Source organism: Bartonella ancashensis (assembly GCF_001281405.1).
Lineage (GTDB): Bacteria > Pseudomonadota > Alphaproteobacteria > Rhizobiales > Rhizobiaceae > Bartonella > Bartonella ancashensis.
In genome coordinates, this window is sequence record NZ_CP010401.1 from 383,014 (window position 1) to 613,699 (window position 230,686).

175 protein-coding genes, 2 tRNA genes and 4 pseudogenes (1 of these 181 cut by a window edge) are annotated in these 230,686 nt (G+C 38.2%); 75 read left to right on the forward strand and 106 right to left on the reverse strand.

Going from position 1 to position 230,686, the window contains the following annotated elements; genetic code table 11:
• The 4 genes from acs to PU02_RS01710 form a co-directional block, all read left to right on the forward strand.
• Window positions 1–1,771: the 3' portion of an acetate--CoA ligase gene (acs, locus tag PU02_RS01695; protein WP_053943801.1), read on the forward strand. Its footprint begins 188 nt before the window's first position; the window shows 1,771 of its 1,959 coding nt (coding positions 189–1,959); its start codon lies off the left edge, out of view; it ends in the stop codon at window positions 1,769–1,771.
• A gap of 151 nt (window positions 1,772–1,922) precedes the next feature.
• Window positions 1,923–2,582, forward strand: coding sequence for a cell division ATP-binding protein FtsE (gene ftsE / locus PU02_RS01700; RefSeq protein ID WP_053943802.1), 660 nt, complete (start codon window positions 1,923–1,925; stop codon window positions 2,580–2,582).
• The gene (locus PU02_RS01705) at window positions 2,575–3,549 is read left to right on the forward strand and encodes a cell division protein FtsX (protein WP_053944618.1); all 975 of its coding nucleotides are present in this window, start codon (window positions 2,575–2,577) and stop codon (window positions 3,547–3,549) included. The genes ftsE and PU02_RS01705 overlap by 8 nt, the downstream gene beginning before the upstream one ends.
• Before the next feature lie 84 nt (window positions 3,550–3,633).
• Complete coding sequence (locus PU02_RS01710) at window positions 3,634–4,323, forward strand: YdcF family protein (protein ID WP_071628355.1); 690 nt, start codon at window positions 3,634–3,636, stop codon at window positions 4,321–4,323.
• A gap of 360 nt (window positions 4,324–4,683) precedes the next feature.
• Here the strand turns inward: PU02_RS01710 and PU02_RS01715 are convergent, their stop codons facing one another.
• From PU02_RS01715 to PU02_RS01735, 5 genes are all read right to left on the reverse strand, one after another.
• Window positions 4,684–6,702, reverse strand: coding sequence for a MacB family efflux pump subunit (locus PU02_RS01715; RefSeq protein WP_053943803.1), 2,019 nt, complete (start codon window positions 6,700–6,702; stop codon window positions 4,684–4,686).
• Window positions 6,703–6,705: 3 nt separating this feature from the next.
• A complete protein-coding gene (locus PU02_RS01720; protein WP_053943804.1) occupies window positions 6,706–7,944 on the reverse strand; it encodes an efflux RND transporter periplasmic adaptor subunit in 1,239 nt (412 codons plus the stop codon).
• Window positions 7,945–8,338: 394 nt separating this feature from the next.
• Entirely contained in the window at window positions 8,339–9,154 is an 816-nt protein-coding gene (locus tag PU02_RS01725; RefSeq protein WP_053943805.1) for an exodeoxyribonuclease III, read from the reverse strand.
• A gap of 5 nt (window positions 9,155–9,159) precedes the next feature.
• Window positions 9,160–9,792 carry a LolA family protein gene (locus PU02_RS01730; protein WP_053943806.1) on the reverse strand — a complete coding sequence of 211 codons (633 nt, stop codon included), beginning with the start codon at window positions 9,790–9,792 and terminating at the stop codon, window positions 9,160–9,162.
• A gap of 131 nt (window positions 9,793–9,923) precedes the next feature.
• Window positions 9,924–12,356, reverse strand: coding sequence for a DNA translocase FtsK (locus PU02_RS01735; RefSeq protein WP_053943807.1), 2,433 nt, complete (start codon window positions 12,354–12,356; stop codon window positions 9,924–9,926).
• Window positions 12,357–12,533: 177 nt separating this feature from the next.
• Between PU02_RS01735 and PU02_RS01740 the strand changes: the two genes are divergently transcribed.
• Entirely contained in the window at window positions 12,534–13,778 is a 1,245-nt protein-coding gene (locus tag PU02_RS01740; RefSeq protein ID WP_053943808.1) for a ubiquinone biosynthesis hydroxylase, read from the forward strand.
• Between the two features lie 443 nt (window positions 13,779–14,221).
• Here PU02_RS01740 and PU02_RS01745 read toward each other — a convergent pair whose 3' ends face one another.
• From PU02_RS01745 to rimM, 7 genes are all read right to left on the reverse strand, one after another.
• Window positions 14,222–15,001: a succinate dehydrogenase iron-sulfur subunit gene (locus tag PU02_RS01745; protein WP_053943809.1), complete on the reverse strand. Its 780-nt coding sequence runs from the start codon at window positions 14,999–15,001 to the stop codon at window positions 14,222–14,224.
• Window positions 15,002–15,015: 14 nt separating this feature from the next.
• Entirely contained in the window at window positions 15,016–16,860 is a 1,845-nt protein-coding gene (sdhA, locus tag PU02_RS01750) for a succinate dehydrogenase flavoprotein subunit (protein ID WP_053943810.1), read from the reverse strand.
• A 7-nt stretch (window positions 16,861–16,867) separates the two neighbouring features.
• Complete coding sequence (gene sdhD, locus PU02_RS01755) at window positions 16,868–17,254, reverse strand: succinate dehydrogenase, hydrophobic membrane anchor protein (RefSeq protein WP_053943811.1); 387 nt, start codon at window positions 17,252–17,254, stop codon at window positions 16,868–16,870.
• Between the two features lie 13 nt (window positions 17,255–17,267).
• Window positions 17,268–17,669, reverse strand: a complete 402-nt coding sequence (sdhC, locus tag PU02_RS01760; RefSeq protein WP_053944619.1) for a succinate dehydrogenase, cytochrome b556 subunit — start codon at window positions 17,667–17,669, stop codon at window positions 17,268–17,270.
• 653 nt (window positions 17,670–18,322) lie between these two features.
• Window positions 18,323–18,763: a 50S ribosomal protein L19 gene (gene rplS, locus PU02_RS01765; protein WP_053944620.1), complete on the reverse strand. Its 441-nt coding sequence runs from the start codon at window positions 18,761–18,763 to the stop codon at window positions 18,323–18,325.
• Between the two features lie 213 nt (window positions 18,764–18,976).
• The gene (gene trmD / locus PU02_RS01770; protein WP_053943812.1) at window positions 18,977–19,681 is read right to left on the reverse strand and encodes a tRNA (guanosine(37)-N1)-methyltransferase TrmD; all 705 of its coding nucleotides are present in this window, start codon (window positions 19,679–19,681) and stop codon (window positions 18,977–18,979) included.
• 60 nt (window positions 19,682–19,741) lie between these two features.
• A complete protein-coding gene (gene rimM / locus PU02_RS01775) occupies window positions 19,742–20,272 on the reverse strand; it encodes a ribosome maturation factor RimM (protein ID WP_053943813.1) in 531 nt (176 codons plus the stop codon).
• Between the two features lie 159 nt (window positions 20,273–20,431).
• On the opposite strand from rimM, the gene PU02_RS01780 reads away from it, so the two are divergent.
• Together PU02_RS01780 and PU02_RS01785 are read left to right on the forward strand one after the other, a co-directional pair.
• Window positions 20,432–21,244: a SapC family protein gene (locus PU02_RS01780; RefSeq protein WP_053943814.1), complete on the forward strand. Its 813-nt coding sequence runs from the start codon at window positions 20,432–20,434 to the stop codon at window positions 21,242–21,244.
• Window positions 21,245–21,246: 2 nt separating this feature from the next.
• Window positions 21,247–22,239 carry a tyrosine recombinase XerC gene (locus PU02_RS01785; protein ID WP_053943815.1) on the forward strand — a complete coding sequence of 331 codons (993 nt, stop codon included), beginning with the start codon at window positions 21,247–21,249 and terminating at the stop codon, window positions 22,237–22,239.
• Here the strand turns inward: PU02_RS01785 and PU02_RS01790 are convergent.
• Window positions 22,236–22,514 carry a BolA family protein gene (locus PU02_RS01790; RefSeq protein WP_053943816.1) on the reverse strand — a complete coding sequence of 93 codons (279 nt, stop codon included), beginning with the start codon at window positions 22,512–22,514 and terminating at the stop codon, window positions 22,236–22,238. The two genes, PU02_RS01785 and PU02_RS01790, sit on opposite strands and share 4 nt — an antisense overlap.
• A gap of 120 nt (window positions 22,515–22,634) precedes the next feature.
• Between PU02_RS01790 and PU02_RS01795 the strand changes: the two genes are divergently transcribed.
• The 3 genes from PU02_RS01795 to cobT all read left to right on the forward strand — a co-directional run bounded on the left by PU02_RS01795 (window position 22,635) and on the right by cobT (window position 26,377).
• Window positions 22,635–23,258, forward strand: a complete 624-nt coding sequence (locus PU02_RS01795; protein ID WP_053943817.1) for a J domain-containing protein — start codon at window positions 22,635–22,637, stop codon at window positions 23,256–23,258.
• 225 nt (window positions 23,259–23,483) lie between these two features.
• Complete coding sequence (cobS, locus tag PU02_RS01800; RefSeq protein WP_053943818.1) at window positions 23,484–24,470, forward strand: cobaltochelatase subunit CobS; 987 nt, start codon at window positions 23,484–23,486, stop codon at window positions 24,468–24,470.
• A 14-nt stretch (window positions 24,471–24,484) separates the two neighbouring features.
• Window positions 24,485–26,377: a cobaltochelatase subunit CobT gene (cobT, locus tag PU02_RS01805; RefSeq protein ID WP_053943819.1), complete on the forward strand. Its 1,893-nt coding sequence runs from the start codon at window positions 24,485–24,487 to the stop codon at window positions 26,375–26,377.
• A 157-nt stretch (window positions 26,378–26,534) separates the two neighbouring features.
• Here cobT and PU02_RS01810 read toward each other — a convergent pair whose 3' ends face one another.
• Window positions 26,535–27,191, reverse strand: a complete 657-nt coding sequence (locus tag PU02_RS01810; RefSeq protein WP_053943820.1) for a VUT family protein — start codon at window positions 27,189–27,191, stop codon at window positions 26,535–26,537.
• Between the two features lie 123 nt (window positions 27,192–27,314).
• A complete protein-coding gene (gene rpmB, locus PU02_RS01815; RefSeq protein WP_053943821.1) occupies window positions 27,315–27,608 on the reverse strand; it encodes a 50S ribosomal protein L28 in 294 nt (97 codons plus the stop codon).
• A gap of 256 nt (window positions 27,609–27,864) precedes the next feature.
• Between rpmB and PU02_RS01820 the strand changes: the two genes are divergently transcribed.
• The gene (locus PU02_RS01820; RefSeq protein ID WP_053943822.1) at window positions 27,865–28,638 is read left to right on the forward strand and encodes an SURF1 family protein; all 774 of its coding nucleotides are present in this window, start codon (window positions 27,865–27,867) and stop codon (window positions 28,636–28,638) included.
• 241 nt (window positions 28,639–28,879) lie between these two features.
• Here the strand turns inward: PU02_RS01820 and PU02_RS06520 are convergent, their stop codons facing one another.
• From PU02_RS06520 to htpX, 5 genes and pseudogenes are all read right to left on the reverse strand, one after another.
• Window positions 28,880–29,032 (reverse strand): DUF1127 domain-containing protein, encoded by a 153-nt coding sequence (locus PU02_RS06520; RefSeq protein ID WP_071628356.1) that lies wholly within the window; start codon window positions 29,030–29,032, stop codon window positions 28,880–28,882.
• A 367-nt stretch (window positions 29,033–29,399) separates the two neighbouring features.
• Window positions 29,400–31,016, reverse strand: coding sequence for a bifunctional phosphoribosylaminoimidazolecarboxamide formyltransferase/IMP cyclohydrolase (gene purH / locus PU02_RS01825; RefSeq protein ID WP_053943823.1), 1,617 nt, complete (start codon window positions 31,014–31,016; stop codon window positions 29,400–29,402).
• A gap of 182 nt (window positions 31,017–31,198) precedes the next feature.
• Window positions 31,199–32,908, reverse strand: a pseudogene (locus PU02_RS01830) (heparinase II/III family protein).
• Between the two features lie 69 nt (window positions 32,909–32,977).
• Window positions 32,978–34,342, reverse strand: a complete 1,365-nt coding sequence (locus PU02_RS01835; protein ID WP_414947348.1) for an RsmB/NOP family class I SAM-dependent RNA methyltransferase — start codon at window positions 34,340–34,342, stop codon at window positions 32,978–32,980.
• 73 nt (window positions 34,343–34,415) lie between these two features.
• Window positions 34,416–35,462, reverse strand: coding sequence for a zinc metalloprotease HtpX (gene htpX / locus PU02_RS01840; protein WP_053943825.1), 1,047 nt, complete (start codon window positions 35,460–35,462; stop codon window positions 34,416–34,418).
• 84 nt (window positions 35,463–35,546) lie between these two features.
• Between htpX and PU02_RS01845 the strand changes: the two genes are divergently transcribed.
• Window positions 35,547–35,747 carry a DUF1674 domain-containing protein gene (locus tag PU02_RS01845; RefSeq protein WP_053943826.1) on the forward strand — a complete coding sequence of 67 codons (201 nt, stop codon included), beginning with the start codon at window positions 35,547–35,549 and terminating at the stop codon, window positions 35,745–35,747.
• 427 nt (window positions 35,748–36,174) lie between these two features.
• Here PU02_RS01845 and rpsP read toward each other — a convergent pair whose 3' ends face one another.
• The 3 genes from rpsP to PU02_RS01870 all read right to left on the reverse strand — a co-directional run bounded on the left by rpsP (window position 36,175) and on the right by PU02_RS01870 (window position 39,227).
• Window positions 36,175–36,531 carry a 30S ribosomal protein S16 gene (gene rpsP, locus PU02_RS01850; RefSeq protein WP_053943827.1) on the reverse strand — a complete coding sequence of 119 codons (357 nt, stop codon included), beginning with the start codon at window positions 36,529–36,531 and terminating at the stop codon, window positions 36,175–36,177.
• A gap of 316 nt (window positions 36,532–36,847) precedes the next feature.
• Complete coding sequence (gene ffh / locus PU02_RS01860) at window positions 36,848–38,392, reverse strand: signal recognition particle protein (RefSeq protein ID WP_053943829.1); 1,545 nt, start codon at window positions 38,390–38,392, stop codon at window positions 36,848–36,850.
• 244 nt (window positions 38,393–38,636) lie between these two features.
• A complete protein-coding gene (locus PU02_RS01870; protein WP_200903953.1) occupies window positions 38,637–39,227 on the reverse strand; it encodes a carbonic anhydrase in 591 nt (196 codons plus the stop codon).
• 251 nt (window positions 39,228–39,478) lie between these two features.
• On the opposite strand from PU02_RS01870, the gene PU02_RS01875 reads away from it, so the two are divergent.
• Window positions 39,479–44,188 (forward strand): NAD-glutamate dehydrogenase, encoded by a 4,710-nt coding sequence (locus PU02_RS01875; RefSeq protein ID WP_053943832.1) that lies wholly within the window; start codon window positions 39,479–39,481, stop codon window positions 44,186–44,188.
• Window positions 44,189–44,694: 506 nt separating this feature from the next.
• Here PU02_RS01875 and PU02_RS01880 read toward each other — a convergent pair.
• Entirely contained in the window at window positions 44,695–46,215 is a 1,521-nt protein-coding gene (locus tag PU02_RS01880) for a heme biosynthesis protein HemY (protein ID WP_053944621.1), read from the reverse strand.
• Between the two features lie 16 nt (window positions 46,216–46,231).
• Window positions 46,232–47,572 (reverse strand): hypothetical protein, encoded by a 1,341-nt coding sequence (locus PU02_RS01885; protein ID WP_053943833.1) that lies wholly within the window; start codon window positions 47,570–47,572, stop codon window positions 46,232–46,234.
• A 339-nt stretch (window positions 47,573–47,911) separates the two neighbouring features.
• On the opposite strand from PU02_RS01885, the gene tsaD reads away from it, so the two are divergent.
• Window positions 47,912–49,006 carry a tRNA (adenosine(37)-N6)-threonylcarbamoyltransferase complex transferase subunit TsaD gene (tsaD, locus tag PU02_RS01890; RefSeq protein WP_053943834.1) on the forward strand — a complete coding sequence of 365 codons (1,095 nt, stop codon included), beginning with the start codon at window positions 47,912–47,914 and terminating at the stop codon, window positions 49,004–49,006.
• Window positions 49,007–49,084: 78 nt separating this feature from the next.
• Window positions 49,085–49,519 (forward strand): EVE domain-containing protein, encoded by a 435-nt coding sequence (locus PU02_RS01895; RefSeq protein ID WP_053943835.1) that lies wholly within the window; start codon window positions 49,085–49,087, stop codon window positions 49,517–49,519.
• On the opposite strand, the gene PU02_RS01900 is transcribed toward PU02_RS01895, so the two are convergent.
• Window positions 49,511–50,074: a L,D-transpeptidase family protein gene (locus PU02_RS01900; RefSeq protein ID WP_053943836.1), complete on the reverse strand. Its 564-nt coding sequence runs from the start codon at window positions 50,072–50,074 to the stop codon at window positions 49,511–49,513. The genes PU02_RS01895 and PU02_RS01900 overlap by 9 nt on opposite strands.
• A 69-nt stretch (window positions 50,075–50,143) precedes the next feature.
• Between PU02_RS01900 and PU02_RS01905 the strand changes: the two genes are divergently transcribed.
• A complete protein-coding gene (locus PU02_RS01905; RefSeq protein ID WP_053943837.1) occupies window positions 50,144–50,827 on the forward strand; it encodes a response regulator transcription factor in 684 nt (227 codons plus the stop codon).
• 59 nt (window positions 50,828–50,886) lie between these two features.
• Here PU02_RS01905 and PU02_RS01910 read toward each other — a convergent pair whose 3' ends face one another.
• The 5 genes from PU02_RS01910 to argH all read right to left on the reverse strand — a co-directional run bounded on the left by PU02_RS01910 (window position 50,887) and on the right by argH (window position 57,367).
• Window positions 50,887–51,654, reverse strand: a complete 768-nt coding sequence (locus PU02_RS01910) for a class I SAM-dependent methyltransferase (protein WP_053943838.1) — start codon at window positions 51,652–51,654, stop codon at window positions 50,887–50,889.
• 262 nt (window positions 51,655–51,916) lie between these two features.
• Entirely contained in the window at window positions 51,917–54,331 is a 2,415-nt protein-coding gene (locus PU02_RS01915) for a TIGR02302 family protein (RefSeq protein WP_053943839.1), read from the reverse strand.
• Window positions 54,332–54,448: 117 nt separating this feature from the next.
• Window positions 54,449–55,720 carry a diaminopimelate decarboxylase gene (gene lysA, locus PU02_RS01920; RefSeq protein ID WP_053943840.1) on the reverse strand — a complete coding sequence of 424 codons (1,272 nt, stop codon included), beginning with the start codon at window positions 55,718–55,720 and terminating at the stop codon, window positions 54,449–54,451.
• Between the two features lie 10 nt (window positions 55,721–55,730).
• Entirely contained in the window at window positions 55,731–55,910 is a 180-nt protein-coding gene (locus PU02_RS01925) for a hypothetical protein (RefSeq protein WP_053943841.1), read from the reverse strand.
• A gap of 56 nt (window positions 55,911–55,966) precedes the next feature.
• Complete coding sequence (gene argH, locus PU02_RS01930) at window positions 55,967–57,367, reverse strand: argininosuccinate lyase (RefSeq protein ID WP_053943842.1); 1,401 nt, start codon at window positions 57,365–57,367, stop codon at window positions 55,967–55,969.
• Window positions 57,368–57,398: 31 nt separating this feature from the next.
• On the opposite strand from argH, the gene PU02_RS01935 reads away from it, so the two are divergent.
• Window positions 57,399–58,091 carry a TlpA disulfide reductase family protein gene (locus PU02_RS01935; RefSeq protein ID WP_053943843.1) on the forward strand — a complete coding sequence of 231 codons (693 nt, stop codon included), beginning with the start codon at window positions 57,399–57,401 and terminating at the stop codon, window positions 58,089–58,091.
• 2 nt (window positions 58,092–58,093) lie between these two features.
• On the opposite strand, the gene PU02_RS01940 is transcribed toward PU02_RS01935, so the two are convergent.
• From PU02_RS01940 to PU02_RS01960, 5 genes are all read right to left on the reverse strand, one after another.
• Window positions 58,094–58,564, reverse strand: a complete 471-nt coding sequence (locus tag PU02_RS01940) for a YaiI/YqxD family protein (RefSeq protein WP_053944622.1) — start codon at window positions 58,562–58,564, stop codon at window positions 58,094–58,096.
• A gap of 373 nt (window positions 58,565–58,937) precedes the next feature.
• A complete protein-coding gene (holA, locus tag PU02_RS01945; protein ID WP_236824020.1) occupies window positions 58,938–59,978 on the reverse strand; it encodes a DNA polymerase III subunit delta in 1,041 nt (346 codons plus the stop codon).
• A 4-nt stretch (window positions 59,979–59,982) separates the two neighbouring features.
• Window positions 59,983–60,777 carry an ABC transporter ATP-binding protein gene (locus tag PU02_RS01950; protein WP_053943844.1) on the reverse strand — a complete coding sequence of 265 codons (795 nt, stop codon included), beginning with the start codon at window positions 60,775–60,777 and terminating at the stop codon, window positions 59,983–59,985.
• Window positions 60,774–61,667, reverse strand: coding sequence for an ABC transporter permease (locus PU02_RS01955; protein WP_053943845.1), 894 nt, complete (start codon window positions 61,665–61,667; stop codon window positions 60,774–60,776). The genes PU02_RS01950 and PU02_RS01955 overlap by 4 nt, the downstream gene beginning before the upstream one ends.
• 44 nt (window positions 61,668–61,711) lie before the next feature.
• The gene (locus PU02_RS01960) at window positions 61,712–62,674 is read right to left on the reverse strand and encodes an ABC transporter substrate-binding protein (protein ID WP_053943846.1); all 963 of its coding nucleotides are present in this window, start codon (window positions 62,672–62,674) and stop codon (window positions 61,712–61,714) included.
• A gap of 175 nt (window positions 62,675–62,849) precedes the next feature.
• On the opposite strand from PU02_RS01960, the gene PU02_RS01965 reads away from it, so the two are divergent.
• From PU02_RS01965 to PU02_RS01975, 3 genes are all read left to right on the forward strand, one after another.
• Window positions 62,850–62,924: transfer RNA gene (locus PU02_RS01965), tRNA-Gly, on the forward strand.
• Between the two features lie 568 nt (window positions 62,925–63,492).
• Window positions 63,493–64,296 carry a lysophospholipid acyltransferase family protein gene (locus PU02_RS01970; RefSeq protein ID WP_053943847.1) on the forward strand — a complete coding sequence of 268 codons (804 nt, stop codon included), beginning with the start codon at window positions 63,493–63,495 and terminating at the stop codon, window positions 64,294–64,296.
• Between the two features lie 92 nt (window positions 64,297–64,388).
• Entirely contained in the window at window positions 64,389–65,462 is a 1,074-nt protein-coding gene (locus PU02_RS01975) for a D-alanyl-D-alanine carboxypeptidase family protein (RefSeq protein WP_053944623.1), read from the forward strand.
• Window positions 65,463–66,021: 559 nt separating this feature from the next.
• Here PU02_RS01975 and PU02_RS01980 read toward each other — a convergent pair.
• The 3 genes from PU02_RS01980 to PU02_RS01990 form a co-directional block, all read right to left on the reverse strand.
• Entirely contained in the window at window positions 66,022–66,735 is a 714-nt protein-coding gene (locus PU02_RS01980; RefSeq protein WP_053943848.1) for a L,D-transpeptidase family protein, read from the reverse strand.
• 28 nt (window positions 66,736–66,763) lie between these two features.
• The gene (locus PU02_RS01985; protein ID WP_053944624.1) at window positions 66,764–67,720 is read right to left on the reverse strand and encodes an acetyl-CoA carboxylase carboxyltransferase subunit alpha; all 957 of its coding nucleotides are present in this window, start codon (window positions 67,718–67,720) and stop codon (window positions 66,764–66,766) included.
• Window positions 67,721–67,805: 85 nt separating this feature from the next.
• Complete coding sequence (locus PU02_RS01990) at window positions 67,806–68,744, reverse strand: site-specific tyrosine recombinase XerD (protein WP_053943849.1); 939 nt, start codon at window positions 68,742–68,744, stop codon at window positions 67,806–67,808.
• Between the two features lie 1,077 nt (window positions 68,745–69,821).
• Here PU02_RS01990 and PU02_RS01995 point away from each other — a divergent pair.
• Complete coding sequence (locus tag PU02_RS01995; protein ID WP_053943850.1) at window positions 69,822–70,208, forward strand: MliC family protein; 387 nt, start codon at window positions 69,822–69,824, stop codon at window positions 70,206–70,208.
• Between the two features lie 41 nt (window positions 70,209–70,249).
• Here the strand turns inward: PU02_RS01995 and mnhG are convergent, their stop codons facing one another.
• Genes mnhG through PU02_RS02025 form a run of 6 tightly spaced genes read right to left on the reverse strand, consistent with a single transcriptional unit; the run spans window position 70,250 to window position 76,277 of the window.
• A complete protein-coding gene (gene mnhG, locus PU02_RS02000) occupies window positions 70,250–70,642 on the reverse strand; it encodes a monovalent cation/H(+) antiporter subunit G (RefSeq protein ID WP_053943851.1) in 393 nt (130 codons plus the stop codon).
• Window positions 70,639–70,920 carry a K+/H+ antiporter subunit F gene (locus tag PU02_RS02005; RefSeq protein WP_053943852.1) on the reverse strand — a complete coding sequence of 94 codons (282 nt, stop codon included), beginning with the start codon at window positions 70,918–70,920 and terminating at the stop codon, window positions 70,639–70,641. The genes mnhG and PU02_RS02005 overlap by 4 nt, the downstream gene beginning before the upstream one ends.
• The gene (locus PU02_RS02010; protein ID WP_053943853.1) at window positions 70,917–71,402 is read right to left on the reverse strand and encodes a Na+/H+ antiporter subunit E; all 486 of its coding nucleotides are present in this window, start codon (window positions 71,400–71,402) and stop codon (window positions 70,917–70,919) included. Before PU02_RS02010 ends, PU02_RS02005 begins: the two co-directional genes overlap by 4 nt.
• The gene (locus tag PU02_RS02015; protein WP_053943854.1) at window positions 71,399–73,018 is read right to left on the reverse strand and encodes a monovalent cation/H+ antiporter subunit D; all 1,620 of its coding nucleotides are present in this window, start codon (window positions 73,016–73,018) and stop codon (window positions 71,399–71,401) included. Before PU02_RS02015 ends, PU02_RS02010 begins: the two co-directional genes overlap by 4 nt.
• The gene (locus PU02_RS02020; protein WP_053943855.1) at window positions 73,018–73,359 is read right to left on the reverse strand and encodes a Na+/H+ antiporter subunit C; all 342 of its coding nucleotides are present in this window, start codon (window positions 73,357–73,359) and stop codon (window positions 73,018–73,020) included. The genes PU02_RS02015 and PU02_RS02020 overlap by 1 nt, the downstream gene beginning before the upstream one ends.
• A complete protein-coding gene (locus tag PU02_RS02025) occupies window positions 73,359–76,277 on the reverse strand; it encodes a monovalent cation/H+ antiporter subunit A (RefSeq protein WP_236824021.1) in 2,919 nt (972 codons plus the stop codon). Before PU02_RS02025 ends, PU02_RS02020 begins: the two co-directional genes overlap by 1 nt.
• A 618-nt stretch (window positions 76,278–76,895) precedes the next feature.
• Between PU02_RS02025 and PU02_RS02030 the strand changes: the two genes are divergently transcribed.
• Together PU02_RS02030 and PU02_RS02035 are read left to right on the forward strand one after the other, a co-directional pair.
• Window positions 76,896–77,993, forward strand: coding sequence for a carboxynorspermidine decarboxylase (locus PU02_RS02030; RefSeq protein ID WP_053943856.1), 1,098 nt, complete (start codon window positions 76,896–76,898; stop codon window positions 77,991–77,993).
• Between the two features lie 53 nt (window positions 77,994–78,046).
• Window positions 78,047–79,285 (forward strand): saccharopine dehydrogenase family protein, encoded by a 1,239-nt coding sequence (locus PU02_RS02035; RefSeq protein WP_053943857.1) that lies wholly within the window; start codon window positions 78,047–78,049, stop codon window positions 79,283–79,285.
• Between the two features lie 138 nt (window positions 79,286–79,423).
• On the opposite strand, the gene lpdA is transcribed toward PU02_RS02035, so the two are convergent.
• The 8 genes from lpdA to PU02_RS02075 all read right to left on the reverse strand — a co-directional run bounded on the left by lpdA (window position 79,424) and on the right by PU02_RS02075 (window position 90,466).
• A complete protein-coding gene (gene lpdA / locus PU02_RS02040) occupies window positions 79,424–80,830 on the reverse strand; it encodes a dihydrolipoyl dehydrogenase (protein WP_053943858.1) in 1,407 nt (468 codons plus the stop codon).
• A gap of 30 nt (window positions 80,831–80,860) precedes the next feature.
• The gene (odhB, locus tag PU02_RS02045; RefSeq protein WP_053943859.1) at window positions 80,861–82,063 is read right to left on the reverse strand and encodes a 2-oxoglutarate dehydrogenase complex dihydrolipoyllysine-residue succinyltransferase; all 1,203 of its coding nucleotides are present in this window, start codon (window positions 82,061–82,063) and stop codon (window positions 80,861–80,863) included.
• 35 nt (window positions 82,064–82,098) lie between these two features.
• Window positions 82,099–85,104 (reverse strand): 2-oxoglutarate dehydrogenase E1 component, encoded by a 3,006-nt coding sequence (locus tag PU02_RS02050; protein ID WP_053943860.1) that lies wholly within the window; start codon window positions 85,102–85,104, stop codon window positions 82,099–82,101.
• A gap of 135 nt (window positions 85,105–85,239) precedes the next feature.
• A complete protein-coding gene (gene sucD, locus PU02_RS02055; RefSeq protein WP_053943861.1) occupies window positions 85,240–86,142 on the reverse strand; it encodes a succinate--CoA ligase subunit alpha in 903 nt (300 codons plus the stop codon).
• A gap of 3 nt (window positions 86,143–86,145) precedes the next feature.
• Window positions 86,146–87,342: an ADP-forming succinate--CoA ligase subunit beta gene (sucC, locus tag PU02_RS02060; RefSeq protein ID WP_053943862.1), complete on the reverse strand. Its 1,197-nt coding sequence runs from the start codon at window positions 87,340–87,342 to the stop codon at window positions 86,146–86,148.
• 83 nt (window positions 87,343–87,425) lie between these two features.
• A complete protein-coding gene (gene mdh, locus PU02_RS02065; RefSeq protein ID WP_053943863.1) occupies window positions 87,426–88,388 on the reverse strand; it encodes a malate dehydrogenase in 963 nt (320 codons plus the stop codon).
• A 295-nt stretch (window positions 88,389–88,683) separates the two neighbouring features.
• The gene (gene zapE, locus PU02_RS02070; protein WP_053943864.1) at window positions 88,684–89,853 is read right to left on the reverse strand and encodes a cell division protein ZapE; all 1,170 of its coding nucleotides are present in this window, start codon (window positions 89,851–89,853) and stop codon (window positions 88,684–88,686) included.
• Between the two features lie 82 nt (window positions 89,854–89,935).
• Window positions 89,936–90,466: an AprI/Inh family metalloprotease inhibitor gene (locus PU02_RS02075; RefSeq protein ID WP_236824022.1), complete on the reverse strand. Its 531-nt coding sequence runs from the start codon at window positions 90,464–90,466 to the stop codon at window positions 89,936–89,938.
• 212 nt (window positions 90,467–90,678) lie between these two features.
• On the opposite strand from PU02_RS02075, the gene dapF reads away from it, so the two are divergent.
• The 4 genes from dapF to PU02_RS02095 are packed head-to-tail and all read left to right on the forward strand — an operon-like array spanning window position 90,679 to window position 94,647.
• Window positions 90,679–91,539: a diaminopimelate epimerase gene (gene dapF / locus PU02_RS02080; RefSeq protein WP_053943866.1), complete on the forward strand. Its 861-nt coding sequence runs from the start codon at window positions 90,679–90,681 to the stop codon at window positions 91,537–91,539.
• Complete coding sequence (mtaB, locus tag PU02_RS02085; RefSeq protein ID WP_053943867.1) at window positions 91,530–92,813, forward strand: tRNA (N(6)-L-threonylcarbamoyladenosine(37)-C(2))-methylthiotransferase MtaB; 1,284 nt, start codon at window positions 91,530–91,532, stop codon at window positions 92,811–92,813. The genes dapF and mtaB overlap by 10 nt, the downstream gene beginning before the upstream one ends.
• Window positions 92,814–92,827: 14 nt before the next feature.
• Window positions 92,828–93,985 carry a signal recognition particle-docking protein FtsY gene (gene ftsY / locus PU02_RS02090; RefSeq protein ID WP_082311396.1) on the forward strand — a complete coding sequence of 386 codons (1,158 nt, stop codon included), beginning with the start codon at window positions 92,828–92,830 and terminating at the stop codon, window positions 93,983–93,985.
• Complete coding sequence (locus PU02_RS02095; protein ID WP_053943868.1) at window positions 93,982–94,647, forward strand: septation protein A; 666 nt, start codon at window positions 93,982–93,984, stop codon at window positions 94,645–94,647. Before ftsY ends, PU02_RS02095 begins: the two co-directional genes overlap by 4 nt.
• A gap of 750 nt (window positions 94,648–95,397) precedes the next feature.
• On the opposite strand, the gene PU02_RS02105 is transcribed toward PU02_RS02095, so the two are convergent.
• The 6 genes from PU02_RS02105 to rho all read right to left on the reverse strand — a co-directional run bounded on the left by PU02_RS02105 (window position 95,398) and on the right by rho (window position 102,372).
• Complete coding sequence (locus PU02_RS02105; protein WP_053943870.1) at window positions 95,398–96,294, reverse strand: ParB/RepB/Spo0J family partition protein; 897 nt, start codon at window positions 96,292–96,294, stop codon at window positions 95,398–95,400.
• A 45-nt stretch (window positions 96,295–96,339) separates the two neighbouring features.
• Window positions 96,340–97,137, reverse strand: coding sequence for a ParA family protein (locus PU02_RS02110; protein ID WP_053943871.1), 798 nt, complete (start codon window positions 97,135–97,137; stop codon window positions 96,340–96,342).
• 6 nt (window positions 97,138–97,143) lie between these two features.
• Complete coding sequence (rsmG, locus tag PU02_RS02115; RefSeq protein WP_053943872.1) at window positions 97,144–97,791, reverse strand: 16S rRNA (guanine(527)-N(7))-methyltransferase RsmG; 648 nt, start codon at window positions 97,789–97,791, stop codon at window positions 97,144–97,146.
• Complete coding sequence (gene mnmG, locus PU02_RS02120) at window positions 97,791–99,659, reverse strand: tRNA uridine-5-carboxymethylaminomethyl(34) synthesis enzyme MnmG (RefSeq protein WP_053943873.1); 1,869 nt, start codon at window positions 99,657–99,659, stop codon at window positions 97,791–97,793. The genes rsmG and mnmG overlap by 1 nt, the downstream gene beginning before the upstream one ends.
• A gap of 108 nt (window positions 99,660–99,767) precedes the next feature.
• Window positions 99,768–101,075: a tRNA uridine-5-carboxymethylaminomethyl(34) synthesis GTPase MnmE gene (gene mnmE, locus PU02_RS02125; RefSeq protein WP_053944625.1), complete on the reverse strand. Its 1,308-nt coding sequence runs from the start codon at window positions 101,073–101,075 to the stop codon at window positions 99,768–99,770.
• A 31-nt stretch (window positions 101,076–101,106) separates the two neighbouring features.
• Entirely contained in the window at window positions 101,107–102,372 is a 1,266-nt protein-coding gene (gene rho / locus PU02_RS02130) for a transcription termination factor Rho (RefSeq protein ID WP_053943874.1), read from the reverse strand.
• 574 nt (window positions 102,373–102,946) lie between these two features.
• On the opposite strand from rho, the gene PU02_RS02135 reads away from it, so the two are divergent.
• The 5 genes from PU02_RS02135 to polA all read left to right on the forward strand — a co-directional run bounded on the left by PU02_RS02135 (window position 102,947) and on the right by polA (window position 109,040).
• The gene (locus PU02_RS02135; RefSeq protein WP_053943875.1) at window positions 102,947–103,789 is read left to right on the forward strand and encodes a pyruvate, water dikinase regulatory protein; all 843 of its coding nucleotides are present in this window, start codon (window positions 102,947–102,949) and stop codon (window positions 103,787–103,789) included.
• Complete coding sequence (locus PU02_RS02140; RefSeq protein ID WP_414947354.1) at window positions 103,779–104,372, forward strand: Maf family nucleotide pyrophosphatase; 594 nt, start codon at window positions 103,779–103,781, stop codon at window positions 104,370–104,372. Before PU02_RS02135 ends, PU02_RS02140 begins: the two co-directional genes overlap by 11 nt.
• 182 nt (window positions 104,373–104,554) lie before the next feature.
• Window positions 104,555–105,139, forward strand: coding sequence for a dephospho-CoA kinase (gene coaE / locus PU02_RS02145; RefSeq protein ID WP_053943876.1), 585 nt, complete (start codon window positions 104,555–104,557; stop codon window positions 105,137–105,139).
• A complete protein-coding gene (gene dnaQ, locus PU02_RS02150; protein ID WP_053943877.1) occupies window positions 105,132–105,863 on the forward strand; it encodes a DNA polymerase III subunit epsilon in 732 nt (243 codons plus the stop codon). The genes coaE and dnaQ overlap by 8 nt, the downstream gene beginning before the upstream one ends.
• A 294-nt stretch (window positions 105,864–106,157) precedes the next feature.
• Complete coding sequence (gene polA, locus PU02_RS02155) at window positions 106,158–109,040, forward strand: DNA polymerase I (RefSeq protein ID WP_053943878.1); 2,883 nt, start codon at window positions 106,158–106,160, stop codon at window positions 109,038–109,040.
• 233 nt (window positions 109,041–109,273) lie between these two features.
• On the opposite strand, the gene PU02_RS02160 is transcribed toward polA, so the two are convergent.
• From PU02_RS02160 to PU02_RS02185, 6 genes are all read right to left on the reverse strand, one after another.
• The gene (locus PU02_RS02160) at window positions 109,274–110,047 is read right to left on the reverse strand and encodes a Bax inhibitor-1/YccA family protein (protein ID WP_053943879.1); all 774 of its coding nucleotides are present in this window, start codon (window positions 110,045–110,047) and stop codon (window positions 109,274–109,276) included.
• A 362-nt stretch (window positions 110,048–110,409) separates the two neighbouring features.
• Window positions 110,410–110,910, reverse strand: a complete 501-nt coding sequence (lspA, locus tag PU02_RS02165; protein WP_053943880.1) for a signal peptidase II — start codon at window positions 110,908–110,910, stop codon at window positions 110,410–110,412.
• Window position 110,911: 1 nt separating this feature from the next.
• Window positions 110,912–111,751: a TrmH family RNA methyltransferase gene (locus tag PU02_RS02170; protein ID WP_053943881.1), complete on the reverse strand. Its 840-nt coding sequence runs from the start codon at window positions 111,749–111,751 to the stop codon at window positions 110,912–110,914.
• A 1-nt stretch (window position 111,752) separates the two neighbouring features.
• The gene (locus PU02_RS02175; RefSeq protein ID WP_053943882.1) at window positions 111,753–112,685 is read right to left on the reverse strand and encodes a class I SAM-dependent methyltransferase; all 933 of its coding nucleotides are present in this window, start codon (window positions 112,683–112,685) and stop codon (window positions 111,753–111,755) included.
• Window positions 112,686–112,842: 157 nt separating this feature from the next.
• Window positions 112,843–113,133 carry a LapA family protein gene (locus PU02_RS02180; protein WP_053943883.1) on the reverse strand — a complete coding sequence of 97 codons (291 nt, stop codon included), beginning with the start codon at window positions 113,131–113,133 and terminating at the stop codon, window positions 112,843–112,845.
• 4 nt (window positions 113,134–113,137) lie between these two features.
• Window positions 113,138–113,419 (reverse strand): integration host factor subunit beta, encoded by a 282-nt coding sequence (locus PU02_RS02185; RefSeq protein WP_053943884.1) that lies wholly within the window; start codon window positions 113,417–113,419, stop codon window positions 113,138–113,140.
• Between the two features lie 189 nt (window positions 113,420–113,608).
• On the opposite strand from PU02_RS02185, the gene lptC reads away from it, so the two are divergent.
• The 6 genes from lptC to rlmN all read left to right on the forward strand — a co-directional run bounded on the left by lptC (window position 113,609) and on the right by rlmN (window position 119,513).
• On the forward strand, window positions 113,609–114,250 hold the full coding sequence (gene lptC, locus PU02_RS02190; protein WP_053943885.1) for an LPS export ABC transporter periplasmic protein LptC: 642 nt from the start codon (window positions 113,609–113,611) through the stop codon (window positions 114,248–114,250).
• 65 nt (window positions 114,251–114,315) lie between these two features.
• Complete coding sequence (locus tag PU02_RS02195; RefSeq protein WP_053943886.1) at window positions 114,316–114,897, forward strand: LptA/OstA family protein; 582 nt, start codon at window positions 114,316–114,318, stop codon at window positions 114,895–114,897.
• 47 nt (window positions 114,898–114,944) lie between these two features.
• Entirely contained in the window at window positions 114,945–115,712 is a 768-nt protein-coding gene (lptB, locus tag PU02_RS02200; protein WP_053943887.1) for an LPS export ABC transporter ATP-binding protein, read from the forward strand.
• 979 nt (window positions 115,713–116,691) lie between these two features.
• Entirely contained in the window at window positions 116,692–117,156 is a 465-nt protein-coding gene (ptsN, locus tag PU02_RS02205) for a PTS IIA-like nitrogen regulatory protein PtsN (protein ID WP_053943888.1), read from the forward strand.
• Window positions 117,157–117,740: 584 nt separating this feature from the next.
• On the forward strand, window positions 117,741–118,244 hold the full coding sequence (locus PU02_RS02210) for an invasion associated locus B family protein (RefSeq protein WP_053943889.1): 504 nt from the start codon (window positions 117,741–117,743) through the stop codon (window positions 118,242–118,244).
• A 42-nt stretch (window positions 118,245–118,286) separates the two neighbouring features.
• A complete protein-coding gene (gene rlmN, locus PU02_RS02215; protein WP_414947369.1) occupies window positions 118,287–119,513 on the forward strand; it encodes a dual-specificity RNA methyltransferase RlmN in 1,227 nt (408 codons plus the stop codon).
• Between the two features lie 8 nt (window positions 119,514–119,521).
• Here the strand turns inward: rlmN and PU02_RS02220 are convergent, their stop codons facing one another.
• Window positions 119,522–120,163, reverse strand: a complete 642-nt coding sequence (locus tag PU02_RS02220) for a LysE family translocator (protein WP_053943890.1) — start codon at window positions 120,161–120,163, stop codon at window positions 119,522–119,524.
• Window positions 120,164–120,329: 166 nt separating this feature from the next.
• Here PU02_RS02220 and PU02_RS02225 point away from each other — a divergent pair, with 166 nt between their 5' ends.
• The 3 genes from PU02_RS02225 (at window position 120,330) to PU02_RS02235 (ending at window position 125,172) form a co-directional block, all read left to right on the forward strand.
• Window positions 120,330–121,550, forward strand: coding sequence for an argininosuccinate synthase (locus PU02_RS02225; protein WP_053943891.1), 1,221 nt, complete (start codon window positions 120,330–120,332; stop codon window positions 121,548–121,550).
• Window positions 121,551–121,936: 386 nt separating this feature from the next.
• Entirely contained in the window at window positions 121,937–123,595 is a 1,659-nt protein-coding gene (locus tag PU02_RS02230; RefSeq protein ID WP_053943892.1) for a lysine--tRNA ligase, read from the forward strand.
• A complete protein-coding gene (locus tag PU02_RS02235; RefSeq protein WP_053943893.1) occupies window positions 123,595–125,172 on the forward strand; it encodes a peptide chain release factor 3 in 1,578 nt (525 codons plus the stop codon). Before PU02_RS02230 ends, PU02_RS02235 begins: the two co-directional genes overlap by 1 nt.
• A gap of 95 nt (window positions 125,173–125,267) precedes the next feature.
• On the opposite strand, the gene trxA is transcribed toward PU02_RS02235, so the two are convergent.
• From trxA to PU02_RS02305, 14 genes and pseudogenes are all read right to left on the reverse strand, one after another.
• Entirely contained in the window at window positions 125,268–125,591 is a 324-nt protein-coding gene (gene trxA / locus PU02_RS02240) for a thioredoxin (protein WP_053943894.1), read from the reverse strand.
• Between the two features lie 114 nt (window positions 125,592–125,705).
• Window positions 125,706–129,155, reverse strand: coding sequence for a double-strand break repair helicase AddA (gene addA, locus PU02_RS02245; protein ID WP_053943895.1), 3,450 nt, complete (start codon window positions 129,153–129,155; stop codon window positions 125,706–125,708).
• Window positions 129,152–132,313 (reverse strand): double-strand break repair protein AddB, encoded by a 3,162-nt coding sequence (gene addB / locus PU02_RS02250; protein ID WP_236824023.1) that lies wholly within the window; start codon window positions 132,311–132,313, stop codon window positions 129,152–129,154. Before addB ends, addA begins: the two co-directional genes overlap by 4 nt.
• A gap of 138 nt (window positions 132,314–132,451) precedes the next feature.
• Entirely contained in the window at window positions 132,452–133,945 is a 1,494-nt protein-coding gene (tsaE, locus tag PU02_RS02255; protein WP_053943896.1) for a tRNA (adenosine(37)-N6)-threonylcarbamoyltransferase complex ATPase subunit type 1 TsaE, read from the reverse strand.
• Between the two features lie 47 nt (window positions 133,946–133,992).
• Complete coding sequence (locus tag PU02_RS02260; RefSeq protein WP_414947356.1) at window positions 133,993–136,446, reverse strand: PAS domain-containing sensor histidine kinase; 2,454 nt, start codon at window positions 136,444–136,446, stop codon at window positions 133,993–133,995.
• Between the two features lie 366 nt (window positions 136,447–136,812).
• The gene (locus PU02_RS02265; RefSeq protein ID WP_053943897.1) at window positions 136,813–137,811 is read right to left on the reverse strand and encodes a complex I NDUFA9 subunit family protein; all 999 of its coding nucleotides are present in this window, start codon (window positions 137,809–137,811) and stop codon (window positions 136,813–136,815) included.
• 43 nt (window positions 137,812–137,854) lie between these two features.
• Entirely contained in the window at window positions 137,855–139,162 is a 1,308-nt protein-coding gene (locus tag PU02_RS02270; RefSeq protein WP_053943898.1) for a bifunctional folylpolyglutamate synthase/dihydrofolate synthase, read from the reverse strand.
• Window positions 139,131–140,088, reverse strand: a pseudogene (gene accD / locus PU02_RS02275) (acetyl-CoA carboxylase, carboxyltransferase subunit beta). The gene PU02_RS02270 and the pseudogene accD overlap by 32 nt, the downstream one beginning before the upstream one ends.
• 592 nt (window positions 140,089–140,680) lie before the next feature.
• Complete coding sequence (locus tag PU02_RS02280) at window positions 140,681–141,400, reverse strand: sulfate transporter family protein (RefSeq protein WP_053943900.1); 720 nt, start codon at window positions 141,398–141,400, stop codon at window positions 140,681–140,683.
• Window positions 141,401–141,845: 445 nt separating this feature from the next.
• Window positions 141,846–143,249, reverse strand: a complete 1,404-nt coding sequence (gene coaBC / locus PU02_RS02285; RefSeq protein WP_236824024.1) for a bifunctional phosphopantothenoylcysteine decarboxylase/phosphopantothenate--cysteine ligase CoaBC — start codon at window positions 143,247–143,249, stop codon at window positions 141,846–141,848.
• Between the two features lie 62 nt (window positions 143,250–143,311).
• Window positions 143,312–144,898 (reverse strand): 2-polyprenylphenol 6-hydroxylase, encoded by a 1,587-nt coding sequence (gene ubiB / locus PU02_RS02290; RefSeq protein ID WP_053943901.1) that lies wholly within the window; start codon window positions 144,896–144,898, stop codon window positions 143,312–143,314.
• A gap of 3 nt (window positions 144,899–144,901) precedes the next feature.
• Window positions 144,902–145,684 (reverse strand): bifunctional demethylmenaquinone methyltransferase/2-methoxy-6-polyprenyl-1,4-benzoquinol methylase UbiE, encoded by a 783-nt coding sequence (gene ubiE, locus PU02_RS02295; protein WP_053943902.1) that lies wholly within the window; start codon window positions 145,682–145,684, stop codon window positions 144,902–144,904.
• 110 nt (window positions 145,685–145,794) lie between these two features.
• Window positions 145,795–148,224 (reverse strand): DNA topoisomerase (ATP-hydrolyzing) subunit B, encoded by a 2,430-nt coding sequence (gene gyrB / locus PU02_RS02300; protein ID WP_053943903.1) that lies wholly within the window; start codon window positions 148,222–148,224, stop codon window positions 145,795–145,797.
• A gap of 268 nt (window positions 148,225–148,492) precedes the next feature.
• A complete protein-coding gene (locus PU02_RS02305) occupies window positions 148,493–150,025 on the reverse strand; it encodes a YifB family Mg chelatase-like AAA ATPase (RefSeq protein WP_053943904.1) in 1,533 nt (510 codons plus the stop codon).
• A gap of 403 nt (window positions 150,026–150,428) precedes the next feature.
• Here PU02_RS02305 and PU02_RS02310 point away from each other — a divergent pair, with 403 nt between their 5' ends.
• Both PU02_RS02310 and PU02_RS02315 read left to right on the forward strand, forming a co-directional pair.
• Window positions 150,429–152,396 carry an autotransporter assembly complex protein TamA gene (locus PU02_RS02310; RefSeq protein WP_053943905.1) on the forward strand — a complete coding sequence of 656 codons (1,968 nt, stop codon included), beginning with the start codon at window positions 150,429–150,431 and terminating at the stop codon, window positions 152,394–152,396.
• Window positions 152,396–157,033, forward strand: a complete 4,638-nt coding sequence (locus PU02_RS02315) for a translocation/assembly module TamB domain-containing protein (protein ID WP_053943906.1) — start codon at window positions 152,396–152,398, stop codon at window positions 157,031–157,033. Before PU02_RS02310 ends, PU02_RS02315 begins: the two co-directional genes overlap by 1 nt.
• A gap of 29 nt (window positions 157,034–157,062) precedes the next feature.
• On the opposite strand, the gene PU02_RS02320 is transcribed toward PU02_RS02315, so the two are convergent.
• Together PU02_RS02320 and infC are read right to left on the reverse strand one after the other, a co-directional pair.
• A complete protein-coding gene (locus tag PU02_RS02320) occupies window positions 157,063–158,829 on the reverse strand; it encodes an ABC transporter ATP-binding protein (RefSeq protein WP_053943907.1) in 1,767 nt (588 codons plus the stop codon).
• Between the two features lie 227 nt (window positions 158,830–159,056).
• Window positions 159,057–159,575: a translation initiation factor IF-3 gene (gene infC / locus PU02_RS02325; protein WP_053943908.1), complete on the reverse strand. Its 519-nt coding sequence runs from the start codon at window positions 159,573–159,575 to the stop codon at window positions 159,057–159,059.
• A gap of 170 nt (window positions 159,576–159,745) precedes the next feature.
• On the opposite strand from infC, the pseudogene PU02_RS02330 reads away from it, so the two are divergent.
• From PU02_RS02330 to dapE, 3 genes and pseudogenes are all read left to right on the forward strand, one after another.
• Window positions 159,746–160,510: pseudogene (locus PU02_RS02330) on the forward strand (alpha/beta hydrolase).
• Window positions 160,511–160,558: 48 nt separating this feature from the next.
• Window positions 160,559–161,287: a M48 family metallopeptidase gene (locus PU02_RS02335; RefSeq protein ID WP_053943909.1), complete on the forward strand. Its 729-nt coding sequence runs from the start codon at window positions 160,559–160,561 to the stop codon at window positions 161,285–161,287.
• A 139-nt stretch (window positions 161,288–161,426) separates the two neighbouring features.
• Window positions 161,427–162,599: a succinyl-diaminopimelate desuccinylase gene (dapE, locus tag PU02_RS02340; RefSeq protein WP_053943910.1), complete on the forward strand. Its 1,173-nt coding sequence runs from the start codon at window positions 161,427–161,429 to the stop codon at window positions 162,597–162,599.
• A 44-nt stretch (window positions 162,600–162,643) separates the two neighbouring features.
• Here dapE and hemW read toward each other — a convergent pair whose 3' ends face one another.
• Together hemW and rdgB are read right to left on the reverse strand one after the other, a co-directional pair.
• Window positions 162,644–163,831 carry a radical SAM family heme chaperone HemW gene (gene hemW / locus PU02_RS02345; protein WP_053943911.1) on the reverse strand — a complete coding sequence of 396 codons (1,188 nt, stop codon included), beginning with the start codon at window positions 163,829–163,831 and terminating at the stop codon, window positions 162,644–162,646.
• On the reverse strand, window positions 163,828–164,481 hold the full coding sequence (gene rdgB / locus PU02_RS02350; protein WP_053943912.1) for an RdgB/HAM1 family non-canonical purine NTP pyrophosphatase: 654 nt from the start codon (window positions 164,479–164,481) through the stop codon (window positions 163,828–163,830). The genes hemW and rdgB overlap by 4 nt, the downstream gene beginning before the upstream one ends.
• A 540-nt stretch (window positions 164,482–165,021) precedes the next feature.
• Here rdgB and hrcA point away from each other — a divergent pair.
• The gene (gene hrcA / locus PU02_RS02355) at window positions 165,022–166,101 is read left to right on the forward strand and encodes a heat-inducible transcriptional repressor HrcA (protein ID WP_053943913.1); all 1,080 of its coding nucleotides are present in this window, start codon (window positions 165,022–165,024) and stop codon (window positions 166,099–166,101) included.
• 115 nt (window positions 166,102–166,216) lie between these two features.
• On the forward strand, window positions 166,217–166,858 hold the full coding sequence (grpE, locus tag PU02_RS02360; RefSeq protein ID WP_053943914.1) for a nucleotide exchange factor GrpE: 642 nt from the start codon (window positions 166,217–166,219) through the stop codon (window positions 166,856–166,858).
• A gap of 158 nt (window positions 166,859–167,016) precedes the next feature.
• On the opposite strand, the gene PU02_RS02365 is transcribed toward grpE, so the two are convergent.
• The 3 genes from PU02_RS02365 to PU02_RS02380 form a co-directional block, all read right to left on the reverse strand.
• Entirely contained in the window at window positions 167,017–168,792 is a 1,776-nt protein-coding gene (locus tag PU02_RS02365) for a sensor histidine kinase (protein WP_053943915.1), read from the reverse strand.
• A gap of 39 nt (window positions 168,793–168,831) precedes the next feature.
• Window positions 168,832–169,554, reverse strand: coding sequence for a response regulator transcription factor (locus tag PU02_RS02370; protein ID WP_053943916.1), 723 nt, complete (start codon window positions 169,552–169,554; stop codon window positions 168,832–168,834).
• Window positions 169,555–170,190: 636 nt separating this feature from the next.
• Window positions 170,191–170,712 (reverse strand): copper chaperone PCu(A)C, encoded by a 522-nt coding sequence (locus PU02_RS02380; protein WP_053943918.1) that lies wholly within the window; start codon window positions 170,710–170,712, stop codon window positions 170,191–170,193.
• Between the two features lie 684 nt (window positions 170,713–171,396).
• On the opposite strand from PU02_RS02380, the gene dnaK reads away from it, so the two are divergent.
• The 5 genes from dnaK (at window position 171,397) to lepA (ending at window position 179,132) form a co-directional block, all read left to right on the forward strand.
• A complete protein-coding gene (gene dnaK, locus PU02_RS02385; RefSeq protein WP_053943919.1) occupies window positions 171,397–173,283 on the forward strand; it encodes a molecular chaperone DnaK in 1,887 nt (628 codons plus the stop codon).
• 158 nt (window positions 173,284–173,441) lie between these two features.
• Window positions 173,442–174,587: a molecular chaperone DnaJ gene (gene dnaJ, locus PU02_RS02390; protein WP_053943920.1), complete on the forward strand. Its 1,146-nt coding sequence runs from the start codon at window positions 173,442–173,444 to the stop codon at window positions 174,585–174,587.
• A gap of 479 nt (window positions 174,588–175,066) precedes the next feature.
• Window positions 175,067–175,972, forward strand: coding sequence for an acetylglutamate kinase (argB, locus tag PU02_RS02395; RefSeq protein WP_053943921.1), 906 nt, complete (start codon window positions 175,067–175,069; stop codon window positions 175,970–175,972).
• A 34-nt stretch (window positions 175,973–176,006) separates the two neighbouring features.
• A complete protein-coding gene (locus tag PU02_RS02400; RefSeq protein ID WP_053944630.1) occupies window positions 176,007–176,918 on the forward strand; it encodes a DMT family transporter in 912 nt (303 codons plus the stop codon).
• A 408-nt stretch (window positions 176,919–177,326) separates the two neighbouring features.
• Window positions 177,327–179,132, forward strand: a complete 1,806-nt coding sequence (gene lepA, locus PU02_RS02405) for a translation elongation factor 4 (RefSeq protein WP_053944631.1) — start codon at window positions 177,327–177,329, stop codon at window positions 179,130–179,132.
• Window positions 179,133–179,162: 30 nt separating this feature from the next.
• On the opposite strand, the gene dapD is transcribed toward lepA, so the two are convergent.
• Entirely contained in the window at window positions 179,163–180,011 is an 849-nt protein-coding gene (gene dapD / locus PU02_RS02410; RefSeq protein ID WP_053943922.1) for a 2,3,4,5-tetrahydropyridine-2,6-dicarboxylate N-succinyltransferase, read from the reverse strand.
• A gap of 117 nt (window positions 180,012–180,128) precedes the next feature.
• Between dapD and PU02_RS02415 the strand changes: the two genes are divergently transcribed.
• Window positions 180,129–180,953, forward strand: a complete 825-nt coding sequence (locus PU02_RS02415; RefSeq protein WP_053943923.1) for an LOG family protein — start codon at window positions 180,129–180,131, stop codon at window positions 180,951–180,953.
• A 17-nt stretch (window positions 180,954–180,970) separates the two neighbouring features.
• Here the strand turns inward: PU02_RS02415 and truA are convergent, their stop codons facing one another.
• Genes truA through def form a run of 3 tightly spaced genes read right to left on the reverse strand, consistent with a single transcriptional unit; the run spans window position 180,971 to window position 183,168 of the window.
• Window positions 180,971–181,714: a tRNA pseudouridine(38-40) synthase TruA gene (gene truA, locus PU02_RS02420; RefSeq protein WP_053943924.1), complete on the reverse strand. Its 744-nt coding sequence runs from the start codon at window positions 181,712–181,714 to the stop codon at window positions 180,971–180,973.
• 1 nt (window position 181,715) lies between these two features.
• Window positions 181,716–182,645, reverse strand: coding sequence for a methionyl-tRNA formyltransferase (fmt, locus tag PU02_RS02425; protein WP_053943925.1), 930 nt, complete (start codon window positions 182,643–182,645; stop codon window positions 181,716–181,718).
• The gene (gene def, locus PU02_RS02430; protein WP_053943926.1) at window positions 182,611–183,168 is read right to left on the reverse strand and encodes a peptide deformylase; all 558 of its coding nucleotides are present in this window, start codon (window positions 183,166–183,168) and stop codon (window positions 182,611–182,613) included. Before def ends, fmt begins: the two co-directional genes overlap by 35 nt.
• A 186-nt stretch (window positions 183,169–183,354) precedes the next feature.
• Here def and PU02_RS02435 point away from each other — a divergent pair, with 186 nt between their 5' ends.
• Both PU02_RS02435 and PU02_RS02440 read left to right on the forward strand, forming a co-directional pair.
• Window positions 183,355–184,437 (forward strand): DNA recombination protein RmuC, encoded by a 1,083-nt coding sequence (locus PU02_RS02435; protein WP_417852020.1) that lies wholly within the window; start codon window positions 183,355–183,357, stop codon window positions 184,435–184,437.
• A gap of 105 nt (window positions 184,438–184,542) precedes the next feature.
• A complete protein-coding gene (locus tag PU02_RS02440; RefSeq protein WP_144417868.1) occupies window positions 184,543–185,130 on the forward strand; it encodes a transglycosylase SLT domain-containing protein in 588 nt (195 codons plus the stop codon).
• 240 nt (window positions 185,131–185,370) lie between these two features.
• Here PU02_RS02440 and PU02_RS02445 read toward each other — a convergent pair whose 3' ends face one another.
• Window positions 185,371–185,622: a BQ00720 family protein gene (locus PU02_RS02445; protein ID WP_053943929.1), complete on the reverse strand. Its 252-nt coding sequence runs from the start codon at window positions 185,620–185,622 to the stop codon at window positions 185,371–185,373.
• A 523-nt stretch (window positions 185,623–186,145) separates the two neighbouring features.
• On the opposite strand from PU02_RS02445, the gene nth reads away from it, so the two are divergent.
• The 10 genes from nth (at window position 186,146) to PU02_RS02495 (ending at window position 195,802) form a co-directional block, all read left to right on the forward strand.
• Entirely contained in the window at window positions 186,146–186,886 is a 741-nt protein-coding gene (nth, locus tag PU02_RS02450) for an endonuclease III (RefSeq protein ID WP_053943930.1), read from the forward strand.
• Window positions 186,887–187,029: 143 nt separating this feature from the next.
• Window positions 187,030–187,233 carry a 50S ribosomal protein L35 gene (gene rpmI, locus PU02_RS02455; RefSeq protein WP_053943931.1) on the forward strand — a complete coding sequence of 68 codons (204 nt, stop codon included), beginning with the start codon at window positions 187,030–187,032 and terminating at the stop codon, window positions 187,231–187,233.
• A gap of 33 nt (window positions 187,234–187,266) precedes the next feature.
• Window positions 187,267–187,668 carry a 50S ribosomal protein L20 gene (gene rplT / locus PU02_RS02460; RefSeq protein ID WP_053943932.1) on the forward strand — a complete coding sequence of 134 codons (402 nt, stop codon included), beginning with the start codon at window positions 187,267–187,269 and terminating at the stop codon, window positions 187,666–187,668.
• Between the two features lie 96 nt (window positions 187,669–187,764).
• A complete protein-coding gene (gene pheS, locus PU02_RS02465) occupies window positions 187,765–188,838 on the forward strand; it encodes a phenylalanine--tRNA ligase subunit alpha (RefSeq protein ID WP_053943933.1) in 1,074 nt (357 codons plus the stop codon).
• 42 nt (window positions 188,839–188,880) lie between these two features.
• Window positions 188,881–191,295 (forward strand): phenylalanine--tRNA ligase subunit beta, encoded by a 2,415-nt coding sequence (gene pheT, locus PU02_RS02470; protein WP_053943934.1) that lies wholly within the window; start codon window positions 188,881–188,883, stop codon window positions 191,293–191,295.
• A 269-nt stretch (window positions 191,296–191,564) separates the two neighbouring features.
• The gene (locus PU02_RS02475; protein ID WP_144417869.1) at window positions 191,565–192,479 is read left to right on the forward strand and encodes a metal ABC transporter substrate-binding protein; all 915 of its coding nucleotides are present in this window, start codon (window positions 191,565–191,567) and stop codon (window positions 192,477–192,479) included.
• Entirely contained in the window at window positions 192,476–193,306 is an 831-nt protein-coding gene (locus PU02_RS02480) for a manganese/iron ABC transporter ATP-binding protein (RefSeq protein ID WP_053943935.1), read from the forward strand. Before PU02_RS02475 ends, PU02_RS02480 begins: the two co-directional genes overlap by 4 nt.
• Window positions 193,303–194,169, forward strand: a complete 867-nt coding sequence (locus tag PU02_RS02485; RefSeq protein WP_071628358.1) for a metal ABC transporter permease — start codon at window positions 193,303–193,305, stop codon at window positions 194,167–194,169. Before PU02_RS02480 ends, PU02_RS02485 begins: the two co-directional genes overlap by 4 nt.
• Window positions 194,166–195,071 carry a metal ABC transporter permease gene (locus tag PU02_RS02490; RefSeq protein ID WP_053943936.1) on the forward strand — a complete coding sequence of 302 codons (906 nt, stop codon included), beginning with the start codon at window positions 194,166–194,168 and terminating at the stop codon, window positions 195,069–195,071. Before PU02_RS02485 ends, PU02_RS02490 begins: the two co-directional genes overlap by 4 nt.
• Before the next feature lie 344 nt (window positions 195,072–195,415).
• The gene (locus PU02_RS02495; RefSeq protein WP_053943937.1) at window positions 195,416–195,802 is read left to right on the forward strand and encodes a YbaN family protein; all 387 of its coding nucleotides are present in this window, start codon (window positions 195,416–195,418) and stop codon (window positions 195,800–195,802) included.
• Between the two features lie 367 nt (window positions 195,803–196,169).
• Here the strand turns inward: PU02_RS02495 and pncB are convergent, their stop codons facing one another.
• The 4 genes from pncB to cmk all read right to left on the reverse strand — a co-directional run bounded on the left by pncB (window position 196,170) and on the right by cmk (window position 208,869).
• Window positions 196,170–197,444 carry a nicotinate phosphoribosyltransferase gene (gene pncB / locus PU02_RS02500; protein ID WP_053943938.1) on the reverse strand — a complete coding sequence of 425 codons (1,275 nt, stop codon included), beginning with the start codon at window positions 197,442–197,444 and terminating at the stop codon, window positions 196,170–196,172.
• Between the two features lie 181 nt (window positions 197,445–197,625).
• Window positions 197,626–205,776 carry a glycoside hydrolase family 94 protein gene (locus PU02_RS02505; protein WP_417852018.1) on the reverse strand — a complete coding sequence of 2,717 codons (8,151 nt, stop codon included), beginning with the start codon at window positions 205,774–205,776 and terminating at the stop codon, window positions 197,626–197,628.
• A gap of 609 nt (window positions 205,777–206,385) precedes the next feature.
• Window positions 206,386–208,086: a 30S ribosomal protein S1 gene (gene rpsA / locus PU02_RS02510; protein WP_053943939.1), complete on the reverse strand. Its 1,701-nt coding sequence runs from the start codon at window positions 208,084–208,086 to the stop codon at window positions 206,386–206,388.
• Between the two features lie 147 nt (window positions 208,087–208,233).
• Window positions 208,234–208,869 carry a (d)CMP kinase gene (cmk, locus tag PU02_RS02515; protein WP_053944633.1) on the reverse strand — a complete coding sequence of 212 codons (636 nt, stop codon included), beginning with the start codon at window positions 208,867–208,869 and terminating at the stop codon, window positions 208,234–208,236.
• Between the two features lie 1,476 nt (window positions 208,870–210,345).
• Between cmk and PU02_RS02525 the strand changes: the two genes are divergently transcribed.
• Window positions 210,346–210,723: a TIGR02300 family protein gene (locus PU02_RS02525; protein ID WP_053943941.1), complete on the forward strand. Its 378-nt coding sequence runs from the start codon at window positions 210,346–210,348 to the stop codon at window positions 210,721–210,723.
• 124 nt (window positions 210,724–210,847) lie between these two features.
• Window positions 210,848–210,923, forward strand: a tRNA-Ala gene (locus tag PU02_RS02530).
• A 421-nt stretch (window positions 210,924–211,344) separates the two neighbouring features.
• Here PU02_RS02530 and mutS read toward each other — a convergent pair.
• Window positions 211,345–214,080, reverse strand: a complete 2,736-nt coding sequence (gene mutS / locus PU02_RS02535; RefSeq protein WP_053943942.1) for a DNA mismatch repair protein MutS — start codon at window positions 214,078–214,080, stop codon at window positions 211,345–211,347.
• A 189-nt stretch (window positions 214,081–214,269) separates the two neighbouring features.
• On the opposite strand from mutS, the pseudogene PU02_RS02540 reads away from it, so the two are divergent.
• A pseudogene (locus PU02_RS02540) lies at window positions 214,270–215,586 on the forward strand (malic enzyme-like NAD(P)-binding protein); the annotation flags it as partial.
• Between the two features lie 662 nt (window positions 215,587–216,248).
• Here the strand turns inward: PU02_RS02540 and secB are convergent.
• A complete protein-coding gene (gene secB / locus PU02_RS02545) occupies window positions 216,249–216,746 on the reverse strand; it encodes a protein-export chaperone SecB (RefSeq protein WP_053943943.1) in 498 nt (165 codons plus the stop codon).
• 146 nt (window positions 216,747–216,892) lie between these two features.
• Entirely contained in the window at window positions 216,893–217,369 is a 477-nt protein-coding gene (locus PU02_RS02550) for an FxsA family protein (protein WP_053943944.1), read from the reverse strand.
• A gap of 198 nt (window positions 217,370–217,567) precedes the next feature.
• On the opposite strand from PU02_RS02550, the gene PU02_RS02555 reads away from it, so the two are divergent.
• On the forward strand, window positions 217,568–218,257 hold the full coding sequence (locus PU02_RS02555; protein WP_053943945.1) for a Tim44/TimA family putative adaptor protein: 690 nt from the start codon (window positions 217,568–217,570) through the stop codon (window positions 218,255–218,257).
• Between the two features lie 47 nt (window positions 218,258–218,304).
• Window positions 218,305–218,880 carry a Smr/MutS family protein gene (locus PU02_RS02560; RefSeq protein ID WP_053944634.1) on the forward strand — a complete coding sequence of 192 codons (576 nt, stop codon included), beginning with the start codon at window positions 218,305–218,307 and terminating at the stop codon, window positions 218,878–218,880.
• A 329-nt stretch (window positions 218,881–219,209) separates the two neighbouring features.
• Here PU02_RS02560 and PU02_RS02565 read toward each other — a convergent pair whose 3' ends face one another.
• Genes PU02_RS02565 through PU02_RS02575 form a run of 3 tightly spaced genes read right to left on the reverse strand, consistent with a single transcriptional unit; the run spans window position 219,210 to window position 222,388 of the window.
• Window positions 219,210–220,211, reverse strand: coding sequence for an Hsp33 family molecular chaperone (locus tag PU02_RS02565; protein WP_053943946.1), 1,002 nt, complete (start codon window positions 220,209–220,211; stop codon window positions 219,210–219,212).
• Window positions 220,212–220,245: 34 nt separating this feature from the next.
• Complete coding sequence (argF, locus tag PU02_RS02570) at window positions 220,246–221,178, reverse strand: ornithine carbamoyltransferase (RefSeq protein WP_053944635.1); 933 nt, start codon at window positions 221,176–221,178, stop codon at window positions 220,246–220,248.
• Between the two features lie 4 nt (window positions 221,179–221,182).
• Window positions 221,183–222,388: an aspartate aminotransferase family protein gene (locus PU02_RS02575; protein ID WP_053943947.1), complete on the reverse strand. Its 1,206-nt coding sequence runs from the start codon at window positions 222,386–222,388 to the stop codon at window positions 221,183–221,185.
• 430 nt (window positions 222,389–222,818) lie between these two features.
• On the opposite strand from PU02_RS02575, the gene PU02_RS02580 reads away from it, so the two are divergent.
• Entirely contained in the window at window positions 222,819–223,352 is a 534-nt protein-coding gene (locus tag PU02_RS02580) for a GcrA family cell cycle regulator (RefSeq protein WP_053943948.1), read from the forward strand.
• Window positions 223,353–223,548: 196 nt separating this feature from the next.
• Here PU02_RS02580 and PU02_RS02585 read toward each other — a convergent pair whose 3' ends face one another.
• From PU02_RS02585 to ccmA, 4 genes are all read right to left on the reverse strand, one after another.
• Entirely contained in the window at window positions 223,549–224,151 is a 603-nt protein-coding gene (locus PU02_RS02585; protein WP_053943949.1) for a DsbE family thiol:disulfide interchange protein, read from the reverse strand.
• Window positions 224,152–224,339: 188 nt separating this feature from the next.
• Complete coding sequence (locus tag PU02_RS02590) at window positions 224,340–225,143, reverse strand: heme ABC transporter permease (RefSeq protein ID WP_053943950.1); 804 nt, start codon at window positions 225,141–225,143, stop codon at window positions 224,340–224,342.
• Window positions 225,144–225,189: 46 nt separating this feature from the next.
• Complete coding sequence (ccmB, locus tag PU02_RS02595; RefSeq protein WP_053943951.1) at window positions 225,190–225,855, reverse strand: heme exporter protein CcmB; 666 nt, start codon at window positions 225,853–225,855, stop codon at window positions 225,190–225,192.
• 4 nt (window positions 225,856–225,859) lie between these two features.
• A complete protein-coding gene (ccmA, locus tag PU02_RS02600; protein ID WP_053943952.1) occupies window positions 225,860–226,477 on the reverse strand; it encodes a heme ABC exporter ATP-binding protein CcmA in 618 nt (205 codons plus the stop codon).
• Between the two features lie 110 nt (window positions 226,478–226,587).
• Between ccmA and PU02_RS06825 the strand changes: the two genes are divergently transcribed.
• The 3 genes from PU02_RS06825 to rpsT all read left to right on the forward strand — a co-directional run bounded on the left by PU02_RS06825 (window position 226,588) and on the right by rpsT (window position 229,945).
• Complete coding sequence (locus tag PU02_RS06825) at window positions 226,588–226,728, forward strand: hypothetical protein (protein ID WP_158404018.1); 141 nt, start codon at window positions 226,588–226,590, stop codon at window positions 226,726–226,728.
• Window positions 226,729–226,790: 62 nt separating this feature from the next.
• A complete protein-coding gene (acnA, locus tag PU02_RS02605; protein ID WP_053943953.1) occupies window positions 226,791–229,478 on the forward strand; it encodes an aconitate hydratase AcnA in 2,688 nt (895 codons plus the stop codon).
• A 200-nt stretch (window positions 229,479–229,678) separates the two neighbouring features.
• On the forward strand, window positions 229,679–229,945 hold the full coding sequence (gene rpsT, locus PU02_RS02610; RefSeq protein WP_053943954.1) for a 30S ribosomal protein S20: 267 nt from the start codon (window positions 229,679–229,681) through the stop codon (window positions 229,943–229,945).
• Window positions 229,946–230,686: the final 741 nt, after the last annotated feature.

Genomic DNA, 230,686 nt, shown 5'->3' on the forward strand with positions numbered 1-230,686 from the left:
TTCAATTAAATGGTACGAGGATGGAACCACAAATGTCGCCTATAATTGCATTGACCGCCATCTAAAAGACCGTGGAAACCAAATCGCACTGATTTGGGAAAGTGATAACCCCTATCACGATAAGAAGATAACCTATCGTGAACTTTATGAAAATGTATGTCGTTTTGCCAATATTTTAAAAAATCGAGGAATTAAAAAAGGAGATAGAGTTACCATCTACCTTCCTATGATTCCTGAAGCAGCTTACGCTATGTTGGCTTGTGCTCGCATTGGTGCTGTCCATTCGGTTATTTTTGCTGGCTTTTCTCCTGAAGCCATAGCAGGCCGTATCGTTGATGGAGAATCAACCTTTATCATCACCGCTGATCAAGCTGTGCGTGGTAATAAGGTCGTTAATTTAAAAGAAAATGTAGATCGGGCTATCGACATCGCAGCAGGACAAAATATGCATGTCACTCAAGTCATGGTCGTTCAGCGCACAAGCCAACCAATAAATTGGGTTGAAGAACGTGACTTCTGGTACCACAAAGAAATACCTCATGTGACAGCTGATTGCCCACCGGAAGAAATGAACGCTGAAGACCCTCTTTTTATTCTTTACACTTCAGGATCAACAGGAAAACCGAAGGGTGTTTTGCACACAACAGCTGGTTATCTTGTCTATAGTTCAATGACCCACCAATATGTTTTTGATTATCGTCCCGGTGAAATTTACTGGTGTACAGCTGATGTCGGCTGGATTACTGGCCATTCTTACCTTATTTATGGTCCCTTATGTAACGGTGCAACAACTTTAATGTTTGAAGGTACACCCTCCTTCCCTGATCAGGGACGATTCTGGGATATTGTGGATAAACATAAGGTTAATACGCTATATACAGCACCAACAGCAATCCGCTCTCTTATGGGTGCAGGAGATGAATTCGTCACAAGATCCGCAAGAACGTCTTTGCGCCTCTTGGGAACGGTGGGAGAGCCTATCAATCCAGAAGCGTGGAAATGGCTCTATAATACGGTTGGTGAAAGCCGTTGCCCTATTCTTGATACATGGTGGCAAACAGAAACAGGGGGCCATATGATTACTCCCTTACCTGGTGCTACAAAACTTAAAGCAGGCTCTGCTACGCATCCCTTTTTTGGCGTTCAACTACAACTTGTTGATTCTAAAGGAAATATTTTAGAAGGAGAAGCTGAAGGTAATCTCTGTATTGTCGATTCATGGCCTGGCCAAATGCGAACTCTTTACAATAATCATAAACGCTTTGTGGAATCTTATTTTTCAACCTATAAAGGAAAATATTTCACAGGCGATGGATGTCGGCGTGATAGTGATGGATATTATTGGATTACAGGACGTGTCGATGATATTCTTAATGTCTCTGGACATAGACTAGGAACTGCTGAAATTGAATCGGCACTTGTTGCACATCCTTCTGTTTCAGAAGCAGCCGTTGTGGGGTATCCCCACCCCATTAAAGGGCAAGGCATTTACAGCTTTGTAAGCTTAATGACAAAAGTAAAACCTAGTGAAGCGCTCCATCAAGAACTCATTGATTATGTGAGGCAAGAAATCGGCCCCATAGCCACACCAGATCAAATTCAATTTTCTTCTCACTTACCCAAAACACGATCAGGAAAAATTATGCGGCGAATCTTACGCAAAATAGCTGCAAATGATTTTAAAGATTTAGGAGATACATCAACTCTTGCTGATCCACAAATTGTCGATGATCTTATTGCTAATCGACAAAATAAGGAGAAAATCACTTAATGCATAAATTTTTTACGCCATTTAAGCCAAAATTTATAAAAAATTCTGTGCTTTTTTAAAAAAAGAAGAAAATATTAAACAAATATACTTAGAGCGTCGAAGAAACAAAGAGGCTGATAAGTTAGATAATTAAAGACAATGAGAATTAAAAGTGATTCGTTTTGAGAATGTTGGTCTGCGTTATGGAATGGGGCCCGAAATATTGCGTGACATGAATTTTCATATTCCTCGCGGCTCTTTCCAATTTCTAACAGGAGCTTCAGGAGCTGGAAAAACATCCCTGATGCGTCTCATGTTTTTGACCATCAAACAAACGCGTGGTCATATTGATTTATTTGGAAAAGATACAGCACTGCTCAAACGACAGGAGCTTCCTTCTTTACGACAACGTATCGGTGTTGTTTCTCAAGATTTTCGTCTACTCGACCACATGACAGCCTATGAAAATGTCTCTTTGCCTTTACATATTAAAGGACAAGAGGAAGCAGCTTACCGCCATGAAGTGGAAGATCTTCTCCGATGGGTTGGTCTTGGTAATCACATCCATGTTTTACCCCCCATTCTTTCAGGAGGAGAAAAACAGCGACTCGCTATTGCACGTGCACTTATTAGTCGGCCTGATATTCTCCTTGCTGACGAACCAACCGGCAATGTTGATCCACCTTTGGCAAAACGCCTTTTACGCTTATTCATTGAATTAAACCGTCTTGGTACAGCAATAGTCATAGCGACGCATGATATCTCCTTGATGGAACAAGTCAAAGCACGCCGCATGATTCTGCAAGATGGACGGATGGTTATTTATGAATAAATTTTTACCCATTTCTGACTTTAAAAAACTTATTTATAAGCGCAAAAGCACAACAAGATCAGCTATTATTCCGAGTAGTAATATATCTGGGCAAGCCTTGGTTGCTGTCATTGCTATTATGACATTTCTTTCAAGTTTGGCTCTCAGTAGTGTCGACTTGGTGCAGCGTGCAACCCATAACTGGAGCAACCAGATCAATCGTGAAGCGACAATTCAAATACGCCCCGTTGATAAAATTGATATTGAACAAAATTTAAAAAATGCTGTTCAATTAGTACAAACATTTCGTGGTGTACAAAAAGCTACAATCGTTGATCAAAATTCTACAAAAAAATTGCTCGAACCATGGCTTGGAACAGATCTATCCTTTGACAAATTACTGCTTCCTCGTCTGATAATTGTTACGCTAGAAGAAGGCAAAAACATCGATTTCCAGGCTATTCACAAAGCTGTTAAAGAAAAAATACCAGGAGGCCGATTTAATGACCACCGCTTCTGGATCCACCATTTCACTACAATGGCACAGACAACTATCTTGATTAGCTTTACAATTTTAGCGTTAATTCTGGGATCATTGATGCTGACTATTATCTTCGCAACACGTAATGCTCTAGCAGAAAATGTGCATATTGTTAATGTCTTACACTTCATTGGTACCCAAAACATCTTCATTGCCCAACAATTTGACAAACATTTTTTCAAAACTGCGCTTCGTGGTGCTTTGTATGGTGGTGTTACAGGTGTTTTCTTTTTTCACATTTTTTCACTTTGGATACACCGTACTTTAGGAACTGTTGAAACAAATCAAATTCTTGCTTTATTTGGATATTTTTCAATCAATATGAGCACATATATTAAGATTATTATGCTTATTTTCTCTATTTCTCTCCTCACAATACTCACAAGCCGGATGACTATCTTAAGACAATTGAAAAAAATGGATCAATATGACGATGGACTATTTTAACATTGCAGCTAAAATTAAATAAATTTCAAACTTTCAACAAAAGATAATCTAAAGATTTTCTTTTCCAAGATAGCTTCCTACATCATGAAATATTACAAGCTCTTTTTCCGTTATTGCTCACCAACAATCCTTATTTTTTCGATTGTTTTGCTTTTTATTTGTGTAGATTTCATCATTTTTTCAGAAAAAGTAAGATATCTTGAACCTCAAAGCCCCTTACCGGAAGCCGATGCAATCATTGTCTTGACAGGTGGGCATAACAGAATAACAACAGGACTGCATCTCTTACAAAAAGGACTAGGTTCACGATTATTAATCAGTGGAGTTAATACAAAGATCGATCCCAAAAGACTAATCGACACTGCGCTTATTGATCCACTTCTCCTTGCTTGTTGTGTTGATTTTGGACATCAAGCAACAAATACCAGAGGCAATGCTGAAGAAAGTGCTTCTTGGATTAAACAATATAATTACAAAACAGTTTATATCGTTACCCACGATTATCATATGGCACGCTCCCTACTTGAATTTAAACAACTGATACCTCAAGTCAGTTTCATCCCTTATCCTATCAAAGATCGAGAAACTGTAGATTTTATTAAACAAATGAATCAAATTCGTATAATAACTTCTGAATATCTCAAAAATATCTATGTTCGCATCAGAACTTTATTAAATTTGGGCAAGCCCACTTCTACAAATATCTCAGATGCGGCAATAGACTTTCAGATTTTAAAAGACATGAATTTCACTGCCATCAAAGTCATTGGATAAATAACTCCTACATAAGCACGAGATCTATATTATCTTTATAAATGGAATGACTGGCAAAATTTCTTTTTTCATCGATGATTCTTCTGTGTCTCCACAATAGATAAAAATTTCTTACAATGCGAATATTGTCCCTTTATTCCTTAAATGCAAATATCATCCATAACAACGTGAATGACTCTGCAACATACCCCATAAAAGAATTTTCTTACAAAGGCAGATGAAACCACGCATATTTCCTGAACACCACACCTCTTCTTAAGGTCGTGAAAAGGTAAAATGACCGTACCTTTTTGTACATAACTCTTGTTATCTTTAAGATAAGGATTATCCATGCATCATGTTCTTCATAACAAATAAATATCAGTCCCGTGCAAGGGCAATAACAGGATCAAGTTGTGAAGCTTTTCTTGCTGGGAAAAACCCAAAACATATACCTATAAATCCTGCAAAAAGAACTGCAGAAACAATTAAATTAAATGTATAGACCAAGCGGATCGGTGCATCAAACAGTACAAATAAACCACCTACTGAAAAACCCAAAAGGACCCCCAAAATACCCCCAATCGCACAGACTAAAATCGCTTCAATTAAAAATTGCTGCAAAATATCACTTTGACGGGCACCAACAGCCATACGCACACCAATCTCGCTAATCCTCTCAGTAACGGTAACCAGCATAATATTCATGACCCCAATGCCCCCAACAATTAATGAAATTGTTGCAATTGACGCAACCAACATAGTTAAAACTCGCGTGCCTGCCATAAGATGCTCAAGGAATGTTTCTGAATTTTGAATGAAGAAATCTTTCTGACCATGTCGTTTAATTAAAAAACGTTGTACAGCTGCCTCAGCTAATCGCGAATCTACATTATCAGCAATTTTCAGCGTAATTGCGCGAACACTCGTTGTTCCTAAGAAACGTGTTTGCAAAGCCGTATAGGGCATATAAATCTGCAATGTATTAGATGGACCGGATTCTTGATGAGGAGCGACAACACCAATAATCCGTGCTGGTACCTGGCCTATACGTATAATTTTTCCAATAGCACTTCCACTTTCATTAGGAAAAAGAGTGGAAATAGCACTTCTTTCAATAACCAAATCAATGGCGCGCTCATGGATGCTGCGCTGGTCAAAGGTCTGTCCTTCAATAACTTTGAACCCCTGTGTCGCAAAAAATTGTTCGCCTACACCCATAATCACAGCACCAACTTCAATAGAACCATAATTAACTGTTGAGCTTGCTGAAATTTGGGGAGTTGCACCCGTTACATAAAATAATTGAGAAAGTGCTTCAGCATCTGCCTCAACCAAGCTGGTTATCTTTTCTGCTTGCCTATCAGAAAAATCTTTCCCTGGTAAAATTGTTAATGTATTGGTTCCAAAACCTTGAAAAATTTCAAGCAATTTTCGTTGCGTGCCTGCACCTAAAGAAACCATCACAACAACAGAAAAAATACCAATAATAACCCCAAGCATTGTTAAAAAAGTCCGCATACGATGTGCCTGCATTGCTAACAATGCCATCATGAAAGATTCACGAAACCGATCAATAAAAAGGTGAACAAAACCAAGCTTATGGTTGGTGATTAATGGATCTTTTATTTCAGATATCTGCCTATGTTCTTTTTGTGTATTTTCTTCCCGCTCATTATCTTGATCTTGATGCGTTTTTGACAAGCTATCCGCAATAATTTTTCCATCACTCAATTCGATTATGCGCTCCGCTCTTTTAGCCACATGCATATCGTGAGTAACAATGATAATAGTGCGTCCATCTTGATGAAGTTCATCCAGAATGCGCAAAACTTCTTCGCCGCTTTGTCTATCCAAAGCACCAGTTGGTTCATCTGCAAGAATTATATCAGCATCATTCATCAAAGCACGCGCAATTGATACACGCTGTTGCTGCCCCCCTGAAAGCTGATTTGGGTAATGCTGCATGCGATCACTCATACCCAGACGCGTCAACAAGCTCTGTGCTCGTTTTTTCCTCACTCCCGGCAAACATTGTGCATAAATGGCTGGCATTTCAACATTTCCAAGGGCTGTCAACATCCCTAACAGGTGATAGCGTTGAAAAATAAACCCAAAATGATTACGCCGTAAAGCAGATAAATCATCAGCAGAAAGTGAAGCTATCTCTTTTCCAGAAACGTAATAACGGCCAGAACTCGGTCTATCAAGGCACCCTAGAATATTCATTAATGTTGACTTGCCTGAACCAGAAGCACCAACAATTGCAACCATTTCACCCCGGCGAATGGTAAGATTAATATTCTTCAATACACGAACAGCCTCTTCACCTACACGAAATTCACGCTCCACACCTTCCAAAAAAAGGATAGCATCTGTTTCTGTTGGCTCTGCTTGCATATCTTATATCCCATCACTATCATTCAAATCAGACGGCATAACCGTTGTTGACGCATCACGTGAACCAATAATCACGACATCACCTTCATTGATTCCCGAAACAATTTCAGCCATTGTTCTATTATTGATACCGACAACAACTTGTTTTGTTACAACCTTATTTGCCCCAACCAAAATTTGCACCCATGCTTTATTGTCTTTTGTTTCATTGTGTAAAGCATCACTTGGAACCAATAAAACATCCTGAGCACTATTCAATATGATACGAGCCTGAGCAGTCATGTAGGTCCGCAAGAAACCGTCACTATTATCGACATGAACAAGTCCATTATAATAAACCGCAGATGATGATAAAGAACTTGTACTTCCTGATAAACCAGGATTAATGCCTATATCTGCACGTATTGATTCTGGTGCAGGATCTACTCTTTCTAAGGTGCCTTCATAGCGGCGCTGAATATTCCCTAATACTGTAAAATAAAGGGGTTGTCCGGCATGCACCCTAAGAATATCAGCCTCAGAAATCTGCATGGTTATTTTCATTTTTGACAAATCCCCTAAAATAGCAACCGTTGGAACCGATTGAACGGCATTAACATTTTGTCCTTCTTCAATAATCGTTGCAAGAACTGTTCCTGCTAAAGGCGCTTCTATACGCGTATAACTCAAATTAGCCTCTGCGCTGTTTACATCAATTTGCGCTTGTGTGATTTGCTCCTTAAGTTGAGCAAGCTGTGCTTTACGTATTCCCACCTGCACTTCGGCTTCATCAAATGTCACTTTTGAGGTTGCATGGCGTTCTATCATCTGTCTCTGACGATCTAAATTAGCTTGTGCTTGAAAAAGATAAGATTCTTGTTCCTGTAACCTGGCATTATAATGGGCTAAAACAGCTTTTTTCCTTTTAAGATCATTTTCTTCGTCGGTTGCATCAATCTCCGCCAGTAAATCGCCCTTTTTCACAACATCTCCAGGAACGACATGCATTGCAGCAACACGTCCCGTCGTGCGTGCTCCTACAGCAACCAATTTATGAGGACGAACAATCCCAGAAACTAAAACGCTTTCCTCAATGTCACCACGCTTAACAACTGCTGTCATATAAACAGACGTATCTGAAGCAAAAATAGAGCGAGTCACTGAGATAAGCAGGATACAAAAAAGCACACATAAAAAAATGGAAACTTTTTTACGTTCTTTGATAAATTTTTTTACCCATTGTATAATTGAACTCTTTTTCATACATTTACTTCCATAAATAAACTCTTCATCCCAAAACCCAACGCAACTCCCCTTTTATTTTCTCAAAGCTCGAATGCGCTTTCTCCCTCAATTTGCGATTTTGTCATTCTCTGCAATTTCATCTTCAGCAATTATACAATTTGTTAAAATTATTAGAAAAAATTGCTGTGTAGATATTTGCCTAAAAAACAGAAGAAATAGCTCTAGCTCAACTACATTGAAATTCGCCCTTTATAGCTAGGTTACTAATACTAAATAGTGCAGCCTAACAATGCACAGCCAAAGCGTAAAAAGGATGCAAAACCACCTTTCCACGTACTACTCCACTGCCGATTATTACATCATAATTTGTTACTTAAAATAACTAATTTCTCCCTTCCACCCCGTAACTATTTCAAATTTTGCGTGAAAAATCAAATACCACACACACAGGAACATGATCTGAAGGTTGTGCCCATCCTCTCGTATCACGACAAATCGAAAGACTATCAATAAAGGGAACTAAATCTGGAGAAGACCAAATATGATCAAGCCTCCGCCCACGATTAGAAGATACCCAATCACGCGCGCGGTAACTCCACCATGTATAAAGTTTTGTAGGTACCGGAAACTGCACACGCATCACATCAACCCATCCCCCTTCATGACATAAAGACTGTAACCGCTCTGTTTCAACTGGCGTATGGCTTACAACCCCTAATAATTGTTTATGAGACCACACATCATCTTCCAAAGGAGCAATATTTAAATCACCCAATAAAAGAGATGACAAACCATCTCTCTGATCAGCTTTTATGGTCGACATCTCCTCCAAAAAATCAAGTTTATGGCGAAATTTTTCATTAATATGAACATCAGGCTCATCACCACCAGCTGGAACGTACAAATTATGAATTCGAATAGCCCGATGACAAGATTCAATAATAACAGAAAGATAACGACAATCTTCTTTTTGACAAAAAAATCGTTTTTCGACCTTAACAAAAGGCAACCGTGAAACAATTGCTACACCATTATAAGACTTTTGACCATTTAATGCTATATGGGTATAACCTGCTGCCTCAAAGTCCTCACGTGGGAATAAATCGTCAGGACATTTCGTTTCCTGTAAGCACAAAATATCCGGAGAAAAAAGGAACAAATAACGTAAAATATGCGAAAGGCGCAAACGAACAGAATTAACGTTCCACGTTGCAACACTAACCAACATCTGCTTCAATCCCGACGCCGTTGCATTGCAATATCCTGATATGGAATTTTGAACATTCCTGCGGCGAATCGAACTCCTGTGCGTACATTCTTGATTTCAACTGTTGTTTCTAAGTTCTGCTGATCAACAATCGTCCATCGCTGTAATGCATAAGTTTTTGGTTCAAAAACCATCCTAATATACCCTTTTCCAAGAGTTTTATCACGCAAAACAACCGTTATAGCTTCTAAATTTTCAGAAAAAGCCAACAAATTTTCAGATGACAGATTAATGCTATCTCCCAATAATAACTTCATAGGTGTCTGAGATAATTGGTAAAGATCCCAATTATTCAAAGATCGGTTATTAATACCTATGGATCGACCATCCGATATAATGCGTAAAGAACCCTCTTTATAGCTGAAGCGAATTTTCCCTGGACGTTCTAGATAAAACGTTCCTTCCGTTACTTCACCCTTCGGGCCAAATTGTACAAAATCACCTGTCATTGTTTTAATCGCAGCAAAATGATTTGCAATATCCTGAGCACGTACCACTTGAGAAGATGATTGCGCAAACGCTGAAAAAGATAAAGTTGCGCAAATAAGAAAACTACAAATAAATACAGCCTTATTAAATAATATATAAGGTGTTTTCACAGTTGTTCCTTCCCTCTTAATAATTAATAATCTCATATTTATTTAAATAACAATATCTTTACCCACAGAATAAGAAAAAATAGTATACATTACTTAAAACTATATTGAAATGTGAAATAAAACATCTATTTCTACAGTACTTCTTCTTCAGTAGATACTAAAATGTCTCGTTTACCAGCATGATTTGCTGGACCAATGATACCTTCTTCTTCCATCCGCTCGATCAATGATGCGGCACGATTATAGCCAACCCCCAAGCGGCGTTGAATGTAAGAAATTGAAGCTTTACGATCACGTAAAACAATGGCAACAGCTTGACTGTAAAGATCACTACCCACAGAAGCGAGTGCAACATCTGCACTATGATCTTCTGTTTCTTGAGTAATAACTTCCAAATAGTCTGGCCGTGCCTGGGCTTTAAGGTGTGCTACCACCTGCTCTACCTCACCATCAGCTACAAAAGGACCATGAACACGTTGAATACGCCCACCTCCCATCATAAAAAGCATATCTCCTTGCCCAAGTAATTGTTCAGCTCCTTGTTCTCCAAGAATTGTTCGACTATCAATTTTTGAGCTTACAAAAAAAGAAATACGTGTTGGAAAATTCGCTTTTATGGTTCCTGTAATCACATCCACTGAGGGACGTTGTGTTGCCATAATCACGTGAATACCAGCAGCACGCGCCATTTGTGCTAAACGCTGTACTGCTCCCTCAATATCCTTACCAGCAACCATCATAAGATCAGCCATTTCATCGATAATAACAACGATATACGGCATGGGATCAAAATCAAACGTCTCTGTTTCATACAATGGCTGACCAGTCTCTTCATCAAATCCAACTTGAATGGTACGTGTCAGTGTCTCACCCTGATCACGTGCCTCCTTTAGACGTTCATTAAACCCATCGATATTGCGAACGCCAACTTTAGACATCTTACTGTAACGTTCTTCCATTTCACGTACAGCCCATTTAAGAGCAATGACTGCTTTTTTGGGATCTGTAACTACTGGCGTCAACAAATGTGGAATACCATCATATACCGAAAGCTCGAGCATTTTAGGATCAACCATAATCAAGCGACACTCCTGAGGAGTCATCCGATAAAGAAGAGACAAAATCATAGTATTAATGGCAACAGATTTACCTGATCCTGTTGTTCCTGCAACCAAAAGATGTGGCATTTTTGCTAGATCTGCAATCACCGTCTCTCCTCCTATAGTCTTACCTAAAGCAAGAGACAGCTTTGCTTGATTATTAAGAAACTCCTTCGTTTGCAAAATATCCCGCAAATAAACTTTCTCACGCATTGCATTAGGGAGCTCTATTCCAATGACATTGCGCCCTGGTATCACGGCAACGCGCGCTGAAATTGCGCGCATTGAACGAGCTATATCATCTGCCAAACCAATGATGCGTGAAGACTTAATGCCAGCAGCCGGTTCAAATTCGTATAGGGTAACAACCGGACCAGGGCGTGCATCAATCATCTTACCCTTAACCCCAAAATCAAGCAAAATCATCTCTAATTCATGAGAATTTTCTTTTAAAATTTTTGGAGAAAGCCCTGTATCTTTTTCAACAGGAGGAGAAACAGAAAGATAATCTAAAAAGGGAAGAGTAAAATCATCATTTGATGAAATCCTGAATGGATTAAACGCAGCTTTCTGAGCAGAAACAATAGGGGCTTCATATTTTTCATGAGTTATTTCTCTTATTTGCTTGCCATCATCAAAGATTGGCTCAATCCGATCAAAATTCACATCTTTTCGCTGAGATCGTCTGTTCAACAGTAATAAATAGCCCAATCGTGCTTGCACATAATAAATAATATGTAAAAATGCTCCAAAAACTGTAGTGAAAAAACCAAATTTTGTCTCATTAACAATATGGTCAGTATCTTCTTCTACATCGACAATTGGTTCCGTAATTTCAGCTTTTTGAATCTTTTTTTCTGTGCAAAATTCCTTTCTCCACACAACATCGCCAGCACAAATGGCGCTAAAAAAACCTAAAAATGCAAGCAAAATTCCTCCCAATATGCTATAGAATGGAGACGAAAAAAGGAAAAAAAGGAAAAAAGCTGCTAAAATTTTATCTCCTACAAATCCTCCGAAACCAACAGGTAAAGGCCAAGATGTTGATGAAAAAAGAGGTGTTCCCAGGGCAAAGAACGCTGTGAAGCACAATCCTGAAATTAACCATAAAAAAAGACGAAACCTAAAATTACGTATACCCTTATATGTCATCAATAAAAGCGACCAAAAAAAAGGCGATAACAGAATACAGCTGCTTGCCAAACCAAAAAGCTGCATGAAAAGATCTGAAAAGATCGCCCCAGGCCACCCCATGAGATTGGTAACCTTCTGCACATTAGCATGAGTTAAAGACGGGTCTTCTGCATTCCACGTCGCTAACGCAATAACACAGAAAATAATACACCCAAAAAGACCAAGACCAACAAAAACACCAATCTGTCGTAAAAAAAATCTTATAAGTGGTGAACTATGATTACTCGATTTTTCCGATACATCATCATAAAGGGAAGAATTATGGTGCATGAACCAGTTCCAAACGCAAAACAATTTATAGGGAATATACCTAAGACCTTATAACAAAAAAATATAAACACAACCATCTTCACGATAATTTCTTTTTACAAAAGCAAAAAAGTGATACCTAGAGTAAAACAACTCTTATCTCTAATGAATATGTCTCACGTAAAAAGAGAAAATATCATGCCTTCCGATATTCCTAAAAATATACAACATTGCGATCTCTTAATCACAGGTGGTGCAGCTGTTGGCCTAACACTTGCGATAGCGCTCAAACAAGCTGCCCCTGAATTACAGATCAATATCGTTGAGGCATCTCCTGAATATGCGCCATCTTCTAAAGACATACAAGCACTTTCTATTGCAGCTTCTTCTGTCCGCATGTTTCAACAATTACAATGTTGGGAACAGCTCATACCCTATATTCAACCTATCCATTCAATGGTCATCACAGACTCACGTGCTTGTGATCCTTTTAAGCAACCTTTTCTGACTTTTGAGGGAGATGTAACCCCTAACGAACCATTTGCAGTCATGGTGGAATATAATAGACTTTTGGATAGTTTGAAAAAACGCACAAACGATCTAAAAATTCCCCTCATAAATGGAGTAAATGTTGTTGATTTTCACTGCGAAGACCAACACACAATCGTTACTTTAAGCAATGGTGAAATTTGGCGAACACCACTACTTATCGCAGCTGATGGAGCACAATCTCGATTGCGCAAAAGGGCAAATATAAGACATTTTTTGCGCCCCTACAAACAAATAGCTATTCTATGCACTGTTCACCATGAAAAACCCCACTATGGTCAAGCAATACAACATTTTTTTCCTACAGGACCTTTCGCCATTTTACCTCTCAAAGGTAATCAATCCTCTATCGTGTGGAGTGAAGATCGTAAAATAGCCCAAAATTACCTTAGCATTGATGCGGAGCTTTTTTTAATGGAGCTTGAAAAACGCATTGGTCATCATCTTGGGCAACTTTCTTGGAACGGTGAACGACGAGGATTTCCTCTTACTCTTGCTTTAACACGTCAATGTATCAGCCCCCGTTTTGCTCTTATTGGTGATGCAGCTCACACAATCCACCCCCTAGCAGGACAAGGACTTAATCTAGGTCTCCATGATAGTGCTGCTTTAGCACAGATAATCATCGAAGCTACACGATTAGGCCTTGATATTGGCTCTACCACAGTGCTTGAACGTTATCAAAGCTGGCGTCGCTTCACAGTCGTGCGTATGGCTTTAAGCAATGATTGGTTAAATAAACTTTTCTCAAATGATATCTTCGTCGTGCGTACACTGCGCGATATAGGTCTTGGTCTTGTTAATCAAATGCCCAAGATAAAACGCTATCTCATCCAAGAAGCTTCTGGTCTTACACCTAATGCCCCACGTCTCTTACAGGGACATCCACTCTAAAATTGCAAAGGTGGCTATATCGTATTTCCTATTTTCTACCCAATCTTCTAAATGTCATGATCAGAAAAGCATTTACGCCTTGAGTAAGTAAGATAGCAAAGCTTTTAGATTTTCTGCCCAATATACTCATAGATGCACACAAACCAAGGCAGCATAAAACCTTCCCTTAATTGCAAAAACAAAGAAAAGATTACCAAAAGCCTCTCAAAAATATATTACAAAACTTCAAAAATAACCATCAGCTGAACATAAGCGCACAACCTATCTACTTGAGCATATCGTCTCCTATGTTGCCAAAGAAAATATCAACGCGCAGCCGCACTACTCCTTGCTGAAAACATATCGTCTTACCAACTTCCCTTGCGCAAAAAGACAAACACTAGACATTTTCTATATTTTTTGCACTCTCACAGACAAATGCCTACTTTTGTACTATTTACCACTCAAAGACGACGCTCAAGCATAAGTTTTTTAATTTCAGCGATTGCCTTAGCTGGATTTAGGCCTTTCGGGCAAGTCTGCATACAATTCATAATCGTATGGCACCGGTATAACCGAAAAGGATCCTCCAAATCATCAAGACGTTCACCACGCATCTCATCGCGTGAATCCACAATCCAGCGATAAGCTTGAAGTAAAATGGCAGGCCCCAAATAACGATCCCCATTCCACCAATAACTTGGACATGAAGTTTGACAACATGCACAAAGAATACATTCATAAAGACCGTCAATCTTTTGGCGATCAGCGTGGCTCTGCAACCATTCTTTAGCAGGTTCAGGTGAAACAGTCTGTAACCAAGGTTCAATGATTCGATGTTGCGCATAAAAATGCTCCAGATCAGGAACAAGATCCTTAACAACAGGCATAGATGGCAACGGATAAACTTTAATGGGATATGCAACATCATCCATCCCCTTAGTACAAGCAAGGGTGTTTTTTCCATCAATATTCATCGCACACGAGCCACAAATGCCCTCACGGCATGACCGACGCAGAGTCAATGTTGGATCAACATGATTTTTAATGAATAAAAGACCATCAAGAACCATCGGACCACAAGCTGAACGATCAACATAATAAGTATCAAGCCGAGGATTATCATCATCATCTGGTGACCAGCGATAAACATGAAATTCTGTCAATTGTGCAGAAGTTTCAGGTTTAGGCCAAATTTTTCCAGGTTTAACCCGAGAATTTTTGGGCAGCCTTATTTGTACCATGTCTCACTTTTCCTCTAATAAACACGCTTTTTAGGAGCAATCCGCTTTAAATCAATCCCACCCTCTTCTTGAGAAGTTAAGGGATCCACATGAACGGGTCGATATGATAATATAACTTTCCCATTCTTTGATAAATGCGCAAGGGTATGGCGACGCCACTTTTTATCATCACGCTCCGGATAATCTTCACGTGCATGCGCCCCTCGACTTTCCAAACGCGCCTCTGCAGAATGAACGGTCGTGATGGCATTGGCCATCAAATTTTCAAGTTCCAATGTCTCAACTAGATCAGAATTCCATATCAACGAACGATCCGTTACCTTGATATCGAAGAGTTCTTTCCAAATTTCACTAATTCGTTTGCACCCTTGTTTTAAAGAGACAGCTGTACGGAATACTGCAGCATCTTCTTGCATAGCTCGTTGCATTTTTTCACGCAACACAGCTGTCGGTATATGCCCTTGAGCAAAACGCAAATGATCGAAACGCGCCATAATCTTATCAACAGCCTCTTCATTAATTGCAGGAACTGCCGCATCTCTGTCGATAACTTGGCCAGCACGAATTGCTGCTGCACGCCCAAATACAACAAGATCAATCAATGAATTTGATCCTAAACGGTTAGCACCATGAACAGAGGCACACCCTGCTTCACCTACAGCCATCAAACCCGGCTGTACACGATCAGGAGAATCAGCCGTCGGATTTAAAACTTCCCCATAATAATTTGTTGGTATGCCCCCCATATTATAATGCACGGTAGGCAAGACAGGAATTGGATCTTTTGTTACGTCAACGCCTGCAAAAATACGCGCAGATTCAGAAATTCCTGGCAAACGCTCATGCAAAACAGCTGGATCAATATGATTAAGGACTAAGTGGATATGATCCTTCCTAGGTCCAACACCACGCCCTTCACGAATTTCAAGTGTAATGCACCGTGACACCAAATCACGGGAAGCTAGATCCTTAAAGGAAGGAGCATAACGTTCCATGAAACGCTCCCCTTCAGAATTAACCAAATAGCCCCCTTCACCACGAGCCCCTTCCGTAATCAAACAACCAGAGCCATAGATTCCCGTCGGATGGAATTGAACAAATTCCATATCTTGCAAGGGCAACCCTGCACGCGCGACCATTCCACCGCCATCTCCTGTGCATGTATGTGCTGAGGTTGCTGAAAAATAAGCACGACCATATCCCCCAGTAGCAAGAACAACCATTTTAGCAGCAAAACGGTGAATGGTACCGTCATCTAAATTCCATGCAACAACACCTGTGCAAACACCATCGGTCATGATCAAATCAAGAGCAAAATATTCAACAAAGAACTGTGCATTATGCTTCAAGCTTTGCCCATAAAGTGTGTGCAAAATAGCATGCCCAGTACGGTCAGCTGCAGCACAAGTACGCTGAACAGGCGGCCCTTCTCCAAACTCTGTTGTGTGCCCTCCAAAAGGACGCTGATAAATCTTGCCTTCCTCTGTTCGTGAAAAAGGAACTCCATAATGTTCCAACTCGTACACAGCCGCAGGCGCATTACGCACCAAATATTCCATTGCGTCAGTATCGCCAAGCCAATCAGACCCTTTCACCGTATCATACAAATGCCACTGCCAATTATCAGGTCCCATATTTGCCAATGACGCAGCAATACCACCTTGCGCTGCAACCGTATGTGAACGTGTTGGAAAAACTTTCGTAATGCACGCTGTTTTTAACCCCTGCTCAGCCATACCAAGAGTTGCACGTAAACCTGCCCCACCAGCGCCCACCACAACAACATCAAAACGATGGTCTACAAAATTGTAAGGGGTATTTTTTGTCTTTATACTCGAAGATGATGCCTTACCTGCCATATTCTCTTTAACCCCCTAATGCAATTTTAGAAAGAGCAAAAATCGTAAAACCGCCCATGATAAAACAGTATGCAACATTCAATATCAAGAAAAATGCTCTCGTGTTTTTATGTGGAATATAATCCTCAATCACAAGCTGCATTTCTAACTTCATATAATAAAGATTTGAAAAAACCATCAAACCCATAAAAACAGCGACAACAGGATGCGAAAGCCGCGCATGAATAAAATCATAATCCTTGCCAATAAGGGACATTACCAAAATGATGAAAAATACCAAAAGTGGTACATTAACCAAACTTGTTAAATGCTGTAACCAGAAGTGACTTGTTCCTTCATGAGCACTACCAAAACCACGTGCCCTTCCAACAGCTGTTCGATAATCTCTTTTCATCTTTTTTCCCTTGCTAAATGAGATTATAATCAATAATCCAAACTGTAATGGTAACTGCAAAAGAAATAAAAATATTTGCCCACGCAATTAAGTCTGCTTTTCCTTTATCCAAAAAATGAGGAAACATATTACCAATAAAGTGGCGCACATCGCCCACAATATGGTGAATCCCAGCAAATGTATAAAGAAACAAAATACAAAGCCCAAAAGAAGACCCATAAATCTTATTAACTGCCTTGAATGAATCATTTCCGCAGGCAATAGCCATAAGCCAAACTGCGAGTAAAACCATCCCAAAATAGAGAGCTATTCCCGTTATACGATGCGCAATGGACATCGCCATGGTGATCGACCAACGATAAATACTTACATGGGGAGAACGAGGACGATCTTTTGTCGTGATAACTTTTGTCATAAAATATCCTGATTTGGCTTCCACCCTGCTTTATTGTGACTTCATCATGAAGAAGAAACGCATGAGAGCATACATCCTCATTTCCACTTACATCTGATCCCTCAAATGTCTATATGACAGGTCGGTTATCTCAAAAAACGGATTAAAGGTCACGCAAAAAAACCGATTATCAGACAGCTATGGACTGCACGGACTTCTTCTAATACAATTTTACCCGCACGTCAAAGGCTTAACATCTTTTCTGAAGTGCCAATATGCATTTTTTTAGACACTCTTAGACTTATATTTATTGAAATCAGCATAATTTCCTACAAAAACCAAAACCATAGTTCTAATGGAAAAATTGGTTCACATCCCCTTCAGACATGCACATGAATAATCATTTGATTCGACTCAATAAACAAAACTATACGAAATAATTTTATGTCATAACTAATCATCAACTATCTTGTAATAATCAATTATCTCGAAAATGAAGCGGGAATCTTCTTCCCTTCATGCTCTAAAATGCGATCTCTTATTTTTTGTGATTTTTCATTTTCATCATTGTGTAGTTTTTTAAAATTTACGCAAGAATTTTCAATGAAGCAACCAAACAAAAAGCAGCGTGCACCGCTGCTTTTTCAAAAATCCTAGAGACAACTAATTTCAGCTTATTCTGCTGCTTTTTCTTCAATTTCTGTAGCAACAGTTTGTGCTTCTCCCTCCACAACCATCGCCAAATTTTTCTTACGATAATCTTTTTTCTCTGCGATACGAGCAGCTTTTCCTCTTAAAGCACGTAAGTAATAAAGCTTTGCACGGCGCACTTTCCCCCGGCGAACAAGCTCGACCTTTTCAATCATGGGAGAATAAACTGGAAATACACGTTCAACACCTTCACCGTAAGAAATCTTACGCACTGTAAAACTTTCATTCAAACCACGCCCTGACCGAGCAATACAAACACCCTCATAAGCCTGAATACGCGTACGCGTTCCTTCCGTCACGCGGACCATAACACGAACCGTATCCCCTGCTCTAAATTCTGGAAATTGCCGTTTTTCCTCAATCTTTGCACATTGTTCAGCTTCAAGCTGCGCTATAATATCCATTCTTTTCATCCTTCATGTTCTTCTTGAACAGTCAGAGCGCTCAACTCTTGCTGAAAAAATTATCTTCTCAAGGATCAAAGATATTCTCTAAGCTATGCCTTACACAGGAGCGATTACACCATTTCTCAATTTTTTGGATGCACAAAGGGCCCCATTCATCAAGAGAATGATCCCCAAAGACGCGTCGTATCCTACTGTATCTTTCAAAATGAATCAAGTTTTCTGATGATTTTTGTTATTGCTATAAAGAGCATAAAGATCAGGTCGCCGCTGAGAAGTTAATAATTCAGCTTGTTCTTGGCGCCAAGCAGCTATAGCTTTGTGATGGCCCGATGTTAAAACAGATGGAATATCAAAACCTTCAAAAAGAGGGGGGCGTGTATAATGAGGATGTTCGAGTAATCCATTCTCAAAACTTTCGCAATCCCCAGACAATTTATTGCCCATCACGCCAGGCAAAAGCCGTACAATAGCATCCAAAAGAACTAATGCAGCTGTCTCTCCCCCTGAAAGAATATAATCACCAATAGAAATTTCTTCCAATTCTCGTGCTTCTATGACCCGTTCATCCACCCCTTCAAAACGGCCACAAACTAGAATTACCCCAAAACCAGATGCCAAAGAACGGGCACGGGCTTGATTAAAAAGTTTCCCACGTGGACTGAGTAAAATTTTCGGCAAGTTATTTGGACAATGATCAATCGCAGCAGCCAACACATCTGCCCGCATCACCATGCCGGCTCCTCCTCCAGCTGGTGTATCATCAACACTATGGTGCTTGTCTAAAGCAAAATCCCTAATCTGCACTCTATTTAGAGACCATATTCCTTGTTGCAAAGCCCGCCCTGCTAAAGAGTGCCCAAGAAGCCCCGGAAACATCTCAGGATAAAGTGTGACAACATGAGCATGAAACGTCATTTATAACCTATTTTTCTTGAACCCTTCACTTAACAACTGATCCTTATTGCATTCAATTTTCTAATCACTTGATAACCCTGCTGCAATTCGATCAACAATGAGAAAACCTGAAGAAAGGGATATTTCTGGCACAGCTGCCTTACTAAAAGGGATAAGCTCCTTTTTGCAAGGCCCCAAATGCACCTCAAGCAAATCACCTGCTCCAAAATTAAAAAAACCGCTAACTTCACCCAAAATCTGGCCTGCTTCATCATATACTCGCAGCCCTATCAAATCCACCTGATAAAATTCATCTTTCTCTAGATCGTTTGCGAACTTATCTCGTTCAATATAGAGATGTGTCCCTTTTAATTTCTCTGCATCATCACGACTTTTTATTCCTTTAAAGCGTATAACCACACCTTTTTTTTGGATAGAAAATGCTTCAATCTCGTAAGGATACCCCGTTTCATCGTAAAAGGTACCATAATCTCCCAATTGTTGTGGTCTATTACCCAAAGCTTTAATGTAAACATCTCCCCTTACACCGTGCGCTGCACCAATAATAGCGAGACAAACCGCTTTATTCAGCTTGTTATTGTCCTGTTTCATATACAATGTTATCTCTTTATCAATATTATCCCTTTATTAAAGCGAAAAATTTTACATAATAATATTATATTGTATATTCAGATATTCTTGCCATTCAATAGTCTTATAAAAAGACCTCTCTCTATGGCAAAATTAAATGAGATAAGAAAGAGAAGTCTTATGGCGAATGTTATGCTTTTTTATAAAAATGTTGTTCCACTTAATAAAGTAGCTCATAAAAATCTTAAATTCCTCCCCTTGAGTGACATGTCTTTTGCGCAGGATACTCACTGGCTTCCTTTAGCAAGTAGTGAATATTTCCAAGCTGCTCTGGACTACCCCATTCTATTCATGAGTGCACAAGACGACCAACAAAAACGGCACTACACATCTATTGCCCTTGTTGGTCTTTCAAATAACCAGAATGATTACATCACGGCTGATAAAAATTGGCAACCAAATGTATATATTCCTGCTTTTGTCCGCCGCTATCCTTTCATCCTTGCGCAACTCCCTAATGAAAAAGAATTATCTGTTTGTTTTGATCAGCAACCAAGAACATTTAATGAAGTTGAAGGAACAAATATTTTCAATTCAGATGGTTCTATTTCCCCTTTCATGGAAGAACGTATTCATTTTCTTGAGAGTTTTAAAATAGCAATGGAAAAAACTGCTGAGTTTACTGAAACTCTCGACAAAATGGACCTTTTTAGCCAGAAAACAATCAGCGTAAAAAATGATAAAGGACGATCGGCGCAATTAGAAGATTTTTGGATTGTTGATGAAGAAAAATTTCATAAATTATCAGCAAATCAATTAGCAAAACTGCATAAAAGCGGTTTCTTAGGCTTGATCTTTGCTCACCTAATGTCCATGAATAATTTAGTCAAGCTACTTTCTCTAAGAAGTACTAATCAGACCTCTAATTCTCCCCAGAAGGGTACAAATACTCATCCTGTAGAATTAAATAATGATAATAACCGCCTTAACTGAAAATGTGCCCCTTGAATAACAGCAAAAAGAGCCTTTCCATTCCTGTAGACGAGGTTCTTTTAACTGCGAGAGAAAACTGGCTAAAGAATCTCACTCATATGCAGCGCATGGCTGCACAAACAGTGCAAGCTTATGAACGAGATACACGGCAATTCTTATTCTTTTTATGCCAATATTTAGGACATAAACCAGCATATAATGATCTCGCTAATTTGCGTGTAACCGATTTACGAGCCTTTTTGGCGCATCGTCGTGCACAGTCCATAAGTGCACGCTCTCTGAGTCGCAATATAGCAAGCATACGTTCTTTTTTTAACTATTTATCCCGTGAAGGGCTTGTTAATATTCCTGCTATAAAACTTGTACGAACTCCAAAACATCCAAAATCACTGCCAAAACCTTTAACAGTCAAATCAGCACTGCATGTTATTAAACAGGAAAACCAACAAGACGATGAACCATGGATCATTGCTCGAAACGCTGCTGTATTAACACTCCTTTATGGTTGTGGCATGCGTATATCGGAAGCTTTATCACTAACCCCAAAACAATTTTCTGATCGCCAAGTAACAAGCCTCTCCATCATCGGAAAAGGTGGCAAAACACGCATTGTTCCTCTGATTAAAGCGGTTTATGAAACGGTAGAGGCTTATCTCAAATGTTGCCCTTATCCCTTAAAAGAAAACCAGCCAATGTTTCGTGGTGCCCGAGGTGGTCCCTTGCAACCAGCTATCATTCAGCGAGCTGTTAAAAATTTACGGATAAATCTTGGCTTACCAGAAACTGCTACACCACACGCACTACGCCACTCTTTCGCAACCCACCTTTTATCACGTGGAGGAAATTTACGCATGATTCAAGAGTTACTTGGCCATGCCTGCCTATCCACAACACAAGTTTATACGCATGTTGATACAGATCGCTTATTGGATATTTATAAAAAAGCGCATCCACGTGCCTCAAAAAAAGCTATTCCGCAAGAAAAAACAGATTAAATATCCTCAATATCTACTGCCAAAGCATGGACGCTCTCTTCCAATTCCTTTTGTAAAACTTGATAAATTGCTCTGTGACTATCCAGACGTGTCTTATTTGCAAAAAAAGGAGCAACAATCCTTACACGAAAATGTGTTTCCCCCTGGCCATCAAAAACATCATTGTCATGCTGATGTCCAGCATGCAAATGGCTCTCATTGATTACCTCAAGCTTTTGTGGAGAGAATGCTTCATTAAGCTTCATCTCGATTCTTTTTTGAACTGTAGTAAACATCTTTTTCCTTTACAAAACGAGCAACATCATCAATCCTCTTTCGAACTTTAAGTGAGTCTGACGACGACTTTTTAAAAATCAATTCTTGTCAAATACATCGATTTTGCATAAACCAAAAATATGACAACAACATCTAAATTATTTGATTCAATTCGCATAAGCTCTAACAAAAAAAGACAGGCCGAAGTGCCAACACAACAATGTCAATGGGAAGACTGCGAAAAGACGGGTACCCATAAAGCGCCGATGGGCCGTAACCATGAAGGAAAATATTTATTTTTCTGCATTGATCATGTGCGTGCTTATAACAAAAACTTTAATTATTTTTCAGACCTTAGCGACACAGATTTTGCACAGTTTCAGGAAGAAGCTCTCACAGAGCACCGCCCCGTATGGCCAACTGGGCTGAAAAATAGTACTTCAAAAAAAGCAGCAACGCACTACGCGAAAATTCGCTCTGGAACAGCGGCCTATCAAAACCGCATGCGTGATCCCTTTACTATCTTCAATCAGCGCTATTCAGATTATAAGAAAAACACACGAAAATTAAAGCCTTTAGAAGCAAAAGCTTTTGAGACTTTAGAATTGAAAGCAGATGCATCCGCTGAAGATATCAAAATAAAATATAAAGAGCTTGTCAAAAAACATCATCCTGACGCGAATGGTGGAAAACGTTCTTCTGAAGAGCGTTTTCGCGATGTTCTCCATGCTTATAATTTATTGAAAAAAGCAGGTTTATGTTGAAGATTATCAAATCTCTCAAACATTTTTTCCTTCATATTCTAAAAGCGAAGTATATGTGTTCCTTCTGTCTAGTAATAAAAGATGTACATTTTATTTAATAACAAAATATGAGAGTCAGGGTACTTTGCGTGCTTTTTCTTAAAGGTAGAGCATTGCATAAGTACTTCATGTTTTGTATGATTTTCCTAATCGAAATAGCAAATAATAGATATTTTTCAAAAAACAATGACACAGAAAAAGCTTGAAGGCCTTAATATCCCTGATGAGATGCTTTGCGCTCGCGATGTGTTCAATATTGATACTAATATGCAAATACCGGCCTTTAGCACGAAAGGCCCACATGTTCCTGAATTAGATCCTGATTACCTTTTTGATCAGCAAGCAACATTAGCTATCCTATCAGGTTTTGCGTTTAACCGTCGTGTAATGATTTCTGGTTATCACGGTACGGGTAAGTCAACCCACATTGAACAGGTAGCCGCCCGCCTCAATTGGCCCTGTGTCAGAATTAATCTTGATAGTCATGTTAGCCGCATTGATTTAATCGGAAAAGATGCCATCGTTTTAAAAAATGGATTGCAAATTACAGAATTTAAGGAAGGCATTTTGCCCTGGGCTTACCAAAACAATGTTGCCCTCGTCTTAGATGAATATGATGCAGGTAGACCTGACGTTATGTTTGTTATTCAGCGGATTCTTGAATCTTCAGGACAGCTCAGCCTACTCGATCAAAACCGCATCATTACTCCTCATCCAGCATTTCGTCTTTTTGCGACAGCCAATACCATTGGTCTTGGAGATATAACAGGGCTATATCACGGTACACAGCAAATTAATCAAGCTCAAATGGATCGTTGGTCTATCGTGGCGCTCCTCAATTACCTGCCCCATGAAAAGGAGATTGATATTGTCTCCTCAAAAGTCAAACATTTTCAAACTGCTGAGGGGAAAAAAATTGTTTCTCAAATGGTGCATGTTGCTCATATGGTACGGCAAGCTTTTATGAATGGCGACCTTTCAACGGTTATGAGCCCGCGTACCGTCATTACTTGGGCAGAAAATAGTGAAATTTTTCAAGATATTGGTCTTGCTTTTCGTTTAACATTTCTCAATAAATGTGATGAACTGGAGCGAGCAGCGGTTGCAGAATTTTATCAACGAGCATTTGGAAAAGATCTTCCTGAATCAATTATTCATACTGCCTTGTCCTAAGGAATACATGAAGCATGGCCTCGCAAGCTGATAATAACAGCCAAAATCTGGCGCATTTCTCTCCTCATAATATTGAAACATTAAAAAGAGCAATCTCTACCTGTGCACGTTCCATCGCTAAGGTGCGTGGTTTTGAAATTACTTTTAGTCACCACAAACCTTATATGAACCATATGCGGGCCTATCTACCAGAAATATCATATCGCACGACCAATAAAGAGATTGCTGTCATCCGCGGATTAAGTGATTTCATGGCCTTACATAAAGCGTGGCATGATAAGCACATTCATGCACAATTTTCCCCAAAAGAACCACGAGCACGCGTCATATTTGATACTCTTGAACAAGCACGCATAGAAGCCATCGGCACTTTGATGATGGAAGGTATCGCTCAAAACCTTACAATGATGCTGATTGATAGATATATAAAAAAACATTATCACCACATTGGCAATCAAAGTGAAGCGCCTATAGGAGAAGCAATTGCACTCTTATTACGTGAAAAAACAACAAAGCGTCCTCCCCCTAGGGAAGCCAAAGCTATCTTGCAATTATGGCGCCATACTCTCGAACAAAAAATAAAAACTGAACTCGATGAGCTCGCACAACATATATATGACCAAAATGCTTTTGCACATATCGTTCATCAAATATTCTTTGCCTTAAAAATATCCACCACATTCTGTGACAAATCCGATGAGATAAACAGTAAAAAACAGGGAAATAATTGCGATTTACACACCCAAGAGAATGAACTACGCAAAAAAGAAAGATACCTTCAAAGTAAGGAACAAAAAATAGCTGAACAAGAAAATGATGCCGAAGATGAAGGTAAAGCGCAGGCTACTCATCTAAATAACAACATAAAAACTGAACAAGAAAACGGTAATTTGCGGCATATAAATAACATGTCTAAACGTGCACTTTACTCTTTTAAGCATGCGAAAAGTTTGACTGATTACAAAATTTTTACACAGCAATTTGATGAAGTATCAGAAGCAACACACTTTTGTTCTGAAAGTGAATTGAATCATTTGCGCCGTTGTCTTGATCAACAATTAAATCATCTCCAAAATATTGTTGGACGCTTAGCAAATCGGCTACAAAGACGCCTCCTGGCACAACAAAATCGTGCTTGGTATTTTGATTTAGAAGAAGGATATCTCGACACATCACGGCTGCCACGCCTTATTATCGATCCAATACAATCTCTTTCCTTCAAAATGGAACAGCAGATGCAATTCCGTGATACGGTTGTTTCATTGCTTATTGATAACTCAGGATCGATGCGTGGAAGACCAATCACCGTTGCAGCCAGCTGTGCTGACATCCTGACTCAAACTCTTGAACGCTGTGGTGTAAAAGTTGAGATTTTAGGTTTTACGACCAAAAATTGGAAAGGTGGACAATCCCGCAAAAAATGGGACAAAAATAAAACACCTGACCATCCAGGTCGCCTTAATGATTTACGCCATATCATCTATAAAAGCGCAGATACACCATGGCGTCGTGCTCGACGCAATCTAGGATTAATGATGCAAGAAGGGCTTCTAAAGGAAAACATTGACGGTGAAGCACTCATTTGGGCCCATCAACGCCTTTTAGAACGACATGAACATCGCCGCATTCTTATGGTCATTTCTGATGGTGCCCCAGTTGATGATTCAACCCTTTCCGTTAATGCCCACAATTACCTCGATAAACATTTACAGGCGGTTATTAAAGAAATTCAAGCACGCTCACCGGTTGAATTAGTTGCTATCGGCATTGGTCATGACGTCACTCGTTATTACAAACATGCCGTAACAATCGTAAATGCTGAAGAACTAGCTACCGCTATCACACAGCAATTAGCTGAACTCTTCGATAATAAAAAACGAGGAAATCTGCGGACAACTTTTGTGTGATAAGTGATAAATATATTAAAGGCCTATACTAGCTCTTTACCCCATAAAAAGCTCAGAAAATACAAATACCCAAACCCTTACAAAGATAACCAAAACAATTCACACCGCTCCCATACATCATTACACAAAATATATCGGAGTGATAAACTGTTTTTCTCTATATCTTTTTTGATAACGGAGAGGCTCTAAAATAAGTTAGAGCAGTGCCATAGGGAATGAGCATAAGAAAACTCATAACCATTTTTACCAAAAAATCACCAAAAGCAAGTGAAAGCCAAACTGGAATTTCGATCCCCCAAAAAAGTATACTCTCCGTAATAGAACCATCGGCATACCCTGTTATTTGATCAAGAAAACTCATATGACCTGCAAAAGCAAGGGCAAAAAACAAAACTGTATCTAAAGCTGAACCTGTTAACGCAGCAGCTAAAGGTGCCTTCCACCACGTTTTACGCCGCAAAGGAGTAAACACCATGATATCCAGTAATTGCCCGAATAAAAATGCCGTACTAGAAGCAATAGCAATACGCGGTGTTGCCACCATCCAAGAAACAAAAAAACCAGTGATAAAACCAGCATACACCACACTTCGTGCTGCCGCAGGACCATGGAAACGATTAACCAGATCATTAATTAAAAAAGCAATTGGATACGTAAAAGCTCCATAAGTTAAAAGTTCATGCAAACCAAAAAAATCAATAGGATACTGCACTAAAACATTTGAGGCTGTTACAGCACAGCACATCGCAAAGCTTGCCCAAATAAGGAGCTTAATTTTTTGTTGTTTCAGCAAAAATTTTTGCACCGAAAACACTCTTCTAACCTAAAAAACGGACCAGAACACCCCTCACACCACTGCAATCAAATACACATGGCCCCGCAAAGACACCCTTTCAAAGAAAGAACACCAAAAATCTCCCCGCAAAGTCAAGAGCCTCTAAGCCGCTTGCTCAGCCTTTTTCTTAGTGATTTGGCGTTTCAGCAAACGCGCACGCTGCGATAATTCCTTATCATCTGCCTTGATCAAAAAACAATCAAGCCCCCCTCGATGTTCCACTGAACGTAGAGCATTTGCAGAGATCCGTAGACGGTAACTTTGCTGAAGAACTTCCGAAATCAACGTCACATTGCAAAGATTTGGCAAAAAACGGCGACGCGTCTTATTGTTTGCATGGCTTACATTATTGCCATACTGAACTGCTTTTCCTGTCAACTCGCAGGCACGGGACATGAATCTCACCTTATAATTCTAAAAATCTCAAATTCCAGACTCAAAAAAAACAGACCCACACGAAAACACGCGCATACTGCCCTAAATAAGTACCAACGGAAGCTTTGCGTTTTTATAAGTTGTTGGTTAAAAGGTCAAGTCTTTTGTAAAATTAATGAACTTTTCACAGCTTATTTAACGGGTCTAACTATCTTTTTTTCCAAGAATCAACAAACTATTTCCGAACATTTCATACAATTATGAGGGCCCTTAAGCAATGGCTAAAATAGATCACCCTATTCCAAGTCACTCATGTAAGGCTAGCTGTTTTTCGTCTATACTCTTAGGCATTACCTGTATATTCTTTTTCTGCATTTTCAGTGCACTGGGTACTTGGCAAGTATATAGACTACAATGGAAACAAAATCTCATTACACATGTTAACCAGCGCACTCACCTACCTCCTGTTGAGGCCCCTCCGCAAGAAAAATGGCCCCATGTAACTTTTGAGAAAGATGAGTATCGACCAGTCACACTAAAAGGACAGCTTTTAAAAGATAAGAGTATCTTCGTCATTGCCGTTGCACAAGATACCACCGGTTATTGGATTTTAAGCCCCTTACAAACAGCAGATAAGACATTTACTTTTATTAATCGTGGTTTTATCCCCATGAACATGCGTTCTCAGTTTGAACAGCAAAATCTCCTACAAGAAAACGACTCTCCAACTACCCATACAAAACAAATCGAAGTTACAGGCCTTTTACGTATGAGTGAAGGAGCCGGGATATTTCCTCGTAAGAATAACCCCGATCGCAATCTGTGGTACACACGCCAGCTTCCTGCTATGGCCAAAAAATTAAACCTCTCCAACACTGCTCCTTATTTTATCGATGTAACTGATAAAATATCCCCCGAGGAAAATTTCCCTGTTGTTGGTCTTACCGTAATACGCTTTTATAACAACCACCTCACCTATGCTATCACATGGTTTATCCTAGCGGCCGGCACCCTCGGAGCTACTCTTTTACTGATTCGGCACAAAAAATAATAACCTACCCCCAACACCCCTCATGCCACATTAAGCCTTTTTTTCTGTTTTTTCACAGCCCAAACCACCTTCTCTTGCCTTGCTACGCAAAAGAATAAACAAAAGGCCTCACAAACAGGTAAAAGATATCTCACTCTTCACAAGCCCCTCCTTTTAATCAGTTAGTCAGCACAAAGGGCCAAAAAAGAAGACCCCCTTGCCTCTTTTTCACCGATAAATTCATAAATATCAAAGATAAATACTACAAAGACCCGCGTGAAAAACGCCACGCAACCGACCGAATATCATCACGATTAATACCAACATCCTTTAATTCACATGTCGAAAGGCTGCTAAGTACCCTTACTGTCCGACGATACCGACGCCAACTTTGAAAAGAATGTAAAATGTTCATGTTCTCGACTCAAATGATATACTCAAACTCTTGTAATCCTAAGATAGAACAGATTACAAAAATGTGATGTGCTATAATTGCATAACTGCTGTGCACTTATAGTATAAGAATATTCTCATTTAAGAGAGCTTTCACTAAAATAAAAAATTATGACAAGATACCAAATTCAAATTGACGACCTATCGCACATGAATGCAAATCCGTTTAAATAACCACCATCTTCTCAACTTAAAGTACTAAACTATCTGCGAAGGGCCAAGATAAACGCATTTAACAGATGCTCAATAAGCAATAGCATCAATATTTTCTCTAAGATGTTTTTCCCTTCACCTCAATCAGCAAATTATAAGAACAGCAAGATATAAAATTAATGGCGAAAATGCCGTACACTCGTGAAAACCATTGCCAAACCATGACGATCCGCAGCAGCAATGACTTCTTCATCACGTATAGACCCACCTGGCTGAATAACTGCTGTAGCCCCAGCTTCAGCTGCCGACACCAAAGCATCTGCAAATGGAAAAAATGCATCTGATGCCACGACTGATCCCTTAATGAGAGTTTCTGTTAACCCCTGTCTTTGTGCTCTATCTTCTGCTTTAAGTGCTGCAATTATCGCAGAATCAAGGCGACTCATTTGACCAGCACCAATACCAACTGTTGCACTATTTTTTGCATAAACAATAGCATTTGATTTAACATGCTTCACAACACGGAATGCAAATTGTAGATCACGCATTTCATCTTGGCTTGGAGCTCGTTTTGTCACTATCTGCAGCTTAAGATCGTCAACAACAACATTATCACGCGATTGAACCAACATTCCCCCTGAAAGCGTTTTAACTACCAAACCTTCACTGCGAGGATCAGGCACTCCACCCGTTATTAATAAACGAAGATTTTTTTTCTGTGCAATAATATCACGAGCAGCTTGTGTTGCCTCAGGAGCAATAATGACTTCTGTAAATAACTTTACAATTTCTGTTGCACATTCCTCATCAAGAGGCTGGTTCAAAGCAACAACACCTCCAAATGCTGACACATCATCACACATAAGAGCTTTTAGATATGCTTCCTTCAAACTTTTTCCTTCTGCAACACCACAAGGATTAGCGTGCTTAATCAGTGCAACAGCAGCCGTTCTTGAGGGATCAAATTCTGAAACAAGTTCAAATGCTGCATCTGCATCATTTATGTTATTATAAGAGAGCTCTTTTCCTTGCAAAAGAACTGCTGTTGCAATCCCAAAATTTGCATTATGTGTGCGATAAAAAGCAGCATGTTGATGTGGATTCTCACCATAGCGCATTACTTTTTCAAGACGACCAGAACAGGTTTTCCAAGATGGCATCTCGCTTCCCAAATCTTGTGCAAACCAGGTAGAGATAACAGCATCATAGGCAGCTGTGCGTCCATAAGCACGTGCTGCTAACTGTCGACGCAATAAAAGGCTCAAGCAACCATCTTTTTGCTTTAATTCATCTAAAACTAAATCATAATCACACACATCTGTTACAACACCAACATAGGCGTGATTTTTAGCAGCAGCACGAATCATAGCAGGACCGCCAATATCAATATTTTCTAAGATTATTTGCGATTCCACGCCAGACTGGCAAATCTTTTCAAATGGATAAAGATTAACAACAACAAGATCAATTCCACAAATACCGTGTTCTTCCATAACCGCTTTATGATCTTGGTCATCCCTAATCCCCAACAAAGCCCCATGAAGTAAAGGATGCAACGTTTTTACACGCCCACCCATTATTTCTGGAAAACCCGTTATTTCAGAAACATCTTTCACAGGCAAACCAGCATCTTTTAATGTTTTGGACGTTCCTCCTGTCGAAATTAATTCGATACCACGAATATGCAATCCTTGTGCAAATTCAACTAAACCTGTCTTATCAGAAACGGAAAGCAAAGCACGACGAACCGGATAAAGATCTGGAATAGGATATTTTTTTGCAATAGAAGCCACAATAAAAACCCTTTAAAATAAAAACTAGTAATTAAAGCAAAGCTGCGGAATACTTTTACACAAACACACGTCAACCCATCCTGGTGAAACAGGATAGTTTTTCTTCGAGAAAAATCCAACACAAACTGTTAGGTTTTCCCCCACATTGTACAAGGCCCCACATTGTACAAGGAATGAGTTGTTTACTTTGATTCAAGGCGGACAAAACGCCAACGAACTTTTTCCTGTAAAGCTGGTCGAAAGTACAAAACGATTTGCTGCGTACGCTGTGGTCCTGTTAACTCGGCAAAATCAATTGAATCTTCTAAATAAATATCAGTGTCAAGTGATACAAAATTCCATACGGCTCCACCCGCTACAGCTAACCTTGCAGAATTTCCATCATAATTAACCTCAACTTTTGGATGAAGATGAAAGCGAACCGCAACAATATTTGACTCATCGCGAGAATTCCCATTTTTACCTGTATTTCCATGACATGGCGTAAAAAAGCGATCAAAACCCTCGATCATCTCTCCATCTGTTGTTAAAATAAGACCACGCTCATGTAGCAAATCAAAGGACGATAGATAACCATTATGGCATGCAATAAAACCGATTTTTTGGGTATCCTCTATACGCTGCACTTTCACATCTGTGGGACCATTTAACAAGAAAGAAACATCTTTATTCTTTGCTTTACGAAAAACCCCAACTGAACAATCATTTAATGTTGCTGTCGAATGAGCGGCTGTAATGCGTCCAAAATGCCTATAATCTTCATGCCCATAAGGATCGACCCCTGCATTAATGATAAAACGACTCCCCCGTGAGGACATTTCAAAAGATAAGCATCCTGAGCAAGCATGTTCTGCAACAAAATGAGCAGGAAATCGCCCCGTATCTGCAAGCACCGTTGTTTGATGAGCGTGCAACCGCTGAAAACCTGAGTAACGTGCACAGCCAAAAGAATTGCCTGTTGTTTCATCAAATTTTAAAATGGATGATAAAAAACTCCGGCGAAATCGGCCCAACTCCATTAAAATGAGCCAATGTTTTATCTTCATGAACAAAAAACGCAAAGCTGGCAACATACGCTCAACAGTATCAATCAAAACGCGCGGAGCAATATCTTGAGAATTAATGTAAAGACGACGCAATGAAAGCAAATCTGGTAATATGTTAAGCATAACAGCGGGATTGCGTGAAATATGGCCTCCATCAGTTAAAATCTGACGCGATAATTCACGGACCAAGCAGGCTTGTGCCTTTTTCTTTATCGCTGCTGAAACAGGTAAAGTTAAAGATGCAAAAGCTATGGCTATAGCCACATGCAAGCGATGATCATTATTTTTCATCCCGAGAATTATGATGCGCAAATAACGAAAATGGAAACCAAGGGTGTGTAAAAAACGCTTTTCAAACCGGCTACTTGCACCATCTAACAACATTTGTGAATGACAAACCCATGCAATCAAACGCCGAGCTACTACAGCTCCTTCCCAAGGAAGTCCTCGTGCTTTTTTACCAGTATGATCAAGCCAATCTTCTATTAAAAAACGCGCATGCGCTGTTGCCAATTGGCTCTTTGCAGCTGTCATATGCCGCAACCAGTGGAAATCATGCAACGCTCTCTCCCACTCTGCTGTAGGAGAAACACAAGAAAAGGGTGAAGAAGAACCAGATTGAACGATGCGACCTGCAAAGGTAAAACGACCATGATAAAATTCATGCGCCATTCCAGAATCAGCAATACGCAAATCAATTGGATGCACCAAAATCTTCTGCGGACGAAAACCTGAAAAACGCCAATAAAATAACGGTCCTACCCACAAAAACTGCAAAAACTTTGAGACTATATTATACACAAAGGTCAATATTTTAATCTGAAAACCTTCAATAGCAACAGTCACGATTACATCTTCCCATTTCTACCTTCATGAGATGCGCAATATCAGCTATTTAGATGAATGAAGTGTTAACTAAGCTACTTTGCGTAAACGTGCAGTATAAAAACCATCCATTCCCCAAAACAGCGCATCTTCTGTGTGAGCATTCTCAAAATCAACAACCTCAGCAACCCCACAAAAATCAGCAGGCGTTGTGCGCACAGCTCCATTTTCGGTTAATAAATGCTTCATACCTCCTAATTCATAGGCCAAAATAGGTTCTAGAACAACATTATTGCATGTTGATAAAACTTTCTCAATGAGGTCTTCACCCTCTTCTTTTGCAAGTGAGCAGTTGGAAAAAACAATGCATCCACCCTTTTTAACCAAAGCAATTGCAGCTAACAGCAAATCATATTGCAAAACAGCCAATTTCAAAACATCATCCCGCGACTTTGTCCATAAAATATCAGGATGACGACGTATTGTTCCTGTAGAAGAACAAGGCGCATCAAGCAGAACTGCATCAAAAAGATTTTCAGGATGAAAATCTCTCACATCACCAACCCAATAATGCACTGCAAACTTCAATCGATCCATATTGGCTTTCAAACGTTCTAATCGACGAACAGAAAGGTCAACAGCCGTGACAGACGCTCCCTGTAAAACCAATTGTGCTGTTTTTCCACCAGGACTCGCACATAAATCAGCCACTTGCTTGCCACGAATATCACCTAGTAAACGAGCTGGTAGAGATGCTGCAATATCCTGAACCCACCATGCTCCTTCTGCATATCCTGGTAAATCCACGACAGAATGATCTGGATCAACAAGTCGAACAGAACCATTTGGAAGAACCTTTCCACCAAGTTTTTCTGCCCAATAAGCACTGTCTGATTTAACAGTTAAATCGAGTGGCGGTGTATTTTGTTGAACTGCTAAAATTTGACGCGTTTTATCAATCCCATAAGTTGACACTAGAAGCTGTCCAAACCACTCTGGGACATCATGAAGTGTGGGAACACACACATGTAATATTCCTACTTCACGCGCAAAATTGCGCAATACAGCATTTACCAACTTCGAAAAATGGCGCATCCGTGGATCAATTTTAGCAATACGCACAGCCAAATCAATCGCAGCGTGATTTGGAATGTCTAAATAAAGGATCTGTGCTGCACTTACATGCAAGAGATGTTGAAGCGCTGTTGCGCGTGACGGCAAAGATCTCTTTAAAAAGCGCGATAAAGCGCTCTCAATTTGCCCTCTATGACGTAGTGCTGTAGCTAAAATAGCCCGGCATAATAAGCGATCACGATGTGGAAGTTTTAAATAAAGAGGATGACCATTCACATGATCTGTCAAACCAGAAAAAGATGTGTGTTTATCAAGGATCGCCCCTAAAAGACGTACACATACTTGACGAACCAACAACCCCGGAACATCCTTTTCAGACATCTGCTCCACTTTCTTATATTCCAAAAAAAACGTTTAATATGCCGTCTCTTTCTGTGAGCTTAAAACTCTAAAATCAAGACTTTTTTGACCCTTTTGACCCTTGACGACGTAACCAAGCAGGGCGATCTGTAACACGATGAAAATTTTTTCCTTTGTAATTACGTGTAGTGCTCTCTTTAACTTCTGAATTTTTTCCATTCAAATTCTTACCATTTTTACCAAATCTATTGTCTTGACTAAACCCAATCCCGTTAATAGCTGATATATTCATCTGTTCCGCTTGGCTACGAAGAGCCACAATACGATTTGCAGTTGCTGGATGCGTGGAAAAAAGGCTATCTGGTCCTTCACCACTTAAAGGATTAATAATAAACATATGAGCTGTTGCTGGATTAGCTTCAGCCTCTTCATTGTATATTGTCTGCCCACCCCCTGCAATTTTACCTAAAGCCGAAGCTAACCACAAAGGATTGCCACAAATTTCGCCTCCTCGCCGATCAGCAGCATATTCACGCGTACGACTAATAGCCATCTGTACGAGCATAGCTGCAAAAGGAGCAACAAACATAGCAACAACACTCCCAAGTACCCCAATACCATGAGAATTCCTGGAAGCACCACGCCGCCCTCCCATAAATAAAGCAAAATGACCAAGCATCGAAATGGCCCCTGCAAATGTTGCTGTAAGAGTCATTATTAGAGTATCACGATGCTCAATATGGGCCAATTCATGTGCCATCACTCCTGCAATTTCTTCTGGGCTTAATCGTGACAACAACCCTGTACTTGCAGCAACAGCAGCATGGTGTGGATCACGTCCCGTAGCAAAAGCATTTGGCTGTGCACTATCGATAATATAAATTTTAGGCAGTGGAAGAGATGCTTTTTGAACTAAATCTTTCACAATCTTATAGTAAAGGGGTGATGAGTGTTGATCAATTTCACGTGCACCATACATTCGCAGAACTATTTTATCGGAGTTCCAATAGGAAAAAATATTGAGACCTCCTGCCATTAAAAGTGCAACAGCCATACCACTACCTCCTCCAATGAGGTAGCCGACGCCCATAAAAAGAGCCGTCATAAAAGCTAAAAGCATTGCTGTGCGCATTATATTCATTCTCTAAAACTCCGTGCTAAATCACAATTATTCCTGTATGATGGGTTATTTTCCTCGATTCTTCAACGAAAGATTGGATATAGGATGAACAAACAACATAAGGAAATGAATAACACGGTAGATAACCGCTTCCCTCTAGCAGCACAACGTGCTTTGCAAGAGGCTGCTGAAAGACGTCTCCGCGAAATGCATGAAGCAAAACCTCTGGAAAATGGTGGACGCGGTGGTAAAGACCCTGCTCGTTACGGAGATTGGGAAATTAATGGGCGTGCCATCGACTTTTAAGTAGCAAGCACCATAACGCATCCTTCAAACCACCAAGACACTATTAAAAAACCCAATAATAACCCACCAAAATTAAAGGTTGGGAGAGAGTTGTTGCATCGCTTTCTTATCATCACATAATTTAAGGAACTCTCTTTTAGAGAATTCACTGAAAAAACGCCTCTTAAACTGGATAAAAATTCCTGACCATACACCTTCATAAAGCAACAACACACACCCCAGGGACAACCCCCTAGGGCATAAAGAAAACAAAACGCCCCCCCAAAATACGGAAATCGCCAAAACTCTGTTACCAAAACACCTTGAGTAAAACCAAGGCAACATGTTTCAATTAAAAAAACTCCTACTCATAGAAGCATCTTAACCTGCGTAAGTACCCGCAATATTTTAATTATCACTCAAATTGATATTTTTCCTATTCTGCGACCTAAGCTTCTTTTGCCGCAGCTTCCTCTTCAGCTTGTTTTGCTGCTGCTATACGCTCTTGCGCTTTTTTACCTGGTTCACCTTTGTGCGGATTATTACGCGCTGGGCGTTTTTTAATGCCAGCAACATCTAAAAACCGCAAAACACGATCTGTTGGTTGTGCGCCTTGATTCAACCAATACTGAATACGTTCTTCATTGAGTTTAACGCGCTGACCATCCTTCGGCAACATTGGATCCCATGAGCCAACACGCTCAAGAAAGCGCCCATCACGCGGACTACGAACATCTGCAACAACAATATGATAATGAGGACGTTTTTTCGAACCTCCACGGGATAAACGAATTTTTAAGGCCATATTTTTCTCTCCTATTGTTCACTTAAGTTTTGTTAGAATTAATCGTTTCTTTTTCTCATTTAGCAGCTAATCAAATGGTGATGAATGACCTCTCTCCGTAGCATAACTCTACGAGCATCATTACAGTCCACAGCTAAATTTCCAAATTTTATTGAAGAATTTTTACGTATAAAGTTATCAATTTTTAAGGTTGCAAAAATCCACGCATAAAACCTTACAACTTTACAGATCGGCACAGCATTAACATAACTCATTAGCTGCTGCATAATCATGCAAGGACCTATTTTTCTTTTTTGCATCATATTTCTTTTATAATTTATTTTTTCTTAGAAAATGGAAAATCTTCTTTCTTCCCAGGAAGACCTGGAAGAATCGGATTATTTTCTGAAAGTCCTGGCAGCCCTTTTTCAAAAGAATTGCCCTTGATTTGCTTTTGTAGTGCCGAAAGTTGCGCTGGATCAAAATTTGACAAATCAGGCATAGAACCAGGCATTCCCATATTACCCAATCCCATTTTAGACCCAAGTCCTCCTAACATCTGCCCCATCAAACCACTTTTTTTCTTTCCTCCCATAGCTTTTATCATATCAGCCATTTGACGATGCATTTTCAAAAGCTTATTAATATCAGCAGCACTTGTACCAGATCCTTTAGCGATCCTTTGTTTACGACTATGCTTTAAAATTTCAGGATGAGATCTTTCTGCTTGCGTCATCGAAGAGATAATAGCCAATTGGCGATCCAAAAGACGATCGTTAAGACCTGAAGCATTTATTTGATCCTTCATCTTACTCAAACCCGGCATCATCCCCATGATATTTCCCATCCCACCGAGTTTCTTCATTTTTCGTAATTGTTCTGCAAGGTCATTAAGATCAAATTGTCCTGCTTGCATTTTCTTTGCAAGAGCCATCTCATTTTCATGGCTAAGTGCCTCAGCAGTTTTTTCAACCAAAGAGACAATATCTCCCATACCAAGGATACGATCAGCAATACGACGAGGATAAAACTCTTCCAAAGCATCCATCTTTTCACCAACACCGATTGCTTTGATAGGCTTACCTGTTACAGCACGCATTGAAAGAGCTGCACCACCACGTCCATCACTATCCATCCGTGTTAAAATAATACCCGTAAGCCCCACACGTTCATCAAAAGAGCGCGCAAGGTGAACTGCATCTTGACCAGTAAGACTGTCTGCAACTAACAAAATTTCATGAGGATTCGAAGATTTTTTGATCTCTACTAATTCAAGCATTAAAGCTTCATCAATGTGATTGCGCCCTGCGGTATCAAAAAGTACAACATCATATCCACCTAATTTAGCAGCCTGAACAGCACGAATAGCAATATCAACAGCAGATTGACCAGGAATAATAGGCAAACTAGCAAGCTGTCCTTGCTCTCCCAATTGGCGAAGTTGCTCCTGTGCAGCAGGACGGCGAGTGTCTAGCGATGCCATTAAAACTTTTTTATTGTGTTTATCAGTCAAACGTTTTGCAAATTTTGCTGTTGTTGTTGTTTTTCCTGATCCTTGCAAACCAATCAGCATAACTACAACCGGCGCTGGTGCATTAAAGTTACCTAAAACACATTCATCCCCAAGCATATTTACGAGTTCGTCATGAACGATCTTAACGACCATTTGGCCTGGTTTAATAGATTGAATAAGGGCAGATCCAACAGCTCTTTCACGAACTTTATCCGTAAAAGAGCGTACAACATCAAGTGCAACATCTGCTTCTAGAAGAGCACGCCGAATTTCACGCAGAGCCGTTTCAACATCCTGCTCCGACAAAACACCACGCCCCGTCAAATGAGATAAAATGGAACTAAGACGCCCTTGCAAAGATTCAAACATGCCAACCTCACTCCTGTACAACAAGCAAACCAAGATGACACCCGAGAACGCAACGCGTCGTCGGATGTTGACCTCTGGGATTCCCACACTCACAGCGAGATCTCAGTCGGTGGCTCCAAGATAATTCTTGTCACTGAATGCTTACCATTTCAAACAACAAAAATTGCTACTTGTCAAGATTTATCACAGAGCTTCCCTTTGTTCATCGGGAAAAATTTTGTAAAATAAATACAGATGGCTCTTGCTAGACACGAGAAAAGTTACCTGTTTTTTCTTCCATCGTCCATAGCTCACCACTTGAAATATCAAACCATGCTCCGTGAACTCTCAAAATATTCTGGTCTTTACGCACCTTTAACCAGGGAAATGTTTCTAAATTCTTCAAGGAACAACGAATGGAAGCCCTTTCCAATTCTATCTGCTTTTCTGTTTCGGTCATATGTTGATTCCCTGCAATGATTTCCCCTTCTGGAGCCAAAATACCCATCCACTGACCAATAAAATCATCCGATGATAAAGGTTTGCATGTTTTATCAATAATAGTTCGAATCCCACCACAACGCCCATGACCCAGAATAACGATGTGTTTCACCTCCAAAAACTGAACTGCAAATTCAATAGCCGCTGACGTTGCATGATGCTGATCATCTGGAGAAAAAGGAGGAACCAAGTTTGCAATATTGCGTAAAACAAAAATCTCACCTGGATCGGTATCAAAAATAACCTCTGGAGCTGCGCGTGAATCACAACATGCAATCACCATTATCTCTGGCTTTTGTCCTTCATCCGCAAGCCGCTGGTAACGTACTATTTTAGATGAAAAATGATGATCCATAAAGGACCTATAGCCTTTGAGAAGTCTTGTTGGTAGAGGCACCGTATCCTCACGTTATTTCAGTACATTCAAAGAAGTCATTTAGTCATAAAAAAACTCAATGTAAACATTTATACATTCATGCAATCCTTGACATCTACATTTTGCAAGCAAAATAATTGAGATTATTTAAAATAAATTACTATTCTCAAATAAAATGATCCGCTATAAGAGTCGGGGGATATCATATAACGAGAGGGAGGAGCCACTTTATGTCGGGACAGGACATGCTAAATTTCAAAAACAACAAAGGTCAGATGGAATCGGTTCTTTTCTCTCATGCAGATCAAGAAGATATAGTTTGTTATGCTAAAGATGAACTCAAAAAAGCAGCAGCTACTGCTGTTGAAGCGCTTTGTCAGCATCAAAGCGGGAAAAATACCATTTGTTTTGAACATAGCCTCACACGTAGCGCGAAGCCTATAACTGTCGTCACACTCGTTAATGATAACAAACCTTTCCTACTTGATTCCATTCTGAATGTCTTCAACCAGCAAATAAATACGATTCATCTCATTGCACATCCCGTTCTTGATTACGATTCGGGAAAACGTGTCAGTTTGATGCAAATCCACATTGAAACTTTAAATGAACAACAGACCAAAAATCTTAAGGATGAGCTTTTTTTGGTTCTTGAACAAGTTAATGTTGCTGTTCGAGACTGGCAGCCTATGCTTGAAGAAATCAGAAAACGTATCCATGCTTATCAAACAAACCTTCCACAAAATTACCAGAAAGAAAAACAAAAAACCATCGAGTTTCTTCAATGGCTTATGAACAACAATTTCACCTTTCTTGGACTGCGTGTTTATGATTTTGCTCATAATACGGGACCTTCAAAGGCATTTAAAGCCGGAGATACCGAATTGGGCATTCTTACAGATGCCTCCATTCGCGTCATCGGCAGTACAGATGTAGAAAAGCATTCCCAAGAAATTTTATCCTTTATGGAAAGTGATGCTTTATTTATCGTAACAAAGGCCGATAGCCGATCGAAAGTTCACCGCCCTGTTTGGCTTGACTACATTGGATTGAAAATTTTTGATGAAAAAGGATCTTTATGCGGAGAATTGCGTATTGTAGGGTTGTTCACATCATCAGCTTATACCCATTCTGTTTTGCAAATTCCTTTCTTAAAAGACAAGGTTGAAACTATCATTCAACGCCTTGGATATAATCGAACAGACTATTCCGGAAAAGCACTTCTTAGTGTCTTGGAAAGCTATCCAAGGGATGAAATATTCCGCTCTGATGTAAATATACTTACCGAAAATGCCCAACTTATTTTACAGTTAGATGAGCGTCCTCGCTTACGTATTCTTGCTCACACTGATTCTTTCGGACGCTTCGTTTCCATGCTAGTTTATATTCCACGTGAGCAGTATGCCAGCAGCATGCGCAAAAAGATTGGTGCATATTTTGTTGACATCTATGAAGGAGATTTCTTTGAATCTTATCCGCTTTTCCTAGAAAGCACACTCATCCGTATCCATTACATCATTCACCGCAAAAGAGGGAACAGCACTCCTTTTATTGAACGTACAACATTAGAGCATAATATTCGCTCTATCGTGTGCAACTGGGAAGATGCTGTCCAAGCTGCAGCCTCTACTTACCAAGCAACAGATCAGCAAATATTTCTTGCAAGCCAGTTGCCTAATAGTTATCGCGATTTATTTTCAGCAGAAGATGCTATAAGGGATGCAGGTCATATTTTAAGCCTTAGTGATCAAAACCCTCTTTTTGTAAATTTTTATGATACGGTTCATAAAGAAAAACATGCTGTTTCTCTTAAAATTTTTCATCTCAATGAAGTCCTTTCCCTTTCTAAGCGCGTACCACTTCTTGAGAATATGGGTTTTCGCGTCATTAGTGAACGAACACTAAAATTACCCTATGAAGGTGGGCGGTATGTCTATCTTCACGATATGCAATTGGAAAGTGCTTTTCAAATATCTGTTGATCTTAATGAAAATGGTCAAAAACATGCAGAGACATTTGAAGCTGTTTGGGCTCAAAATGCCGACGATGACGCTTTCAATGCTTTAACACAAACAGCTCAACTTGATTGGCGCGAAATTGTTATTTTACGCCATTATGGACGTTATCTACAACAAGTTGGCATCCCTTACTCGCAACAGTACGTTGCCCAAACTCTCAATACTTACCCAAATATTACTCAAGATCTCTACGCTCTATTTTATCTAAAGTTTCACCCAAGTCATACAGAGCAAGAACAACGAGAAAATGAACAGATCATCCAGCAACGTATCGAAGAAAAATTGCAAAAAGTTCCTAGCCTAGATGATGATCTCATTCTGCGCCGTTACCGTAGCCTCATTACGGCAAGCTTGCGAACAAACGCTTTCACCCCCTTAAAAGATGGAAGTCCACGACGTATTTTGGCAACAAAAATGGATCCACGCCAAATTGAAGGATTACCTGAACCACGCCCTTATCGAGAAATTTTTGTTTATGGTCCGGAGGTTGAAGGTGTTCATTTACGTTTTGGCCCTCTCGCACGTGGAGGTATCCGCTGGTCTGACCGAGCATTAGACTACCGTACTGAGATACTCGACTTAGTGAAAGCCCAACAAGTTAAAAATGCTGTCATTGTTCCTGTGGGAGCAAAGGGAGGATTTTATCCCCATTATCTTCCTCAAACAAATAACCGCGCAGAAATAGTAGAAGCAGCACGACAAGCTTATATTGCTTACATTACAGCACTATTATCTATCACAGACAATTTTGTAAATGGTACAATAAATGCAGCTCCAAATGTAATCCGCCATGACGGTGATGATCCTTATTTTGTCATTGCTGCAGATAAAGGCACCGCAACCTTTTCTGATACTGCAAACGCCATTAGTCAGGAAAATGATTTCTGGCTTGACGATGCTTTTGCTTCTGGAGGATCTGCTGGTTATGACCATAAAGCTATGGCAATCACAGCAAAAGGCGCATGGGAAGCAGTCAAAAGGCATTTTAGAGAATCATTCAATCATAATATTCAAACCACACCATTCACCTGTGTTGGTGTTGGTGATATGTCAGGTGATGTCTTTGGTAACGGATTATTACTCTCTCAACAAACAAAGTTAATTGCAGCTTTTGACCACCGCGACATCTTCATCGATCCAGAACCAAACATCTCTGAAAGTTACGCAGAACGGATGCGTTTATTCCAACTTCCACGCTCAAGCTGGCAAGATTATGATAAAACGAAATTATCAAAAGGGGGAGGCATTTTCTCGCGAAAATCCAAAATGATCACTCTTTCTCCTGAAGCAGCAAAAGCCATCGGTTTTGAAAAACAAACGGGGACTCCCTTTGAAATTATTACAGCTATTTTAAAGGCACCTGTCGACCTTTTATGGTTTGGAGGTATTGGAACTTATATCCGAGCCACAACAGAAACAGATATGCAGGTAGGTGACCGCACAAATGATTCTGTGCGTATCACTGGCGAACAGGTTCGTGCTAAAGTTATTGGTGAAGGAGCTAACCTTGGCCTTACCCAACGTGGTCGTATTGAATATACCTTAAATGGTGGACGGTGTAATACGGATGCAATCGACAATTCTGCAGGTGTCAATTGTTCTGACCTTGAAGTGAATATTAAAATTGTGCTTGCATCAGCTTTACAAAGTAAGACACTTACTCGAGATGAACGCAATATACTCTTGAAAGAAATGACACCTCAAGTTGAACAATTAGTCTTGCGTAATAACTATCTGCAACCACTCGCTCTTTCCTTAGCTGAAAGTCGGGGTACAGCTGACTTGCCTTATCAGGCACGTTTCATACATAACCTAGAACAGAAAAAACTGCTCGATCGGAGAGTTGAAATTCTACCAGATGAGCAAATTTTGCGCCAAAAAATAGCTAAAAATCAAGGTCTTACACGCCCAGAACTTGCAGTGATTTTGGCCTATGCCAAATTGACGCTAAAAGAAGAAATTACCAACAATCCCATTGTGGACCATAATTATTTTGATACGACTTTGTTGGAATATTTTCCGACCCAACTTCAAAATAAATTTAAGAAGGAAATTATTAATCATCAATTGCGCCGTGATATCATTGCAACCCTCATAGCCAATGATATTGTTAATCGTGGAGGTCCGACCTTCGTTAATCGATTGCAAGATAAAACAGGACAAAAAGTTGATAACATTATCCGTGTTTTTATTGCTATTCGCGACGGTTTTGAAATTCCTCTCTTATCCAACCAGATTGATGCTCTAGACGACAAAATACCTGGTGTTATTCAAAATAAATTCTATGCAGCAATTACTTCAATGCTCTTTGAAATAACCAGTTGGGGTTTGCGTAATATGGACTTATCCGCAACGCTAGAAGAACTGGTAACAATGATCAAACAAGCTCGTATGGTTATTGAAGAGCAGCTTATAAAGGATAATAGTGACAATATTAATCAAAAGATTGCAGAGAGAGTAACGTATTACTGTGCAGAGGGAACACCTAAAAATTTAGCACAACGCTTGGCGCTTCTCGAAGTTGCTCCGATGATTTGTGATATTTCTCTAATTGCAAAACGCAGTAACAGTGATCTCATTCAAACAGCAGAGGTTTATTTCACTCTTAATCAAATCATTCTCACCAATCGCATTAATGAAGCAAGCAAGACAATCCCTGTTGTTGATTACTATGATGGTATGGCCTTAAGCCAAGCAAAAGAAAGTATTGCCGAAAGCTTACGACAAATCGTTGTAAAGATCTTGGTCAATTATGGTGATAAAAGTGATCCCCTTGCAGCTTGGATCGAGACGGAAGAAGAACAAATTCAAAAAGTAATAAACCGAATTAGTGCACTTCTTGAGAGTGATCTTAATATTTCTCGCTTTACTTTTGCGGAAAATATGATCACTCAACTAAAAAATACGACGTTTCAAACTTGAGATGATGTCAAGTAATTTAAGTACAGTTGACAGACCACCTTCTCTATCCCCTCATGGTCTATGAAACATAGAATAGAGCAAAAAAGTCTACGATGAACACATGTTATTCTTAAACTAACATGCCAACATAAATTTACATATTGATAAAACTTCTTTTCGCTACATTTTTTGAAAATACAAAACTGTAATCCAGCAATTATCTTTTAAAGTAATCATAATATTCAAATTTTGTAAAAAACAAAGAAAGAAGATCTACCATCAATATTTTAAAAAAATCATAAATGATTTTTTTACACATTAAGCATTCTTGAATATTAGAAAAAAGTTTAGTTGTCTATCTCACCTTACACTGCTCTCATGTATTAGCGAAAGAAAAAGCTCAACTGTAAGCTTACTATTTTGCTTTATTTTTACGAAAATATTTTTTAAGCGATCCATCATGTCACTCAATAAAACTCTATCTTCAATTGCATCAATCAATATTTCCTACAACAACTCTTCTATGATTACTTAAAATTTTCTTTTGCACCAGGAGAGACTTCTTCCCCCTGAACTCCCGGATCATCAACATTCAAACGTATTTTATTATCTTGCTTTTGACCCGCTATATTTTCAGCTACAAAGCTATCATCTAAAGGAAAAGATTGGTTTGACGATTCACTATCAATAAAAGTAACTTTTGTTATCTCATCTTCTTTTTCAGGCTTTACAGGATCTATTTCTAATGTCACAGGCACTCGACATGGCGGAGCCTTCCATTCAAAACCTCCCAATTTTCCACTCACTGGAGATACAATAGACCAAGAAGGGAAGATAACCCCTTCACACATCCATACTGGATCCCGTTGTGCATACACTGCCAACGAAAGCCATTGACGAGCAGCAATCTGATTATTGCCTTGAGCTTCTTCAATATCAGCTAGCAATAAATAAACATTTTCACGTGGATAAATTTCAAGCGCCTTTTGCGCCTGTTCTCTTGCTAACGCAACTTCACCCGCATCCAAGGCAGCTTTAGCAACTAAAAAAGCAGATTCAAAGGTATCTGGGCAATAGGAAGCTAATTTTCTAGCATTTTTCAAGCGTCCCACAGCTCCCCTTTCCCTTTCAACGTAAAGAGTTCCAATATCGGGATGAGGGTCCTTTTTCCAAGCATTAAAGACTATTTTATCGGCTTTTTTTGTTTCACTTAGCTTGTAGAGAATATCTGCTGTTATAGTAATTATGGGTATAAAATCAGGCTGTAACTTATATGCTTTTAAAATTGTTTTTCGCGCTTCTATGGGATATTTCTCCAACAAACGCAACGCTCGTCCACTTAACAGCAAAGCGTGCATATGCCGACGATCCTCTGTAAAATGGGCGGCATATGGTAATACTTCCTGAGCCTTATAAAAAACATCAAGAGCTTCATCCCACTGCTCTTCAGAAGCCAAACGCTCTAATACAGCCTGCTGCGCCCAAGACAATGCTGGTGATAAAGCAAGTGCTTCTTCTGCATAATGCTGCGCTACTTCATGAGCATTCATGCTCACAGCTTCTCGAAAAAGGCCATAAAGCCCCGCAAGCCTTGTTGATTCTTCTTTTTTCATATTCTCGTAAAAGCTAATAGAGCGTGCAGAATCCTTTTGCAAAAATAACGTATGAGCCTGTAGAAGTTTCATCAACGGATCATGCTCTCCTGAAAAATACTTAAGTGACCGTTGTTCCATTTTTTGTGCGGTTACATAATCACCTGCAAAGACAGCAAGTAATCCTTCTGAAAGGGCCTCGCGACATTTTTTCTGACGACGAGCATAAAAATAATTATACAGGACTTTTGGCGCTGAAAAGAGGCTTTGTAGAAACCACCACAAAAAAATCAGTGTTATCAAAAATACAATCGATAAACTAAAAAACGTAAGCAGTGAAAAAGAAATGCGTGTCTGCAACGCAGTAATAACTACAATACCATTATAACTGGCCACCCATCCAAAAACTGCACTAACTAAACATACAACAACACTGTACAGAATAATCCGCATTATCATCCTTGTCCCCCTCTTACATCTTTACAGGTTCGAGCAATCCTTGTTGTGTAGAATTTAATAACTGCTGCAACACATGCTGTATGGTAAGATACTTTTTAAGTTTATGTACGAAATTGGCAGAGATTTCTTGAGCCTCTTTGGGTAGTATTTGCCATTCAATCAAGGCTTTTTCATAATCACCAGCTTGAATAGCAGCCTCCATCCGCGCCACAATTGCACCAAGTGTCATACCTTCAATATTACCAATAGGGCGTGAAACGACTAAACCTTTTATCCATGCCCACATACGTTTTAAAAAACCTGCATCTTGTGCAACGGAATTTCGTAAACTGATAATTGTATCAGCAATATTAGCAAACTCAGCAGAAAATTGAACAGAATTAGGCAGACCATCTTTTGCTGTTTTTTGTAAAAGCTCTACCCCAGAAAATGAAGGAAAAAATCGCAGCACCATTTCCAATTCATGCATATAAGATCCACCACGATCCACCGCATTTTTTAAAGTGCTAATTGCCATTAATACTTTTGCATCAACTGCTCTTTTTTCATTATTTTTTGTAGAGATTTCTTTTTGTATGGCTTCTAGCTGTTTTTTAAACTCAGAAAGATCATTTTTATGGCTTTCTTCTGCCACTAAAACCGCCTTCACAGCATCTGACACTCCAGTTAAATTTTGAACATTTTTTTCAAGATCGCTTATCCTTTTCTCCAATTTTGTTAGGTGTTCTTCATTCCCCTGTTGGAGAGCTTTTCCCTCTCTCATATTCTCAACATGTTGCGATGAAAAAGTTGATTTCATATCTTCCAACGCTCCCATCAAATTCTGGGTACGTTCTTCAAAGAGAACAACTTTTCTTTCCAAGGTATCTAAAATTTTTTTATTTTCCTCTTGAAGGGGTCCTTTTTCTTGAACACCCTCAATAGCTTGCAATGAAAAAGATAAATATTTTCCTTTCAATTCATCGAGTTCTTGAAGAGCATATTCTAGTTTTTCTCCTATTTCCTTCGTTCGTTCCCCTACAATTTCAGAAATTCGCAAAGCGTCTTTCCCCTCAGCATGACGCCCTCCTTCGAAAGAAGGTAAAAAACCAAACAACTGAAACCCTATAACAAGACCCGCTGTTATAACACTACCAATAATCCCTGCACTTAGCGAACCAATGCAACCTACATTAAAAGAATATTGTCTTTTTTTCTGCTGTTCGCTATTCATTTCTAATGTAACTGACTCTTCTGGAGTGTGCGCTTCCTTATCTCTTAAATCACGATCTGTATTTTCATGCTCAATTACAAATCTATTACGCTTAACACCTTTATAATGCGGAGTTTTTTTTGACTTTGAAGAATCAGCCATCTTCGTTTTCCTTCCTCTTGCACTCCTTGACACCAATACAATAACAAAGTGAAAGAAACTTTAAAGATGCAATGCCTTCTTTTCCCTATAGACCTAATTCCCATTCATGTTAGGCTTCTCAACAGAGCATTCTCATCGAATATATTACAAAAAATATAGTGTTGAATTTTAAAATTTCATAACACCCAGCAAAGCTCTAAAGATACAGTTGTAGACCATCCCTTATCCTTCATATTATTGCTGTTTGTAAACACCAATTTTAAGAGAAACTCTTTGCATCTTCCTTTGTCCATGATACCGATTGATTCAATAACTTTCGAACATAAGGTTTAACCTAAAATGCGCTTGTTAGGAATAGAAACAAGTTGTGATGAAACTGCTACTGCTATCATTGAACACAGCTTGAAAGAAAAAAGCCGTATTCTTTCTAATGTTGTTTGGAGTCAAGTTGAAGATCATGCACCTTACGGAGGTGTTGTTCCTGAAATCGCAGCACGTGCTCATGTTGAAATTTTGGATAGTTTGATTCTTAAAACACTAACAGAAGCTAAAGTAACACTGAAAGAAATCGATGCTATTGCAGTTACAGGTGGCCCCGGCTTGGTCGGAGGGCTGTTAGTCGGATTAATGAGTGCAAAAGCATTGTCCTTAGCTACCGGAAAACCCTTCATTGCCGTCAATCATCTAGAAGGTCATGCCCTAACTGCGGTTTTAACCCATCAAGTCAAATTCCCTTACTTATTGCTCTTAGTTTCAGGAGGTCATACACAGATAATTATTGTCCACGGAGTTGGAAAATACCAACGTTTGGGCACAACTATTGACGATGCCCTGGGAGAAGCGTTTGATAAAACCGCGAAACTTTTAGGACTTCCTTATCCTGGTGGTCCAGCGATTGAGAAAGCCGCTTTTCTGGGAGACAAAGATCTCATCCCTCTTCCTCGACCTTTAAAGGGAACAAAACATCTTAACTTCTCTTTTTCTGGCCTCAAAACTGCTGTTAGACAAGCGGCAACGGCCTTAGCTCCCCTCTCAAAAAAGGATATTTCAGATATTGCTGCAAGCTTTCAAGCTGCTGTAATCGATGTCTTACAGGACCGCATTCATCTAGCTTTACAACATTTTACTCATTGCTGTTTATCATCTCAAATTTCTGAAAAACACCGTCCCGCTTTTGTCGTAGCTGGCGGTGTTGCAGCCAACCAAGCTATTCGTTCTACCTTACAAAACCTCACGCATCAGCATGGCTTTGAATTCATTGCTCCCCCCCCTCTTTTATGTACAGACAATGCCGCAATGATTGCTTTTGCAGGTGCAGAGCGTATAGCACGAGGACAAACAAGTTCCTTTGATATTGTTCCTCGCTCACGCTGGCCACTAGATGAAAATGCCTCTCCTATAGTCGGAACAGGACGCCGCGGAACGAAAGTATGAAAATAAGACTCTTTGAGTATATGCTACCCATCCAACAAACATCCATGCTTAAAACGAATAATAAGGAGAATACCCATCATGGCTTATTGGCTCTTTAAATCTGAACCTGATAAATGGTCATGGAGCATGCAAAAACAAAAAGGTGCTCGTGGTGAACAATGGGATGGTGTGCGTAATTATCAAGCACGCAATTATATGCGCTCTATGAAATATGGTGATAAAGGTTTTTTTTATCATTCGAATAAAGGATTAAACATCGTAGGTGTTGTGGAGGTGTGCGCGGAAGCACATCCCGATTCAACAACATCTGATCCACGTTGGGAATGTGTTGATATTCGCGCTATTTGTGATATGCCAATCCCTGTTTCATTAAAACAAATCAAAGATAATCCACATTTAAAAACTATGGCGCTTGTTAGATTTATGCGTTTGTCAGTGCAACCCGTCACAGAAAGTGAATGGAAAGAGATTTGTTCTATGGGCGGGCTTAAACTACAAACTCTCTTAACCTAAAATCACGATATTTGTTCGCTTATTGATATAAGGTAAAACACGCTCAAAATCACGACGAGAAAGCGCAATACATCCTTCTGTTGGCTCATAGTTACTACGTGCTAAATGCATAAAAATAGCACTTCCTCTCGCCATTTTTCTTTCTGTACTATTCCAATCTAAAATAAGTCCAAGATCATAAAGACCATCTTTACGTTGCATTTTTTCGGCACTTTTAGGATAGGGCAGACGAACTAAACGATTATAATTGGCATCACCACTTGCATCACACCAACCATCATATGCTTTAATACGACGAAAAGACAAAACAGAACGCGGAAAAAATTGATAAAAATTACTACGAAATCCTCCCAAGCAACGCACCGTTGCTAGAGGTGTTGCTCCATCACCCTCACGCTTTAGTGCAGAAATGCCAGATCTTCCCAAAGAACATAAGAAACGGTGCTGACCAACGCAAAAAATGCCTCTTGAACATCCCCTTAACTGTCGACGAATAACTATAAAAGATATAAAAGTTCGTTTTTTACGTAGTTTTTTTCTTGATTTTACTTGCATGAGATTCCATTTTTCATGAAATTACTCTTTTGTAAATTATATTTTAAACACGCTCCATGAGGAAAAGAAATGAGTGATTATGCCCTTTTAATTATTGAGGATGATGATGACTTACGCCCCATTTTAGCAGAGCAACTACAAATGCACAAAGAATTTAAAATTTTTCAAGCAAAAAAAGGAAAAGAAAGTATCTCAATAGTCCAAAAAGAAAATATTCACCTCATTATCATTGATATCGCATCGCCAAACTATAATGAACATCAAACTGTAAAAATATTACGGCAACAAGGATTTCGTGCCCCCATTATCATAATTACAGACCATAGTACTAATGGTGATACTCTTTTAAGCCTCGAAGATGGTGCCAATGATTACGTAACAAAACCTTTCCGCTTTGCCATTTTATTGGCACGTATTCGTGCCCAATTACGCCAATACGAACTCAACGAAGATATTACCCTTCATATTGGACCATATAATTTTAAACCTGGGCAAAAACTTCTTACAGATCAACAAAACCGCAAAATTCGCCTTACGGAAAAAGAAACAGCTCTTCTCAAATATCTCTATTGTACCAAAAATAAGATCGTCAGCCGTGAAACATTATTGAAAAAAATTTGGGGTTATAACGAACATATTGTAACCCACACGCTTGAAACTCACATTTACCGTTTGCGCAAAAAAATTAGAAATGGCCCTTCCAACACGCCAATTCTTATTACAGATGGCAATGGCTACCGCCTTAATATTTAAAGAAATTATAATCTGCATTTTTTCCTTATTTAATATTTACCTTCGTTCCATAATTTTGGTTATTTCTTTTTCCCTTCGGGCAGCAAAGAAAATAGAGTCTCATCACATTTTTTACGAATTTGTGGAGAAAGCGTAGGGATGAAAACACGCCGAGATTGACGGCGCTGAACAAGCAAACCTTGATATACACGTTTTTGCGCATGACATACCAATAACCCACCCAAATAGGGAAAAAGATAACGTGCAAATGATTCATAGCACAATGAAATAAACCGCTGAACATAACCTGAGGAAGGCATATAATGTACAACATCATGTATAGGTCCAACGGCAAAATTTGTTTCTTGAAATAAATGGATAACTTGTTGTCGTGTGTAGGGTTGTCCGTAACCAAAAGGCGTTCTATCGTTACATGCCCAAAACCCAGAACGGTTAGGAACAATGAGAATTAAATGGCCATTAGGTACTAAAATACGCCATATTTCATTAAGTGTTTCACGTGCATTCTCTGTATACTCAAGTGCATGAATTAGTAAAACACAATCGATCGAAGCATCAGGAAGAGGTAAATCTTCTTCAAAAACCAGCGCTGTGGCAACTTTATCTGCACAAGGCCAAGGCACAGCACCCTGGCTGGCTGGCATAAAAGCTAAACACTGCTGTGCACGCATATGCAATGTAGAAAGATAGGGCAACGCATAGCCAAAACCGAGAACCCGTTTATCAACCAAATCGGGCCAACTGAGATCGAGTTGATGACCCAATGTTACCTTTACTCTAGCACCTAGTGTAGAAGCATAAAAATCTCTTAGTGCGATTATATCCAACGTAACATACCATTTAGAAATAAATTTCAGACATTATAAGCCTTTAACATCTAACTTTGTAAACTATCTCCTTCCTTTTTTTAAAAGCAAGTCATTTCCCCATCTATGTTTCACTTTTTTAACTAAAATAGCTACAGGTTATCTAAACAATACAACATCATTCCATCACTCTTAAATTTTCACCTGCTTTACACCCTTTATTCCTCTATCCTATACCCCCTGAGCATATTCTTTAAGAATAAATACACCAAGAATTTTTGGATTAGTGAAAACGAAGCAATCTCTCAAGGTAATTTTTTTCCTCCTCCGGAAGATTATCATGACTAAGACGTTTACGAATTTCTTCCAAAATCTGTCGTGCTCGTGCTCTATCACCTTCTTGTGGTACAATTACACTTTTATCTTGATCACCTTTTGACGACAATGGATGTCCCAAAGGATCCAGAGGTTCAAAAGAATCTTGCATATCTCCAGATTTTTTCAAAACTTCACGCATTACTTTTAAAACACTCTGCGCCCCTTGTCGCAATGTTTCTAAAGAATCTGACTGATTTTGCGCGGATATTTCATAATCTCCACGACTAAGAGCATTTTGGGAAGAATCCATTTTCTTCTCCGCATTTTTTAATGAATTGTCCTGTATCAATCCTTGCTCTGACAATTTTTGTTCTAGAACTGATAACTCAGATTGTAGCTCTCCCTGGCGTTTTTCTAAAGCTTCACTAAGTTCTTTTGGTACATGCTCCCCATTTCGTTGTTTTGTTTCTAAACTATGTGTTTCGTTTAAAATTTCCTGCTGACGACGCATCACATTGCCCAATATATCCACCAACTCTCTCATCTGTGTTGCTTGGCCATTACTTTGCCCTTTAGCCTTATTTCCCCTATAAACACGCAAATGATCAAGTGTCTTTTCAATTTCAGATAGGAGATTTTCAGCCGTAGAAGAAGAGCCCATTTGAGCCATTTCTTCAATCTCATTGAGTTGTTCGTATAGGCTATTCTCAGAAAGATTAATCTCGCTTGAATTATCACTTTCTGGTGCTTTTATAGATAAATCATAAATATAATCATTCATGGCTTGGCGTAAATCAACCATGAGGCGTTCGATTTCTGTCCCTGAAGCACCACGGCGCAATGCATCACGCAAAGCAGCCTGCGCTTGCTTTAATTTTTGCTGAATAGAATCCGACTGACCACCTTCAATACCTAAAGCGATGTGCCACAAATAATCGACAATATCACGCAATTCATCTTTTGTTTGTGCTAATGATAATCTGCTCCATGCACTTTGTAATACGAGAAAATGAGCCATGTTCCTAATTCCATCTTCCGGGCGCACAAGCAAAGCGGAAAGCATGTCAAGAACATGCTTGTACGTAGAAGCATCGAGAGCTAATAAACGACGCTGTTCACTCACAGCACGCGCAATAGGATGGGTAAAAATACGCTGAGGCAACGTTACTGTCACTGTTTCACTCTGTCCCCTCTGACCAGCCCCATCTTCTGCAACTAAAGTGATCTTAACTTCCGCACCAGCCCACGGATGACTTGATAAATCATGTACTATCCGCATTTTTCCTTTTCCACCACGCGCTAGGAGGAGTTTTACTTGAGGAGCTTCATAAAGGGGAAGAGCATCTTTATAGATGTCTGTTGGTGGCTCTATCACAGCAAAAGCACTTGTAACGCCATAATCATCATCCATTTCATATTGTAGCTCCAACGCTCCCGCTAAAACCTTTCCTGGTTTTTCTAACCATTGAATTATTGGCTTTTGATCCTTAATCACCTCCAAATACCATTCTGTTTGTCGATGACGTGATAACCAAGATAAACGCGTTGATTGTTCTAGCTGCGCTTCAAAATGCACAACAGAATCACCTGACGCAGTCTTTTCACTTTTTTTAGAAAGTAAAATCCGACGTCCTTTATCCTCTTCAGCCACCGCTTTAACTGTAATACCATCCCCATTTGTAATGCGTAAATTCACCGCACTTCCCTTAGGAACTTTGAAATCCTTTATATTATCTTGTGTTAGATAAATAGGAGAAACACCTGTATAAGTAGGTGGTGTAACCCAAGCATCGATACGGATTGACGCATCATCAACCACAGGGCGCAAATCAAACGCATCACTCAAGCGTCCTCCCTTTGAACCAAAAGAAAAACTAAACGCACACACAAGAAGTAAAATAAATAACGCCCTAAAAGCCATAGGATCATAGATGGCACTATTGGGATAAGCGTTCTCAATTTTCACATGCTTCAAATATTCTGCCATACGATATTGGTGTTCTCGCCAAATGATCGCACTCAGATTACTGTCATCTTCAACACATAAACGATCATTTTGAACACTTAACGGCTGGTTTTTTAGCCCATTTTTACACTCTATAAAATGGTCTACATCCTCCATTGTAGGAAAATGAAAACCAAAAAGAGGATATAGACACCCCACAGCACCAGCACATAAAATAAATAGAAAAGATAAATGCCACCAATAAGTTAAAAGATTAAAAAGGCCAAACCAACTTAATGAACAAAAAAGGCTCAAAACGAAAAAAAATGGCAAAAGATGTGGCCATATCCGTTCAAAAAATAAGGCACACCAAGATATAAAACGTACAAAAAAAAGTTTTATGGCAATAGATCTTTTGACATCTTTATCTCTCATAGATGAACATTTATCCTTTTTGATCACACCGCATTAAAACTGCAAAATCCATATACAACAGCTCATTCTAAATATGACGATAACACTCTAATTTGATAAAAATTAAGTGCAAGCACTTTAAGCACTTCTAACCCAATCTGGAACATGGTCTAGCCCTATTAATTGCGCATAATCGAGGCGCGGTCGAACAACAGCGTAGCGCGCATTTTGTACTAAAACCTCTGGGATCAAAAGTCGGCTATTATAAGTGCTGGCCATGACCGCACCATAAGCCCCTGCTCCTGTAATTGCTAAAAGGTCGCCTACTGCAAACTCTGGTAAAGAACGATTCAACCCTAAATAATCACCAGTTTCACAAACAGGACCAACAATATCTGCAACAATCCGTGATATATCCTCTGACGCTTGTTTTACAGGAACAACAGTTTGCCAAGCGTCATAAAGTGTTGGCCGAATAAAATCATTCATTGCAGCGTCAACAATGATAAAATTCCGTCCTTCCCCCTTCTTTACATATATAACGGATGTCACCAATATACCGGCCCCACCAACAATACTGCGTCCAGGCTCTAAAATAATATTAATCCCCAAAGGAGCAATATATTTTTTAACAAGTGCTGCATATTCAAAAGGAGATGGAATCTTTTTTTCTTCATTATGATAAGAAATACCAAGCCCACCACCAACATCTATATGGGTTATTGCATAACCTTCATTCCATAAATGACGAACAAAATCAGCAGCAATTAGAAATGCATCCTGGAACGGTTTTAAGTCACAAATTTGACTCCCGATATGCATATCCACCCCACATACTTGTAAACCAGGCAATTGCACCGCTTTTCTGTACGTATCATCTGCTAACGATAGTGGGATACCAAATTTATTTTCAGATAAACCTGTTGTAATTTTTCTATGGGTCTTAGCATCCACATCTGGATTGATACGCAAAGAAACCCGCGCCGTTTTTGACAAGGCAATAGCACGCGCTGATAACTGCTCAAGCTCTGGCTCAGATTCGACGTTAAAACAAAAAATGTCATGTGCAAGAGCAAAATCGATTTCCCTAACTGTTTTACCAATACCTGCATAAACAATGCGTTGAGGTGAAATACCGGCAGCAAGTGCACGCCGTAATTCGCCTTCCGATACAACATCAGCTCCTGCTCCATTTGCTGCTAAAATCTTTAAAACAGCTTGATTAGAATTCGCTTTAACAGCATAGGCAATTAAACTGGGTATATCCTGGAAAGCATCTTGATAATTTTTCAAATGAGCAACAAGTGCACTTGCTGAGTAACAATAAAAAGGTGTCTTTACATCCTTTGCAAGTACAGAAAGTGAAACAGCTTCAGCATGAAGCTCACCTTTATGATAAGAAAAAAACACATAAGACTTCCTATTGAATCAACCCATCGAGAATAAAGGGCTTATCTTCCTTATCTTTAGATATCAATGTCCCTTGTGAAGATTTAGCAGTATCTAGAGAAAATTCTTCCATAGTTCCTTTACGCCCACATCCAATAAGAATAACAGATCCCAAAAGTGAAATTACCAGAACTTTTGCAATTATTTTCATGCACCCTTTTCTTTCATTTCAATATCTTGCCCCACATTAATTTTGCATAAAACTATTTAAACAGTCGTCAAATAGTTTTTCCAATACGCAACTTGGCGTAGGACTTCCAAGGGAGCAGTTCCGCCAAAACTATTGCGACTTTCAACAGACTTTTCAACTGTCAAAACATCAAAAATAGCTGCATTTATATCTGGACATAAAGTTTGAAGTTCAACCAATGATAAATCATGGAGGCTGCATTGCTTTTGCTCTGCTAAAGCTACAGCTTTCCCTGTGATATGGTGTGCTTCACGAAAGGCAAGCCCCAATTCACGCACAAGCCAATCAGCTAAATCAGTAGCTATAGCATAGCCAGAATCTGCAGCTTTCTTCATCGCGTCTTGATTCACCTCAAGATCACCAATGATCCCTGTCATTGCAGCTAATGATAATTCTAAATTCGCAATTCCATCAAACACATACTCTTTGTCTTCCTGCATATCCTTTGAGTAAGCAAGAGGTAAACCCTTCATCACAGTCAAAAGCCCAATTAATGCGGCATTTAACCGCCCAGCCTTAGCGCGTATAAGCTCAGCCGCATCAGGATTTCTTTTTTGTGGCATAATAGAAGAACCTGTTGAAAAGGAATCTGATAAACGAATAAAGTGAAATTGCACACTTGACCAAAGAACAATTTCCTCTGCTAAGCGTGAAAGATGCATAGCGCAAATAGCTCCCGCACTTAAAACTTCCAAAGCAAAATCACGATCTGAAACACTATCTATTGAATTACGCATAGGTTCTCGAAAACCCAGAGTTTCTGCTGTCATAAAACGATCAATTGGAAAGCTTGTTCCTGCTAAAGCAGCAGCCCCGAGAGGTGATTCATTCATTCGTTCAAGCGCATCACGCATACGTGATAAATCCCGACCGAACATTTCAACATAAGCCATCATGTGATGGCCAAATGTAACTGGTTGCGCTGTTTGTAAGTGTGTAAAGCCTGGCATCAATGTATCGGCATGTTGTTCAGCACGAATAAGAAATTGGTCTATCAATCCTTTCAAAGCTTGCATTATTCTCTGTGTTGCTTCGCGCGCCCATAAACGAAAATCAACAGCAACCTGATCATTACGTGAACGTGCAGTGTGTAAACGCCCTGCTGCAGGGCCAATTAACTCACCAAGCCGCGCCTCAATATTCATATGAATATCTTCAAGTCTTCTTGAAAAAGCAAACGTGCCATCTTCTATTTCTTGACGAATAATTTGCAAGCCATGAACTATTTTTTCATAATCAGATTGCAAAATTATTCCCGTTTGCGCTAACATCGCCGCGTGTGATAGTGAGCCATCAATGTCTTGACTGTAAAGTTTTTTGTCAAAATCAATCGAAGCATTAATTTCTTCCATAATTTCAGCAGGCCCTGTAACAAAACGACCACCCCACATTTTATTGTTTAATTTGCTATCCGACATATCTCAACAAACCCCATTCAAAGGATAAATTATGATTCTTAAATTTTTTACTGATTACAAAAATAAAAAAATACGGCTTTTCATTGCTACCCTTATCATTGCTCCAGCTTTATATGCAATAATAAACAACGATAGCAAAAAAAGTACCTCTTTGCCCAATTTTATTTCAGAAGAAAAAGCACAAAAACCAAATCCTAATAAAATAAAAATAGATGAAATAACCGCAGCAAAAAAAGCAGCCAAAGGCTTTTTCAGTAACCTTAGATTCGCTGATAATTTTTATGATGCAACCCAACTCTCATTCAAAGATAGTCAAGAAAAGGACCACACACTTTCTGAATTTACTGGAAAACCAATGCTTGTCAATATATGGGCTATTTGGTGTATGCCATGCCGAGCGGAAATGCCAGAATTAGCGCAATTACAACGAGAAATGGGTGGAGATAATTTTGATGTTATAGCAATTAATATCGATCACTCAGCTCCTTTTGAGAAAATTCAAAATTTCTTACGTGACGTCAACGCAGATAATTTAATTTATTACCGTGATAAAACAACAAACATTTTAAAAATCCTTCGTAAACAAGGGCTTGCTTTTGGACTACCCGTTACCTTATTGCTAAATAAGGATGGTCATCTCATTGCCTCCTTCAATGGTGCGGCCCCATGGGCTAATGATGACGCCAAAGCACTAATAAGAGCTGTCATTGAAAAAACGCTATAACTTTAATAGCCACATCTTTTCAAACGCTGTATCGTAACATCCAATGCCGACAAAAAAGCAGAACGATCCTTGCTACAAAAGGGCCGTGGCCCTCCCATCATACTACCCTGTTCCCGTAAATCCTCCATTAAATTGCGTATCGCTAAAGCATGGCCAATTGAGTGAACATCAAAAATACGCCCTGCAGGAGAAAGGCATTTTCCTCCTGCTTGTACAGCTCGCGCGGCTAGCGGAATATCACTTGTAACAACAACACTAGCTTCATGAACATGATCAACAATCCAATCATCCGCACAATTAGGATCCTTAGAAACAACCACTCTTTCAAGAAGTGGATCATCTGGAAGAAATAAAAAACAATTCGACACCATAAATGTTTTGAGTTGATAACGATTCATAACACGATAAATTTCGGATTTTACAGGGCAAGAATCCGCATCTATTAACATAATAATTTCAGGTTTCTTCGACATCTCTATTGCTTCATTTTCGACTGACACAAAAACTCTTCCATTAACCAAAAGGATGCAAAAAATTTTAATACAACACGATAGAAGTGCTCATTTCATCTCTAAAAATAAAAGTTGCACCCAACATATAAAGAAAAATAACAACAACTAATTCTAAACAGATTAAAACATGATTAGACAACATCAGGTATGTGTGTAAATACATTAGCACGACACACAGAATAAACATTATTATTGCATCTTGTCCTGTGGCGAAATGCAAACTGGACCTTTTCTGATAACCATTTTTACCAAAAAAGATCTTTTCTCAAATAAAATCACTTACAGAAGCCTCATGTGAAGGTTAAAAAACCCTACACATGAACAAAAATAATATTCAAGATGGTAACCTATGCTGTACCATAGCAGTCAACTCTAATAAAATTTGACCAACAATTGCTTCACCTAAAAGTGAATTTTGACGACTCTCTAAAATAGCATCTTGAATTTTTACCATAGCATGGGAAATCTGCTCAAGTTCCCAATATTTTAAGGCTTTTTTCGATCGTTTTTTTGCGCTGAAAAAATATTGGTGGTCGTGCTTGAGAAATAACTTCAGAAATTGTTTTTTTTCAATTTCTACTTGATAACGCAAAAGTTGCAATTGCTGAAAATGCCTTTGTGCGGCAGTCAAAACAAAAAAAACTGCATCCTGCATAGCAGCACGCCGAAAATGAGCATCAAAACCAACTACATCACCCAGTAAAATAGCATCAATCACTTCATCGTAAGAAAAAGCGCTGACATTACTCACCACCTTTTTGACATCCTCGAGAACAATATGCCCTTTCTCCGAAGCATAAAGGCACAATTTTTCCAATTCACTCCGTGAAACAAGACGATCTCCTCCTAAATTTTCACGTAACATTTTGCGTGCTTCCAAAGAAAGAGTCATCTTAAAATCATCTAAAACATCATCAATAAGAGCATCTAAAGAACGAATATCATCGGAATAACAGGGCAAAGCCATTGCAACTGGTGCTGTTTCAATAATATTGCGCAGTCCCGTTCCCTTTTTTAAATCACCTGCTTCAATTAAAATAAAACTTCTTTCTGGTATATCCGTCATTAAAGACTTCAGCTCTGCAATGAGAGTCTTTTGATTAGCGGCATTTGAAATCCATACCAAACGATCATTACCAAAAAGTGATAATGTACGTACCTCATTGCTTAATCGCGCAGGATCTTTTTCAATCTCAGAAGCATCAAGACGAACCGTTGAGAAAGGATCATCCACAGCTATTTGCGTGAGCTTGATGAAACACTGCACGCGCTCGCATACAAGACCACGATCAGGACCGTAAACTAAAACAACCGGAAAGGAACGCGAAAAATGCGTTAGAAAACACTCAACTTCATGTGCCTTTTTCTGAGCCAAATAATTAATCCATTAAAAGTCTATCATCATCGAGGACGACCTCGCGAGCTTTTTGAAACATATTCATCACATCACTCATCTTCAAATCTTTTCGCTCCTCCTTACAAAGATCTAAGACAACTTCTCCTCCATGCAACATCAACATACGATCCCCATAATCAAGAGCTTGACGAATAGAATGTGTCACCATAATCGTAGTTAATTGTTTTTCTTCAACAACCTTTTTTGTTAAATTCATGACAAAATCGGCCATTCCTGGATCTAGCGCTGAAGTGTGCTCATCAAGCAATAAGATATCTGCACGTGCTAAAGTGGCCATGATAAGACATACTGCCTGGCGCTGCCCCCCAGATAAACTATCCATACGATTGTGTAAATGCTCTTCAAGATTAAGTCCCAACTGAGCAATTTTGTCACGGAAAAATTGCTTTTTTTCACGTCTCAAAGCTGAACGGAAACGACGACGGCTTCCCCGAAGAGCTGCAAGAGCCAGATTTTCTTTAATTGTTAATGCACCACAACTTCCCACTAGAGAATCTTGAAAAACGCAGGCAACTTTTCCAGCTCGCTCACGAATTGGTTGATGAGCAATGTTATGTCCATTAATAATTATTTGCCCCTCTGTAGGAAGAATTTCTCCTGATAACACACCCAGAAAAGTTGATTTACCGGCTCCATTTGAGCCGATAATTGTAACAAAACTGCCCTGATCAATTTTGAGATTAATATTGGTTAGGGCACGTCTTTCTTGAGATGTTTTGGGCTTGAATACAACCCCTATACGAGATAATTCAATCATATTGAGGTCCTTCTCAAATAACGTGGCAAAATAAGAGCAGACATAACTAAAAGCGCTGTAATGAGCTGAAGGTCTGTGGATGTATCAATCCCTATACCACTTGCCTCAAAAGCAAATTGCACCACAATACGGTAAAAAACAGATCCCGCAATGCAACTGAAAAGGATCCAAAAAATGCTACGCGTACGAAATAGAGTTTCACCGATAATAACCGCTGCCAAACCAAACACAATTGTACCGGCTCCTCCCGTAATATCCGTAGCAATTGCAGTTTGAATATAAAGAGCTCCCCCAAGTGCAACACATGCATTCGCAAGCCCCATACCAAAACAAATCAATACTGCAGCGTGAATTCCTTGTGCCCTTGCCATCCTTGGATTGCTCCCCGTTGCTCGCATGGCAAGACCTATTTCACTAACTAAAAATCGCCAAATTAAAAATGCTACAATCAGCAAAAAAAGTCCTACAAAAAGAGGGCGTATCAAAAAGTCAGGCAAACCAAATAAACCGTAAAAAGGAGTTAAGGCCGTATCAGAAAGCGCCAAATTAATGTTGGCTCCTCCCATGATCCCCATAATACGAAGATTAACGGTATAAAGTGCAGACATTGTTAAAATTGAAGCTAAAAGATTTAAAATGCCAAATCCTACATTTAACGAAGCAGTTAATAATCCAGCTATCATTCCTGCACAAAAAGCACATAACATAGCAATCCAAGCATTAGCGCCCAAAAGAATCAAAACACCGCAAATACATGAGCCAAGGAGAAAAGAACCATCAACTGTCAAATCAGGAAAATCTAAAATACGAAAAGATAGATAAACCCCAACAGCAACAAAAGCATAAATCAAACCTAATTCTACAGCCCCCCAAAAAGCAAACATACTCATTTAAACATCACCCCTACGATTTTCTGTTTTGTATGATTAATACTTTATTGAATGACCTTCGTTGCATTCTCAAGAATTTCACGTGGCACAATAATATCTAGTTTTTTAGCAATTTTCATATCAACTTGAATATTGTGATTACGAGCCTGCACAACGTCAATATCACCTGGATTTTCTCCCTTTAAAATACGCAAAACTAACTCGCCAGTGTCAACTCCAACATCATAATAATCAACCCCTTGCGTCATAAAAGCTCCACGTCCAATAGTATTACCATCCAAAACAAACAAAGCTGTTTTAGTTTCAAGTGCAATTTTTGCAGCTCCCTCTAAAACAGCAATAACTGTATTGTCAGTAGGAACAAAAATAACATCTACCTTACCTACCAAGGTCCGTACCGCAGCTTGAACGTCAGAAGATTTGGATGCAGATGAAGGAATAACTTCAATTCCCATTTTACTTGCTAAATTGGTCAATATTTTTAACGTTGAAAGAGAATTGGCTTCAGCCGCGTTATACAGGTAGCCTAATTTTTTTAAATTAGGTTTTATTTTTCGTAGCAATTCCAGATTCTCTGCAATATTTGCACTATCAGAAACCCCCGTAATATTGCCACCGGGCTGTATAAGTGAAGATACTAACTTTGCCTCAACGGGATCGGAAATTGCAGAAAAAACGATTGGTATTTCTTTTGTCGCAGCTAGCACCGTTTGTGCTGAAGGCGTACTGATTGCAACGATAACATCCGGTTTATCGCCAACAAATTTACGAGCAATTTGTGTTGCCGTAGAGAGATTTCCCTGTGCTGATAGAAATGTCAATTTTAAATTATCACCATTTTTATAACCATTTTCCGCTAATACATCCTCTATTCCCTCACGAACTTTATCTAAAGCAGGATGAGAAACTATCTGTGTAATAGCAACATTAACCTGATCAGCTGCTCTGGCAAACTGATTTATTGAAAAAACTGATATAGCAACGCATAGGCCTATTGCTCTTAACATTATGTAATCTCCCCAATGTAGTAATTATCAGGCAGTACTTTAATTGGATAATTTCTTTGAATGCAAGATTTATTTACAAATAAATCATTCTAAAATTTTATTTTTTTGTTGCAATTAAGATAAGTCTAAGCCATACAAGACCCAATTTGATGCGAAGCATGTTTCAAATTTGTGAGCGGGTGTAGCTCAGGGGTAGAGCACAACCTTGCCAAGGTTGGGGTCGTGGGTTCGAATCCCATCGCCCGCTCCATATGCTAGTGTTATTCCTGTTTATTACTTAAGTTTCTGAAGTTATAATCTTTTTTTTGTTTAAAAGCTTCGTCTATTATTTCAAGTATATATGGCAAATATTTCCCGTAGTGATATTTTTACAGGCATGCAGATCTCAGAACTCTTTCAAAAAAGCCTATACTTAAATTAGCTATAAAAATGCCCTGGTCTGCAATAGACATCTGAGCAGAATTAAAATGCCTATAACCGCAGCCCATCTGAGATGGACACAAATATCTTATTTGAAAAATAAGAATTTTTTTCTTCATAAAAAGAAGCAGATAAATCGGAGTTCTTCTCTTTTTGAAGGAAAGATTTAAAAACCATCATTGCAGAAAATTTTCAGGTTTAATCTACCAGATTTTATAAATGATAACCCAAGATCAGTTTTAATAACATTCATGATTTATATTTATCTTCGTTCGCTTGTAATTTCATAAATTCCTTTCTTTACATTTTAAAATATTTTAAAATGATAGAGAGGTCTTTATCATGAAAATTATCTCCCGATATGAAGTTTTTTTGCAGATATAAAATGGAAAAATGCAGTGCTTATTCTTCGTTCTCTTTTCTTTACATTTGCTTTTTACATAACAACTCTCGCGCAGATGTTTTTATATGCCCCTTTTTACTTTTTAATGCCACGTAAAAAGGCATGGATCATTCCAAAAACATGGGCGCGCATTACATTATTTCTACAAAAATATATCGTCGGTACAAACTACGAAATTGAAGGTATAGAAAACCTCCCAGACGGGGCTTATATTATTGCTCCTAAACATCAATCTTCGTGGGAAACCTTTGGTCTTGTTCCCTATTTAGATGACCCCGCTTTTATTATGAAGCGCGAGCTTATGTGGCTTCCTTTTTTTGGCTGGTATATGGCAAAAATACAAATCATTCCAATCAATCGTACCACACCTATCAAAGCTCTTAAAATGATCATCAATAGTGCAAAACAACAAATAAAGAAGGGACGCCAAATTCTTATTTTTCCAGAAGGGACACGCCGACAACCTGGTCAAGAACCAGTCTATAAATCAGGTATTCTTGCTCTTTACAATGAACTAAAACTTCCTGTTGTTCCCATTGCACACAATGCTGGATTATATTGGCCACACAATAATTTTCGCCGTTATCCAGGAACCATTCGTGTCCGCATCCTTCCCCCCATTAAAACGGGTCTAAATAAGCATGATTTTTTAAAAAAGCTCATCCAAACAACGGAAAATGCTTGCGATGAGTTGCTTATACAAGCAACAAAAGATCCAATATCTCCTCCTATGCCTCCTTCTGCTATTAAAAGGCTTAAAGCACTTGGATATAACTGGGAAGGTCCTGTACGTAGCTGAGCTGTGTCTTTTTTCTTTTATAGATGAAATTTTAGTACATTATGTCTTATAACGGGCGTTTGTTGCTTAGTCAAAAGATGAAAGTCTCTTTAATGCGTCAGCTCTTTTACAAATTCCCTTTGATTTATATTTTGAGTATGGCAAATACTCTAGCCTTGAGTCATCCTTTTATTTCTGTTGATGTTGCAACTGGACGCATATTAGAACATAACCAAGCCTTCGAACGTTTGCACCCTGCCTCTCTAACACAATTGATGACTGTTTATATCGCTTTTCGTGCTATGAGTATGGGAAAAATTTCACCAGAAAAATTTATTCTCATAAGCAAAAATGCGAAAAAATCCCCTTCCAACAATTCAGACTACAAAGCTGGTTCTACTTTAACTCTCGACGCAGCTTTAAGTATTACTTTGGTGAAATCCGCCAATGATTTAGCAATTGCCATCGGCGAAGCAATTTCTGGATCACAAGAAGCCTTTGTAAAACAAATGAATGCTGAAGCTCAACGTTTAGGCATGTTTGGGACTCACTTTGTTAATGCAAGCGGAATGCTGGATCCTGAAAATTATTCAACTGCACGTGATCTTGCTCTTTTAGCTGTTCAAATTCGTCGAGAATTTCCCCAATACGCTCATTATTTTTCTACCCCAGCAATTGATTTTGGAGCCAATCAAAAAATTCAATATAACTCAAATAATCTCATTGGTCGTTTTGACGGAATAGATGGTATGGCTGCAAGTTTTATTTGCTCATCTGGATTTAGCCTTGCTGCTTCCGCAACTCGTAATGGTCGTACAATTATCGCTATTATCTTAGGAGCAAAAAACATTAATGAAAGAGAGGAAAAAGCTGCACAATTACTTAACAAAGGCTTCTCATACAAAGGATCATTACAATCGACCTTAGCAACATTGGAGCCTTATGGTATAAAAATTAAGCAAATAACAGATATGGAACGACAAATGTGCTCCCATGAAACCGCCAAAAAACAATTAGACTCCAATGACGATGATCATAACATCGCTTTCACTTCACCTTTAATTGCTACCGCACCATCTTCTATTATTCCATTACTAATATACTCTACAACTGCGCCAAAAACACATAAAGTTACAGCTAAAATACTAAGAAACATTCCCGTTCCTCGTAAACGGCCTGGTACATAACCATAAAACTGTTCACGCTTTTCACTATATGCAGTATTTCAATAAATTGGATGTACAATTATAGGAACTTTGACAGAATTTTTGTTATTTTTCATGTGTTCTTAATAATTCATACCAAAATCGTTCACTGTATTGCACAGTGATCCGTTGCTGTCTTTTTATATGAACAAAATTGCCAGATTTTTCCCTTGCTTTAATAAAAACTCTAAAATCATCTAATTTTCGACATCTACCCTTTATCAACCAACAACACATACTTACATTGCGTGATAAGTACATTGATTTCAAAATATTACAAAAATAAAGGAAAAACGCTTTTAAACTCAAACTCGCTTACTTGAAAAATACTGCTTGGATATCTTTTAATTATTTAAGAGGTAGATTTTCTTCTCTTGAATTTTACCAACGTCATTAACAAATATGCTTACTCTCTAACATGATATACTCCCTCTAATTACAACGATTAGGTTTCTAGAAAATCCTAAAATCAATGAATGCGCCCGTTATACCGTAAATTTACGTTTTTTGCATGATAGAAATCAGGATATTACTGATAACACTAACTAAAAACGTAACGTTTTTCCCGTACGTCAACTTCTGGAGGTATATGATGCTTTTCAAAAAAATCATATCCCTCCTTCAACATCATCCAAAATGGATAATGCGGATAAGTGCGATAACGATCCATATTGGCATCAGTCATACGAAAGGGGAAGGAATGTACATAAAATTCCTTCTGTCCACCTCTTAAAGCATCTCGTGCAAAAGCATAGATCTGTGCCATATTTTTGTCACTCATCGCATAACATCCCACAGAAGAACATCCACCATGAACCATGATATAACTTCCTGTACGATTATGAGCCCTGTCATATGAATTGGGGAAACCAATATTAAAGGAAAGGTAATATTGTGAACGAGGATTCATTTGATTTGCACGAACCGTATAAAATCCTTCCGGTGTTTGATAATCACCCTCTTTGTACTTTGGTCCAAGTCCACCCGACCATTTACAGATACCGTAATATGCAACAAGTACAAAGCGCCCTTTACGATTTTGTTTCCAAATTTCGGCAATACTTTCTTCTTTAAAAAATCGCATCATAATTGGTGCATATTGATCAATACCATTTACAGCCATTTTCCATCGAATTCTCGTAGGCAGCGGCCGTTCGCTCTTGGTTGTAAAAAACGCAAAAGCTTCCCTCTGATAGGCACTGAATATTCCAATTATACAAAAAATAGGTATTAAGAATAATTTCCTAAACATCATATGACATCACCCCCCTATTACGAAAAAATCATCCTAATGAGCGACCAATTTGGAGATATTTTTGTCGACGTTCTTGTTTAATCGTTTCACCACTCTTTCCCATCATAGATTTCAGAGCTGTTGCAATAACATTACCTGTTGCTTCAACAGCCATTTCTTTTTGCCGATGCGCACCCCCCAAAGGCTCTGTAATGATACCATCAATAATTTTTAATTTATAAAGATCTTGAGCTGTAATATGCATATTAGTCGCTGCATCTTTTGCACGAGTTGAATCACGCCATAAAATCGAGGCAGCTCCCTCTGGAGAAATGACAGAATAAATAGAATGCTCCAGCATATAAACTTTATTTGCAGCGGCAATTGCTATCGCCCCTCCAGATCCACCTTCTCCGATGATAACCGAAACAACAGGAACCTTCAGACGCAAAGTAGCAGCTGTTGACTGAGCAATTGCTTCAGCCTGACCACGCTCCTCAGCACTCACACCAGGGTAAGCTCCTGCTGTATCAACAAACGTAAGAAGTGGCAGCCCAAAGCGATCAGCCATCTCCATAATCCGCACAGCCTTACGATATCCTTCAGGACGTGCAGAACCAAAATTATAACGCAACCTAGTCTGTGTATCATAGCCCTTTTCTTGACCAATATACGCAATTGCTTCACCCCTAAATCTTGCAAAACCAGCTTGGATAGCCTCATCTTCTGCAAATTTACGATCCCCTGCCAAAGGTGTCACATCACTTAATAATTGTGCTGAATAATCCATAAAATGGGGGCGATCAGGATGGCGAGCAACTTGTGTCTTTTGCCATGGTGATAATTTTTTATACAAATCCCGCAAAGCCGTTTGAGAGCGCATCTCAAGATGCGTAATCTCATCACTCATATCAAGAGCACCCTTTTCCTGAACAATTTTCTTTAGCTCAAGAATTTGTACATCGAGATCCGCAACTGGTTTTTCAAAATCAAGATAATTATACATTTGCATCCAACTTATTTTGCGTAATTTTCGCGCAACTCTACATTCGTTAATTTATTTTATACAATTCTATTTACAAACTTTTTTATTAACCACTCTTCTGCTGATCAACAAGGGGATGATGCTCATTTACTAAACGATAAAGGCCTGTTTCTAACACATGTGTGTAAATTTGAGTGGTTGAAATATCACTGTGGCCTAATAAATGTTGCACTACACGTAAATCAGCACCATTTTGCAAAAGATGGCTTGCAAAAGCATGGCGCAAAACATGAGGAGAAAAATCTTCACCATTTATTCCTGCTCTTTTAGCGAGATCTTTCAGTCCTCTAGCAATAAATTGGCGAGCAATATATCCTGTTGATGAACGTGCAGGAAAAAGATATGGACTTCCAGCATCTTGCCCCTTGTCACGCACAAGAAGCCACTGAGAAAGAGTTTGGCACGCCTTCGCAGAGAGGAGAACCATCCTTTCTTTTTTACCCTTACCACACACTAAAATAAACTGCTCCTCTCCTCGTACTGCTTGCACAGGAAGACTCACCAACTCACTAATACGAAGACCTGTAGCATAAAGCATTTCAGCTAAAACTTGAAGACGTAACGTGCGAAGATAATTCTTAGATCCATGATCTGCTTGATCAACTTCTAACTGTGCATGGTCGAGTAATTTCATAACCACATCCTCACTTACAATCTTGGGCAAAGAACGCCCTTGACGAGGTGTATCAATATCACTAGAGGGATTATCTTTCCTCAATCCTTCGGCATAAAGAAATTGGTAAAATTGACGCAAAGTTGATAAACGGCGTGCTTGTGAAGTTGCTGCAAAACCAGACATATGCATAAATGACAAAAGGCTAATTAAATCTTTCCTTTGTGCTGAAAAAAGAGAAACTTCGCGTGAAGACAATTCATCTTGTGCCCATTGTAAATCGCGATGATAAGCTGCGAGCGTGTGAACAGAAATCCCTCGCTCAGCACTCATCATTTCAAGAAATTGATCAACAATAACATTGTTTTCCATGAAATAATCCTCAACCACATACCTAATGAATTTACAACCATACATCTAAAAGAGACCAACAGGCGAACCCATCGCTTACTATTTTATTTGTTCAATATAAATCACCATCATACCGATGAAGAATAATCGTAATAAGAGAAATCACTAACCTAACCCTATATAAAACGTGGAATAACTGATTATCTCTTCTATTATATATTAATATTATACCTCGTAAAAATTAACAGGAACTGACTTTAGAAAAAATAAATACAACACCAAAATCATCAATAATGATACTGTAACCCAATTTTCATTGCTTATAATATGGTAAATTACACTACAATTTAATCAATAACCACTTGTATTTATTGACTTTATTAGACAATAATCAACAGTTAATCGAGATATTGCAGCCATTATCTGTTAACTATCCCACAATTAGTCGGCCAAGTGACTAAAAAATATACATGAGAATTTCTAAGTTTTTCAAAATTGGTATTGTGCTTTATCGCACTCCTTCAAAGAGAAAATTACACTCCTAATGTCCTCTAAAGAGATATCTCTACTCTTACAGTGAATAGAAACATGAAATTTTCCTCATGCAAAAAATAACAGCTGATAATTCATTGTCAAAACATCTCATATTCAATCTTTCTACAATAAAAATTCGTGGAAAATCATTTAATCACACTTACTGAATTGATTATAACTTACCTTTTCGCTAGATTAAGAAAAAAGTCGCTGTGTCTGCGTAGCTCAGTAGGATAGAGCACAGGATTCCTAAGAAATTGGGCGCTTTGAAAAGAAATTTTCATTGTGGATCTGCTCAAATTCGGGGAACGCTTCATGGGGAACCATATGCCAATCCCGAGCCAAGCCTGCTTTATAAAGAGTAGGAAGGTGTAGAGACTGAACGGGTAGTACCTAAAGAGCATCAGCTTTAAGGTAAAGAGACAGTCCAGACCACGAACAGCCTATTACTTATAGGTTGGCGGCGAAAGTCGAAGTGGTATGAATCCTGGGGTCGTAGGTTCAAATCCTACCGTAGACACCATTGTATCAATAAGATCTATTTTGAATAATGAAGGAAATATAATGAAAAAGATAACCTTGTTTATTTTAGGAACTTTACCTCTTGGAGGTATTTTACTTTTTAAACAATTCAACCCTTTTAGCGATTCTTTGACCATTGAAATACCGAAAGATTCAAAATTAACCAAAGAAACAGTCAAATATCTATGTGACACCGGAGTAGATAAAGAAAAAGTCGACGTAACTTATTTCAATGCTAGAAATATCTCCCTAGCTGACTTTACTTGGAAGGGCGACCGCGTTGTTGGTGCAAATGTTATTTCTGCATCTGGGGTTAAATTTATGGGAGGCCAGTATATTTGGTGGACAAGAAAAAATGAAGCTGTGCTCTACGACCTTATAAACGATCCAGCACAGGAAAATCCTACTCACTGTGAAGAAGAAAAATAGTAGAAGGTAAGATTCTACCGATAAAAAGAGCTCTTTGCGCTTCAATCGAGCTTTTTTGTTTTCAATTTAGTTCTTTCTTGCTCTTGTTGATGAATTAGAAAAGTGGGTGGTTTTTCTTGCCACCCCTTTGGAGGATCCCGGTAAGCTGCGGCTTGTGATAAAAGCATTGACGTTATTGGTATTGTCATAAGCAAAAATACTACTAATAATACTTCGTGAAAAATCAACTGATGATCTACAAATATTGAGTAGAAAAGTGATGCAGTAGCAATACTAATAGCTCCCCAACTTGCACCAAGCGAAGGTGTGTGAAGACGATCATAAAAAGTAGAAAAACGAATTAGACCTATCGTTCCAATAAGAGTAAGGCCAGATCCTATAATAAGGAAAATGGCAATGATAATAGCAAATAAGAGCGGTACATCGTCATTCATTCAATAATTTCCCCACGCATTAAAAATTTTGCTAAAGCGATACTTGAGATAGGACCTAATAACCCAATAATAAGGGCAACTTCAAAGTAAATATTTGTTCTTGAACGAATATCAAACACAAGAAATAAAAAAATAGCTGTCATATAAAAGGTGTCTAAACCCATGATACGATCCTGTGCTCTTGGTCCGCGAATCAAACGAAAGACCGCGAAAATCATCGCCAAACTTAAAAAAACTTGAGAGATAAACATACTCCAATAAAGAATCACCATACTCATGAAAAAATCTCCAAAAGCAATTGCTCATAACGTTGCTTGATGAATTGTGGATAGTTATTTCCATCATTTAAATTAAGAACGTGGATCAAAAGTTTATTATTTTTGCTATTATATGCAACCCAGATAGTTCCTGGAACCGCAGATAAAATGCATGCTAAAATAGCCAAAGATGTGCGATTTTTAAGAGAGAGGGGCACAACAACGAAACCAGACTGTTGTTCTGAATGCTTTTTTGTAAGAATAAACCAAGCAACAGCAATATTTGAGGTAATTGAATCAACAAAAATCCGATAAAGCAATCGAAAAAAAGGGTTCCAATTTTTAACCCTGATGGTTTCTGGCTCAAGGAACCGCATCATCCACCCTCCCAGTAAAGCAACTGCAGTTCCCACAAAAAATTGGCCCATACTAAAACCGCTTAAAAGCAGCCACATTAAAATAATTCCACTACTTAAAAAAGGGTAAGGCAAAAAGCACTTCATGGTTTTTTTCCTGGAATTTTTAAAGGTAAGTCAGTTAAGACACTTCCGATATAGTTCTGAGGGTTGTGCAAGATTTTAGCAGTTTCAGACATATAACTACCCACAGGACCCGCCATAATAGTCATCATTAAACATAAAGTAAGAAGAGCTGCTATAGGTGCAAACTCGATCACCTGTGCACATAGTTCTCTTCCCTCAAGAGAGGCCCAAAATATTCGAATCCCCGTTCGCACCATTGCAATCAAGGCAGCAAAACCAGAAATAATAACTAAAATAGCCACAATCCAATCACGCGTAGCTAACATATAAGACGATGAATTGCTTTCACTTAAATTAAAAATAGCTACAAGCATCATAAATTTTGCAACGAAACCAGAAAAAGGTGGTAGTCCAACAATGAGAATCGTACAGACAGCAAAACAAGATCCAAGAATTGCTAAAGTTGCTGGCAAATAAGTACCAACTTCATCTTCTTCTTCATCTTCTTCACCATATACTTCCATTGTAACAGCCAAAACATTAGGAGACATATCTTTGTTGCACTCCACAAGTTCTGCCAAAAGAAAAAAAGCACCAAGTGTCAAAGTTGAAGATACAATATAAAAAAGTGCCCCTGATATAAGAGCTTGATTACCCATTCCAATCGCTGTTAATAAAATACCAGAAGACACAAGAACACTATAAGCTGCTAAACGCCCCACAACCTGACTTGCTAGTACTCCGGTGATACCAAAAACCAAAGTAGCTAATCCCCCATAGAAAAGAACTATATGACCAAAATGAGTAAAATACCCATCCTCAGAACCAAACCATAAAAGTGTTAAACGCAAAATAACATAGATACCAACTTTACTTAGAATTGCGAAAGCAGCACTCACAGGGGCGGCAGCTGCACTATAAATTGGTGTTAACCAAAAATTGAGAGGCCACATACCAGCCTTAAGTAAAAAGACGATTCCTAAAAATGCTGCGCCAATCTCAAATAAAACAACATCTTCTTTGGCTATATGCTGCATTTTAATAGCCAAATCAGCCATGTTAAGTGTGCCAGTAACCCCATAAATCAAAGCTGAACCGATTAAGAAAAATAATGAAGCAACGAGATTAATCACAATATAATGCATGCCTGCGCGCACCCGTGACTGTCCTGAACCATGTAAACCAAGCCCATAGGAAGCTGTTAACATTACTTCAAAAAATACAAATAAATTAAAAAGATCACCTGTTAAGAAAACGCCATTAAGCCCCATAATAAAAAACTGCATCAGGGATTGAAAATGGGGACCAGCCTTGTACCAATAAGCACGCGCAAAAACCAACACAGCTGTGGTTAATAAACTTGATAGCAAAAGCATCATAACACTTAAACGATCAAGAACTAATACAATACCAAAGGGAGGAAGCCAGTTACCAAGATGATAAACATCTGTGGCTGGTGTAATTTCAAGAGTACGTGCAAATAGTAAAACAGAAACAACAATCAAAGAACTCGCAGAAATAAGACCGACGAGTGATTTAAATTTTGAACGACGTTCTTCGTAAAAAAGGAGCGTTGCTCCAGTAATTAACGGTAAAAGAATAGGCACAATAATCAAATGACGTAACCAAACATCCATTACTTCACCTCACGTCCATCAACATGATCTGAACCTGTTAAACCGCGTAAAACTAAAAGAATAACCAAAAATAAAGCTGTTGTTGCAAAACCAATCACAATAGCTGTTAAAACCAAGGCCTGTGGTAAAGGATCAGCATAGTTAGTTAAATTCACTATATCAGAAGGAGGCACAATAGGTGCTACATTACTACGCGGTCTGCCCATAGCAAAGATGAACAGATTAACACCATAAGAAGTTAATGATAAACCAAGGATAACCTGAAAAGTTCTTGGACGTAAAAGAAGCCAAATCCCTGATCCAATAAAAACACCAATGCCTAAAGAAAGAATAATTTCCATTAATTTTCCTTCTCTTTATCTACAAATTTCTTACCAACTCGGTGAATACGGATTGATTGGTGGGCAATTGCAATCAAAATAAGAACAGTTGCTCCCAAAACCAATGAAAACACACCCAAATCAAACAAAAATGCAGATGCTATAGGAACTTTTCCAATAAAAGGAAAACTTACATATTGAAATGATGATGTTAAAAAAGGGAACTTAAAAAACCAAGAACCAATCCCTGTCGCTACCGATAATAACAAACCAAAACCCATCCATCGCAGAGGTAAAACTCGTAAATGAGTTTCCACCCAGCGAATGTTTGCAACAAGATATTGCAAAATAAATCCTATCGCTAAAGTTACACCACCAGCAAATCCACCTCCTGGAAGATCATGTCCACGCATAAAGAGATAAATTGCAAAAGCAATGATAATAGGAAAGAACCAATGCATCATAACAGAAGGAATGGCCAGATAATCTGATAAAGTATCTCCTGCTCTACGGTTAGGTTGTGCTGTATCAAAAGCCATCTGCATACGTTGTTGAAATGGCGCATCAATACTTTCAGGAGCAGGACGAAAACGCCGTAAAAGAGCAAAAACAGTTAAAGAAACAATCCCTAAAACAACGATTTCTCCCATAGTATCAAAACCACGAAAATCCACTAGCAACACATTAACGACATTGCGACCGCCAGCAGCAGAATATGAATGAGTAAGGAAAAAATCAGAAATTGTTGTTCCTTGAGGGCGTGTCATCATGGCAAATGAGAACCATGCCATACCTGCCCCCCCAATTAATGCTATAATAAAATCGCATCCTCGACGCATATATACTGTTAAATTGTCCGGCGGTTGAGTAGTATTGTGATAACGTTTTGGTAACCATCGCAAACCAAGAAGCAAAAGAACTGTTGTTACAATTTCGACTACTAGTTGCGTTACAGCTAAATCAGGTGCAGAAAGCCACAAAAATGTCGCGCAGGTTGTCAAACCTGCTCCTCCTAAAAGCATCAATGATGCTAACCGATGAAATTTCGCTTGCCAAGCAACAAGGAGCGCACAACTCCCACCAATCAACCAAAGAACAATAAAAGGAAGATCAGGCGGAAAAAGTGGCAACGCACCAGGAACGATCAAACCATCATTCCAAAACAAAAATGCAATAAAGAGAAAACATAAATAAACAACCCAATGTAACTGAGGTTGTAAGCGACGTGTTGATAAAAAAGATTCCAACGCACGCGCCCATTTCCAAGAAATAATCACGTGAATTCGCTCAAAAATACGCTGTCCTTTAAAATGGCGAAAGAACGGAGGCCCTTCTTCACATGATAAAAAATAACGATGTCCTACAGTGTAGAGGAGTACACCCCCTAACAACGCCAAACAACTCATAATCAATGGTGTATTAAAACCGTGCCAAACAGCCAAACTATAAGAAGGCGCAGCAGACCCCAAAACAGCAACAACTGCATTGTCTAAAATAGATCCTATTGTCAAATTCGGAAGAATACCAACTGCCAAACAAATAAAAACCAAAAATTCTATTGGAAAGCGCATAAAACGAGGAGGCTCACGAGGTATTTTAGGTAAATCTATAGGTTTTTTACCCCAAAAAACACCGTGAATAAAACGTACGGAATATGTGACACTAAACAAACTTGCCAACGTTGCCACATAAGGTGCAACCTGATCTAGCCATGATTCCATGTGGGTCTCAACAGCTTCAGCAAAAAACATTTCTTTTGATAAAAAACCATTCAGCAAAGGAACACCTGCCATTGCTGCACTTGCAACTAGGGCAAGAGTCCCTGTAATAGGCATATAATGAAAAAGGCCTGTTAATTTACGCATATCACGTGTGCCTGTTTCATGATCGATGATACCTGCGGCCATAAATAAAGAAGCTTTAAAGGTCGCATGATTGGCCATATGAAAAATTGCTGCAACACATGCAAGTGGACTACCAAGACTCAAAAGTGTTGTAATCAAACCAAGATGACTAATAGTCGAATAGGCAAGCAAACCCTTTAAATCATGCTGAAACATTGAAAAATATGCTCCGATTAATAATGTCGTCAATCCAGCAAAACCAACGAGAAAAAACCAAGATTCTGTCCCTGATAAAACTGGCCATAAACGAACAAGTAAGAATAAACCTGCTTTAACCATTGTTGCTGAATGAAGATAAGACGATACAGGTGTTGGAGCAGCCATTGCATTAGGAAGCCAAAAATGAAAAGGAAACTGTGCACTTTTGGTTAATCCTCCTAACAAAACACAAATAAGCACTGCATTATAAAGGGGATGGGATCGTATCAAATCTCCAGATTGTAGAATTATATCTAAATCAAAACTTTCAACGATATGACCTATGAGCAAAACACCAATAAAGAGTGCGAAACCGCCAAAGCCTGTAATAGTTAAGGCCATACGTGCTCCCTCTCGAGCACTAGCATTATGATACCAATAACCGATCAATAAAAAGGAAAAAACACTTGTCAATTCCCAGAAAATTACTAAAAAACAAGATTTCCAGATAGGACTATTCCTGTCATCGACCCCATAAAGGCAAGAAAAAAGAAAAAATCGAGGAACTGGATCTGCTGGATCCATATAGTAGCGCGCGTAAACAACAACAAGTAACCCTATACCCGTAATCAAAAGACAAAAAAGCCATGACAAACCGTCCATGCGCAAAGTCATGTCAACGCCCCATTCTGGAAGCCAGGGAATATTCAAACGAGCCACATTATTTCCGCGAACAGCCGGATAAAGCATGATCGTAAAAAGGAGACTAAAAAGTGCAATAGCTCCTGCAAACCACGCTTCATTATTCTTAGCTGTTGAACGAAAAAAGCCAATGATAACACTTCCTCCAAAGGGAAGCAAAATCAGCAATATCAACATTGCTCCCTGTGTTGCCATTCCTCAAACTCCATATTTGACTTCAAAGGTACGGTCGTTGAAAAATAAAACGTAAAACACAGCACCGTATCCTATATCTTTGTATCCTTACAATAATAAGATTTAAATAAAACTTAAAAACACCGTAACCCTCAACAAAATAACCACTTTCATAAAAAAATGATCCTATGCACAATGATTAAGGTTTTCTATTCTCTACTTGCCTCTTAGTCTTTTAATGATAGTTAAAACCTTTCATAAGTAGTATTATTTTAATGAATATAAATTCTCTCCATAAAATGAGAGATTTCGTCTACTTTCAGCGGAAAAAATATCTACATTTATTGAGGTAGTTGTTGATACTGCTCTGAGCACTAGAAAGTTCTTTGTCGTAAGAACTATAACTATCATCTCCATAATTTTAAAATGATCAAATATTCCATATTTTACTACAATTTCTAAAGCCTTATTCTTGTTGAATTAAGATAAAACAATAAAAATAAAACATGACTACAAAATTTGTCTTTTACCAAATGGCAAATAGATTCTTTTTGAGAACTTTTCTTCTTGAGATATTATGTTTCTATCACTACTAAACAATAATGTTGATATGAAGCTTTTCCAAAGAATGGATTAACAATGATCAAAACTCCTTATTATCTCATAGATAAATCCAAATTGATCAAAAATATGGAAATTATCGTTCGTTTACGAGAAATGTCAGGAGCCAAAATTTTGCTTGCTCTAAAATGTTTTGCAACATGGAGTCTTTTTGATTTTATGTCAAAATATATGGATGGAACAACATCATCGTCTCTTTATGAATTACGTTTGGGCAAAGAAAAATTCAGCAAAGAAACTCATGCTTACTCCGTTGCTTGGGCAGATCATGAAATAGATGAAGCATGTCATTATGCAGATAAGATAATTTTTAACTCAATTCAGCAACTTTTGCATTTTTCTGATGCAACACAAAAGATTCCACGTGGTCTAAGACTAAACCCAGGGATAAGTGCATCAAACTTTGATCTTGCAAATCCCTCACGTCCTTTCAGTCGTTTAGGTGAAACAAATCAAGATGCCATAGAAGAAATCTTACCTTTCATTAATGGGTTAATGATCCACAATAATTGTGAAAACGCTGATTTTAACCTTTTCAATCAAATGTTAGATCATATTGAAGAAAAATTTAAAAAACTATTTTTTTCAGTTGATTGGGTCAGCCTTGGTGGTGGAATCCACTTTACAGCCCCTAATTATCCTCTACATGCATTTGCAGAACGCTTAAAGCGTTTTTCCGAAACTTATAACGTCACTATTTTTTTAGAACCAGGAGAGGCTGCAATTACAGAAAGCACAACATTAGAGGTGAGTGTTCTCGACACAATGTATAACGAAAAAAAGATAGCTATCGTCGATAGTTCAACAGAAGCCCATATGCTTGATCTGCTGATTTATCAGGAAAGTGCAAAATTACAACCAAATCAAGGATCACATGAAATTATGATTTGTGGAAAATCTTGTCTTGCTGGCGATATTTTTGGAACATTCCAATTTCCCCACTCTCTAAAAATAGGTGATAGACTATCTTTTCAAGATGCAGCAGGATACACAATGGTTAAGAAAAATTGGTTCAATGGTATCACAATGCCTAGTATTGTTATCAAAGAACTTGATGGAACTTTAACTCTGCAACGTCAATTCAGTTATAACGATTACCAAAGCAGTCTGTCGTGACAGACAATAAAAGTTATCATGCAGCAAGCAATACTAAAAGGAGAGAGACCTCAATGAAGAAAAATGTTCTCATTATTGGTGCCGGGGGTGTCGCACAAGTTATTGCACATAAATGTGCTAAAAACAATGATATTCTTGGTGAAATCCATATTGCTTCACGAACACTTTCAAAATGTGAGGCAATCATTACTTCCGTTAAAAATAAACAAGCAAGCAAAGTCGAAAAAACTATAAAAGGTCACGCACTTGATGCAATGAACATAACAGAAACTATACAACTTATTCGAAAGAATAGGTGTGAAATTGTTATCAATGTTGCTTCTCCTTTTACCAATATGTCTGTTCTCTCCGCCTGTATCGAAACTAAATGCGCCTATATTGATACCGCAATCCACGAAGATCCCCTGAAAATTTGTGAAACGCCACCATGGTATGGAAATTACGAATGGCCACGACGCGAAGAATGCAAAAAAGCTGAAGTAACTGCCATTTTAGGAGCAGGTTTTGATCCTGGCGTAGTTAATTCTTATGCTGCATTCGCTCAGGATAATTATTTTGATACAATCTCTGATATCGATATTATTGACATTAACGCAGGAAATCACGGACGTTGGTTTGCTACAAACTTCGATCCAGAAACAAATTTTAGAGAGTTTACAGGGCAGGTATGGTCATGGCAAAATAGAAAATGGGTTTCTAACAAAATGTTTGAAATTAGTCATGAATGGGATCTTCCTGTCGTTGGTAAACAGAAAGCTTATATGACAGGGCATGACGAGATACATTCGCTATCTAAAAATCTCAACGTTCCAAATATTCGATTCTGGATGGGATTTGGCGAACGATACATCACTGTTTTTACGGTCCTAAAAAATCTTGGTCTTCTCTCTGAGCAACCTATTAAAACCGCAGAAGGTCAAGAAGTTGTTCCTTTAAAAGTTACAAAAGCTGTTTTACCTGATCCAGCCTCTTTAGCACCAGACTACACTGGAAAAACTTGCATTGGCGATCTTATTAAAGGCAATAAAGACGGAAATATGAGGGAGATTTTTATCTATAATATTACCGATCACAAGCAGGCCTTTAATGAAACCGGTGCACAGGGAATATCTTACACGGCTGGTGTACCAGCTGTCGCCGCTGCCCTTCTCATTGCTACCGGAGAATGGGATATTAAAACGATGGCAAATGTGGAAGAATTACCACCTCGCCCTTTCCTTAAATATCTTGACAGCATGGGGCTATCAACTCATGTGAGAGAAGCAGGAAAAGACAAAAAATTAGAATTCTAACTTTACTACATGAAAAATAACAGGATTACCTTTTCAAGTAGGTAATCCTGTTGATCTATTGCTCTTAACAAGAAGGCTGAACTTTTTAGACGGTTCCCTTAAAATAATACTCCGCACAGCTTCGTGTAACCACCTAATTTAAATGTGAAGAGGCTTGGAAAAAGCTGCCAAAGCTGCTTCCCGTACAGCTTCCGACAAAGTAGGATGAGCATGGCAACAACGGCCCAAATCTTCTGATGAACCACCGAATTCCATTAAAACAGCAATTTCATGGATCATCTCTCCAGCACCAAACCCAAGAATATGTCCACCTAAAACACGATCTGTTTCCTTATCTGCAAGAATTTTAATAAATCCACTACTCTTTTGCATTGCACGTGCGCGCCCATTAGCCATGAATGGAAATTTGCCGACATTATAGAGAATACCAGCGGCCTTAAGTTCTTCTTCTGTTTTTCCTACACTAGCAACCTCTGGCTGCGTGTAAACAACACTAGGAATAACTTCAAAGTTAACATGTCCTTTCTGACCAGCTAAAATTTCAGCTACAGCTACACCCTCTTCTTCAGCTTTATGGGCTAACATTGGATCTTTAATAACGTCACCGATCGCATAAATATTTGGAATATTAGTCTGCCAGCTCGTATTAACTGCGATAAAACCACGTTCATCCAGTTGAATACCAATTTCTGCAAGACCAAGATCGTTTGTATAAGGACGACGCCCCGTGGCAATTAAAACAACATCAGCTTCTAAAGTTTCACTCAAACCACCTTTAACAGCTTCAAAAACGACTTGAGCACCAGAAGCAGAATGTGTGACTGCTGTCACTTTAGCACCAAGTTTATATTCAATACCTTGACTTTCCATCAATTTTTGAAATTGCCGTGAAACTTCACCATCTATTGATCCCAATACTTTATCAAGAAACTCAACAACCGTGACTTGTGTTCCCAGACGACTCCATACCGAACCAAGCTCCGAACCGATAACACCAGCACCAATCACAACCATACGTTTTGGAACTTTTTCAAGGGATAAAGCTCCCGTAGAAGATACAATTATCTTCTCATCTATTTCTACATCTATGCCTGGAATAGTTGCAATATCTGAACCTGTTGCAATGACAATGTTTCTTGCTTCAATAACTTGTTGATTACCATCCTTAGCTACAACTTCAACTCGATTTGTCCCCGAGATCTTAGCCATACCCAAAAAGACATCGATTTTATTTTTCTTCATTAGAAAAGAAATACCACTTGTATTGGCTGTCACAACGGACCTTTTATGCGCCATCATCTTTTCAAGGTTTAGCTCAGGCTTAGAAATAGAGATCCCAAGTGTCTCGAAGCCATGCTGTGCTTCAGCAAATACTTCTGAAGCATATAACAACGCCTTGGAAGGAATACAACCAACATTAAGACATGTTCCCCCCAATGCTGCACGTTTTTCCACGATAGCAGTTTTTAAACCTAATTGCGCTGCTTTAATCGCTGCAACATAACCTCCTGGACCTGCCCCTATCACAACAACATCATAAGACATTGGCTTTTCCTTTCATACCGAAACCGTATTTTACAGATCAAGAACAAGGCGTTCTGGATCCTCCAAACTCTCCTTAACACGTACAAGAAAAGTGACAGCTTCCTGCCCATCGACAATGCGGTGATCGTAAGAAAGTGCCAAATACATCATTGGACGAATGACAATCTGTCCCCCAACAACTACTGCGCGCTCTTTAATTGCATGCATTCCTAAAATACCAGACTGCGGTGCATTCAAAATTGGTGTCGACATCAAAGACCCGTAAACACCACCATTTGTAATAGTAAATGTTCCGCCTTGCATATCTGTTACAGCTAATTTTCCATCACGAGCCAAACGCCCTAAACGGCCAATTTCTTTTTCAATTTCTGCAATTGACATCTGATCTGCATCACGAACAACTGGAACTACAAGCCCCTTATCTGTCCCAACAGCTATTCCAGCATTGACATAATTTTTATAAATAATATCTGTTCCATCAATTTCTGCATTAACAGCAGGAAGTTCCTTTAATGCATGACAAACAGCTTTCGTGAAAAAACCCATGAAACCAAGCTTAACAGCATGCTTTTTTTCAAAGATATCCTTATAACGTTTGCGCAAATCCATAACAGCAGACATGTCAACTTCATTAAATGTAGTTAACATCGCAGCTGTATTTTGTGCATCCTTAAGACGACGTGCTATCGTCTGACGCAACTTCGTCATACGAACCCGTTCTTCACGTACTCCATCAACAGATACAGTTGTAGGAATAGACACAGAAGTATCCTTTGTTTTTCCCCGTACTAGCGCACCAAGAACATTTTCTTTAAGAATTTGTCCCCGTTTTCCAGAACCCACAATATCGCTTTTTTTCAAATCATTTTCAACCATTAGCTTTGCTGCTGCAGGAGAGGGAGGCATTGAATTTTCTGAAAGCACCGAAGTTGATGCAGAAAGCATCCCCAATTTAGCCCCAGAAGGAGCAGACGGTGCTAATGATGGAGATGCAGCCCCAGCTTCAACCAATCCCAGAAGAGCTTTGAGCTCAACTGTATCACCTTCTTTTGCAACAATTTCAGATAATTTTCCCGCAACAGGAGAGGGAACTTCAACTGTCACTTTATCAGTTTCTAGTTCAACTAAAGCCTCATCCACAGCTACGGTCTCGCCACACTGTTTAAACCATTTGCCAACGGTTGCCTCAGTAACCGATTCGCCCAAAAGAGGAACACGAATTTCAGTAGCCATAATATTTTTCCATATACGTCAGAGTAACAATTAACTTAAGAACCCAACGCGCTCTCAAGAAACGCGGCAAGTTGTTCGAGATGTTTAGACACAAGTCCAACTGCTGGTGATGCACTTGCAGGACGTCCTGCATAACGTGCACGGGAATATTTTGCATGAATATGAGTTAAAACCCATTCCAAATAAGGCTCAACAAAAGACCAAGCCCCCATATTCTTAGGCTCTTCTTGACACCAAACTATTTCTGCCTTTAAGAAGCGAGAAAGCACATTAACCAAAGCTTTCGCAGGGAAAGGATAAAGCTGCTCGATACGAAGCAGATAAATATCATTAATCCCTCTTTTTTCGCGCTCTTCACAAAGATCATAGTAAACCTTCCCCGTACAGATAACAACACGGCGAATTTTACTATCTTTTTGTAATGTAATCGCAGAATCTTTGGAAAATTCTGCATCATCAAGCAATAAACGATTAAAATCTGTTCCCAATCCCATATCATTTAAAGAAGAAACAGCTTTCTTATGACGTAAAAGTGATTTTGGTGTCATTAAAATCAACGGTTTTCTAAAAGGACGCCTAATTTGTCGACGTAAAATGTGAAAATAATTCGCGGGAGTCGTACAATAAGCAACCTGCATATTATCTTCTGCACAAAGTTGAAGATAACGCTCCAAACGCGCTGAGGAATGCTCTGGCCCTTGTCCTTCAAAACCATGCGGTAATAAACATACAAGACCAGACATGCGAAGCCATTTACGTTCTGCAGATGAAATAAATTGATCAAAAATAACCTGAGCACCATTAGCAAAATCACCAAATTGTGCTTCCCAAAGTGTTAAGCTATGGGGCTCAGCAAGTGAATAACCATATTCAAAACCAAGAACAGCTTCTTCGGAAAGCATAGAATTCACAGCCTCGTAAATGGCTTGTCCTTCTTGCAGGTTATTTAAGGGGACAAAACGAGCTTCACTTTCTTGATCATAAAGAACTGAATGACGCTGAGAAAAGGTTCCACGCTCAACATCTTCACCAGAAAGACGCACAGGGACACCCTCCAAACAAAGTGAACCAAAAGCCAATGCTTCAGCCGTTGCCCAGTCAAATCCTTCCCCAGTTTCAAACATTCGAGCACGATTACTTAAAAAACGTTGAACTGTTTTATGAACGTGAAAATCTGATGGAATTTTAACCAAACCCTGTCCGATTTTCTTTAAAACACTTAATTCTACACCTGTTATCTCGGTATGCTGTTCATCAACATTATTAGCAGCTTTAAGACCCGTCCACTTTCCACCAAGCCAATCAGCTTTATCTACTTTATAAGAATTTCCAGCTTCAAATTCAACTTCCAGCTTATCGCACCATACTTTCTTCTTTTTCTCAATTTCTTCCGGACCAATTACTCCTTCCTTGGTTAATTGATCACCATAAATCTGAACAACCGTTTTATGATTGCGGATTGCTTTATACATGAGAGGTTGCGTAAATGAAGGTTCATCGCCCTCATTATGCCCATAACGGCGATAACAAAACATATCAATTACGACTGGCTTATGAAAAGTCTGACGAAACTCTGTTGCCATTTTTACGACAAAAACAACAGCTTCAGGATCATCCCCATTCACATGAAAGACAGGAGCACTAATCATTTTTGCGACATCAGATGGATAAGACGAGGATCGTGATAAACAAGGATTCGTTGTGAACCCAATCTGATTATTAATGATTATATGAATAGAACCAGCAACACAATATCCTTCTAAACCCGAAAGACCAAAAGTTTCTTGAAGAACTCCCTGTCCTGCAAACGCCGCATCACCATGAATTAACAACGGAATTACTTTCGAACGTTCTGCCAATGGAATAGGCTTAGTACGTGTTGGTCCTGCAAGCTGATCCTGCTTAGCACGCGCTTTCCCAATAACAACCGGATTCACAATTTCCAAATGTGAAGGATTGGATAAAAGTGACAAATGGACCATTTTACCGTCAAATTCACGATCCACAGACGCCCCTAAATGATATTTTACATCACCGGAACCTTCAACGTCATCAGGTTTATAAGAGCCACCTTTAAATTCATGAAAAATAGCTCTATGTGATTTCGACAGAATCTGCGAAAGAACATTTAGACGACCACGATGAGCCATTCCAATAATAACTTCTTGCACACCAAGAGAGCTGCCACATCTGATAAGTTTTTCGAGAGCAGGAATGAGCGCCTCACCACCATCAAGGCCAAAACGCTTTGCCCCCTTATATTTCTTATCCAGAAACTGTTCAAAACCTTCTGCTTCAACAAGTTTATCAAAAATAGCCCTTCTATCTTCTTTGGAAAAGACGCTTTTTCTATCTGTTTTTTCAATACGCTCCTGGATCCAAGCTCTTTGCATAGGGTCAGAAATATGCATATATTCTACCCCGATCGTTGAGAAATAAACACGATTAAGAATTTCAAGAATTTGAGGAATAGTTGCGTATTCTAGTCCCAGAACGTTATCAATAAAAATAGGTCGATCATAATCACTAGGACCAAAGCCATAAGTCTTTGGGGATAGTTCTTCATAATCTTCTAATTTTTCTGCCCGTTGAAGTGGATCAAGATGTGCATGAAGATGTCCGTGAGTACGAAAAGCACGGATCATCATTAAAGCGTTAACTGAATCACGAGTTGCCTGGATAATATCTTGTTGGGAAGAAAGTGTCCCTTTCTCTTTCGATACAGCAGCAACCGTCGCTTTTTCTTTCAATTTATCATTGAAATGCTTTTCAAGAACAGGCCAATCACCATCTAAAGCAGAAACTAATTCTCCACTTTCCTTCAAAGGCCAATGATCACGCCGCCAAGATGCACCCGTAGCATTTTTGAAAACATCCTCTTTGTTATCCTCTACACTTTCAAAAAAAGAGCGCCATTCCAGATCAACACTAGAAGGATTTTTCTCATATTCGGCATAAAGCTGGCTTATGTAATTTGCATTTCCACCGTATAAAAACGATGTTTGAGCAAAAAGATCATTTATCTTATCTTGCTTCGCCATATATCCTTTCGGAACACATGCTCCGTCTCCCTGATGTACTCACACTATCTTTTAACAAAAACGTTAAAAAATCGAAGGGCTTCAACTCTATCATAAACTACTTAAAGGTGGGCTGGTAACCCTTAAATTATGTTTTTACCCCTTCAAAACCGAGACTAATGTTTTACCCAATTGTGATGGAGAGGGAGAAACATGAATACCAGCGGACTCCATTGCTGCTATCTTATCCTCTGCTCCGCCTTTACCGCCAGAAATTACAGCACCAGCATGCCCCATCGTGCGTCCCGGAGGAGCTGTACGACCAGCAACAAATCCAACTACCGGTTTTTTACGTCCCTTTTTGGCTTCATCCGCGAGGAACTGTACAGCATCTTCTTCTGCAGAACCACCAATTTCACCAATCATAACGATTGACTCAGTTTCATCGTCCGCCAAGAACATCTCCAGCACATCAATGAACTCTGTTCCTTTGACAGGATCACCACCAATACCAACAGCTGTCGTTTGCCCTAAACCTTCATAACTTGTTTGAAAAACTGCTTCGTAAATCAAGGTCCCTGAGCGAGAAACGACACCAACAGATCCTTTTTTGAAAATAGAACCTGGCATGATACCAATCTTACATTCATGAGGAGTCAGAACACCTGGACAATTAGGCCCGACCAAACGCGACCTCGACTTTTCTAATCTTGCCTTAACTTTAACCATATCCATAACCGGTATACCCTCAGTGATACAAACAATGAGGTCGATTTCAGCATCTATGGCTTCTATAATAGCCTCTGCAGCTCCTGCAGGGGGAACGTAAATAACTGAAGCGTTGGCGCCTGTTTTTTCCTTACCTTCCATAACGCTGGCAAAAATAGGAAGAGTTTCACCTTTTGCTCCTTCCCAAACTTCTCCTCCCTTTTTTGGGTTAATACCACCAACCATCTTGGTACCATGGTAGGCAAGAGCTTGTTCTGTATGAAAAGTTCCTGTCTTGCCTGTAAGGCCTTGAACCAGAACTTTTGTATTCTTATCGACAAGAATTGACATAGATTAAGCTCCTTTTACAGCAGCAACAATTTTCTGAGCCGCATCATCCAAATCATCGGCAGAAATGACATTTAAACCACTATCATTGATAATGGCCTTACCCTGCTCAACATTAGTTCCTTCAAGACGCACAACCAAGGGTACTTTCAAGCCAACTTCCTTAACGGCAGCAATTACCCCCTCTGCAATAACATCACAGCGCATAATTCCACCGAAAATGTTGACCAAGATTCCTTTGACATTCGGATCAGCCGTAATAATTTTGAAAGCTGAGGCAACCTTTTCTTTCGAAGCACCACCGCCAACATCAAGAAAATTAGCTGGCTCCGCCCCATAAAGCTTTATAATATCCATCGTTGCCATAGCAAGACCTGCGCCATTAACCATGCAACCAATTGTGCCATCAAGGGCGATATAAGCAAGCCCGTGTTTTGACGCCTCAATTTCCCTTGAATCTTCCTCTGAAATATCACGCAATTCTAAAATATCTGAATGTCTAAATAATGCATTATTATCAAAAGAAACTTTTGCATCAAGAACACGCAAATTCCCATTTTTCATAATGATAAGCGGATTGATTTCAAGAAGACTCATGTCTTTTTCACAAAAAGCTTTATAAAGGATCGGAAAAAGTTTTTCACCATCTGTGCGTGCAGTACCACTCAAATTTAAGGCATCACAAAGTTTTTCACAATCTTTATCGGTTACACCCTGCACTGGATCAATGGAAAGAGTAACTATTTTTTCCGGAGTTTCTTCAGCAATAGTTTCTATATCCATCCCCCCTTCTGTTGAAACAACAAAAGCAACGCGACCCGTTACACGATCAACCAAAAGAGAAAGATAAAGCTCCTTTTCTATATCAGCACCATCTTCAATATAAAGACGATTAACCTGCTTGCCCTCTGGACCTGTTTGTTTCGTGACCAAAGATTTACCAAGCATTTCTTTTACATTGGCGACAACTTCTTCAACTGAGTTTGCAAGACGAACGCCTCCCTTTGCATCAGGATCAAGTTCTTTAAACTTTCCCTTACCACGACCGCCTGCGTGAATCTGGCTTTTTACTACATAAAGCGGTCCAGGTAATTTCTTTGCCCACCTCTCAGCCTGCTCCACAGAATAAACGGCAACACCATTTGCAACTGGCGCACCATATTCATGAAGAAGACGTTTAGCCTGATATTCATGGATATTCATTCACTTTCCCTCTTCACTACACAAATAACGCAATTAAACCTCACAATCTAAACACTCCACTGCAATCAGCAGAATTTTATTCTTCACTTAAGGCTGGGTGCAATGGTAACACACACCTTACAAAGCTCTCGTACTGCATTTACAGATTTTTCAAAAGCATTTTTTTCATCATCATTGAGACTAATTTCTAATATTCGTTCAACACCGCCAGAACCAATAACGACAGGCACACCAACATACACATCCTTAACTCCATATTCACCAGAAAGGTGAGCAGCGACAGGAAGCACACGTTTAGTGTCTTTTAAATAAGCTTCCGCCATGGAAATAGCGGAAGATGCTGGCGCATAAAAAGCTGAACCTGTTTTTAATAAACCAACTATTTCCGCACCACCATCACGTGTACGCTGAACAAGCTGATCTATTTTTTCCTGAGTTATCCAACCCATCTTTACAAGATCAGGCAAAGGAATACCACTTACTGTCGAATAACGCACGAGTGGCACCATGGTGGCACCATGTCCTCCTAAAACAAATGCCGTCACATCTTTAACAGAAACATTCAATTCCTCAGATAAAAAGTAACGAAACCGTGCCGAATCAAGAACACCTGCCATCCCAACAACTTTATGTGCAGGCAAACCTGAAAACTTCTGCAAAGCCCATACCATCGCATCAAGAGGATTAGTAACACAAATGACAAATGCCGAAGATGCATATCTCTTAATACCGGCACCGACTTGCTCCATAACCTTTAAATTAACATTTAAAAGGTCATCACGACTCATGCCAGGTTTACGTGCAATACCTGCAGTTACAATAACAACATCAGCTCCCTCAATAGCTTCGTAAGTGTGAGTTCCCATTAAACCAACGTCAAAACCATCAACCGGCGAAGATTCAGCAATATCTAGAGCCTTACCCCGCGATACACCTTCTGTAATATCAAACAAAACAACATCACCAAGCTCTTTAAGTCCTATCATATGAGCTAATGTACCCCCAATCATACCTGAACCAATAAGAGCTATTTTTCTTCGTTTCATTTTTTTCTCCCTAAACTTTTACCGGATAATCACACATAAAAAGCCCCGCATCAACATCCTGCATATTTTCTAAAATCTAATACAAACGATTATTACTAATAGAAAAGAACAAAACTTATTCAAGCCTTTTACTAAAATGCAAAATTCCTTACAGCAATGAAACCTACCACACTTTAACTGATAAGACGAACTAAAAAACTAAAAAATACAACATAATTATTACATATGCTCTATAAACTTAAAATACTATAATGTTAGTAATCTACATGAGATCAATAGGGAAAACTTTTCCTTTTTACTTTAAAAATCGTTTCGCCCAGCTGCTTAAATAGTCTTGACTTTGCATTTCAAAAAGACGTGACTGTGTTCTTTGAAACTCAAACGTCTCTGTCGTTTTCGAACGTACTCTGTATAAGCCATTTAATTCTGTTTCCGTTGACATAAATAACCTTACACGACGATCATAAAGACTATCAATCAGCAAAATAAATCGTTTCGTCTCATTGCGGAGCGTATCATCCATCACAGGAACATTATCAATGAAAATTGTATGGTAACGTTCTCCTAAAGCCGAGTATTCAGCGGCTGCTAAGGGCTTTACGCAAAGATCTCGGTAATCAAAGCGAGCACAACCAGCACCAGAACGAAATACACGAATAATACGTCCTTTAACAGCTATATTATCAGGCATTTCTTTCTTTCCATCTAAAGCTAATGCCCATTCTTTATCCATAAAGTAATCGGAAGCATCTCCTAATGATGTCACATACATTTGTTGTGAATTTAGCTTTTCAAGACGATAATCTGTTTTTGCATCAAGATTAATAACAGACACACGTTCTTTTAAAATTCGAATAAACGGTAAAAAGAGAAATCGATTTAAGCCATTATGATAGAGATCATCAGGAGCAACATTTGACGTTGCAACAAAAATAACCCCTTGATCAAATAAAGCTGTTATGAAGCGACTAAGAATCATGGCGTCTGCAATATCTGTCACCGTAAACTCATCAAAGCAGAGCACACGTGCTTCTTTTGCAAAATCTTTTGCGACAGCCAAAATAGGATCACTTTTTTCAGCTTTTACAGATTCAAATCTTTTACGATAAATATCAATGCGTTTATGAACATCATTCATAAAATCACCAAAATGAGCCCGCTTTTTACGGATCTGCGGCAAACAGGAAAAAAACAGATCCATCAACATAGTTTTTCCCCGCCCTACTTCGCCATAAATATATATTCCCTGTGCAAAATCATTCGACATTTCTTGCTTCGAATTGCGGAAACAAGAACGTATTGTTTTCTTAAAACTGCTCATCAGGGTCGAAAACCATGAAACATCTTGCTCAAATATATTTTGCAGCAAATGATCAAGATGCTTCGCTAAAGCCAACTGAGCTTGATCAAAATCAATTTTTCCTTGAGAAAACAACTGCTCATAGCGTGTTGAAACCAAAGTCATATAAACCTTCTCCTCAAACCATTCCTCGTGGAATGAGTACTACAGTAAATCCACAACTTTTATAGACATCTTGTAAATGATCTCAACGCTTTAAAAGAACCGCCTGATTGTCAAATGTATACCCCGCAAAATGACTTCCATTTGCAGAATAAAAAGCGGCAACAACCTTCCCCGAATCATCATAAAAATACAACTTTTTTCCTGAAACAGCCCATGAATTAACCTTAGAGAAGATCTTCGGACATGACAAAGGAAAAGCACGATATCCTTGACCAGATTTTGTTTGCGGCGTTGCAACCCGACATACACTACCCCCTATAGAAAGAATCCACACACCGGCGATGTTTGCAGGTGATAAGTTGATTGCATAACTCGGTATTTCAAAATTTACCATTTGTTCTAAATCGTCAAGGTTTCCCTCTTCACTGTCTAAAGAAGTACTCGCATCTGACATTTGTGAATCAAACACCACCTCACGTTCCTGTATTCCTTTAGTTGAGTAAATAACATACGGTGACTCACTGTTCAAATTGTTATCCCCAAACCGTGGTATAGAACAACCACTTAAAACAACAATCATTGAGAATATGACTAAAAATAAGCTTCTTGACATTACCATACTCTTACCTTCTTCTTACCAACAACAGCAAGCACCTTTGATGTTTGCTAAAATAGATTAACAAATAGGAAATATAGGAACAGAATGCTAATAATTATTTTAAAATGACAAAAGCTCCTACAATAGCTCTTCTACAAAATACTGGAAGTTTGAAAATTTTTCAGTCATATATCCCATATAAGGCATCACTTAAATAGAGAAATTTTATGAAAATTCCTTTCAGCAAAATGAATGGTCTTGGAAATCGCATTATTGTTGCCGATTTGCGTAAGAGTACACACAATATTACACCACAAGCAATTTTAACATTATCTTCAAATCCTCAAACAGCTTTTGATCAAATTATGGCTATTCATCTGCCAATTCAAGAAAAAGGCGATTTTCATATTGAAATTTGGAATTCTGATGGTTCAAAAGCAAAAACTTGCGGTAATGGGATACGCTGCGTCATTGAATGGTTAGCAAATAACCATCTTGGTAATTGTTTTCGACTAGAAACACCCGCAGGACTTATTGAAGGAGAACGCCAAACTAATGGCCTTATCTCTGTTGATATGGGTCTTCCAAATCTCAAAGTAGAAGACATGCCCCTTTCACGTAAGATAATTGATATAGATAACGTAGATATCACAGCTGGCCCTTTAAAAGAGGCTAGTCTTGTATCTGTTGGAAATCTTCATGCCATTTTTTTTGTCGAAAATAATATTCAACAGATTCCGCTGGAAAAATATGGAAAACAGCTAGAATATGATTCTCTATTTTTGGATCGATGTAATATTTCTGTTGTCCATGTAATGTCTAAAAAAAGTTTAGCTATACGAACATGGGAACGAGGTGCTGGACTAACACAAGCGTGTGGAAGCGCTGCGTGTGCTAGCACAGTTGCTGCTTATCGACGAGGACTTATAGAACGCTCTGTAGACGCTAACTTGCCGGGAGGAGTGCTTTCTATTTTTTACAGAGATGATGGGCATATTATCATGACTGGTCCGACAGAACATGAATTCAGTGGTTTTCTAAATCCTTTGACTGGAACGTATAAAAAGGATCCTCTTCAATGGCAGTAAAAATTGTAACTTTTGGCTGTCGCCTCAATAGTTATGAAGCAGAAGTGATACGACAAAAAAGTACTTCTGCTGGTCTCAGTGAACTTAAAGATGGTGCTATCATTTTTAATACCTGTGCCGTCACTGCTGAAGCTGTGCGACAGGCTAAACAAGCTATTAGAAAAGCAAAGCGCGAAAATCCTCATGCTCGCGTCATTGTTACAGGATGTGCTGCACAAACAGAACCAGACAATTTTGCTTCTATGAAAGAAGTTGACCTAATACTCGGAAATGAAGACAAACTTCACACCAGCTCTTACTGTCAATTTCCTGACTTTGGCACAAATCAAGATGAAAAAATTCGTGTTAACGACATCATGGAGGTGCGTAACAATGCCCCTCACATGATTAATGGAATAGAAGGTCGCACCCGTGCCTTTGTGCAAATACAAAATGGATGCGATCATCGCTGTACATTTTGCATCATCCCTTACGGACGCGGACCATCACGTTCTGTTCCCATGGGAACCATCATCGAACAGATTAAACACCTCGTAGATAGTGGTGTTCAAGAAGTTGTTCTAACAGGTGTTGATCTCACAAGTTATGGCTCTAATTTGCCAGGAAAAACAACATTAGGAAAATTGACCGCGGCCATTTTACATCACGTTCCTGATCTACCACGATTGCATCTTTCATCGATAGATTCTATCGAAGCAGACCAAGAATTAACAGATCTTTTAGCCTACGAAAAAAGGGTAATGCCGCACTTGCATTTATCTTTACAGGCAGGAGACAACATGATTTTAAAACGAATGAAACGTAGACATCTGCGCGAAAATGCAATCCAATTTTGTCAAGATCTCCGTTCTAAACGTCCTACAATGACTTATGGTGCTGATTTAATAGCTGGTTTTCCAACAGAAACAGAAGAAATGTTTCAAAATAGTTTGAATCTGATCCATGATTGTGGTCTGACGCATCTTCATGTTTTTCCTTTTAGCCCGAGAAAAGGAACGCCTGCAGCACGCATGCCACAAGTTAGTCGTGAAATAATAAAAATTCGTGCAGAAAAATTACGCGAAGCAGGTAGACAGGCATACAAGAAACACCTTGATCATTTACAAAACAGCAAACAAATAATCTTGGTCGAAAAAGATGACATCGGGCGAACAGAAGATTATACTCTAGCGCACATTAAGGGTGTTAAAGCTGGAACAATTGTCCAAGCACTCATTATCGGCAACGATGGCAATAAATTGATTGCCAAACAATTTAAATCGAGTGCAGTCTGAATAGGAAAACTTTCATGACAAAATCTTTTATAAAAAAAATATTTTCTTCCAGAAAATCTCAACATGAAATAACAGAAAGCGATCCTTCTTTTACAGAAATACAAGAATCAAAAAAAATCAGTAATGATGAACCTCTAAACTCCGACGAAAAATCTCCAACTTCTAAGCCAATTTCCAAAAAATTAATAATAACTCACACAGTAACAGAAAAAGAAGAAAATCCCTTATCAATATCACCCACTGAACCCGAAAAAGAGGCGTGGTTTAAACGCTTAAAAAAGGGATTATACCTTTCTTCACAGCAATTGAGTGATTCAATTAATGTGCTATTCACTAAACAAAAGCTCACCAAAGACATACTACAACAATTAGAGGACGCCCTTATTCAGGCTGATCTTGGTGTAGAAACAGCGACACATATTATCAATATTTTGAATTCTGGTCGTTACAATAAAGATTTGTCACTCAGTGATATTCATACAGTCGTTGCAGATGAAATCAAAAAGGTTCTTGAACCCACAGCCGTTCCATTAGAACTCGATCTTAATCATAAACCTCACGTTATTTTATTGGTTGGTGTTAATGGCACTGGGAAAACGACAACTATTGGAAAGTTAGCCGCTAAATTAACCTCTAATAAACTTAAAGTAATGCTTGCAGCCGGTGATACATTTCGCGCCGCAGCTATCGAACAACTCCATATATGGGGTGAAAGAACGGGATCTCCTGTCATTTCAACCACACTGCCTGCAGATGCTGCCAGTGTGGTTTTTGATGCTTATGAAAAAGCAAAAAAAGAAAATAGCGACGTGTTAATTATTGATACAGCTGGACGTTTACAAAATAAAACAGAACTTATGGATGAATTAGCAAAAATTATTCGCATTTTAAAAAAGCACAACCCTCAAGCACCACATACAGTACTCCAAACACTTGACGCAACAACAGGGCAAAATTCTCTTAATCAAGTGGAGATTTTCCGTAGCGTTGCTGGTGTTAATGGTCTGGTAATGACGAAGCTTGATGGAACTGCGCGAGGAGGAATTCTTATCGCACTTGCAGCTAAGTATAAATTACCCATCCACTTTATTGGTATAGGTGAAGGCATTGAGGATCTTGAACCATTTTCTGCCTCTGATTTCGCCAACGCTATAGTAGGAAAAAATCCATGAAAAACATATCTCACAAAATTGATTCAATACAAAAAAACACTAGTAAAGATAAAGAAGAAAAAATTTCACCCTTTCTTAAATTTTGCTTAGAAATGGGACCTCTTCTTATTTTTTTCCTCGCTAATTACAAAGGTGAGTGGTTGATTAACAATATTGAACTCTTTAAAAATTTTAGTAAGCCCATTTTTCCTGCAACCATTATTTTCATGATATCAATTGTCATTGCTTTGATTACATCATGGGTAATTGTACGAACTATAATAATTATGCCTCTTATTTCAGGGGTACTGGTTCTAATTTTTGGATTTTTAACTATTTGGTTAAATGATGATACTTTTATTAAAGTTAAACCTACAATAATCAATGGTTTGTTTGCCACTATTCTGTTTGGTAGCTTATTTTTTGGTAAACCACTATTACATTATTTTTTTAATAATACTCTAAAACTTGATGAACAAGGATGGAAAAAAATGACATATTCTTGGGCATTTTTTTTCGTTTTTCTTGCATTTGTGAATGAAATTGTTTGGCGTAATTTTAGCGATAATTTTTGGGCAACTTTCAAAGTATTTGGTGTAATGCCAATGACAATTCTTTTCACACTAACGCAAATACCCATTATGATGAAACACTCTATAAAAGATGATAAATCCAATTCTTAAATAAAAATAGTTATATCTAAATAGATTAATTGGATCAATTCACTACAGACAATAGCTGTACATATTTTTTATGAAACAGCTACCATGTGGTTTTGTGTGCTTTAATTCAATGAAATTTTAGACTACTAAAAACATCTCTGTTTATTTTCTCAAGATCATTCTTAAAGCTATCATTATTTTTCTTCATCTTTGAAATTCCAAAAAGACGAAGGTCGTGATTATTAGCTACAAGACTTTTACCAAAATTCCGATAAACGAAGATATTTTTATTATGCCAAAACATATTATCTTCTTTTATTACTTTTCCTTTTACTTTTTTGATTCATGCACATAAAACAATGACGAATGAATATTTTCTGATGATTTTTTTAACATCAACTGATAATTCAGACATTGTTGCAAATTGGCCCTCTAACGGGGGATTTTTTTCGTGAACATGGAAAGGCACTAAAGAAGAGATCCAAATATTATTTTCAAAACCGGAAGAGTCTCAAATTAAAGATAATAATACTGCAAAAAACCATTGAAGAACTTATTATCTTTTATCATAACTTAATGAAAATTAAAAAGAACAATCCGACCCCTAAAGACTGTGTCCTTGGTTTTAGAGCTCTTCAAGAAGTATTAATTGCAGTCACAGCGTTTGGATATAAAGACAGAATTATTGCTGAAAAGAAAACTGTCTCCCAAGACAATTTCTTATTTGGTCAAAAATATATCGATCGAATTCGCACTTTTTTAGACAATTAATCAGCTTTGCAAACGTCGACAAATATCATCCAATTGTTCCAACGTAGAATAACGAATTTTTAAATTTCCCCCTTTTTTGCCATGATTAATAACAACCTGCGCCCCGATTATATCAGAAAGTATTTTTTCCAAAGACTCTGTTTCTACGTCTTTTTCTTTTATTTGCTTTTTGTTTCCAATATTTTCCTTTTCATGTACAAGCATCTCTGTTTGACGTACAGAAAGCCCTTCCTGAATTATTTTTTCAGCCAATTTTTGTGGATCATCAACAGTTATGAGACAACGTGCATGGCCAGCTGAAAGCTGACCATTAATTAAAAATTGCTGTACTTCCGATGGAAGTTTCAACAAACGAAGCGTATTAGCAATATGGCTTCTGCTTTTTCCAATAATTTGAGCAAGATCGTTTTGAGTATAAGAATGTTCATTAATTAGCAATTCATATCCCATGCCTTCTTCAACAGGATTGAGGTCTGTACGTTGAACATTTTCAATTATTGCTAATTCAATGGCTGTTTTATCATCTACATCACGAATTATAGCAGGCAATCTATTTAATTCTGCTCTTTGTGCAGCACGCAACCGACGCTCACCAGCAATTAGTTCAAACTGATTTGGATGATTACGCAAAGGCCTTACAACAATAGGCTGTATAATACCATGTTGACGGATAGACTGAGCTAAATTATCAAGTTCTGAATCAGTAAAATGTCTTCGCGGATTATTTGGATTGCATGAAATAAGATCTATAGAAATTAGTTTTTCAAAATTCTCTCCTGATTTTGCAATAAATTGGGGAATATTAGATTGATCGGTATGACTAACATCTAAATTGATATCTCCAATCAATGCGGCTAACCCACGCCCTAATCTTTTTTTAGATTGATCTTCATTCATAATCTTGCTCTTTGAATTCACTGTATACCAAATTATTTAACATTTTTAGGCAGCGTCTTTTGCTTGTTTTTCACGTTGAATAACTTCTGATGCTAACCGCAAATACGCCTGGCTACCCGCACATTTAAGATCGTAAAGCAATGCTGGCTTACCAAAGGAAGGGGCTTCAGATACCCTAACATTTCGTGGAATAACAGTACGATAAACTTTTTCCCCCATAAAAGAACGCACATCTTCAACAACTTGATTTGAAAGATTATTACGTCCATCATACATAGTTAAAACAATACCCTGAATATCAAGAGATGGATTAAGAACACATCTTACTTGTTTAACAGTTTCAAGTAATTGACTTAATCCCTCAAGAGCTAAAAATTCACATTGCATAGGAACTAAGACAGAATCAGCAGCTCCCATAGCGTTTAATGTTAAAAGATTTAATGAAGGAGGACAATCTATAAGAACATAATTAAATCTCTGAGCAATCTTTTTATCATGACAAAGGGCATTCCGTAACCGTTTAATACGGTCTGCGGATGAAGCAATTTCCATCTCAATACCAAGAAGATCTAAAGTTGAAGGAACAATATATAAATTAGGAACGAGCGTTCTTAAAGCAGCTTTAGCAACTGAAATTCCAGATACTAAAACATCATAAGAAGATAAAGGACGATTGTTACGATCAATTCCTAATCCTGTACTAGCATTACCTTGTGGATCAACATCCATAATAAGAACGTTTTCGCCAATTGCAGCTAAAGCTGTAGCAAGATTAATAGTTGTTGTTGTTTTACCTACCCCACCTTTTTGGTTTGCAACGGCGATAATCCGTGTTTCGCTCATTTGATCTTATCCTTCACAAGATTGAACATGAGAAATTTCTAAAATAACAGAGTTTTTATCAATTTTACTTTGATGTTTTAATAAATCAAAACGCCAATTTTTAGAAGCATTTTCTATTTCTTTACCATAATATTGACCCTTTTGTAAAAGAGCTATTGTATTTTGTGAAAATAACGGAAAAGAAATTTTTAAAAGATGATCTAACGGTGCTAAACCACGTGCAGTTATAATATCAGGACTATTTATTTTATTGTAAACATTTTCTATTCTACAATTATAAACAGTTGCTGGAAGATCAAGTTGAGCAATAGCAGTTCTTAAAAAAGACGCTTTTTTCATATTGCTCTCAACTAAATCAATGTGTCCTTTTTTCATATGCTTAAGAAATATAGCAATCACAATTGCAGGAAATCCTCCTCCTGATCCAAGATCACACCAGTGAATAGCTTGGCTATGTAGAGGATATATCTGAGCAGAATCTAAAATATGACGAGTCCATAGAACCGGTATCGTTTTTTTTGATATGAGATTAATATGTAAATTCCATTGAATAATAAGCTCTTCAAATCTTTTTAGATCATTTACAGTTTCACGTGAAACAGACGGTAATATTTCAGATAATTCTATGTATCTTTTTTCTAATTCCGCAATCATTAAGCAAGCTTTGCCTTTTCACGTCTTTGACGTTGAATAGCTAAAATAATTAAAGATAATGCTGTCGGTGTCATACCATCAATTTTTTGCGCATCCGCTATAGATCTTGGAGATTGTTTTTTAATTTTTTCTTTTAATTCATTTGAAAGACCAGAAATAGATTCAATATCAAGAGACAAAGGAATCTCAAGACGTTCATCTTTTTGAAGAGAGGCTATGTCTTGTGCTTGCCTTTCTAAATAAACTGAATACTGTGCTTCAATTTCTAGAATCTCTACTGTTTTAGAATCAATAGAAAGAAGTTGTGGCCAAAAAGACGCTAGGCGAGCGATATTTATTTGAGGGTGAGATAAAAGATCATAAGCTGAACGCCGAACACCATCATAATTTATATGCAATCCACGATTAGATGCTTCATTAGGTGTTAAAAAAAGTTCTCTACACATAGACCGTGCTTGAGAAAGACGTTCTTGTTTATCCTGATAAAAAGACCAGCGAATATTACTGAGAATACCCCATTGTTGTGCTAAAGGTGTCAGGCGAGTATCAGCATTATCAGCACGTAAAGATAAACGAAACTCAGCGCGAGACGTAAACATTCTATATGGTTCACAAACTCCACGCGAAATCAAATCATCTATCATTACACCTATATAAGCCATAGAACGACTTAAAATAATTTCATCTTTTCCACCAACTTTACGCGCAGCATTTAATCCAGCTATGAGTCCTTGTGCTGCTGCTTCTTCATATCCGGTTGTACCATTAATTTGGCCAGCTAAAAATAATCCAGGTAACGATTTTAATTCTAGAGATTTTGTTAGCTGCTGTGGATCAACAAAATCATATTCAATAGCATAACCTGGTTGTAAAACTGTAACGTCTTCTAACCCCTCAATTGTTCTCAACAAAGAAACTTGAACATCTTCTGGAAGAGATGTTGATACACCATTAGGATAAATTATATCACTTTCTAGTCCTTCTGGTTCCAGAAAAATATTATGTCCATCACGTTCGCCAAATTTAGCAATCTTATCCTCAATAGAAGGGCAGTATCGCGGTCCTAATCCCTTTATATTACCAGAATACAAAGCAGATAAATGAATATTATCACTAATAATACGATGCGTTTTTTCGTTTGTTCGTGTTATGGCACATTCAATTTGAGGTAAATTAATTTTTTTTGTCAAAAAAGAAAAAGGTACTGGATCTTCATCAGCCTGCTGTTTAGGAAGACTTTCCCAATGAATTGTCTTTTTACTAAGACGTGCTGGTGTTCCTGTTTTTAATCGTCCTAACTTAATAGCATGCCTTTTCAAGCATTTTGCAAGCTGTGTACTTGATTTTTCTTTCACGCGTCCAGCATACCATGTTTTATCACCAATATGAATGATACCATTTAAAAAAGTTCCTGTCGTTAAAACGACAGAACCAGAACAAAGGTTTCCCTTTTCTTTTAATAAAACCCCTGAAACGCGATTATTTTCTACGATAAGATCAATAACCTCATCTTCAAGAACTGTTAAATTATCTTGTTCTTCTAGAAGTTCCTGAATTGCATTTTTATATAATTGCCTATCAATTTGCGTGCGAGGACCTCTTACTGCAGGCCCTTTGCGCCGATTAAGAAGGCGAAATTGTATTCCTGCAGCATCTGCTGCTCTTCCCATTAGACCATCTAAAGCATCTATTTCACAAACTAGATGTCCTTTTCCAAGACCTCCAATAGCAGGATTACACGACATTGTTCCAATATCTGATTTACAGTATGTAATTAATGCTGTTCGTGCTCCAAAACGCGCGGCAACAGAAGCAGCTTCGCAACCAGCGTGCCCACCTCCAACAATAATAACATCATATACCCGCATCTGATTATTCCATATAGAATCTTCACGAAATTTTACATAAAATTAACCATTTAAAATACATTATATTACAGATCTGTCTATGAAATAATAAATGTTTCACGTGAATCATTATTTACCAATACAAAATTGTGAGAAAATAATATCGAGCAAATCTTCAACATTAACATCACCTGTAATGCGCCCTAATACATCACTTGCACGACGGAGATGTTCAGCACGTAAACTTAAATCAAGACACTCTGCATTTATTGAAAAATCAATTTCTTTAACAGCCTCTTTTAAAAGTTGAATTTGTCTCTTTCTTGCTGGAACAACATCTCCAATTTTTGCAGCATGATATGAACAGAAGGATTCTATTTTTTTTATGAAATAGTCAAAGTTCAAACCATTCAAAGCAGAAAATTGTATAGGCCAACGAATTTTGTCTCCTTCACAAATATCAAGCTTGTTACCAACATGCCATATTTCAGCTGATGTATGAGGTAAATTAATCTTTTTAGGATTGCTCATATCATCAACTAAAATGACGAGGTCGGCATCTTTAATATGTTGGTTTGCAATTTCTATTCCTAATTGTTCAATTTTACTTTTTGTTTTTCTAATTCCTGCTGTATCTATAAAAAACACAGGAATTCCATTAATAACTAACCTAATTTCCAAAGCATCACGTGTGGTTCCTTCTTCCTCTGTAACAATAGCAATAGGTTTTCCAGAGAGTCTATTAATGATACTTGATTTTCCAGAATTCGGAAAACCTACAATAACGACTTTAATACCATCACGTAAAATACTTGCACGCTCTCCTTCAGAAATATATTTACAGAGAGAATCTCTAAGTTCTTTTATATTTTCCCAAACTTTTTGAGAACTGGAATCTAGAGTGTCAACTTCATCAGAAAAATCAAGATCTACTTCAATTAAAGCTCGAGCTGTCATTAAGGTAGAACGCCATTCACGGTAAAGATCTTTTAAATAACCATTTGCCCCCGCAATAGCTAACCGTCTTTGACTTTCTGTTTCTGCCTCTATTAAATCAGCTAAACCTTCTGCTTGAGTAAGATCTATTTTTCCTTCATAAAAAGCTCTGCGCGAAAATTCACCCGCTTCTGCAAGACGACATCCAGGAAAAGAAGACAATTCATCAAGAAAACGATTAACAACAGCTTTTCCTCCATGAAGGTGAAATTCTGCACAGTCTTCTCCTGTAAAACTATTAGGATGAGGAAAAAAAACAGTTAGAGCGGAATCCAAGAAACTGCCATCGCGTCCAATCAAATCTCCATGATACATAAACCGAGCTTTAGGTAAACAGCCACAAAGTGTTTCAACTATATGAATAACATGAGGACCAGAAACCCTAATGATAGCAACGCTTGAAGGTAACAGTCCACTCGATACAGCAAAGATCGTATCCACAAGACTAATCCTTGTTTCAAATTCCAATATTCTATGTATTCATTGAATCAAAAAATTCGCTATTGTTCTTTGTTTGCTTTAATTTATCAATTAAAAATTCCATAGCATCTGTTACATTCATAGGTGATAAAATACGACGTAGAACAAAAATTTTATGTAAGTCTTGACGTGATACTAATAAATCTTCTTTCCGCGTTCCAGATTTCAAAACATCTATAGCTGGGAAGATACGTTTATCCGAAACTTTTCTATCAAGAACAATCTCTGAATTCCCTGTTCCCTTGAACTCTTCGAAAATAACTTCATCCATACGACTTCCCGTATCAATTAAAGCTGTTGCTATAATAGTAAGGGATCCGCCTTCTTCAATATTACGAGCTGCACCAAAAAAGCGTTTAGGACGCTGTAAAGCATTTGAATCAACTCCTCCTGTTAAAACTTTACCTGATGAAGGAACAACCGTATTATACGCTCGTCCAAGACGAGTAATCGAATCAAGAAGGATAACAACATCACGTCCATACTCAACCAAACGCTTGGCTTTTTCTATAACCATTTCAGCTACTCGTACATGACGAATTGCTGGTTCATCAAAAGTAGAAGAAATAACCTCTCCTTTTACAGAGCGTTGCATGTCTGTAACTTCTTCCGGACGTTCATCAATCAGGAGAACAATGAGATAACACTCAGGATGATTTGTCGTAATCGAATGAGCTATATTTTGTAATAGTACCGTTTTTCCTGTTCTAGGAGGTGCAACAATTAATCCTCTTTGTCCTTTTCCTAAAGGAGACATTAAATCAACAATTCGTGAGGACAGATCCTTATAAGTAGGATTTTCTATCTCCATTTTAAAAGGTTCATTCGGATAAAGAGGGGTAAGATTATCAAAATGAATTTTATAACGAATTTTTTCAGGCTCTCCAAAATTTATTTTATTAATTTTGAGAAGAGCAAAATACCGTTCTCCCTCTTTTGGACTACGTATTAGACCCTCAACAGTATCTCCTGTTTTCAAAGAAAAAACCTGTATTTGTTCAGGTAAAATGTAAATATCATCAGGTCCTGGTAGATAATTTGCATCTGAAGATCTTAAAAAACCAAATCCATCTTGTAAAACTTCGACAACACCTTCTCCAATAATTTCTACATCTTGCAAAGAGAGTTTTTTCAGAATAGCAAACATTAATTCTTGTTTACGCATTAGCGAAGCATTTTCAACCTTTAACGTCTCAGCAAAAGATATAAGTTCGACAGGAGTTTTTCTCTTGAGTTCTTGTAGCTTCATTTCTTGCATGAAATACTCTCTTAAAAAATATAAAGTGGGAAATTATTTTCAAATCTATAGAAAATCGGGAAATAAGAATTATTTCCTACAATACAGAGAGACCACCATACACTTAACTTCTTTGATCTGCAAGGGTCACCTTTACACTCAATTTTTCCACAAAACACAAATTACTTTTAGTAGTGTAAAAACCCGTCTCAGCATACTAAATAACTGAAACTCTTTTGGTTCTACCTTTTATAAGAATCATTCTCTTCTCAACACAAAATTAAAGATAAACGAATTTTGATTCATTTAAACCTTAATTAATTAAGTTTTAAAGTTTTTTCTTATTTAGGTATGTGTTTAATGTTAATTGTTATTTGTACCCTAATTATCCATATATTTTTATCACAAAAAGAGATAGAAAAAGTTATGAATTAGAGATAGTTAGAGGTGTTATCCTCATCTTTTGTTCACATAGCAAATTCATTAACAAAAATTATTCCATTTGTGCATAAATAAAAAAATAAAACGTAATATTTTATTTTTCTGAAAAATAAGAAACTTTGTACACACCTATTAACAAATCGTAAAAATTTTGATGGAAAAAAGAAAAAAAATATTTCATTTGCATATGGTTTCTGATGCAACTGGTGAGACTTTAATATCTGCGGGGAGAGCCGTATCATCACAATATACCATGTGTCAGGCTGTAGAGCATATTTACCCAATGATTCGAAATAAAACACAATTACAGAGAGTTCTTGATGAAATTAAAAGGGAACCAGGAATTGTACTCTACACAATTATTGATAAAGAGCTTAAACAACGTCTCAGTAAAACATGCGTAAAGATAGGTGTGCCTTGTGTTGCTATATTAGATCCAATCTTAAATGTTTTTCAATCATATATAGGAACACCTACTAATTTGCGTGTCAGTGCACAACATGACCTTAATGCAGATTATTTTCGTCGTATTGAAGCATTGGATTTTACGATAGAACATGATGATGGACAATTTTCTGATGATTTACTAAATGCTGATGTGATTCTTGTAGGAATATCAAGAACTTCAAAAACACCAACAAGCATTTATTTAGCAAATCGTGGAATAAAAACGGCCAATGTACCGGTCATCCCAGGAATTGATTTGCCACGGGCTCTTTTGGAAGAAAAAAATATCTTAATTATTGGCTTAATTGCTTCAGCTGAACGTATTGCACATGTTCGTCAGAATAGAGACTTAGGGAATTGTTCCGCTATAGAAAGCTACACAGACAGAGTAAGTATAGCTGAAGAATTAACTTATGCAAAACGGATCTTTGAGAATTCAGGTTGGCCTATTATAGATGTTACAAGACGTTCAATTGAAGAAACTGCAGTAGCAGTCTTTGAGCTTTTATCACAATTTCGTGAGGAAAAAGAAAAAGATCATGAAAAATAAGCTTATTTTAGCATCTCTTAGTATTTATCGTGCACAATTGTTGAAAAAAGCTGGTTTGGATTTTTCTATAAAGGGATCCTCTGTGGATGAACGAGAAATAGAAAAAAATGTAGAATTAAAGACACCAAAGGAACTTAGTTCCTTTCTTGCTTATGTAAAAGCAAAAGATGTTTCAAATTTTTTTCCTGATTCTTTCATTATTGGATGTGATCAGGTTCTTGATTTAAATGGTAAAGTTCTTCACAAAGTTAAAAACAGAGAAAAAGCGCGCGAACGTTTGCAAATTTTATCAGGACAAACACATTCTCTTCATAGTGCAATATCCTTGGTTAGAGAAGGTAAAGAGATTTGGTCAGAAGTTTTTAGTGCTCACATGACAATGCGTACACTTTCTTCAGAGTTTATTGAAAATTATTTGAATTCTACAAAACAGGATATTTTTAATAGTGTAGGAGTTTATCAGATTGAAGGGAAAGGAATCCATCTTTTTGAAAAAATTGAAGGAGACTATTTTACTATTATTGGTCTACCTTTGTTACCCTTGTTAGCGAAGTTACGTCATTTGGAGATAATTGACAGCTAATAATAGATTATACAAAAGAGAAAAGTTAATCTGTACTATTTCATGTTCTATTTATCATTTAAATTTATGAAAAATATTGGTTTTTATCTTAAAATAGGAAAAATATGCAAAGTGAGTTATCTGAATCTTACAAAGATTTATCAATATCCTATTTTATAGTAAAGTGTAGGTTAAAATAAGTTATGGAAATTATAGGCTTAACTGGATCTATTGCCATGGGAAAATCAACAGTGGCTGGTTTTTTCAGAGATGCCGGTGTGCCTGTATTTAGCGCTGATGAAATAGTGCATAAACTCTATCAGCAAAAAACAACTTTGTTGGCTATAAAAAACGTTTTTCCTGATATAATTAAAAATGGTCAAATTGACCGCCTAGAGCTTTCTGAAATTATAACACATAATAGTAATGAGCTACAAAAATTAGAAAAGATAATTCATCCTTTAGTAAGAAAAGAAGAAAAAGAGTTTATAAAAGTAGCACGTGAACAGGGGGAAAAAATGGTTGTTCTTGAAATACCCCTTCTTTTTGAAATAAATGGTACTGATAGAGTTGATCATGTTATAGTTGTATCAGCGCCATTAGAATTGCAAAGAGAGCGTGCTATGAAGCGGCCAAATATGAGTGAAGAAAAATTTAATGTTCTCAATGCTCGACAAATACCAAATAAACAGAAATATGCAGATTTTGTCATTGATACAGGGAAAAGTCTAGAAGATACACGTCAACAAGTTTTATGTATAATAGATGATATTTTAAAAAATGCGTGAGATTATTTTTGATACTGAAACGACAGGGTTAGATAAGGATAAAGACCGTATCATTGAAATTGGTTGTGTAGAAATGATAGATCGTTATCTCACGGGAAAAACTTTTCACGTTTATTTAAATCCACAGGGAGTTATCATTCCCGACGAGGTTGTGGCAATTCATGGATTAACAAATGAGCGTTTAAAAAATGAAAAAAAATTTGATGAGATTGCCGATGAATTTTTGGAATTTATTGATGATGCCGTAATAGTTGCTCACAATGCGAATTTTGATATCAGTTTTCTCAATGCGGAATTAAAACGAGTAAATAAGTCTCCCATTAGTATTGATCGTGTAATTGATACATTGGCTATAGCACGGCGCAAATTTCCCATGGGGCCAAATTCTCTTGATGTATTATGTAAACGTTTGGGTATAGACAATAGCAGTCGCATTCTTCATGGTGCTCTACTTGATGCTGAAATTCTCGCAGATGTTTATATTGAGCTAATTGATGGAAAGCAGGGAACGTTAAATTTTTTTGATGATGATAGTAACTCTATGAGTGGTCAAAAAAACAGGAATATCCCCTATATTGCAAAAGTTCGCCCACGTGCACTACCTTTGAGATTAAATGCGCAGGAGAAAAATATGCATGCAAAATTGGTTGAAAAAATAGGCAGTACAGCTTTATGGAACCGTTTTGAGATACCTGATCACTTTAAATATGCGGAAACGGAATGATGTTTTTGACACAAAAGAAACGGTCGTTGCGGGGAGGGGAACACCACAACGACCTTACCGCTACATTGTACCCCAGCTATCACGGGAGGAGTAAAATGAAAGCCATCGCACCCCACAATAGCAAAGAAAAGCTCTCGGTACTGAATCCAAAACGTAGCGGACACCATCGTGGATATAGATAAAAAATGGCTTTTCAGAGGCAAAAAATAAATTTTTGAATTAATTTAAAAAATAATTTTAATATAGACTGTAATGGAGAAATAAAGCCATCATGAAAATGAATGATCATCTTTTTTGGTTGATGGATCAGGTTATATTTTTCGCGCTTATTATGCGTTACCTTCTTTGAAGAGAAAAAAAGATGGACTTCCGGTAGGAGCTGTTGCCGGTTTTTGTAGCATGTTGTGGAAATTGCTCTGTGATGCGCGTAACACATCTGTAGGCGCTGTTCCTACGCATTTTGCTGTTATCTTTGATCATTCATCTGATACGTTTAGAAAGAAAATTTATCCCCAGTATAAAGCGAATAGAGCATCTCCACCCGAAGACCTCATTCCTCAGTTTAATTTGATAAGGGAAGCAACAAAAGCTTTCAACATACCATACGTTGAAAAAGAAGGCTTTGAAGCAGATGATTTAATTGCTACTTATGCACATTTAGCGACTAAAGCGGGGGTAAAAACAACGATTATCTCTTCGGATAAAGATCTGATGCAATTGGTTAACACATCTGTATCTTTGTACGATGGAGTGAAAAATAAGCATATAGGTATTGCTGAAGTTGTAGAAAAATGGGGTGTTACACCCGAAAAAATGATCGATTTACAGACTCTAGTTGGAGATCCAGTTGATAATATACCTGGAATACCAGGTATTGGTCCCAAAATTGCTGCACAATTACTGAATCAATTTGGAACGCTCGATTTTTTATTGCAACATATGTCTGAAATTAAACAAAAGAAACGACGTGAAGCTATTCAAGAATATAGCAAAAGTATAGAAATTTCTCGCACATTGGTCACACTCAAAACAGATGTACCTATAGATCATGATTTAAGCAGTTTTGTTTTAGAAAAACAGGATGGTCCGCGTTTAATCTCTTTTTTGAAAGCTATGGAATTTGCAACTCTCACTCGTCGTGTTGCAGAAGCGACAGAATGTGATGCTATGGCTATTGATGCCTGTAATATAGATTTTGAGTGGGAAAAAATCTCACAGAGGCCTAATTCAAACACCGAACAAGGTGATATAATGTTGATGCGCCACTTACCTGAAAATAATCCACAAACTTTGGCACAGAAACGTAAGGAAGAAGCTTTTACTCAATCAATTACAAGTGATCTTTATGAAACTATCCTGGATGAAGAAACTTTAAAAAAATGGTTATTAGAGGCGACAGAACAAGGCCATTTCTCTTTTAAAATAGTTGCAACTTCTCCCGATCCTATGCAAGCGGAGTTTGTTGGTTTTTCACTATCATTACAGCCGAATAGAGCTGCTTACATACCTTTAGAGCATATAGAAGAAACAAAAAATCTTTTTGGTGGTGGGCGTATAGCAGGGCAAATAGAAGTGCAAAGAGCGCTGGTTCTTCTAAAACCTGTGTTGGAAAATCAAGCAATATTAAAAATCGGCCAAAATATAAAATATGATTGGCTCATTATGAAACGACACGGTATTATAATGCGTTCTTTTGATGATATAATGCTTATATCATATGTTTTGGATGCCGGAACTCTAACTCATGACATGGATGCTTTATCTGAACGCTGGCTTGGGCACAAACCAATTTCTTACAAAGAGCTGAAATATGATGGTAAAAAAATTGTTTCCCTTACGCAAGTAGATTTGAAACAAGCAGCTTCTTATGCAGCAGAAAATGCTGATATAGCGCTACGTTTGTGGAAGGTTTTGAAATCAGAGCTTGTTGCGCAAGGAATGGTGAGAATTTATGAGCGCATTGATCGACCACTCATAGAAGCTGTTGCAAGAATTGAAGAAAGAGGGATTCTTATTGATAAGCAAATTTTATCGCGTTTATCAGGAGAATTAGCACAAACTGCTTTTACCCTAGAAGAAGAGATTTATAAATTGGTTGGTGAACGGTTTAATATTGCTTCGCCAAAGCAATTGGGTGATATACTTTTTGATAAAATGGGGTTTTCTGGAGGAACGAAAACTAAAAGTGGGCAGTGGTCAACTTCTGCACAAGTTTTGGAGGAGTTAGCCTCTGAAGGACATATTTTGCTCCGTAAAATTGTTGATTGGCGTCAGCTTGTAAAGCTAAAATCGACCTACACTGACGCTTTACCTTCTTATATTTTGCCCAGAACGGGACGCATTCACACAAACTATTCTCTCGCAATAACGTCAACAGGACGATTATCATCGTTTGAGCCAAATTTACAAAATATTCCGATTCGAACCGCAGAAGGGCGGAAAATTCGTGCAGCGTTTGTTGCTCCAGAGGGTCATGTTCTCTTATCAGCTGATTATGGTCAGATTGAATTGCGCCTGCTTGCGCATATTGCTAATATCACTGCACTGAAAGAGGCTTTTTCTAAGGGACAAGATATTCACTCTACGATTGCATCGCAAATGTTTGGAGTATCTGTAGAGGAAATGTCTTCTGATGTACGTCGTCGTGCGAAAGCAATTAATTTTGGCATTATTTATGGCATATCAGCTTTTGGATTAGCGAAGCAATTAGGTATTTCACGAGAAGAAGCAGGCCATTTTATTAATCTCTATTTTGAAAGATTTCCAGGAATTAAAACTTACATGGAGGCTGCCAAAGTATCTGCACGTCAAAATGGCTATGTGGAAACGATTTTTGGCCGTCGTATTCACTTTCCTGAAATAAAAGCAGCAGACCAAAAAGTTCGCGCTTTTAATGAGCGTGCTGCCATTAATGCTCCCATCCAAGGATCTGCAGCAGATATAATTCGCCGTGCAATGATTCAAATGGATGGTGCTTTAGAAAAGGCAAAATTATCTGCTAGAATGCTGCTGCAGATTCATGACGAATTGATCTTTGAGATTCCTGAAACTGAGAGTGAAGAGACAACGAAACTAGTTAAAAAAATCATGGAGAACGCGACAATGCCTGCATTATCTTTATCTGTGCCGCTCGAAGTAAAAATTACGATAGCTCAAAATTTGGGTGAGACGCATTAGCTTTATTTTACACATCCGTTTGATAGTTTAACAAGAAAAATAATTTTACGCAATTCATACAAAGGACAAACTGTGCATACAGGTATCTATTATCAATTGAGGAGAATTATAAAAAATACACCAGGAGAGAAAATGATCATTCTCTCGTAGAAAAAGTAACGTGATTTTAAAAATTTAAAAAAGCCTCATCTCTTTTCGGAAACAAGGCTGATAATAGAACAATGTTTTCTCTGCTAATCACGGTTTGAACCGAGAAATTGAAGCAAAAAGACGAACATATTTATGAAGTCAAGATAAAGGTTTAGAGCACCCATAATGACTTTACGACCTCTTGTTTCATCACCATCATTTTCATAATACATCAACTTTATGTTTTGCGTATTATAAGCTGTTAAACCCGCAAAAACGAGTACACCAATCACTGAAATAGCAAACTGCAAGGCGCTCGATCCAAGGAACATATTAACGATCGTGGAAAGCATCAAGCCAACCAAACCGATTAATAGAAATGATCCCATAGCTGTAAGGTCACGCTTTGTAGTGTAACCATAAAGTGATAAAGAGAGGAAAGCAGCAGAGGTTATAGCAAATGTCTGCACAATACTTTCTGGTGTATAACGCAAGATAATAGACGATAGTGAAAGGCCTACAAGGGTTGCATAAGCGTAAAAAAGATTGCGGGCAGTGCTTGTGCTAAGGGAACTTATCTTGAAGCTGAGAAATAAAACAGCCACCAAGGGAGCGAACATAATAATGTAGGAAAACGGTGACGTATAAAATGTTACCCCAAAAGATGTTAAATAAATACTGCTATTGAGCTGAACAACTGCTTGGCTCATATCTGTTGTTGTTGTCAGTGATGCAATTGCATAGGCAGCAGCTGCTGTGACAAGTAAACCGATAGCCATAGTATTATAAACGCTCAGCATATAGCTTCGTAAGCCCTGATCAATCGACGCATCGGCATGAGACACCGACGCTGAACGTAAATCTCTGAAATCAGCCATAGTAAAAATTCCTTATGATACAAATCCCGTCGGGCCCTACGATTTACACTTGCTAAACATAACAACGCTGAGCACCGCTGGCAGAACTCTAATATATTTCCTCTATTATGGAGATTTATTTGAAAAATACAAGAGACTTTGTTTACAGGAAAAATACAAAATTGCGGTTAATTGGGGTAGTACAGATTATTGAGGAATGAGTAATCTGTTTTGCCATGATCATTATCGAAAAGATTAGGAAAACAAAATATTTGTAATCATCGGGATATGTTTGCTTCGATTTCTGATTTTATAAAAAAGATAATAAACTAAAAGATAAGTTTTTCTACGCATTTAACGCAGGAAAATTAATCACGTTAATTTTAGGAAAAAGGTTTATCGATACAGTTTTTCGTTTTTCTCCATAAATATAACTCGTCAATCAAAATGACAATAACGCCGAGTGTTATAAAAGCATCCGCAATATTAAAAATAGCAAAATAGAAAAAACCATCAATGTAAAATAATATGTAATCTGTGACAAAGTGGAAACGAATACGGTCAATGAGATTACCGATCGCCCCACCAATGATAAGAATAACACCAAAGCGTGATAATGATTTGCGGAGCGCGATATCTTTCCATAACCATAAAAGAAACAGGATAATGATAGATGTAAGGACGATAAGTCCCCAATGAGGGAAGGAAGAAAAAAGAGAAAATGCAATACCAGAATTGCGTACATGATAAAGAGAAAGAAAAGGTAATATTGGAATTTCTGTTTCTAAGGGTATAGTTTCTATAACCCAATGTTTGACAGCTTGATCAAGCCACACGGTGCTTATTAAGCCTAGAAAAAGGAAAAGGAGTGATTTGCATATCATTCTAGTTTCCACGTGGTTCAAGTATTAAATGGGGGCGGCGAATTTCGTAAAGCATTATGGCTGTAGCTACTGCCAGATTGAGTGAATCAGCACGTCCTTTTTGCGGAATACGCGCTAATTGTTTACAACAATTAACCAAGCCATCTGATAAGCCGTTTTGTTCATTTCCCATTAAAAGCAGGACAGGACCTCTAAAATCAATTTTTCGATAATCTACAGATCCTTTAAGATGTGTGCCAATAATCATACCATTGAAATGTGTAGACCAGTTTAAAAAGGCACTTTCATTAAGATGATATAAGGGTACTGAGAAAATAGATCCCATTGTTGCGCGTACAGTTTCAGGTGAAAAAGGATCTGTTGTTTCACCTATTAGAATAACACCTTTTGCTCCTGCTGCATCTGCTGTGCGAATGATGGTTCCAAGATTTCCAGGATCACGTATGCGATCAAGAGCAATGTAAACGTCTTCAGGCAATTCTTTAATTGTTTCAATAGAATTCCACTGCTGTTTAAAAATACCAATAACTGTTTGTGGGTTATCACGGTGGGTGATGGATTCCATAATTTTTTTTGAAGTCTTGATGATAAGACCACCGTTAGCAACAATGCGTGCAATAGCTTTTTCAAGAGCAGGGTGTGAGAACTGATTTTTGGAGACAATAAGCGTTTGAATTGTCCAACGAAGATCTAAAGCATCAATGACCAATTTAAGTCCTTCAGCTATGAAAATCCCTTCTCTATTACGATTTTTCTTATGATTGAGTGATCTAAAGCTTTTGATGACTGGGTTGCTTAGAGAAGTAATTTCTTTAATTTGACCGGTTTTTCTAACACACATATTAGGCAATCCAACGACTAAATAAAGAAGTTGACAAGGCTCTTCCTGCAGCTTCTTCACGCAAAATTAATTCTCCCGATTCAAGAGTTCCTCCAAGATTTTTTAATTCATCACGCATCAAAGTATGAAGCGTGTAAAAGGAAGCACGAATAGAATAAGAGGTGAGCACGATAGAAAGTGGGTTATCAGATAAAAGGTCACGACAATTTTTTATCATTTTGGGTAAATGATCAAAGAGTTGCCAGACCTCACCACGAGGTCCGCGTCCATAAGATGGAGGATCAAGAAGGATTATATCGTAGGTTTTTTTACGACGCAGCTCACGCTCAACAAATTTTAGTGCATCATCACAAATCCAGCGAATAGGATGATTAGATAATCCTGATATGTTTTGATTGGCTTTTGCCCAAAGTATAGCTTTTTTAGAGGCATCAACATGGGTAACTATTGCGCCTGCTCGCGCGCCTATTAAAGAGGCAAGACCTGTATATCCAAAAAGATTTAGTAATTTAACAGGACACGTGGCATTTAAAATTTGTTCTTCTATAGTACGCCAATGTGCATCTTGTTCAGGAAAAACACCAACATGACGAAAAGAGGTAAAACGTCCTAAAAAAGATAAACCATTCCAAGAAAGTGGCCATGTTTCATCTAGTGTTTTTTTAGGAAAATGCCAACGCCCGATACCTTCTTCGTCTAGATTGCCCTTAAATAAAGCATCAATATTGTCCCATATTTTTTTTGGTAAAGTTGGTTTCCACAAAGCTTGGCTTTCTGGTCTAATAATACGATAGGAGCCATAGCGTTCTAATTTTTGCCCATTACCGGAATCAATCAATGCGTAATCTGCACTTGCGCTCGTCTCTAAAATAAGGGGTAATTTTTCTTGCGGATAAATGTCTTTGGAATTTTGTTGAATGCATCGTATAGGCATGTTTTTCGGTATCATGGAACGTTCATTTCAAAGGAGGTTACTTCTAAAGATGTCAAATTTAACTATGATATGCAAATCCCAAAATTATCGAAAATACGATGGCGAAAAAGGAAACCTTTCAGTATCCTATTAAATAGAATAGATTTAAAAAATTAGATCACTTTGTAGTCATTGCTTTTAATTTCTCCAGTTCATTTTTGCTTTTTTTTAATGCTTTACGATACCGATGCTGTGTGAACCAACAAATGCTGCTGCCTATAAGAAGACCAAGACCAAAAAAAATAAAAAGCCAAACAAAAAGGGGAGCTTGATAGATAGAGTCTTCCAAATTAATCTTGAAAGGATTAAAAGTTAACGTCACCATTTGACGGTTGTCTACAGCAAAAGCGATCACAAAAGCTGTAAAAGGGGCTAAGATTATTGTTAGGAGAATACGCTTAGATGTCATAGGTCTAGCCACTATTTAACCGATCGCGTAGATCTTTACCTGTTTTAAAAAAGGGGACCCATTTCTCTTCGACTGTGACAGCTTCACCTGTTCGCGGGTTACGTCCGTTTCGAGCTAATCTGCTTTTAACGGAAAAAGCCCCAAAGCCACGAAGCTCGACACGGTTACCATCAGCAAGAGCTGTTGAAATTTCCTCAAAAACAGCGTTGACAATATTTTCAACATCGCGTCGTAAAAGGTGTGGGTTGTGACGAGCGATGATTTGTACGAGTTCTGATTTAATCAAGATAGCCTCTCAAATATGTTATACTTCACGGTTATAAATATTCTATACATATGTGTTACGGTATTGAATAGATCTATAAATCAAAGAATAAAATCAATAAATGCAATATTGCAATAAGAAAATTTTGAAGTAGTCATTAATATGATTCCAGAAATGAAAAAATTGGAATCTTTAAAGGATTAGAGCACCATGGCTGTACGCACTTGTGATAAAATTTTTTCGGTAAGATCATATTTTATCAATGTTTGTGAGGAGACCCGCCGTCATTCACGTCGAGTTTATGTGTTAAAAATTTTTTTATTTTTATCCGCATTCATTATGATGTTTGTTTTCTCTTGGTTCTTATTTTTTTCAGGCTCTACTTCTTTTGCTCCCATCATTCTAAATGACGATACAGATGACATAATGACATTGACAATGAGCAATCCAAGGTTAGAAGGATACACAAGTTCCCAGCAACCCTATTGGCTCAAAGCAGAAAAAGCATTTCAAAATCGTACACATTTTGAACTCGTTAAATTGCAGAATATTATAGCTGAAGTTCCTGCAGGAAAACAGGGATCAATTTTTATTAAAGCAAAAATAGCAAGCTATGATGGTACAAATGGCTTTTTGCAGTTTGATGAACCTTTTACGATTAAGACAAAGGATGGGTTGATTGCACAATTCGTGAATGCAAATGTAAATTTATTGGAAAAAAATTTAAGAACGGATAAGCCTGTCAATATTCGTCGTCCAGGCTTATTTATGACAGCAAATAGTTTGCAGATTCGTGAAGGGGGGCAAATTATGCATTTTCAAAATGGTGTGCATTTGATTTTTAACCGGTGAAACTAGTTGCCATAAAATTTAGAGATGCCTGTAAATTTGCAAAAAAAGAGGCTAAAAGTTGTATAATGAGGTTGAGAGGATTAGTTAGGGTATATTTAATTTTAATCGCGTTGATGTTGAAATTAGGAGTAATTTCTGGATACGCTAACGTTGTTTATTCAGGGGAAGACTTACCACAAAATAAAGAAGCAGTAGAATTACATGCAGATTCTCTGGAAATACTTGAAAAAGAAGGTATTGCTATTTTTGATGGAAATGTTTCAATCGTTCAAGGTGAACGTGTCTTGCGAACATTAAAGTTGATTGTTTATTACGATCAAGATCACAAAAAAATTGATATTGATCAGACGAATGCACAGTCAATATGGCCTGTAGAGACTGGTCTGAAAGATATTAAAAAAATAGAAGCCTTGGGAGAGGTTTATATCAAAATAGCAACGCAGATTGCTACAGGAGATAAAGGAATTTTTGATAAACAATCAAACTCGGTAATTCTAACAGGTAATCCTGTTGTCTTAAGGGATGGTAGCAACACAGCAACAGGGTGTAGATTGACAGTGAATATGGCAACAGAAAAAACCTTTCTTGAAGGATGTGAAGTACTTGATAAAAATGGCCGTGTTTCAATCATTTTACAGTCTAATTGAGAGAATAGTTGCAAAAATTTTAGTTTGCGACTGAAATAGAGGAATGTATGATCACGTATAGTCCTACCAGTGAAAATTCAGAAAATTCCTTGGTAAGAACATTATCTTCTCACAACTTGGTTAAGTCTTATAGGGGAAAGATAGTTGTAGATGGTGTTTCTTTTAGCATCAATACTGGAGAATCTGTTGGCATTTTGGGTCCTAATGGCGCTGGTAAGACTACTTGCTTTTACATGGTTACAGGCTTAGTTGATGTTGATGAAGGTTCTATAGAAATTGATGGATTTGATATTACACATATTCCGATGTATCGGCGTGCTCGATTAGGCATAGGATATTTACCACAGGAATCTTCTATTTTTCGGGGTCTCTCTGTAGAAAATAATATTAGAGCTGTTTTAGAAGTAGTTGAAAAAGATCGCTTTAAGCGCTGTAAAAGGCTGGATGAACTCTTATGTGAGTTTAAAATTGATCATTTACGCAAAGAACCAGCCATTTCTTTGTCAGGAGGTGAACGGCGCCGGCTTGAAATTGCTCGATCTTTGGCCTCAAATCCCCATTTCATGTTGCTTGATGAACCATTTGCAGGAATTGATCCTATTGCTATTTCTGATATCAAACAACTTGTTCGCTATTTGACTCAACGGGGTATAGGCGTACTAATAACGGATCATAATGTTCGTGAAACACTAGAACTTGTTGATCGTGCCTATATTATTCATGCAGGACAAGTATTAATTCATGGGGATCCTCGTGATATTATCCATAATGCTGATGCTCGCAGAGTTTATTTTGGGAGCCAGTTTACTCTTTGATTATTGTTCAATTTTTAGAATAATCTATCAATATTTGAGGATGCATTTTTGTACTATAGTAGCCTTTATTCTTGATTTTTGATATAAGCACTGTTAGCATGCGGCCATACTCTTGAATGTATAGCTCGCGTGTGTTGATGCAGGGAAGGGCTTTGGCGTTTTTGTTGCGTTTTGTTCGAAATGGAATAGCGCAGCGGTTTATAGGGTTTTGGAAGATAGTATTAAAGATAGTGATTAGGTTCGTTTATAGTCTTTGGCTGTGTCTATGGGTTTCTGTTTTGATTTTTTTCTTAATGTTTCGTAGCGGTGAGTCTTGTGATGGGTTATAAATGAGGGTTTGATGGGCCTGCTTATTTTGAAGAAAAAGCTCCGGGTTTGTTATGCTTTTTGTGATCAATGCAGACAATATTTTTGTGATGCTGTTTCGAAGTATTTTTTTGCTTATTCTTCGGTTAATGGGTGTTTTTTGTACTGTTATTTTAAATATATCACTTTGGAAATGAATAGGGCTTTGTCCGCATTAGGTAGAGCATGGAATTCTGGGAACTTTTTGTTAAGGTTACCAAGGATATGAGTTATGTTCGTGCTTCCGCAGCTTACATTTTAAATTGTACAATAATAATTGAATTAAGGGAGGTATGATGTGGCTCTCTTGTCGTGCTTACGCACTTAATCGAGAGAAGTAAAATTTTTGTGATCACTGGATATTGAATGTTATGGCTTGGTGCTTGTGTATGCTGCGTGATGATTGTTTGGGGTGTCGTAGTAAGGTTGGACTGTGTGAGTAATGTTGTTCAGAGTAAACGGGATATGGCTGAGCGTTGGTATAGTTATGCGAGGTCTATTTTTTCATCCGTTATCCTTTTAAAGGGTGGGTGTGCATGCAGTAAAGCGAGAGATTGTTAGAGATCTTTGGAGGTTGGAGTTGTTTGTTGATTTTGTAAATAGACATTTGAGTGTGTATGAAGGAAAATGAAATATGGATTTGAGTGAGTTAATTGCACCAGAGGCTATTATTCCAGCGCTTAGGGCTAATTCGAAAAAACAAGTTCTAAAAGTCTTAGCTGAGAAGGCTGCTGAATTGACGGGGCTTGATGAGGACGTCGTTTTCGATATCATCATGCAACGTGAGAAGTTAGGGTCAACGGGGATCGGAAATGGTATTGCGATTCCTCATGGAAAGCTTTCCAATGTTAAGCAGATTGTTGGTGTCTTTGCTCGCCTTGAAAATCCTGTTGACTTTGAAGCTCTTGATGATGAACCTGTTGATCTTGTTTTTCTACTCTTAGCACCGGAACAAGCAGGTGCAGATCATTTAAAGGCACTGTCGCAAATTGCTCGGATCTTACGCTATTCTGATATAATTCAAAAGCTGCGTAACACGAATGATGCTTTTGCACTTCACTCTTCATTGATTCAGCATTCAGCGCTGAGTGCAGCTTGAAGAATGGTGTAGTGCAATAATTGAGATCCGAAAACTATGGAAAGAATGTAGCAGCTGCTACGTAGACAGAGATTCAGCTTAGAAATACGGGCGGAAATACAGGCGCACTGTCGATTTGTGAAATACCGTTCATTGTGATTCAATGATTGGATTCCGAGAATTTAGCATGAAGTTGATTGAATTATTCAAGAAGGATGTGTTTGTGTATTCTGTTATAATTAGCGGTTTACGACATTTTGTGATTGAATCCCGCATTGTTAACAATTGAATTTACAAAAAAATAGCCTTGTCTCTCATTGAGAATATTTTTTTACTAATTACCTAGTTTAACTTAGATTTTTTTATTCATTATGCACTGAAATGAAAAATTGCTAGGGTGTGCGCTTTTTTAAATGTAAGAGATAAAATTGACAATCGAAAGAAGCTCCTGTTATTTAAAAAATGAAATCACTGGGTAAAAAATTTATGTTTTAGTAATACCTGGAGGGTCACAATTGAACAAAGGATCTTTTTTGATTAATCTAGATCTCAATTCTGTTGGGAAGAAATTTTGTTGAATAATAAATAAAGTGAGCTAAATAAAAATGTTTAAAAAGACTTTGATCATTGCATCTATGATAGTTTTTACTGCTATTGAAGCCGTATGGGCACAAACACCAAGCCGCTTACATCAATTTGAATCTTGGGGGGTTTATTCTTATAAATCGCCAGAAGGTACGGTTTGCTACGCTTTGTCTATGCCTTTAAGTGCATTGCCGACAACTGTTAGGCATGGAGATAATTTCTTTTTAGTGACTAAACGTTCTCATTCTCCAGTTACATTTGAACCACAGTTTATGGCTGGGTATACATTGAAAGAAGGATCGAAAGTTTCCGTTACAATTGGGGGTAAAACATTTGATTTCTTCACACAAGATTCATCAGCTTGGTTAGCGTCGTCAGGGGTAGAAAAACAACTTGTTGCTGCTATGCGTGCGGGCACGACTATGACGGTAAAAGCTACTTCAAAACGGGGAACTAATACAACCTATTCTTATTCTTTAAGGGGTGTTACTGCTGCGTTAAATGCAGCGCAAGAATGTCGTTGAGAGGTTTGTCATTCATAGAGTAACGATATGAATTTGGAAGAGATAACCGTTTCATGTGATTTTCAGTCAACGAGCGCGCAAGCATTTGGGGCGGGTATTGCAGCGACAAAGGGGCAAGATAAGCTTCCCTTAGTCGGTCTGTCACGTGATGAAATGGCTCAAGCTTTAAAGGATATAGGCGTTCCGGAGCGTCAACGGCGTATGCGTGTGCGTCAACTTTGGCATTGGCTTTATGTTCGTGGTGTTACTCGATTTGATGAAATGCTCAACATTTCCAAACCAATGAGAGAAATGCTAGAGAAACGTTTTTCTATTGCATATCCAGAAATTGTGGAAGAGCAAATATCGAAAGATGGTACGCGCAAGTGGCTTTTGCGTTTTCCGGCACGCGGGGCTGGTCGGCCTGTTGAAGTTGAAACGGTTTATATTCCGGAAGAAGGACGTGGTACTTTATGCCTATCATCTCAGGTAGGATGCACGTTAAATTGTTCTTTTTGCTATACGGGAACACAGATCCTTGTTCGTAACTTGACAGCTGAAGAGATTTTGATGCAGCTTTTAATTGCACGAAATCGTTTAGATGATTTTCCCAAGAAGGATATATGCAACGATCTAGATAATTCAGGCGAGGGGCGCAAGATAACCAATATTGTTATGATGGGTATGGGAGAGCCACTTTATAATTTTGAAGCAGTTAAAAAAGCTTTACTCATTGCAGCTGATGGTGATGGGCTTTCTTTGTCAAAGCGCCGAATTACGCTTTCGACCAGCGGTGTTGTTCCTGAAATTGTACGAACTGGGGAAGAAATCGGGGTGATGTTAGCGATTTCGCTACATGCAGTGAATGATACATTGCGGAATATGCTCGTTCCTATCAATAAAAAATATCCTCTTGTTGCATTGATAGATGCTTGCCGCAATTATCCAGGTCTTTCTAATGCTAAGCGCATTACATTTGAATATGTTATGTTGAAGGATGTAAATGATAGTTTGGATGATGCCAAACAACTTGTTCAGTTACTTAAGGGTATTCCTGCTAAAATCAATTTGATTCCTTTTAACCCATGGCCGGGGAGTCTTTATCAATGTTCTGATTGGGAGCAAATTGAACGCTTTGCTGATATCATTAATAAGGCAGGCTATGCCTCGCCTATTAGAATGCCGCGTGGACGGGATATTTTAGCTGCATGTGGGCAGTTAAAGTCAACTTCAGAGCGTCTACGCAAATCTGAACGTTTACGTCTTGAAAATACACTTAGTTGTGAGTAGAGGCTATTTTAAAACGTTTTGTCAATTAAGAGGCGTATTGCAAAACTGGCAAAAATAACCGCGACAAGCCAATGAAAAACGCGCATGTAAGAAGGTTTTTGCTGGAGAAGCGTGGAAAGTTTATTAGCCATAAAGACTATAGAGATTGTAATAGGCAAGGAAATAGGAATATAAGAAAGTCCCAAAATGAGCAATTTTTGTGTGGCCATGGGATCATTTGCATTAATAAATTGCGGTAGAAAAGTTACGTTGAAAAGAACTGCTTTTGGATTTAGAAGGCTGATTCCAACAGCAGCTAGATAATTGCTCTTGAGGCTTTTTCTTTTTTGAGATGAGTTATTTAGAGAAAGGGTCGGATGTGTCCGTACCATTTTAAAAGCAAGCCACAATAAATAAAAGGCACCAGTAATTTTTAAGAGAAAAAAAGTTTTGGGTGAAGTTAGAATAAGTGCTGATAAACCAAGGGACACGGAAAATACTTGAATAGCAAAGCCTGTTGAACTCCCTAAGACACACATAATGCCAGCTTTTTTATTTTGTACGATACTGCGCTCTATTGACAATATGACGTCAGGTCCTGGGGTGAGGGCAAGGATTAATGCTATTAGGGAAAATTTTATAAAAACAGCCCATTCGGGTAAAAATGACATATGACCCCTCCCTCTATTATCAAAGATTCTTTGATGATTCAGATGTTTATATGCTTTTTTATTTTTTTGCACTGCATTAAAAGTTATCTTCAGTATTTTTTCACTACTTGCATGGTTTTTATTTCTGGGTAAAAGAAAACTAAGTAGATGTTTGTAGAGTATTGAAATGAAAAAATGGGCAGATGTTAAGAAAGTTGTTCTAGCTTATTCAGGTGGGTTGGATACATCAATTATTCTCAAGTGGTTGCAAAGTGAACTAAATGTTGAAGTTGTTACTTTTACAGCTGATTTAGGGCAAGGAGAAGAGTTAGATCCCGCACGTCGCAAAGCTGAAATGTTGGGTATTAAAGAGATTTATATTGAAGATTTGCGTGAGGAGTTTGTACGAGATTTTGTTTTTCCGATGTTTCGAGCTAATGCGGTTTACGAAGGAGTTTATCTTCTTGGAACATCAATTGCCCGTCCACTTATTTCAAAGCGCCTTGTTGAAATTGCTAAAGAAACAGGGGCAGATGCCATTGCTCATGGAGCGACAGGAAAAGGTAACGATCAAGTCCGCTTTGAATTATCTGCCTATGCTCTTGACCCAGATATAAAAATCATTGCTCCGTGGCGTGATTGGGATTTTAAAAGTCGCACAGATTTGATTAAATTTGCGCAGATGCATCAAATTCCTGTAGAAAAAGATAAGCAAGGAGAGGCACCTTTCTCAGTAGATGCTAATTTGTTGCACTCGTCATCAGAAGGGAAGATTTTAGAAGATCCTGCAATTCCTGCTCCCGAATATGTTCATCAGCGCACAGTTTCGCCGGAATCTGCCCCAGATAGAGCAACTATAATCACCATTGGTTTTAAAAGGGGTGATGCTATTTCTATTAATGGGGAAATTTTATCTCCGGCAATTTTGCTTGCACAATTAAACAAATATGGACGGGATAATGGTATTGGTCGAATAGATTTGGTTGAAAATCGTTTTGTTGGCATGAAATCACGCGGTATTTATGAAACACCAGGAGGAACAATCCTCTTAACAGCTCATAGGGCGATGGAATCTTTAACGTTGGATCGTGGTGCAGCCCATCTAAAAGATGAGCTGATGCCTCGTTATGCAGAGTTGATTTATTATGGCTTTTGGTTTTCTCCAGAACGAAAAATGTTACAGGCTGCCATTGATTTATCTCAAGAAAATGTTGAAGGAGAAGTTACACTAAAACTTTACAAGGGTAATGTGATTGTTGAGGGACGCCAAAGTGAAAAATCACTTTATTCTGATGAGTTGGTCACTTTTGAAGATGATAGAGGAGCATATAATCAAGAAGATGCGGCTGGATTCATTAAGTTGAATGCGTTGCGTTTACGCACATTAGCTGCGCGTTCTGCAAAGTAATCTGGTAATAATAAATCTACTTAACATATAGAGAGTTGAGGGGTGATTTTTGTACGGTATATGCTTAAGAGCATGTGTTTTTCAGTTTATCTTCATGCACTATGTATCATAGATCAGAATTAATTGAAGAAAGAATTCTGAATTTGGTGTTGTTAAAAAGGCTAGAAGATAAGGATAATGCGAAAATAATCCATAACAAAAGAAGTGGTGATTTGTGATTTTATTAATGGAATAATGGGGGTACTTGATTAGAATGAGAATCCCTATGGTTATTTGCTTTTAATAAGGATTAGGTAGAAGGTTTTGTGTTTTTTATAGCGTCATTCTTGACGCAAAAATTTAAGCACCGTACACAGTTATTAAAATTTAGTATCGGGAAAATAGTCATGCATAATCAGTGCGATTCCTCTAATTTGGTGTCCCAATTGAAAGAGATAGCGGTCCAATCAAAATCTTGGCCTTTCGAAGAAGCACGTAAGATTATCAAGCGTTATGAAAAGACAGGTTATCCAGAGGTTGTTTTATTTGAAACAGGTTATGGGCCCTCTGGTTTGCCGCATATTGGAACTTTTGGAGAGGTTGCACGTACAACGATGGTGCGTCATGCATTTCATACTCTCACGGAAAACAAAGTTAGAACAAAGTTGATTTGTTTTTCTGATGATATGGATGGTTTGCGTAAGGTTCCTGATAATGTTCCTGATCGTGAAAAAATGAAAGATTATATTGGCAAGCCATTAAGCTGTGTGCCAGATCCTTTTGGAAGTGAATATTCCTCTTTTGGAGCTGCAAATAATAGTCGCTTATGTGCTTTTCTTGATCGCTTTGGTTTTGATTATGAATTTGTTAGTGCAACAGATTATTATAATTCAGGCCGTTTTAATGAGACGCTTCTAAAAATACTTGCTTGCTATGATGATATTATGAGTGTTGTTTTGCCAACATTGGGTGTAGAACGGCAGGCAACTTATTCTCTTTTCTTACCTATTTCTCCTTTTTCTGGAAAGGTGTTGCAGGTTCCAATGCTTGACAGGAATGTTGAAAAAGGCACTGTTACTTATGTTGAACCCGAAACAGGTGAAACCATAGAAACAGAGATTACGGATGGAAAGGTTAAATGTCAGTGGAAAGTTGATTGGGCAATGCGCTGGAAAGCACTTGGGGTTGACTATGAAATGGCAGGAAAGGATCTTATTGATTCAGTTAATCTTTCATCCAAAATTTGTAGAATACTTGATGGTCATCCACCGGAAGGGTTTAATTATGAACTTTTTTTGGATGATAAAGGGCAGAAAATTTCAAAATCTAAAGGGAATGGTCTAACCATTGATGAGTGGTTAGCTTATGCACCAACGGAAAGCTTGGGATTTTATATGTTCTTGAAGCCTAAAACAGCAAAACGGCTTTATTTTGATGTTATTCCAAAAGCTGTTGATGAGTATTATATGCATCTTTCTGCGTATAATACTCAACAGTGGAATGAAAGGCTTAATAATCCTGTATGGCATCTTCATAATGGTTGTCCTCCGCAAATTAAGATGCCTGTACCTTTTGCGTTGTTGTTGAATTTGGTTAGTGCTTCAAATGCTGAAAATGAAGAAGTACTCTGGGGATTTATTTCTCGTTATGCTAAAGGAGTGAATAAGCAAACTTGTCCAGAACTTGGTTTATTAGTGAAATGTGCAATCAGATATTTTAATGCTTTTGTGAAGCCTAATAAGAAATACCGTGTTCCTAATGATACTGAGCGTTCAGTATTAGCAAGAATTGATGAAAAGTTGGCTAATTTACCAATAGATTTTAATGAAAATGTTCTTCAAAATACGCTTCTTGATGTTGCACGTTTAACAGAGTGCTATCAGGATCATAGTAAAAAAAGTCCTGAAGGGGGTCCTGGTGTTTCAAGTGCTTTTTTCCAAATGCTCTATGAAGTTCTTTTAGGACAAGAGCGGGGTCCAAGATTTGGATCATTTATAGCACTTTATGGAGTCAATGAAATGAGAGCGTTGATTGCTAAGGTACTCATCCAGCATGTGGAGAAATAATGGATCATAGGGAAAAAGAAGTAAAGCGGCGGCGTACATTTGCGATTATTGCTCACCCTGATGCAGGGAAAACGACGTTGACGGAAAAGCTTTTGCTGTTTGGTGGTGCTATTCAACTTGCTGGTGAGGTAAAAGCAAAAAAAGATCGTATCAAAACACGTTCTGATTGGATGAATATTGAACGTGATCGTGGCATTTCCGTTGTAACATCAGTGATGACTTTCGAATATGAGGATCATATCTTTAATTTGTTGGATACTCCAGGTCACGAAGATTTTGCGGATGATACCTATCGTACTCTTACGGCTGTTGATAGTGCTATCATGGTTTTAGATGGTGCACGTGGGATTGAACCAAGAACGCTAAAATTATTTGAAGTGTGTCGGATGCGAAATATTCCCATTGTTACTTTTGTTAACAAAATGGATCGTGAAGCATGTGATCCCCTAAATATTTTAGATGAAATTGAAGAAAAACTTGCACTTGATACAGCGCCTGTTACATGGCCCGTTGGTGTAGGTAAGTATTTTGCAGGAACATTTGATCTTCATCGGAACAGTTTTCGTCAACGTGATGATGAGGTAACCGCGCGAATAATTTCCGGATCCAGTGAGATTGCCGGTATACTTCCTGAAGATCAACGTGATTTTTTTATTGAGGGAGCAGAACTTGCTCGTTCTGCTTGTAAAAAATTCAATTTGCAAGATTTTTATGAAGGACATATGACACCGGTTTATTTTGGTTCTGCTTTACGTAATTTTGGTGTTCGTGATTTGATTAATGCATTTGTTGATTTTGGTCCAATTCCCCGTGATCAAGTAGCGGATCAACGCATGGTTACTGCTAATGAACCAAAAATGACAGGATTTGTTTTTAAAATTCAGGCGAATATGGATCCCAATCATCGTGATCGTATTGCCTTTTTTCGAATATGTTCAGGAACACTTGAACGTGGTATGAAAACAAAATTAGTACGGACAGGAAAACCCATAACGCTTTCGGCTCCGCAGTTTTTCTTCGCTCGTTCGCGTCAAATTGCTGATCAAGCTTATGCTGGTGATGTAGTAGGTATTCCCAATCATGGAACTTTGCGTATCGGTGATACGTTAACTGAAGGGGAAGATATCCGCTTTAAAGGTGTGCCAAATTTTGCACCAGAAATTTTACGTCGTGTTTGTTTACATGATCCGATGAAAGCAAAAAAGCTTAAGGAAGCTTTACAACAAATGGCTGAAGAAGGAGTTGTTCAGTTATTTGTTCCTGATGATGGATCACCCTCCCTTATCGGCGTCATTGGTGCTTTGCAGATTGATGTTTTAATGGAACGCCTTAGAGGGGAATATTCTTTGTTGGTAAATTTTGAATCATCACGATTTAGTGTATGTCGTTGGATTTCCGCGGAAAGCAAGGAGGCTCTTCAGGATTTTATTGTGAATCATCGATCTTCCATCGCTTACGATTTAGATAATGATCCTGTTTTTTTAGCAGAAAATAATTTTTCCCTAAATTATGAAGCAGAACGGTCTCCTAAAATACAATTTGCACCCTTTAAAGATTATCAAACATGCTCAGTATGAATAAATATATCCGTTTTAAATTAAACGGAAATTATTGCTGAACAATGAAGTAAAAGGGGCTGTTAAAAAAGCCCCTTTTTATGAAGAAAATAAATTTAACGAATATGGTCTTTTATCCATTCAGAAATACGTCCCTTAGATGCTGCACCAACAATATTAGAAGACACTTTTCCGTCTTTGAAGAGCAATAAGGTTGGAATTGAACGCACTCCATATTGGGTAGCCAGTTCCGGGCACTCATCAATGTTCACTTTAGCAATTTTAACATTGTCATGCATTTCGTTTGAAAGTTCATCAAGAATAGGTGCAATCCTTTTACAAGGGTTGCACCATTCTGCCCAAAAATCGACTACAACGGGGATTGAAGAACTAAGAACTGTGCTATCGAAATTACTATTGTCAATTTTTATACATGCCATTGATTTATCCTTTATAGTCATTTTTGTGAGTTTATATAGTTTCGATTATACATCTCGCCATTGTAAGAATAAGTTATAATGAGTTTTATTGAAAAGTTTTTTTTACAAAGTAATTTACACAATGAGGGTGTTAAGTTTTTCAAAAGATAGCAGGAATATTTTTGCTTGTTTACTGTAAATAAGAAAGGCTTGAATATTTTTATCAGGGTAAATATTTTGCAGCAATTGTTGATAAAGGGCCATTTGTCTTAAATATGCCAGAGGAATATCTGTTTCATCTTTTGGTAGAGTGCCAGTTTTAAAATCGGCAAAAATAATATTCTCTTGATTGACATATAAGCGATCGATTTGGCCATGAATCATTTGCTGTTTACCGTGGATTTTTACCATCCCCATGAGTGAAACTTCAGCACGTGAGGAATCTGAGAAGAGCAATTTAAGATGTGTATTCTCCAAGATTTTCCAAATATCGTTAAGAGCATTTTCCTTTTGTTTTTCAGACCAATGAGAAGCCTTAGCTTTGAGATAACGCTGGGCATATTTTCGACGTTCTTGAGGATGGCAGTTAGGGAGGTATTGTAGCAATCTGTGCACTATGTTGCCATATTCAATGTGAGAGATTTCGTTGGTATTTTCTTTTTTTGAAATAGGCGAAAAATTAGGGTGTTGTTGGTTAGAAAGGAATTTGGTTTCTATTTTTGAAGAAAAATCAGTAACAGAGAGACTTAGGAGTTTTGGTAAAGCCGATTCTGTAGGTATGCCATCATGAAAAAAAGAAGGTAAGGGTGGGAATGTTTGGTTTGCATGATGAGATTCTTCTTGAATTGTTAGAGGAGTAGCAACAGGTGTAGTAGAATAACGCCAGGCAGAGATATCTTCTGTGGGACCTTCTATGGGTATTGAGTTGGATTCAAGGGCCTTTTTTACCAAATGTAACCATGTGTCAGGTATTTTCCGTTTTTGACTATAGCCACAAACAATTAATCGATCTTCAGCACGTGTCATTCCTACATAAAGAAGGCGTTTATATTCTTCTTCAGCACGTTCTTTTAGATGCAAAAGTGCTGTCTCAATCGGTTTCATTTTAAATTCTGAATTGGGACGCCAGATAAAAGCGTGTCTATCATTTAGGGGAAGTTTCAGCAAATGCGGTGTGTAATGTGCGTTCCAGATTGCATTACCTGAGTCAACTAAAAAGACAACAGCACTTTCAAGTCCTTTTGCTGCATGGACAGTCATAATACGCACTTCTTCGTGATTTTGATCAAGCTCACGCTTAATTTCCGGTTTATCTACACTGAGTGTTTCTAGAAAGGCCTGCAATCCTGGTAAACCAGTTTTTTGAATAGTGAGGGTATAATTCATGAAAGCATCAAGGACTTCGTTAGCTTCAGATCCCAAGCGGGAAAGGATTTTTTGTCGTCCTTTATCGTTGTTAAGAACATGACTGTAAAACTCAAAAACAGGCATTTGATCAACCAAGGTGCGATATTTTTCCAAATTTTTGAAAGCTGCATTAAATAATTCACTATTCTTTGCATGAGCACCAAGACTTTGCCAGAGCGATCCTGTGCGTTGAACTGCCAGTTGATAAAGCATTTCTTCATTAAATGCAAAAAGAGGGCTTTTTAAAATGCACGCAAGGGAAAGGTCATCTTTGGGATGAAGGACGAAGCGTGCAAGTGCTATTAAATCACGTACACTAATGTGACTAGTTAATTGCAAACGGTCAGTTCCAGCCACAGGAATATTGCGGAGTTTGAGTGCTCGGGAAAGCGCTGGTACAAATTGATCACGCTTGCGAACTAAAACCATAATGTCGCTGGCTTTTAACAGGCGTCCTTTTGCCGGGAGCATTTCGCCTTTTCTTAACCAATCAGAAATGGTTGTGGCGATTTGTTCTGCTAAACATATTTCAGGTGTATCCAAATGATCAACGGCTAAAGACCAATCATCAGGAAGTGTATCTGTTTTTGGTGATATAGCATCCCATATGATAACCTCGCCTGGGCTATGGATTCGAATGGGTTCATGTACCGTTTTTGCGTTATCTGCTGAGAGACCTCTATAATTTTCTGGTTGTTCAAATACGAGATCAACACTTTTAAGAATGTCAGCTGTTGAACGGAAAGAATAATTTAACTGTATTTTTTCAAATTTTTTGTGAACTTGTTGAACTTTCCTTTGGATCATTCGTCCATTTTCAGAAAAATTTTCAGGCGCTGCACCTTGAAAAGAATAAATAGATTGTTTTTCATCACCAACAGCAAAAATCGTCCGTATATTGGTGCGTTGATTATCACCTGTGAAGAATTCTTGAGCCAGAAGTTGAATAATTTTCCATTGTTCTGGATTGGTGTCTTGCGCTTCATCAAGAAGAATATGATCAATACCACGATCAAGTTTATAGTGCACCCATTGGTTTGCACCTTTGCGTTGCAATAAGTGGAGTGTATGCTTAATCAGGTCGTCAAAATCTAGTAAACTATTTTCCTTTTTTAAATTTGTATAAATTTTAAGATAGATAGAACAAAGCTGAAAAGCAGCCATGTTAAGTGCAATAAGTTTCGTACATTGATATTTATCTAGCAGAACAGAAAGAAGGGATTGTTTTTCTTCAATTTCTTTTTTTACAAAAGGCCAAATTTCATCTGAACTTTTTGAAAAAATATGGGAAAAATTTCTCGGTTTACCTGTAATATTCAAATAGATTCCTGAAACAAGATTGATGATGTTTGTTTCATCAGAAGCGATCTCTAGCTGTTTAAATTGTGCAATTATATTCTGAGCTTTTGGTGAGTTGTAGGTTTGACAATGTGTCATTGCGAAAGGAGATAATAGGGCAGTTTGTTGGATTTTTTCCAGAAGGCTCTGTTTTGTTTCATCGGACTCTAAGTTAAAAATTTTACGTAATTGCTTTTCCCCATTTTGAGAAAGGATTAAGGATAAAAAATCAGAAAATTCATTTTGTTTTAGGGTTGCTTCACGCAGTAATTGATTAAATGTATTTTCGCTAATAGTTTTAAATAATTGTTTTAATATTGGTTGTGCATCATGACATGTTAGAAGCTGATAACGAGCTTGTTGTAGTAATTTTTTTTGATTGACATCATCTAATAGATCGAAATGGCCTACAATGTTGGCTTCTAGCGAAAATTGATGTAGTAAAGACTCACAAAATGCGTGAATGGTTTGGATTTTTAAGCCACCTGGTGTTTCCAAAGCATAGGCAAAAAGTCGACGTGCATGGGCAAGTTTTTGCATGTTTACAGGTTTATTTTCGAACCGTGATAGTGTGTCTTGGAGCTGGCTGTCGTTGAGTTCACTCCAATTTGAAAGGGTACGAAAAATACGCGATTGCATAACAGCTGCAGCAGCTTTTGTATAAGTAAGACATAAAATTCGTGCAGGGGGTGTACCGTTTAAGAGTAGGCGAATAACGCGTTCACTTAGAACATGTGTTTTTCCAGATCCTGCATTTGCAGAAACCCATACATTTGTTGTTGGATCTGTAGCGGTTGTTTGTGCATCGAGAGCTGCTTGGGGAATAGAAAATAGAGTCATGTTACGCCTATTTTATGAATATCATTTGACCATTCTGATACCCGTGCCAAGTGATCATAGTCACCTTCATAACGATTGTGTGAGGGAAGAGCATATGCAAGATATCCGTTTTGTGGATTTTTATAATGTTCCATCAGTGCAATGAGGCGTTCCCATGCCTCTTTACCAAGATCAACAGCACTTTTCTGACTTTTTATTTTTTTATTTAAGATAATTGATTGAGGTTTTATTTCGTCTTGTCCTTTAAGGGGAATGTAAAGTAGATTTGAAGGAGTTAGTTTTTTAAAACCTGCAAAAGCTCCTTGCATGAGCAAGGCTGCTTCTAGAGCTAATTGTGGATATAATAACGAAAGTACTTGTGTGGATGATGGAGGGGTGTTGGTTTTAAAATCAATAATTTCAACCATTTTGTCAGGTAAAATATCAAGACGATCAGCGCGTCCTGAGAGGGTTATACCCGTTGTGCCTATAGGAGTTTTTCGAGCTTCTACCTCAGCATATCGTTCTCGAGGGCTAAGACTTTGTTCCCATTGGATGAAAAGAGGAGCAAAATTTTCAAACATCAACCACCAAAGGGTTTCAATATCAGATGGTAAGTTTAATTTGTCAAATTCTGAGCGCCCAATAGCTAGTAACATCTCCAATGCGTTGGATGCGTTTGGATTTTTTACATGTGTGCAAAATATTGCAAGAATGTTGTGGTACAATGTTCCTCTTTCAGTATCAGAGAGGTTGTGGGTGAGTGGTTTAAGTGGTTTGAGGTTTAGAATTTTTTTTGCATAAATTGCGTAAGGATTGCGGCGAAGGGTTTCTACCTCAGTAATAAAAAAGTTATAAGGGCGAACATCAAGAGGTGGTATAGGGTAAGGCCGCTTTGCAGGGATAACATTTTCCGTTGCATCGATCATTTTTGCCCAATGAAGGAATATTTTTCCTCGTTTGTTAATTTGTTCCCAAACCTGCTTTCCTACAACCGTTTCTAAGCGTTGCAACCAGCGTGAAGGGACTGAGGGAATATGATTTACTCGTGCAGCTCTGCTCAGGATTACCTTGTTCATTCCCATAGCGTATTGAAAGTCATGTGCAGAAATACCGATGCGTTTTTCTGGGGGATCAAGAGTTAATGCCATTTTCATTGGTCGGGATAAAAAGGCATCATTACGAGTTGTAATAGGCCATGAACCTTCATTGAGACCACCCATAACAACGGTATCTACTGTTTGTAAACGTGATTCTAGAGTTCCCCAAATAAATAAGCGTGCATGCCCTCCAGGAGAAGGACTTACAGAATGTGGAGCTATGAGAGCTGAGAATACGGCTGGCCATTCGTAAAGATGAAATTTTAACCCTGATTGGTCATGGATCAATTCATGCAAGAAATTAGATAAGGTTTTTCCTGCCTCTGAATGATAAAGTTGCATGAAAGAGTTGTTGTTATCACATCCAAAATTATTAAAAACTTCGATAGTTGCTAGGGTCACTTCATTAACGGAACATTCTTTTCCTTGTTTCATGAGAGATGTGAGAGGTTCAATAGCCTTTATCAAAAGATTACAGAGAAAGCGTGCTTCCTCATTTTTTTGTTGGTCAAGGATTTCATTTAAAGTGTGATGAGATTGTTTTTTTACCCAAGTTTCAAAAAATTTATCACATGCACAAAGATGAATGTGGTTATTATTTCCTCGTAAAACGAGAAGTTCGAAATTTTCTACCATTTCTCGAAGATGGGAGCGATCCTGCCCTAAAGTTGTTAAAGGATGTTTCAGAAGAGAAAGAAAAGCGACAGGATCTCCAGGTTTGAATAGATTATTTAAGAGAAGCCGTAGTAATGTTACGGGCAATGTCTGCGCGAGTGGTATTCCACCAGAATCATTGGCTTCGATTCCAAAACGTTGTAGTTCAGCTGCAACACGGCGTGCTAAATGGCGATCATTTGTAATGAGAGCTGCAGTTTTTTTGGGCTCTTCAATAGCATGGCGTAAAGCAATAGAAATAGCGAGGGCTTCTTCATGTTCATTTGTTGCCTCAATAAATGACCAGTCCGCACAAACATTTTCATAATCATCTCGTACAATTTTTAGCCATTGGTCTGTTGTGGAAGCTGGTCGTAACGCCTCTGACAGTAGAGCGGCACGTTTTTTCTTTATTGCACTTTGTTGACCTATTTCTATTACGTGGGTGCGTGGGCATTCCATGAGAGATAAGAGTTTTTTTAGATGATACTGAGGGTGACTAAAGGCAGAAATTTCACCTTTGAAAGGAAAATCTGCAGTTTTTTCTTCGTTGATTTTTAGTGTATTCCATTGTGCTTCATCCATATGTAAATCAAGCCCTGGAAGAACAACAGCTCCTTTAGGAAGGGAAGCAATAACTTTTAAAAGATTAGCAACTGCGGGAATAGAACCTGTTGCTCCGGCGGCAATGATGGGTTTATCGGATTGTGTACGTTGTAAGGCATCTGCTTGTATTTTTAAGATTTTGTTGCGCCATTCAGCTGGGTTGCTTTTTTGTTTTTCTTTTAGAATTTGTGGCCAATTTTGCGTGATAATAGTTAAAAAATGGAGTGTTATTTGCCACCACTCAGCGATCATATCAGGTGCAATTTCTGAAAGTTTTGACCAAGTTGCAGATTCTGTTTCAACCTCATCCATTAAATGTGCAAGCTCTTGAGCAAGCCAAATCGCATCGGCAGTATTTGTAGGAATAATTGCATCTTCTATACCTAACATAGTACATAAATGAGCAGGTAATTTTTCACGCCACGGACGAATGAGGCATGCTAGGAGAAGAAGACGTTCATTTTCTTTTATAGGAGGGTCAATCTCCAAATCATTAGTAGGATGATCAGCAAAAAAAGAAAAGTTTTCAACCATGCTCCCTAGGGGGAGAATGGTTGGTAGGAGACTAGATTGTGTGCGACTTTTTTCAATGAAAGTTGTTCGTAGAGCACGGGCAGCACGACGTGTTGGCACATAGATCGTAGTATCAGCAAGAGCGAATTGAATATCTTCATTTTGTGCAAAATTAGGGATAAGAGTGCCGGAGGTAAGAGCGTCAACAAAATGTGATAAAAACGGCGTTCCGAAAGAAATAGAAAATACACGTGGCCGATAGTGGGTCTCACAAGATTTCAGAGTAGATGTATCAAAATTATTCACTCAATTATTCCCATAATTGCCTATATTATATACAAATTTTTTCTAAGGGCACAATTGAAAAACCTCACTTCATATAAAGTCCCTGCAGGTGTGAAAGACAAAGAACAATGTAGATAAAAATTTTTAAAAATTAAGAACTTATGATCCTGTTTCAAGAAGACCTGCTTCCTGATAAAAGTTTTTTAAAGTTGTGAGAGCTGGATGCGTGAGATTACGGAGAAGATAATCTTGTACATATGACAGGTATTTAAGATAAGATGATTTTTCATATTGTTGATGTAATTGAATAAAAATACCCAAAATTTTTGAAGCACGTTGGGTTCCTGCGAGTGCGTAAAGTATGCGCAATTCATCTTCATTAAAGGGTCTTGATGCATGGTGGCGTGCGTGACAGTAAGTATTTACAATTTGTGCTTCAAGTTCTGGAGAAATATAGACACGTGCATCTTGTGCTAAAGAGACAAGATCATAGGCTGTTGGTCCTTTTAAGCCATCCTGAAAATCAATAAGGCCAATACGTTCTTCTCCCTCTTTGTGTTTCTGCCACAATATATTTGGTGAGTGATAATCGCGCATAACGAAGGTACTTTCTCCTTCTATGAGCATATCAAGATAAGGCTTCCAACAAGCAAAAAAATCTCTACGTTGTTCTACACTAAGGCCTTTTTGTTTTTTAAAAGGTACGTACCAGTCTAGCAACAAAGAAAGTTCTGCCTGCATGGCTTGATGATCGTAATTGGGTATTTGAAGTAAAAATCCTGGAAATTTTTTGCTAGAAGGCCATAATTTTTGATGGAAAGTAGCTAGTAACGCACTGCAGGAAATATAACGTTCTTTTATAGGTTTTCCTGTGTGGTCTATGAGTCCTTCACATCCAAGGTCTTCCAAAATTAAAAAACCATTTTCAAGATCCTCAGCAAATATTTTAGGAGCAGTAAATCCGTTATCTATGATAAGTTGGTTAATTCCCACGAATTGGCGAATATCGGTGGCAAGACGCATTTTTTTCGCATAGGAAGGGTCTGTAATCTGCGTGAGTTGCATGACAGGAGCATCCATGAGAATTTCTTGATGATTGTTATCTCTTAGACATTCATATGAGCGTGCTGAAGCATCGTTCGCTAAAAAATAACGATGAACATGACCGCGACCATGAATTTTTAAAAAATTACGTATTGAAAAAGATCGTTGCAGGCGTTCAGTAGCGTGTTTTGCAGATGTAATTGTGAGACAACGTCCATCTTTGTGGTGTTCTAAAGTTAGGGAAAAAGTTATAGGCCCTAAAAGATGAGCGCCTTTTTCTGGCCACTCAATGAGCAAAATATTATGCTCACGGATTTCGTGAAGCCCTAATTCATAAATTTCTTCCGCAGTGGAAAGACGATAAAAATCAGCGTGGGTGATCTCAATTTGTGGAAGTTTATAATTTTGAATAAGATTGAAAGTAGGACTCGGAACATCTAAAGTGTCATCATTAGCAAGAGTATGAATAATTGCACGTGCAAGTGTTGATTTACCTGTTCCAAGATCACCTTGAAGAGTTATAAGATCACCTGATTTTAACGCAAGGGCCAAATCTTGTGCAAAAAATTTTGTTTCTTTTTCACTTTTAAGAAAAAAATTAAAATTCATAATAATTTCCAATTGAATTTATAAAAAATTATTGTGACGACGTGGACTTAGAGAAGTATATTTTCTTTTTGGGCTGGAAAAAAGCATTGAACTGTTGTTCCTTGGTTTATACCTGTGAGAATTTTTACATATCCACCATGGAGTTCGACAAAGCTTTTGACAAGTGAGAGACCAAGGCCTACCCCTGCGCGTCCACCATGATGTGTGTGGGAGGAAAAAGGTTTGAAAATTTGATCAAGAATATCTTTTGGAATATCAGATCCTTCGTTATGGACACTAAAAATTATATGATTGTTTCTCTGGTCTGCACAAAATTCAATAGTGCTTCCTTCTGTTGCAAAATTAATTGCATTACTAAGGATATTAACAAAGATTTGGTGCAAGCGTGTTGCGTCAGCAGAAATGTAACTTACAGAGGGAGAAATTTGCTGTAAAAGCGTGATATTACGTCCACAGAGGCGTTCTTCTATGCGTTTGATTGCGTGTGTCATAGCGCTGGCGATGCTAACTGGTTGTATGTTTAATTCCATAATTCCTGCGTCGAGGGTTGCCAAATCAAGAATGTCATTAACAATATTCAAAAGGGTATTTGATTCTGATTGAATATGACCAAGATATTCATATTGACGTTCATTAACAGAGCCAAAAATTTGACCACGTAAAATGTCAGAAAATCCAATGATATTAGTAAGGGGGGTACGTAATTCATAAGAAACATGTTGAACAAATTTATTACGAAGGTGGTCTGCACTTTCTAAGGCTTCATTTTTTTCTTGAAGAACCCGTGCGATATGAACACTATCGGTGACATTTACAAAAGTTAACATTGTTTGTCCGTTGGGAAGTGGTGCTAGTGTATAATCAATAATAGCTCCATTTTTCAAATCTATACGTCCTGAAAATGCGTCGCGTTTTTCATTGAAACCTGTGATGAACTGAGAAAATTGTTGCCACTCGTCTCCTGTTATTAAAGTTGAACAGTGAGCTTGCAATTGTGTAATATGAGTTCCTTCCACCAGCAAATTATGAGGTAGAGACCACAATTTTAGTAAAGCAGGGTTTGATAAACGTAAACGTCCATCTGATCCGAAAACTACAACTCCTTCGGAAAGTTTATCAAGTGTTTCACCTTGTATTTTAATTAATGTATTATAACGTCGTTCGAGATCAATTTTCTCGGTTAGATTTTCATAAAACCATGTGACTCCTCCCTGTGGATGAGGGCTGGAAATGGCACGTACGGTACATCCATTAGGAAGGTTCCAAATTTGTTGGTTTGATTCTGTTTGACGACAGGTATTAAGGAGGTCTTCTTTCCATTTACGCCAATTAGGGTGATCACCGATGAGGCCTTTTTCACGTAACTGTTCAAGTAGCAATGTATGACTTGGCTCACTTTCCAAAAAAGAGCTCTCTAATGGCCATAAAATTTTAAAAGCATGGTTGCAGAATTTTAGTTTTTGATTAGCATCAAAAACGGCTACAGCTGTTGAAATTTGGTCAAGAGTTTCGCAGTGATTTTGAAGGATACGTCTCATTTCATTTTCAAGATTTTCGTAGGCACTATCATCACGTGCAAAGCTTGCCATTCCTTTTGCTGTTATTACACGTGTAAGGTAAAAACGACGCCGTTCTCCATTGATGACAGTATAAATATGTTTTTGGAAAATAGTTTCGGTTTCATTTTTTTGATACTGTGTAATTTCATTAAAGGGGTCGATGATATTTTCGCAACCTTCTTGAAAATTTGTCATCTTTTGAAAAGAACGGTTGGCAAAACAAATTGTTCCATTATCGTTTTGAATCCAAACGGGTTCTTGGATAAGATTAAGAAGATCCTGTTGCATCGTGAGTTTTGAATGCACTTGATTCATTTCTTTTTGTAGGTTGACAATATCATTTTGATATTTTGAAATATTTTGAAAACGTGCAATTGTGGATGTTCCTGCAACAATTCCTGTAACTTGAAGCAACATTTTATTTTTTGTGGTGATAGAAAAATCGAAGGAACAACCGTGATAGTGCAATTGAGTGAGTGCATTATTAAGATCCTGCAAAGATGTTTCTTCGAGCCATAGCTCAAAATGTTGAAAATTTTCTTTGTTGATTCCTACTTTTTGCATTTCTAAAATATTGCCAACGATGTGTGGTTGCGTGGCTGGATTTTCCCATATAAGAAGATATTGCTCTGTAGCTTGTAAAAACCACTCATATTGTTGAAGCTTTTCGGAAAAATCTGCTTGAATAATCTTTAAAGATTTCCGTGCATTTCTTCGTATGTTTATGATGACAGCTATGCATGTGAGTAAAGAAGCACAAGAAAAACTTCCGCAAATAATCCAAGTAAGCCATGATTTATCAAACAAAATGAAAGCAGAAAATAAATGAAATATAGATGATTGAGCTACAGCATGTGTTGGAAAAAATAATAAAAGAAAGAAAAAAGGACTAGTGTAAATTTTGGTTATTCCTTTGAAATTACACTTACAAAAATTGTGCACAGCACATCTCCTTTTATTGTTTCACTACAGAAACACACCCATCATAATCATAAGTGGATTGATGATACTCTTGTTATGTTTCGTTGATATAAGCAATCTGTTTCTTATGTAAGGATTCATCTTATTTTTAACGAATCAAAGTGAATGAGTGAAACTTTTTCTAAAGGATATTTTTATCTTGTTTATCTGTATTTGAAAAAGAGGTTATTTCTTGCGCATGATTGCTATAATTTTATAAAGGATGCTGCTTTCATAGTACAAAAAACGCTCCTGCTTTTTATAAGGAAGGAGAAGAGAGGCTTCAGTACGAATACTGATCTATACCGCGTAACCAGGAGGTAAACTTGGCTATGTACAAGCTGTTTGCTAAACTGGCAAATTCTTAGAGAATTGTCCTTGTGGACGAAATTGCCATAGATAACTTGGTAAGATAGCACTCATCGCTTGGGGAGTAATCCCGGCACCTTCTAAGGTACGCTTGTTGTCGATTGCTTCTTGAGAAACAATGTTATCCGTTTGTAAAAAACGTACTTGATCAGTTGTAATGAATGTTGGCACCAAAGGAACCTTACCAATCACGCTGAAAATGCTCCCAATAAAAATCCCCACGGAAGAAGGTATAGATATCACCACCTTATTCCTGTAAATAATTTTGAGTATATTTTCAATGATGCGCCGGACTGTAATGACTGTAGGGCCACCAAGGTCATAGTCTTTTCCAAAAGGAATTTCCCCATCCAAGGCTCGTATAACAAATTTGGCAATGTCACCAACGTAAACAGGCTGTATTTTGTTTTGCCCACCGTTAAAAAGCGGTATAATTGGTAAAGTACAAGATATTTTTGCTAAGCGATTGAAAAAGCGATCCTCAGGTCCAAAGATGATAGAGGGACGCATAATAATTGCTTGAGGATTTTTATCGCGAATGATTTGTTCACACATAAATTTAGTACGAGCGTAAAGGAGAGGTGTAGTTTCATTAGCAAGTAACGTCGATGCATAGATAAGAGGAATACCTGTTTCAGCTGTTAACTCAGAAACGTTTTGTGTGCCTTCTATCTGGATTGTTTTAAAACGAGATTGATGCGCTTGCGTTAAACTTCCAGGTAAAAAGACTGCGCCATCTGCTCCTAATAATGCACGCGCGACAAGGGTGCGATTCTTCACATCTGTTGCACACATTTGAATTTGACTAACATCACCTATCTGCTGCATATAATAAGCTTTTTGAGGGTGACGTACAGCAACACGGACACGATAACCCCGTTTGGTTAGGGTTTCAACAACGTGCCGCCCCACAAAACCGGAACCACCAAAAACAGTAATTAACTTAGGATGTTGATAGAGAGAACGATCAAGCTTCATGATATAAAATTCTGTCTATTAAAACTCTGTGCATGGCCGGTTTCTAACACGGTGGTGTTCCATTGTCACGTAGAATGTTTCCCGCCAGATAAAGAGAACCACTAATGAGGATTACGGCATCTCTATATTCTAAATTTATTGTATGAAGAGCTTCTTGAAGATCTGTTTGTGGGATAGCTATTAATCCTGCTTTCTGGGCTGACTGTGCTAAAATTTTAGGACAGATTCCTGCATCGTTAGGAATCAAAGGAATAGTATAAACGGCTTTTACAAGATTTGCTAAGGGCCGAAAATAATTTGTGCTGTCTTTTGTGTTGAGCATGCTTGCAATCATAACAATTGGGCGGTTTGATTTCTTTTTCCATTGAATAAGCTCTTCTGCTATTGCTTTTCCCGCTGCAGGATTGTGACCCCCATCTAACCATAAATCCATGGTGGAAGGTAATTGATCAACCAATCGACCATGAGTAAGATGTTGCATTCGTGCAGGCCAGTAAATATTGCGTAAAGCTTCACTTATCGTTTCTTCTGAAAGTTGAAAACCTGCTTGATAAACTGCTTCAATAGCAGCCCCAGCGTTGGTAATTTGATGTGCTCCGATGAGATTTGGAAGAGGAAGATCCATTAGTCCGCGGTCGCTTTGAAATACCATACGTCCGTATTCGGCATAACTTTGATAATCTTGGCCAAAAATAGAATAAGGTGCTTTATTTTTATCGGCGAGAGTACTGAGAACAGAGAGAGTAGTATCGTATTCTTGTTTTCCAATAACAACAGGAACATTTGGTTTGATAATACCTCCTTTTTCAAAAGTAATTTTTTCGATACCGTTGCCTAAAAAAGTTACATGATCATAATCAATAGGCATAATTAAAGATACCGCTGGTTTTGGAATCATATTTGTAGAATCAACACGTCCACCCAATCCAACTTCTAAGATGATTGCATCAGATGGATGTGTATTGAATAAGGTAAATGCTGCTGCTGTCAGAATTTCAAAAATGGTGATTGGTTCTTGGCGATTAATTTTTGTAATATGCTGAATTACTTCAGCAAATTGGTGATCCGTTATAAGTTGACCGTTGAGCCGGCAACGTTCATTCCAGTTGACTAAGTGTGGAGAGCTATAAACATGAACGTGGTAGCCTGCATGTTCTAGAAGGGAACGACAAATAGCCGAAGCTGATCCTTTTCCATTTGTTCCAGCAATATGAATAACAGGCGCAAGGTTGAGATGTGGATCACCGAGATGCTTTAGGAGACGGGTGATACGATCTAAAGATAAATCGAATTTTTTAGGATATTCCTTCAGTAAATCATCAACAATTTTTTGTACAAAACTCTTCATTATTATTTAAAATTGCATTAGTTTTTGAGAGGAGTATCCGTTGGGTCTGTGTGTTGTGAATTAAAAAGAGAAACAGTTTCAGGGTGTTTCATCATCAAACGTAGGAGTCGTGCAATAGTTTCTTTCAGTTTTAAGCGCGATACAACCATATCAACCATACCGTGATCAAGAAGATATTCACTGCTTTGAAAATTTTCTGGCAAAACTTCTCGAATCGTTTGCTGAATAACACGTGGCCCTGCAAAGCCAATCATTGCTCCAGGTTCAGCAATGTGGACATCACCAAGCATAGCATAAGAGGCTGTGACACCACCAGTGGTAGGATTTGTCAGGACAACAATGTAGGGAAGATTTTCTTCTTTCATCATTTCAACAGCTACTGTTGTACGAGGCATCTGCATCAGTGAAAGTGTTCCCTCTTGCATTCGTGCTCCACCTGAGGCAGCAAAAAGAATTAAGGGACATTTATCTGTGATAGCAGTCTCAAATGCTTTAATAATAGCCTCTCCTGAAGCCATACCAAGTGATCCACCCATGAATGCAAAATCTTGAACAACTGCAATAATTGGTAAATTTTCAATTGTACCTCGTGCGCTTAGGATATTATCATCAACGCCAAGTTTTGAGCGATAATCCTTCAGCCGGTCAATATAGCGTTTGGCATCACGAAATTTTAATGGATCGGTTACAACTTTTGGATTTTCAAGAGGTGTATAAACACCATTATCAAAGAAATGCGAAAGACGTTTTGCAGCATTAATGTACATATGATGACCAGAGGTCGGAATAACATATTGATTGGCTTCCAGATCTTTATGAAAGACCATCTCACCGTTTGTGGGGTCTTTGATCCACAGATTGTCTGGAATTTCACGACGGCCTAAGATGGAATTAATCTTCGGTCGGACGTAGTTTGTAATCCAGTTCATTTTTATGGCCTCTCCTTAAAATTTATGTACTTGATATAGTTCAAGGGGATACAAGACTCAATAATTGTGGTCTATTATGCTAATTGGGCAGTGCTTCATTTAATTCTTTTATTGGTGCATGTACAGTTTTAATTATCTTCCTCTATGTAGCAAATAAAACATAACTTACTCAAATAGGAATCATATTTTAGAAGACTTGGTGACAATATTCTGTCTATTCTATGAGATCATATTTTTACAAAGAAGATTAAACCGTATGATTATTCGCAATGAGAGCTAGGATATTTTTATCTTTGCAAGGGAAATATAGCAGGTAGGTTTAAATTTACAAAATTTGAACGGTTATAATATCCCTATGTTTTAAAGCATATGATAGATAAATGTTAATTTCGTTGTTATAGATATTGCGAGCAAAGTACGCATTTTTGTGCAATTTAGGAATTTTTTTAAGGTATTGAATTAGTGAAGTAAAGGAACTTCTTCGAAGTGCAGTGCAATTAAATTTTGGATTTTTAACAAATATTCTCAAGCACAGCAAAAAACCCATCATGATTAATTTGAAGGTTTCTGTTTTATACAATCAAGGCCATCATTATTTTTCTGAAACACTTGCAAAAGTGCGATGAGAAAGCGTTTTGTATAAATGTGTCATAAGGGCTGTTGCAAAAAGTGGCGTTATCAAATTAAAAATAGGAACAGAAACAAAAAGTGCGATGAGCACACCTGCACCAAATACTGTCATGCAATGGGTGCGTAAAGAAATGCGAGCTTCTTGTTCGGATTGAAAACGGTATGCTGTAAACAAAAAATATTCACGACCCAACAGGTAACCATTAATAACATAAAAAGCGACAAAATTAACACCTGGTATAAAAAACAAAATGAGGGCAATTCCATTTCCAAAGAGGCTGAGAATTAAAAATTTCAATGAAAGGACAACAGATCGACCAAATGGCATAGCCCGTCCGATAGGTTCATCAGGATAATCTTCCTTTTCAATAATTTCAGCTGCATTATCAACGAAAAAACCACCAATCATCGCCGTAATGGGAGCAATTAAGAAGGCCATAACGAAAACAAGACCAAGATTAAAAATAATCAGTGCACTTAACCCTAACCATCCCACTACACTGGAAGAATGAGGAAAAAAATGAATAATCCAGGGCCAAAAATAAGATACAAAGAGTTTGTATACAGATAGCCATATAAGCATGACACAGGCGCAAGAAAATCCAAAGACTCCCAATACCATAGAACGATATTGTGAAGTGAAAATACGTTGCAGGGCTCTATAAGCAGCAGAAAAAATCATAACCAGTAAAACAAAAAATAATTTCAAACATTTTGCGATCGTTATTATAATAACGATCGTAGTAAGTATAGATCAAATTTTAAAAAAATATAAAATAATTTAAATTATACATAGTTTTAATACTAGTGATATATAGTATTTCTGAATATTCTAGTTGAATAAATTATTAATTTACTATTAAATGTGTTGCTTATGGAGAATAGGATATTTGCAATTAAGATGGTATTGTTGGTCATTAATTATAAATATTTCAGCTAAATTTTTTAAAAGATAGAAAGTATTTGAATTTTTTTTGTGGGATTTATTACTGAAAAAATGATTTTATCCAATAAACCGTGTGCTTAGATATTTTTATACAAATGTTGGGAGTGTTAACGTAACAATACATTCTATCTATTAGTTAAAGCGAATATAAAACATCCGTCGTTCTTGAAAAAGAAAAGTTTTACTCATCCCTATTATCGGAAGAAGATGAGAAAAATGAAACAATAATATTAGCCAATTTTTGAGCAACTTGTTTTTTAGTCATAAGTGGCCATTTATCGACAGTCTCTTTACTGATAAGGTAAATTGTATTGCTGTCAGAATCCATAACAGTTGTGCCATCAGCACGAAGTGATATATCATTTGCAAGAATGAAGTCTGCATTTTTTTGAACACATTTTTTTTGAGCATTAACAATAATATCACATGTTTCAGCAGCAAAACCGATCACAAGTGGAGGACGATTTGAAGCATAGCCGATTGTTGCCAAAAATGTCAGGATTTTCCACCATTTGTAAAGATGGTGGTATAGCATTGTCCTGTTTTTTATTTTTTTCAAAGAATGTGTTTTACAACGCCAATCACAAACAGCAGCGGCAAAAATAGCACCATCAGCAGGTAAAGCTGCTTGAACAGCGTGGAACATTTGCAAAGCTGTTTCGACATGAATAGTTTTTACTCCTGGAGGATTAGGCAGATTAACAGGACCACAAACAAGTGTAACTTCAGCCCCTAGGGCAGCTAGAGCTGTTGCAATTGCATGCCCCTGTTTTCCTGATGAACGATTGGTTAGGTAACGAATAGGATCAATTTGTTCACGTGTGGGACCAGAAGTGACAATAAAGTGACGGCCAGAAAGAGATTTATTACACTTTTCAAGAAGCGTTTCCGCAAAAGCTACAATAGTTAATGGTTCACTCATGCGTCCATATCCAGCTTCGTTTTTTTCGGCCATTTCACCATTTTCTGGTCCGATGATATGAACTCCATCTTCTCGTAATTGGGTGATATTACGGACAGTTGCAGGGTGCGTCCACATGGTAGGATTCATAGCTGGCGCAATTAAGAGCGGGCAGCGGGTTGCTAGAAGAACACAATTAGCCAAATCGTCTGCAATGCCAGTTGCTATTTTTGCGATACGGTTTGCAGTAGCAGGTGCTAGAATGATGAGATCTGCATTACGCGCTAACCGAATATGGCTAATGTCGAGTTCTTTTTCGCATGAAAATAAATCACTATATACAGTTCCATTGGTTAAAGCTTCGACCACTAAGGGAGTAATAAATTTTTGAGCTGCTTGTGTTACAATAACGTTCAAATATGCTCCACGTTCTTGCAAACGGCGAATTAAATCAAGAGCTTTATAGGCTGCAATTCCACCACCAATAATGAGAAGAATTGATGTTGATTGCAATGACTGCATGTTATTTGCATTTGCTCGATAAAGTGGTTCAAATGGTTTAGTAAGATTATTTAAGAGGTGGCGCGTTGCTGCTTCTTCTAAGGTAATTCCTTTTTTTGTAGCATATGTACGCAAAAATTCCTCAGCTTCAGATGAAAGATTACGAATAGTAATACTGGTCATAAAATACATCCAAAAAGTGGGCCGATTTCATATTGTGCATCCTCTTTAGCATACTAGATAGGTTAAACAAGGTGAAAGAGTTTCAGAGTAACAAAAATACAGCAAAAAGCGATTATAATTAGGCTGTAACGACCGTAACGATTGATACGGCTTTGTTCTGAGGCAAGTTTTTTAAGAGTGAGAGGAGAAAGACAAAGTCCTGTTTGTGTCATTTGATAGAGATTTTCTTCTATACGTTGGAAATTTTGTACCAACTGTGGTGTTTGACGTATCAGTGAAAATAGTGTTTGTGCACCATCATTAAAATTTTTAATGACGCCGACAGGACCCAAGTTTTGGGTAATCCATTCTTTAACAACAGGTTCCGATGCTTTCCACATATTGAAATCAGGGTCCAATGTACGTGCGATGCCTTCAACGATAACCATTGTTTTTTGCAGCAGCAATAATTCAGGTCGTGTTTGCATATCAAATAATTCAGTTACTTCAAATAAAAGCGTGAGTAACTTTGCCATGGAAATACTTTGTGCTGATTGCCCATGAATAGGTTCACCAATAGCTCGGTTTGCTTGAGCAAAACTCTCAATACTGTGATATGCTGGTACATAGCCTGCATCAAAATGAGCACGTGCTACTCTGTGGTAATCACGTGTAATAAAACCGTAAAGAATTTCAGCGAGAAAATGTTGTTCTTTTTTGCCAAGACGTCCTATTATTCCCAAATCAACAGCTACAATACATCCATTTTCATCTACAAACAAATTACCAGGATGCATATCTGCATGGAAAAAACCATCACGTAATGTATGACGAAGAAAGGATTGAATGAGGACTCTTGCCAAAGCCTTCAAATCAAAACCAGCTTTTTTGAGTGCTGAAACATCAGATATTTTTATACCATCAATCCATTCCATTGTTAAAACATTGCGTCCAGTTCGTTCCCAATTGACGGTAGGGACTCGAAAATCTGCATCATTTTTGATATTTTCAGCCATTTCTGACATAGCAGCTGCTTCTAAGCGCAAGTCCATCTCTATTTTAGTGATTTGAGCTAAAGTCTCAACGACACTGACAGGACGTAGGCGCCTAGAAGAAGGCATATAACGCTCTTGTAGATGAGCAATCAGGTAAAAGTCGTTCAAATCTCGAGCAAAGCGTGCTCTAACATTGGGACGAATGACTTTTACAGCACATTTTTTTTTACGCCCTTCTTCATCATGATACTCAGCTGGATGGACTTGGGCAATGGAGGCAGCAGCAATGGGGGGATGAAATTCTACAAATAAATCACTGAGGGGGCGTCCAAGTGAATTTTCAATCTGAGCAACTGCTTCTGCATGAGGGAACGTTTGTACACGATCCTGTAACTGTGATAATTCTATTGCAATATTACGTCCGACAACATCAGGTCGAGTAGCAAGGAATTGGCAAAGCTTTATATAGGAAGGACCAAGTTTGTTGATGGCGTGTGATATATTTTCAAAGCGTTGCTTTTTTTTTGTTTTACGTCGAGCCAAAAATCCTGCTATGCGATGGCATGCGGCCGGAAATCCTTGAAGACCATCGTTGGGAAGAGTACTTATAACTCCCTCACGTATTAGCGTCCATCCCACGCGTATAAGTCTGAAATAAGTAAAGATTTGTACCATTATTTAAATTTTCCAGCCTGAATGTAACACTGCAATGGCACCTGTAAGATTATGATAGGATATTCGTGAAAAGCCCGCATAACTGATCATGGAAGCAAAATCGTCTTGTTTTGGAAATTTACGAATGGATTCAACCAAATAACGATAGGCGTCGCTATTTCCTGCAACAAATTGACCTAGCCGAGGAATAGCGTGAAAAGACCAAAGGTCGTACATTTTGTCGAGAAATGGTGTTTCGACATTTGAAAATTCTAGACATAGAAAGCGTCCACCTGGCTTTAAAACACGAAAAGCTTCAGAAAGAGCTTTATCAATGTGTGGTACATTACGAATTCCAAAAGCAATTGTATAAGCATCAAAACTTTGGTCTTCAAAAGGGAGCTGTTCAGCGTTAGCTTCAATAAAATCAATGAAAGGGGAAAGAGCATTTGTTTGTGCGCGTTTTTCACCAACTTTTAGCATTGAAGCGTTGATATCAAGAACTACTGCATGTGCTTTTTTGCGTGAGGCGTTGATAATGCGAAAAGCAACATCACCAGTACCTCCAGCAACATCTAAGACTTTCCATCCAGATATTGCTGGTGGTGATAACCGCGCAACCATGGCATTTTTCCACATACGATGCATTCCGAAAGATAGAATATCGTTCATCTTGTCATAATTTTCAGCGACAGAATGAAATACATCATCAACCAAAGATTGCTTTTGTGTTTCATCAACTCTTTGAAAACCAAAAGAACATTCCATGCCACCTTCAATTCCCACACGTCCTGTTTTAGTTGCCATGGATGTAACCTTTTTTATTTTTGATCGTTACCAAAGAGTAGAAGGGCACTTAATGTAAAAAACATATGAAACAACAAAATACCTATATGGTTTAGAAAAAGGAAGAGATTTTAGATATCAAGATTGGTAACATTCAAAGCGTTTTGTTGAATGAAAATTCTCCGTGGTTCAACTTCATCACCCATCAATCGAGCAAAGAGTGAATCTGCATCAGTTGCGTCATTTATTTTCACTTGTAAAAGAGAGCGTGCATTAGGATCTAGGGTTGTTTCCCAAAGTTGATCGGCATTCATTTCCCCAAGACCTTTGTAACGTTGCAGAGTGATTCCTTTTTTACCATTTACAAAAATGCTTTCTAATAAGTCTATAGGACCCAAAATGCGCTCCGACTTATCTTTGCGATGTAGAAAAGGAGGAGAGCTGTAGATCTCTATGAGGTTTTGAGAAATATGACCTATTTGGCGTGCTGCGGCTGAATTTATGAATCCTGCATCAAGGGTGACAATATCTTTGACGCCACGTAAAGCACGCTCAAAGCAAAAACCTCCATCCAACATAACTTTACCACTCCAGCCACGCTCCATGTCATCAGCAATTAAATTAAGGCGGTGCGCTATGTTATCTGCAATTCTTTGTGATTTTTCTGACGTAGAAAGAGTTTCAGAATTAAAAATACCAGCTATTGCGGCTTGTTCAACGATTGTGCGATCGTAACGAGTGTGAAGATTATTTAAAAGTTGACGCAGTAAGCGCGCATCTTGAATGAGTTGGCGTAAATCAACACCTGCACGAATCTCACCCGTTGATAATTCTAGTTTTGTGTCTTCCAACCCGGTGTCAATTAAGAATCCTTCGAATTCTGCTTCATTTTTAATGTACTGAGAAGATTTACCGCGAGACACCTTATAAAGGGGAGGTTGAGCAATATAGAGATGACCACGCTCTATCAATTCTGGCATTTGTCTGAAAAAGAAAGTGAGAAGAAGTGTACGTATGTGAGCACCATCAACGTCTGCATCTGTCATGATGATGATTTTGTGGTAGCGCAACTTATCAGGTGAAAATTCGTCTTTCCCTATAGAAGTTCCAAGAGCGGTGATGAGTGTACCAATCATTTCAGACGAAAGCATGCGGTCAAAACGTGCTCGTTCAACATTAAGAATTTTTCCACGTAAAGGTAAAATTGCTTGATTTTGACGCGAACGACCACTTTTAGCTGATCCACCTGCTGAATCACCTTCAACAATAAAAATTTCTGATTTCGTTGGATCACGTTCCTGACAATCAGCAAGTTTTCCTGGTAGGGATGTGATATCAAGTGCTCCTTTACGCCGCGTAAGTTCACGTGCTTTACGTGCAGCTTCACGTGCTGCTGCTGCTTCGACAACTTTGTTAATGAGAATTTTAGCCTCGTTAGGATGTTCTTCTAACCATACAGAGAGACCTTCGTTAACCAAATTTTCGACGATAGGACGAACCTCAGAAGAAACAAGTTTATCTTTTGTTTGTGAAGAAAATTTTGGATCAGGAACTTTGACAGAAAGAATGGCCGTTAATCCTTCACGACAATCATCACCTGTTAAGTTGACTTTCTCTTTTTTGGTAATGCCTGCGGATTCAGCATAACCATTAATTTGGCGTGTTAAAGCGCTACGAAAACCAGCTAAATGAGTTCCTCCGTCACGTTGAGGAATATTATTGGTAAAGCATAATACTTTTTCATGATAGGAGTCGTTCCACCACAAGGCGACATCTACGCTAATTCCATCTTTTTCACGTGCAATGTAAATAGGAGCGTCGATCAGTGGTTTTTTTGACTGATCAATGTGTTTTATAAATTCAATCAAACCACCATCATAATGTAAATCTACTGATCGAATATCAGCATGGCGTTGGTCAGTAAGAAGAATATGAACACCAGAATTCAGAAAAGCCAATTCCCGTAAACGGCGTTCTAATGTTTCAAAGTTAAATTCGACCATGGTGAATGTTTCAACACTTGGTAGAAAACTAATCTCTGTTCCACTTTCTGCAGCGCACTCTCCAACAATCTTAAGTGGATGATCAGCAACCCCGTGGGTAAAGGACATTTCATAAATTTTACCATTACGTCTGATTCGTAATTGCAACCAAACAGACAATGCGTTGACAACAGAAACACCAACACCGTGTAGTCCACCCGAGACTTTATAGGAGTTTTGGTCAAATTTTCCACCAGCATGGAGTTGTGTCATAATAACTTCAGCTGCTGAAATACCCTCTGTTGGATGAATATCTGTGGGAATTCCACGTCCATTATCGCGAACAGAGCAAGATCCATCAGCATGGAGCGTAACCTCTACAAGGGTTGCATAGCCAGCCAGTGCTTCATCTATAGCATTATCCACAACCTCATATACCATATGGTGCAGCCCTGAACCGTCATCTGTATCACCAATATACATACCAGGACGTTTACGTACTGCATCAAGACCTTTGAGAACTTTGATAGAAGCAGCACTGTAGCCACCGCTCGTGGGTGAGGTTGTCTCATCACTCATAAATTAATCCATTTCTTTCACTTTATGATCTGTCAGCTCTTTAAAAGGCTTATTATCTCTCAAATGTATGCTATTTGCGTAAAATAGTTGCAATAGCAATTATTTACCGCATATTATGCAGATGTTCAACACTTGTCCGTATAGAACCTGTCCGTACGAAATTGGAGTGGTTTGAGTGCGCGTATATTAAATGATATTTTTCTAGTTTTATTAAAGCTTTTTTCTGCCGTTTAAAACAAGAGAAATTCACCAATCCCGCGCAAGTATTTTAAATTTGCATTCGTAATTTTTCATTTCCTAATCGATAAGAAATTGCTTCTGCAAGATGGTGACGTGAAAGGTGATGTGCTTCGTCAAGATCGGCAATGGTTCGTGCAACTCTCAAAATACGATGATAGGCACGCGCGGAAAAGTGCATTTTTTCGCTTACTTCTTGCAATAACGCAGCTGCTTTTTGATCGGGGATAGAAATTTCTTCAATAATTTTTGCAGGACAATCACTGTTGGTACGAATATGGGGAAGATTTATGTTAGTAAAGCGTTTAGCTTGGATAGCACGAGCCCGTGCAACACGTTTTGCGACATCGCAACTTTTCTCCGATAATTCTGGTTGCATGAGGTCTATTGTTGTCAAAGAGGGAACATCAATACGCATATCAATTCGATCGAGTAAAGGGCCTGATATACGGGCTTGATAATCAGTTTGGCAACGTATACCTTTAGCACAAATATAACCTTCCTCACCGGCCATTCCGCATCGGCAAGGGTTCATGGCAGCAATGAGTTGGATACGTGCAGGGTAGCTAATATGGTGGTTAGCACGGGCAATAATACATTTTCCGCTTTCCAAAGGTTGACGGAGGGAATCAAGAACTCGTGGAGAGAATTCAGGAAGTTCATCAAGAAATAACACACCGTTATGAGCAAGAGATACTTCTCCTGGTCGTCCCTTAAGGCCACCTCCAATCATTGCGGCCATGGATGCAGAATGATGTGGGGCGCGGAAAGGACAATGGAGTGATAAGGCCTTAAGAACTGTTTCTCCTGCGATGGAAGCAATCAAAGACACGTCTAGCAATTCACGGCTGTCAAGGGGTGGTAAAATGGATGGTAAACACTGAGCTAACATAGATTTTCCTGCCCCAGGAGGGCCAACAAAAATAAGATTATGTCGCCCAGCTGCGCAGACTTCTAAAGCACGTTTAGCGATTTTTTGTCCTTTAATTTCGCAAATATCTGGGAAATCAGTATGGATCGTATATTGTTGTGGTTGTGGTCTTTTTTGAATTTGAAATCCCCTAAAATGATTAATTATGGCAAGAAGGGTATTTGGTGCAAGAATATCTATATCTGCGTGTGCCCATGCAGCCTCAGGTCCACATTTATGAGGGCAAATTAATCCTTTATTTAGCGATAAAGCCGTTATAGCTGTTGGCAGAACACCGTTGACAGCAGTGATAGATCCATCTAGCGATAATTCTCCTAGAATAACGTAATCTTGGGCTATCTTGTGAGGAAGAATTTCCATTGCGATCATTAAACCAATAGCAATGGGGAGATCATAATGTGATCCTTCTTTTTGTAGATCGGCGGGTGCAAGGTTAATAGTAATGCGTTTATTGGGCATTGAAAGTCCGCAAGCGTGAAAAGCTGCTTGCACGCGCTCACGGCTTTCTGCGATGGCTTTATCGGCTAATCCAACAATAGCCATTCCTATTTTGCCAGAAGAAATCATAACTTGCACATCAACAGGAATCGCCTCTAAACCACGAAAAGCAACTGTTGTAATATGGGCAATCATTAATTAGTTTTCTCTCCCCTTTGAACTGTGGAAAGAAGATCATATTTATACATAAAAATCAAGAAGCGTTTATATAGCCATTTGCTAGTGGAAAAGTCTATTGTATAGATAGGGTTCATAGTGTGCTTATAGAGAGCGGTTTATATAAATTAACTATGACGACATCCAGTTAAATAAACATTGTTAGATGTATCAATGCATGTGTTAAGAGGAGAACGTTTTATTCGACAGTGGTTCGTGTTTTTCTAATCATGTCCTGAAATTTTGAGTGGTACGCGCTGCAAAAAAAGGCGGTATTTCACGGGGTGAAGAGTTTGCCACGAGAATCAAAATAGTAGGGATGTTCTTTTTATACTTTAGTGGAAAAAGTATAATAAAAAGCCTGCTGAGGTATCCTAATTTTATGATGTGCTGGATAAGGATTTTGCTATGTTTTGGGGCTACACGTGGTGTATGTGTGGTGTTGTTTTTTGTCTTTTTTTCATCAAAGTTGTCGGTAGCATTTGAGCTTTTTGGAGTTCATCTCTTTGGGAAAAAAGAACTACGTCCCTCTTCATACCATGTAGATGACACAAAAAGGTCATATACAGTTGAAATTGTTGTGCCGCAAGGAGCTCCATCAGAAGGCCTTAAAATAGCGAAAGCGGCGTCCTCTCTTATTGCTGATCAAGATCAGATAATTTCCAGCTCTTCTAGTTTACTAGCTAAAGCCCGCTCAGACTATCGTGCCATTTTGTTTGCTCTTTATTCTGATGGGCGTTACGGTAGCACTATTAGCATTAAGATCAATGGTCTGGAAGCTGCAGAGTTATCTCCTGTTACTCAATTGCCAGTTCGTTCTGCTATTGTCATTACAGTTGATGCTGGCCCACAATATATCTTTGGTGATGTACATATTGATCAAGCTACCTCATTCGCTAAATACAAGACAAGGAAAACACTTTCAGTTGAAGATTTAGGATACAAAATTGGGGCAATTGCAAGGTCTGACATTGTTCTTAAAGCAGAGCAGTGGGCAATTGCAGGGTGGCGTCGACAAGGCTATGCAAAGGCAGAGATCAGTAGTTATGATATCGTTGTTGATCATGTTGCACGTACTGTCCGGGCGCGAATTTCCATTGATCCTAAACAAAAGGTCTATTATGGCCCTTTAGATGTGCGTAATATCAGTAAACATCCACGTGTAGATTCAGATTATATTGCGTGGATGACAGGATTGAAAGTGGGGCAACAATATAATGCTGAAGACTTGGATAATGCGAATAAAAGGGTGACACGACTGGATATTTTTCACGCTGTGGATATTCATGAAGCCGATACGGTAAGCGGCAATGGCTATCTACCGCTTTCACTAATTGTGGAAGAGCGTAAGGCGCGGCGTTTTGGTATTGGTGGAAATTATTCAGTGTTAGATGGTATGGGTTTTGAAGCTTACTGGATGCACAGAAATCTTTTTGGTCGTGCAGAACGTTTAAAAATTGAAGCCAAAATAAATGGTGCGAGTAATCATCATCAAGAAAAATCAAATTACTTAGAGAACTTTGATTATCTTCTAGGGGCAGAATTTATCAAACCTGGCATAATCACACCAGATACAGCTTTTGAAGCACAATTGAAAATACAAAGGGATGGTTTAGGCGACTATATTACAACGGCCATCAAAGGAAAAGTGGGTATTATACATGCTGTCAGTGATGATTTATCAGGGCAGGCTGCTGTGTTGGTCTACAGTGGTCACACACTCGATAATTATCATGGAGATCGTCACTTCGCAACGATTGGGTTACAAAGCGGTATCGTTTACGATAGTCGTAATAACAAGTTTAATGCTATAAAGGGCGCGTATAGTGAGGTAACTATCAATCCGTTTTACGAAACGAAGTTTAATCACTTTATGACAAAGATAGTTGCAGAGGGTCGTTCTTATTGGGCATTTGATAAGAAAAATCGTTTTATTTTTGCGACACGTGCAAAATTTGGCACAATTATTGGACGTGATGTTGCTTTATTGCCCCAGGATATGCTCTTTTTTTCTGGTGGTGGTGGATCTGTTCGCGGGTATGCTTATCGCAATATCGGTATTAAAACAGAAGATGGTTCCGTTGCGGGTGGGTATGTACTTGCCGAAGGTTCTGCAGAACTACGTTTTTCTTTGGGTGAGAAAATAGGATTTGTTAATTTTATTGACGGTGGTTATGTTGGGGAAAGAATTCACTTCGGCCTTTCACAAAAAATTAAATGGGGTGCTGGTTTTGGAGGACGCTATATGACAAATTTTGGTCCTTTACGATTCGATATAGCGTGGCCTCTTCAGCGTGAAAATGGTGATCCTAAAATGGGGTTCTATGTAGGTATAGGGCAAGCATTCTAATGAAGAAGTTATTTTATGTAACAGGAGGGGTATTCGGGATTCTTTTTTTCTCAATAAGTTTTTTTATGCTTATTCAAAAAAACAATTTGCCCTTTAATTGGATAGCGATTGGTGATCAATCGTGGCTTGTGTCTTTTATTGAACGTAAAATTTCAACATCTGATCGACAGATTCGTCTGCATAATGTGCGAGGAGTATTTTCATCTCAGTTGTCAGTGGAGACAGTTACGGTTAGTGATCGCAAGGGTACTTGGCTCGAAATTACTCATGCCAAAATCGATTGGAATCGTCTAGCCTTGTTTAAGGGAATGATTGATATTAATAAGCTATCAGCAGAGCGGATCGCTTTTTTACGTAAACCACAGAAATCTTCGTCCAGCTCTCTTTTTAAGTTTAGTGATTTTTCTATACCCAATGTACCTCTGCCCATTTCTATCAGTGAATTTATCGCTGAGCGTGTAATTTTTAAGCATAGCTTTTTTGGTCTTTTTGCAGATATGTCGCTAAAAGGACGTGTAAGCTTGAATATGGATGGTTTTGACGCCGATGTTGTAGCTCGCCGCCTAGATGCACCAGGCCATTTATCTATTTTGACAAAAATATCCAAAAGCAGTCGTATAGCCCAAGTGAATATTAATGTTGATGAGCCCAAAAATGGTATTTTAGCACATATCCTTTCTATTGAAGGATATCCTGAGTTAAATTTTGCTATGGAGGGTAATGGTAATTTTGATGATTTGGTTGTTAAAGTTCTTTTAGAGACAAATCGTCAATCTATTTTAGATGGTAAGATTATTTTTACTGGTACTGAAGAAGGTCATCATCTTTCTGCTCAGTTGGATGGTATGATTATTCTTTTAATGCCCTTACAATATAGAGATTTTTTTGATCCTGATATAAAGCTAAAAGCAGAAATGGTAATGACAAAAGAAGGTGTAATGCGCCTTGATCAGATGGTTATCCAAGGAGAAAGAATTAATGTTACTTCGCATGCTGAAGTAGCTAGTGACGGGTTTTTACGGCGCCTTTTTGTTAACGGTAATATGAAGTTCAATGAAAATCGTGAATCAGCACATTTATTGTCATCAGAGATAGAATATGCAGATAACCTTGCTTTGACTATTGATTATGGTCGCGAAGGAGAACAAACTTGGAAAGGACAGCTTCGTTTTCATAATTTGGGAAATAAGAATATTTATATTCGTGATGCAGTTTTTGATATGGGGGGCGTAAGCGAAAATCTCGATGATGTTGGGTCTCGTCATGTGGGTATTCAAGTTGGAGGGGTTTTGCAAGGAGTGAGAAACACAGAGAGCATGATGACCAATGATTTGGATCAAACAATTCATGTGCATGTTGATGCGGATATTTTGGCTGGGAAATCAATCTCTATTCATAACTTTGATATAAATGCTCAAGATTTTTCTGTTTGGTTGAAAGGGAAGATAGATAATTTTATTTTTAAAGGAGATCTTGGATTAAAAGCGCAAAATTTAGTTCCATTAGGCTTTTTGAGTTCACGACCGCTGTCTGGTGGTGCAGATATTGAGGCTAAAGGAACGGTAAATTTAGTTAATAATTTTTTTAATCTTAAATTGTCAGGAATGGTTGATAATTTAACAGTGGGGACTACAATTGTTGATCATTTATTAAGGGGAAATCTGACTTTTTCAGGCGCGGTTATTCAGGATGTTGCGGGTGTAACAGTTCGTAACTTAAATTTAAATAACCAATACGCTTCTTTAAAAGCAAATGGTTATTATTCAGATATGAATGCGGAAATGGATTTTTCTGCTAGGGTATCTGATATTTCTATGTTGGATTCGAGAATGGATGGTGCAGTTGCAATAAAGGGTACTGTTAGGGGATCTAATGGTCCTATTGAGATTAATACTCGTATTCATGCCTCTGAAGCATTTCTGATAGAAAAAAAACTTCAGGAGATGACATTTAATATTCATACATTTGTAGATAATACATCACCGGAGATTCCTCATTTTACTGGTTTTATAAAAGGAGAAGGGATTTTAGCTGAGAAGCCATTGAAATTATCTGTTTCTTTTAACAATTCTGAGCATTTTTGGAAATTTCAGGATATAAATATTAAAGGAGGGGATGCGGAAATAACAGGTGATTTTGCGAGAACATTTGAAGGTTTTTTAGAAGGATCCTTGCATGTTGATGCTGATGACATCACAATATTTTCTGCATTATTATTACAGGATGGGCGCGGAAGTGTGAAAGGAGATTTTCTATTTAATGAGCAAAATAGCAAACAGAGGGTTAATTTAAAGGCTGATGTTGATCAGTTTATATTTGCGAGCAATGAAATAGGAAAATTAAATATATCAGCTGATATATTTAATCCTTTTAAGGCAATAGAGTTTGAAGGATTTGTTGATGCAGAGAAGATTCAAACCCCACTGATAAAAATCAATCACCTAACTGTTCGTGCCAACAACAATGATGGGCAAACAGCGTTTAATATTCAGTCGGTATTGCATGATGATATAAACGCGCAACTTTCTGGTTTTGTGGTAACAAAAGGGTTGCAGTTAGGTGTAAGACAGCAGGTATGGCTTGAAACTGTAGATGTTAAAAAATCAGATTTTCATGCAACATTATTAAAATCAGCGGCTATTATTTTTGGTGAAGAGAAAGTCATAGTGAGTGAATTAGGATTTTCTGTCAATGACGGCCGGATTATCTTTGCAGGTGATTTTCAGGATATTTTTAATTTGCATATTACAATGAATGCGATGCCAGTTGATTTGGCTAATTTATGGAAACCTGATCTTGGTGCTACTGGTGAGTTGGAAGGGAAAATTACAATTCGTGGGCATTTGGAAAATTTTGATATAACCTATGATGTAGAGGGTAAAGGTTTGACAATTGCTTCTTTTCAGAAAGTAACAGAACCTTTTACGCTTCATACTTCAGGTAAGATGGTTGATAATGTTCTTACTGTCGATGCAAGTTTAAAAGGGGGTGGGGGGCAAATGCAAGCGCAAGGAGATATCTCCTTGAATACTCACGAACTTGATTTGCATATTGATTTGAAAAATTTTCCTGCGCGTTTAGCTAATGTTTTTATCAAGAGGCAAGTCCCAGAAGGAGTAATTGGAGGTAAAATTAATGTTGGTGGGATGTTGAATAATCCATCAGTTTATTTTGAACTTTCTGGTCAAAATTTAACAATCGATAAAGGGGTGGTGTCGGCTAATGTAGATATCCGCGGCCTTTATGAGCAATCAATGTTTCGTATTGAGCATATGATTGCAAAAGGATCTAAAGAATTAAACCTTGCTGCCAAAGGTTCCATTTCCCTGAAAGATACGAATGTCGAGTTAAATGTTGAAGGTACGATGCCGTTAGTTTTCATGGATCAATTTTTGGCCGAACGTGGGGCACATATTGCAGGGATAGCCAAAATAAATGCTGCTGTTAGCGGGGCTTTATCCCAACCTCAATTAGTGGGACAATTTTCTGTGGTAGATGGTAGCTTTATTGATACACAGACAAATTTAGGATTACGTAACGTGACGTTGAAGGGTGTATTAAATGGCGATCATATGGTTTTAGAATATGCTCATGCACTTGCACTTGGTGGTGGAGATATTTCTGCCTCAGGACGTATTTTCAATAACCTACAAACAGATTTAGTACTTCACCTTGATCATGCCAATTATAACAATGGATCCATGATTTTTGCAACGTTAATGGGTGATATGACAGTAAGCGGTCATTTTTTACAAAATCTTGTTATAGGTGGTGATATCACAGTTGAAAAAGCTGAAATTTTAATACCTAATCATTTTCAAAGTACTATTTTTCTTAATATTAAACATGAAAGTCTGACACAATCAATTCAGAAAACACTTGAATATGCCAATATTGAAATTGATAGTCATGCACGTGCTATTTCTGAAAAGCCACCTTCTATCGTGCGGTTGAATGTACAAGTTAATGCACGTAATCAGTTTTTTGTGCGTGGTCGAGGCTTAGATGCTGAGTTAGGAGGACATATTAATTTAACAGGTTCTCTAGATGACATGCATCCAGTTGGCGAGTTGCGTATGATTCGCGGGCGTTTTGATATTCTCTCACAGCGCCTTAGTTTTGATACAGGACAGGTAAACTTTAACGGTAATCTTAATCCTACAATTTATTTTATTGTCAATAGTGACAGTGGCGATATTTCTGTTACTGTAAAAGTGAGTGGAACCTTTGATAATCTTGATATTCAATTTACTTCACAGCCTATTCTTCCACAGGATGAAGTATTGGCACGTTTGATTTTCAAACGGTCTCTTAATGAATTATCACCTTTCCAGATTGCTCAGCTTGCTGCTGCTGTGGCGGAACTTGCTGGTGCAGCTAATGCGTCTTTATTAAGTGCTTTACGGGAAAAAATAGGTCTTGATGATCTTGATGTCATCATTGATGAAAACGGCAATACAGGTTTGCGTATTGGGCGTTATATTCGTGATAATGTTTACTTAGGTCTTGAAACTGGGTCAGATAAAACTGCAAAGGGGATGGTTAATTTAGATATTTCACGTTATCTCAAAGCAAAAAGTGTTATAGGAACAGAAGAAAATTCTAATTTTGGCTTATTCTATGAGAAAGATTATTAAAAAAGGAATACTCAAAAAGATTTACAGTTTTAGGATTTTTGTTTCTTGAATTGTATATGGTGAAGCTTTTTATAAAGGCTGTCTTTTTTTGATAACAGTTCCAATTCCGTTCCTTGCTCGATGAGGCGTCCATTTTGCATTACAACAATTCTATGAGCATGTGCAATTGTTGAAAGGCGATGGGCAATTACAATAGCGGTACGTCCTTTCATGAGGTGATGAAGTGCATCATTAATTTGAGCTTCAGTGTGCGAATCCAAAGAGCTTGTTGCTTCATCAAGAATCAAGATTTGGCCATCATGAAGCATAGCCCTAGCAATAGCAATACGCTGTTTTTGCCCACCGGAAAGGTTATTACCGTTATCGCCTATTTGTGTTTCATAACCGTCAGGAAAATCCATAATAAAATCATGAGCATTCGCTGCTTTTGCTGCTTTTATGATGTCATCATCACTAGCTCCTTCTTTTCCAAGTTTGATATTGTATTTGATGGTTCCTTGAAATAGAAAGATGTCTTGTCCCACATAGGCTATGAGTTTTCTGAGGGAACTAAATTTAAGGTAGCGTATGTCTTGATTACCAATTAATATACGCCCCTGTGTTGGGTCATAAAGGCGCATAATGAGATTGATGAGGGTTGATTTTCCTGCACCAGATGGTCCCACTAATGCTGTCATTTTTCCAGCTTCTATTTCAAAGTTTATATCATTTAGTATTGTTTGACTATTCTCATATGCGAAAGAGACATGTTCAAAACGGATAGAATGTTGTGTTTTATGAAAATCCTTAGCGTTTTCATGTTCTACAATAGTTAGAGGATGGTCAAGTATCTCAAACATCGTGCGGAGACTTACTAAACCAGATTCAATTTTAACGCGTACATTTGCTAGTCTTTTTGCAGGTTCATAGGCTAAAAGTAAAGCTACAATGAAAGACATTAATTCACCTTGAACGCCCGTGCGTTGGGTTGCGAGATAACCAGAAAAGCAAATGACAATTGCAATTGCGATTCCAGCGAGCGTCTCCATAATTGGACTCATGGCGGCTTCAAGAGTGGCAATATTGTTAGCTTTTTGCTCAACATCACCAACAGCTTCATTCATGCGTTTTTTCATTAATTCTTCAAGTGCAAAAGCCTTAATAACTCGAATACCGGTGGAAGTTTCTTGCATTATTTTAATAATCTTTCCAAGAGAAAGAAGTTCTTTTTCCATGAGATTGCGTACACGTTTTAGGGTTATTCGAATCCCGAATAGAGCCAATGGTCCAACAAACAAGGTAATAGCAATGAGTGTGAAATTTTGAATAAACATCACAAGCAAGAGGCCGATGACAGAAAGTAAATCACGTACAAAAGTTGTAATAATTGTATTGATAATATTGCGGGCTTCTATTGCGTTGTGGGTTATACGAATGAGAAGATCAGAGGAAGCATTATTTTGATAAAAAGATACCCCTTGTTGCATGAGACGTGCATAGATCTTACGCTGTTGTTCGGCCACAATACTGTTTCCGGCTTTGTTTAAGAAGTAGGTTTGTGCAAAAGTTGCTATTCCTTTGAGAATAAAAATAAAAGCAATGATGCTAGAAATGAGAACAATCATATTAAGATTATGCGCATCAATGATATGATTAACAACATCACGCATAATCCATGCACTAGTTGCAGTGGTTATGGAAATGATAATCATTGAGGCAATGGCAGCGCTATACCAATGTATATGCTTACGAAAATTTTCTTTTAAAAGACGAGTGATTAAGTGTCTATCGGAAGAGGAAATTAATTTTTTGATCATATGTTTTTTTATCTTTTATCATTGTAGTATGCAAGATAGGGCTGCACACCGCAGAGAGGCTTTTCTGCTCCGAGAAACACCTTGTCTGCAATGATAAAAGATTCTGTACGCCAACTATAGCAATGGGCATTCAATACTACACCTTGCTCATACTATGGATGTCACCATCCTTTTTAGTAACATCCTTAATATCTTTACTAAATAACAGATGATTCGCCAGCCACAGATTATTTAGGCGCAATCACCATCATCATTTGGCGACCCTCAAGTTTAGGTTCAGATTCAATTTTAGCAATTCCTTCTGTATCTTCCTTGACTCGTTGAAGAAGTTTTACTCCAAGGTCTTGGTGTGCCATCTCACGACCGCGGAAACGCAAGGTAATTTTCACTTTGTTTCCATGATCAATAAAACGATGGATAGCCTTGAGCTTAACGTCATAGTCATGGATATCGACATTCGGTCGCATTTTAATTTCTTTAATTTCAATAATCTTTTGCTTTTTGCGCGTCTCAGCCGCTTTCTTTTGATTTTGATATTTTAGTTTACCAAGATCAACAATCTTACACACAGGAGGTTCTGCATTCGGCACAATCTCAACAAGATCAAGTCCAGCATCAGTAGCCATAGCAAGTGCTTCCTGTATTGCAATGACACCCTGATTTTGTCCTTCATCATTAATCAATTGAACATAAGGGACTCTAATTTCCTGATTTGAACGTGGCCCATCCTTTTGATCGGGCGTCATTTTAAATGGTCGACGAATGATTAATGCTCCTTAATTTTAGTTTATCTGAATGAACCTAAATATACAATTACGTGTAGAAAAACAACAAGAATTAGTACCTCATCTATGGTTGTATTAGTAAATGTTTTGTGATCTATTGTTGACAGTATTCTTAATTGGAAGGAGACTAGATGGATCAAGATGTTTTTTGCCAGTTTTTTTCGTTTAACGGTATAACTCTTGCGGTGCGTCATAGAAAAGGTGCTTGTTCTCCTGGTTTAGTCGTGTTGCCTGGTTATCGTGCTAATATGCTGGGTGATAAGGCGACAGCCATCGATTCTTTTGCGAAAAAAATAACTTATCTTGTTTGCGTTTTGATTATTCTGGCCATGGTGAATCGGGAGGAGATTTTTTTTCAAGGGACGATATCTCGTTGGGTGGAAGAAAGTTTAGCAGTGTTTGAAGCGTATTGTGAAGGACCTCAAATTTTAATTGGGTCTTCTATGGGTGGGTGGATTGCTATGAGACTTGCCACGCTGCTCGCGCAGCAAGGTAAAGAGATTGCTGGTATAGTTTTGATTGCACCTGCGACCGATTTTACGGATGCTTTGATTAAACCAGTTTTAAAAGAAGTTGAATTGAAAGACTTAGAAGAAAAAGGTTATTGTGAAGTGCCTTTAAGCGAGCAATCAGAGCCACTGCCGTTTACAAAAATATTGCTCGAGGATGGAAAAAACAATAGCATCATGAATGGTTGTCTTGATGTTAAGTGTCCGATTCATATTTTACAAGGGATGGAGGATGAACCGGTTCCTTACCAACATTCAATGGATTTGCTTGATCATCTTCCTTTAAATGATGTTACCTTGACACTCGTTCGTGATGCAGATCATAATTTTTCGCGTCCAAAGGATTTGGATTGTCTTGAAAGAGTAATAATGTCTCTAATTAATTGAGATTATGTAAAGCTAAAGATAAAGTCTCTCTGTTGTGAGATATGATATATGGCTGTTTATGAGCAAAGTTTCATTTTCGCTGATTATGTTGTTCCCTTACGAGTGAAAGAGCATAGGCATGCTCGTCGTTTGACGTTACGCGTTGATGCAAATGGGGAAAAAATTGGTTTGACAGTGCCACCAACAATAAATCGCTGTGTTGTACAACGTTTTATAGAGACGCATCGTCCCTGGATTGAAGAGCGTCTTACTCATATATTTGAATCCTGTGAAAATTTTCATCTCAAGGAAGGTACGAGGATTCCGTTATTGGGTGTTTCTCATGTCATCAAGCATAGAGAGGGGCGAGGGATAGCTGAGATTGTTTTGGGAGATATAGGACAAGAACCACAAATTGTTGTTTATGGCCAATTAGCACATTTACCAAGACGAGTGATGGATATTCTGAAAAAACAAGCTGAGATTGTGATAACGCCGCTAGTGGCACATTACGCACACAAGATAAAGCGTAAAGTTAAGTTAGTGCGTTATAGAGATACTAAGAGCCGCTGGGGATCATGTGCAGTTGGTGGTCATTTATCTTTTTCATGGCGCCTTGTTATGGCTCCAAAAGAGGTCATTGAGTATGTCGTTGCACATGAGGTTGCTCATCTTATTGAAATGAATCATGGAATAAAATTTTGGGATTTGTGCAAACGACTTTGCCCTGAGTATAAAATTCACCAAGATTGGTTAAGGAAAAATGGTCATTTGTTACAGAAAATAAACTTTCGCTAACTTCAAATTACAGTACTGCGTTATGTTGTATATTTACTTATGAAAAATATTAGAATCTCAACATAAAATATTTTCTTTATCTTTTACCAGTATTGGCTTAGTATTGTCGAAGTATTTTCGCTAGATTGGGATGGCACTTATGCTCACCCTTACAGATCCTGTCCAATTATTACAGGCACTTGTTCGTTGTCCTTCTGTTACGCCTTGTGAAGCTGGTGCTTTGTCAGTTTTGGAACGGTGTGCAAAGCAGATGGGGTTTAGTGTTGAACGCCCTGTTTTTTTCGATAAAAATACAGATGATGTTGAAAATTTCTATGCCAAAATAGGCCACAGTGGGCCGCATCTTATGTTTGCAGGCCATAGTGATGTAGTTTCACCTGGTAAATTAGAGAGTTGGACCTATCCTCCCTTTGAGGGTGTGATAACTCAGGGGAAGTTATATGGGCGGGGCGCTGTTGATATGAAAGGTGGAATTGCTTGTTTTATAGCAGCATTGGCTCGGGTATTTGAAGAAAAAGCTATAAGAGGGAGCATAAGTCTTCTGATTACAGGTGATGAAGAAGGTCCTGCTATTAATGGTACAATAAAACTTTTGAAATGGGCAGCGCAAAAAGGTGAAAAATGGGATGCAGCTATTGTTGGTGAGCCGACAAGTATAAAGGTTGCAGGTGATGTGGTAAAAATTGGCCGCCGGGGATCGATTTCTGGAGTTATTACAATTAAAGGGCAGCAGGGGCATGTTGCATTTCCTGAGCGAGCAGCGAATCCATTGCCTTTGGCAAATAAACTTATTCAAGCCTTAACGCAGACAGCTTTAGATCAAGGAACAAAAAATTTTCAAGCAAGTAATTTAGAACTAACAACTATCGATACAGGAAATTCCTCTGTTAATATTATTCCAGAACAAGCAATTATTCGTTTTAATATTCGTTATAACGATCTCTGGACAAAAGAAAGCCTTACTGAAGAAATAGAAAGGCGTCTTTCTTCAGTACAATTGAAAGGTGATATAGGTCAATTACCTTGTTATTATCTCGAATGGATACCAAATCTAGGAGATGTTTTTTTAACTAATAATGATCAATTGATTAAAATGATATCAAATACTATTGAAAGTGTGACAGGGAATAAGCCTGAATATTCAACTTCAGGCGGTACTTCGGATGCGCGGTTTATTAAGGACTATTGTCCAGTTGTTGAGCTTGGTTTACCAGGACACACCATGCATATGGTAGATGAGTATGTTACTCTTGATGCCATAGAAAATCTTACGGCTATTTATGAGCGTTTCATCATTGATTTTTTTGCGTAGGCAATGCTTATGAGTGTTATGAGGGGGAAGAGGTTTCAGAAACTTTAATATGTTAGTTGATTAACGATATAATTGAGAAAGATGCGCCCTGTACTTGTTACTTTTAAGCGCTGATTATTGGTAATTTCTACTAACCCTTGTTGTTGTAAATCAGTGAGTTTTAGTGGTGATAGGCTTTTCGAGCGTAAGGTATTGTAACGTGTAAGATCAAGTCCTTCTGAGAGTCGCAAACCCATGAGCAGCATTTCATCGGCCTGTTGTTCTTTTGTTAATTCCTCTGTCTCAATGCAACCATGACCTGTAGTTTCTACGAGCTTGAGCCAGCGTTCAGGATTTCTCTCATTCATTGTGACATGACGTGTTTCATTTAAAAGAATTTCAGATAAGGAATGATAATCCTTGGATGAATGTATTATGAAGCGTCCATGTGCCCCTGGACCAAATCCTGCATATTCATGATAGCGCCAATAAAGCAGATTATGGCATGATTCTGCGCCAGGAATCGCATGATTTGAAATTTCATAAGCTGGAAGATTATGTTTAGTAGTTATTTCTTGAGTAAGATTATAAAGATTTGCTGCCAATTCTGGTGTAGGGAGAATCAATTTTCCTGCAGCATGGAGTCGTTTAAAAAGGGTGCCATTTTCAATAGTGAGTTGATATAGGGAGAGATGGTCTGCTGCTAAATCAATGGCTTGAGAGAGTTCATTTTTCCATCGTTTGAGTGTTTGTTTTGGACGGGCATAAATCAAATCAAAAGAAATACGTGGGAAAATTTTACGTGCTAAAGTAATCGCGTGGAGAGCTTGTTTAACATCATGAAGACGGCCAAGTTGTTTTAAATCTTCATCATTGAGTGCTTGTATACCTAAAGACAAACGATTGACACCTGCTGTGCGGTAACCATAGAAGCGATCCGCTTCCACGCTGGAGGGATTTGCTTCTAATGTGATTTCAGTTTGATCATCAACGGTCCAATTTTTTGCGACAGCTTGTAATAAGGCACTTACGGTGTGAGGTGTCATAAGAGAAGGGGTTCCACCACCAAAAAAAATACTCGTAATATAGCGTTGTCCTATTGCATTATACTGAGTTGCCATTTCGCGTTCAAAAGCAGTTATGAAACGTTGTTGATCGACATTATTTATGCGAACATGTGAATTAAAATCACAGTAAGGACATTTAGCTGCACAAAAGGGCCAGTGAATGTAAATGCCAAATGGTTTAGTCATTTGCTCACCAGAATGTTGTCTGCAAAAAGTTTGAAAGCGCGTGAACGGTGAGAGAGAGGAGTTTCATTTTCATTATTGAACTTCCAGCCGTGTTTTTGTTTTGCAGACATTTCTCCGAAGCTTTTTTCATGTCCATCTGGTAAAAAAATGGGGTCAAAACCAAAACCTTTATCTCCACGAGGTGGCCAAATGAACGTTCCCTCAACACATCCACGAAAATAATCTGCATAACCATCAGGCCATGCGATACAGATAACGGATATAAAGCGGCATCTTCGATGACTTTTTTTTAAGGCTCCAACTTTTTGGAGTTCATTTTCTATTTTTTGCATGGCTTTTAAAAAATCACGCGTACCATCAGGTTGAAGTGCCCAATCAGCTGTATAAACTCCTGGAGCTCCATTTAAGGCATCAATTTCCATGCCAGAATCATCTGCTAAAGCAGGAAGGCCTGTAATTTTTGAAGCTGCAAAGGCTTTGATGTATGCGTTTTCTTCAAATGTTGTGCCAGTTTCTTCGGGTTCATGAAGATTAAGTTCTGCAGCTGACTGTATCGTAAAATCAAAAGGGGCAATCAATTCAGAAATTTCACGTAATTTTCCGGTATTGTGTGTGGCAATAACGAGTTTTTTATCAGGTATGCATCTCATATCTATTCTTCCTAAAAACGAGAATTAATTTTTAATAAAATTTTTATCGTGGCATGATGATAAGCTAAGAAATATCAATATTAACAAAAGAACAAGAACGGTATCACCAAAAATTCTTTTTAACATTCACAAAAATTTTCTAGACCGTTATAATATTATTGACGATGGTTTTTAAATTATCCTTATACGTTAATGGTGTATTCTGTACGAATCGTGAACATTAAAAATATTGAAGTATGTTATTGAGAGATGTGCTCTTCTGTATTTTCAGCTAGTCTAGGTTATTGTAAATATGAATATTACGGGACTCTATAAAATTAAGATATCTCTGTAAATTTGCTCATTAAAGTATTTATAGAAGGATGTTTAAGTTTTATGAGAGAGTAAAGATCGGAAAATACATTAAGAGTTTTTTGGTAGAAAGAATATCTTTTGAGGTAAATTACACAATATGTTGATAGAATGAATAAAAGTAGTTTGGTCAAGTTTTGATGGAGCTTGTATTTTTTATTAAGAAAAAAATATTATTAAAGTGGTAATATGAAGGTGACAAAACAGATCTCTATTGCAGATGGATTGAAGGGGCTTGATGAGCGTTCACGCGATATTTTTCGCCACATTGTTGAAGCTTATCTCAGTGATGGTGAACCAGTGGGATCACGCAATCTTTCGCGTCTTTTACAGCAAACACTATCACCTGCAACGATCCGCAACGTTATGAGTGATCTTGAGCATCTTGGTTTAATTTATGCACCACATGTTTCTGCGGGACGTATGCCAACACAACCAGGGTTACGATTTTTTATAGATGCTTTTATGGAAGTGGGTTGTTTACCACCAGAAGAGCGTGAAAATATTGAAGCTCAAATAAAAGAAGCCGATCATACACAATCCGCTGAACATTTTTTGGTTCAAGCTAGCCAAATCCTTTCAGATCTTTCACGCGGAGCTGGGTTAGTTTTAGCAATGAAACATGAGGGTACGTTAAAGCACATCGAATTTGTGCGCCTTGACAACCAAAATGCTCTCGCAATTTTAGTAACGCAAAGTGGTGAAATTGAGAACCGGATTGTTCATTTGCCAGAAGGTGTGACACATTCGCAAGTAGTGGAAGCAACAAATTTTCTTAATGCTCATATTCAGGGGCGCACACTCAGAGAAGCTAAGATAGAGATTGAGCATCTATGTGCAGAAACACGAGATGCACTTGATCAATTATCCCATCGTCTTGTTAAAATGGGTCTAGCCCTTTGGGGGGGAGAAGATGAAGATCGTAAGATGCATTTTATTGTTCGTGGACGGAGCAATTTGTTAGAAGATGTGAAGGCGGAAGAAGATTTAGAGCGTTTGAGGTGTTTGTTTGACGATCTTGAAACGCGTGAGAGTATGGCACAATTGCTTAGTTTAGCTGATGAAGGTTTAGGCGTTCGCATTTTTATAGGTTCAGAGAATAAATTATTTTCACTTTCTGGTTCTTCTTTAGTGGTAGCGCCTTATTGTGATACGCAGCAAAAAGTGGTTGGTGCTTTAGGTGTCATTGGACCAACACGGCTTAATTATGCAAGAATTGTACCTATGGTTGATTACACAGCTCAGCTTATGTCTCAGCTGTTGCGTTGATGTATCTTAGGTGTTTTTGGATGTTCATTGTGCTAGGATGAAAAAATTCCTCTTGATTTTTGGGTATAAAATTTCGATATCGGGGGTAGCAAATCTTATGAAGGGATAGAATTTTATGTTTGACGAAAAAAGCAAATTTACGGATGTTTCATGTGAAAACCAAGAAAATTCTGATACTCTCGAGCAAGCTGTGGGTGATGATGTAGAAGCACATAAGGAAGAAGTTTGCACGGGTGTTGAAGAAGAAAAAAGTGAATCTATAGATCCTTTAACTGCTCTGCAGGACGAGAATAGGAAACTGAAGGATCAAATTTTGCGTTTTGCCGCGGATATGGAAAATCTTCGCCGTCGTACGATGCGTGATGTTGCCGACGCAAAGGCCTATTCAATTGCCAGTTTTGCTCGTGATATGTTATCTGTTTCTGATAACCTTAATCGAGCTTTAGAAGCTATTCCAGAGGGCGCACGTGAAAATGACGCTGGTTTAAAGGCATTGGCTGAAGGTGTTGAAATGACTGAGCGTGCCATGATGTCAGCTTTAGAACGTCATGGGGTGAAAAAAATATGTCCAGAGGGACAAAAATTTGATCCTAATTTTCACCAAGCAATGTTTGAGATTGCCAATTCTGATGTTCCAGATAACACGATACAACAGGTTGTTCAGGCAGGTTATACTATAGGGGATCGTGTTTTGCGTCCTGCAATGGTTGGTGTTGCGAAAGGAGGAGCGCGGGAGGCTTCTACTGAAAGTAATTAGGCATAGATTGTCTTCAAATTATCTTGTGTACGACACTGTCTTTTTTTTAGTTAGAAAAGATCTTGAAGAAGATGATGCTCGTGGAGCATTGAAGTCGTTTTAGAGGTGGCGAAAAATAGATTTTGTAGGTACTGTATATATTCATTGGAATGAAGGTGCTATTTTATAAGAGGTAACATAATAATAAAGCGTGCGCCAGTTCTGCCATTTTCAAGGGTGGAGTCAGTGATATTTTCAGCTGTGAGGGTTCCGTTGTGAGCTTCAATAATTTGTCTGCTGATAAAAAGACCCAATCCAGAGTTTTGTCCAAATGTATCTTCGTGCGGCCTGTCTGTGTAAAAGCGTTCAAAGATATGGTCAATACTCTCTAAACGAATGCCAGGGCCATTATCTTCAACGGTTAAGATGAGTGTTGAGTCTCTATTTTGCATAGTAACGCAAATCTTTCCATCGTTTTGAGGAACAAAAGAGCGTGCGTTTGCAAGGAGGTTAGAAATGACCTGCCCCAGTCGGAGTTCATGTCCTAAAACAAGATAACGTTTACTATAGGTATTGGGAATGATATCCAAGCTAACATCTATTGTTTGCTGATTGCGGTACACTTCACATACAGCACGAATGAGGTTCTCTAAGAATATTTCCATGTCAACAATTTGTGCGGTTTCACGGGCAAGCTCTGCATCAAGACGTGAAGCGTCAGAAATATCGGTAATTAAACGGTCAAGGCGACGTACGTCATGTTGAATAATTTCACATAATTTTTTTTGTGCTGCTTCATTTTTGGTGAGTGGCAATGTTTCAACAGCACTACGTAGTGAAGTAAGCGGATTTTTTAGTTCATGGCTTACATCCGCGGCAAAGCGTTCAATAGCTTCAATACGTGTATAGAGAGCGTTCGTCATATCACGTATAGATGTTGAAAGGTGACCAATTTCATCTTCTCGGTCTGAAAAATCTGGAATCTCCACACGTTTATTTTTTCCATGACGCACACGGTTGGCATAGATAGACAATCTACTTAGCGGATAAGCAATAGTATGGGCCAAAAGTAAAGAGAGTAATAAAAGTACACTGCCGACAATTGCAAAGACTTTGAAAATAACAAGTCTTTGTCCCTTCACTATGTTATCAATATCCGAACTGACAGTTGAAAGAAGAAGAGCTCCCACTACGGCACGATAACGTTGAACAGGAACAGCAACTGAAACAATTAATTGACCTTGTTTATTACGTCGCTTAGCTGTTGCAGAAGAACCGTGCAATGCCTTATAAATTTCTGGATGGATGTCTTCATAACCTTTTGCATATTCCTTATCAAGGGTAAGGCCACCACCGTGCAGTGTATTTGAAAACCACGAATATAATCGATTCCATAACAGGTGTTTTTTAGTTTCTAGAGGTGGTAAATCGTAGCTAAAAACCTCACCTCCAGAGTAGAGAACACGTGAATCGAGGAGCAGAGTAGCATCACGATCATAAATTCGTGCTCTTGTTGCTTTAGGTGTGATGATTCGACGTAAAAGTGGTGCAACCAACTCAGAATTAATAGGAAAATCCCAGGTATCAGTTGATTGAGGCGCTGGCGTAATGCTTTCTCCAGCTTTTAATTCCAGAAGTTTTTGAGGATCAATTAGAGCAGGATTTGTATCTACTGTTGCGGAGTCGGCAATAGCTTCAGCAATAATTTTTCCCTGAGTGCGCAAACTTTCAATTTTTGTTTCAATTAAACCATCACGAAATTGGTTTAGATAAAGAATACTTGTAACCAAAACACAAAGAGCAGCCAGATTTAAAATGACAATACGACGTGTCAAGCTAGAAAAAAACAGCTGTCTGAAAAGACGTTTCATCCGAGAATACCAATAGGTTAGCACGGAAAACCATGCTGGGTGAATATCATTTGGTAATCTTTTGAGTTGAATATCTCTTGTCATCGATTCTGTTATTGTTTAACCTGTTGCAGCACGATAGCCTTATGCTTCATGGAAACGATAGCCAACACCATACAGTGTTTCGATCATTGCAAAATTATCATCCACTTGTTTAAATTTTTTACGCAACCGTTTGATGTGACTGTCAATGGTTCGATCATCTACATAGATTTGATCATTGTAGGCAGCATCCATCAAAGCATCGCGGCTCTTAACCACTCCGGGTCTTTGTGCTAGAGTCTGAAGAATTAAAAATTCTGTAACTGTCAAAACAACAGGCTTATCTTTCCATGTACAAGTATGGCGTTCCTGATCCATCACAAGATCTCCATGCTTGAAAGAGGAAGCAGGTAATGTTCCTGCCGAGATTGGTTGGTTTCGCGCATTTGAACGGCGCAGAATAGCCTTGACTCTTTCGATGAGAAGGCGTTGAGAAAAGGGTTTTGTAATAAAATCATCTGCTCCCATCTTAAGTCCGAAAAGCTCATCAATCTCATCGTCTTTGGAGGTAAGAAAGATGACAGGGATGTCAGATTTTTGACGAAGTCGACGCAAGAGCTCCATACCATCCATCCGAGGCATTTTAATATCAAAAATGGCTAGATGTGGGGGATGCATTGTCAGACCTTTAAGTGCAGAAGCTCCATCCGTATAGCTTTCAACACGATAGCCTTCTGTTTCGAGTGCAAAAGATAAAGATGTCAAAATGTTGCGATCATCGTCAACAAGTACGATTGTTTGGGTGATCGGTTGAGTATTTTTCATGATCTCTTGAACCTTTCTATTGCTTTAATAAAAAATGCCTACACTTAAAATTTTGTAGAGATTTATGTTTTTTTAAAACAAATATGGTGCAAATTGTGGCAAAGGCAAAACACCCTTATATTTACTAGCGCGAAGACACCCTTATTCTTGTAGTTTTTGAATATCTTTAAAGTTATGTTTTTTACTACGGTATAATATTCTTATTGCAATATTTTTCTATTAAAATTGACAAAAATTTTGTACAAAATATAGACAAAATATGTCTCTATTTACCCATGAGGGAGGTTTTGAGGGATTTTTAACCTTGTTGAAACCGTCATGGATAGCATTTGCCATTATAAATGAAAAAATAGTGATTCTAAAATGTAAGATTTGTTTCAATGAAAAACTAATATTCAGGTTAGGGAAGAGTCAAATTAAAAGACAAAAGAATATTTAGAAATATAGTTTTTTATCATCAATACGAGTTAACAAAGTGGTGATCGGTTTTAATTGTGGAAAGTACCTCAAACGATCTTTGAGAACTTTGTTCAATGAGCCACTTGTACTTCAGGGGAGGCATTATCCAAAATTTTACATAAAATGCAATACAAACCGATTTCATGTTTTTATCGTATAACGAGAAATGAAGACAACTTAATGATGATGGTGAGATTCAGAAGATGGTGCTTCTTTCATAATATCTGCTACAGTGAAGTCAATATCTACAACACCTGCTTTTTCAAAAACCAGTCTTGCGTGAATTTTATCACCTCTTTTAAATGGTTGTGAAAGACCCATAAACATAACATGGTTTCCACCACGCTTCAGTTTAGTTTCGCCATAGCCTGGAATTTCAATACCATGAGTGAGCTTTTCCATTTGCACAATGTCATTATTCGCTGACAAGGAGTGAATCTCTGTTGTTTGCACCCCATCTGTTTCAATAGAGATAAGCCAGTCAGGAGTTGGACCATGGTTAATTATGTGAAAATAACCACTGTTTGTTCTTGCATTCTTGAGTGTTTCGCGTGTCCAAGGTCGAATAATTTCTATATCACCAATATTGTACTTATTGGCATTGACGGGTGAAGCAATAAGAGCAAAAATAAATGCATAAAAAGCACAAATAATAACATTCCTGCTAGCAAATTTTGTGTGAGGAGCATATGTAAGCATAACGCTCTCCGTAGGAAACTAGAATTACAATTTTTCTTACTTTCGGTGTTAAGTGAATTTCACAAAGAAAAGTTCCTAATTACATAGGCATAAAGAGAAAGTGTAATTCAAATAATACAATATAAAGACAATCCAAAAATTAAAGTAATTTTTTACATGTATCTTCGATGACAGAGATGAATATATACAAGTATACGTATAAGTAAAGGAAAAGTTCTATTCGATATTTTTAAATGTTTTTAATTATATAAAAAATTATTTTAGCTATTAAACACTGTTCGGAATTTATGTATAATTGATATTTTATATGTAAAAATAGTTTTTGAAGAAATTTTTCTGAATTATGGCGCATAATTTTGGGAAAGAAGACACCAAGAGGGCGTAAATAATAATTTATTAATTTTCTCAATATTGATGATATTGCCTATGTTAAATATTAATGTTTATGGTGTTTATTAGAGACATGATTCCTTAAAGTTAATGCATGTTTAAAAAAATATTTTAGGAAAATTTCTCCCTTGTAGGGATAAGAAGCTGCTCTTATATACCAGGTAACAGCAATTTATTATGATTTTTGAGTTATTTCGTCTGAAATTGGGTTACAGACTATGAATGTGAATAAGGAGCTGTTTTAAGAAAATGCTTAGTAACGGTTTGAACAGCTTGCTGAATGGAGATTAAAATATGGTGAAAGTAATAGGGATCGATTTGGGGACAACTAACTCTTGTGTTTCTGTCATGGATGGTAAGAGTGCGAAGGTTATTGAGAATTCAGAAGGGGCACGGACGACGCCTTCCGTTGTTGCATTCACTGATAGTGATGAGCGGCTTGTAGGCCAACCTGCTAAACGTCAGGCTGTTACCAATCCTGAAGGAACTGTTTTTGCGGTTAAACGCTTGATTGGGCGTCGCTTTGATGATCCTATGGTTGAGAAAGATAAAACTCTAGTACCTTATAAGATTGTCAAAGGTGATAATGGTGATGCATGGGTTGAAGAGGCTGGCAAAAAATATTCCCCATCACAAATTTCAGCTATGATTTTGCAAAAGATGAAAGAAACCGCAGAGTCTTATCTTGGTGAGAAAGTAGAGCAGGCGGTCATTACTGTTCCTGCTTATTTCAATGATGCACAACGTCAAGCAACTAAGGATGCTGGTAAAATCGCTGGCCTTGAGGTGTTGCGGATCATCAATGAACCTACAGCTGCTGCCTTAGCGTATGGTCTGGATAAGAAGGATGGAAAAACAATAGCTGTTTACGACCTTGGTGGTGGCACGTTTGATATTTCTGTACTTGAAATTGGAGATGGTGTTTTTGAGGTTAAATCGACCAATGGGGATACATTCCTCGGTGGTGAAGACTTTGATATGCGTTTGGTAAGTTATTTTGCGGACGAATTTAAGAAGGAACAAGGAATTGATCTAAAAAATGATAAATTAGCTTTACAGCGTTTGAAAGAAGCAGCAGAAAAAGCAAAAATTGAGCTTTCTTCTTCGCAGCAAACCGAAGTTAATTTGCCGTTCATTACTGCTGATCAATCTGGTCCTAAGCATTTAACCATGAAGTTAACTCGGGCGAAATTTGAAGCTCTCGTTGAAGATTTAGTGCAACGTACTATTGAACCTTGTAAGGCTGCATTAAAAGATGCGGGATTAAGTGCTAACGAGATTGATGAGGTTGTTCTGGTCGGTGGTATGACTCGTATGCCCAAAATTCAGGACGTAGTGAAAAAGTTCTTTGGTAAAGATCCTCATAAAGGTGTTAACCCTGATGAAGTTGTAGCTATGGGTGCTGCCATTCAAGGAGGGGTTTTGCAGGGTGATGTGAAGGATGTGTTGCTTCTGGACGTTACACCTTTGTCTTTAGGTATTGAGACATTGGGTGGAGTGTTTACACGTTTGATTGAACGGAATACCACTATTCCAACGAAGAAGTCGCAAACTTTTTCAACAGCGGATGATAATCAGAGTGCAGTTACTATTCGTGTTTTCCAAGGTGAGCGCGAAATGGCCAGTGACAATAAATTATTAGCCCAATTTGATCTTGTTGGCATTCCACCTGCACCGCGTGGTATGCCTCAGATTGAAGTTACATTTGATATTGATGCGAATGGTATCGTAAATGTTTCGGCTAAAGATAAGGGTACAGGTAAGGAACATCAGATTCGTATTCAAGCGTCAGGTGGTCTAAGCGATGCTGATATTGAGAATATGGTGAAGGATGCAGAAGCGCATGCGGCTGAGGACAAGAAACGTCGCGAGGGTGTAGAAGTTAAGAATCAGGCGGAATCCCTTATACATTCAACGGAAAAATCGCTGACTGAATATGGCGATAAGGTATCGACGGATGACAAAAGTCAGATTGAAACAGCAATAGCTGATTTGAAAACTGCGCTTGGAGGGGATGATACTGAAGAAGTAAAAACAAAGATGCAAAAATTAGCAGAAGTTAGCATGAAGCTTGGACAGGCTATGTACGAAGCGTCGAATGCGTCTGCAGAGACTACTGCTAGTGATAGCGAGAATGTTGTTGATGCTGATTTTGAAGAAGTTAATGACAAAAAGAAGTAGTTGAAGTTAGTGCATTGATAGGCTGATAAACCCAGTCTGTGGAATATAGGGCTGGGTTTTATTCTGAGGGGTAGTTGTTATTCTGGTATTGACACAACATAGGTCGAAAACGGCTGCTATCTTAGAATGGATAACGGAGAATTTATCAGGAATACATGATGAAAATTGATTATTATGAAGCTCTTGGTGTAACGCGTGACTGTGATGATAAAAAGCTGAAATCTGCTTTTCGCAAGCTTGCAATGCAATATCATCCTGATCGTAATCCAGGGGACAAAGAAGCGGAACGAAAATTTAAAGAAATCGGTGAAGCCTACGAAATTTTAAAAGATCCTCAAAAGCGGGCTGCTTATGATAGATTTGGTCATGCAGCTTTTGATAATAACAACCGTGGAGGAACAGGTCCGTTTAGTGGTGGCTTTTCTACAAGCGGTGGTTTTTCAGATATTTTTGAGGATTTTTTTGGCGATATAATGGGTGGTGGGCGCCGTAGGCGCAGTGACGGTCATGAACGTGGTGCAGATTTAAGCTACAATATGGAAGTGACATTGGAGGAAGCATTTGCAGGGAAGACTGCCCAAATTAATATTCCAAGTTCTGTTATGTGCAGTGTTTGTGAGGGTTCGGGGACCAAAAAAGGTTCTAAACCACAGGCATGTGGAATGTGTCACGGGGCAGGACGTGTGCGTGCTTCACAAGGATTTTTTTCCATTGAGCAGACATGTCCCAAATGTCATGGCCGTGGTGAAATAATTACAGACCCATGTTTAAAATGTCATGGTACAAGACGTGTGGAAGAAAATCGTTCATTACGTGTTAATATTCCAGCGGGGATTGAAGATGGAACTCGTGTTCGCCTTTCCGGTGAAGGTGATGCTGGTATTCATGGTGGTTCTTCCGGTGATCTTTATATTTTTCTTTCCATTAAGCCACACGAATTTTTCCAACGAGAAGGAGCGGATCTTCATTGTAGTGTTCCTATTTCAATGACAACAGCTGCCTTAGGAGGGGAATTTGAAGTCATTGATCTTGAAGGAGTTAAAGCACGAGTTAAAGTTCCGGAGGGGACGCAAAACGGTCGTCAATTCCGCCTTAAAGGTAAGGGAATGCCCTTATTGCGTCAACAAGTGAGGGGCGATCTTTATATTCACATTACAATTGAGACACCACAAAAATTGACATCGGAACAACGTGAGCTTTTACAGAAATTTGATCAACTTTCAAATCATGAAAATTCACCACAATCCTACGGGTTTTTTTCACGCATGAGAGAATTTTTCGACAATATTTCTGGCCATAATTAGTTTTCTGTATGTGCAGATAGGGGATGATTGTAAAAAACAGAGTAATTTTTTAGAAAATGATGCATTAATGAGATCTGGGAGGTAAAGGTTTTTAAGAGATTGTTAAGAAATCTCCTAAAATGCAGAAGATATGGATATAGTTTATAATTTCATGGAGCTTTTGGCATAGATGACAAAAGCGGAGTGCCATGAAGGTCTATTTATAATAGGTGTATCAATTAACTTAAATTATGCAATTATGAAGAATTTGTCTCATAATACTTTATTGAATGTTTCGTAACAGTGCGTTTATCGGCGATTGTTACATGTAAATGAAGTAATGTTATTTAGCTACTGTTGAAGTAAGAGGGGTATATTATTTTTTTATTTAACAGAGATTTTGGGCATATTTTAAAATAAACAAAGATTATTCTAGAATTTTCTTTTACTTTTTCTAAATTTCGTTAAGAGAGGGTAAAGATGGTTAGGAGATTCTTTTGATGGATAACATTGCGGATGTTAATGGAGATGTTTTGGAAAAACAAGCAGCATTTTTATCATCTGCTTTACCTTATATGCAGAAGTATGAAAATAAGACGGTTGTTGTAAAATATGGTGGACACGCTATGGGTGACCCTGCTTTGGGTCAGGCATTTGCGCGTGATATTGCTTTATTAAAACAGTCGGGTGTTAATCCCATTGTTGTGCATGGCGGAGGTCCACAAATTGCTAAGATTCTTAAAAAAATGGGCATTGAATCGCGGTTTGAAAATGGATTACGCGTGACGGATGAAAGAATCATTGAAGTTGTTGAAATGGTATTAGCAGGTTCAATTAATAAGGAAATTGTTGCTCTTATCAATGCTGAAGGAGAATGGGCGATTGGCCTTTGTGGGAAAGATGGCAATATGGTTTTTGCTGAAAAGGCTCATAAGACTGCGATTGATCCTAATTCACATATTGAACGTGTTTTAGATTTAGGGTTTGTAGGTGAACCTGTTGAAATTGATAGAACATTGCTGGATCTTTTGGCTTGTTCTGCAATGATTCCAGTCATCGCTCCTATTGCTCCAGGTCGTGATGGTAAGACCTACAATATTAATGCTGATGTTTTTTCTGGAGCGATTGCTGGAGCTTTAGAGGCTAAGCGTCTTTTGTTTTTAACAGATGTTCCTGGTGTTTTGGATAAAGAGGGTAGGATTTTGAAGGAATTAACAATTACTGAGGCTAAAAATCTCATTAGAGATGGAACAATTTCAGGTGGTATGATTCCAAAAGTTGAAACATGCATTAGAGCTATTCAAAATGGCGTAGAAGGTGTGGTTATCTTGAATGGTAAAACTCCTCATTCTGTTTTGCTTGAGTTATTCACTGAGCACGGAGCTGGAACACTCATTGTTTCATGAAATGTGTGAGGCAAATTTGAAATGGGGTTTTTTCATGATTCAAACAAAGAGATTTCGATTTCCTTTATTGAGTAAGCAGGAGTTAGCGTTATTTTTTGTAACAATGCTTTGGGGAGTTACATTTTTAATTGTTCATATTGCGGTACGCTACAGTGGTCCTCTTTTTTTTGTGGGATTTCGTTTCGTTCTTGCAGCATGTGTAGTGGGATTAATATTTTTGCGATCGATGAAAAATTTCACTATTCATGAAATTTTTGCTGGTCTAAGTGTCGGTCTGGCAATGTTCCTTGGTTATGTTTTGCAAACAGCAGGGCTGCAGAGTATTGTCAGTAGCCAGTCGGCTTTTATTACGGCGCTTTATGTACCGATGGTTCCTATATTGCAGTGGATCTTTTTGAAAAGGCTCCCTCGTCTAACGACTTGGATTGGTGTTGTTTTTGCCTTTGTTGGGCTTATGTTCGTTTCTGGACAGGGGATAGAAGGTATTAGCTTTTCAGTAGGAGAAATTCTCACTATTTTAGGAGCTTTAGCAATAGCCGGAGAGATTATTTTGATAGGATTTTTTGCTGGAAAAGTCGATAGCCGGCGTGTTACAGTTTTGCAGTTATTTTTTGGAGGAATGTTCTCATTTTTTTGTATGCCTGTTGTGGGTGAATCTATACCTGAGTTTTCATGGGTATGGTTAAGTTCTGGTATGGGATTGGCAATGATGAGTGCTGTGATTCAGTTGACAATGAATTGGGCACAAAAGTCTATTTCACCTACACGAGCAACATTGATTTACGCAGGAGAACCTGTGTGGGCTGGTATCGTTGGGCGCCTAGCAGGAGAGCGTTTATCTATGTTGGCTTTATTGGGGGGAGGATTTATTTTAATTGGAATTATAATATCTGAGTTACAACCTTCGCAGTGGCGCAAAAAGGATAAAGTAATTTCTGAAAATTAGATAATTTTTTATGAATTTATTATTTGAGAAAAGTTAGTTGGTTGCAGTCACGCAATATCGACGTAAAATAGAGAGATTTTGATGGACGTTGCATGCTTAATTTTTAGTTGATGATTGTTACCCTACGATGTTGTTGGATGGTACGAGTATGCAATTACTTTTAGTCTTTTTAAAATGGAAGAGATTAGAAGTATCAATCAAGGTAATTTTTGTAATGAGGTTTTTTCTCACGATTGAGCGTAAAAATTACAGTATGTAAATACTGAAAAAGTAAGAGATAAAAAAATTACGCTCTTTTTTGATGATTTTTTAAATTCAAGATTATTGAGTTTCTTTACGAAAATTCTCAAAGGTAAATACATAATTGGTCTTTGCGTTTTGTATTATTCTTTGCTACATCGCTTATCTATGATAATAAATCGTAGTTATATTCGCAATTTCTCCATTGTAGCTCATATTGATCACGGAAAGTCAACTTTGGCTGACCGCTTGATTCAAATAACAGGAGGTCTCGATACGCGTGAGATGAGGGATCAGGTCCTTGATTCTATGGATATTGAGCGCGAACGTGGAATCACCATAAAGGCACAAACAGTGCGTTTGCGCTATGAGGCGAGAGATGGTGAAATATATATATTAAATCTCATAGATACGCCTGGTCATGTTGATTTTGCTTACGAGGTATCGCGCTCATTGGCTGCTTGTGAGGGTTCATTATTGGTGGTAGATGCAAGCCAAGGGGTAGAGGCACAAACATTAGCAAATGTGTATCAAGCCATTGATAATAACCACGAGTTGATTGTTGTGCTCAACAAGATTGATCTTGCTGCGGCGGAGCCTGAGCGTGTCAAAAAGCAAATTGAGGACGTCATCGGTATTGACACCTCTGAGGCTGTGGAAATCTCTGCAAAAACGGGCTTGGGTATTGTAGATGTTTTAGAAGCAATTGTTACGAAATTGCCTCCTCCACATATTGGTGAGGTTGAAAAGCCTTTAAAGGCGATGCTTATTGATAGTTGGTACGATACTTACCTTGGTGTGATAGTTCTCGTTCGAGTAATAGATGGCGTATTAAAAAAAGGCCAAACTATTCGCATGATGGATACGGGGGCGAAGTATCCGGTTGAACGAGTTGGGGTATTCACCCCAAAAATGCTTCAAGTTGATGAATTGGGGCCAGGAGAGATAGGTTTTATAACGGCTTCCATTAAGGAAGTAGCTGATACACGTGTTGGAGATACTCTGACTGAAGAACGCCATCCTTGTGAGGATGCTTTACCTGGTTTTAAACCTGCTCAGCCAGTTGTTTTTTGCGGCCTTTTTCCAGTTGATGTAGCTCAATTTGAAGATTTACGTGTAGCTATGGGAAAGTTGCGTTTAAATGATGCGAGTTTTTCTTTTGAGATGGAAACATCTGCGGCTTTAGGTTTTGGTTTTCGTTGCGGTTTCTTAGGGCTTCTTCATCTCGAAATTATTCAAGAGCGATTAGGGCGTGAATTTAATCTTGATTTAGTTGCAACAGCTCCTTCCGTTATTTATCGTATTAATATGAATGATGGCTCTGTTAAAGAATTGCATAATCCAGCAGATATGCCTGATGTCGTCAAAATTATCTCTATAGAGGAGCCGTGGATTCGGGCAACAATTATGACTCCAGATGATTATCTTGGGTCAATTCTAGAATTGTGCCAGGAGCGTCGTGGTTTGCAAATTGGCTTGAGCTATGTTGGAACACGCGCTATGGTGACGTATGATTTACCCTTGAATGAGGTTGTATTCGATTTTTATGATCGTTTAAAATCTATTTCAAAAGGGTATGCTTCTTTCGACTACCAAATGACAGATTATTCTGAAGGTGATTTGGTAAAAATGTCTATTTTGGTGAATGGGGAATCAATTGATGCACTATCAATGCTTGTGCATCGCAGTATAGCAGAGAAGCGTGGACGCTCTATGTGTGAAAAATTGAAAGATCTTATTCCACAACATATGTTTCAAATTCCAATTCAAGCTGCAATTGGTGGTAAAATCATTGCTCGTGAGACGATTCGCGCATTACGAAAAGATGTAACTGCAAAATGTTATGGTGGTGACGTTACCCGTAAGCGCAAACTTTTGGAAAAGCAAAAAGAAGGAAAGAAACGTATGCGTCAGTTCGGAAGGGTGGAGATTCCTCAATCAGCTTTCATTGAAGCTTTAAAAATGGGTGATTAATTGGAAATAAAACCTTCAAAATGGAGGTTTTCAATCGCGCAAAAGATCATTGATAGATGTTTTTTCTCGTGTTTTTTGATCAACCCGTTTAACGATAACGGCGCAATAGAGGTTAGGTCCTGCTTCACCATTTTGCAACGGTTTTCCTAGTAAAGAACCTGAAATGACAACTGAGTAAGCTGGTACTTCACCCATAAAAATTTCACCTGTTGTACGGTCAATGATCTTTGTGGATTTCCCGATGAAAACTCCCATTCCCAAGACTGCGCCCTCGCGGATAATACAACCTTCAACAACTTCAGAACGTGCACCAATAAAACAGTTATCCTCAATGATTGTTGGATTTTCTTGTAGTGGTTCCAAAACACCACCGATGCCAACACCACCAGATAAATGAACGTTTTTACCAATTTGTGCGCAAGAACCCACAGTAGTCCATGTATCAACCAAAGTTCCTTCACCGACATGAGCTCCAAGATTGACAAAGGATGGCATGAGTATGACATTGGGTGCAATGTAGGCGGAATGACGCACAATGGCTCCAGGAACTGAACGAAAACAAGCCTGTTCGAAGTCATTTTCTTTCCAACCAGAGAATTTTGAAGGTATCTTATCCCACCAATATGATTCATTCATGCCGCCAGAAATGGTACGCATAGGGTTAAGCCGAAAGGACAAAAGCACAGCTTTCTTTAACCATTGGTGAGTTTTCCACTGACCATTTTCTTGGCGTTCTGCTACACGAATTTTACCATTGTCGAGAAGGTTTAGGGTATGCTCAACACTATCGCGGACTTCTCCTTTTGTTTTTGTGTTAAGGGAATTACGATCAATAAATGCTTTTTCAATAATTTCTTGAAGCTGTATTAAGTTAGTCATTGTCGAAGTTCCATTGAGCAAGTTGAAAGTAATGAGCCCTTGGTCATTTTACGGTTTATACCGTATGTAGTCAATAATGGTGTGCGATAAATATATTATGGGGATCATAGAGATAATATGAAAAAAAAGATTCTTAATGAAGATATGATGGAACAAAGGACGAGTTGTGGAACATATGATACATTACAGACACGTTCACCCGCGTATCGTTTGGCGCATGTAGATGAAGAATTCATGATGCGCTCTGAATTACGTTCACAGCGTATTGGCCTTGAATTTTTGAAGTCAGAGATCATGCTTCAGGAAAGTGGAATTGAGTCAACAGTTGTTTTGTTTGGCGGAGCTCGTATTCCTGAACCTGGGAAAACAGCATGGGCAGCAAAAAATGCAATACAGGAGAAAAATTTGCACACTATGTCTCATTGTTATGATGTGGCAAGAGAGTTTTCACGTTTATGTTCACTTTATTCTGCTACAACTGAGTACCGTGAATTTGTGATTGTGACAGGGGGAGGTCCCGGAGTGATGGAAGCAGGAAATCGTGGTGCAGCTGATGTTAATGCACCAACGATTGGGTTAAATGTTGTTCTACCCCATGAGCAATATCCCAATAGTTACGTGACACCACATTTATGTTTCAATTTTCGATATTTAGCGGTGCGTAAAATGCATTTTTTAATGCGGGCGAAAGCATTGGTGATTTTTCCTGGGGGATTTGGTACTTTAGATGAACTTTTTGAAGCGCTGACTCTAGTACAAACGGAACGTATAAAACAGATTCCTATTTTGATATTCAACAAAGAATTTTGGAAAAATGTTGTCAATTTTGACTATTTATCTGCACAGGGCATGATTTCTCCTTCTGATATTGATCTTATAACATTTGTTGAAACAGCAGCAGAAGCTTTTGAAAAAATTCGATCTTTTTACAAACTGCCTTAGATTTTTCAAAAGAGCGTTTAATAGTCTATTTTGACTAAATAAAGGCCTGAAGGAGGTGCAACAACACCGCATAATGCACGATTTTTGGCATGGAGAGCGATCACAAGATCTTGAGCTGTTCGGCGTCCTATACCAACTTCCATAAGGCTTCCTGCAAATGAACGTATTTGGTGATGCAAGAAAGAGCGAGCTCGTGCATAAATAAAAACTTCATCTCCGTCTCTACGAATGTCTAGACATTCAAGAGTGCGTATGGGGCTTTTAGCTTGACAATGTGCTGATCGAAAAGTTGTGAAATCATGTTTACCGACAAGTCTCTGAGCGGCTTCATGCATGGCACTAACATTTAAAAACTTTGGTACCCACCATACGCGCTTGGTATCTAAAGCCGGTGGTGCACGGCGATTAAGAATTTTAAAAAGATAATGACGCTTTATTGCGCTGAATCGTGCATCGAAGCTATCAGGGACGTTTTGCACATCCAAGATAGAAATATTTTCATTTTGTTGACGCAGGTGAGCGTTAAGTGCATCGTGCACGGTGTTTACATGCCAATTTTTCATGAAGTCGACATGAACAACCTGTCCTGTTGCGTGTACACCAGCATCAGTTCTTCCTGCTGTTGTAACAGTTGTTTGCTGGCCACAGAAGCAAAAAATAGCGTTCTCGAGAGCACTTTGTATCGTACGAAGATTTTTTTGGCGTTGCCAACCAGCATAATTTGATCCGTCATATTCGAGGGTAAGTTTGAAACGTGCCATATCAAAAAATCGCAGAAATGTTTGCGCCGCGTAAAAATGTTAAACTATCCAGAACTTTTCCACCTGCTCGCTGAAGATGGGTTATTTCTATACGTCCCTGACCGCAATGGACAATCAAATTTTCGGGTTCTATTCGACCAACCTCAAGAGATTGTCCAGCTACTAAGCGGCTTTTAAGAATTTTGACACGCTCTTGTTTGTCTCCAATAGTCATCTTACACCAACAACCAGGATATGGTGAGAGAGCACAAATATGCTTATGAATTAATTCTGCGGATTGTGTCCAATCAATCTGAGTTTCTTCTTTTTTTATTTTAGAAGCGTAAGTTACTCCTTCTTGTGACTGTGGGATCAACTTGAGAGAGCCTTTTTCTAGGGAAGACAGAGTTTCTACGATAAGTTCTGCCCCTATATGTGATAATGTGTTTGATAACTCATGCCCTGTGACATCATCAGCTATAGTAATAGAGCGAGATAAAGCAATAGGACCTGTATCAAGCCCTTCATCCATTTTCATAATCATTATTCCGGTTTTTTTATCACCTGCCATTATTGCACGTTGAATAGGTGCTGCTCCACGCCAACGTGGTAATAGTGAGGCATGGACATTAAAACAACCGAAATTTGGCGTTTCGAGGATAGCTTTTGGTAAAAGTAATCCGTAAGCAACAACAACAGCAACATCAATAGATAACTCTGCAAATTGTGCTTGTTCTTCATGTGTTTTGAGAGTTTGAGGCGTAAAAACAGGAATACAACGCTCTTGCGCAGCTCTTTGAACAGGCGAGGCAACCAGCTTAAGGCCACGCCGCCCTGCTGGGCGTGGAGGTTGGCTATAGACTGCTGCAACATTATGACCGACATCTAACAAAGCATGCAAGATGGGAACCGCAAAATCAGGTGTTCCCATAAAACCCACTCGTAACGTCATTACAAAATTTCTTCCGTGTTATTTTTTCTTTCTTTTTAAATTTGCGTATTACCATATCACGCTTAATTTTTGAAAGATAATCAACGAAAAGACGGCCATTCAGGTGATCAATTTCATGTTGTAAACAGGTTGCTAAAAGACCATCAGCTTCGATTTCTGCTTCTTTGCCGTTACGGTCTTCATAGCGAATACGAAGACATTTTGGACGCTCAACTTCTGCAAAATATTCAGGAATAGAAAGACAACCTTCTTTACAAACATTACGTTCGTCTGATAGCCACAAAATTTCTGGGTTAATAACCACAAGCGGATTGCTAGGGGTATCTGGCTCACGGATGTCTACAACCAACAGGCGCAATGGAATACCAACTTGAACAGCAGCAAGACCAATACCATGGGCGTCATACATGGTTTCAAGCATATCATCAATTAGATTTTGGACAACAGAATCAACGCACGCAACAGGTTTTGAGACCTCACGCAACATTGGATTTGGCAAAGTAATTAAAGATTTTATAGGCATGAGGATAGTTAATAAATGGTTCGTTATTGGTCAACAATTAATTGGTTAATTTAAAGTCTTTTTTTACAATAAAGTCGCTATATTACTTTTCATGCTAGATTTATTTTTTTCTTTGGAATTTTTAAATAGGAACTTAAGTGGAATTGCAGCTATATTTTTTTGGTTGCTTTAGCCATTTTTGTATCTGTGTGTCATTACCGAAAAAAAGGATTTTTGAAGTATGAGCTGGTTAAGCACTCTCACGAGATGCAAATGCAAATGGCTGCATTATTAAAAACGCAAGCTGAAATGCAGGGGCGTATGCAAATGATGGCTGAAATCTTTGGGCAAAGACAGGCTGAATTGAATCAATCTATTTGTGAAAAACTTAATGGAATGACAACCAGTATAGATCAAACTCTCCAAGTACAGACTCGATCTACTTATGAAAATTTAATACGTTTACAAGAACGTTTGGCTGTAATTGATGCTGCACAAAATAATATTCAATCGCTTACCGGACAGGTGATTCAATTACAGACTATCCTGAATAATAAACAAACACGTGGTTTGTTTGGTCAAAAACAAATGGAGGCAATTATTGCGGATGCTTTGCCTTCTAATGCGTATGTTTTTCAAGCAGTTTTATCAAATGGAAAACGTCCAGATTGTCTCATTTATATGCCTAATAAGGCACCTGCTCTTGTTGTTGATGCTAAATTTCCTTTGGAAGCATGGAATGCAATGCGCGAAGCATCATCATCTCGTGAGCGCAAGGAAGCTGAACGACAATTTCGTTCTGATATGGAGACTCATATTAGTGATATTGCGCAAAAATATTTAATTCCTGGTGAAACACACAATACAGCCTTCCTTTTTGTACCGTCGGAATCAATTTTTGCAACAATTTATGAAAATTTTGAATCTTTGGTACAAAAAGCTAATCGCTCGTACGTAGTTATTGTGTCACCATCTTTATTAATGTTGTCTGTTCAAGTTATTCAAACGATCATGAAGGATGCAAAGATGTGTGAACAGGCGCATTTAATTCAATCGGAGGTATCAAAATTAATAGAAGATTTTGGGCGTATGGACGTACGCGTTCGCAATTTACACAAACATTTTTGTAAAATGGGTGATGATATTGAAGCAGTCTTAACATCATCCTCAAAAATTATGAAACGCGCTAATCGTATCGAAGCTTTTGAGTTAAAAGAGGAGATCTCTTCTGCACCATCAATGATGGTACAGGTACAACAAAATATATTGCATTCGGTTGATGAAAAGTAAAAATTAAGATTTTTAGTGTAAATAATGTTTTCATGATTTTTATATTAGTAAAAATTTTTAGGTATCCGTTGGATGTTTTGTCTGTTAATAAAGGGGGGTAAGACCGTGTGGCGTTTTTTGTTCTTAGGAGTAATTCCGCTTTTTTTGGGCGGTTGTATAACAACAGCTCCTACGCATACAAATAATGCTTGTTCTGTTTTAGAGCAGAAAGATGGTTTTTTTGAAAATTGGAGAAAATCTGCTAAAAAGGCAGAGGCTCGCTATGGGATACCTATGCCAATTATTCTTGCAACTATCCGCATGGAATCAAATTTTCGTCATAATGCACGCCCATCACGGAAAAAACTTCTTGGCTTTATTCCGTGGAAGCGTCGTTCGACAGCTTATGGTTATTCTCAAGCACTTGATGGGACATGGGAAACATATGTTCGTTCCACAAAGCGGTCTTCAGCGCGGCGTACTAACTTTGCAGATGCTGCTGATTTTGTCGCATGGTATCATTACCAAAGTGTTTTACGCAATGGTGTTAATCGCAATGATGCGCACAACCTTTATTTGAATTATTACATGGGACATGGTGCTTATGCTCGCAATAGAAGTGCCCCTAGTGCGGCAATTGCTAATACTGCACAAAGGATGGAAAGAATGGCAATACTCTATGATCAGCAATTAAGAGAATGTGGAAAACGTTAGAAAGAAGCATATACATGAAGGAGACCCCAAGGTCAGGTGTGATATGCCGTAAATTATGTGCTGAAATGAACATCAAGAGAGATTATACAATTGTGAGTTAGCAATATATTTTCTAAGTGGTAAAAAGGCACAATTACTGGAACAAAAGGTCCTGTTACGAAAGCACTTAATGAATAAACAAGGTACATCCCTACCAAAGTTTTACAACATAATTCAAAAAGTTCTTTATTAGGATATCTATTAATGCAATGTTACAATCTGTAATTCATGCTCATTGGCACCTGCGAGAGCAATAGAGCGTTCATCAGATAGAATAATCGGATAACCCGTTTCGCCAAAAAGAGCCCATATTGTCATGCCTGGTATCATTGGAGGGAGATCTGGGAATTTTTTAGCCAAATCATCTGTGCAAATTTTTCGTAGATAAGCAATCCGTTCTCCTTCAAAGAGGGTAAGGTCTCCCAATGAAAAAAGTTGTCTATGTTCTCCCATTTTATTATTCCTTTATGCGTTAATATTCATCATTTTTCGCTGCAGGTTTTGTTGGAGTTAGTCTTATCTTCATTTCATTCACGAATAAGATTAATGGATGAGGGGCTATTTTTCAACTTAGGGATCAGAATATGTATATTTTACGAAGAAAAAAACCTACAAACCCAAAATGATCAACTTGCAACTCAGTAGCAAGAGAATCTTACCGTTTATCGACAATCACTTCTTGAAGGTGCCGAGATTATCAATTCAAACAAACAACCATCAAAGTTATGCCACGGCCTTTGTTATCACTTCCTCAAAAATTGCCACTCCCACAATCTAGAGGAAAATTCTAACAACTTTGATAATTCATTGCAATGTTTTTTGCATCGTTTTAATTTATACATTAAGAAACAGAAAGAACACGCTATAGTACCGTTGTAAAATGGTTGTTTGATAAAGTTCTAAGAGGTACTCGTTTTGTCCCTATATAGCAGACGGACAGTGATTCTTTGTAGATCAGATAATGATAGAAAATTTAATGGCTGAAAAAGTAAAAAAATTACTAGACATTCAGAATACGGCAAAAATATCTTACAACAAAGATGAAATTACAGAGATATTTTATCGCTTTTCTATACAACGTCCCACTCCTAAAAGTGATCTTGTATACACTAATGTTTTTACTCTTTTAGTGGCAGTTATCCTATCTGCTCAATCTACGGATGTTAGCGTTAATAAAGCAACACAAAAATTATTTTGTCTAGCGGATCAGCCAGAAAAAATGATTGCATTGGGAGAAGATGGTATCGCATCTTACATCCGTACAATTGGTCTTTGGCGTGCAAAGGCTCGTAATATTTATGCTCTTTCTGGTGTTTTAATTGATCTATATGGTGGCAAAGTTCCTGACAATCGTGAAGCACTTATGGCTCTTCCCGGTGTAGGACGTAAGACTGCTAATGTTGTTTTAAATGTTGCTTTTGGCCAATCTACTATAGCTGTGGACACTCATATTTTTCGCCTGGGAAACCGTCTTGGTTTGGCACCAGGAACAACGCCAGAGATTGTTGAAAATAAATTTGTTAATATTATCCCTGATCCGTATAAACGTTATGCTCATCACTGGCTTATTTTACATGGTCGCTACGTTTGTAAAGCCCGCAAGGCATGCTGCACTCAATGTATTATTGCTGATCTTTGTAAAGCAGAGATTAGGACAAACGCGATCCCAGCTCCCCTAATTGAAGTTAAAGACAATGGAGAGCCAATTTTTTCTTAGCATAGCCTTGATATTTTGTGCATACTGGCTTATGAAGATTAGAGATTAGAGCCGCCCGGCAGGGCATGCCGTGGCCGCTTAGGTAGCTTAGCTTGCTCAAACTTTGGTCAGTTTGAGCGTTTTAGGATGTGTGGAGTAGCAGAATGCCCAAGATGAAGACCAAGTCATCCGCTAAGAAGCGGTTTAAAATCACTGCAGCAGGTAAAGTTAAAGCAGCTGCTGCGGGTAAGCGCCATGGTATGATTAAACGTTCTAATAAGTTTGTTCGTGATGCACGGGGAACGATGGTGCTTGCTGAGTCAGATGCTAAAAAAGTCATTCAATGTTATTTGCCAAATGGCCTTTAGACTTCGCGCTTTTGATTTTTAGGAGATTATTATATGGCACGTGTAAAAAGAGGTGTAACAGCTCACGCGAAGCACAAAAAAGTTCTCAAGCAGGCTGAGGGTTTTTACGGGCGTCGTAAGAATACTGTTCGTGCGGCTAAGGCAGCGGTTGATCGTTCAAAGCAATATGCTTACCGTGACCGTAAAAATAGGAAACGTACTTTCCGCGCTTTATGGATACAGCGAATTAATGCGGCTGTGCGTAGTGAGGGATTGACTTATGGACGCTTTATTGATGGCTTATCAAAGGCTGGTATTGAGGTTGATCGCAAAGTTCTTTCTGACATAGCAATTCATGAGCCTGCAGCGTTTACTGCTTTAGTAGCTTCTGCGAAGAAGGCTCTGGAATATTTGAAGAATACAACGCCTAATGCTTTTGAGAGTGCTGTTGGGTAGGCCGGTAGCGTTTTCTTAAAGCTTGCGTTTATCTGGAGGTTCCGTACTGGTTGAGGCTAGTGCGGGCTTTATTTTTTGAAATGATGGGCAGAAATTATGAGCGATATCGAACATCTAGAACAAGAAATTTTTTCAGCTTTGGAAGCTGCCAGTACTGAACAAGAACTGGAAGCTGTACGTGTTGCAGTGCTGGGTAAAAAGGGCAGTATTTCTGAACGGTTAAAAAAATTAGGGAGCATGAGCATTGATGAACGACATAAAGTTGGACCAGTGCTTAATGGATTAAAAAAACGTGTTTTAGAGTTATTAGCCCAAAAACGTGATACTTTAAAGCGCCAAGAAACAGCGTTGCGTCTTTCTCGTGAGGTTGTTGATGTAACTTTACCTGTTCGCCCTTCACCTGTAGAACGAGGTCGTATACATCCGATATCACAAGTGATTGATGAAATTGTAGCTATTTATGCTGGTATGGGATTTTCTGTTGCAGAGGGTCCAGATATTGAGACGGATTATTATAATTTTACGGCGTTAAATTTTCCTGAGAATCATCCAGCACGTGAAATGCACGACACCTTCTTTTTTGGTGAAGATGTAACGGGGAATCGGAAATTATTGCGCACACATACGTCTCCTGTTCAAATTCGCGTCATGGAAAAGAGACAAGCACCGATACGAATCATTATTCCCGGTAAGACTTATCGTATGGATTCAGATGCAACACATTCGCCAATGTTTCATCAAGTAGAAGGATTGGTGATTGATAAGACTTCAAATATTGCTCACATGATGTGGTTGCATGAAACTTTTTGTAAAATCTTCTTTGAAGTATCTTCTGTAAAGATGCGTTTTCGCCCTTCATTTTTTCCTTTTACTGAACCCTCTATGGAAGTAGATATTCAGTGTGATCATTCTAGTTCAGGGATAAAATTTGGAGAGGGACAGGATTGGTTAGAAATTTTGGGATGCGGTATGGTACATCCTCATGTACTAAAGAATGTCGGTTTTGATCCTGATGAATATCAAGGATTTGCATGGGGAATGGGTATTGATCGTGTTGCTATGTTGAAATACGGTATGCCAGATTTGCGCGCTTTTTTTGATGCGGATCTTCGTTGGTTGGATCATTATGGTTTTCGTTGTTTTGATATATCCGCTTTTTTACGTATTTAAGCAATATGTGATCCTAGAAGAGTTCTTATGTGAGGTTTTAAAATGAAGTTTACACTGTCTTGGCTGAAGGATCACCTGGAAACAGACGCATCTTTGGATGAAATTTGTGATAAATTAACAGCTATTGGTCTTGAGGTTGATCATGTTAGTTGTCCTTCTTTAGATGGTTTTATCATTGCGAAAGTTTTGACGGCTGTTAAACATCCTCATGCAGATAAGTTACAAATTTTATCCGTGGATGTGGGATCTGAGATGCCTGTGCAAGTTGTATGTGGTGCGCATAATGCGTGCGCAGGGCTTGTTGGTGTTCTTGCTTTACCAGGTGTTTATGTTCCTGGTCTTGATACGACCATATCTGTGGGTAAGATTCGTGACATTGACAGTTTTGGTATGATGTGTTCACGGGAAGAGCTTGGGCTTGCAGAGGCGCAGGAATGTGATGGAATTATAGAGCTTCCAGAAGGTGCTCCTGTTGGGGAATCATTTGCGTCCTATGCAGGTTTGAATGATCCGGTGATTGATATTGGCTTAACACCTAATCGTTCTGATTGTGCAGGTGTTCGCGGGATTGCACGCGATTTGGCTGCAACTGGAATTGGACGATTGAAAACATTATCATTACCAAAAATTGCAGCTTCTTTTGAAACATCAACTCGAGTTCTTTTAGATTTTGCACCAGATACTTCGTTGTGCTTCGGTTTTTCTTGGTGCACATTGCGCAATGTGCAGAATTATGCGGCTCCTCAGTGGATGCAACAACGTTTGATTGCTATCGGTTTGAGACCAATCAATACGCTAGTTGATATTACAAACTATATCACTTTTGATCTTGGTCGTCCACTTCACGTATTTGATGCGGACAAGGTTAAAGGAAATTTGGTAGTTCGTCGTGGTGTTGAGGGGGAGAAATTTTTAGCACTGAATGGTAAAACTTATAATGTAGGATCACAAAATTGTGTTATTGCGGATGAAGAAGGGGTTGTTTCTCTTGCTGGTATTATAGGCGGTGAAAGAACAGGTTGTGATGATACGACACGTCATGTGATTATTGAATCAGCGATTTGGGATCCACGAAATATTGCAAAAACAGGTCGCACATTGGGATTAATCAGTGATGCGCGTTACCGGTTTGAAAGAGGTGTTGACCCTTCTTTCATGGAACCTGGGTTAAAAATTGCGACAGAACTAGCATTAAAGCTCTGTGGTGGTGAAGCATCGAAAGTTCAGACTACTGGTTATCAGCAGTCAGAAAGGAAGCGGATTATTTTTCCCTTTTCTGAAATTAAGCGTTTGACTAATTTGGAAATAGAACGTGAACACGTTGTAACTATTTTGGATAGGCTTGGATTTAACATTGAAGGAAGAGGAGATAGTGTTACGGTTGAGGTACCTACGTGGCGTCCTGATGTTATTGGTAAGGCTGATTTGGTTGAGGAAGTGATCCGAATTTATGGGTTAGATAATATTGAACCTATGCCATTGGAAAATATGCAGGAGGGGAATGATAAAATTCTAATGTTTTCGCAAGTTTGTTCGCGGATTGTGCGTCGGGTTTTAGCTGATAGGGGTATGATGGAGGCGATAACATGGTCGTTTATTTCTGAGAATCAGGCACTTGCTTTTGGAGGTGGTCAAGCACAGCTAAAATTGGTGAATCCTATTGCTGCAGATATGTCTGTAATGCGTCCTTCTCTTTTACCTGGCTTACTTGCAGCGGCACAACGAAATGTTGATCGTGGTTTTTCAGATTGTGCTTTATTTGAAATTGCAAATATTTATGAAGGTGATACTGCTGACGAGCAGCGTTTTGTGGTTGGCGGCATTCGTCGTGGAACAGAGAAATTTAATGGAGCCGGACGGTTTTGGACAGGAAATGCTCAAGCAGTTGATGTTTTTGATGCTAAGGCAGATGCATTTTCTGTTTTATCTGCGTGTGGTATAGATGTAAGTAAAGTACAGGTAGAAGTTGGAGCGCCTGGTTGGTATCATCCAGGTTGTTCAGGTGTCATGAAGTTAGGGGAAAAAATTACTCTTGGTTTTTTTGGCATTTTTCACCCCAATACATTAGAAATGTTGGATGTTAGCGGTCCATTGTGTGGTTTTGAAATTTTCTTAGACAAAATTCCTGAAAAGAAAAAAATGGCGAAAGTCCGTTCTGCTCTAAAAAAATTTCCTTTTCAGATGGTTCGGCGTGATTTTGCGTTTATTGTAGATAAAAAGGTTGCATCATCTCTCATTATTCGTGCTGCGAGTGGAGCTGATAGGAAGCTTGTGCATTCAGTGCAAATTTTTGATGTTTTTGAAGATCAAGCACTTGGTAATGACAAAAAATCTGTTGCGATTGAAGTGATTATTCAGCCTATTGAACAAACTTTAACAGATGAAGATCTTGAAGCTCTTGCGCTGAAAATAGTGGAAAATGTTACTAAAATGACAGGTGCATACTTACGCGGTTGATCATTTTTGTGTGCAAAATGCATGATTGTTATTGGAAGTTTTACTGACTCAGCCCGTATCAGAGGGTTTGTTTCTGGGAAGTAGATCCGAATTTTTCAAGTATTTTCAAGATAATTTTATATCATTATTAAAAGCCCATGGAAATTTAAATCCTTTTGATCCTCAAAAAGCCATCTTGTCATTAAAAAATAATCTGTGTTGCAAGATTAGATGTTAATTGTTATTTATTGCTAATGCAAATAATTTGCAATTAGAAAGAAAAAATGAAAATGAAGATAAGAATACAAGCGTTTTTGAGTATAGTATTTTGGGGTGCGCTTTTTATATCACCCGGTTCTATTTTAGCTGCAGAAAAGTTTAAAGCTGTTACGACATTTACTATTATTGCCGATATGGCACGTAATGTAGCTGGGGATGTTGCCGATGTTGAATCTATTACAAAGCCGGGGGCAGAAATTCACGAATATCAGCCCACTCCTCGTGATCTGATGCGAGCACAAGGGGCAGACCTTTTATTATGGAATGGGTTGGATTTAGAGCTCTGGTTTGAGAAATTTTTTCAAAGTCTTGAAGGTGTTCCTAGTGTCATTGTGTCGGAGGGTATTATTCCTATAGAAATTGGTGAGGGTCCTTTTAATGGCAAACCGAATCCTCATGCATGGATGTCACCAGTTTCAGCCTTGATTTATATTGATAATATTCGTGATGCTTTCGTAAAATATGATTCCAAGAATGCAGATGTTTATAGGAAAAATGCTGAAGTTTATAAAGAGAAAATTCGTGCAACCATTAACCCTATTAGGATGCAATTGGAAGGGTTACCGGAGCATAAACGTTGGCTTGTAACGAGTGAGGGTGCGTTTAGTTATTTGGCACGTGATTTTGGTTTGAAAGAGCTTTATTTGTGGCCTATTAACGCCGATCAGCAGGGAACTCCGCAGCAAGTTAAACACGTAATCGATAAGGTTAGAGAGCATAATATTCAGGCCGTTTTTTCTGAAAGCACTATTTCTGCTGCACCTGCTAAGCAGGTTGCGAAGGAGACAGGTGCGCGATATGGAGGTGTCCTCTATGTTGACTCACTTAGTGAGGAAGATGGTGAGGTGCCTACATATATTGATTTGTTGCGTGTAACAAGTTCGCGTATTGCTCATGCCTTATCAGATGGGTTTAAGGGGCAATGACTAATTCTGGAATACTGGCTCATGGGATCCGCGTAACTTATCGTAACGGTCATACTGCATTGTACGATGTAAGCTTTGAAAGTCCAGTGCATTCGATCACTGCTTTAGTTGGGGTTAACGGTTCAGGAAAGTCGACTCTGTTTAAGGCAATAATGGGGTTTGTAAGGCCTTCAAAAGGAGAAATTCGTATTTTTGATTTACCTGTTGATCAGGCCTTAAAGAAGAATCTGATAGCTTATGTACCTCAGAGTGAGGATGTTGATTGGAATTTTCCTGTTCTCGTTGAAGATGTTGTTTTGATGGGACGATATGGTCATATGAATTTCTTTCGTTACGCTCGAGTACAGGACTATGAAGCTGTTTATGCTGCATTAGAGCGTGTTGATATGCTGGCCTTTGCTAAACGTCAAATTGGTGAGCTTTCTGGTGGACAGAAAAAGCGTGTTTTTTTAGCACGTGCTCTTGCGCAGCAAGCGAAGGTAATCTTACTTGATGAACCATTCACAGGAGTTGATATCAAGACAGAAGATAAGATTATCATGCTATTGGAAAGTTTACGTGAAGAGGGTGCCGTGATTTTGGTTTCGACCCATAATTTGGGTTCTGTTCCTGAATTTTGTGATCGTACAGTCTTAATAAAGGGGACAGTTTTGGCTTGTGGATTAACAGAAGAGATCTTTACGCAAGAAAATCTTGAAAGAACTTTCGGAGGCACTTTGCGCCACCATATTTTTGATTTTAAGAATACAAAAAAAGACGATGTCGTTGCGGAGAATAGGGGTTCTTTATTTTCGGACTGCAGTCAGAAGTCGGGGCATGTTGTATGATTTCTTTGTTGCTTGAACCATTAAGTTATCAATACATGGTTAATGCGATATGGGTTTCGGGATTAGTGGGGTGTGTCTGTGCTTTCCTTTCTGCTTTTCTAATGTTAAAGGGATGGTCTCTAATTGGTGATGCACTTTCACACTCAATTGTGCCGGGGATAGCAGGGGCATATCTTCTAGGATTGCCTTTTTCTTTAGGGGCATTTTTTTCTGGTGGATTAGCTGCGGCAGCGATGTTGTTTTTTCATCATCGAACAAAATTGAAAGAGGATACTATTATTGGTTTAATTTTTTCTTCTTTTTTTGCTCTTGGATTATTTCTTAAGTCGTTAAAGCCGATGGCCGTTAGTATTGATACGATCGTTCTTGGGAATGTTTTAGCTATTAGCTCATCAGATATCGTACAGCTAGCCTGTATAGGTTTTGTTTCTTTATTTATATTGCTTTTGAAGTGGAAAGACTTACTGGTTTCTTTATTTGACGAGAACCATGCACGCGCTATTGGGTTAAATGTGCAGTTTACAAAAATTCTTTTTTTACACTCCTGGCTGCGTGTACCATTGCTGCTATGCAGACAGTGGGGGCTTTTTTTGGTCATTTGCCTTGTAGTAACACCAGGAGCTACAGCGTATCTCTTGAGTGATCGTTTTGTAAATCTTTTAATAATTGCGGTACTGATTGGAACATTAACAAGTATGTTTGGTGTTTATGTAAGCTATTTCTTAAATGCACAGACTGGTGGTGTTGTTGTTCTTTTTCAAGCACTTTTATTCGTGATCGCTTTCATTTTTGCTCCTAAACATGGTTTCATTGCTGCGCGTCTGCGTGTAAGAAAAGCAAAAAAGGATGCAGTAATATCATGATCGATCAGTTACTTCTTCCTTTTCAATTTTCGTTTATGATCAAAGGAATGATCATCACTATCATTATCGCTGTTCCGATGGCTATGCTTTCTTGTTTTCTTATTTTAAAGGGATGGGCTCTTTTAGGAGATGCGATTTCGCATGCTGTTTTTCCTGGTGTCGTTGTTGGGTACATAATGACGCCGTGGGTAGTGGCTTTATTGTCTTTTCTACCATTTGCGTGGTTTAAAGGTATCCGTCAAGTTAATGTTACTATGGTTTTGATCACATTTGGTGCCTTTATTGCCGGTATGTTGTGCGCTCTTTTTACGGGTTTTTTAGGAAGGAATAGTCGTATCAAACAAGACACAGTTATGGGGGTCGTTTTTTCGTCGATGTTTGGTTTTGGGCTTGTTTTGGCTACGACTATTAAGAGTAATTTAGACTTGAATCATATTTTATTTGGTAATCTCTTAGGGGTTAATTGGCTTGATATTATGCAGACAGCACTGATTGCAACAATTGTTACTCTGGTTTTGGGTGTGAAGTGGCGTGATTTTATGCTTTATGTTTTTGATTCAGTTCAAGGCCGTGCAATGGGGTTACGGATATCGTTGCTTCATTATACCCTTTTAACGCTAATTTCTTTGACTATTGTTGCGGCTTTGAGTGCTGTCGGGATTATTTTGGTTATTTCTTTATTAATTGCGCCTGGAGCTATAGCTTATCTCGTTAGTAAGCGGTTTATTTCCATGTTGTGGATTGCCATATTTGTTTCAGCTTTTTCTAGTTTTCTGGGCATTTATCTAAGTTTATTTATTGGTTCTGATTCTGCTTCAACAGTTGTGCTGATTTTAACACTGATTTTTATTTCTATTTTTATATCAACTTTTTTACGCCGGGGTGCAGTGCAAGAAATTTAAGTAAGGTAAGGACTATGCATAGCAGCCATGCGTTTTTGTATATTGTCTTTCGTGCCTCTTTTTATTAGAAAGTAAGGCACTGGGCCATTTTCCTCCTAGCGCCCTGTGGGTGGGTGCAGTATTTTCTCCTCCCAACACTGCATTCACATTTAGAAAGGCTGCACGGTATGTCAGTGCAGCCTTTTTATTTAGAAGAAGTGTGATTTCTTAGATATTCAGCCTATTGATGCAAATTATTTTCTACTTTAGAAGATATTTATTTGATAGAAGTAGTAATATTTCACAATGGTTATGTGCAAGTAGGGAATTATTAGTGATACTGTCTCAGTTGGAAAAAATGATAAATGGTAAAAAAATATTCTAGGATGTCTCGCCCTTTGCGGATTTTTTATTCTGTGTTAGGTGTAGGGACGTTAATTCTAGGTTCCATAGGTCTTATTTTACCTATTATGCCATCAGTACCTTTTTTATTAGTTTCTTCATGGTGTTTTTCTCGCTCATCACCAAATTTTCACCGTTGGTTACATAATCACCGAATTTTTGGTCCGCCTATAAAAAAATGGGAAGAGAATAGGGCTATTTCACCCTTTTTGAAAGTGGTTGCGGTAGTGAGTATGTTATGCTGTTTTTTATCATTTTTGATTATTGTAGGTCCCGCATTTTGGTTTGCTGTGCTGATCTTGATTATTATGTCTGCAGTGGCCGTTTACATTATAACACGTCCATCTTAGTCATAAGTTTATGAGAGTGATGAGGTGATCTGCATCCAGTATAATTTTTGCTTTGTATGTAAAAAATGTAAGAACCAAAATTATCTAGAAAACCCTTAGTTTAGTCAGATTTTCTCTGGATTTATGTACTCTTTCTGATACTAAAAGAGTATATTTTATCAAAAAGTGTACAATTTTGATAATGAAAGCTTTTTACCAATAAAAAAATATATATTGCTGAGTTTTATTAAAACAGTCGGCTAAACTGATTACACAAACACAATTTTTTGTGTGGTTAAGAGTGATGATAAGTATTCACAGGTGATTATTATGGGGTATGTGTGACTTGTCTTGTTGTTAAGTGTTTTTGAACTAGAAAAGAGGATTTTCATGGCTGAAAAATATTTAAGTAATGCTGTACTTCTTTAGAGTTCCCAATAATTTTTTCAGGATTATCTGAAATTTTTACGGTTGCTCGACCATTAGCCTGAGTAGCTTTGCAAACAAGAGAAAGAGCATCAATATTTTTTATCTTTTGAGGTGCGCAATCTGCAAGGTCATTCGTTAGGTGAGTTCCCCAACCAAAACCCAGTCGGACTCTGCCGTGAAAATGGTGGTAGATTTTTTCAATAGTTTCCACATCAAGTGCATCAGAAAAAATCAACAATTTTTCGCGAGGGTCTTTTCCTTGTTCTTTCCACCATTGAATAATTCGTTCACCTCCTTCTATGGGAGGAGCACTATCTGGTCTAAATCCTGCCCAATCTGCTACCCATTGTGGTGCCCTACGCAGAAACGCTTCTGTGCCGAAAGTGTCTGGTAAAACAATCAAGAGATTGCCTTCGTAATAACGGTTCCAACTTTTTAAAACTTGATAAGGTGAGTTGCGCAAATCATTATCACTGTTTGTGAGTGCAGCAAGGACCATGGGTAGTTCGTGTGCATTTGTACCAATAGCTTCTAAATCTGTATCCATGGCCAAGAGAACATTAGATGTTCCCATTAAAGAGTCACAAATTCCTTCTTTTAGAGCTTGGACACACCAGCGTTGCCATAAGAAAGAGTGGCGACGTCTAGTTCCAAAATCGGATATCTTGATATCAGGAAGTTTTTTTAGACGTTCAATTTTTTCCACATTTTTGGCTTTAGCGCGAGCATAAAGGACATCGAGTGCGAAACAGCTGAGATCTTTCATGGCAGCACGTGAGCGCAGTTCACTAATAATCGTTAAAGAAGGAATTTCCCACATAGAACTATATGCCCAAGGACCATGGAAGTGAAGAATGTACTGGCCATCTTTGCGGGAAAGCTCATAGTCAGGAAGTTTGAATTGTTCGAGCCAATGAAGAAATTTTGGTTTAAAAATTTGCTTGTGACCGTAAAATGTATTACCGGCAAGCCAAATGATCTCTTTCTTAGTAAAGCGCAAGCTAAGAGCATGATCAAGTTGGGCACGTAATTCATTTTCATCAATGTCATCAGCAAGACGAATTGTCTTTGTGCGGTTAATGATGGAAAAAGTTACATTGACATCAGGATAAAGCCCCCAAATCATTTGAACCATGAGTAATTTGTAAAAATCTGTGTCGAGAAGTGAGCGTACGATAGGATCAAATTTCCATGTATGTCTGTAGACATGCCCAGCAATATCAGTGTCATTCATAATTTTTGTCTTTAATATTTAAAAGATATTGAAAACTTACAGTATGCGGGCATCACTAGCATAAAAGATAGTAAAAATGTAATGATTTTATAATCTTAAGTTTGATAAAAATTTTTTGTTTCGTGTATCACTCAAGATTTTATAGTTCGCACGATCTTGTGATGCCCTGTTTTTTGGAGTTTTATTCCTGTATCAACAGCACATTTTTGACCATTAAAACTAAGAGTATCTTCCTTTGTTTTTTTACTTGGATAGTATAGATAGCGTCATAATATTTTATTGTTGCTTCATATCCTGGCCAAGAGGACGGCAGATGTGGGCGTAAGAGTAATTGATTAGCTTTATGGTAGATACCGAGGATAGCTTGTGTTGCTGTGTGATAAAACCAACCTGCCGATCCTGTGTACCATGTCCATCCACCTTGTCCACGACGTGGTTCAACAGTGTGAATGTCTGCAGCCATAACGTAGGGTTCAACACGGTATTTTGTGGGATTTTGACCGTGGGTTATGGGGTTTATTGCAGAAAACAAGTTATAGGCTTTATCTGTTTCTCCTATTTCAATAAGCGCCATAATTGCCCAAATGGCACCATGAGTGTATTGGCCACCGTTTTCTCGAGTTCCTGGTGGGTATGCTTTTATATAACCTGGTTCAAGAATGCTTTGATTGAAAGGTGGCCAAAAGAGACGTAGAAGTCCGGCTTTTTCATCGTATAAATGGTCAAGCATTGATGCTATAGCTTGCTTTTGACGGTTGGATGAGGCCATTTTAGAAATAACGGCCCAGGATTGAGCAATGGCATCAATTTGACACTCAATATTTGTTTGGGATCCAAGAGGAGTTCCATTATCAAAATATCCTCGTCGATACCATGCGCCATCCCAGCCATTTTTTTCCAAGGCTTTTGTGAGTTTCTCAAAGTGTAGGCTCCAAGATTGAGCGTGTTTATGGTCACCACAACTTTTAGCAAGAGGGATAAATAACTGTAAGGTAGTGCCAAGGAACCATCCCAGCCAAATACTTTCACCTTTTCCTTCAATACCTACTAAATTCATACCATCATTCCAGTCACCACCTAAAATGAGTGGAAGACCATGTTGGCCGCAGCGTTTGATAACGAGATCTAAAGCTAAAGCACAATGTTCATAAACAGTCGCGATTTTTGAAGATTGCTTAGGTTGAAAATAGGCGTCATGCTGTCCTTCTTTCAAAGGGTCTCCTTCGATGAAGGCAACAGGGATATCAAGAAATGAGTTGTCGCCTGTCACATTGACATAAGTGGCTACACCATAGGCAAGCCATACAATATCATCGGAAATGCGTGTGCGGACGCCGGTATTAGTTTGGGGAATCCACCAGTGTTGCACATCACCTTCGATGAATTGATGAGCTATAGCGTTTAATAATTGTTCATGTGCAAGACATGGTTTTAGCCACAGTAAAGATAAGCTATCTTGTAACTGATCACGGAAGCCGAATGCTCCACTGGCTTGATAAAAAGCTGCACGTGCTACTATACGGCATCCATAAATTTGATAGGGCAGCCAATGATTAACCATGATATCAAAGGAGGAATCAGGTGTTTTGACTTGTAGAGGAGAAACAAAATCATTCCATTGCTGTTTTTGTTGTGTGAGAATAACTTCAAAACTATCTTTACTTATTTGGCTTAACAATTTTTGAGATTCTTGCATATTTTCGGTGCTGCCAAGATAGAAGATTATTTCCTTTGTTTGGTTTGGAAGTAAGTCGATGTCGTATGCAAGAGCTGAACAGGGATCGCAACCTGCTTCAATTGTATTTGAAAGCGCTTCTGCTTTACGGATGGCGCATGGATGTTGAATTGTTCCCGTTGCTCCGATGAATTCTGCACGATCAGTGGTAAAGCTTGTTGGTGGTTCGGAGGCTGATAAAAAAGTAACTTGTTGTGATTCTTCAATATGGTAAGGGTTCTGAATAAAATATGCCCCACATTTGGAATCATAATGAGGAATTATGAAAGGAGCGTATTTTGTACGAGCATTACCTAAAACCCATTCAACATAGTTATAAAGTCGTAAATTACGTGTTTTTTTACTTTCATTTTTTATGATAAGACGGGAGAGACGAACAGGTTTTTCGCAGTCAACAGTGTGAGTGAGTTCTAGAGAGATACCTGAGTGAGTGGACTTAAAAGTTGAAAATCCAAAACCATGGCAAGTTTCATAAATAGCATCATCATCGCACTCAACAGCAGAGACTGGTGAGAAACATTTTAGAGATACACGGTCAACAAGATAAAGGGCCTCTCCTGGACGGTTAGAGACGGGGTCGTTCGTCCAGGGGGTAATTTGATAATCACGACTATTATTTGCCCAGGTAAAAATTGCTCCTTCGGCTGAGACATGAAAACCAAAATTGTGATTTGCAATAACATTAATCCATGGTTGAGGTGTTGTAGTGCTACCTTTAAGATGCGTTACATAATAGTTGTTAGAATCAAAACCACCGTAACCATTCCAGTGTTTTAGATCTTTTTCATCTATCAGAGAGTGCAGAGATTTTTGTTTTTCGATAAGATAAACAGAATCAACATGATTATTTCTAATTAGTTCTTCTTTATACTTTCCTGTTTCTTGTTTTTTGTCACTAAAAGGATGTTTTAATTTTTTATTTTTGCTATGAGAAATTTGGTCAAAATTGATGTTTTCCAAATGTTTAAGTTGTTCAGATAAAGACCCATTGTGAGCGTAAAGAATGATACGTGCTGATGCAAGAAGCGTTTTAAAACTTTGCTCACTCATTTGATCGCGTTGAAGAGTAAAGATATGCGGTTTGTCGTTTGTTTCTTTAGAGGAGGAGTGACAAGAACGTCTACATGCCCATTCAATTGCACGCTGAGTATTTTGTATATAGGAAAGTGCGTGTTCATTCAGAATAACAAGATCAACGATTAGTCCGCGCGTACGCCAATATTCATGAGCTTTTAATAGTTCATGTAGTACGTTTATATCGGCTTCATTATTTAATCTGAGGAGACAGATAGGATAGTCTCCAGAGATAGACATCGGCCAGAGATCAGATTGCTTTCCAAGGGTATTTTTTAGTATTGTGTAGGGAAGACGCCATGTTCGCTCAGGATAGATGAGTGGTGTTGCGTATTTTTGGTAAATAGTGGCTTCTCTGGGATTGATGTTGTTTTGGTGTAATAAGATGCGTGAATGCATCCACGTCATTGAAAATTCTTGTTGAAACATATTAGGTTGCTGATAATGTTCAATATAGCTATGCAGTGCTTCTTTCGAGTGAGCGGCAGATGTCCAAAAGGTTAGTTCTACTGTTTGATGAGCTGGAATTTTTGCATAACAGCGGATAGAGATTATAGGGTCTAGGACATAACCTTGGCTATTTTTAAAGTAAGAATGTTGATCAAACGCAGCAGGCCGATAAATAGATCGACCACGACCTATGAAAAGACGACGATCCGTTTCAGCTTCTGCTTTTTGGATGATCCCCATCGTGTCTGTAACGAAATGAGCAATATGTATACGAGGATCACGAGGATCACGTTTGCGTCTTTTGGCAAAAATTGTTTTACCTGAATCAGTAATCTCTGTTTCTATAAACATACGTGAAAAAACAGGATGAGCACAATCGGCGTCGGTTGTTGCGAGTGCTAATTCACCGTAAGAGGTTATTTCAATTAGGCGATCTCTGTTTGTCGTATTTGCAAGTTGTATACGCCGTCCTTCACCGTTACCGTTGGATGCAACAATACACTCGAGAGTTGATTTTATACCATCAACAATTTTTGTGTATTCGGCTTTTTCTTCTGTGAAAACGGCGGTTGTTTTTTCTTCAATAATGCGTGTTGGTTCATAAGTAGCTGACCACCAATGTCCATTGTGGCTATCACGCAAGAAAAATAAAATACCCTGTTGGTCTTCTGCAATATCAGGTATGAAGCGTGTGATAGCATAATCATGCCAACGACTATAACCAGAGCCATTAGCTGTCAGCATTACGGAATAAAAGCCATTTGATAATAGTGCAGTTGCACGGGGATTTAGTGGAGGATTGGTGATAATGCGTACAGGTGCGTTGTCGAATCCTCCAGAGTTATTGCACATGGGATTATCCATCTTTGCATGAAGGATGGGAATTTGGTTTGGTATTTTTTCTTGCAATAATAATTGTGCAGCTTGAATAGTTGGATCTTTGTGAAAACGGTTTTGCATCCGTCTTTCAAAAATAATGTTGCTGATAGCAAGAATGGACATACCATGATGGTGTGCATAATAATTTCGGACGACAGCATATTTTTCCCCTTCTGGTACGCGTGAAGGTGTAAAATCAATAGCGTCATAATAACCGTAAGTCCCCAAAGCTCCAAGTTCGCGCAAGTTTTTTAGATTAATTACAGCGTGAGATGGCATATATTGCGCAGCTAAAAGGCTAGCATAAGGGGCAACGACGGCGTTGCGTGATAAACCACGTTGAAGTCCAAGATGTGGAACACCAATATTAGAATATTGGTAATTCATTAAGTGATCGCGGGCATTGAATGCAGCCTCTGAAACACCCCACGGTAATTTACGTTTATATGCATATTGAATTTGATAGCGAATGATTAATCTATTTGTCCGATCAAGTATGGATCCTAAAGGTTCGTGCATAACAAGAGATGGCATAAGGTATTCAAACATGGAGCCCGACCACGATAGTAGTGCTCCTTGCCAGCCAATTGGGATGAGTAGGCGGCCAAGATGAAACCAATGTTTAAATTTGATATCTCCCTTGGCAATAGCAAAAAGACTCGCGAGGCGTGCTTCTGAAGCTAGGAGATCATAGCAGCTTTCATCAAGCTGACCATCTTGGACACGATAGCCGATAGACAAGAGTTGCCGTTCAGGTTTTTCCAGAAAATCAAACTTCATATCAAAAGCTATTTGTCGTGCTTTTTCAGCTAAGGGGCTTAATTTTTTATGCAGTTGTTTAAAATTATAGCTGTGAGTAGCATCATGACTGTGAATTTCACAAGTTCTAACAAGACGTTGGGCCCAAGATAATGTACGAGCAGAGTCCACTGTTTGAACTATTTGGTCAAGTTGATTCACTAGATGCCAAATATTTTGGGCTGCAGGTAAAAGGTCAAGTATATGGTGAGTGGCTACTTCGGATTGATTTACAAGAGTCCTGATAGCATCATGAAAATGAAGTATGCATTCCTCGGCTTGTGAGCGTAGGAGAGGTGAGATATCCTGGCGGTTTGAGATCTCTTTTAAAGTTTCTTCGAGGATAGCATTAGTATCCAGTATGCCTGATAAATTACTTTTTATTACAAGATTAGGACTTTCAGACCATTCTTTTAAAGCTGAGGAAAGTGTCACTAAATGACCGGCAAGGTTACCTGAATCAACCGTTGAAACGTAAGTTGGTAAAAGAGGTTTGAGCGTATCTGTTTCATACCAGTTATAGAGGTGGCCACAGAATTTTTCCATTTTTTCAATAGTCTGAAGTGTACATTCAATACGTTCGATGGTTTCTTCAAGACCAATCCAACCAAAATCGCGTGCAGCAACAACGGAAAGAAGGTAAACTCCAATGTTAGTAGGGGATGTTCGCTGGGCGAGCTGGGGTTCTGGGTCTTCTTGAAAATTATCAGGAGGTAAATGGTTGTTTTGTATATTAACAAAAGTTTCGTAATAAAGCCAGGTTCTTCGTCCAATGCGTCGTAAAGTTTCTTTATCGTCTGGAGAGATTTCTAGAAAATCCTGAAATGTCTTTGGCTGACTTACAATCCATGCAATTAATGGTGAAAGGAACCACGATAATCCGAAGGGAAAAGAAATAAAAACTGCTGGATGGTTAAAAAACAGAGGTAACATTATAGCAAAAAGGCCAATTAATGATGCCGGCCACATCGTTAGGACATAAAATTTTAAACTATTCGGGGTTGACTGTGTTGCAGCTGAAGTTTTCCACTCGAGAAGGTGGTGTTTTGAAATGAGCATGCGGTACAGTGTGCGAATGATCGCATCTGTCATAAAACAAGCAGAATATGCAATGAAAGCGATTCTGAGAAATATATTTGTCGTTGTGTGGATAATGTGGTTTATGATGAATCGAATATGTCCACGCATGGAATATTCAATATCAGGAGGTATGAATGACTGAAATATCCCTAAAATTGGGGTTATAAATAGACTAAGTAATAAGAATATTTGCCAAATAGTTGCTGCCTTTAATGGTAAAATAGACCACCCCATGATGGCTGCAATCAGCCACATCAGTGGTGTAAGGGAGCGGCGCAGATTATCTTGCATTTTCCAGCGGGTGATGAGACTGATTTGATGGCGTTTAAAAAGGTAAGGTAGCAATTGCCAATCACCGCGAGTCCAACGATGATGACGGGCAACGTCAATATTATAGGCAGTAGGGTAATCTTCGATAACCTCCACGTCACTTACGAGCGCGGTTCGTGCATAACCACCTTCTAAAAGATCATGACTAAGAACAGAATTTTCCTTTATTTTTCCGTTAAGTGCTTGCTCAAATGTGTCAATGTTATAAAGACCTTTTCCTGTGAAGGTGCCTTCTTCTAAGATATCTTGGTAGGTTTCAGATACAGCAAAAACGTAAGGATCGATACCACGGTTAGTAGAAAAAACACGCTGTAGGATAGATGTTTTATTTTCTGTTGTAAGAGAAGGGGTAATACGGGGTTGTAATATACCATAGCCTTTTGTAATCTGCCCGTTTTGGGGATTTAAAACAGGATGATTGAGTGGATGGTTAAGTTTTCCAACTAATTTTGAAACACTCTCGGGAGTGAGACGTGTATCTGCATCTACTGTCATAACAAAGCGACAGTCCATAGGTATACGAGAATCTGGGGCGTAAAAACTGGTATTTTTATTTCCTCGTAATAAAAGATTGAGCTCGTGAAGCTTACCTCGTTTACGTTCCCATCCCATCCAGCATTTTTCACTATTATTATAAAGGCGTTTGCGATGTAAAAGGAAAAATAGAGGGATGTCATTTTGACAGTAACGGTCATTGAGTTTTGCAATGCAATTTTGCGCGTAATTGAAAAGGTCAAGATCTTCTTGAGTTTCTTCTGATTGAGAATCTATCCAATCTGTGATGAGCGCAAAATGAATAGCTCCCTGTGCATTGGAAAGATAATGTACTTCAAGGTTACGTACTTGTTGATCAACATCACTATGCGACGTAATTAAAGTAGGAACAACGACCATTGTACGCGCACTTTGAGGAATGCCTTTCTTATAATCATATCCAATAAGTTTATTTGGTGGAATAAGCCACGAAACAACAGTGTTAAAAAAGGAAAAAGAAGCCTCCATAGTGGGAAAGAATGCCAGTATGGTGAATAAAAGAACCATGAATGATGTTAGGCCAAATGTTTGTAAAACAGTGTGGACCATAAATAAAATAATGGATGTTAGCAGGGTGATAGGGAGCGCAATGGTTCCTATTTTTAAACGACGATAAGAACGCATCCATTTTGTAAAAAGGGATGGGGTGTATCCGCAGGCTTTTTCAAAAATGCAACGGCCTTCGTCAATAAGATACCATCCAATAGAATGGTTTTTTTCAACGGAAGAATTACTCATATGGAGTGAATCTCTAAAGGAAGTTTTCACCATTTCTATAGCTTTATGTGTTACTTCCAGTTCACTCAAAGGTGAGTGGTATGCGATCTTTTCAATTATTTGTCGATATGTGTTACGTGAATGAGAATCAAGTTCAGAAAAATCACTATTTTCACGTAGAATAAAATCTACAAAACTGACAGTTTCAAACCATGCTGTCCAATCCATATCATCAATGATTTTAAGAGAACGAATAATATTACCCATGGTTATACTATCTGTTACTTGATGAGTGGACTCATTAAGAGTTGCTAATTCTGGATTACTGTTGTGGCGATCTAGATGTTTCTTCAGCCATTGCAACGCTGTTGTTGAATCAATTAGTGCATCATCTAATCGATAAAATAAATGAGCTAAAAAGGTTGGATCAGAAGTCAGTGGCTCATAGGAAGTTAACAGAATGTGTAATTGAGATTCATTTTTTGTCAAAGCGATTTTGTCTGCTGCTTGATTGGCATAATGACGTGTTTGTCGTGTTTTATCTATACGCAATGAAAGACGACAGATATTTTCGATCAAGATTATTCTAATAACAGAGGGGAGTGCCCACAATTCGCAAATTTTGAGGGGACAAACTTTCTGAAAGCCATTAACTAAGGCTGTGAGTGTTTCTTGTGAGACAACACTATCTGTGTGGGCGATATAAAGCCACGCTAATGCGAAGATACGTGGCATTTCTATTTTTTTTTCGTAAAGGGGAAGCCGTTTTATAAATGATTTTGGGAAGCTACGACGAAGTTGTTGTATTGTGCGGTCAATAGTATAATGATTGTCAATAAGCCATTGAGCAGAGGGAGTGATGGTTTCGTTGTTTCTTGCAGCAGCATCATTGATGTGGAAAGTATGAAGAATCAGTTTTGCATTTTTGGCTAATTGTTTGTGGAAGTCATTTTTAAGTTCATATTCAGGAAATAAATTTTTTTTCCAGATGCTAAATCATAACCCAATTTGTAAAAATCTTCTTGTGATTGGTAAGAAGAACGAATGGGAAAGGCAGTTTTAGGAAGAGAACGAACTTTCGGTTTGGGGGAAAGAAACTTCTTCATGTAAAATTTTAAGGGTACCATAATACTCTATTTTCACTTAAAAGATGCATTTTTATAGGGTAAGTCGTTATACCACTTTGTCTGAAATGCGAACAGAGTGTAGAAAAAATGAGTTTTCCATTTTGGGGCATTGAGATGATTTTACTTGCTAACTGAAATAGTTAGACGATACGTTAATCGATGAACAAAAAACCGCTCAAAGAGAAAGAGCGGTTTTTATTTTTTGTTTTTTTGATAATTAATCTTGTTCTTGTTTTTTCAAAGCTGCTCCAAGAATTTCACCAAGGGAAGCTCCTGAATCTGCTGAACCATACTGAGCCACAGCTTCCTTTTCTTCTGCAATTTCTAAAGCTTTAATAGAGATTGAGATTTTGCGTGTCTTTTTATCAAACGCAGTAATACGAGCATCAACTTTCTGCCCTATAGAGAAACGTTCAGTACGTTGCTCATCCCTATCACGTGCTAAATCAGCTCGACGGATAATTGTTTCAAGATTATGATCAATTAATTTTACATTAAGGTTATTGTCATTAATTCCAATAACTTCACAAGTAACAATAGCACCCTTGCGCAACTCACCTGAAGCAGCTGCTTCCCCTACTTTATCAGAATGAAGTTGCTTAATTCCCAAAGAGATACGTTCTTTCTCAATGTCAACGTCAAGAACAACGGCTTTAACAATATCACCCTTATTATAAGTATCAATGACCTGCTCTCCAGGGCGATTCCAATCAAGATCGGAGAGATGGATCATACCATCAACATCACCTTCAAGCCCTACGAAGAGGCCAAATTCTGTTTTATTTTTAACTTCTCCTTCAATTTGAGAATTGACAGGGAATTTCTTAGAGAAAGCAACCCACGGATTTTCAGATATCTGTTTTAAGCCTAAGGAAATACGTCGTTTAGAAGAATCAATTTCAAGTACAACAACCTCAACTTCTTGGGATGTAGAAAGAATCTTCCCAGGATGAACATTCTTCTTTGTCCAGCTCATTTCAGAAATGTGGATTAACCCTTCTATACCGGGCTCAATTTCAACAAAACAACCATAATCTGTGATGTTAGTAACAGCACCTGTAATTTTTTTGCCAATAGGATATTTTTCACTAATGCTATCCCAGGGATCCTTTTCAAGTTGTTTCATTCCCAGTGAGATACGATGTGTATCTTGGTTGATACGAATAATCTGAACTTTGATCGTTTGGCCAATTGTGAGGAGCTCGGAGGGGTGGTTAACACGTCTCCATGCCATATCTGTAACATGTAAGAGACCGTCAATGCCACCAAGATCAATGAAAGCACCATAATCAGTGATATTTTTAACTACACCTTCAACAATTTGGGTTTCTTCAAGATTTTGAACAATTTCTGATCGTTGCTCAGCTCGGCTTTCTTCTAAAACAGTACGACGCGAAACAACAATATTACCGCGACGGCGATCCATTTTCAAAATTTCAAAAGATTGTGTATTGTGCATTAAAGGGGTAACATCACGAATAGGACGGATGTCAACTTGGCTGCGTGGTAAAAAGGCAATAGCACCATCAAGATTTACAGTAAAACCACCTTTTACTTGGCTAAAGATGATTCCATCTACACGTGCACTTGCGTTGAATTTTTCTTCGAGACGGGTCCAGCTTTCTTCGCGGCGTGCTTTTTCACGTGACAAAACCGCTTCACCCATCGCATTCTCAATGCGTTCGATGTAAACTTCAACCTCATCACCGGCTTGCAGTGAGTCACCTTTACCTTTGCTTCCAAATTCTTTTAGAGGTACACGTCCTTCGACCTTAAGGCCAGCGTCGATTATGGCCACATCTTTTTCAATTGCAATAATTCGACCTTTAACAACAGATCCTTCATTGAGGTCGTTGGTTTGGAAAGATTCCATTAAAAGGGCTTCAAAATCCGCTTTTGTAGGATTATATTGTGACATAGGAACTCCTGAATATACGCCTTTATCGTGAAAAGGTATGAGCGCGGGGTTAGTGTTGACTATAAGGAGATTTCACAATCCTATCTTCCATAAAGAAAAGAGATTAGCGCCATCTTGGAAATCACCTCAATGATTCTGTTTGACTGTCTAGGTTTTTATGAAAGGATCAATAAAATCACAAGCAGCTGCAAACACTTCTTCTATACTCAATTCCGATGTGTCAAGCAAGTGCGCGTTTTGTGCTGGTTTTAGAGGGTTTTTTTTCCGGGTTATGTCGCGTTCGTCACGCTGTTTCAAGTCTGCAAGAATCTTATTGTAATCTGCTTGCATCCCTTTTTTCAGAATTTCTTGATAACGACGTTTTGCACGTATTTGAATATCGGCTGTGACGTAGAGTTTTACATCTGCATCAGGAAAAACAACAGTACCAGTGTCACGTCCATCAAGTACACTTCTAGGGAATTTTTGAGAGAAGTGACGTTGTTTCATGGTAAGAATATCACGTACGGCTGGTATAACCGCTATTTTTGAAGCTGCTTTGCCAATTTCATGATCACTGAGAAGGGTTGGATTTAAGGTATTTAAATCAAGATCTCTAGCATATGTGATAGCATTTTCTTCGTCATCGCAGGATAATCCCTTTTGTAGGAGTGCATGGGCAATGCTGCGGTAAGTAAGACCGGTATCTAAGTAATGTAGGTGATAATGAGCAGCGATTTTGCGTGCTAATGTGCCTTTGCCAGAAGCTGCTGGGCCATCGATTGCTACAATAAAAGGTTTCAACAAATTTGGCCTCCAGGTTTGTTGATTAAGGGGATTAGTTTTAGAAATTGGCACAGATCGTTCGCTAATTGCCAATAACGGAAGATCTTCCTGAAATGAGCTCGAAGGTTAAGAAAGCATATCACAATGCAACGGTCAAGATATGTTGAACATATCCATCTCTTAGGCTTTAGATAAATTTTGTCTATCAGTAGTAAAAAAAATAGGACTTTTTGCAAATCCGATAAGGTTAATTTTTGATCTTTTAACAAAAGCAGAAAGTCGATCAGACTTTTTACCGTATGGCTGCTTGATTCTTAAAATAATTGTTTTTTAGCAAAAGTTGTCACTACCGCTAAAATGGCACATTCGCCAATCATTTGTAAGGTACATTCTTAGGTATAGTGATGCCCTTTGATATTTGGTGATTAGACACGAAAATAAGAATTGTTTCGTCGATATTTAGAAAATCAATGTTGGGTTCTATTTTCTGGAGTATTTGGATAAAATTTATTCTGGAATTACGAACAAACATATTTTTGAAGTTACATGAGCATTCTAAATGAAAAAAAGCTGCAGCAGATGGAAAAGTAGATCCTTTTAGATATGGTAATTTATCCAGAAGCATAATGATTGATCGTGCAAATGAATAAAATATATGCTTTATTTGTCTTGGTATCACGTCAGACATAAAACATTCTTAATGTGCTTTTTGGGGGATTTTGAATCAAACATTAGCGTAATGATTGTTGATATATCAGTAGTGTGAAAATCAGGATGTGAAAACTAGCAGGAAGAATCGCTGATTTAAATTTTCAAGAAATTAAAAATATACGAAAATAGAATCGGATTGGCGTTTTCGTGACCATAGACAATTGAAGTGGATAATTTTTCAATTTTATTGATTTCTGTTAAACACAGCGAAGCAATGATATGCTTTGACTAGGCGGAAGAAATATCACTTATAAAAAGTTTTTATGCAGTAAAAGCTAGTTACACCTATGATGAATATATGCATCTATTTTAGAATTACCAAAATTCAAAGTTGTCTATACTTATTGTAACAGATAGTTATTGTCGGTTCTATGAGTAAGTCATATGCCTTTTGTGGGTATAAGCGCCCATAATTTACACAATAAAAGTCATATACAAAACATCGTTAATTGTAGAAATACGACTAATATGAGTTTCATCATTTGTAAATCTTAAATCTAATACAGAAGATTTAATGTGACATTGATTCATCACTGAGAACTTTTGACTATCATAAAAATAGCTGATTTACGTTATTGTAGACACTACATTACGCGTAAAATCTGCATAATTCTTAACTCAATTTTATAAGACTTGAGAATTCTAAACATATTTTATGGTGAGAATTACAAGAAAATCCATGTGGAATAATACATTTGTCTTTGACAAATACACTATTTTTCGCTTAAGCACCATAAACATCATCCTTTCAGTGAAACTATGCTAACCAAAGAGGCGCGATTCATGGCAAAAAAGGAACTTGGAACCAAGCGTATTGACCCAGAAACGGGGAAGAAATTTTATGATCTAGATCGTGACCCTATTGTGTCGCCTTATACGGGGATTTCTTATCCACGCTCTTACTTTGAAGTTGTGGCAGCTGAAGCGAATAACGAAGAGGAAGTTGATACCGAAGAGCTTGATGCAGCACTTGAGAAGTCTGACTTTATGTTACTTGAAGAGAGTGTCGATGATTCTAAAGGAAGTGATTTGCCTGATTTGGAGGATGATGAGGTGGATCTTGTGGATGATGATGCGTTTTTACCTCATGATGAAGATGATGAGAGTGATGACATGACCGGTATTCTTGGCAATGGTGTTTCCAATGATGATGAACTTTAAAAAGGTTGAGAGGGTTTTCTTTCGTTGAATGTGAAATCTTCTTGATTTTGAAGTCTTATTATTTTGGTAATTTTGTTCGCTTTGGTATTATTCGTCTCATTTTTAGGTTGTGAGTCGTTTTTATGGGGCTATAGCTCAGCTGGGAGAGCGCTTGCATGGCATGCAAGAGGTCAGCGGTTCGATCCCGCTTAGCTCCACCAAAAAGAGTGTTTACTTTTGTAAAGAAGATTTTTTAAAGAGAGCTTTATTGAGGGGGTCATATTGCAGTTTTTGCAAGGTATTTTTCTATTTTTTAGAACATAGGAGTGTAGTAACCCATAATACACAGCTTTTACTTGTTTGTAATGATCAGAAAATCACCACTATTTTCAAAATGATTAGAATCTTTTGTTTACTATACAAGGAAAAAAATAGATTTTACTTTGAGAAAGACCTGCTGTCGTCATTGAGAGGTAAGAATATGAGGTGGCGGTAGGGATATATTGGCATTTTGCGTTTTTCGAAGAAGTAAAGCTAAAATATTTGAGCAATGCAATAGCAAAAAATTTCGAAATCAGACGGTAATTTACAAACGAGGTTTATTTGTAACAGGAAACCTTCTGAATGCATGTGCAACGAAGATCATTTTTTTTCAAGTTGTTTAAGACGATAAAGTGTTTCTAGTGCATCTTTTGGAGATAATTCATCCGGATTAATGTTTTTTAAAGCTTCTTTAATTGCGTCATGTTTATTTTCTGTTTCATGCGAAGAAGTGCTTATTTGAGATGTAAAGAGTGGTAAGTCATCAATCAATTGGTGATCTTTTTTAGCTGTTTTATTTTGTTCTAGTTGATGTAAAATATTTGTTGCACGAAGAATAACTTTTTTAGGTAATCCAGCAATTTTTGCAACTTGTACACCGTAAGATCGATCAGCAGCTCCTTGTGTGATTTCATGAAGAAATATAACACCATCGTTCCAATTTTTAACTTTCATAGTTACGTTGTAAAGATGGTCGAGCTTTTCGGTGAGTGCTGTCATTTCGTGAAAGTGTGTAGCAAGAATGGTTCGGCATTGGTTAACTTCGTGAAGATATTCAACGGTAGCCCAAGCAATTGAAAGACCGTCAAACGTAGATGTTCCTCGTCCAATTTCATCTAAAATCACAAGAGAATGACTGGTAGCATGATTAAGAATAGTTGCCGTTTCAACCATTTCCATCATGAAGGTTGAACGTCCGCGTGCTAGGTTATCAGAAGCGCCAACACGGCTGAATAAGCGGTCAACAATACCAATATGGGCCGAGATTGCTGGTACAAAAGAACCCATCTGGGCCATAATAGCAATGAGAGCGTTTTGACGCAGAAAAGTTGATTTTCCCCCCATATTGGGACCTGTTAATAGCCAAATTGCTGCGTACTGATGATTTTGTTTTGAAGAAAGGTCACAGTCATTAGCAACAAATTGGTTAGCCATCTGTTTTTGTAATGCTTGTTCTACAACAGGGTGGCGACCTGCAGTGATGCGAAAAGTTAGAGAATGATCGATAATTGGACGGCAATAATTTTGTTCTTCAGCTAGGAAAGCTAAGGAAACGGATACATCTAAGATTGCAAGTGCTTCGGCAGCTTTCCGAATAAAATTAGCCTGTTCTGTAATTTCGCTCACAAGCATGTCAAATATTTCTAATTCAAGCGTTGTGGCATGGTGAGTTGCGTGAGTAATGCGGCTTTCAAGCTCAGCGAGTTCTGTTGTTGTAAAGCGCATAGCATTTACCATCGTTTGCCGATGGATAAAACGCGCTTTTATTTGAGGATCATTTGTGAAAAAATTGGCTTGTGAAGCTGTAACCTCAATGAAGTATCCTAGAATATTATTGTGTTTAATTTTAAGGGTTTTTATACTTGTTTCTCGAACATATTGTGCTTGAAGTTCAGCAATAACACGACGAGATTCATCGCGTAGACGACGCATTTCATCTAGTTCTTGATGATAATTTGAACGAATGAATCCTCCATCACGTTTAAGTAGTGGAAGATTATCAGCCAGCGCTTGATCTAGGCGAGCATGTAAAGTTGTTGGTAGGTTTGAAAATATTTCTCGCACGTCGCTTATTTCTTGAGGTAGAAGTTCATTACCGAATAACTGATTGAGTTCGCTAATAATTTCAAAACCACGTTGAATTGTTGCTATGTCACGTGGCCCTCCTCGATTAAGGGCTAAACGTGAAAGAGCACGAGGCATATCTGGCCCTCCTTTTAAGACTAATCGAATGGTCTCTGAAAGAGAAGTATTGCGTAAGAAAAAAGTGATTGAATCAAGACGTTTATTAATAATTTCAGGAACAGTTAGAGGAGAAATTAGACGATCAGCAAGAAGACGTGAACCACTGCCTGTAACGGTGCGATCAATGGCCTTTAATAAACTTCCATCTCGTTGACCAGATGTTGTGCGAATGAGTTCAAGATTGAGTCTAGTTGCAGCATCAATGAAAAGGGTAGAATTTTCGTTCTGTCTCTCAGGGTGCATGAGAGGAGGGCGGTGGCTGATTTGTGTTTTTTCAATGTAGCGAATGGTTGCTGCAATAACCGAAAGTTCAGTTCGTGAATAATCGGAAATACCTTCAAGTGTTGATAATTTGAAGTAGCTGCAAATATCACGTTCAGCAGTAGTTGTATCAAAGAGGATAGCTGGTTGAGGTGAGATGGTATGACTGAGAACATTAAAAAATGATTTTAAAGATTTATCATAAAACAATGAATCGGCTACAATGATTTCTTGTGGGTCTATACGCATAATGTCGGTTAAAAGCTTTTCAATATTACTTTCTGCAACGCGAAATATGCCTGTAGAAATATCTATCCAAGAAATTGCGAATTCTTCCCTATCATCTATCTTAATGCGAGAGAGTGCCATTAAGTAATTTGCACGTGCTGGATCAAGAAGTTTGTCTTCTGTTACTGTTCCAGGCGTTATGAGGCGAACAACTTCGCGTTGAACAATCGATTTTGAACCACGTTTTTTAGCTTCTCCAGGATCTTCAGTTTGTTCGCAGACAGCAACACGGTATCCGCAAGAGATCAATTTTTGCAAATAGTCATCTGCAGAATGAACAGGAACGCCACACATTGGGATATCATTACCTAAGTGTTTTCCACGTGTCGTAAGTGTAATTCCTAAAGCTTGAGAAGCTTTAATTGCATCATCAAAGAATAATTCATAAAAATCGCCCATACGATAAAAAAGAAGAAAGTCGTCATGGATCGCTTTGATTTCTATATATTGCTCCATCATGGGGGTCAAACGTTCTTGATGATTTTTAGATGGAGCCAAAAATTGCAAAGTGGTATTATCTTGAGAAATATCCTTTTTTTCCATTTTAATGTGTTCGTTCCTTCTTATACACTATCCTTTTTTATTTACTTCGTAGCATATCTTCACTATCTTCGCACTGAAGGATATGACTAGCCCTTTATAAGGTGAGTAGTAATTCCTGGTATGTGAATCAGATTTTGAAATCATCAAATGATTGTATTCATAAGCTGTTTTAGGAGAAAAACAATAAAGATGGAACAAAATAAACAAGAACACGCAGTTTACAAAACGGTTTATAGTGCAAGTGAGCAAGAAGCTCTTGATTTTCATAGTAATGGTCAACCTGGAAAACTTGGAATTGTTGCGACAAAACCCATGGTAACGCAGCGGGATTTAACATTAGCTTATTCACCAGGAGTTGCTGTTCCTGTTCATGCAATCGCTCAGAATCCAGAATTAGCTTACAGTTATACGGCTAAGGGAAATCTCGTTGCCGTTATATCGAATGGGACTGCTATTTTAGGTTTAGGAAATTTAGGTGCATTGGCGTCTAAACCAGTGATGGAAGGAAAGGCAGTTCTTTTTAAGCGTTTTGCAGGTATTGATTCAATTGATTTGGAAATTGATACAGATGATGAGGAAAATTTTATTAATATTGTACGCCATTTAGAACCATCCTTTGGTGGTATCAACCTTGAGGATATTAAAGCGCCCGATTGTTTTGTCATTGAACAACGTTTATGCGAAGTGATGGATATCCCAGTTTTTCATGATGATCAGCACGGGACTGCGATTGTTGCTGTTGCCGGTATGATAAATGCTTTGCATTTGACTGGACGAGACATGAAAAATGCACGATTGGTTTGCAATGGTGCTGGTGCTGCAGGTATTTCTTGTATTAAACTTCTTAAAGAGATCGGTTTTAAACCTGAGAATATTCTATTGTGTGATACAAAGGGCGTTATTTACGAAGGTCGTGAAGAAGGCATGAATCCATGGAAATTGGCTCATGCTACCGAAACAGATAAGCGTACTCTTGCTGAAGCAATAAAGGATGCTGATATATTTTTTGGAGTTTCTGCTAGAGGAGCATTAACTAGCGAAATGGTGAAGTCAATGGCAGCTCAGCCGATTATTTTTGCCATGGCTAATCCTGATCCGGAGATTACACCAGAAGAGGTAATGCAGGTGCGTCATGATGCTATTGTCGCAACAGGTCGATCAGATTATCCTAATCAAATTAATAATGTTCTTTGTTTTCCATATATATTTCGTGGTGCACTTGATGTGCGCGCGACGACCATTAATGAACATATGAAAATTGCCGCAGCAAAAGCTATCGCAGATCTGGCACGTCAAGAAGTTCCAGAGAGTGTCGTGAAAGTTTCTTATGATTGTCAGTTAAAGTTTGGTCAAAATTACATCATACCTACTCCATTTGATCCTAGATTGCTTCCAGTTGTTTCAGTTGCAGTAGCAAAAGCGGCAATGGAAAGCGGTGTTGCTCGGAAATATATTGATAATTTAGCAGTTTATGAAAATGACTTGAAAATGAGGTATGATTCTGTACACCTGTAATCGGCTATTTAAATAGATTAGATGTGTGTCATCATGTTTTTGGAAAGAAATAGCGTCAATTGAGATTTTACCGGAAGGTTAAGGTAGTTTGGCGCACGAGGATCGTTATTTCTGTACATGGTTTTCTGTGTTTATTTTCAATTATTTTGATAGGTAGAGAAGTATTAGAATGGTATATTACACGCTACACGCAATTACAGTATTTGAGGCTGTCTTTTGCCTGTTTACAATATTAGTTGGTGCAATGGCTAAGAACAGATTAAACACTATAATATAGTGGTAGATATTTCGTAACTTATTAAAATGGTAGCATAATAATTAATAAAACATGATAATTTTTGTCCTGAAGAAATCGTTTTAGTATTTGGGATAGAGTTTTTGCTTTCGTGAATAGATAAAGGCGTTAATAGTGCAGGACATACAGGTGCTTGTCTGCCTGTGGGGTTGATGCATTTACTTCAAGAAGGTTATAAAATTTATACTTTTTATGCAATTCAAATGATTATTATACAATGGCAAAGATAGCACGATATTCTCATATATGTCTTTTACGTGAGATGCCTATGGTTACACGTGCGGAGCAAACTTCTCATCAAAACAATGACACTCAAAATCTCAGGATTTTACTCATTAAGTACAAAAATCATATGTAATTACGCAAGGGAGGTGTTAAGGTTGAGGAGTTGGGTTATTTTTTTCTCTTCAGCAACACGTTTTTGAAACAAAGCAACAAAATCAATTGGGTCAATCCACAGAGGAGGGAAGCCACCGCTTTGAGTTGCATCAGATATGATTTGCCGAGCAAAGGGAAATAAAAGCCTAGGACACTCAACGAAGATAAGCGGCATAATATGCTCTTGAGGAATATTTTTAATGTGAAAAACACCACCATAAACGAGCTCTACGTGAAACAGCACATCATCTACATTATCACAAGCCTTCACCGAAAGTGATAAGAGAACATCATAATTGTCATCACCTATTGGATTTGCATCTATATTGATACTTATTTCAATTTGCGGTGCCTTTTCTCGTGGGCGTAATGAACGTGGAGCATTCGGATTTTCAAATGATAGATCTTTTAAGTACTGGGTTATTACAGCAAAAACAGGTCCTTCCCCGTTATTATTGTTTACTTCACCTTCAGCCATACTAATAACCTCATACTAACGCATATCTTGTTTCATTGAGATAGGAGGATTATCATGCCTCACAAGTGGTTTCAAGAAATGTTCTCATTATCTCTGTTGTTTTTTTGTGTATCTATCGTTATTTTCTCTATTTTGTGTGATGATTTTCAATCTTTGTACCAAGGAGATTCTTTTTTACTGCAGTTTTGATAATCTTCTGCACTAAGATCAATGGTTTTTTCGTTTTTTGTTTTGGTATGAGGGCTCGATTTATTTGCTTGGAGTAGAAAGAGAAAACAAACGAAGGTGCGCACAGGTTTTATAAGGAGAAGTAATCCCAAAATATCACTCACAAAACCAGGAAGAATAAGAAAAATTGCACCAATAATAATGAAAAGTTCATCTGTTATGTTGTGTTTTAATTCATATCCTGGGACAAAGCTGCGTCGCATATTGCTTAGAAGGTTAATACTATAAGCACGCAAGAGAATGCATCCACCTACGGTAGTTAAGAAAATTAAACTAAAAGTTGCAAAAATTCCAATTTTATTTCCGATGATGATAAGGCTAGCAACTTCAATAAAAATAGCAACAAGGATGATTACTGAAAGATAGCGAGTTCCTATATGATAGATTTTTGTCATGTTAAAATTCCATTTTCGACATTTTATACAGAAAAAATTTATGCATAAGTACTTTTTTGTTTAAGTTGGGGATCACAAATGTAGTTTAATTGACAATATTTGAGTAGTTAGTTGATTTATTTTACATGTTTACTGATAAATGATATGAAATATAGCGCTTGTGGTAAGCCATTTAAAATTTGGAGATTAACAAAATTCATGAAATTTGATTTTGCATTGGGGATAGCCTTTGTTATCATGGTAGTTGCTTTTGTGCAATTGCGTAATGTCCTCGGGAAACGTACCGGTTTTGAGAAACCTCCCTTCGATCCTTATTCTGATCACTCTAAAGAGGTTAAGGTAGAGGGAGTTGAGGGTGTTATTTCTTTGCCTTCTCAAGTCAGTGCAAAAAAGGATGATTTTGGTGATATTGACGCTATTGCTCCAGAAGGGAGTGCGTTAAATGATGGGTTGCGATCCATTCGTCAAATTGATCCTAATTTTTCGCCTCAATTTTTTATGAATGGTGTTCAAATTGCTTATGAGTTAATTATGTCAGCTTTTGCACAGGGTGATCGCGATAAGCTGAAAGAACTTCTTTCTTGGGATGTTTTTGAGAGTTTTTGTGCAGAGATTGATCAACGTGAGGAAAGAAATGAAAAGATCCAATTTACTTTTGTTGGAATTAACAAGGTTGAATTTGTTGCAGCAAGAGTGCATGGGAAAGAGGAATTATTGACTGTGCGTATTGTCAGTGAGATTATCTCTGTGACTTACAATGCACAAGAAGAGCGTGTAGATGGTGATCCTGAGGCCATCGTGGAAATTAAGGATGTGTGGACTTTTATTCGAAATAGTGCATCAAAAGATCCGAATTGGAAGCTTTTTGCGACAGAAGATGAAAGTTAAAGAGGTTGCTTTATCGGTTACTTCTTTGAATGAAGTTTAAAAATAAGATGGCTGAAAATGAACGGGATAAAGACAAAAACTTGTTGATTTCACAAAGTTATTTGTGGGACATGGTTTGTAGTACTGTAGTACCCTTTCATGGTAGATCTGTCCCTTCTATCAAGGAGGAGATAAGAAGTGTTTATAGTGAGCAACCGAAAATAATGCAGGCTGCTCTTCATGTTGAAGGGCATAAGAAGCAGTATAGAACTTTTAAAAAAATGGGGGAAGTAGCTAAAGAGGTACAAAAAGTATCTCGCTATGATCCCAAGACATATCGTAAAATCGCGAAGGAAAATTTTTTTACGGACGCGTGGATTGATCTTCACGGTCTCACTCAGAATGCAGCTTATTCTTCTTTAAAAGAATTTCTGCAATCTTCTCAACAACGTGGATTGCGCCATGTTTTAGTGATAACGGGAAAAGGTCGATCGTATGGTAGCGATGGTGTTTTATGTCGATTTGTCCCTTATTGGCTATCAACATCGATTTTTCAGTGTTATGTGTATGCGTTTGAGCAGGCTGCTCGCAAACATGGTGGTTATGGTGCAGTTTATGTTTGGTTGCGCCGTTTGTATAAATAGTACCTCGATACTCAAAACATTTCAGGTTTTATGAAGAACGATGGTATTGTGTCGAATTATACCGAGAAGAGCTTTATTATAGCAGATTAGATTTTGTCTTTTGCTTAATCACTGCTGTTTTGGAGACGATAGCAGGAGAGATGTGTTTCTTTTCTAGAACGAATAATAGTGTGTTTATCAGATATGAGTGATTGTTGGGGGGCACAAAAATCTTCAGAGAGTTTTAAAAAAGCTAAATTCTAGGAGATGATTTTCAGGGACCCATTTTCGGAGAAAAATGCTCTAATATTTTAGGGGTTGTTTAGTTTTTAGTTGCAGAAGAGATTTTTTTACACCGATCCTTCGGACAATTCTGATGGTTTAAAACAGTAGTTTGTTGAACAAAATTCACATGTGACAGTTATTCGTTGATTTTTAATTGTTTGAACACGTTCTTCTGCGGAAAATCCTTCTAGTATTTCTTTAATTTTTTTATGTGAGCAAGAACACTTATCTGAGATAGGAATAGCGTTGAAGATTCTGACACTATGTTCATGAAAGAGGCTAAATAATAACCGCTTGCTTCCGATTTGAGGATTAGTTAATTCTGTGTCTTCAATAGTTGCGGTGAGTGCCTGAGCTTCCCTCCATTGATCTTCAAGTTGATTACATGTTTTAAGTACGTCTGAATTTTTATTGGTTTTATGAATTGCATTATGGTCAGGTATTTGAGGTAAGAGCTGGGTTAGAATGCCTCCTGCATGCCATTTTTTTCCTTGCTCGTCGTAATTTTTTAACGTGGTGACCGCTAAATGAATATTTGTAGGGATCTGTTCTGATTGAGCAAAATACGCGTGGGCAACATCTTGTAAACTTGATCCATCTAATGCAACAATTCCTTGATAGCGTTGCGTATAGTTTCCTTGATCAATTGTCAGGGCTAAAGTACCTTTTCCAAGGAGCACTTCTGGGGATGTTTGATTGTTGATTACTGCTTGTTGTAGGCGTTTTTCATCAAAACGAGCATATCCACGTAAGTGCGAAGGGGCAGTAAAATCACACACTAACATACTCACAGGACCATCAGAATGGGTTTGTAAAATAAACTTACCTTCGAGTTTTAGAGATGTTCCAAGAAGAACGGTGAGAACAAGCGCTTCTGCTAAGAGATATGACACAGGCTCAGGATACTGATGTCTTGTTAAGATAGAATCCAAAACTTTTCCAAAATGTACAGCTCGTCCACGAATGTCGAGTGCTTCAACTTGGAAAGGAAAGACAACATCACCTTCGGTCGAGCTGATATCACTCAAGTAGACTTCACTTTTGGGTTGATTTGTCATTTTACACATATTTTTTATAGTCGATATCAGAAAATTATAAATTTTATGCGGAAAAATGCGTGTTTTGTAAACACCACGAGAGAACAGCTTTTTGGGTATGAAGACGATTTTCTGCCTCATCGAATACAACGGAGTGCGGTCCATCAATGACAGCATCTACAACCTCTTCACCACGATGTGCAGGAAGGCAGTGCATAAAGAGGCTATCAGATTTTGCTAATTTCATGAGGGCTTCATTGACTTGGTAAGGCTTAAAAATAGCGGGATCATATGCACGTGATTCTTGTCCCATAGAAAGCCACGTGTCAGTAATGATACAATCAGCATTTTCAGCAGCCTCTTGAGGATTGTTTGTCAGAGTAATATGAGCACCCCGTTCACGAGCCCAGTTAATATATTTTTCCTGTGGTTCATTTCCTTTTGGTGTAGCAATACGTAAATGGAAATCAAAAAGGACTGTTGCTTCAATCAAGGAGTGAAGAACATTATTTCCATCTCCCATCCAAGCGAATATTTTTCCTGCAATTGGCCCACGGTGCTCCTCGTAGGTAAGAATATCTGCAAGAATTTGACAAGGATGTGTGTCATCTGTCAATGCATTAATGACAGGGACACAGGAAGATTGAGCTAATTCGAGCATTCGATGATGTGCTGTTGTTCGTAGAAGAATAATATCTACGAAGCGTGATAAGACACGCGCTGTATCAGTGATGGTTTCGCTGTGACCAAGTTGCATCTCTGATCCTGTTAACATGATGGTTTCTCCACCAAGTTGACGCATGCCTACATCAAATGAAATACGTGTGCGTGTGGATGGTTTTTCAAAAATCATTGCGAGTGTTTTACCAATGAAAGGTTTTGAAATTTTTCCTTCTTTAAAAGTTGTTTTAAGAATTTTGGAATGATTAATAAGAGCACGTGCTGTTTGTGGTGTTAAAATGGACAAGTCAGTAAAGTGACGAAGAGTTTTTGCCATGATATTATGCTCTTTTTTCTTCATTTATTTTTGAAAGATGAGCGATTGCTTTTTCAATACGAGACAAGCCTTCATATATTTCATCTTCAGTTATGATAAGAGGGGGCAGAAAGCGCACAATATTCTTTCCAGATCCGACGCTTAAAATATGTTCATTATCCAGCGCCGTAATAACTTCATTTTGAGGTATTTTGCAATGGATTCCCATCATAAGTCCTGTTCCCTGAATTGAACAGATAATATCAGGGTAAGTTTTATGGATGGTTAATAGTCCTTTTTCAAGTTTGTAAGCCATTTTTTGAACATGATAGAGGAAACCAGGTTCTAAAACACTATCAAGAACGCTATTGCTAACAGCGATACCAAGAAGGTTTCCTCCAAAAGTTGATCCATGGGTTCCAGGTGTCATGCATTTTGCAGTTTTTTCTGTCGCGAGACAGGCTCCTAATGGGAAGCCACCTCCTAATCCTTTTGCGAGTGTGAGAATATCAGGTACGATATCACTCCATTCGTAAGCAAAGAGCTTTCCTGTTCGTCCTATGCCTGTTTGGATTTCATCTAAAATCAATAACAAGCCATTTTCATCACATAATTTGCGCAAGAGTTTCAAAGTTTCATGGGGAACTATACGCAATCCTCCTTCACTCTGAACAGGTTCAATGAGAAGAGCTGCTGTATTATCATTAATAGCATTCCTCAGGGCTGTTTGATCATTAAAGGGAACTTGGATAAAACCAGCAGCTTTTGGTCCAAAACCCTCGAGATATTTTTCTTGTCCACTGGCTGCAAGTGTAGCAAGTGTACGGCCATGAAATGCACCTTCAAAAGTGATAATTTCTACGCGTTCTGGTTTTCCTGAAGTATAATGATAACGGCGAGCAGTTTTAAAGGCACACTCCAGTGCTTCAGCACCAGAATTACAGAAAAAAACTTTGTCAGCAAAGCTGTTAGCACAAAGGCGTGCAGCAAGGGATTCTTGTTCAGGTGATTGAAAAAGATTGGAGACATGCCAAAGTTTTTCGGATTGTGTTTTGAGAGCATTAGTCAATTTTGGGTGATTATATCCCAGAACATTAACAGCAATACCGGATGTAAAATCAAGATAATGCTCTCCTTTGTTAGAGATAAGCCAAACACCATCACCTCTTTCGAAATATAAATCGCGCCGTGTAAAAGTGTTATAGAGGAACTGTGAAGCAATGAGATCCATTATTATTTCCTTAACATTACATTTTTGAGCGCTATCATGGGATAATAAAATATAACTGCACCTACAAATGTACCATAATCTACATTTCATTACGATAGACTATTGTGTCAATGAATAAAAAATAAATTAAGCTCCCCCTCCATATTTATAAATATGCAAGAAAATATTTTATCATGGTTGGTTCGCAAATTGGGGAAAACTTTTTAAAAGGACACTTAAGAGAAGGAAAGACTCTTGTCATAAAGTCAGTGGATGTTGTAGTTGGAAGGAGCAGGGAAAATTACGTTTCCGTTTGTGAATTCTGTAAGTTGGGTAGGATCTTTGGTGTGCCTCAGTTTAAGGTTTAGGGGTGTTCCTTTAGGTTATTAAGTGTAATTCATAGAGATATTTTGAATACATCTCATAGGGATGGTCGGAATGGAGTTTTAGTATGGGTTGGACATCTGAGCGTGTTGAACTTCTCAAGAAGTTTTGGAATGATGGTTTAAGTGCAAGTCAAATCGCAGCTCAGTTAGGTAATGTTAGTAGGAATGCGGTGATTGGTAAAGTTCATCGTCTAAAGTTGCCAGGACGTGGGAAAACGACACAATCAGTCTCGCGTGCGCAGAAAAATCAAGCAGATGTGAGTTCGTCAACGTCACGGATAAATCGTGCAGTATCACCTATTGCTTCTGTAAATGCAGCGTCCTCTAATGTAGGGACAACAGATCTGAATGTGGAGCTTGTAGATGATGATGTAGCAAAAGGTGATGTTTTTGCAAAATCAGATGTTGTGGTACCCATTGCGCGTCATCTCAACCTTTTACAATTAAGTGAGAATACGTGTAGATGGCCAGTTGGTGATCCTTTGTTATCAGATTTTCACTTTTGTGGTGCTGATTCAGGAGAGGGGAGTCCGTATTGCACTTTTCATGCTAAGATAGCATTTCAGCCTCTTTCAGAAAAACGGCGCGTAAAGGTGTAAGTTTAATTTTTTGAAAATTAAAATTATCATTACGGTCCGGTATAAATTTGAATAATGTTAGCTCTGGAACCTGTCTGCATCGTTGGTTGCTGTGTTCAAGAAGTTTGACTTTTATCTTTACATAAGTGATTAAATTACATCAAAATTATAATTTTGTAATGATTTTCAGGGAAAATTCGGTCCAAATATTATTGGGCTATTTTGTGGGAGATTGTGTTGTAGCTACGGCTTTTTCGATTTCTGGTAAGATTTTTTTCTGGTAAATTTGCTCTGTTAGGGTGCCCGTGTGCTTGGCTATAATGGTGCCATCCTTGTTTAGAAGGAAAGTTTCTGGTGGTCCATATACTCCCCAATCAATAGCTGCATGGCCTGTGGTATCAAAGCCTATGTATTTAAAAGGATTACCGAAGTTTGCTAAAAATCGTTTGGCATTATCTTTGTTGTCTTTATAGTTAATTCCAATAAGATGAAAGCGCTTGTCTTTTGCAATTTCCATGAGTATGGGATGTTCTTGACGACAAGGTAAACACCACGATCCCCAAAAGTTGATTAATGTTATATGTCCTTTAAACTGTTCTATAGTCAAATACCCATCATGATTTAATAAAGGGAGATAAGTCTTGGGTGCTAACTTTCCGGTTAATGTACTCTGAGTAAAAGATGTATCATAAGAATGCTGCTTATTGATGGAGTAGAAAAGGAGTATCATTAAAAAGGAGAAAAAAATAAAAGGTCCACAAAAGTTCAATAAAGTAAAAAATGAAATTTTTTTTTCTGATGTAAATAGGGGGATCTCCATTATATTTTTCTCTCCAGAAAATCTCCTTCGTTTGTAGTTTTTGTAGAATTTTTTTTGACGTATGGCTTTGTAAACAGTATACCCAATCAGATAAAGTAGAACAGCAGAAGAAAGTGTATAGCTTAAAATAACGATATGTTCGTGGTGGAATGTTCCGAGTAAAGTATCAATGCGTTGGAAAGAATTTTCTAATCGTTGTTGGGGAATGTCACTGAGTCCATGCATGATGAAAGAATCCTGGGTTTTGTGCGGTGAGCTGCTTGGGTTTGCAGTATTTTAATGCGACGGTGAGTGATTTCATTTCTCATAGCCATTAGATATAACACAACGAATAAGTGAGCAAAACAAATTGCCATTGTTATCAGCGGCCATAACATGGTGCTGTCAATTGTCGTACCCCCTGGACGTATGAGAGATGCTTGTTGGTGTAATGTATGCCACCAATAAACAGAGAACTTTATTATGGGGATGTTAACTAATCCGACCAGTGTCAAAATTGATGTGGCATACGCAGCTTTAGCTGGATTGATAAAAGCACGCGAGAGCATGGTGATAGCGAGGTAAATAAAAAACAGTATTAAAACCGACGTTAATCGGGCATCCCAAACCCACCATGTTCCCCATGTTGGATGCCCCCAAAGTGCTCCTGTAACTAAGGCTAAGGCTGTAAAAGTTGTTCCAATGGGCGCTCCACATTTAAGGACTATACTCGCAAGATTGTGACTCCAGATGAGAGTAATGAATGCTGCGATGCTCATTATGACATAGCAAAGTGTAGATAACCATGCAAAGGGTGCATGAATATACATTATTTTGACGGTAATTCCTTGTTGATAGTCATTGGGAGACTTCATAACTAGGGTAATACCCAAAACAAGCAAGAGCACTGTCATACCAATTAACCACGGTAAAAGAGCAGTGCTGATTTTCATAAAATAAGTCACATCTGTGAAAACAAATTTCATGTTTCTCTTATTTTGCACTTTATTCATAGGTCTATAATAGGCATACTTTTGGTTTGCAGCAATTGTCTTTATACTATTCTGATAAATATTTGAGTATTATAGCTACTATAAAAGAGCTGAATATAATTAGAAAGAGTGAAAGAGCGATAAGAAAAGATAAAACAGTAATAAAGGAGATATCGTGCATTGCCATAGCTGTAGTAGCGGAAACACCAAAAATTACTACAGGAATTGTCCATGGCAAAATGATGATGAAAATGAGAAGGGTACTATGTATTAGCGATGTCGTTAATGCTGCCCCAATTGCTCCAATGAAAATGATAGCTGGTGTACCACACAAAAGGGTTATTACAGCTGCAAAAATCGTAACTCCATTTAAGTGGAGCATGAATGATAAAAGAGGAGTTATGAAAATAAGGGGCAACATGGTGCCTGCCCAATGAGTAAAACATTTTACAAAAATGATGAAGATTAAGCTTTTTCTTTGATCAGAGAGAATAAATTGGTCAAGAGTACCATCGTCATGATCGGCTTGAAAGAGTTTATGCAGATTGAGAAGGCCCGCAAGTAATGCTCCAATCCATAGTATACCGGGGCCTACACGTGTGAGGGTATCTGGGTCTGGTCCAACGGCAAAAGGAATGATCATGATGATAGCAATAAAAAACAAGAGACCTGTTAACAAAGGACTCTGCGGTGTTAGTGCCAATTTAAGATCACGCCAAAAAAGTGCTTTCATCTTATTATTCCTGATGGGGGAGGAAATTTTCTAAGGTGATGATGTGATTTGCTGGAATGTTAAGGGATGTATGGGTTGCTACAATAATCATTCCGCCTTGATTAAGGTGGTGTTGAAAAAGATTGGTGCAAATAGTCTGTGCGCGTTCATCCAAACCGGATATTGGTTCATCCAAAATCCAAATAGGGCGGTATGATAGTAGAAGACGAGTGAGAGCTACACATCTTTTTTGTCCCGTTGATAAGACATTAAAGGGTAAATGTTTAAGATCAGAAAGACCTAGATTTTCGAGGGCTTCATGAGGGTGGTGAAGACACTGACCATAAAAGTCCGCCCAAAAGTTTAGATTATCAATGACGGACAAGTAATTTTTCATTGTATTTTGAGTACTTAAATAGTGGCTAGCTATTGCTAAAGGATATATTTTATTATGATCCTTAAGTATAACATGTCCTTTAGAAGGTTGTAGGAGACCGACGATGATTCGTAGCAATGTGGATTTTCCGACACCATTTGGACCTGTAACTATCATAAGTTGTTGTGTAGACAGACAAAAAGAAAGATTTTGAAAGAGAATTTTTTCGTCTCTATAAGCTGTTAAATTTTTTCCTAAAAGCATCATATGACTACCTATTTTCGTCAATTCTTACATTTTTTGTTATATTATAAAACAAAAAAACATTTTTTTATGCAATTGTATCTAGAATAGTTCTAGGAATAGTTCTATAAGGCATGCACTGCTCCAATGGTGTTGTGAAGCAATTTTGGGAGGTGCTTTCTGAATTTATCGAGAATTTTAAGCTTGTCGGTAGTTTCGATGAAAGTAAAGAGTTGGAAGATATAATAGCACTAATATCCAACGTTACAGCTTAGCTTGTAATTTGCGTTGTTTATTTCGGAAAGTGAATGATTGTGTAGTATGAGGGTGAGCAGCCATGTCTCAGATTGATAGTTTCAATTGTCGTAGAATTTTAGATGTTTGTGGCAAGGAATATGTCTATTATAGCTTGATTGCAGCGGAAGAAAATGGGCTTAAGAATGTTTCTCGGTTACCATTTTCAATGAAAGTTCTTCTTGAAAATTTATTACGATTTGAAGACGGTCGTACAGTTAAAAAGGAGGACATTTTAAGTATCGTTCAGTGGTTTCATGATAAAGGGTGTGTTGGTGCAGAAATTTCTTATCGTCCTGCGCGCGTCTTGATGCAAGATTTTACAGGTGTTCCTGCAATTGTTGATCTTTCTGCAATGCGTGATGCTATGGTGAAGCTTGGTGGTGATGCTGAGAAAATTAACCCACTTATTCCTGTAGACCTTGTCATTGATCATTCTGTTATCGTTGATCATTTCGGTAATCCGACTGCATTTGGAAAAAATGTTGAGCATGAATACGACCGCAATGGTGAAAGATATCGTTTTCTTAAGTGGGGGCAGCAAGCGTTTAAAAATTTTCGTGTTGTTCCTCCAAGGACAGGGATTTGCCATCAGGTTAATTTGGAGTATTTAGCACAGTGTGTGTGGGTGAAAGATGGAGATGGTGATCAAGTTGTTTATCCTGATACGTGTGTAGGAACCGATTCACATACAACAATGGTAAATGGTTTGGGTGTTTTAGGTTGGGGTGTTGGTGGCATTGAAGCTGAAGCAGCAATGTTGGGGCAGCCAATTTCTATGTTGTTACCCGAAGTTATTGGTTTTTGTTTAACAGGTCAGTTAAGAGAGGGGGTAACTGCCACCGATCTAGTGCTGATGGTTACACAAATTTTACGTAAAAAAGGTGTTGTTGGTAAGTTTGTTGAATTTTTTGGACCTGGTTTAGAGTATATGACACTTGCCGATCGGGCAACAATTGCGAATATGGCTCCAGAATATGGAGCAACATGTGGTTTTTTCCCGATAGACAAAGAAACAATACGCTATCTTAACATGACCGGGCGTGATGAAAATCGAATTTCCTTAGTTGAAGCATATTTTAAGGCACAAGGAATGTGGCGTGATGAGAAAACAATAGATCCTATTTTCAGTGATATTATTGAATTGGATATGGGAAGTGTCGTTCCTGCTATGGCAGGTCCTAAGCGTCCAGAAGGGCGTGTTCCCTTAGAAAATGTAAGGCAGAATTTTGAAATAGCTTTGGTTGATGATTATAAAAAAACAGACAATTTAAATAGTCGCTATCAAGTTGAGAATGAACGTTACGATCTTGGTCATGGGGATGTTGTAATTGCTGCGATTACATCTTGTACGAATACGTCAAATCCAAGTGTTTTAATTGCAGCAGGTCTTTTAGCTCGCAATGCTGTAAAAAGAGGTCTAAAAAGCAAACCATGGGTTAAGACTTCGTTGGCGCCTGGTTCACAGGTAGTTGAGGCTTATCTTCTTGATTCAGGTCTTCAAAAATATTTGGATATTTTAGGATTTAATTTAGTAGGGTTTGGATGTACAACTTGTATCGGAAATTCTGGTCCCTTACTTTCAGCTATTTCTAAAACAATTAATGATAATAATTTGATTACTGCAGCGGTTCTTTCAGGTAATCGTAATTTTGAAGGACGTGTGTCTCCGGATGTGCAGGCAAATTATTTGGCTTCTCCTCCACTGGTTGTTGCGTACGCCATAATGGGGACGGTGTGCAAAGATTTAACAAAAGATCCTCTTGGCACAGATTTAAGCGGTCATCCTTTATACCTCAAGGACATCTGGCCAACTTCTAGAGAGATACAGGAGTGCATTGAGCAACATGTTACACGCCATATTTTTATTGAAAAATATGCTGATGTGTTCAAGGGGGATGAAAACTGGCAAAGAGTTGACGTTCCTGCAGGTGCTACTTATTTATGGGATAATCAGTCAACTTATGTGCGCAACCCCCCTTATTTTGAAGGTATGCTGAAGAATTCTTGTGCGTTGGAAGATATTAAAAATGCACGAATTTTAGGTTTGTTTGGTGATAAAATTACAACAGATCACATTTCTCCTGCTGGGTCGATAAAAGTTGATTCTCCAGCGGGAAGATATTTAATTGATCGTGACGTTAAAGTGACAGATTTTAATCAGTATGGAACACGTCGTGGAAATCACGAAGTAATGATGCGTGGAACTTTTGCTAATATTCGAATTCGTAACTTTATGTTAGGAGAGAATGGTCGTGAAGGAGGGTACACTATTCACTATCCATCAAAAGAAGAAACAACGATTTATGATGCAGCGATGGCTTATGGACGGGAGGGTATTCCACTTGTCGTTTTTGCTGGCATCGAATACGGTAATGGGTCCTCTCGTGATTGGGCGGCGAAGGGTGCTAACCTTCTTGGTGTTAGAGCAGTAATTGCTCGGTCATTTGAGCGCATTCATAGATCGAATCTCATTGGTATGGGAATTGTTCCATTTGTATTTGAAGATGGTGAAAGTTGGCAATCATTTGGCTTAAGGGGCGATGAGCAGGTCACGATAGAAGGAATCAGTGACTTGAAACCTCGTCAGAATGTTACTGCTACGATTGTTTTTGCTGATGGCACAAAAAGAGCTATACCATTACTGTGTCGCATAGACACTGAAGATGAGTTGGATTATTTGCACCATGGTGGCATCTTGCAGTATGTTTTACGTCAACTATCGGTTTAAAGAATGCCTCATTAATGAAAATAGGGTGTAAAGAGGCAATTTAGGTTTTTTGAGTTAGATTGTTGAGAATTTAATTGACGTTGACTTAAAGGTTGAGCTATAAGCCGTCTGCCACTGATAGGTAGTGTGTGTTGTGTTTTTTTGGTGCCAATGGTAGTTCGAGCTACAGGTGCTGGTGAGTAAAAGAAAGAGATATATTTATGGCGAATACACCCTCGGCTAAAAAAGCTGTACGCAAGATTGCAGCGCGTACGCAGGTTAATAGGATCCGTCGTTCGCGTGTTCGTACTTTTATGCGCAAGCTTAATGATGCTTTGGCTGGAGGGGATCGGGTCTCCGCGGAAGTAGCATTCAGAAGTTTTGAGCCAGAGGTTATGCGTGCAGTTTCTAAAGGTGTCTTCCATAAAAATACTGCTGCGCGGAAAGTTTCACGTCTGGCACGGCGTTTAAAGGCACTGAGTACGTAAAACGTTTTCTATTTTGGATCGTGATGGAGCTGGTATGTGTGTTGCATGCTGGCTTTTTTGTTGAGACTCACTATCGGCCACTATCTCTTTAAAAAATATAGTCAATTTGAAATATGAAAATAGTTATCCACAAGCTCTATGAATTTTTACAGAGTCTTTTTTTGTCAAGTTTTTTTTTTATATTTTTAATGCACAGTTTTTTAATTATTGGTAAATTTTTTATGAAGAAAAATTGAATTGAATCAATAAGTTTTATAATTTTTTGTAAATAATTATAATTTAGTGCAAATTTTTAAGGTTCTTTGACCGTATTTTAGCCTCTTGCATTTTACCCGTGCTGTTTTGTATGCTCCTTGTGGAGACTGGAGATACCTGGGGTTTTTGTCTATTCAGTTCTGCTTTCGTGTTGAATATGCAGCGCTTTGAGTTCGGGATTGTATGAGTCTTTGGTTTAGGCATGCTTTGTTATTGTGCCGCTAGGTTTCTTTATGTTGATATATTTTCCATATAGGAGGGTGTGTCATGCGATTGGGTACAAGAAAATTTTGTTGGTCAGCTTTAATCAGTGAAGTTGCGATGGTACTGTCCTAGGGGAGGATGAATAACCTTATTTGGGGAAAATATGCTTACTTTTGCTAGGTCAATTTTTATTGTTTGCAAGGGGAAGATTAGATTTTTATCGAAATGAAAAAGGGTGAATAAATTGAGTTCTAAGACTAATTCCTTAAAAAAGGCTTCAGC

What these genes read in the sequence shown, in the direction of transcription:
- PU02_RS01705 (WP_053944618.1), top strand. Translation starts at nt 2,575, where the DNA reads ATGAATAAATTTTTACCCATTTCTGACTTTAAAAAACTTATTTATAAG.
- PU02_RS01710 (WP_071628355.1), top strand. Translation starts at nt 3,634, where the DNA reads ATGAAATATTACAAGCTCTTTTTCCGTTATTGCTCACCAACAATCCTT.
- PU02_RS01715 (WP_053943803.1), bottom strand. Translation starts at nt 6,702, where the DNA reads ATGCAAGCAGAGCCAACAGAAACAGATGCTATCCTTTTTTTGGAAGGT.
- PU02_RS01720 (WP_053943804.1), bottom strand. Translation starts at nt 7,944, where the DNA reads ATGAAAAAGAGTTCAATTATACAATGGGTAAAAAAATTTATCAAAGAA.
- PU02_RS01725 (WP_053943805.1), bottom strand. Translation starts at nt 9,154, where the DNA reads ATGTTGGTTAGTGTTGCAACGTGGAACGTTAATTCTGTTCGTTTGCGC.
- PU02_RS01735 (WP_053943807.1), bottom strand. Translation starts at nt 12,356, where the DNA reads ATGCACCATAATTCTTCCCTTTATGATGATGTATCGGAAAAATCGAGT.
- PU02_RS01740 (WP_053943808.1), top strand. Translation starts at nt 12,534, where the DNA reads ATGCCTTCCGATATTCCTAAAAATATACAACATTGCGATCTCTTAATC.
- PU02_RS01745 (WP_053943809.1), bottom strand. Translation starts at nt 15,001, where the DNA reads ATGGTACAAATAAGGCTGCCCAAAAATTCTCGGGTTAAACCTGGAAAA.
- sdhA (WP_053943810.1), bottom strand. Translation starts at nt 16,860, where the DNA reads ATGGCAGGTAAGGCATCATCTTCGAGTATAAAGACAAAAAATACCCCT.
- sdhD (WP_053943811.1), bottom strand. Translation starts at nt 17,254, where the DNA reads ATGAAAAGAGATTATCGAACAGCTGTTGGAAGGGCACGTGGTTTTGGT.
- sdhC (WP_053944619.1), bottom strand. Translation starts at nt 17,669, where the DNA reads ATGACAAAAGTTATCACGACAAAAGATCGTCCTCGTTCTCCCCATGTA.
- rplS (WP_053944620.1), bottom strand. Translation starts at nt 18,763, where the DNA reads ATGGATATTATAGCGCAGCTTGAAGCTGAACAATGTGCAAAGATTGAG.
- trmD (WP_053943812.1), bottom strand. Translation starts at nt 19,681, where the DNA reads ATGACGTTTCATGCTCATGTTGTCACACTTTATCCTGAGATGTTTCCG.
- rimM (WP_053943813.1), bottom strand. Translation starts at nt 20,272, where the DNA reads ATGAAACAGGACAATAACAAGCTGAATAAAGCGGTTTGTCTCGCTATT.
- PU02_RS01780 (WP_053943814.1), top strand. Translation starts at nt 20,432, where the DNA reads ATGGCGAATGTTATGCTTTTTTATAAAAATGTTGTTCCACTTAATAAA.
- PU02_RS01785 (WP_053943815.1), top strand. Translation starts at nt 21,247, where the DNA reads ATGTGCCCCTTGAATAACAGCAAAAAGAGCCTTTCCATTCCTGTAGAC.
- PU02_RS01790 (WP_053943816.1), bottom strand. Translation starts at nt 22,514, where the DNA reads ATGTTTACTACAGTTCAAAAAAGAATCGAGATGAAGCTTAATGAAGCA.
- PU02_RS01795 (WP_053943817.1), top strand. Translation starts at nt 22,635, where the DNA reads ATGACAACAACATCTAAATTATTTGATTCAATTCGCATAAGCTCTAAC.
- cobS (WP_053943818.1), top strand. Translation starts at nt 23,484, where the DNA reads ATGACACAGAAAAAGCTTGAAGGCCTTAATATCCCTGATGAGATGCTT.
- cobT (WP_053943819.1), top strand. Translation starts at nt 24,485, where the DNA reads ATGGCCTCGCAAGCTGATAATAACAGCCAAAATCTGGCGCATTTCTCT.
- rpmB (WP_053943821.1), bottom strand. Translation starts at nt 27,608, where the DNA reads ATGTCCCGTGCCTGCGAGTTGACAGGAAAAGCAGTTCAGTATGGCAAT.
- PU02_RS01820 (WP_053943822.1), top strand. Translation starts at nt 27,865, where the DNA reads ATGGCTAAAATAGATCACCCTATTCCAAGTCACTCATGTAAGGCTAGC.
- PU02_RS06520 (WP_071628356.1), bottom strand. Translation starts at nt 29,032, where the DNA reads ATGAACATTTTACATTCTTTTCAAAGTTGGCGTCGGTATCGTCGGACA.
- PU02_RS01835 (WP_414947348.1), bottom strand. Translation starts at nt 34,342, where the DNA reads ATGTCTGAAAAGGATGTTCCGGGGTTGTTGGTTCGTCAAGTATGTGTA.
- htpX (WP_053943825.1), bottom strand. Translation starts at nt 35,462, where the DNA reads ATGAATATAATGCGCACAGCAATGCTTTTAGCTTTTATGACGGCTCTT.
- PU02_RS01845 (WP_053943826.1), top strand. Translation starts at nt 35,547, where the DNA reads ATGAACAAACAACATAAGGAAATGAATAACACGGTAGATAACCGCTTC.
- rpsP (WP_053943827.1), bottom strand. Translation starts at nt 36,531, where the DNA reads ATGGCCTTAAAAATTCGTTTATCCCGTGGAGGTTCGAAAAAACGTCCT.
- ffh (WP_053943829.1), bottom strand. Translation starts at nt 38,392, where the DNA reads ATGTTTGAATCTTTGCAAGGGCGTCTTAGTTCCATTTTATCTCATTTG.
- PU02_RS01870 (WP_200903953.1), bottom strand. Translation starts at nt 39,227, where the DNA reads ATGGATCATCATTTTTCATCTAAAATAGTACGTTACCAGCGGCTTGCG.
- PU02_RS01875 (WP_053943832.1), top strand. Translation starts at nt 39,479, where the DNA reads ATGTCGGGACAGGACATGCTAAATTTCAAAAACAACAAAGGTCAGATG.
- PU02_RS01885 (WP_053943833.1), bottom strand. Translation starts at nt 47,572, where the DNA reads ATGGCTGATTCTTCAAAGTCAAAAAAAACTCCGCATTATAAAGGTGTT.
- tsaD (WP_053943834.1), top strand. Translation starts at nt 47,912, where the DNA reads ATGCGCTTGTTAGGAATAGAAACAAGTTGTGATGAAACTGCTACTGCT.
- PU02_RS01895 (WP_053943835.1), top strand. Translation starts at nt 49,085, where the DNA reads ATGGCTTATTGGCTCTTTAAATCTGAACCTGATAAATGGTCATGGAGC.
- PU02_RS01900 (WP_053943836.1), bottom strand. Translation starts at nt 50,074, where the DNA reads ATGCAAGTAAAATCAAGAAAAAAACTACGTAAAAAACGAACTTTTATA.
- PU02_RS01905 (WP_053943837.1), top strand. Translation starts at nt 50,144, where the DNA reads ATGAGTGATTATGCCCTTTTAATTATTGAGGATGATGATGACTTACGC.
- PU02_RS01915 (WP_053943839.1), bottom strand. Translation starts at nt 54,331, where the DNA reads ATGAGAGATAAAGATGTCAAAAGATCTATTGCCATAAAACTTTTTTTT.
- PU02_RS01925 (WP_053943841.1), bottom strand. Translation starts at nt 55,910, where the DNA reads ATGAAAATAATTGCAAAAGTTCTGGTAATTTCACTTTTGGGATCTGTT.
- argH (WP_053943842.1), bottom strand. Translation starts at nt 57,367, where the DNA reads ATGTCGGATAGCAAATTAAACAATAAAATGTGGGGTGGTCGTTTTGTT.
- PU02_RS01935 (WP_053943843.1), top strand. Translation starts at nt 57,399, where the DNA reads ATGATTCTTAAATTTTTTACTGATTACAAAAATAAAAAAATACGGCTT.
- PU02_RS01940 (WP_053944622.1), bottom strand. Translation starts at nt 58,564, where the DNA reads ATGTCGAAGAAACCTGAAATTATTATGTTAATAGATGCGGATTCTTGC.
- PU02_RS01950 (WP_053943844.1), bottom strand. Translation starts at nt 60,777, where the DNA reads ATGATTGAATTATCTCGTATAGGGGTTGTATTCAAGCCCAAAACATCT.
- PU02_RS01955 (WP_053943845.1), bottom strand. Translation starts at nt 61,667, where the DNA reads ATGAGTATGTTTGCTTTTTGGGGGGCTGTAGAATTAGGTTTGATTTAT.
- PU02_RS01960 (WP_053943846.1), bottom strand. Translation starts at nt 62,674, where the DNA reads ATGTTAAGAGCAATAGGCCTATGCGTTGCTATATCAGTTTTTTCAATA.
- PU02_RS01975 (WP_053944623.1), top strand. Translation starts at nt 64,389, where the DNA reads ATGCGTCAGCTCTTTTACAAATTCCCTTTGATTTATATTTTGAGTATG.
- PU02_RS01980 (WP_053943848.1), bottom strand. Translation starts at nt 66,735, where the DNA reads ATGATGTTTAGGAAATTATTCTTAATACCTATTTTTTGTATAATTGGA.
- PU02_RS01985 (WP_053944624.1), bottom strand. Translation starts at nt 67,720, where the DNA reads ATGTATAATTATCTTGATTTTGAAAAACCAGTTGCGGATCTCGATGTA.
- PU02_RS01990 (WP_053943849.1), bottom strand. Translation starts at nt 68,744, where the DNA reads ATGGAAAACAATGTTATTGTTGATCAATTTCTTGAAATGATGAGTGCT.
- PU02_RS01995 (WP_053943850.1), top strand. Translation starts at nt 69,822, where the DNA reads ATGAAAAAGATAACCTTGTTTATTTTAGGAACTTTACCTCTTGGAGGT.
- mnhG (WP_053943851.1), bottom strand. Translation starts at nt 70,642, where the DNA reads ATGAATGACGATGTACCGCTCTTATTTGCTATTATCATTGCCATTTTC.
- PU02_RS02005 (WP_053943852.1), bottom strand. Translation starts at nt 70,920, where the DNA reads ATGAGTATGGTGATTCTTTATTGGAGTATGTTTATCTCTCAAGTTTTT.
- PU02_RS02010 (WP_053943853.1), bottom strand. Translation starts at nt 71,402, where the DNA reads ATGAAGTGCTTTTTGCCTTACCCTTTTTTAAGTAGTGGAATTATTTTA.
- PU02_RS02015 (WP_053943854.1), bottom strand. Translation starts at nt 73,018, where the DNA reads ATGGATGTTTGGTTACGTCATTTGATTATTGTGCCTATTCTTTTACCG.
- PU02_RS02020 (WP_053943855.1), bottom strand. Translation starts at nt 73,359, where the DNA reads ATGGAAATTATTCTTTCTTTAGGCATTGGTGTTTTTATTGGATCAGGG.
- PU02_RS02025 (WP_236824021.1), bottom strand. Translation starts at nt 76,277, where the DNA reads ATGGCAACACAGGGAGCAATGTTGATATTGCTGATTTTGCTTCCCTTT.
- PU02_RS02030 (WP_053943856.1), top strand. Translation starts at nt 76,896, where the DNA reads ATGATCAAAACTCCTTATTATCTCATAGATAAATCCAAATTGATCAAA.
- PU02_RS02035 (WP_053943857.1), top strand. Translation starts at nt 78,047, where the DNA reads ATGAAGAAAAATGTTCTCATTATTGGTGCCGGGGGTGTCGCACAAGTT.
- lpdA (WP_053943858.1), bottom strand. Translation starts at nt 80,830, where the DNA reads ATGTCTTATGATGTTGTTGTGATAGGGGCAGGTCCAGGAGGTTATGTT.
- odhB (WP_053943859.1), bottom strand. Translation starts at nt 82,063, where the DNA reads ATGGCTACTGAAATTCGTGTTCCTCTTTTGGGCGAATCGGTTACTGAG.
- PU02_RS02050 (WP_053943860.1), bottom strand. Translation starts at nt 85,104, where the DNA reads ATGGCGAAGCAAGATAAGATAAATGATCTTTTTGCTCAAACATCGTTT.
- sucD (WP_053943861.1), bottom strand. Translation starts at nt 86,142, where the DNA reads ATGTCAATTCTTGTCGATAAGAATACAAAAGTTCTGGTTCAAGGCCTT.
- sucC (WP_053943862.1), bottom strand. Translation starts at nt 87,342, where the DNA reads ATGAATATCCATGAATATCAGGCTAAACGTCTTCTTCATGAATATGGT.
- mdh (WP_053943863.1), bottom strand. Translation starts at nt 88,388, where the DNA reads ATGAAACGAAGAAAAATAGCTCTTATTGGTTCAGGTATGATTGGGGGT.
- zapE (WP_053943864.1), bottom strand. Translation starts at nt 89,853, where the DNA reads ATGACTTTGGTTTCAACACGCTATGAGCAGTTGTTTTCTCAAGGAAAA.
- PU02_RS02075 (WP_236824022.1), bottom strand. Translation starts at nt 90,466, where the DNA reads ATGTCAAGAAGCTTATTTTTAGTCATATTCTCAATGATTGTTGTTTTA.
- dapF (WP_053943866.1), top strand. Translation starts at nt 90,679, where the DNA reads ATGAAAATTCCTTTCAGCAAAATGAATGGTCTTGGAAATCGCATTATT.
- mtaB (WP_053943867.1), top strand. Translation starts at nt 91,530, where the DNA reads ATGGCAGTAAAAATTGTAACTTTTGGCTGTCGCCTCAATAGTTATGAA.
- ftsY (WP_082311396.1), top strand. Translation starts at nt 92,828, where the DNA reads ATGACAAAATCTTTTATAAAAAAAATATTTTCTTCCAGAAAATCTCAA.
- PU02_RS02095 (WP_053943868.1), top strand. Translation starts at nt 93,982, where the DNA reads ATGAAAAACATATCTCACAAAATTGATTCAATACAAAAAAACACTAGT.
- PU02_RS02105 (WP_053943870.1), bottom strand. Translation starts at nt 96,294, where the DNA reads ATGAATGAAGATCAATCTAAAAAAAGATTAGGGCGTGGGTTAGCCGCA.
- PU02_RS02110 (WP_053943871.1), bottom strand. Translation starts at nt 97,137, where the DNA reads ATGAGCGAAACACGGATTATCGCCGTTGCAAACCAAAAAGGTGGGGTA.
- rsmG (WP_053943872.1), bottom strand. Translation starts at nt 97,791, where the DNA reads ATGATTGCGGAATTAGAAAAAAGATACATAGAATTATCTGAAATATTA.
- mnmG (WP_053943873.1), bottom strand. Translation starts at nt 99,659, where the DNA reads ATGCGGGTATATGATGTTATTATTGTTGGAGGTGGGCACGCTGGTTGC.
- rho (WP_053943874.1), bottom strand. Translation starts at nt 102,372, where the DNA reads ATGCAAGAAATGAAGCTACAAGAACTCAAGAGAAAAACTCCTGTCGAA.
- PU02_RS02135 (WP_053943875.1), top strand. Translation starts at nt 102,947, where the DNA reads ATGGAAAAAAGAAAAAAAATATTTCATTTGCATATGGTTTCTGATGCA.
- PU02_RS02140 (WP_414947354.1), top strand. Translation starts at nt 103,779, where the DNA reads ATGAAAAATAAGCTTATTTTAGCATCTCTTAGTATTTATCGTGCACAA.
- coaE (WP_053943876.1), top strand. Translation starts at nt 104,555, where the DNA reads ATGGAAATTATAGGCTTAACTGGATCTATTGCCATGGGAAAATCAACA.
- dnaQ (WP_053943877.1), top strand. Translation starts at nt 105,132, where the DNA reads ATGCGTGAGATTATTTTTGATACTGAAACGACAGGGTTAGATAAGGAT.
- PU02_RS02160 (WP_053943879.1), bottom strand. Translation starts at nt 110,047, where the DNA reads ATGGCTGATTTCAGAGATTTACGTTCAGCGTCGGTGTCTCATGCCGAT.
- lspA (WP_053943880.1), bottom strand. Translation starts at nt 110,910, where the DNA reads ATGATATGCAAATCACTCCTTTTCCTTTTTCTAGGCTTAATAAGCACC.
- PU02_RS02170 (WP_053943881.1), bottom strand. Translation starts at nt 111,751, where the DNA reads ATGTGTGTTAGAAAAACCGGTCAAATTAAAGAAATTACTTCTCTAAGC.
- PU02_RS02175 (WP_053943882.1), bottom strand. Translation starts at nt 112,685, where the DNA reads ATGCCTATACGATGCATTCAACAAAATTCCAAAGACATTTATCCGCAA.
- PU02_RS02180 (WP_053943883.1), bottom strand. Translation starts at nt 113,133, where the DNA reads ATGACATCTAAGCGTATTCTCCTAACAATAATCTTAGCCCCTTTTACA.
- lptC (WP_053943885.1), top strand. Translation starts at nt 113,609, where the DNA reads ATGGCTGTACGCACTTGTGATAAAATTTTTTCGGTAAGATCATATTTT.
- PU02_RS02195 (WP_053943886.1), top strand. Translation starts at nt 114,316, where the DNA reads ATGAGGTTGAGAGGATTAGTTAGGGTATATTTAATTTTAATCGCGTTG.
- lptB (WP_053943887.1), top strand. Translation starts at nt 114,945, where the DNA reads ATGATCACGTATAGTCCTACCAGTGAAAATTCAGAAAATTCCTTGGTA.
- ptsN (WP_053943888.1), top strand. Translation starts at nt 116,692, where the DNA reads ATGGATTTGAGTGAGTTAATTGCACCAGAGGCTATTATTCCAGCGCTT.
- PU02_RS02210 (WP_053943889.1), top strand. Translation starts at nt 117,741, where the DNA reads ATGTTTAAAAAGACTTTGATCATTGCATCTATGATAGTTTTTACTGCT.
- PU02_RS02220 (WP_053943890.1), bottom strand. Translation starts at nt 120,163, where the DNA reads ATGTCATTTTTACCCGAATGGGCTGTTTTTATAAAATTTTCCCTAATA.
- PU02_RS02225 (WP_053943891.1), top strand. Translation starts at nt 120,330, where the DNA reads ATGAAAAAATGGGCAGATGTTAAGAAAGTTGTTCTAGCTTATTCAGGT.
- PU02_RS02230 (WP_053943892.1), top strand. Translation starts at nt 121,937, where the DNA reads ATGCATAATCAGTGCGATTCCTCTAATTTGGTGTCCCAATTGAAAGAG.
- PU02_RS02235 (WP_053943893.1), top strand. Translation starts at nt 123,595, where the DNA reads ATGGATCATAGGGAAAAAGAAGTAAAGCGGCGGCGTACATTTGCGATT.
- trxA (WP_053943894.1), bottom strand. Translation starts at nt 125,591, where the DNA reads ATGGCATGTATAAAAATTGACAATAGTAATTTCGATAGCACAGTTCTT.
- addA (WP_053943895.1), bottom strand. Translation starts at nt 129,155, where the DNA reads ATGACTCTATTTTCTATTCCCCAAGCAGCTCTCGATGCACAAACAACC.
- tsaE (WP_053943896.1), bottom strand. Translation starts at nt 133,945, where the DNA reads ATGAATTTTAATTTTTTTCTTAAAAGTGAAAAAGAAACAAAATTTTTT.
- PU02_RS02265 (WP_053943897.1), bottom strand. Translation starts at nt 137,811, where the DNA reads ATGAAGCTTGATCGTTCTCTCTATCAACATCCTAAGTTAATTACTGTT.
- PU02_RS02280 (WP_053943900.1), bottom strand. Translation starts at nt 141,400, where the DNA reads ATGATTTTTTCTGCTGCTTATAGAGCCCTGCAACGTATTTTCACTTCA.
- coaBC (WP_236824024.1), bottom strand. Translation starts at nt 143,249, where the DNA reads ATGACCAGTATTACTATTCGTAATCTTTCATCTGAAGCTGAGGAATTT.
- ubiB (WP_053943901.1), bottom strand. Translation starts at nt 144,898, where the DNA reads ATGGTACAAATCTTTACTTATTTCAGACTTATACGCGTGGGATGGACG.
- ubiE (WP_053943902.1), bottom strand. Translation starts at nt 145,684, where the DNA reads ATGGCAACTAAAACAGGACGTGTGGGAATTGAAGGTGGCATGGAATGT.
- gyrB (WP_053943903.1), bottom strand. Translation starts at nt 148,224, where the DNA reads ATGAGTGATGAGACAACCTCACCCACGAGCGGTGGCTACAGTGCTGCT.
- PU02_RS02305 (WP_053943904.1), bottom strand. Translation starts at nt 150,025, where the DNA reads ATGATTGCCCATATTACAACAGTTGCTTTTCGTGGTTTAGAGGCGATT.
- PU02_RS02310 (WP_053943905.1), top strand. Translation starts at nt 150,429, where the DNA reads ATGATGTGCTGGATAAGGATTTTGCTATGTTTTGGGGCTACACGTGGT.
- PU02_RS02315 (WP_053943906.1), top strand. Translation starts at nt 152,396, where the DNA reads ATGAAGAAGTTATTTTATGTAACAGGAGGGGTATTCGGGATTCTTTTT.
- PU02_RS02320 (WP_053943907.1), bottom strand. Translation starts at nt 158,829, where the DNA reads ATGATCAAAAAATTAATTTCCTCTTCCGATAGACACTTAATCACTCGT.
- infC (WP_053943908.1), bottom strand. Translation starts at nt 159,575, where the DNA reads ATGACGCCCGATCAAAAGGATGGGCCACGTTCAAATCAGGAAATTAGA.
- PU02_RS02335 (WP_053943909.1), top strand. Translation starts at nt 160,559, where the DNA reads ATGGCTGTTTATGAGCAAAGTTTCATTTTCGCTGATTATGTTGTTCCC.
- dapE (WP_053943910.1), top strand. Translation starts at nt 161,427, where the DNA reads ATGCTCACCCTTACAGATCCTGTCCAATTATTACAGGCACTTGTTCGT.
- hemW (WP_053943911.1), bottom strand. Translation starts at nt 163,831, where the DNA reads ATGACTAAACCATTTGGCATTTACATTCACTGGCCCTTTTGTGCAGCT.
- rdgB (WP_053943912.1), bottom strand. Translation starts at nt 164,481, where the DNA reads ATGAGATGCATACCTGATAAAAAACTCGTTATTGCCACACACAATACC.
- hrcA (WP_053943913.1), top strand. Translation starts at nt 165,022, where the DNA reads ATGAAGGTGACAAAACAGATCTCTATTGCAGATGGATTGAAGGGGCTT.
- grpE (WP_053943914.1), top strand. Translation starts at nt 166,217, where the DNA reads ATGTTTGACGAAAAAAGCAAATTTACGGATGTTTCATGTGAAAACCAA.
- PU02_RS02365 (WP_053943915.1), bottom strand. Translation starts at nt 168,792, where the DNA reads ATGACAAGAGATATTCAACTCAAAAGATTACCAAATGATATTCACCCA.
- PU02_RS02370 (WP_053943916.1), bottom strand. Translation starts at nt 169,554, where the DNA reads ATGAAAAATACTCAACCGATCACCCAAACAATCGTACTTGTTGACGAT.
- PU02_RS02380 (WP_053943918.1), bottom strand. Translation starts at nt 170,712, where the DNA reads ATGCTTACATATGCTCCTCACACAAAATTTGCTAGCAGGAATGTTATT.
- dnaK (WP_053943919.1), top strand. Translation starts at nt 171,397, where the DNA reads ATGGTGAAAGTAATAGGGATCGATTTGGGGACAACTAACTCTTGTGTT.
- dnaJ (WP_053943920.1), top strand. Translation starts at nt 173,442, where the DNA reads ATGAAAATTGATTATTATGAAGCTCTTGGTGTAACGCGTGACTGTGAT.
- argB (WP_053943921.1), top strand. Translation starts at nt 175,067, where the DNA reads ATGGATAACATTGCGGATGTTAATGGAGATGTTTTGGAAAAACAAGCA.
- PU02_RS02400 (WP_053944630.1), top strand. Translation starts at nt 176,007, where the DNA reads ATGATTCAAACAAAGAGATTTCGATTTCCTTTATTGAGTAAGCAGGAG.
- lepA (WP_053944631.1), top strand. Translation starts at nt 177,327, where the DNA reads ATGATAATAAATCGTAGTTATATTCGCAATTTCTCCATTGTAGCTCAT.
- dapD (WP_053943922.1), bottom strand. Translation starts at nt 180,011, where the DNA reads ATGACTAACTTAATACAGCTTCAAGAAATTATTGAAAAAGCATTTATT.
- PU02_RS02415 (WP_053943923.1), top strand. Translation starts at nt 180,129, where the DNA reads ATGAAAAAAAAGATTCTTAATGAAGATATGATGGAACAAAGGACGAGT.
- truA (WP_053943924.1), bottom strand. Translation starts at nt 181,714, where the DNA reads ATGGCACGTTTCAAACTTACCCTCGAATATGACGGATCAAATTATGCT.
- fmt (WP_053943925.1), bottom strand. Translation starts at nt 182,645, where the DNA reads ATGACGTTACGAGTGGGTTTTATGGGAACACCTGATTTTGCGGTTCCC.
- def (WP_053943926.1), bottom strand. Translation starts at nt 183,168, where the DNA reads ATGCCTATAAAATCTTTAATTACTTTGCCAAATCCAATGTTGCGTGAG.
- PU02_RS02445 (WP_053943929.1), bottom strand. Translation starts at nt 185,622, where the DNA reads ATGGGAGAACATAGACAACTTTTTTCATTGGGAGACCTTACCCTCTTT.
- nth (WP_053943930.1), top strand. Translation starts at nt 186,146, where the DNA reads ATGGCTGAAAAAGTAAAAAAATTACTAGACATTCAGAATACGGCAAAA.
- rpmI (WP_053943931.1), top strand. Translation starts at nt 187,030, where the DNA reads ATGCCCAAGATGAAGACCAAGTCATCCGCTAAGAAGCGGTTTAAAATC.
- rplT (WP_053943932.1), top strand. Translation starts at nt 187,267, where the DNA reads ATGGCACGTGTAAAAAGAGGTGTAACAGCTCACGCGAAGCACAAAAAA.
- pheS (WP_053943933.1), top strand. Translation starts at nt 187,765, where the DNA reads ATGAGCGATATCGAACATCTAGAACAAGAAATTTTTTCAGCTTTGGAA.
- pheT (WP_053943934.1), top strand. Translation starts at nt 188,881, where the DNA reads ATGAAGTTTACACTGTCTTGGCTGAAGGATCACCTGGAAACAGACGCA.
- PU02_RS02475 (WP_144417869.1), top strand. Translation starts at nt 191,565, where the DNA reads ATGAAGATAAGAATACAAGCGTTTTTGAGTATAGTATTTTGGGGTGCG.
- PU02_RS02480 (WP_053943935.1), top strand. Translation starts at nt 192,476, where the DNA reads ATGACTAATTCTGGAATACTGGCTCATGGGATCCGCGTAACTTATCGT.
- PU02_RS02485 (WP_071628358.1), top strand. Translation starts at nt 193,303, where the DNA reads ATGATTTCTTTGTTGCTTGAACCATTAAGTTATCAATACATGGTTAAT.
- PU02_RS02490 (WP_053943936.1), top strand. Translation starts at nt 194,166, where the DNA reads ATGATCGATCAGTTACTTCTTCCTTTTCAATTTTCGTTTATGATCAAA.
- PU02_RS02495 (WP_053943937.1), top strand. Translation starts at nt 195,416, where the DNA reads ATGGTAAAAAAATATTCTAGGATGTCTCGCCCTTTGCGGATTTTTTAT.
- pncB (WP_053943938.1), bottom strand. Translation starts at nt 197,444, where the DNA reads ATGAATGACACTGATATTGCTGGGCATGTCTACAGACATACATGGAAA.
- PU02_RS02505 (WP_417852018.1), bottom strand. Translation starts at nt 205,776, where the DNA reads ATGCCACGTATCTTCGCATTAGCGTGGCTTTATATCGCCCACACAGAT.
- rpsA (WP_053943939.1), bottom strand. Translation starts at nt 208,086, where the DNA reads ATGTCACAATATAATCCTACAAAAGCGGATTTTGAAGCCCTTTTAATG.
- PU02_RS02525 (WP_053943941.1), top strand. Translation starts at nt 210,346, where the DNA reads ATGGCAAAAAAGGAACTTGGAACCAAGCGTATTGACCCAGAAACGGGG.
- mutS (WP_053943942.1), bottom strand. Translation starts at nt 214,080, where the DNA reads ATGGAAAAAAAGGATATTTCTCAAGATAATACCACTTTGCAATTTTTG.
- secB (WP_053943943.1), bottom strand. Translation starts at nt 216,746, where the DNA reads ATGGCTGAAGGTGAAGTAAACAATAATAACGGGGAAGGACCTGTTTTT.
- PU02_RS02550 (WP_053943944.1), bottom strand. Translation starts at nt 217,369, where the DNA reads ATGACAAAAATCTATCATATAGGAACTCGCTATCTTTCAGTAATCATC.
- PU02_RS02555 (WP_053943945.1), top strand. Translation starts at nt 217,568, where the DNA reads ATGAAATTTGATTTTGCATTGGGGATAGCCTTTGTTATCATGGTAGTT.
- PU02_RS02560 (WP_053944634.1), top strand. Translation starts at nt 218,305, where the DNA reads ATGGCTGAAAATGAACGGGATAAAGACAAAAACTTGTTGATTTCACAA.
- PU02_RS02565 (WP_053943946.1), bottom strand. Translation starts at nt 220,211, where the DNA reads ATGTGTAAAATGACAAATCAACCCAAAAGTGAAGTCTACTTGAGTGAT.
- argF (WP_053944635.1), bottom strand. Translation starts at nt 221,178, where the DNA reads ATGGCAAAAACTCTTCGTCACTTTACTGACTTGTCCATTTTAACACCA.
- PU02_RS02575 (WP_053943947.1), bottom strand. Translation starts at nt 222,388, where the DNA reads ATGGATCTCATTGCTTCACAGTTCCTCTATAACACTTTTACACGGCGC.
- PU02_RS02580 (WP_053943948.1), top strand. Translation starts at nt 222,819, where the DNA reads ATGGGTTGGACATCTGAGCGTGTTGAACTTCTCAAGAAGTTTTGGAAT.
- PU02_RS02585 (WP_053943949.1), bottom strand. Translation starts at nt 224,151, where the DNA reads ATGGAGATCCCCCTATTTACATCAGAAAAAAAAATTTCATTTTTTACT.
- PU02_RS02590 (WP_053943950.1), bottom strand. Translation starts at nt 225,143, where the DNA reads ATGAATAAAGTGCAAAATAAGAGAAACATGAAATTTGTTTTCACAGAT.
- ccmB (WP_053943951.1), bottom strand. Translation starts at nt 225,855, where the DNA reads ATGAAAGCACTTTTTTGGCGTGATCTTAAATTGGCACTAACACCGCAG.
- ccmA (WP_053943952.1), bottom strand. Translation starts at nt 226,477, where the DNA reads ATGATGCTTTTAGGAAAAAATTTAACAGCTTATAGAGACGAAAAAATT.
- PU02_RS06825 (WP_158404018.1), top strand. Translation starts at nt 226,588, where the DNA reads ATGCACTGCTCCAATGGTGTTGTGAAGCAATTTTGGGAGGTGCTTTCT.
- acnA (WP_053943953.1), top strand. Translation starts at nt 226,791, where the DNA reads ATGTCTCAGATTGATAGTTTCAATTGTCGTAGAATTTTAGATGTTTGT.
- rpsT (WP_053943954.1), top strand. Translation starts at nt 229,679, where the DNA reads ATGGCGAATACACCCTCGGCTAAAAAAGCTGTACGCAAGATTGCAGCG.